The organism is Pseudomonas sp. G34 (assembly GCF_031119625.1).
In the GTDB taxonomy this organism is placed as follows: Bacteria; Pseudomonadota; Gammaproteobacteria; order Pseudomonadales; family Pseudomonadaceae; genus Aquipseudomonas.
The window spans coordinates 1-226,021 of sequence record NZ_JAVHZV010000030.1 but is presented as its reverse complement, the minus strand read 5'-3'; the positions used below and the strand labels follow the sequence as shown (position 1 = coordinate 226,021).

Here is a 226,021-nt window from a genome sequence, read left to right as displayed (position 1 = left end):
CTTCGCTGGCACTACGGGCGGCCTCGATGCGCTGGGCGACAGCCAATGGCGCCTGCATGTCGAAGGCGTCGCCACGGCTGCGCAGGTGCAGCACGGCCCAGGTCATGCCGGGCTCGTTGACCAGCAGCGTGCCACTGGCCAGATCCGGCTGCACCCGGCCGCCGAAGTTCAGCGCTTGCTGAGCGCGGGCGCCCAGGCCGAACCAGTCCTGTTCCGGCGGCAGCAGGCTGAACGAGGCGAAGGGCTCGAACAGCCCGGCAGCGCGTTGCTCGATGAACGCGTCCGGCTGCTCGATCAGCAACTGGCGATCAGCGGCGGGTAGCATGTTCAGGCGACTGTCGCGCAGGTGCTGGCGCAGGGCGTCGAGGTCGCTGTCGAGCTGCCAGCGCACCTGTTCGAAGTCGCCGCTGTCGCGCCATTGCTGGCCGAAGCTGGCGGCCAGGGCGACCGCGCGTTCGCGCTGCGGGTGGCCGACCAGTACCAGCACATCACGCTGGATCGGCTCCTGCATGCGCGCTTCGGCCTGTTGCAGGCGCGCATCGCCGGCGCCGCTGGGCAGCAGGGCGAGCATGCTCGCCGCTACCGGCGGGCCGTTGCGCCATTGCCAGGCGGTCAGCGCCAGCAGCGCCAACAGCAGCACGGCGAACAGCCGCGGCAGGCGGCGTTCGAGCAGGGCGTGCTCAGTGCGCAAAATCGCTGCGCTCCTCGTCGCTCAAGGCCTCGCCAGCACGGCTCGCGGGCATGCGCAGCAGGGTGCGGTCGCCCTGGGTTTCATGCAGTTCGATACGCTCGACCCGTTCGCCGCCGCTGATCTCGATACGGCTGAACACCTGCTTGAGCAGCAGCGAGGTCGGCGTCAGCGCCAGCGTCCAGGCCTTGGCGTCGCCGCTCAGCTGCAGCTCGAAATCCCGCGCCAGGCCGCTGTGGTTGCCCTTGAGCACGTCGAGAAACAGCTTGCTCTGCTGGGCCGCGACATCACGCCCCGGCTGCATTTGCCAGCCAGCGGCGGTGCGCTTGGCGATGCCGTTGGCGTCGATGCGGTAATCCTGCTGGAGCGGTTTTTCCAGCTTCCACAGCAGGCCGGCGTCGGCGGCCAGCACGAAGGTGCCGCTGCTGGTCAGCGGTTTGGGCAGGGCCCGCAGGTGCTTTTCCTGGATGAACGGGCCGCGCACCACCGGGTGCTGCGACAGCTGCTGACTCAGTTGGTCGAGGGTAAGGGGCTCGGCCTGGCTGCTCAACGCCGTGAGCAGCAGGCCGATCAACAGGGTGAAGCGTGCCAGGGCGTTCATCCGATCACCCGCTGCACGGCATCGATGAATACCTTGGGCGAGGCCAGCTGCATCTCGCGGCTGGCGATGTCCACCGCCACCTGCACGCTGCTGCCACGGGTCATGCGCTCGCCGGTGGCGGTATCGCTGATCAGGTAATGGATCTTCAGGCGGTTTTCCCACTCCACCAGATCGGCGCACACGGTAATGCGCTGGCCGAAGGTGGCGCCACGGATATAGCGCAGTTGCAGGTCGATCACCGGCCAGGCGTAGCCGCTGTCGCGCATCTGCGGGTAACCGTGGTCGAGGCGGTCGAGCAGGGCACAACGGGCCTGCTCGAAGTATTTGACGTAGTGGCCGTGCCAGACGATTTCCATCATGTCGACGTCGAAGAACGGCACGAGGATCTCCACCTCGGCCTGCAGAACGCCTTTAGCGCGCATGGGTGATGAGCTCCCCTGTCATGGCATTGGATGTGGGAGCGCGCCATGCGCGCGATTCGCGGGCATGGCCCGCTCCCACAGGTTCGCCGGCCCGGAGCGAATTACACATACAGGCTCCAGTGCTGGGCGCGGATGCGTTGCAGGCACAGGCGCAGTTCGCCTTCCAGGGCGCGATCCTCGATCAGCGGCGGGAAGTCTTCGCCCAGTTGCCCGTGCATCTCGGCCAGGGCCGCCGGCAGCACGGTGGTTTCGGTGCGCTGGCGCAGCCACACGCCCTGGTTGGCGGCCAGCAAGGTGGCGGCGGCGACCTGCTCGGCCAGCTCCAGGCTGCGCAGGGCGTCGCGGGCGGCGATGGTGCCCATGCTCACCTTGTCCTGGTTGTGGCACTCGGTGGAGCGTGAGAACACGCTGGCCGGCAGGGTGTTCTTCAGGGCTTCGGCGGTCCAGGCGCTGGCGCCGATCTGCACGGCCTTGAAGCCGTGGTTGATCATCGCGGTCTCTACCGGCGCACCGGACAGGTTGCTCGGCAGGCCGTGGTTGTAGCGGGTGTCGACCAGCAGGGCGAGCTGGCGGTCGAGCAGGTCGGCGAGGTTGCCGATCAGGTTCTTCAGGCTGTCCATGGCGAAGGCGATATGCCCGCCGTAGAAGTGCCCGCCGTGCAGCACGCGCTCTTCATCCGGGTCGATCAGCGGGTTGTCGTTGGCGCTGTTCAGCTCGGTTTCGATGAACTGGCGCAGCAGCCCCAGGCTATCGGCCAATACGCCCAGCACGTGCGGCGCACAGCGGATCGAGTAGCGATCCTGCAGGCGATGCAGCGGCGCGGTCGGCGCGTCGATGGCCAGGTCCTGGCGAATCCACGCGGCGACCTGGTTCTGCCCCGGGTGCGGCTTGGCGGCGAACAGGCGCTCGTCGAAGTGCTCCGGGTTGCCCTGCAGGGCGATCACGTTGAGCGCGGTGATGCGCGTGGCCAGCTTGAGCAGGTAGTCGGCGCGGGCATAGGCCTGGCAGGCCAGGGCGGTCATCACCGCGGTGCCGTTCATCAGCGCCAGGGCTTCCTTGGGGCGCAGCACCAGGGGCGTCCAGCCCAGTTCGGCGTGCACCTCTGCGGCGCTGCGGCGCTCGCCTCGATACATCACTTCACGCTCGCCACACAGGGTCGCGGCGATGTAGGAGAGCGGTGTCAGGTCGCCGCTGGCGCCTACCGAGCCTTCTTCCGGGATCAGCGGCAGCACGTCATGTTCGATGAAGGCCTGCAGGCGCTCCAGCAGTTCCAGGCGCACCCCGGACATGCCCTGGCACAGCGACTGCAAACGCGCCGCCAGCACCGCGCGAGTAGATTGCTCGTCGAGCAGCTTGCCCAGGCCGCAGCCATGGAAGGTATACAGATGACGCGGCAGTGCCTCGACCTGATGCAGCGGCACGGCCACTACGCAGGAGTCGCCATAGCCGGTGGTGATGCCGTAGATCATGCCTTCACGGTCGAGCAGGCGGTCGACGAAGCGTGCGCCACGGCCGATTCGCTCACGCCACTCGGCGCTGTTGTCCAGCGCGCCGCGCGCGGTGCGCTGGGCCAGGCTGACGATTTGCTCGAGGCGCAGCGGCTGCGCGCCGAAGGTCACGGTTTCAGGCTGCTGTGTTGTCATGGTCGTTCCAGAACGGATAGAAGTTGAACCACTGCCGCGGGGCTTGCAGGCAGCGTTGGGCCAGGTGGTCGGCGTAACGTTGTGCCCAGCCCTGAATCACCGCGTCGCGCTCGCTGCGCTTCCACTGCACGGCATCGGTGAAGGGTTGCAGCATGACCTGGTAGCGGCCGTCGATCTTCAGGCAGTCGATCAGGTTGACCGGGCACTGCAGCAGCCCGGCGAGCAGCCAGGGGCCTTGCGGCAGGGGCGCCGAGTGGCCGAGAAAGTCGACGTTGACGGTGCGCTCGCCGTGCAGCGGCACGCGGTCGCCGGCAATCGCCAGCCATTCGCCACGCTCGAGGTGATCGGCCAGGCGCATCATCACCGCCGGGTCCAGCTCGCTGACCTGGATCAGCCGCAGGTTGTTGGCGCCGCTTTCCTTGAGCAGGCGGTTGAACTGCTCGGCGTGGCGGGTGTGCACCAGCACGTTCATGCGCACCTCGGCGCTCAGTTCGGCCAGGGCGCGGCACACTTCCAGATTGCCGAGGTGGGCGCCGACCAGCATTTGCCCGCGGCTGCCGCTCATCTGCCCGTGCAGGCCGTGGGGGTCGATCAGTTCGACGTCGCTCAGGTTGAGGCGGCCGCTCCACACATCGAGCTTGTCGAGCAGGCTGTCGGCGAAGGCCATGAACTGGGCGAACACCGAGCGCCGGGTGGGGCGCAGCTCGGGGCGCGCGCTCCAGCTCGCCAGGTGGCGCTGGTACTGGTGGATGCTGCGCCGCGCCTTGGCACCGAACAGGAAGAAGTAGCCGACGATCAGGTACAGCAACGGGCTCAGCGCCCGGCGGCCCAAGTGGCGAGCGGCCAGGGCGGTGAATTTCATCAGGGCGAAGCTGCCGCGCTCGCGCTGGCCGGCCCAGTGGCGGGAACGCTCCATCAACGCCACCGCCGGTACAGCAGCCACGGCGCGCGGCAGAGCATGCCGAAGAACAACCGGGTGTGCATTTTCGAGATCAGCAGGTTGTCCTGCCAGAGGCGGAAGTGCGAGACGCCGTCCTCGGGGTAGTGCACGCGGGTCGGCAGCCAGCGCATCGGCTGCTGCCGCCAGGACAGGCGCACGAGGATCTCCGAGTCGAAGTCCATGCGTTTGCCGAGCCGTGCCGAGTCGATCAGCGCCACGCTGGCAGCCAGCGGGTAGACCCGGAAACCGCACATGGAGTCGCGGATCTCGAGCGACAGGCTGTTGATCCATACCCACACGTGGGTCAGGTAGCGCGCGTACAGGCGGCCCTTGGGTACGCTGGCGTCGTACTGCGGGTAGCCGCAGACGATCGCCTCGGGGTGGGCGCGGGATTCGTCGAGAAAGGCGCGTACCGCCTGCAGGTCGTGCTGGCCGTCGGCGTCCACCTGCAGGGCATGGGTGAAGCCCAGGCGCTGCGCTTCACGCAGGCCGGCCATCACCGCACCGCCCTTGCCCTGATTCTCGGCCAGGCGCAGCAGGTGGGTATCGGCCTCGCTGGCGAGCCGGTCGATCACCGCGGCGCAACTGGCGCCGGAGGCGTCGTCGACCAGCACGCACGGCAGGCCGGCAGCCAGCAAGGCGGCGACCACGCCGGGCAGCGGCCCTTCGTGGTTGTACACCGGGATCAGCGCGCAGGGGCGATGCGCCACGTCACTCATGGCGCCGCCTTGAGCAGGATGCGCCCGGACGAGCAATTGGCCTCGCCGCTGCGGAAGGTGAAGTACAGCTTGTTGCGTTCGGCATCGAAACGCAGGGTCAGCTGCAGGCGGTCGCCGGGGCGTACCAACTGCTGGAACTTGAGCACTTCCATGCCACCGAACAGCGGCGGCAGGTCTTTGATCAGGGCGCGCGCCAGTTGTTGTGCCCAGTCGATCTGCACCACGCCGGGCAGCACCGGGGTGCCGGGAAAATGCCCGCTGAAGTGCGCCAGATCCAGCGGCACGTCGAGCTCCAGGTGCCATTCGCCGTTGTCTTCGCGGGCGCTGGCCGGCTCCACCCGGGTCGGCCTGGCGGCGGCCAGCAGCTCGTTGATCTGGGCCTGGCCCAGCTTGCCCTGGCTGCTGTACGGCAGGTGCGCGAGCAGGCGCCAGCGGCGCGGCAGGGCGATGGCCTCGCAGTGGCCGGCCAGGTGCCCGCGCAGGCCGTCGATCAAGTGGCGGCGGCCCTGGTTGCGCAGCACGTGCAGGCCTGCCGGCGACAGCGCGACCAGCGCGCCGAGAAAGGCGCGGCCCTGCTGCAGCACGCCCAGGCGCGCCTCGCTCACCCACTCGTGCAAGGCCAGGGCCTGTTCGAGCAGCGGCAGGGAAATGCGTTTTTCTTCCAGTTTGACGATGCGATCCAGGCGCGCACCAAGGGTGAAGCGGCCATTGGCGTCGATCTGCACGGCATCGGCCATCTGCTCCCAGTGCCCGGCTGGCAGGTAGGGCGAGCGCAGCCGCAGGGCACCCTCTTCGTTGCGGTCGAGTTGCACATCGGCAAAGGGCTGCCAGTGCTCGCCACCTTCACGCCAGCCAATGCCGCCGGTTTCCGAACTGCCGTAGATCTCCGTCGGCCACTGGCCCAGGCGCTGCTGCACCGAGGCGGCGGCTTCGGCCGGCAGCGCACCGCCGGAGGAAAACACCTGGCGCACGCGGCTCAGTGCCGCCCAGTCGAGGTTGTCGCCCATGCGCTTGAGCAACGCCGGGCTGGTGATCCAGGCAAAGCTCGGGTGCGGCAGGCTGGCCAACTGCAGGTCTTCGGGGAACGGCTGCGCCTTGGGCAGGAACACGCGGCCGGCGCACAGCGGCCAGAGCACGCGGAACAGCAGGCCGTAGATATGCTGGGCGGCCACGCTGCCGATGATCCGCGCGTCACCAAGGCGTTCGCCCCACAGGTTTTCCAGCGCCTGCACTTCGTTGGCCAGTTGACCGAGGTGCTTGTCGATCAGCTTGGGCTCGCCGCTGGAGCCGGAGGTGCACAGGGTCAGCCGGCAGCCTTCACGCTCCAGCCGCTTGGCGGGCAGTGGCGCGGCGGCCATCGAAGCATCGAGCCGCTCGACCCACAGGTCGACCTGGGCACCCAGGCGCTGGCGGGTCTGCGGCTGCGCATCGGCGGGCAGCAACACCTGGATGTCGGCCTGCCAGGCGGCGAGCAGGGCGATGGCCAGCTCGGCGGCATCCTCCAGGTGCAGGGCGATGCGCCGTACGCCGGCCGCCTGCCAGTAGCCGGCCAGGCTCAGGGCGCGCTGGCAGAGCTCGGCGTGGTTCAGTTCTGGCGTGACCTGGCGGCCGGCATCGGGCTCCAGCAGCAGGTCTTCGAGGTTCAGCCAGCTCATGCGGTTCTCCTTACACGTTGACGCACCAGCCATTCGCCGGCGAATAGCAGGCCCATCAGGAGGTAGGAAATCAGCCCGGTATACAGTGCCCACCAGGACAGCGGCGCCCATAGGTTAAGCGCCACTACCAGCAGGCCGTTGGCGAGCATGAACACGGCCCACACTTCGGTGACCCGGCGGGTGTAGCGCACCGCCACCGGCGGCAGTTCGGGCTCGCGCAGGCGGGCCAGGCGTTCGGCCATCGGCATGCCGATCTTCAGGCTGCTGGCGAACAGCAGGCCGAGCAGCAGGCTGACCAGCACCGGGTACCAGCGCAGCAGTGCCGGCTCGTCGGCCAGCACCAGCAGCAGGCAGAACACCAGCACGGCGCCTGTCATGCGCCGGCTGTTGCGGTCACGCGGGTTGCTCAGCAGGCGGGCCAGCCACAGGCCGCCGAGCAGGGCGGCGAACAGCGACGGCGACAGGTGGCCCGCGCCGAAGTACACGGCGAATGGGTAGGCCACGCTGACCAGTGCGACCAGCAGGCCGAACAGACGGCTCATGCCGGGTCCGCGTTGACCATCTGGTACACCGCTTCGACCACGTCGCCGACAGTGCGCACCGTTTTGAAGGCTTCGGCGGCAATCTTCTTGCCGGTCTGGCGCTTGATGTGGTCGATCAGGTCGACGGCGTCGATGCTGTCGATTTCCAGGTCTTCGTAGAGGTTGGCGTCCAGGCTGATGCGCTCGGGGCTCAGTTCGAACAGCTCCACCAGGGCGTCGCGCAAGGTGGCGAAGATTTCCTCACGGGTTTGCATGGTCATCGTCCTCAGGCTGCCTGACGGCTGGCAACGAAGGCAGCGAGGCTGGCGACGTTGGCAAAATGGGTGCGGGTGTCCTTGGCTTCGGCGTCGATCTTGATGCCGAAACGTTTCTGGATCGCCAGGCCGAGCTCCAGGGCATCGACCGAATCCAGGCCCAGGCCTTCGCCGAACAGGGTCAGGTCGTCGTCGATATCCTGTGGGGTAACGTCCTCGAGGCCTAGGGAGTCGATGATCAGGTTTTTGATCTCAAGCTGTAGAGCGCTCATCTTTGGCGAGCTCCTGTATGAAATGCTGATGCAGATGATCGTTGAGTTTGCGCGACGCGACCGGCGCCGCGCCCATGGCCAGGAATTGCGCCGGGTCGATGTCTTCGCCGACGCGCAGGCGGATGTGGAAGCGCCGCGCGGGAATGCGGTACCAGGGCTCGGCCTTGGTCAGGGTGGTTGGTGAGACGCTGATCACCACCGGGGTGATCACCCGGGCGCCACGCAGGGCAATGGCCGCCGCGCCGCGGTGGAACGCCGGCGGCTGGCCGGGCGTGGTGCGCGTGCCTTCCGGGAATATCACCAGGGTCTGGCCCTGCTGCAGCGCGCCGGCGGCCTCGTCGAGCATGTCCATGCTACCGCTGTTGCTGATATAGCCCGCCGACCGGATCGGCCCGCGCATGCAGGGGTTGTCCCACAGGCTCTGCTTGACCACGCAATTGGTGTCGCGGGTAAAGGCGATGGTCACCACCACATCGATCAGCGACGGGTGGTTGGCGATGATCATCTGCCCGGGGCGGCCGAGGCGTTCGGCGCCTTCGACCTCATAGGTGAGCACGCCGCTGCGGTACATGAATTCGACGAAGCTGCGAAAGGTCAGGCTGACCACGCGCCGGGCGCGGCGCTGATGGTCGGCAGCGGTGCCCGGCAGCAGCGACAGCACCGGGAACACCAGGATGCGCAGCAGAACGCCGCCGATACCGAACAGCGTGAAGCTGGCCGCCGTGGCGATCAGCCGCCACCAGTAGGGCGGGCTGTAGCGCTTCACGGGCTTTTGCGTGACCAGGTCCATTGGCGCTCTTTCCAGGTGTGTTGAAGGGAGGTGCCGCTGAGGCCCAGGCACTGGATCAGGCTCAGTGGATGCGGCCAGGCAGCTCGCGGGCCCTGGGCATGCTGCAGGGCCAGGCTCCAGTCATCGCCGGGCGTCAGCAGCAGGGCCAGCGCATAGGGGAACGGCACGTCGTCGATGAACGGTGCATAGGGCTGCGGCTGGGCTTCCTCGCCAATCACCAGCAGCACGGCCGGTGCGCCCTCGGCGAGAAAGGTCAGGGCTTCGAGCATGGCCATTTCCAGGCCATCGGCTTCGCCGGCCAGGGCCGTCATCTCGCTGGTATCGCCACGCATGATCGACCACTGGCCGATGATCGCATTGTGCACAGAAAGGCTGAACTGTGTCGGCGAAAGCGGTTCTTTAACTGCAAGATCCTTGAGGATGGCCAGGTTGCGCGGGGTTTCGCCATGCCGCGAAACGAACACCAGGGGCATTGCCGGGCGCCCTTCGGCCAACGGCCAGGCGACCTGGAACACCATGCGCGCCAGCCGGCTCAGGCGCCGCCGCTGCAGGGCGGGGAGAAAGCTCACATCCGGCTGCTCACCGCCATCGGGCAGGCGTTCGGGTGCCTTGCTCCAGGCGAGCCAGTCATCCGTACTGTCCAGGCCGGGAGCCCAGGCACGCCATTGATCGATCCTGAAATGCATTTCTAGATGAAACTCTGCTTGGCCCGCCGGGCATTTCCTTGTCTGTACGACTGTCCTGTGCGACAAGAGCCTTGTCGATGGGAAGCGATGTTGCACGCGGCATTATCCGGGTGATAACAAGGGCTCGCAAACATTAAGTAGCGATTTTCTGATGGGTGACCCGTTTCGCTTGGTTCTCGCGACTGTCATCAGGTTTTGCCTAGTATCAATGTACTAGTTGAATACGGAGGTTTGGATGAGGCGGGTGATTTTCAATCAGAAGGGCGGGGTGGGCAAATCCAGCATTGCCTGCAATCTGGCAGCGGTCAGCGCGTCGCAAGGGTACCGAACGCTGCTGGTCGATCTCGATGCCCAGGCCAATTCGTCCCATTACCTGACCGGGCTGACGGGCGACGACATTCCCATGGGCATCGCCGATTTCTTCAAGCAGACGCTGTCCAGCGGGCCGGTTTCCAAGAAGGGCAAGGTGGATATCTACGAAACGCCCTTCGACAACCTTCACGTGATCACCGCCACGGCGGAGTTGGCCGACCTGCAGCCCAAGCTGGAGCAGAAGCACAAGATCAACAAGCTGCGCAAACTGCTCGAAGAGCTCTCCGAGGATTACGAGCAGATCTACCTCGATACCCCGCCAGCCCTGAATTTCTACACGGTTTCCGCATTGATCGCCGCTGATCGCGTGCTGATCCCCTTCGATTGCGACACCTTCTCGCGCAACGCGCTGTACGGCCTGCTGCGTGAGATCGAGGAGCTGAAGGAGGATCACAACGAAGCGCTGCAGGTCGAGGGCATCGTGGTCAACCAGTTCCAGCCCCGCGCCTCGCTGCCGCAGCAGTTGCTCGACGAGCTGGTCGCCGAGGGCCTGCCGGTGCTGCCGGTCAACCTGATGAGCTCGGTGAAGATGCGCGAATCGCACCAGGCCTGCATGCCGCTGATCTACCTCGACCCGCGACACAAGCTGACCCAGCAGTACGTGGAGTTGCACGACCTGCTGCAGCGCGGCTGATCGCTGCGGCAGCCACAACCGCGGTGTATCGCCGCGCCCAGCCCCGGGCGGGTATCGCGCATGCGGGCGCCACCAACCCGGGTTCCTCAGACACCCTGGGCGTTCAGCCAGGCCAGCAGCTGCGGCAAGGGTAGCGCGCCGCTTTGCCGGGCGACTTCCTGGCCGCTGCGAAACAGGATCAGGCTGGGGATCGAACGGATGCCCAGTTGCGCCGACAGCTGCTGGTTGGCCTCGCTGTCCAGCTTGCCCAGCCGGCAGCGGCTGCGCAGCTCGCCCGCCGCCTGGGCAAAGGTCGGCGCGAAGCTGCGACAGGGGCCACACCAGGCGGCCCAGACATCGACCAGCAACGGCAGGTCACCCTTGAGCTGGCGGGCGAAGTTGCCCTGGTCGAGGTCGAACGGCGTACCCGGCAGCACCTCGGCCTTGCAATGGCCACAGCGCGGCGCCTCGCCCAGGCGTGCGCCGGGAATGCGGTTGAGGCTGCTGCAGCGGGGGCAGGGGATGATCGCTGAATCGCTCATGACGGGCTCCGAACAGAAGAGTATCGCTGCGAAGCCTATGGGCTGTGGCGCGCCATCGCAAGGCGCGGGCACTAGCGGGCGTTTCTTGCATGGCGGAGGGCACCAGCGCTTTTCCCAGGCGGACGTTATGATGGGCCGTTTGCGATGGTCCGGGAGGGGGCGAGCATGAAAGCGGTAGGGAAATGGATGCGCCTGGGCTGCTTGGTGGTGGCGGTGATCGCACTGACCTTTTTCGCCCTGCGCATCTACGACGCCCATAACAAGCCGGATCTTGGCCCCTGGCACACCTTCGTGCCCCGGGAGCTGAGCGCCGACGAGCTCGACGCCGCCAACTGGCAGGATTACCTGCTCGCCGAGCAGGCGCTGTTCGCGGCGCTGCCCGGCAAGGTCTATCAGCGCCTGGACGATGCCGAGCGCGTGGCGGACAACCGCTATTTCGCCGACAGCCCGCTCAACGCCTCGCGCTTCGAATGGGACTGGAACCGTTCCTACATGCTCGAACCCGAGGGCCGGCCGAAAGGCGCCGCCGTGATGCTGCACGGCCTGACCGACTCGCCCTACAGCCTGCGGCATATCGCCAGGCTGTATCGCGATGCCGGTTTCGTGGTGATCGGCCTGCGCTTGCCCGGGCATGGCACCACGCCTGGCGCGTTGACCAGCGTAACCTGGCAGCACTGGCTGGCCGCCACCCGCCTGGCGGTGCGCGAGGCTCGGCGGCTGATCGAGCCGGGTGATGAGCTGCAATTGGTCGGCTATTCCGCCGGTGGCGGCCTGGCGCTCAAATATGCGTTGGATGCCCTGGGCAACGATCAGTTGGCCCGGCCGACGCGCCTGACCCTGCTCTCGCCGATGATCGGCGTGGCCGGTTACGCCCGCTTCGCCGGCCTGGCCGGGTTGCCGGCGGTGTTCCCGGCGTTCGCCAAGGCGGCCTGGCTGGACGTGCTGCCCGAGTACAACCCGTTCAAGTACAGCTCCTTCCCGCTCAATGCGGCGCGCCAGTCGTACCTGTTCACCAGCGCCCTGCAGGAGCAGATCGCCCTGCTCGACGAGCGCGGTGCGCTGGACGAGCTGGCACCGGTGCTGACCTTCCAGTCGCTGGTCGATTACACCGTCAGCACCCCGGCGGTGGTCGACGCGCTGTACGGCCATCTGCCGGCCAATGGCAGCGAGCTGGTGCTGTTCGACCTCAACCGCTTCGTCGATTTCGGGCCGCTGCTCGGCGCCCACGCCAAGTCGCCAGGTGACCTGCTACCCGCGGCGCCACGGCGCTACCGCACCACGCTGATCGGCAATGTCTCACCGCAAAGCCTGGCTGCCGCGGCGCGCATCACCGAGGCGGGCGCCACCGAAGAGCAGCTCACGCCCATCGGCCTGGGGTTCCCGCCCGAGGTGTTCTCGCTGTCCCATGTCGCCCTGCCATTTCCGCTGAGCGATTCACTGTATGGCTTGCAGCCTGACGAGCCGGAAGATTACGGCGTGCACCTCGGCGCTCTGTCCATTCGCGGTGAGCGTGGCGTGCTGCTGGTGAGCATGGAGGCGCTGCAGCGGGTGACCTCGAACCCCTTCTACCCCTACATGATTGAGCGGCTGCGCGAGCATGGCGGGTTGCGGGGGGAGTAGCTGATTGAGGGAGGAATGCGCCCTCCCTGTGGGAGCGCGACGTGCGCGCGATTTTTTCGCGGGCATGGACTAGGCGTCCCCGCCCGCTCCCACAGATGAAGCAGTGCCCTCAGGAACCATCAGGCACTCGGCTGCCCTTCAGTCGTACTGCCCTTGTCCTTCTTCTCCTTGACCACGAAGTAGAACTCCTCGCCGTGCTTCACCGCGCCGTAGAGCACCGCTTTCTCGATCAGCTCGCTGCCGCGCAGGTCGCGCAGCATCACCGGGTCCTTGCGCAGGTCGCGGTACAGGGCGATGCAAAGCAGGGCCATGACCACCACGAAGGGTAGCGCTACCACGATGGTCAGGTTCTGCAGGCCGGTGAGTGCAGCGCCTGGATCGCGTGGGTCGCCGATGGCCAGCATGATCGCCGCCACCGCACCGGTCAGCGCGCCCCAGAAGATCATGGTGCCTCGCGATGGCTCGGTGGTGCCGTGTTCTGACAGCGTGCCCATCACCAGCGATGCCGCGTCGGCGCCGGAAACGAAGAAGATGCCCACCAGGATCATCACCAGCACCGAGCTGATGGAGGTGAACGGGTAGCTTTCCAGCAGTTCGTAGAGGGCGAGGTTGCTGTCCACCGCACCGTTGTTCAGGGTGAACACGCCCTCGCGCATGGCGTCGATGCCGGCGGCGCCGAAGATCACGAACCACACCAGGCTGACCAGGCTCGGCACCAGCAGCACGCCGGTGACGAACTGGCGGATGGTGCGGCCGCGGCTGATACGGGCGATGAACATGCCGACGAAGGGCGTCCAGGAAATCCACCAGGCCCAGTAGAACACCGTCCAGCTGGATAGCCAGTTGTCCATGCTTTCGTCGCCGCTGGCATTGGTGCGCGCCATCATTTCCGGCAGCAGGTTGATGTAGTCGCCCAGGGTGGTCGGCAGCAGGTTGAGCATCAGCAGGGTCGGGCCGACGACGAACACGAAGGCGGCCAGCAGCAGGGCCAGCAACATGTTGATGTTGGAGAGCCACTGGATGCCCTTGTCGATGCCCGACACTGCCGAGGCCACGAAGGCGATGGTCAGCACGCTGATCAGGCCGATATAGAACAGCTTGCCGGGCTGTTCGACCCAGCCATTGTGCTCCAGGCCGCCGGCGATCTGCAGGGCGCCCAGACCCAGCGAGGCGGCCGAGCCGAACAGCGTGGCGAAGATCGCCATCATGTCGATGGCACGGCCGACCGGGCCGTTGGCGTGTTCGCCGATCAGTGGCCGGAAGGCGGCGGAAATCAGCTGCGAGCGGCCGCGGCGGAAGGTGCCGTAGGCGATCGCCAGGCCGACGATGGCGTACATCGCCCAGGGGTGCAGGCTCCAGTGGAACAGCGTGGTCGCCATGGCGATCTGCATGGCGCCGTTGCTCTGCGCCTCGGCAGTGCCCGGCGGCGGGCTCACGTAATGCGACAGCGGCTCGGCCACACCGAAGAACATCAGGCCGATACCCATGCCGGCGCTGAACATCATGGCAATCCATGACGTGGTGCGAAATTCCGGTGCTTCGCCATCCTTGCCCAGGGGGATCTTGCCGTAGCGGCTGGCCGCCAGCCACAGCACGAAAATCACCACGATCGTCGAGGTGAGCACGAAGAACCAGCCAAAGTTGACGATCACCCAGGCCTGCGCCGTGGCGGCGCTGCTCGCCAGACCTACTTGGTTGAGAAAGCCCCAGGCCACGAAGGCCAGGGCCAGCAGGCTGGTGAAACCGAACACGACCCAGTCCAGCTTGCCTTCCAGATGCCGGTCGCGCCGGGCCTCTTCGGTCTGAGACGGGTCGGTGATACCAAGCTCAGGTGTTTCCAGATTGCCTTGCGTTGCCATGGCTGCTGAGTGCCCTCTATGGGTTCTTGTTGGTCTGCTTACGCAAGTTGGGGCCTACCCTGGCTTGTCGCGTTTGCACGGTGCACCACCGATGATGCGTACCCGGCACTCGATTTCTCTGTCTGGTAACGCCCCGCGCCGTTCTCGTAGCGACCTTTCAAGGCCGCAAAAACGCAGAAAGCACCCGAAAGTGCTTTCTCGTTGACGCCTCTGGTTGGGTTATCGGCCGACAAGACCTGCCGCTTTGGCGCGGGCGGCGTGCAGTTTCCGGTAGCTGTCGATCAGGCGCAGGTGCTTGTCCAGGCCTTCCAGTTTCATGCTGGTGGGCGTCAGGCCAAAGAAGCGCACGCTGCCGTGCACCGAGCCGACCACCGCGTCCATGCGCTCGTTGCCGAACATGCGCCGCAGGTTGTGCTCGAAGTTGGCCAGCTCCAGTTCGTCGTCCAGCTGGATCTCCAGCACGGCATTGACCGCCTGGTAGAACAGGCCGCGTTCGACGGTGTTGTCGTTGTACTGCAGGAAGGCCTCGACCAGCTCCTTGGCATCGTCGTACTTCTTCAGCGCCAGGTTGATCAACAGCTTCAGCTCGAGGATGGTCAACTGGCCCCACACCGTGTTGTCGTCGAACTCGATGCCGATCAGCGTGCTGATGTCGGTGTAGTCGTCGACCTCGGCGTTGTTCAGGTTGCGCAGCAGCGACTTGAGTTCGCGGTCGCTCAGGGCGTGCAGGTTGAGGATGTCCTTGCGAAACAGCAGCGCCTTGTTGGTGTTGTCCCAGATCAGGTCCTCGACCGGGTAGATCTCCGAGTAGCCCGGCACCAGGATACGGCAGGCGTTGGCGCCGAGATCATCATAGGTGGCCACGTAGACTTCCTTGCCCATGCCCTCGAGGATGCCGAACAGGGTCGCGGCTTCCTGCTCGTTGGAGTCGCTGCCCTCGCCGGAGAAGTCCCACTCGACGAACTCGAAGTCCGGCGTGGCGCCGAAGAAGCGCCAGGACACCACGCCGCTGGAGTCGATGAAGTGCTCGACGAAGTTGTTCGGCTCGGTCAGCGCCAGGCTGTCGAAGGTCGGCTGCGGCAGGTCGTTGAGGCCCTCGAAGCTGCGGCCCTGCAGCAGTTCGGTCAGGCTGCGCTCCAGCGCCACCTCCAGGCTCGGGTGCGCGCCGAAGGACGCGAACACGCCGCCGGTGCGCGGGTTCATCAGGGTCACGCACATCACCGGGAATTCACCGCCCAGGGAGGCGTCCTTGACCAGCACCGGAAAGCCCTGCTCCTCCAGGCCCTGGATACCGGCGACGATGCCCGGGTACTTGGCCAGCACCTCTTGCGGCACGTCCGGCAGGCACAGCTCGCCTTCGAGGATTTCGCGTTTCACCGCCCGCTCGAAGATCTCTGACAGGCACTGCACCTGGGCTTCAGCCAGGGTGTTGCCGGCGCTCATGCCGTTGGAGAGGTACAGGTTCTCGATCAGGTTGGACGGGAAATACACCGTCTCGCCGTCGCTGCGGCGCACGAACGGCAGCGAACAGATGCCGCGCAGGGTGTTGCCGGAATTGGTGTCGTACAGGTGCGAGCCGCGCAGTTCGCCATCCGGGTTGTAGATGGCCAGGCAATGCTCGTCGAGGATCTCTTCGGGCAGCGCATCCTTCGGCCCCGGCTTGAACCAGCGCTCGTTGGGATAATGGACGAACGCGGCATTGGCGATGTCCTCGCCCCAGAACTGGTCGTTGTAGAAGAAGTTGCAGTTCAGCCGCTCGATGAACTCGCCCAGCGCCGAGGCCAGCGCGCTTTCCTTGGTCGCACCCTTGCCGTTGGTGAAGCACAGGTTCGACTGCGCGTCGCGGATATGCAGCGACCAGACGTTGGGCACGATGTTGCGCCAGGAGGCGATCTCGATCTTCATCCCGAGATCCGCGAGGATGGCCGACATGTTGGCGATGGTCTGCTCCAGCGGCAGGTCCTTGCCCGGGATGTAGGTGGTGGTAGCGGACACCGGCATCAGCAGCGCCTGGGCGTCGGCGTCGAGGCTTTCCACCTCCTCGATGATGAACTCGGGGCCCTGTTGCACCACCTTCTTCACCGTGCAGCGGTCGATGGAGCGCAGAATCCCCAAGCGATCCTTCTCGGAAATGTCCGCCGGCAGCTCGACCTGGATCTTGAAGATTTGCGCGTAGCGGTTCTCCGGGTCGACGATGTTGTTCTGCGACAGGCGAATGTTCTCGGTGGGGATGTCGCGGGTCTGGCAGTACAGCTTGACGAAGTACGCCGCGCACAAGGCCGAGGAGGCCAGGAAATAGTCGAACGGCCCCGGCGCCGAGCCATCGCCCTTGTAGCGGATCGGCTGATCGGCGATCACCGTGAAGTCGTCGAACTTGGCTTCGAGGCGAAGGTTGTCGAGAAAATTGACCTTGATTTCCATGGGGCGGCACCGGCAAGCAAAACGAATGGCCGGCATTATCCGGGTTTTCGCGGGGAAGTCTTGTGTGAGGCAGGCGTGGCGGCTGAGCGGTGGGCCGGATAGCTGCACGCGTCGAAAGGCGCTTTACTCGGATTTTTTATGCGCATAGATTGTGCGCATCACTCGGCAAGGAAATTCTCATGCTGTCTTCATACGATCTCAATGCCCCGAAACGAGCGGCCAACCTTCGCGTCAATGAGGATCTGCTCAACAAGGCCAAGTCGCTCGACATCAACCTCTCCGCCACGCTGGAGAAGGCTCTGGTCCAGGCGCTAAAGGAAAAGCAGCGTGAACAGTGGCTGGCAGACAACCGCCAGGCCATCACGGCTTACAATGAGCACGTAGAGTCCAATGGTGTGTTCAGCGACGAATTGCGGAGCTTCTGATGACGCAGTTTGCCGTTTACAAGAACATCAATCCTGCCACCAGCGCCGCCGTGCCCTTGCTGCTCAATGTACAGAGCGATCTGCTCGCCGAACTCGGTACGCGGGTCGTCGTACCGCTTTATGTAGCCAGCGCCATGCAGGGAAAAATACTGAGAACCCTCACCCCGCGGTTTGATATCGAGGGCGAGCCCTACGTGATGATGACGCCGCAAATGGCCGGTATTGCCAACAAACAGCTGGGGCCCATGGTGGCGGATTTATCGGCGCGGCGTGACGAAATCATCGCGGCGCTTGATCTGCTCATAACCGGCATTTGAGCGAAGTGCGCGATGTATAGGGCGTGTGGGCTGAAGGCTCGATCCGTTAGATCGAATCGACCAGCTGGTTCACGGTGAACCACGGATTACGCCATCGGCCAATCCATCCTGCTGATCACCGATACTGCTTGAGTACCGCTGGCTCTGCTAGCGGCGCAGGCCAGAGCTGCACAAGGTAGTGATCCTCGCCATCGAGGCCATCCTCGGAGAGCGTGTCGGCGCCGGAAATCGACAGCCGCACCCGGTAGGTGCCCGGGGCCAGGGCGAAACGCGATGCGTCCGGGAAGTAATCCGTACAACCCGCAACCACCAGGGTGCCGCAGCGCGCGTCGAGCGAACCTTCGACGACATGATCGAAGCCGGCGGTATCGGCACTTGGCGGTTCCGCGAGGATTTCGAGCGTCACGGCAACGTCCATATTGCGCAGCGTACCGATACCCACGACGCCATCGGCCACGGCCAGCATCCGCTCGACGGCCTCCGGGTTCCAGGCTTGTGACAGATCACCCGAGGCTGCTTCGTCCTGCAGGTAGAACTGGTGGTAGTCGGCGAACAAGGTGAGCTGATGGGTTTGCATGGGGGTGGCCTGCTACAAGGGGGAAGCAAACGCTCCTGATCGGGCCTCACTGCTCGATCCGTATTTACGTGCGGGGTCCAGTGTTAGCGGGTGAGCATGGAGAGGGCATGCTGACGCTGTGTCATCCGCACTCACGACGAACAACTGATCGACAGATGCTTGCCCCAATCCGGTGGGCGCTGCGCGTAATGTTCCTTGCCCGGCTGTTCGTCGAAGGGGCGGGTCAGCACCTTATGCAGGTTCCGTACGGGTTCGTAATCGCCAGCTTCGGCGGCGGCGATGGCTTCCTGGGCCAGGTAGTTGCGTAGCACGTAGAGCGGGTTGACGGCGTGCATGCGCGCCTGGCGCTCGCTCTGTTCGAAGCCTTCGCGGTCGAGGCGGGCCAGGTAGTCGGCGCCCCAGGCGTCGAAGCCCTGGAGGTCGACGAAGTCGTTGCGCACCACGTTCAGGGCCTCGGCCGGGGCCTGGTCGCCGAGGTGGCGGAAGAACAGCGAGTAGTCGGTGGCCTTGCCGGCCTGCATCAGGGTCAGCAGGCGCTGGATCAGTGCTTCGTCACCGTCTTCGGCAGTGGTGAAGCCCAGCCGTTTGCGCATCAGGTCGTGGTAGTGCGCCTGGTAGATCGGCAGGAACAGGTCGAGGGTTTCACGCAGCGTGTCGACGTCCACCAGCGGCGTCAGTGCCTGGGCGAGGGCCGAGAGATTCCAGTGGGCGATGGGCACCTGGTTGCTGAAACTGTAGCGGCCGGTGTCGTCGGAATGGTTGCAGATGTGCTTGGCGTCGAAATCGTCGAGGAAGGCGTAGGGGCCGAAGTCGAAGGTGATGCCGAGGATCGACATGTTGTCGGTGTTCATCACCCCGTGGCAGAAGCCATAGGCCTGCCACCAGGCGATCATTTCCGCGGTGCGCTCCAGCACCGCCTTGAGCAGCGTGGCGTAGGGCTGCGGCTGTTCGAGGCAAGCCGGATAGTGGTGCTCGATGACGTAATCGGCGAGTTGCTTGAGCTGCTCGTGCTGGCGCGTGTAGTAGAAGTATTCGAAGTGGCCGAAGCGGATATGGCTGGGGGCCAGGCGCACCAGCATCGCGGCGCTTTCCTGTTTCTCGCGCCACACCGGCGTGCTCGAGCCGGTCACGCACAGCGCCCGTGAGCTGGGAATGCCGAGGGCGTGCAGCGCTTCGCTGGCGAGAAACTCGCGGATCGATGAGCGCAGCACGGCGCGGCCATCGCCCATGCGCGAGTAGGGGGTCATGCCGGCGCCCTTGAGGTGCAGGTCCCAATGCTCGCCGGCGTCGTTGAGCACTTCGCCGAGCAGCAGGCCGCGGCCATCGCCCAGGCGCGGCGAGTAGCCGCCGAACTGGTGGCCGGAATAGACCATGGCGCGCGGTTCGGCGTCGCTCCACAGCTGGTTGCCGGAGAACAGTTCGGCGAACACCTCGCGCTGCGCTTCGTGCGGGTCGAGATCGAGCAGGGCCAGGGCACTGTCACTGGCCACCACCAGGCGCGGTTCGGCGATGGGCTCGGGCAATATGTGCGTTGAAAAGCCGTCACCCAGGCCGGCGAAGCGATTGTCGAAGGTCAGGGTGTCGAGGGTTTTCACGGTTTGGCCTCGTCTTTTTTCTCGGCGCTCGCCAACTGTTCGTCATCGAGCTTGAGGGTGTCGTGGGGCGCGGCTGCGCGGCTGAGCACGATGTCCATCTTCGGCGTGCTGGACAGGTTGATGTCGTTGTCGGCGAACAGCTGGTCGATACGCCGGTTGAGCTCGTCGGTCGCTGCGCCACGGTCGCCCAGTTCCTTGACGTAGAACTTCAGTTCGTGGGTCAGGCCGTCCGGCGAGTAGAGGCTGAGCTGGGCGGTCGGCGCCGGGTCGCGCATGACCCGCGAATTTTCCTGGGCGGCCTGCAGCAGCAGGTTTCGCACCTTCTCCAGATCGGCGCCACGGTTGACCTTGAAGGTCAGCACGATGCGGGTCACCGTATCGGTCAGGGTCCAGTTGATCAACTGGCTGGTGACGAACGTCTTGTTCGGCACGATGACTTCCTTGCGGTCACTGTCGATGATGTGGGTGGCGCGGATGTGGATGCGCTTGACGGTGCCGGTGACGGTGCCGATGGTTACCAGGTCGCCGATGCGCATGGGCCGCTCGAACAGGATGATCAGTCCGGAGATGAAGTTGGCGAAAATCTCCTGCATGCCGAAACCGATACCCACCGACAGCGCGGCGACCAGCCACTGCAGCTTGTTCCAGCTGACCCCCAGGGTGGACAGGGTGACCACGATACCGGTGCCGAAGATCACGTACGACAGCAGCGTGGTGGTGGCGTAGGCGCTGCCCTGGGCCAGGCGCAGGCGCGACAGTACCAGTACTTCCAGCAGGCCGGGCAGGTTGCGGCCCAGGGCCATGGTGATGGCGGCGATGATCAGTGCGTACAGGGCATCGAGCAGGCTGATCGGCACCAGCGAGGCCGCGCTGCCCACCACGGTACTGCTGTTGTATTCGTAGAGGGTGATGTTGTCGAGGTAGGCGAATACCGAAATCAGATCCGCCCAGACCCAGTACATGGCGGCGATGAAGCTGCCCAGCAGGGTCAGGCGGATCAGGCGCAGGGACTGCTGGTTGACCTGCTCGATGTCCAGTCGCGGGGTTTCCAGCTGGATCTCGGTGCCTTCGCTGTCCTCGGTGGTCTGCGCTTCGCGCTTCGCGGTGGCGCGCTGATAGGCCAGGCGCCGCGCCGCCACGGCCAGGCCGCGTACGAACACCGCCTCGACCACCAGCCAGATCAGCAGCAGGTAGAGGGTGTCGATCAGCCGGTCGCTGAGCTTCAGGGCGGTGTAGTAGTAGCCGAAGCACACCGCCAGGAACAGGCCCAGCGGCAGCATGCTGAACAGCACGCCGATGAACATGCGGAAGGTCGAGGCGTTCTCGCGGGCCGGGCCGCGCAGCAGCAGCTTCTGCAGCAGCCAGATCATCAGGCCGTAGCAGGTCAGTACCACGGCGATGCCGATGACGTCGTCGGACAGGCTCGACGGCTGCTGTTCGGCGACGGTGACCACGGCCACCAGCGCCATTACCACCACGCCCAGCCAGCGGATCTGCCGGTGCAGGTAGGCCACATGGGCCCGCGCCCAGTGGAAATGCAGCTCGGCCACGCCGCCCGGGGTGAAGATGCGGTACACGGTATAGAACACCAGCCAGGCCTGGGCCATGCCGAGAAACGCCGAGCCCAGGTTGACGTTCAGGCCGCGGGCGTCCATCTGCAGGGCGAAGCCGCACAGCGCCAGGAACAGGGTGCCGGGCAGGGCCAGCAGCACGTTGAGGAAAATCGCCACCGGCGTGTGCAGCTGGCTGTCACGCTTGAAGTGGCCGATATCCTTGTGCAGATCGGTGAGTTTCTGGCTCAGGTAGCGGCGCTTGAACAGCAGCAGGCCCATGACCAGCAGCAGCGGCAGGAACAGCAGGGGGCGCTCGATCAGGCCGGCGCCGAGCTGGCTGATGTTGTCCAGCCAGGGCAGGTCGGAGATCTGCCGTTGCAGCTGGGCTGGCGCGGTCTTGAACCAGTCGAGGTTGAGCGGGTTGTTGCTGGGGATCCAGAACATCTGCTCGTCGAGGGTCGCGCGCAGGGCAGTGGCGGTGTCCTGCAGTTGCTTCTGGTTGAGCTGCAGGGTGATCGATTCGTTGAGCAGCGCGTTGAGTTCGCGGTTCAGTCGGTCGTGCAGGGCTCGGCGGGTATCGATCAGGTCCAGCAGCGATTCGCGCAGCTCCGGTGTCACGCTTTCCGGCGGCTGGGTGGCCAGCTGCTTGTCGACGTAGGCGCCGGGATTGGAAATCTGCTCGCGCTGCTGGTTGAGCTCGAACTGGTAGAGGCGAATGTCGGCGATTTCGTCGGCTAGCCCGGTGTCGAGCTTGAGCTTGGGCAGCGACTGCTTCTGCTTGTAGAGAATCTTGGACAGCAGCAGGCTGCCCTGCAGCACGCTGATCTGGTCGTCGAGGGCCTGGTCGGTCTGGTTGAGGCTGTCGAGCTGCTGCTGGGTGCGCAGGTTGAGCTGGGTCAGTTCGTTGAGGCGATCGGTGCCGCGCAGCAGGTAGTCGGAGAGCTTGAGATTCAGCGCGCTCTCGCGTGACAACAGGGTGTCGGAGCCGCCGACCTTCTGCGCTTCCATGGACTGCTCGGCCACGGTGCGCTCGGACTGGTCGCGGCGCTTTTCATTGATCAGGTTCTGCAGCTCCTGCAGCTCGACGTCGAGGCGCCTGATGCGCTCGTCGAGCAGGTCGCGCTGGGCGCTGCCCAGGTCCTGCAGCACGCTGTTGCCGGCCATTTCCTGGCGCCGCAGCTGGGTCAGGGCGGCCAGCTGGGCCAGTTCGGCCTTGAGCTGGTTGACGCGCTCGGCGCTCAGCGGCTTGCCGTCCTCGCGGCCGTTCTTGAGCAGGGTGTTGATCTGCTGGGCGCGCGTCTGGTTGCCGCTGATCTCTGCCTGGGCACGCTCGGGACGCGTCTGTGCGGTGATGATCAGGGTGTTGGCGTCGTTGATCTGCTTCTGCCAGTCGCTGAGCTGGGCGCTGCGCTCGCTGAGAATCTGTTCCAGCTGGGCGACACTGGTGCTGGCGTAGCGCTGGGCCACGGGCACCACCTTGGTGGCCTTGAGCTTTTCCAGTTCGCGGTGGGCGTCCTGGGTCTGCCGGGGCGCCTGGGCCAGCTGCTTTTCCAGCGCGGCCAGTTTCTGCTGGCTATCGGCCTGGGCGTTGAGCGCATCCAGGGTCTTTTCCAGCGTCTGGCGCACCTGGGTCTGCTCGGGCTCGACCAGCTTGCGATCGGCGAGGGTGTCCAGGCTGCGCTGCACGTCGGCAGCGGTCGGGTTGGCGTCGGCCCAGGCGGGCGAGTTGGCCAGGCACAGGCCCAGCAGGAAAACGGCAAGCAAACGACGGAAAGAGTGCATGGTCATGATCGCGGGGGTGGAGTCCTGCTGAGTCTACAGACTGGTGAGAAGTCCCGCGCGGCGATCTGTCACTGGCTGCCGCGCCTCAGCCCCGCCCGCTGGGCAGGGCGCCGGAAAGGCGGGCTGGGGGGATCGTCAGAACGACAGACCAGGGCCCGGGCGAGCGCCTTCGGGGAATCTGACGCCGACCTTGCGGATCTTGTTCCCGTCCATCTCGGCGACGGTCCAGGCCATGCCCTGCCATTCGATCTGGTCGCCCACCACGGTTTCGCCGTCGATCAGGTGGCTGATGAAGTGGCCCAGCGATTGCCCGACATCCTCCGGCTCCACGTGCAGCCCGTAAAGCGCTGCCACCGCGTCGAGCTGGGCATCGCCTTCCAGCACGAAGTCGCCGAAGAAACGCAGGTCCTGGGATTTCTTCGGCGGCTGGATGAACAGCTTGCCCAGCGCGGGCAGGTCGTGCTCATGGCCGATGACGCACAGCAGGTCGCCGGCTTCCAGCTTGGTGCTGCCAGAGGGGTGCAGCAGCTCGTTGCCGCGAAACAGTGCGGCGACCCGGGTATCCTTGGGCATGTTCAGTTCCCGCAGCGGCGCGCCGATGCACCACTTTTCGGCGCCCAGGCGGTAGATGAACATTTCCCACTGGCTGGTGGGGTGGATCATCAGGCCGCTGCGGGAAATCGGCGAGGGCGATGGCGGGATTTCCACCTTGGCCTTGCGTGCCGCCCAGCCCAGCGAGGTGCCCTGCACGAGCAGGGAAACCAGCACGATGAAGAAGGCGACATTGAAGAACAGCTGGGCATTGTCCAGGCCGGCCATCAGCGGGAACACCGCGAGAATCACCGGCACGGCGCCGCGCAGGCCGATCCAGGAGATGAACAGCCGCTCGCGCAGGTGGAACATCTTGAACGGCAGCAGCCCGACGAACACCGACAGCGGCCGTGCGAAGAGAATCATCCACAGCGACAGCGCCAGCGCCGGCACGGCGATGGGCAGCAGCTCGCTGGGCGTGAGCAGCAGGCCGAGCACCAGGAACATGCCGATCTGACTCAGCCAGGCCAGGCCGTCGAACATGTGCAAGATGCCGTTGCGGTTCTGGATCGGCTGGTTGCCCATCATCAGGCCGCAGACGTATACCGCGAGGATGCCGCTGCCACCCAGGGTGCCGGACAGCGCATAGATGAAGATGCCGCCGCTGACCGCCAACAGGGGATACAGGCCGTCGGCGATGGTCAGGCGGTTGATCAATTGCAGCAGCAGCCAGCCGCCGCCGGCGCCCAGGGCGATGCCGACCCCGAACTGCCAGACCAGGTCGGTCAATAGCGACCAGCTGAAGCTGGTCTGGCCGCTGGCCAGCATGGCGATCAACGAGACGGTGAGGAACATCGCCATCGGGTCATTGCTGCCTGACTCGATCTCCAGGGTGGAGCCGACGCGTTCGTTGAGGTCCTTGCCATTGAGCAGATTGAACACCACGGCCGCGTCGGTGGAACCGACGATGGCGCCGATCAGCAGGCCCTCGAGAAGTGTCAGGTTGAACAGCCAGGCCGCTGCCAGGCCGGTAAGCCCCGCGGTGATGGCCACGCCGACGGTGGCCAGCGAGAGTGCCGGCCACAGCGCCACGCGGAAGGTGGCCTTGCGGGTGCGCATGCCGCCGTCGAGCAGGATCACGGCCAGGGCCAGGTTACTGATCAGGTAGGCGAGCGAATAATCATTGAAAACGATGCCGCCGATACCATCGACGCCTGCCAGCATGCCCACGGCAAGGAAGATCACCAGAATGGGTACGCCAAGGCGCGTGGACAGGGAACTGACGGCGATGCTCGCACCCACCATTAAGGCGCCAATCAGAAACAGGCTGTTAACTGTGGTGCTATCCAACGTCATCACTCTTGGTAAGGTTTTAAGGCCAACCCGGATTCTATCCTGATGGTTATTGAAGCTGTCAAAAATAGGTGGTTGCGCCACGTTACCGGGGGTTTCGCCAGCGCCGCGAGCGCACCTGGCCGTGGGCGATGCGCGGCGATCCGCTGCCGCGCATCGCCGGCCAGCAATGCCTGGTTATCGCGTGTGAGCCTTCAGGCGCCTGGTTCAGGCGCCGCCGTCAGCTGACGGTCAGGGTCAGGTCGATGCGCTTGAGCCACTCGGCTTCGCTTTCGAAATCCGCCTGGGTCAGCGGATTTGCCGCCAGCCAGCCTCGCGGAAACTCGATGGCCAGGCTGGTGGGCCCAGCCTTCAGGCGCACACTGGGCATGTTCTGGCTGCCGCGAATGTGGTGGAACAGGATGGCAAAGCGCAGCAGCACGCAGAGGCGCACCAGCTTCACGCCCTCGTCGCCGAACTCGGTGAGTTTTTCCTTGGGGATGTTGCGGCGGTGGCCACGCACCAGCAGGGCCAGCATCTGCTGATCCTGGCGCGAGAAGCCGGCCAGGTCGGAGTGCTCGATCAGGTAGGCGCCATGCTTGTGGTACTGATAGTGGGCGATGTCCAGGCCGACCTCGTGCACCTTGGCTGCCCAGCTGAGCAGTTCGCGGTGCCAGTCGTCGGTCAGCTCCCAGTCCTTGGCGACCTTGTCGAGGGCCGACAGCGCCTTGGCTTCCACTCGTGCAGCCTGCTCCTGATCGACGTGGTAACGCTCCATGAACGCCGACAGGGTGCGCTCGCGGACGTCTTCATGCTGATGACGGCCGAGCAGGTCGTAGAGCACGCCTTCGCGCAGCGCGCCTTCGGAGTGGCTCATGCGGTTCAGTTCGCAGGCATCGAAGATGGCTTCGAGAATGGCCAGGCCGGCCGGGAAGATTGGCCGGCGATCGGGTTTCAGGCCATCGAGGTCAAGGCGTTCGACATCGCCGCACTTGAATACCTTGCGCTTGAGCCAGGCCAGGCCTTCGGCGGTGACTTCGCCGTTGTTGCTCAGGCCGGCGGACTGGATCGCCAGGCCGATGGCCTTGATGGTGCCCGAGGCGCCCACCGCGTCCTGCCAGCCGAGGCGGCTCAGGCCATGCTCGATGCCCATGATCTCCAGGCGCGCGGCGGTATAGGCCTGGGCGTAGCGTGCCGGGGTGATCTTGCCGTCCTTGAAGTAGCGCTGGGTATAGCTGACGCAGCCCATCTGCAGGCTTTCGCGCAGCAGCGGCTCGAAACGCTGGCCGATGATGAATTCGGTACTGCCGCCGCCGATATCGGCGACCAGGCGCCTGCCGGGGGTGTCGGCAATGGTGTGCGACACGCCCAGGTAGATGAGGCGGGCTTCTTCGCGCCCGGAAATCACTTCCACCTGATGGCCCAGCAGCGCCTCGGCCCGGCGGATGAATTCGGCGCGGTTGCGCGCCTCGCGCAGGGCATTGGTGCCGACGATGCGCACGGCGCCCTGGGGCAGGCTGTTGGTCAGCTGGGCGAAGCGGCTCAGGCAGTCGAGGCCGCGCTGCATGGCTTCTTCGCTGAGCTGGCGCTGCTCGTCGATGCCCGCCGCCAGTTGTACCTTGTCACCGAGTCGCTCGAGGATGCGAATCTCGCCGTGGTCGGCCTTGGCCAGCACCATATGAAAGCTGTTGGAGCCCAGATCGATGGCGGCAACCAGGGGAAAGGACTCGGAGTGGGTTTGCGGCATGATCAGTCAATCTCGAGGCAGAACCCCGCCATCGTGCCACGATAGACCGCGCACGCCAACGCATACGCGCATGGCCGGCAGCCGACCGGCTGTTTGCAGGCAGTCTGCCGTGGGCATTCTGCGCGGTCTCGCCCATTGGCCGTATCGATAGCCTCTATGGCTACGCTCAATGGCCAGCGCCTTCCTGTGTCACGCTAGCCGGGCTATCATGGCCGTCACTTTTATCGTTATTGCGTGCCAACACGGAGACTTCCCATGAGTGAATTCATCACCAATGTAAGCGATGCCAGCTTCGATCAGGACGTCATCCAGGCTGATGGCCCGGTACTGGTCGACTACTGGGCCGAGTGGTGCGGCCCGTGCAAGATGATCGCGCCGGTGCTGGACGAAATCTCCAGGGAATATCAGGGCAAGCTGAAGGTCTGCAAACTGAACATCGACGAAAACCAGGACACCCCGCCCAAGTACGGCGTGCGTGGCATTCCGACCCTGATGCTGTTCAAGAACGGCAGCGTCGAGGCCACCAAGGTCGGCGCACTGTCCAAGTCGCAACTGGCTGCCTTCATCGACGCCAACCTGTAAGCGTCGCCGAAAAGCCCCGTAGACAACGGGGCTTTTTTCTGCCCGAAGGCTAGACGCCTTTGCAAAGCCGATGTTACATTCGGGCCGTCGCTTTTCCTAAGCGACCCCCTGCACGCCGCTGCCGACGCATTCCTAATCGAACATTCGACAATAAAGCGGGCGCCTGTCGCCTCCTCGCGGTGCGGCCTCTCAAGCTCAATGCTTACCATTCCCTCCTTATACGACTACGTCATTCCTATATGAATCTGACTGAACTCAAGCAAAAGCCGATTACCGACCTGCTGCAATTGGCCGAAGAAATGGGCATAGAAAATATGGCCCGTTCGCGCAAGCAGGACGTGATTTTCTCCCTGCTCAAGAAGCACGCGAAAAGCGGTGAGGAGATCTCCGGTGATGGCGTGTTGGAGATTCTCCAGGACGGCTTCGGCTTCCTCCGCTCCGCAGACGCTTCCTATCTTGCCGGCCCTGACGATATCTACGTCTCGCCGAGTCAGATTCGTCGCTTCAACCTGCGCACCGGTGACACCATCGTTGGCAAGATCCGCCCGCCGAAGGAAGGCGAGCGGTACTTCGCGCTGCTCAAGGTCGACACGATCAACTTTGATCGTCCCGAGAACGCGAAGAACAAGATTCTGTTCGAGAACCTCACGCCGCTGTTCCCCAACAAGCGCCTGACCATGGAAGCCGGCAACGGCTCCACCGAGGACATCACCGGCCGGGTGATCGACCTCTGTGCGCCTATCGGCAAGGGCCAGCGTGGCTTGATCGTCGCACCGCCAAAAGCCGGTAAGACCATCATGCTGCAGAACATCGCAGCCAACATCGCGCGTAACAACCCCGAGTGCCACCTGATCGTTCTGTTGATCGACGAGCGCCCGGAAGAAGTGACCGAGATGCAGCGCACCGTGCGCGGCGAAGTGGTCGCCTCGACCTTCGACGAGCCGCCGACCCGCCACGTGCAGGTCGCCGAGATGGTCATCGAGAAGGCCAAGCGCCTGGTCGAGCACAAGAAGGATGTGGTCATCCTGCTCGACTCCATCACCCGTCTGGCGCGTGCCTACAACACCGTGATCCCGAGCTCCGGCAAGGTGCTGACCGGTGGTGTCGACGCCCACGCCCTGGAGAAGCCGAAGCGCTTCTTCGGTGCCGCGCGTAACATCGAGGAAGGCGGCTCGCTGACCATCATCGCTACCGCGCTGGTGGAAACCGGCTCGAAGATGGACGAAGTGATCTACGAGGAATTCAAGGGTACCGGCAACATGGAGCTGCCCCTGGATCGTCGTATCGCCGAGAAGCGCGTATTCCCGGCCATCAACATCAACCGCGCCGGTACCCGCCGCGAAGAGTTGCTGACCGCCGAAGACGAGCTGCAGCGCATGTGGATCCTGCGCAAGCTGCTGCACCCGATGGACGAGATCGCCGCCATCGAGTTCCTGATCGACAAGCTCAAGGCTACCAAGACTAACGACGAGTTCTTCATGTCCATGAAGCGCAAGTAAGAGGATCTACTGCGCGAATGCCATGCTTCGTTGAAAACCGGCTCAGAAAGCCGCTTGCGGCTAACGCACTTTAGTGCGGCCCCGAAGGGGCGAGCGGAGCGAGTCATGCTCATGTACAAAAGTACACTCCGCTTTTTCGCCGTTTTTCGCCTCGCCTGACCTTCGCTCGCTACGATCCAGTACTTACTGGTGGCACAAAAAAGCCGGGGAAACCCGGCTTTTGTTTGTCTGTAGTATCGACGTTGTTCTGCAAGTCCGACTTCGGCGCTAAACTTTGCGCCCCGATTCGAGTGAGGTTCCAGCATGCAGTATCGCGATCTGCGCGACTTTATCCGCGGCCTGGAAGCGCGCGGCGAGCTCAAGCGCATCAAGGCGCCGGTATCGCCGAACCTGGAAATGACCGAGGTGTGCGACCGGACCCTGCGCAAGGGTGGCCCGGCACTGCTGTTCGAGAACCCCACCGGTCACAGCGTACCGGTACTCGGCAACCTGTTCGGCACGCCCAAGCGCGTGGCGCTGGGCATGGGCGCCGAGGAAGTCTCGGAGCTGCGCGAGATCGGCAAGCTGCTGGCGTTTCTCAAGGAGCCCGAGCCACCGAAGGGCCTCAAGGATGCCTGGAACAAGCTGCCGATCTTCAAGAAGGTCATCAGCATGGCGCCGAAAGTGCTCAAGGATGCGCCCTGCCACGAAGTGATCGAGGAGGGCGACGATGTCGACCTGGCCAAGTTGCCGATCCAGCACTGCTGGCCGGGCGACGTGGCGCCGCTGATCACCTGGGGTCTGACCATCACCAAGGGGCCCAACAAGGAGCGCCAGAATCTCGGCATCTACCGTCAGCAGGTGATCGGCCGCAACAAGGTGATCATGCGCTGGCTCAGCCACCGCGGCGGTGCGCTGGATTATCGCGAATGGTGCCAGAAACATCCGGGCAAACCCTATCCGGTGTGCGTGGCGCTGGGCGCCGATCCGGCGACCATTCTTGGCGCCGTCACGCCGGTGCCCGATACCCTCTCCGAATACGCCTTCGCCGGCCTGTTGCGCGGCCATCGCACCGAGCTGGTCAAGGCCATCGGCAGTGATCTGCAGGTGCCGGCCAGTGCCGAGATCGTTCTCGAGGGGGTGATCCACCCCGGCGAGACGGCGCCGGAAGGCCCGTATGGCGACCACACCGGTTACTACAACGAGGTCGACACCTTCCCGGTGTTCACCATCGAGCGCATCACCCGCCGCCGTGACCCGATCTACCACTCGACCTACACCGGCCGGCCACCAGATGAGCCGGCGATTCTCGGGGTGGCGCTGAACGAAGTGTTCGTGCCGATCCTGCAGAAGCAGTTCCCGGAGATCACCGACTTCTACCTGCCGCCGGAAGGCTGTTCCTACCGCATGGCGGTGGTGACCATGAAGAAGCAGTACCCGGGCCACGCCAAGCGCGTGATGCTCGGTGTGTGGTCGTTCCTGCGACAGTTCATGTACACCAAGTTCGTTATCGTCACCGATGACGACATCAATGCCCGCGACTGGAACGACGTGATCTGGGCCATCACCACGCGCATGGACCCCAAGCGCGACACGGTGATGATCGAGAACACGCCGATCGACTACCTGGATTTCGCTTCGCCGATCTCCGGCCTGGGCTCGAAGATGGGCCTGGACGCCACCCACAAGTGGCCAGGCGAAACCAATCGCGAGTGGGGCCGGGCGATCGTCAAGGACGAGGCGGTCACCAAGCGGGTCGATGAAATGTGGAGCGAGTTGGGAATCGATTGATGAAGGTCACCCTGCAACCCTCCGGCGCGGTGCTCGATGTCGACGCTGGCGAAGCCATCCTCGATGCCGCCCGACGCCTGGGCTACACCTGCCCGCAGAGCTGCCGCAATGGCAATTGCCATGTCTGTGGCGCGCTGCTGGTCGAGGGCCGTGTGCGCCAGAATGGCGTCGAGCTGGATCATGGCGAGCTGTACACCTGCATCGCCGAACCACTGCAAGATTGCGTGCTGCACTGGGATGGCGTGCTGCTGCCTGGCGAACTGCCGGTGCGCAGCCTGGGTTGCCAGGTGCTGGGCTGCATCGACGCGGGTGGCGATGTGTGGCGCGTGCTGCTGCGTGCGCCGGCTGGCAAGCCGCCACGTTATCACGCCGGTCAGTACCTGCTGATCGAGCGCCAGGACGGCGAGAAGTCAGCCTTCTCCCTGGCCTCGGCGCCGCAGCAGGGCCGTGATCTGGAGCTGCATATCCTCGCCCGCGAGGCCAGTGCCCTGAACCTGCTGCAGCAGCTGCGCGAGCAGGGCACGGCACGGGTGCAACTGCCGTTCGGTGATGCCCACCTGGCCGAGCTGCCGGACGGGCCGCTGGTGCTGATCGCCGCCGGTACCGGCATGGCGCAGATGCATAGCCTGATCGAAGAGTGCCGCTCGCGTGGTTTCCAGCATCCGGTGCACCTGTACTGGGGCGCCCGCCGGCCTGAAGACTTCTATCAACTGCCGCACTGGGATGAATGGCTGGCATTGCCCAACCTGTCCCTGCATCAGGTGGTCAGCGATCAGTGTGGCTGGACGGGCCGTTGTGGCCTGTTGCACGAAGCCGTTCGCGAGGACTTCGCGGATCTGCGCGCGCTGCATGTCTACGCCAGCGGTTCGCCGAGCATGGTCTATGCGACGCTGGACGCCCTGGTCGAGGCGGGGATGGACGCCCACCAGATGCGTGCCGACGTGTTCGCCTACGCGCCGCGAGGCTGAATGGAACACGCCGCCATCTGGCGGCTGGCTCCGGCGCGTCAGCCTGTGGCGGGCTCGGCCAGCCGCTCGGCAAAGGCGTGCAGCGCTGGCAGCCCCTGTACATCGGCCGCCAGCAGCGGCAGTTGCTGCATCGGCAGATGCCCCAATACCTGGCGCAGCTCATCCAGGTAGCGCTCCTCCTGTTCCCGGCGTTCGGCCAGAAAGGCGCCGACATCGGCCGGCGAGCGTTTGTTGACCACCAGCCCCGCGACATTCACCCCGCTGCGCTGCAGCTGGGCATGCAGCTCGATGCTCTCCAGCACCGGCAGGCGCTCGGCCGCCAGGACGATGACGAAGGCGCATTGCCGACCATCGCCGAGTACCTCGCGCAGCCGGCCGAAGCGCTGCCGCCGGCGATCGAGCAGGCGACGCACCTGAGTGTCGCGATCATCCGCCGAGTCGCCCGGTTCGCGGCCCAGCAGCGTCTCGCCAAAGCCGCGGTCGTCGCCACCCAGGTTGCGCAGCACCGCCGCAAAGCCGGTGCTGCGCTCACGGCGGCGCATCAGGCCTTCGGTCCAGGCTGCCATCATCTCCGGCAGCGCCATCAGGCGTGCGGTATGCCCCGAAGGCGCGGTGTCGAAGACCACCAGGTCATAGTCGTGCAGGCCGTTGTCGAGCGTTTCGGCGATGCGCTCGAGCAGCGCGGCCTCGTGCATGCCCGGCGCATCGCGTGACAGGCTCATGTGTTTGTCCACTTCGCCGGCCAGGTGCGCCGGCATCAGCTTGCGCAGCGCCGCGCCCACTTCGCTCAGGTGCTGTTCGACGCTGGCCTGCGGGTCGAGCTCCAGGCCGTCGAGGCCCTCGGCCAGCGCCACCGGGCTTGGCCCCACCGGGCGGCCCCAGAGGTGGCCCAGGTTGTGCGCCGGGTCGGTGGACACCAGCAGCACGCGGCGTCCGCTGCGCGCCTGGGCCAGCGCGGTAGCCGCCGACACCGTGGTCTTGCCGACGCCGCCCTTGCCGCCGATGAACAGCACGCGACGTTTCTCCGCCAGTTCTAGCAGCATCCGATATGGTCCAATGGCGAGCGCTCCATGCCCATGCGCCGATGCCAGTCGTGGAAGCGTTCGTACAGCACCGGCATCAGCTCCAGGGTGTAATAGGCCGCGGGGTTGGGCACGCCGAGGTTTTCGCTGAACACCAACAGCATGAACAGATCGTCCTCGTCGCGCCGGGCGCGGGCGAAGGTTCGCCGGTACGGCGCGACGTAGAATTCGCGCAGCCCGGCCGATACCCGTTGCAGCAACGGCGCCTCGCGCCCGCTCACTCGCGGGCCTCGCCTGGCGCATCAGCCTCGACCGGGTCGCGGCCCTGGCGCATGGCGATGAACGACTCCAGGGTTACCCACAGCGCAGCGATCAGGATCACCACGTCCATGCCCAGCAGCAGCCAGTTTTCGGCGCGGTAGAACTGGCCCATCTGCACCAGCAGGGCGAAGATCGACATGGCCAGCAGGAACACCAAGGGCACCAGGGTGTAGATCGCCGGGCGGCCCTTCTTGATCAGGATCACGGTAATGATCGCCAGGGTCAGGCCGGCCAGCAGCTGGTTGGTGGTGCCGAACAGCGGCCAGATGATCATGCCTCCGCTGCCATCGGCGCCGGCACCGAAGGCCAGGGTCATGCACACGCCAACGGCCAGCACGGTGCCGACCAGGGTGTTGACCCTGATCCCGGCCAGCTCGCCGGCTTCCTGGATGACGAAACGCTGCAGGCGCAGGCCGGTATCCATGGTGGTGCCGGCGAACAGGATGGCCATCACCGCCAGAATGGTCGCACCGAGATCGGCCGGCAGGCCCAGGCCGTTGGCCAGCAGGGTGCCGCCACCGGTCACGAAGGCATTGACGCCCCCGGTGCCGAACGCGGTGTACACCGCCTGCCAGTCCACCAGGGTGGCGAAGCCGGCGGTGCAGCAGATGATCGCCGCCAGCGACAGCATGCCTTCACCCACGGCGCCGAAATAGCCGACGAAACGGGCGTCGGTTTCCTTGTCCAGCTGCTTGGAGGTGGTGCCCGAGGCGACCAGGCCGTGGAAGCCGGAAATGGCGCCACAGGCGATGGTCACGAACAGCAGCGGCACGATGCTCGGGGTGTTGTCCGGCAGGGCAGTGTTGAACGCGGGGGCGACGATCTCCGGCGCTCCGAACAGCACTGCCGTGTACAGCAGGCCGAGGCCGACGAACAGTTGCAGGCCGTTGATGTAGTCGCGCGGTTGCAGCAGCACCCACACCGGCAGCAGCGAGGCGATGGCCGCGTAGGCGAACAGCAGCAGGATCCACACCGACTTGGCCGACAGGCCCAGCACGGTTTCCGGCAGCACCACCGGCACCGCGTTACCCAGCAGGATCAGCGCGTAGAGCACCGCCACGCCAATGATCGATGGCCACAGCAGGCCCACCTTGTAGCGGTAGATCGCCTGGCCGATGAGCAGCGCCACGATGATCGCACCCCACACCGGAATCACCGAGGTTGGCGTCGAGACCAGCAGGTTGGAGATGACCGCGGCGAAGGCGCCATTGACCATCAGCAGCACCAGGAAGATCACCACCAGGAACAGGCTGCGCCCGCGGGCGCCGATCAGCCGGCCGCTGAGCATGCCGATGGACTGGCCGCGGTTGCGGGCGCTGGCCCACAGGGCGCCGAAGTCATGTACGCCGGCGAAGAAGATGGTGCCCAACGTGACCCACAGGAAGGCCGGGCCCCAGCCCCAGATCACCGCGATCGCCGGCCCGACGATGGGCGCGGCGCCCGCCACCGACGTGAAATGGTGGCCCCACAGCACGAAACGGTTGGTCGGCACGTAGTCGACCCCATCGCCCATGGTATGGGCCGGCGTGCGGTAGTCGGGATCGAGTCGGTATATCCGTTCGGCGATGAACTTGGAATAGAACAGATAGCCCAGTGACATGGCGCTCAGGCCAACCAGCATCAGCAGGATAGAACTCATCGTTGCGTTCCTTCGGCTTCGCCCCGTTGCCCCGGCACGCCGACCGCGGAATCTGGCCCCCACGTCATGGCAGGTCAGGGCGTTATTTTTATCAAGCGGCCCAGGCCGCATTTAAGGCACGCTGCACAGCGCAGGCCCGAACTTACCGGCCTGGGGTGCCGGGGTAAACCCTCGAGTCCGGCGTTGGCGGCGCGGCTACGCCGCAGCGCAGCAACCAAGGGACGCCCTGAAAAATGCGGTAGCATTTTACTCGCGCGCAGCTGCCAGCCTCTGGCGACGGCGAATGAAAAAGCCGCCCAGAGGCGGCTCGTGTTGCACGGCGCGGTGGCGCTGGCTACCGGATGGTCACCACCAGCTTGCCCACGGCCTGGCGCCGGGCAAGGGTGGCGATGGCTTGGCCGCCACGCTCCAGGGCGAAGGTTTGCGACACCAGCGGCTTGAGCTTGCCTTCGGCGTGCCAGGCGAACAGCTGCCGGAAGTTCTCGGCGTTGTCCGCCTGCTGGCGTTGGGCGAAGGCGCCCCAGAATACGCCGACCAGGGCGGCGCCCTTGAGCAGCGGCAGGTTGGCCGGCAGCGCCGGGATACCGCCTCCCGCGGCGAAGCCCACCACCAGGAAACGGCCGTTCCAGCCCATGCAGCGAAACGCCTCTTCGAACAGCGGGCCGCCGACCGGATCGAAGATCACGTCCACGCCGTTGCTGTTGGTGAGCCTTTTCACCTCGTCCTTGAGGCCCTGTTCGCTGTAGTTGATCAGTTCATCAGCACCAGCCTGGCGAGCCGCCTCGAGCTTTTCGGCGCTGCTGGCGGCGGCGATCACCCGGGCGCCCATGGCCTTGCCGATCTCCACCGCTGCCAGGCCGACGCCGCCTGCTGCGCCAAGCACCAGCAGGGTTTCGCCGGGCTGCAGGTTGGCGCGTTGCTTGAGGGCGTGCATGGAGGTGCCGTAGGTCATGCCGAAGGCGGCTGCGGTGGTCAGGTCCATGCTCTCGGGCACCGGCAGCACGTTGTAGGCGGGGGCGGCGACCTGTTCGGCGAAACCGCCCCAGCCAGTCAGGGCCATCACCCGGTCGCCGGTTTTCAGGTGCGCGACCTTGTCGCCCGTGGCGCTGACCAGGCCCGCGACTTCAGCACCGGGCGAGAACGGAAAGGGCGGCTTGAACTGGTACTTGCCTTCGATGATCAGCGTGTCCGGGAAATTCACCCCGGCGGCCTGCACCTCGATGAGCACCTCGTTGCCTTTCGGCCGGGGGCTGTCGACATCTTCCAGGACCAGCGTATCGGCGGGGCCGAAGGCCTTGCAGAGCAGTGCTTTCATCACGAGCTACCTCGAGCGGAGTAGCCCTGCAGTTTAGGCGGGGCGCCCCGTCGGTCAACGAGCATGGCCCCGTCTGATAACCCGCCATAAGCATTGGGCTGCGCGCCGCGCGTTGCTATGCTTGCAAGCACCCCAATGGAGATTGCCCCGTGAAAACCCTCATCACGCTTCTGCTTGCCTGCGCACTGTCGATCCCGGCTCTGGCCAACGAAGAAAAGAAGGAAGCTGAGGGAGAAGGTGCCGCCCCCCAGGTGATCTACCACAGCCTGACGCCCGCGCTGGTCGGCAATTTCGGTACCGGGCCGAAGCTCAAGTACTACAAGGCCGATGTGGCGCTGCGTGTCACCGGCGCTGATGCCGAGGCCAAGGTCACCCATCACGAGCCGTTGATCCGCAATCAGCTGGTGATGCTGTTCTCCCAGCAGACCGAAGAGAATCTGGCCACTCCGGACGCCAAGGAAAAGCTGCGCCAGGAAGCCCTCAAGCAGGTCCAGCAGGTGCTGACCGACGAGGAAGGCCAGCCGCTGGTCGAGGATCTGCTGTTCAATAACCTGATCCTGCAGGGCTGATCACTTCAGCAGCAGGATCGCCGTCCACTGCGCCTCGGTGACGGGCATCACCGAGAGGCGGCTGCCTTTGTGCACCAGCGCCAGTTCCGCCAGCGCGCTCTGCGCCTTCAGCTCAGCCAGCGGGATGACCCTCTCGAAGGCCTCGACGAATGCCACGTCGATGGCCGTCCACGGATTCTTCTCGGCGCTTGCCTTGGCGTCGTGGTAGGGGCTGTGCGGATCCAGCGCGGCGGGGTCCGGGTACGGCGCCCCTTCGATACGGGCGATGCCGGCCACGCCAGGCTGCGGGCAGCTGGAGTGATAGAACAGGAATTGATCGCCGGCCTGCATGCTGCGGATGAAGTTGCGTGCCTGGTAGTTGCGCACGCCATCCCAGCGGGTCTTGCCGAGGCGCTGCAGGTCATGGATCGACAGTTCGTCGGGTTCGGATTTCATCAGCCAATAGGGCATGAACTTTGCTCTCTGAGTCGGTGCGCTGCAGGGGCTGCGTGAAGAATGATCTGGCAAGAGGTAAGGGGTATGCGGCGCAAGCCTGATTTGTTGTGGGTACTGGTCTTCGTGTTAGGTCTGGGCATGGTGACCACCGGTTATACGCAAAGCCAGTGGCAGCAGGGTAAACCGCTTGCCGAGGCGGTTCGAGCCACGCTCTGAGCCTAGTACCAGCCGCCGTCGGTCACGGTGGCGTCCAGCGCTACGTCCCAATTGGCCATGGCCAATCGATCCACCTGCTGGCAGCGGTGGGCCAGTCCCAGCAGGGTCGGTTTGTGCCAATTTTTGCGCCGTGCCCGATAGGCCAGGCTGCGATCGTAGAAACCGCCGCCCATACCGAGCCGGCCGCCGTGTTGATCGAAGCCCACCAGGGGCAAAAGAACCAGGTCCAGCGTCCAGATCTTGCGCTGACGTTGGCCGTTGCGGCGCGGTTCGGGAATGCCGAAGCGATTGGCGGCCAGCTTTTCGTGCGCCTCGATGCGTTGAAAGACCATGCTGGTGCGTGGCCAGGATTTCAGTACCGGCAGGTAGACGCGCTTGCCGCGGGCATGGGCGGCGTTGATCAGCAGCTGCGGGTCGATCTCACCGTCATTGGCCAGATACAGGGCGACATGGCGTGCGCGGCGAAACAGCGGGTGCTGGGCCAGCTGTCGATACAGCGCCATGGCCGCCTTGCGTTGCGCCGCCCTGGGCAGCTCGCGGCGGGTTTTGCGCAGCGTGCGGCGCAGCTGGGCACGGGTCAGGTTGCTGGCTTCGATCATCGGCCGATCCCCTTGTTTCTCTGGGCTACGCCCGGCGGCCGCTGGCGCCGCCAACAAAAAGCCCGCTGCTGGCCTGGGCCAGCAGCGGGCTGCAATTTGTGACTCCCCAGCATGCCGCTGTCGGTTTAGCCCTTGAACCCGAAAGTTCAAGGTGGAGGTTGCAGGAAACCTTAAGGCTTTCCGTCAAGCGGACATGCACACCGGCCTCAACTGACAACCCCCGGGGTTGTGCGTATCGGCTCAGGGACATCAACCAACTGGCGCACACTCCAGGGAGCTGCGGCCAGTATAACAAAAAAGGCCGACCGTTGGTCAGACGCGGCCATCGCTGTCGTCATGCAGGGCGTTATCCACCCGGCCGAGCAGATCGCGCACGTGGTCGCGGGTGTCCGTGGCCTGCTTGTCGAGGTTCTGCTGCTTGTGCAGCAGATCATGGGTGATGTTCAGGGCAGCCATCACGGCAACGCGGTCGGCACCGATGACTTTGCCGCCGCTACGGATCTCCCGCATCTTGCCGTCCAGGTAGCGGGCGGCGTTCTGCAGGTTGCTACGCTCATCGGCGGGGCAGGCGATGCAATATTCTTTGTCCAGGATCTGAACGGTAACGGTATTCGATTGGGTCATGAGTCCTGCTCCAGGGCTTTGAGGCGCGAAATCATCGATTCGACCTTGTGCCGAGCCATTTCGTTCTTTTCGATCAGATGAGCGCGTTCTTCGCGCCACGCCTGCTCGCTTTCCAGCAGCAGACGATTTTGTGCCTTGAGTCGCTCGACACGCTGGATCAGCAGCTCCAGCTTTGCCGTCAGGGCGTGTAGATCGGCGTCTTCCATTGGCTCTCGCTTTGGCAGGGTGTACGCAGTGTATAGATTCAGCGGTTCGCCAGCGCAAACCGGCCGATGGTCTTGGCGCGTCTGCCGATGCTAGGATAGAAAGCCTCCATTCTAGTGATTGCGCCGCTTGGCGCCTAGTGATCGATGCCGACTTCCAGTTCTCCCTACGCTGCATTCGCCGCCCTGCTCGCCAGTGGTGGTTCTTCCGTTTCGCCTGCCGAGCTGCACGGCCTGTTGCTGGGCCGCAGCTGCGCCGGTGCCGGCTTCGAAGCCGGCACCTGGCTGGTCGACGCCACCGAGCTGCTCGGCGTGGAACCGCCGGAAAACATCCGCCAGGCGCTGATCGGCCTGCAGGAGATGGTGCGCGGCGAGCTGACCGGTGACGAGGTTACCGTGGTTCTGCTGCTGCCCTCCGACGACGCGCCGCTGGCCGAGCGCGCCGTGGCACTGGGCCAGTGGTGCCAGGGCTTTCTCGGCGGCTTCGGGCTGACGGTCGGCGATGCTGCCCTGAGCGCCGAAGCCATGGAAGTGCTGCAGGATTTGTCCGCCATCGCCCAGGTGCAGAATGCCCTGGACGAATCCGAGGACGGCGAGAACGATTACATGGAAGTCATGGAGTACCTGCGCGTCGCGCCGCTGCTGCTGTTCAGCGAGTGTGCCAAGCCGGCCGCCCCGGCGCCGAAGCCTTCGCTGCACTGATCGCGCCTTTCACCGACCGGAATCGAGCCTGCCCATGACCAGCATCTCCAAAGCGGAATACGCCCGTCGCCGCAAGGCGCTGATGGCGCAGATGGAACCCAACAGCATCGCCATCCTGCCGGCGGCGCCGGTGTTCATCCGCAACCGTGACGTGGAACATATCTACCGTCAGGACAGCGATTTCCAGTACCTCTCCGGCTTCCCCGAGCCGGAAGCGGTGATCGCCTTGATCCCCGGTCGTGAACATGGCGAATACGTGTTGTTCTGCCGTGAGCGCGATCCCCTGCGTGAGCTGTGGGACGGCCTGCGTGCCGGCCAGGAAGGCGCCATCAGCCAGTACGGTGCGGACGATGCGTTCCCGATTGGCGATATCGACGACATCCTCCCCGGGCTGATCGAAGGCCGCGAGCGCGTGTATTACGCGGTGGGCACCAATCCCGAATTCGACCGCCACCTGATGGAGTGGGTCAATGTGATCCGCTCCAAGGCCCGCCAGGGCGCCTCGCCACCCAAGGAATTCGTTGCGCTGAACCATTTCCTCCACGACCTGCGGCTGTACAAGTCGGCCGGTGAAGTGAAGGTCATGCGCGAAGCCGCGCAGATTTCCGCCCGTGCCCATGTCAAGGCCATGCAGGCCAGCCGCGCCGGGCTCCACGAGTATCACCTGGAAGCCGAGCTGGATTACGAATTCCGCAAGGGCGGCTCGAAGATGCCGGCCTACGGCTCCATCGTCGCCGCGGGCAAGAATGCCTGCATCCTGCATTACCGCGAGAACGACGCGCTGCTCAAGGATGGCGACCTGGTGCTGATCGACGCCGGCTGCGAGATCGACTGCTACGCCAGCGACATCACCCGCACCTTTCCGGTCAGCGGCAAATTCTCGCCCGAGCAGAAGGCCATCTACGAGATCGTGCTGGCCGCCAATCTGGAGGCGTTCAAGTTCATCGCCCCGGGCCGCCATTGGAACGAAGCCCATGAGGCCACGGTGCGGGTCATCACCCAGGGCCTGGTGGCGCTGGGGCTGCTGGAAGGCGATGTCGACGAGCTGATCGCGGCCGAGGCCTACAAGCCGTTCTACATGCACCGCGCCGGCCACTGGCTGGGCATGGACGTGCACGATGTGGGCGAATACAAGGTTGGCGGTGAGTGGCGCGTGCTCGAACCAGGCATGGCGATGACCGTCGAGCCGGGCATCTACATTGCGCTGGACAACCAGAACGTCGCCAAGAAATGGCGCGGCATCGGCGTGCGCATCGAGGATGACGTGGTGGTGACCAAGACCGGTTGCGAGATCCTCACGGGTGACGTACCCAAGGCCGTCGACGAGATCGAGGCCCTGATGGCCGCCGCCCGCGCGCGGGTAGCCTGAGGCCATGCTGCGCGTCGACGTGGCGATCATTGGTGGCGGGCTGGTCGGCGCGAGCCTGGCGCTGGCGCTGCAGGGCGAGGCGCGCAAGCGTGGCTGGCGCATCGCGTTGATCGAGCCGTTCGCCCCGGGCGAGGGCTACCAGCCCAGTTACGACGCGCGCTCCACGGCGCTGTCCTACGGTTCGCGGCTGATCTACGAAGGCCTCGGCCTGTGGCCGGCGATTGCCGAACAGGCCACCGCCATCGAACGCATCCACGTCTCCGATCGCGGGCGCTTTGCGGCCGCGCGGCTGAGCGCAGCGCAAGAAGGCGTGCCGGCACTGGGCTACGTGGTGGAGAACGCCTGGCTCGGCCACTGCCTGTGGCAGGCGCTGGACGCCGAGGTGATCCACTGGCGCTGCCCGGCCCAGGTCGAAGGTATGGAAGCCACCGCCGATGGCTATCGCCTGACCCTCGATGACGAAACCCTGATCGACTGCTCGCTGGCCATTCTTGCCGATGGTGGGCGTTCGTCGTTGCGTGAGCAGTTGGGGATTAGCGTCAACCAGCGGCCTTACGACCAGACCGCGCTGATCGCCAATATCACCCCTGAGCGGCCCCATGCTGGCGAGGCGTTCGAGCGCTTTACCGAATCCGGCCCGCTGGCGCTGCTGCCGCTTTCCGAGAATCGCTGCGCGCTGGTATGGACGCACCCGAGCCGCGACGTCGAACGCCTGCTCAAACTCGATGAGCGCACGTTCCTTGCCGAGTTGCAGCAGGCCTTTGGTTATCGCCTTGGCGCACTCAAACAGGTCGGCGCGCGCGTGCCGTATCCGCTGGTGCTGATCGAGGCCGCCGAGCAGGTGCGCGCCAACCTGGTGGTGCTGGGCAATGCCGCCCACAGCCTGCACCCGATTGCCGGGCAGGGCTTCAACCTGTCGTTGCGCGATGTGCGCGCGCTGGCCGACACCTTGCTGGCGAGTACGGCGCCGTTAGGCGATCTGGCCACCCTGCAACGCTACGCCGGCATTCAAGCCGGTGATCAGGCGCGTACCGTGGCGTTCTCCGATCAGGTCACCCGCTTGTTCAGCACCGACCAGCCGTTGCTCGCTGCCGGCCGCAACCTGGGCCTGCTGGGTCTGGAACTGCTGCCGCCGGCCAAACGCTGGTTCGCGCGCCAGGCCATGGGCATGGGTACCCGCGGTAACCCGCAATGAATGCACGCCAGCTGGCGCGCAAGGCCCGTATGCTGCGCTGGATCATGAATCTCTATCCGCCCTATCTGGGCGCCGGTGTATGGATCCGGCGCATTGCCCCGGACTTTCGCGAGGTCGACGTACGGATGGCGCTGCGCTGGTACAACCGCAATTACGTCGGTACCCAGTTCGGCGGCAGCCTGTATTCGATGACCGACCCCTTCTACATGTTGATGCTGATGGAGAACCTCGGCCGCGACTACGTGGTCTGGGACAAGGCCGCCAGCATCGATTTCATCGCACCCGGCCGCGGCCCGGTGTTCGCCTCGTTCGCCATCGACCAGGCGTTCATCGACCAGGTGCGCGAGCGCACCGCTGGCGGTGACAAGTACCTGCCCGAACTTCAGGTGGAGGTGCGCGATGGCAGCGGCACCCTGGTGGCGCGGGTCAACAAGACGCTTTACGTGCGGCTCAAGCCGCGCGGGCGACAGGCAGCCTGAGGATATGAACGAGATGCGTGCAGACCTGATCATCGTCGGTGCCGGAATGGTTGGCAGTGCCCTGGCCCTCGCCCTGCGCAAGCAGGGGCTGGAATGCCTGGTGCTCGACGGCGGGCCGATGACTGTCGAGCCCTTCGACGCCACTGCCGGCTACGAGCCGCGGGTCAGCGCCCTGTCGATGGCCAGCCAGCGCATCCTCGAGCGCCTTGGCGCCTGGCCCGGCGTGCTGGCGCGGCGCAGCTGCCCCTACAGCGAGATGCATGTGTGGGATGGCAGCGGCACCGGCAATATCCATTTCAGCGCTGGCAGCGTGCATGCGCTGACCCTGGGGCATATCGTCGAGAACCGGGTAGTGCAGGACGCCCTTGTCGAGCGCCTGCATGACAGCGATGTCGGCGTGCTCGCCAATGCGCGCCTGGAGCGCATGCGCCACTCCGGTGATGACTGGTTGCTGACCCTGGCCGATGGCCGCGAGCTGCGCACCCCGCTGGTGATCGCCGCCGATGGTGCCAACTCGGCGGTGCGTCGCCTGGCTGGTTGCGAAACCCGCGAGTGGGATTACCTGCACCACGCCATCGTCACCAGCGTGCGCTGCGCCGAGGCCCATCAGGCCACGGCCTGGCAGCGCTTCACCGACGAAGGCCCGCTGGCCTTCCTGCCACTGGGCGAGCGCGATGGCGAGCACTGGTGCTCGATCGTCTGGTCAACCACGCCGGATCACGCCAGCGGGCTGATGGCGCTGGATGACCAGGCGTTTTCCACGGCCCTCGGGCAGGCGTTCGAACATCGGCTGGGCCAGGTGCTGCAGGTGGATCGCCGCCTGTGCATTCCGCTGCGCCAGCGCCACGCCAAGCGCTACGTCGAACCTGGCCTGGCGCTGATCGGCGACGCCGCCCACACCATCCACCCGCTGGCCGGGCAGGGCGTCAACCTCGGCTTTCTCGATGCGGCGGTGCTGGCCGAGGTGCTGGGGCAGGCCGCCGCCCGTGGTGAGCGGCTGGCCGGCGAGCCTGTGCTGAGCCGCTACGAGCGCCGGCGCATGCCCCACAACCTGGCGATGATGGCCGCGATGGAAGGCTTTCAGCGGCTGTTCCAGAGTGATTCACTGACGCTGCGCCTGGCGCGCAACGCCGGCCTCGATCTGGTCGATGGCCTGGATCAAGCCAAGGCGTTGTTCGTACGTCAGGCCCTGGGTTTGAGCGGCGACCTGCCGGCGCTGGCCAGGCCATGATGGCGCTGTAATATCTGGCAATGACGTGCCGGTGTGCGATGCAGATGCGAGTCACTATCATCCTGGCTCTCTCATCTCTCGCAAGGTCTCTGTCATGTCGGTACGTCGCGCGCTTCTCGCCGTTTTCACCCTCAGTACCCTGGCCAGTGCAGTGCAGGCCGCTGACGAGGTCGTGGTCTATTCCTCGCGTATCGACGAGCTGATCAAGCCGGTTTTCGATGCCTACACCGCCAAGAGCGGCGTTGCGGTGAAGTTCATCACCGACAAGGAAGCGCCGTTGATGGCGCGTATCAAGGCCGAAGGCGAGAACACCCCGGCGGATCTGTTGATCACCGTCGACGCCGGCAACCTCTGGCAGGCCGAGCAGATGGGCATTCTGCAACCGATGAAATCCAGCGTCGTCGACGCCAATATTCCTGCCCAGTATCGCGCTGCCAGCGGCGCCTGGACCGGCCTGTCGCTGCGCGCCCGGACCATCGTCTACTCGCCGGAGCGGGTCAAGGACGGCGAACTGACCACCTACGAAGCATTGGCCGACAAGAACTGGGAAGGTCGTCTGTGCCTGCGCACCAGCAAGAAGGTCTACAACCAGTCGCTCACCGCGACCCTGATCGAGACCCACGGCGAAGCCAAGACCGAAGAGATCGTCAAGGGTTGGGTGAATAACCTGGCCACCGACGTGTTCCCGGACGACAACTCGGTGATCAACGCCGTGGCCGCCGGCCAGTGCGACGTTGGCATCGTCAACACCTACTACTTCGGCCGCCTGCACGAGCAGAACCCGGATCTGAAAGCCAAGCTGTTCTGGCCGAACCAGCAGGACCGCGGCGTGCACGTCAACCTGTCCGGCGTTGGCCTGACCAGGCATGCGCCGAACCCGGAGGCTGCACAGAAGCTCGTCGAGTGGATGACCAGCGCCGAGGCGCAGAACATCTTCGCCGACGCCAACAAGGAATTTCCGGCCAATCCGAAGGTGAAGCCCTCGGCGGAAGTCGCCTCCTGGGGTGAGTTCAAGGCCGACAGCATCGCCGTGGAAGTGGCCGGCAAGCGCCAGGCCGAAGCCATCCGCCTGATGGACCGTGCCGGCTGGAATTGATCGACGATCACTGCGCCTGAACGAGCCATCAGCGGCTCGTCAGGCGCGTGCAAGCGACGCCCCGGCATTGTCCGGGGCGTCGTGCTTTGGGTTTATTGGAGCCTGTTGATGATCCGTGGCATCAACTTCGCCAAGTTTGGCTGCAACGTTAGATCAGTGGCCTTTTGTAGGGTGGGCGACGCGTTATCCGCCCACCATTTCGCAATCGCAATGGTGGACAAGAAGAGCGTTGTCCACCCTACGTCTAAAGATCGTTAACAGGTTCTTAGGAGTTTGCTTGGCCCATCCCGCCCAGCGTCGCTGGTATCCGATCGCGTTTGCCGTGGCCCTGCTGGTGCTTATGCCACTGCTGGTATTGCTGGCCAGCTGGCACGAGGTCGACCGGCAGATCTGGTCGCACCTGTGGCAGACCCAGCTGCCGCGGCTGCTCGGCAATACCCTGACGCTGGTAGTCGGCGTCGGCGTCGGGGTGACGCTGCTGGGGGTGAGCCTGGCCTGGCTGACCAGCCTCTGCGAGTTTCCCGGCCGGCGCTGGCTGGATTGGGCGCTGATGCTGCCGTTCGCCATTCCCGCCTACGTGCTGGCTTTCGTGTTCGTCGGCCTGCTGGATTTCTCCGGGCCGGTGCAGAGCGCATTGCGCGAGTGGCTGGGCAGCGGTGTGCGCTTTCCCAGGGTGCGCTCCACAGGCGGGGTGATCATCGTCCTGGTCCTGGTGTTCTACCCCTATGTCTACCTGCTGGCGCGCAATGCCTTTCTGGCCCAGGGCAAAGGGCTGATGGAAGCGGCGCGTACCCTTGGCCACTCGCCCTGGCAGGCGTTCTGGCGGGTGGCCTTGCCGGTGGCGTGGCCCGCGATCGGCGCCGGCCTGGCGCTGGCGTTGATGGAGACCCTGGCCGATTTCGGCGCGGTCTCGGTATTCAACTTCGACACCTTCACCACCGCCATCTACAAGACCTGGTACGGTTTCTACAGCCTGGGCAGTGCGGCGCAACTGGCCTGCCTGTTGTTGTTCGCGGTGATGCTGGTGCTCTATGGCGAGCGCCGTGCCCGCGGCGCCGTGCGGCCCGCCGTGGAGCGGCCGCGCAGTGACGCGCTGTATCGCCTGAGCGGCCTGCGCGCGGTGCTGGCCAGTGCCTGGTGCCTGTTGGTATTCGCCTGTGCCTTCGTGATCCCGATGCTGCAGTTGCTGGTGTGGTTCTGGCAGCGTGGGCGCTTCGATCTCGATGAGCGCTACCTGGGGTTGATCCTTCACACCCTGTACCTGGGCGCCATGGCGGCGCTGATCACCGTGTCGGTCGCCCTGGTGCTGGCGTTTGCCCGGCGCCAGGCACCGACCCGCTTGATGGGCGCTACCGTTGGCCTGGCCAACCTCGGCTACGCACTGCCGGGCTCGATGCTGGCGGTGGCGATCATGCTGGCCTTCAGTACCCTGGACAACGGCCTGGTGATTCCCCTGTCGACATGGCTCGGCGGCGCCGGCAAGGCGCTGTTGCTGGGCAGCCTGGGCGCACTGCTGCTGGCCTACCTGATCCGCTTTCTGGCGGTGGCCTACGGGCCGCTGGAAACCAGCCTGGCACGCATTCGCCCGTCGCTGGCCCAGGCGTCGCGTAGCCTGGGTGTCGGCGGCGTGCCAATGTTCCTGCGCCTGTACCTGCCACTGTTGATGCCGGGTGTGTTGTCGGCGGCCCTGCTGGTCTTCGTCGATGTGCTCAAGGAAATGCCGGCCACGCTGCTGATGCGCCCATTCGGCTGGGACACCCTGGCCGTGCGCATCTTCGAGATGACCAGTGAAGGCGAGTGGGCGCGCGCCGCGCTGCCGGCGCTGACCCTGGTGCTGGTCGGGCTGCTGCCGGTGATCGTGCTGATCCGCCGCTCGGCCCGGCGAATCGGATAAGCGGTCATCTGGCGGTTCCAGAGCCGCGCACCGATGCCTGCCGGGCGCTTTGTTACACCGCCTGCCAATGTGCGAGATGACCCGCCCCGACCATGCCGCTACAATGCGCGCCATTCGCTGCGGCCCGCCATGCAGCCAGGTCCGAATTCATCCGGAATGGCCCGTTCTACGCGCGTCCCAGCCTTGCAACGCCCGGAAGGAGATCCCATGGGACAGCGCACACCTCTTTACGACCTGCACCTGGCGCTCGGCGCCAAGATGGTCGATTTCGGCGGCTGGGACATGCCGCTGCACTACGGCTCCCAGGTCGAGGAGCACCACCAGGTGCGCCGCGACTGCGGAGTGTTCGACGTCTCCCACATGACCGTGGTCGACGTGCAGGGCGCCGATGCCAGGCCCTACCTGCAGCGCCTGCTGGCCAACGACGTGGCGCGTTTGCAAACCCCGGGCAAGGCGCTCTACAGCACCATGCTCAATGAACAGGGCGGGGTGATCGACGACCTGATCGTGTACCTGCTCGGTACCGTCGAGGTGCCGGCCTATCGGCTGGTGGTCAACGCCGCCACCCGTGACAAGGACCTGGCCTGGATGCGCGCCCACAGCACCGAGTTCGATGTCGAGCTGCGCGAGCGCAGCGACTTTGCGCTGTTCGCCGTGCAGGGCCCGAAGGCCCGCGCCAGAACCGCCGAGCTGGTCAGCCAGTCACGCGCCAGCCTGATACACGAGCTCAAGCCGTTTCAGGGCCTGCCAGACGGCGAGTGGTTCATCGCCCGTACCGGTTACACCGGCGAAGACGGTCTGGAAATCATGCTGCCGGCCGGCGAGGCCGTGGCCTTCTTCAACGATCTGGTCGGTGCCGGTATTTCCACCATCGGTCTGGGTGCGCGCGATACCTTGCGCCTGGAAGCCGGCCTGAACCTCTACGGCCAGGACATGGACGAGCAGTCCTCGCCGTTGGCCTGCAACCTCGCCTGGACGGTGGCCTGGGAGCCAAGCGAGCGCGCATTCATCGGTCGCGAAGCGCTGCAACGGCAACACCAGGCTGGTGGACACCCGCGTCTGGTCGGTGTGGTGCTCGAGGAGCGTGGCGTGTTGCGCGCTCATCAGGTGGTGCGCGTCGACGGCATCGGCGAAGGCGAGATCACCAGCGGCAGCTTCTCGCCGACCCTCGGTAAATCCATCGCCCTGGCGCGTGTACCGGCAGACACCAGGGATCGCGCCGAGGTGGAGATCCGCGGCAAGTGGTACCCGCTGCGCGTGGTGCAGCCGAGCTTCGTGCGCCATGGCAAGGTGTTGATCTAACGTCCACGCTGACGCGTCCGTGCGCGCCTGCTAAATTCCCCGGACGGCGCGGTCGCCGTCCTGTCTGATGAGGAACGACAACATGAGCTCTATCCCCGCCGATCTGCGTTACGCCACCAGCCACGAATGGGCACGCCTGGAAGCCGATGGCAGCGTCACCGTGGGCATCTCCGATCATGCTCAGCAAGCGCTGGGTGATGTGGTGTTCATCGAGCTGCCGGAAATCGGCAAGGTGCTCGACGCGGGCCAGGAGGCTGGTGTGGTCGAGTCGGTGAAGGCTGCTTCCGACATCTACGCGCCAGTCGGTGGCGAAGTGATCGCCATCAACGAAGCCCTGGCCGACAGCCCGGAAAGCGTCAACAACGACCCGTACGGCAGCTGGTTCTTCAAGCTGCAGCCTAGCGACGCCTCCCAGCTGCAGAAGCTGCTGGACAGCGCGGGCTACCAGGCGAGCATCGACGGCTGAGCCGTGATGCATGAAAAAGCGGGCCCAAGGGCCGGCTTTTTCATTACTGCTGGGCGCTGCGCGTTCTGACTACTGCTGGGCAGTGAGAATCGCGGTGGCCAGCTCCATGTCGCTGGCTTGCAGATCCGGGTTGTCGGTGCGGATCTTGTGCAGCGCCGCTTCCAGATAGGGGCCGCGGATTTCGCCGTTGCTGGCGATATAGCTGCTGGCGTCATCCTGGGCGGGGACGATCATCTTGTTGTCCTTGAACGTCAGGTAGGTCGAGGCGGTGGTCGCCCCCGACGACAAGACGTCGCGCAGGTTGACGGCATGGACCTGGGTGGCAGCGGCCAGAAAAAGGCCGGCGAGCAACAGCGAACTTGAACGGCGCATGGCAATGACTCCTGTGGTTTTTTCCTCTCATTGAGAGTCACGCCGCACGCCACAGGTTCCACTGCCTTGATGGGCCGCCAGGCTGGTGGCCGTAGCCGCTCGCCCTAGAGTTCGAAGCGCTTGACCGAGGCCTGCATGGTCTGGGCGGAGTTGTCCATCTGCACCAGCATCTGCGCCAGTTCCTGCATGGCCCTGTTGTTGCGCTGGGCCACCTCACTGATCATTTCCACCCGCTCGGCGACTTCATTGCTGGCCTTGGACTGCTCGGTGATGGTGTGGGCGATTTCGTCGACCATCTGCGCCGAGCGCTGCACGCCCTGGCGAATTTCGGTGATCGAGGCATTGGCCTGCCGGGCCATGCCTACGCCATCGGAAACCCGGCTGACCCCGGCGTCCATGCTCTTCACCGCCTGGGCAGTGGCTTCGCGGATGCGCTGGATCATCGCGGTGATTTCCTGGGTCGACTGCGCGGTACGGGCCGCCAGGCCGCGCACCTCATCGGCCACCACGGCAAAGCCGCGGCCCGCTTCGCCGGCCCGCGCCGCCTCGATGGCGGCGTTGAGCGCCAGCAGGTTGGTCTGTTCGGCAATGCCGCGGATCACCTGGATGATCGAGTCGATTTCCTCGGACGACTGGCCCAGCACGGTGACGATCTGCGATGACTGATTGACCGCTTCGGCAATGTGGCTCATGCCATCGACCACGCCGACGATCACTTGCCCGCCGCTGGTGGTGAGTTGTTCGGATTGCTCGGAAATATCCCGGGCGCTGCGGGTATGCTCGGCGATCTGGGCGATATTGCCAATCATCTGCTCCATCGCCGCCGCCATGCTGGTGGCGCCTTCGGCCTGATCGCTGGCGCCTTGCGCCACTTCGCTGGAGGTCTGGCTGAGCTGCTGGGAGGCGCGGCGCAACTCCTCGCTTTCCGAACGGATGGTTTCGATCATCTGCCGCAAGCTGGCCTGCATGTCGGCAAGGCTTTGCTGCAGCTGGCCGGCTTCGTCATTGCTGTCGACGCTGATGGGCGTGCGCAGATTACCCTGAGCCATGGCCCGTGCGGCCTGGATGATCTTGGCCAGGGGGCGCAGTACCGAGCTCAGCAACTGCCGGGTGATCGCCAGGATCAGCAGGCAGGCGACGGCCAGGCTGCCCCATTGCCACCAGGAGGCCTGCTGCACCACGGCTTCGGTTCGTTCACGGGTATGCGCGACGCTGGCTTCGATCTGCTCGCTGATCGCCTCGTTGCGCACTTCCAGCTCGCCGAAACTGCGCGCGAAGTCGGGCATCTGTGTGCGTGCTGCCAGCGGGTCGTTCAGCGCCTGCGCGACGATACGGCTGGCCGACTGGATGTAGGCCTCCAGCACCGGGCCAACCTCATCGATGGCCTGGCGGATATCGGCGGCCAGCGGCAATGCCGCATTGTTGGCCATGGCCTGGCGAAAGCGCGCGCTGTGTTCCTCGAGGTCGTCGCGTACCTGGGCGGCGGCTGAGCTATCGCCGGGGGCGGTGAGAAAGGCGGCGAGTACGTCGGCGCGCAGGGCGTCGTGCATCATGTCGCCATCCATGTGGTGGCGCAGGGCGTTGGCGTTGATTTCGTTGGCGGCAAGGGCATCGCTGAGCTGCGCCTGGCCCCAGAGGCCGATGCCTCCGACCAGGAGGGTGGCAACGATACTGACGGCCCCACAAGCGAGCATCTTCTGGCGGATATTCATGGCGCCGCTCCTGGCATGAGCAGGCTGCTCCCGAGCCCGCGTTGGTTCAGATTAGCGCTGCTCGCTTTGCGGTGTCACGCGCAATACTTCTTCGATGGTGGTCTGCCCTGCAGCGATCTTTTGCGCACCGGAAAGGCGCAGGCTGCGCATGCCATCCTTGAAGGCCTGGCGCCGCAATGGCGTGAGGTCGGTGTCGGCGCTGATCAGCGGCTTCAGGCTGTCGCCCAGCAGCATGATCTCGTACACCCCGGCGCGCCCGCGGTAGCCGGTTTCCCGGCACTCGACGCAGCCTACGGCGCGGTGTGCACCGGTCGGCAGCGGGGCGTTCCAGGGGCGGGTGAGTTCCTGCCAGTCGGCTTCGTCGAGCTCGACCGGCGCCTTGCAGTGCGGACACAGGGTGCGCACCAGGCGCTGGGCCATGACGCCCAGCAAGGTGGCCTTGAGCAGGTAATGCGGCACGCCCAGTTCGAGCAGGCGGGTGATGGCGCTCGGCGCGTCGTTGGTGTGCAGGGTGGAGAGCACCAGGTGGCCGGTCAGCGCCGCCTGGATGGCCATTTCGGCGGTTTCCAGGTCGCGGATTTCGCCGACCATGATGATGTCCGGGTCCTGGCGCATCAGGGCGCGCACGCCGCTGGCGAAGGTCAGGTCGATGTTGTGCTGCACCTGCATCTGGTTGAAGGCGCCTTCGATCATCTCGATGGGGTCTTCGATGGTGCACACGTTCACTTCCTCGGTGGCCAGCTGCTTGAGGGTGGTGTACAGCGTGGTGGTCTTGCCCGAGCCGGTGGGGCCGGTGACCAGGATGATGCCGTTGGGCTGGCCGGTCATGCTTTCCCAGCGCTTGAGGTCATCCGGGCTGAAGCCCAACTGGTCGAAGCCGCGCAGCAGCACGTCCGGGTCGAAGATGCGCATCACCATCTTCTCGCCAAAGGCGGTGGGCAGGGTCGACAGGCGCAGCTCGACCTCGTTGCCGGCCGGCGTCTTGGTCTTCACCCGGCCGTCCTGGGGTTTGCGTTTCTCGGCGACGTTCATCCGCCCCAGGGTTTTCAGGCGGCTGACGATGGCCATGGTGACCTGGGCAGGGAACTGGTAGACGGTGTGCAGCACGCCGTCGATGCGAAAGCGCACGCTGCCCTGCTCGCGACGCGGCTCGATATGGATGTCACTGGCGCGCTGCTGGAAGGCGTACTGGAACAGCCAGTCGACGATGTTCACCACGTGGGCATCGTTGGCGTCCGGCTCCTGATCCTGGGCGCCGAGGTTGAGCAGTTGCTCGAAGTTGCCGACGTTGCTGATCTTCGCATCGCTGTTGGTGGCGCCGCTGACCGAGCGGGCCAGGCGGTAGAACTCCACGGTGAAGCGCTGGATATCCGCCGGGTTGGCCACCACGCGCTTGATCGGGCGCTTGAGCACATGCACCAGGTTGGCTTCCCAACTGTGCATGAACGGCTGGGCACTGGCGATGGTGACTGCCTCGGCATTCACCGCCACGGCGAGGATCTTGTGGCGCTGGGCGAAGGCGTAGGACATCAGCGGGGTGACCGCCGCGGCGTCGATCTTCAGCGGGTCGATGCGCAGGTACGGCTGCCCGGCCAGTTGCGCCAGCCAGAGGGTCAGGCTTTCCAGGTCGAGGGTACGGCCCGGGCGCGACTGATCCTCGAGCTGCTGGGCAGCCAGGAATTCCAGCGGGTGCAGGTCGGTGTTGGCGCCACTGCGGCGGATCGCCAGGCATTGCTCGGCGCTTTCCTGGGCGATACGACCCTGGCCGACCAGCTCGCGCAACAGCTCGTTGAGGTCCAGCAGGCGGTCGGCGGCGGTAGGCGAAAGGCTGGACATGCAGGCTCCTGATTAACCTAGTTGGGTGGCGTCCCGTGCGGGAGGCCAGCATGCCTGATTATGCCGGCGCCGACTAAGCGCCGGTTCATGGTTCGCCGATCAGGGCTGTGCCCTGGGTGGCGGCTCGCCTGCTGGCGGCAGTTGTTCCGGGGTTGTTGGCGCTTCGCCTGCGCGGGCGTCTTCCAGGCTCTGTGGCGGCAGCGCGGGTGGTGGGGTAAGCCCCATGGATACATAGATGCTGGTCAGCGCATCGACGCCCATGTTGGCGGGCTTGACCCACTCCGCCGGCACGTAGAGCAGGCCGCCGCCGACCGGAATCGGCGCGGTGGGCACCAGGATCGCCAGATGTGGGCGGCCTTCCAGCTCCACCGGTTCCGAGGTCGGCTGCAGGGCCAGCACCGCCACCCCATCGCCACCGCCGAAAAAGCACCACACCGGGCGCATGCTGGTGATGTCGGTGTTCTTCTTGTCGAGCAGGCCGACGAAGCGGTCGGCCAGGTTGTAGAAGTTGCCGATCAGCGGGGTACGCCGCAGGGTCACGTCGATCAGCCAGCCCAGCGGGCGGCGCAGGCCCAGCTTGACTGCCAGGCCGAGGGGATAGAGGCTGATCAGCAGCACCAGGGTGCCGAGCAGGTAGGCCAGGTAGGGGTTGCTGGCGAACGGCGTGCCGAGGGCGGCGAACAGCCGGCCGATGGCCGTGGACGGGCCGATCAGGTTGTTGAGCAGGCTGACCAGCCAGGCCAGCACCACCATGGTCAGGGCCAGGGGCAGCAGCGCCAGCAGGCCGGTCAGCCAGGTGGCAGCGATGGATTTCAGGCTGAGTTTGAACATCGAGAGGCATCCTGTCGTCGAGCGGGGCAGGTGGCGGAGCCACCTGCCGTGTGCATCAGCCGTTCTTCAGCAGCGCTTTCCAGGGTTTGAGACTCATGATGATCTGCGCCTGGGTCATGCGCGCTTCCAGTTCTTCTGGACTCAGCGGGCGCTTGGCCAGTTCAGCCAGTTTGTTGAGCTCGCCGAACAGCCGGTCGGCCTCGGCGATCTCCAGCGTGCCGCGGGCCAGGTGCAGCCAGAGCAGCAGGCGTTCCAGGCGCGGCAGTTGCTCGGCCAGGTCCTCGGGTTGCTGCTGGTAGCGCTTGAGTTGCAGGTCGCGGCCTTCCTCGGCGAAGAAGGTCGGCAGCCAGCTTTGCAGCGCCGCAGCGCCCTGGCGATCGCCACGCTTGGTGCGCGCGCTGGTCCAGGTACGGGCCAGCAGCCAGCGCGAGGTGTTCAGTGAGAACAGGCCCCAGCGGGTCTGCTGCAGTTCGGCGGCGAACCGGGCCGGTGCCTCCTGGCGCGCAGCCTCGTCCTGCTGGCCGGCCTGTACCCGTGGGCGCCACTCGTCGAGCAGGGCGTCGAGCACCTGGCGCAGTTCGCTGGTGCTGGCGCGCGGGGCGGCCTGACCGAGGCTGCTGAACAGGGCGCGCAGCTCCACCAGGGCGTCCAGCCAGTCGACCAGCAGGCGCCAGTGGCCGTTATGGCGGTACTGTTCAGCCAGGCGCTGGCTGCTGCCGAGCAGGAACCAGCCGATGCTGGCCACGGCGTCGTCCAGGCTTTGCTCGGCATCCAGTTGCGGGGTGGGCAACTGCAGGCCGTAGCTGGCCTCGTCGAACAGGCGGTAACCGCGTTCGGCCTTGCTGATGTCGCAGGGCATCAGCGGCAGATCGGCGGCCAGTTCGGCGGCCAGCTCCAGCAGCGCCTCGGGCTCGCCTTGGCGCAGTTCCAGTTCCAGCTCGCAGATTTCTTCCTGTTGCTTGCCGGCGATCACCTTGCCCAGGTCCAGCGCCGCCTCGATGACCACCCGTGCCTTGCCGCGGCCCCAGGCGATTTCGGCGCGCTGGCGGACGAAGTCGGTGGTGAAGATCGGTTTGAGCTGCTTCTTGTCGAGTTCGGCCAGGGCGGCCGGCCAGCAGCTGTCGTCGAGCTTCTTGAGGTCCAGCTTGGCCTTGCTCAGGTACCAGTCCCACTCGTTGCGCTCGGACAAGCCAGCCACGCTCTGGCCGCGGCTCTTGAGGGTCTGGATGATCTGTTCGCCATCCTTGCGCAGCCGCAGGGCAACCTTGGCGCCAGCAAGGTCGCGGGCCTCGGTGTCGAAATACTGGTTGAACAGCTCGCTTGTCTCCCAGCCGGCCTTGCTGCGTTTCTTCAGCAGGGGGTGGGTTTGCAGGGCGGCCAGGGTTTCGCGGCTGGCGCGCAGTTTGATTTCGGTTTCTTTATTCATTGCGAGGGCTCGGTGAAGCGGCGGCGGCGGGGGGTTGCACGGTACGAGGCATTGCCCCGCACGTCAGGCCGTACAGGGTAGAGGAAAAGCGCGGCGGATGCAGGTTGGCGAGCGCCGTTGGCGGCTGTACGGGCCAGGGGAAAAACATTCATGTCTGTATTTTTCCTGATTTTTATCTGCTTTTCGCATTAAATCAGTGACGAAATACGACTTTATGACGAAGCGATGACACGCGCTGGCGAGCCTGGAACGTGATCCGTATACTTGCCGCCTTCTTAAAGCCGGGGTTCACCCTATGCCAGTCAATCCGTTTGCCAGCCTGTTTGGCCGTTCACCCATCGGACCGATGCAAAAGCACTTTGCCAAGGCCCACGAGTGCGCGGCGAATCTTGTGCCGTTCTTCGAAGCCGTGATGGCTCAGGACTGGGCCAAGGTTGAACAGGTACAACAGGAAATGGCCAGCCTCGAATATGAGGCCGACAAGCTCAAGAAAAGCGTGCGTCAGCACCTGCCCAAGAGCCTGTTTCTGCCCGTGCCGCGCTCGGACTTGCTTGAGCTGCTGAGTGTGCAGGACAAGGTTGCCAACCGCGCCAAGGACATCGCCGGCCTGATGCTGGGCCGTGAAATGGCCATTCCGCAGGCCCTGCAACCGCTGATGCGCAGCTTCGTGCAGCGCACCGTGGATGCCAGCGCCCAGGCGCTGAAGGCCATGAATGAGCTCGATGAATTGCTGGAGACCGGCTTTGGTGGCCGCGAGGCGGCCCTGGTCGAAGCCATGGTGCTGGAGCTGGAGCAAATCGAACGCGACACCGACAAGATGCAAATCGAAGTCCGCCGTGCGCTGTTCAAGCTGGAAAAGGATCTCCCTGCTGTCGATGTGATGTTTCTCTACAAGATCATCGAATGGATCGGCGACGTAGCCGATCGTGCAGAACGTGTCGGCAACCGACTGGAACAACTGCTGGCGCGCTAGGCGCCAGTGTCCTTTCTGGAATCTACGGATTAACTACTTATGTCTCTGATTGCGGACTACGGCCTCGTATTGCTGCTGCTCGCCTGTCTCTTCGGCTTTTTCATGGCCTGGGGGGTGGGCGCCAATGACGTGGCCAACGCCATGGGCACATCGGTGGGCTCGCGCGCCTTGACCATCAAGCAGGCGATCCTGATCGCCATGGTATTCGAGTTCGCTGGCGCCTACCTGGCCGGTGGCGAGGTGACCGAAACCATCAAGAGCGGGATTGTCGATGCATCGATGATCTCCCCGGATCTGATGGTGCTGGGCATGATGTCGGCCCTGTTGGCGGCCGGCACCTGGCTGCTGATCGCCTCGACCAAGGGCTGGCCGGTGTCCACCACCCATTCCATCGTCGGTGCGGTGATCGGCTTTGCCGCCGTTGGCGTGTCGATGGACGCCGTGCACTGGAGTGGCGTCGGCCCGATCGTGGCCAGCTGGGTGGTGTCGCCGGTGTTGTCCGGCTTCGTCGCGTTCGGTCTGTTCGTCAGTGTGCAGCGGCTGATCATCGATACCGACAATCCCTTCCTCAACGCCAAGCGTTTCGTGCCGCTGTACATGTTCGCTACCGGTTTCATGGTCAGCATCATGACCCTGACCAAAGGCCTCAAGCACATTGGCCTGAACCTCTCCACCACTGAAGGGTTCTTCCTTTCCGCGGGCGTTGGGGCTTTGATCATGCTGCTCGGCATCGCCTTGCTCAGCCGTATCAAGGTCGACGTCGAAGCGGACAAGGCGTTTCATTACGCCAGCGTCGAGAAGGTCTTCGCCGTTCTGATGATCTTTACCGCGTGTGCCATGGCCTTCGCCCACGGCTCCAACGACGTGGCCAACGCCGTCGGCCCGCTGGCGGCCATTGCCGGGGTGATTCAATCCAACGGTGACATGGTCGTTGGTGCCAAATCCGCGGTGCCAGGCTGGGTGCTGCTGCTCGGTGCGGTGGGTATCGTGATCGGCCTCGCCACCTACGGCTACAAGGTGATCGCCACCATCGGCAAGGAAATCACCGAGCTGACCCCAAGCCGTGGTTTTGCGGCCGAACTGGCCACCGCCACCACCGTGGTCGGCGCCTCGGCCATCGGCCTGCCCGTCTCCACCACCCATACGCTGGTCGGTGCGGTGTTGGGGGTCGGTCTGGCGCGCGGCATTGGTGCGCTGAACCTGGGGGTAATCGGGAAAATCTTCATGTCCTGGTTGATTACCTTGCCGGTCGGTGCGGCGCTGTCGATCTTCTTCTTCTTTATCCTGCGCGGCATTTTCCTCTAGGAAATCCCCTGGCGGTTTCATCTCGGCGGGCGATGCCTCTATCATGGGGCCTCGCCCGCGGAGACCGCTTATGCCCCTGCCTTCCTTGAAAGATCAGTTCGCTGCGCTGATCGCCACGCCTTCGGTGAGCTGCACCCAGGCTGACTGGGACCAGAGCAACGGCCCGGTGATCGAGTTGCTCGCCGGCTGGCTGAGCGACCTTGGTTTCAGCTGCGAGATCCAGACCATCGAACCCGGCAAGTTCAACCTGCTGGCCAGTTATGGCAGCGGGCCGGGCGGGCTGGTGCTCGCTGGCCACAGTGATACCGTGCCCTTCGATGCCGCACTGTGGCAGACCGACCCGCTGAAACTCACCGAGGTGGACGGCCGCTGGGTTGGTCTGGGGGCTTGTGACATGAAGGGCTTCTTCGCCCTGGTGATCGAGGCGGTCCGCCCGTTGCTCGAGCAGCCGTTCAAGCAGCCGCTGATCATCCTCGCCACCTGCGACGAAGAAAGCTCGATGTCCGGTGCCCGCGCGCTGGCCGAAGCCGGTCGGCCGCTGGGGCGCGCCGCGGTGATCGGCGAGCCGACCGGGCTCAAGCCGATCCGCCTGCACAAGGGCGTGATGATGGAGCGCATCGACATACTCGGGCAGAGCGGCCACTCCTCCAATCCGGCCCTGGGCCGCAGCGCCCTGGACGCCATGCACGAGGCCATGGGCGAGCTGATGCAGCTGCGCCGGCAGTGGCAGCAGGAGTACCGCAACCCGCAGTTCAGCGTGCCGCAGCCGACCCTCAATTTCGGCTGCATCCACGGCGGCGACAACCCCAATCGCATCTGCGGGCAGTGCTCCCTGGAGTTCGACCTGCGCCCGTTGCCGGGCATGCAGCCCGAAGCGCTGCGTGCGGCGATCCGCCAGAAGCTGCAACCGCTGGCCGAGCGCCATGAGGTGAGCATCGATTTCGCGCCGCTGTTCCCCGCCGTTCCGCCGTTCGAGCAGGTCGCCGATGCCGAGCTGGTACGCCTCGCCGAACGGCTGACCGGGCACACCGCCCAGGCGGTGGCCTTTGGCACCGAGGCGCCGTATTTCCAGCAACTGGGTTGTGAAACCCTGGTGCTCGGCCCCGGCGACATCGACTGCGCCCACCAGCCGGGCGAGTACCTGGATACCGACCGGCTGATGCCCACGGTGCAGCTGCTGCGCCAACTGATTCAGCACTATTGCCTGAGCCCACGCTGACATGAGGAGCACTGCGCTGATGCCATTGCGACGACGATAACGCACCGAATCTGCGAGGCCGGACGCTTCGCGCCCATTGCTGCTTCTTTCGTTCTCCCAAGGGTTTCGCTGCATGTACGACTACGTCAACTGGCTTCGCCACGCTTCGCCCTACATCAATGCCCACCGTGACTGCACCTTCGTGGTCATGCTGCCGGGCGAGGGTGTCGCCCATCCGAATTTCGGCAATATCGTCCACGACCTGGTGTTGTTGCACAGCCTCGGCGTGCGCCTGGTGCTGGTGCATGGCTCGCGCCCGCAGATCGAAGCGCGCCTGCAGAGCCGTGGGCAGGCGCCGATCTATCACCGTGGCCTGCGGGTGACCGACAGCGCGACACTGGAGTGCGTGATCGATGCTGTTGGATCGCTGCGCATCGCCATCGAAGCCCGACTGTCGATGGATATCGCTGCCTCGCCCATGCAAGGCTCACGGCTGCGGGTCAGCAGCGGTAACTACGTCACCGCGCGGCCGATCGGCGTGGTCGATGGCGTCGACTACCACCATACCGGCGAAGTGCGGCGCATCGACCGCAAGGGCATCAACCGCCAGCTCGACGAGCGCAATATCGTGCTGCTGTCGCCGCTCGGTTATTCGCCCACCGGCGAGATCTTCAACCTGGCCTGCGAAGACGTGGCCATGCGTGCGGCCATCGACCTGGCCGCCGACAAACTGATCCTGTTCAGCAGCCAGCAGGGCCTGCTCGACGATGACGGCAAGCTGATCCGCGAACTGCGCCCGCAGCAGGTGCCGGCCCACGTGCAGCGCCTGGGCAGCGACTACCAGGGCGAGTTGCTGGACGCCGCCGCCCAGGCCTGCCGCGGGGGCGTCAAACGCAGCCATATCGTCAGCTACACCGGCGATGGCTCGTTGCTCACCGAGCTGTTCACCCGCGATGGTGGCGGTACCCTGGTCGACCCCGAGCAGTTCGAGTCGCTGCGCGAGGCGGATATCAACGATGTCGGTGGGCTGATCGACCTGATCACCCCGCTGGAGGAGCAGGGCATTCTGGTGCGCCGTTCGCGAGAGGTGCTGGAGCGTGAGATCGGCCAGTTCAGCATCGTCGAGCGCGACGGCATGATCATCGCCTGCGCCGCGCTGTATCCGATCGCCGACTCCACCTGTGGTGAGCTGGCCTGCCTGGCGGTCAACCCGGAGTATCGCCATGGTGGCCGTGGCGACGAACTGCTCGAGCGCATCGAAGAGCGCGCCCGGGCCAAGGGCATCAATACCCTGTTCGTGCTCACCACCCGCACCGCTCACTGGTTCCGCGAGCGCGGCTTCGAGCCGAGCAGCGTCGATCGCCTGCCGGCGGCGCGCGCCTCGCTGTACAACTTCCAGCGCAATTCGAAGATCTTCGAAAAGAGCATCTGACCCTCAGCCTGGTTGAGCCAGGCGATACCCGGGAGCCATCCTGGGTGTCGCTGCGCTCGACGCCAGGCTATCGGTCGGCTGTTGAGCGGCGCAGCGCGCGTTAATCCATGCCATTGGGTGGCGCGGTGGCCCATATTGGTCAAGGCTGCAGTGACACCCTATCGATAAAGGACTGCGCATGCCCATTCGACGCTTACCGATCACCGCTGCCATCGCACTCTCATTGCTGGCGTTTTCTGCGCTCGCCGCTGACCTGGCCCCTGAGGCGTTGCTCAAGAAAGCCGAAGCCGAGCAGAAACCGTACCTGGCTACCGTCGAGCAACTGGTCAACGTCGATACCGGTACCGGCCAGGAGCCTGGATTGAAAACCGTCAGTGCCCTGTTGGTCGAGCGGCTCAAGGCGTTGGGCGCGGAAGTCGAAACCAGCCCGGCCAGCCCGTCGGCGGGCGACAACATCGTCGGCACCTTCAAGGGCACCGGCAGCACCTCGTTCCTGCTGATGGTGCATTACGACACCGTGTTCCTGCCGGGCACTGCCGCCAAGCGGCCGTTCAAGGTCGAGGGTGAGCGCGCCTATGGCCCTGGCGTGGCCGATGCCAAGGGTGGCGTGGCGATGATCCTGCATTCACTGAAGCTGCTGCAGGATCAGCAGTTCGACGGCTTCGGCACGCTGACCGTGCTGTTCAACCCGGATGAAGAAACCGGCTCCGCCGGCTCGAAGAAGATCATTGCCGAACTGGCCCGCCAGCATGACTACGTATTCTCGTACGAGCCGCCAGACAAGGACGCGGTAACGGTTGCCACCAACGGCATCAACGGCCTGATGCTCGAGGTCAAGGGCAAGTCCTCCCACGCAGGCTCGGCTCCGGAGGCCGGGCGCAACGCGGCGATGGAGCTGGCGCACCAGATGCTGCAGCTCAAGGATCTCGGCGATCCGGCCAAGGGCACCACGGTCAACTGGACGATGGTCAAGGCCGGCGACAAGCGCAACATCATCCCCTCCAGTGCTTCGGCCGAGGCGGACATGCGCTACTCGGACCTGAGCGAAAGCGACCGGGTGCTGGCCGACGCGCAACGTCTGGTGCAGAAAAAGCTGATCGACGATACCGAGGTCACCGTGCGTCTCGAGAAAGGGCGCCCGCCACTGGCCAGGAATGCCGGCTCCGAGCAACTGGCCAAGCAGGCCCAGGCGCTCTACGCGAAGATCGATCGCAGCATCGAGCCGATTGCCATGCGCTTCGGCACCGATGCCGGTTACGCCTACGTGCCGGGCAGCGACAAGCCGGCGGTGCTGGAAACCATGGGCGTGGTGGGCGCCGGCCTGCATGCCGACGACGAATACATCGAACTGTCGAGCATCGCGCCTAGGTTGTACCTGACGGTGGCGCTGATTCGTCAGTTATCGGCGCAGTAGCGTGGCGGCAGCGCGAGCCGGCTTGCGCTGCACCTTGATTTTTTAGCGGCGCACCAGCAGCACACCGGATTCCATATGATGGGTGTAGGGGAACTGGTCGAACAGCGCGCAGCGCTCGATGCGGTGGCTGTCGTGCAGCTGGGCGATGTTCTGCGCCAGGGTCTCCGGGTTGCAGGAGATGTACAGGATGCGCTCGAAGCGGCGAGTCAGCTCGCAGGTATCGGGATCCATGCCGGCGCGCGGCGGGTCGACGAATACGCTGCCGAAGTCGTAACCCTTCAGGTCGATGTCCGCCAGGCGGCGGAACGGGCGCACGTCATTGAGCGCTTCGGTGAGCTCCTCGGCGGACAGGCGCACCAGGGTGACGTTGGCGATCCCGTTGTCGGCCAGGTTGGCCAGGGCGGCGTTGACCGACGTCTTGCTGATCTCGGTGGCCAGCACCTTACGCACGCGGGTGGCCAGCGGCAGGGTGAAGTTGCCGTTGCCACAGTACAGCTCCAGCAGGTCGTCATTGCGCTGGCCCAGTACCTCGTAGGCCCAGCCGAGCATCTTCTGGCACACCTCGCCATTGGGCTGGGTGAAGGCGCCCTCCGGCTGGCGATAGCGGAAGGTGCGGCCGGCCACCTGCAACTGTTCTTCCACGTACGGGCGGCCGACGACGATGCGTTTGCCCTTCGAGCGGCCGACCACGCTTACCTGCAACTCCTCGGCGAGCTGCCTGGCGGCCGCTTCCCAGGCGTCGTCGAGCGGGCGGTGGTAGCACAGGGTGATCAGCGCATCGCCGTTCAGGGTGGTGAGGAATTCGACCTGGAACAGTTTGAAGCCCAGCGTGTGGTTGCCCTGCCAGGCGGCCTTGAGGCGCGGCATTAGTGCGTTGATGCGCAGGCTGGCGATGGGGAAGTCTTCGAAGAAGATCGGGCTGTGCTTGTCGCCGGCCTCGAACATCGCGTAGTGACGGTTCTCGCTGCCCGCTTCGCGCCACAGGCGGAACTCGGTGCGCAGCCGGTAATACTCGCGTGGCGACTCGAACACCTCGGGCTCCGGCGCGGCGAACGGCGCAAGCAGTTCGACCAGGCGGGCCTTCTTCTCGGCGAGTTGGGCGTCGTAGGCGGCGGGGTCGAATGCGGGACGGCTCATCGGTCACTCGTGTGGCAGGAAAACGGGGCGCTATTGTAGCGATTCCGCTGCCGGCGTGCCGGTGTCGTCGATTATTGGTGGGGCGGGGACGATCATGCACGACCTGTGGGAGCGCGCCATGCGCGCGATTCGCGGGCATGGCCCGCTCCCACAATTATCGCGTAGGGCGTACTCGCGAAGCAGTACGCCGTTGCGGTTGGTCAGGATTGGCTCGGTTTGGCGGACTGTTCGCTTCGCTCCTGAGTGCGCCCTACGAGCTTGAAGGCTCGCGAGCTAGAGCCATGCAAGGCCTCGGCGGCCCCGCAAAAACAGGCGAGGAAGCGGAGTGTACTTTTGTACATGAGCATTCCGAGCCTGTTTTTAACGCCGCAGGGCCGACGCGCAGCAGCCTTCTACTTAGAACAACGCCAGCTTGATCACACAGAAGATCGCCAGCGCGACCAACATGCCGTTGAGCTCGCGGAACCGTCCGGCCAGGGTCTTGGCCGCCACCCAGGTAATGAAGCCGAAGGCGATGCCGGTGGCGATGGAATAGGTCAGCGGCATCGCCAGGGCGGTGACCACCACCGGCGCGGCGACGGTGATGTCGCTCCACTCGATCTCGGCCATTCCCGAGGCCATCAGCACCGCGACGAACAGCAGCGCCGGGGCGGTGGCGAACGCCGGCACGCTGCCCGCCAGCGGGGCGAAGAACAGCGCGAACAGGAACAATACGGCGACCACGATGGCGGTCAGGCCGGTGCGCCCGCCGGCGCTGACGCCCGCCGCGGATTCGATGTAGCTGGTGGTGGTGCTGGTGCCCAGCAGCGAGCCGCCCAGGGCCGCGGTGCTGTCGGCGATCAGGGCGCGGCCCATCTTCGGCAGGTGGCCGTCCTTGCGCATCAGGCCAGCCTTCTTGGCCACCGCGATCAGGGTGCCGGAGTTGTCGAACAGGTCGACGAACAGGAAGGCAAAGATCACGCTGATCAGGCCGACGTCCAGCGCGCCGGCGATATCCAGCTGCATGAAGGTCGGCGCCAGGGACGGTGGCATCGACACCAGACCGCCGAACGGGCTGACGCCGAGCAGGATGCTCAGGCCGGTGACCACCAGGATGCTGATCAGCACCGCGCCAGTGATGCGCAGCGCTTCCAGGCCGATGATCAGGAAGAAGCCGAGGATCGCCAGCAGCGCGGCGGGCGAGCCCAGATCGCCAAGGCCGACCATGGTTGCCGGGTTGGCGGCGACGATACCGGCGTTCTGCAGGGCGATCAGCGCCAGGAACAGGCCGATACCGGCGGCGATGGCCGAGCGCAGTTCCAGGGGGATGCTGTTGATGATCCACTCGCGGATCTTGAAGATCGACAGCAGGAAGAACAGGCACGCCGACAGGAACACCGCGCCAAGGGCGACCTGCCAGGTGTGGCCCATGCCCATCACCACGGTGTAGGTGAAGAAGGCGTTGAGGCCCATGCCCGGCGCCAGGGCGATCGGGTAATTGGCGATCAGGCCCATCACCGCCGAGCCGAAGGCCGCTGCCAGGCAGGTGGCGACGAACACCGCGCCCTTGTCCATGCCGGTTTCGCCGAGGATGCTCGGGTTGACGAACAGGATGTAGGCCATGGTCAGGAAGGTGGTGACACCGGCGAGCATTTCGGTGCGCACGTTGGTGTTGTGTGCTTTGAGTTGGAACAGTCTTTCCAGCATGCGGGGGCTCCCGGGGCGGCAATCGGCATTGACAGAGGCAGAGGGGATAACAAGGCACATCACGTGCCATCAGCACCTGCTCGCTGGGCTCGAAGCTGGCGCTGGGGTGTTGTCCGTCCACGAAAGCGCGGCATCATAGCAGCTCTCCCGGGTTTCGCCGCGAGCTCGGATCACCCCCTGTCTGGCGGGCGTCAAGGGCTATGTTGCGGGCGCTGGATCAGGGCTTTTCATCCCCCACCAGCGGATCACGAATCCGATCCCTGCTCGACAGCGCCGGGAACAGCTTGATCCACAGCAGGCTGATGCCGATGGCGCCGAAGCCGCCGATCAGCACCGCCGGCACGGTGCCGAACCAGGCGGCGCTGACCCCGGCGCGGAAGTCGCCGAGCTGGTTGGAGGCACCGATGAACAGGCTGTTCACCGCGCCCACGCGGCCGCGCATGTCATCGGGCGTTTGCAGTTGCACGAAGGCGCCGCGGATCACCATGCTGACCATATCGGCGGCGCCGAGCAGTACCAGGGTCGCCAGGCTGAACCACAGCGAGGTGGACAGGCCGAAGCCGATGGTCGCCACGCCGAAGATCGCCACCGAGCCGAGAATCACCGGGCCGACCCGCCGCTCGATGGGGTGGCGCGCCAGGTAGATCGACATCAGCAGCGCGCCCACCGCGGGCGCCGAGCGTAGCAGGCCGAGGCCCCAGGGGCCGGTAAGCAGGATGTCCTTGGCGAACACCGGCAGCAGCGCGGTGGCGCCGCCAAGCAGCACGGCGAACATGTCCATGGAGATGGCGCCGAACACTTCCGGGCGGCTGCGGATGAAACGGAAGCCGGCCAGCAGTGACTCCACGGAAATCTTCTGCTTCAGCGGTTTTTGCTGCGATGGCAGGCTGAGCATCATGCCGATGGCGATCAGGTACAGCACCAGCGCCGGGCCGTACACCCAGGCCGGCGCCACGGCGTAGAGCACGCCGCCCAAGGCCGGGGAGACGATGGTGGCGGTCTGCATCGCCGAGCTGGAGGCCGCCACCGCTGCCGGGAACAGGCCCGGCGGCACGATGTTCGGCAGCAGCGCCTGGGTGGTGGGCATTTCAAAGGCGCGGGCGGTGCCCATCATGAAGGCGATGACGAAGATCATCTCGCGGGTCAGGCTGCCCGTGCTGCTGCCCAGCAGCAGGGTGATGGCGACGATGGCCTGGCCGCACTGGCACAGGGCGGCGACCTTGCGGCGGTCGAAGCGGTCGGCAACGTGGCCGGTCAGCAGGATGAAGAGGATCTTCGGCAGGAATTCGACCAGGCCCACCAGGCCCAGGTCGAGCACGTTGCCGGTGAGGCTGTACATCTGCCAGCCGATGGCCACGGTGAGCATCTGGAAGCCGCTGGCGGTGAATACCCGAGCCAGCCAGAAGCGAATGAAGGGCGTGTGGTGACGCAGGAGCAGCTGACCATGGACGGACATTGGCTTACTTAGGCGACTAACGATGGCCGCTCAGCCTAGCACGCCCGCTGTAACATTTGGATGCAAGATGCGATGTCTGACGACTGCGGGTCGACAGCCTGCAAAGGCCGCGGCGCCTAGCGAATCAGGCCGCTCAGTAGCCAGAGGCCGAGCAGCAGCCAGATCAGGCCGCCGATCACCGAGCCGCGCATGAACGAACGCACCGCGCTGTAGAGCAGGATCAGCCCCAGCAGCAGCACGGCGATGCTGAGCAGCGACGGGGTGACGCCCAGCGCCCCGGACAGGCCGTCGATAAAGCTGGCGACCGCGCCGGCGAGCATGCCGAACACGCCGCTCAGGGCGTCGACGATAAAGCGGATGAACGAGCCGAACGCTTCGCCCAGGGATTCGAAAAAGCCTTCTACGCGCATGCAGGGATTCCTGGAAACAAGGGGCAAGAGGCCCCGGGTGCTGTCTATTGAGCGGTCGCCGGCAGGCGGAGTTCCCGCGATTCTGCGTAGCGCACCGCTGCGCTCGGCTCAGTTGCCGAGTATGGCCTTGAGCTTGCCGGCCAGCGCCTCGAAGGAGAATGGCTTGGCGATCATCTCCATGTCCTTGCCCAGGTAGTCGTCGCGCAGTTCGGCACCCTCGGCGTAGCCGGTGGCGAACAGCACCTTGAGGCCCGGCTGGCGCTGCCGGGCGGCGTCGGCGAGCTGTCGGCCGTTCATGCCGGGCAGGCCGACATCGGTAAGCAGCAGGTCGAGCGGCGCATGCTGTTCGAGCAGGCCCAGTGCGCTCTGGGCGTCTGCCGCCTGGATCAGCTGGTAACCCAGCTCTTCCAGTACCTCGACCATCAGCATGCGCACCACCTTGTCGTCTTCCACCACCAGGATGCGCTCGCCGGCACCTCGCGGTGCGTCGGCAGCGTTGCCGTGCAGCTGTTCGGCAGGTGCAACCAGCAGGCGCGGCAGGTAGAGGTGCAGGGTGGTGCCGTGGCCGACCTGGCTTTCCAGCTGCAGGTAGCCACCGGTCTGCTTGACGAAACCGTAGACCATCGACAGGCCCAGGCCGGTGCCCTGGCCGATGGGCTTGGTGGTAAAGAACGGTTCGAAGGCGTGGCGGATGATTTCCTGGGGCATGCCACAGCCGGTGTCGCTGACCGACAGCAGCAAGTAATCGCCCGCGGGCACCTGATGATGCTGCGCCTGGTGCTCGCCGAGCTGGGTATTGCGGGTCTCGATACGCAGTTTGCCGCCGTCGGGCATGGCGTCCCGGGCGTTGATGGCCAGGTTGATCAGCGCGTTTTCCAGCTGGTGGCCATCGCTGCGGGTCGGCCACAGGTCGTCGGCCAGGTGGGTTTCCAGGCTGATCTGCTCGCCCAGGGTGCGCACCAGCAATTCTTCGAGGGCGCGCACCAGGGCGTTGACCTCCACCGGGCGCATGTCCAGCGACTGGCGACGGGCGAAGGCCAGCAGGCGATGGGTCAGCGAGGCGCCGCGGTTGGCGGAAGCGATGGCCGCATCGACGAAGCGGGCCAGCTGCGGGTGTTCGCCCGCCGGCAGTTTGCGCTGGATCAGCTCCAGGCTGCCGAGAATACCGGCCAGCAGGTTGTTGAAGTCATGGGCGATACCGCCGGTGAGCTGGCCGATGGCTTCCATCTTCTGCGCCTGGCGCAGTTGGTCTTCGGCCTGGATACGCTGCAGCACCGCTTCGCTGACGCGCTCCTCGAGGGTCTGGGTCAGCTGGCGCAGGGCCAGTTCGGTGCGCTTGCGTTCGTCGATGTCGATCAACACCCCGGGAAAGCGCAGCGGCGTGCCATCGGACGCCAGCTCGCAGCGACCATTGGCCTCGATCCAGCGATAGCCGCCGTCAGGCTGCCGCACACGGTATTCGGCCCGGTAGCTGCCGCCTGTGGCAATGGTGCGCTCGATCATCGCACGCACCTGCGGCCGATCCTGCGGGTGGATGGCCGTGGTCACCCGGTCCAGCGCCATGCCGCTGGCGGCCTGCTGCGGGTCGGCGGCAAAGGCGCGGGCGAAGCGCTCGTCGCCGGTCACGCTGTCATTGGGAATGTCCCACACCCAGGTGCCGAGCACGGCGCCGGCGTTGAGCGCCAGCTCGATGCGCTCGTTGGCGCTGCGCAGGTCGGCTTCGGCCTGGCTGCGCTGCTCGATGGCGACGACCTGGCTGGTGGTCTCCACCACGATGCACATCATGCCGTGGGAGCGGCCGGTGTTGTCGAGCAGCGGGTTGTAGTAGAGATTCATCCAGGCATCCTCCTGCAGGCCGGGGCGGCGCAGCGGCAGGTAAAGGTTCTCCTGGGACATGGAGCGACCGCTCAGGCCCATGCCGATTACGTGGCGGTTCCACTCGGCGATCTCCGGCCAGGCTTGCTCGGCAGGCAGGCCGAAGATTTCCGGGTGGCGCTGGCCGGCGAACGCCGCGTAGGCATCGTTGTAGAGCAGCACGCCCTTGGCGCCGCACAGCAGCACGATGGGCGTCGGCGAGGAAAGGATCAGCCGTGTGCTGCTGATCAGCACCTCGGGCCACTGCTCGAGCGGGCCGAGGGCGCTGGCCGCCCAGTCGAAGCGACGGATGAGCTCGACCGTGTCACCGGACTGGCCGGCGAACAGGCAGGGTTGGGGTGGCATGTTCTGCGTCGCGGACATCAATCGGGAGCCTATCCTGGGGGTATGGCCACGGCAGCAGCCCACCTTCGGGCTGCTACGGGCTTCAGCTGGGTTTGCCGCTTGCGAAGGCGTGCTGGAGTTTCTCGGCCAACTCGTCACTGCGATAGGGCTTCTGCACGATGAACGCTTCGTCGGCATCCAGGCCGCCCAGCTCGGCGTAACCGGTGACGAACACCACCGGCAACGCCGGGTAGCGCCGCCGAGCCGCCTGGGCCAGCTCGCCACCGTTCATGCCGGGCATGGCGAAGTCGGCGAGCAGCAGGTCGATATCGTTGTCGAGTTTGGCCAGTGCGTCGTTGCCGCTGTGGGCCTCACGTACCTGGTAGCCGAGTGCGTCGAGGGTCTGGGCGGTGACTTCGCGCACCCGAGGGTCATCATCGACCAGCAGGATGGTGCGCTGGTCTCCCGGCTCGGCGACCGGCAGCGGCCGGCTGGAAACCTGCTGCTGCTCCTGGACGATGTGGCGCAGGCCCGGCAGGTAGACCTTGACGGTGGTCCCTTCGCCCATCTTGGTGAGAATGCGCGCGCCGCCGCCGGACTGCTTGGCAAAACCGAACACCTGGGCCAGGCCCAGGCCCGAGCCCTTGCCAATTTCCTTGGTGGTGAAAAACGGCTCGAACGCCTTGGCCAGTACCGCCTCGCTCATGCCGCTGCCCGAGTCCTGTACCGAGAGGACCACGTAGTCGCCGGGCTCCGGATCTTCCGGGCGGCGCGGCGCTTCGCTGATCACTTCGTTGCTGGTACTCAGGCGCAGGGTGCCGCCGACGGCCATGGCGTCACGGGCGTTGATCGCCAGGTTGAGAATGATCAGCTCGATCTGCGTCGGGTCGACCCGTGCGTGCCACAGGTCCGCCTCGGTGGCCGTCTCGATCAGCACGCTGCCGCCCAGGGTGCTCTTCAACAATTCGAGCATGCCCTGCACGGTTTCACCAAGGTTGACCGCCTCCGGCACCAGGCGCTGGCGGCGGGAGAAGGCCAGCAACTGGCCGGTCAGCTTGGCGCCACGTTCGCCGGCGTCGGTGATGTTCTGCAGACGGCCACGGGCCTTGTCCAGATTGCCTTTTTCCAGATCGCGGATCAGGAAGCTGGTGCTGGTCAGCACCACCGTCAGCAGGTTGTTGAAGTCGTGGGCGACGCCGGCGGTGAGCTGGCCGACCGCTTCCAGGCGCTGCATCTGCTGCAGGGTCGCCTCGACGCGCTCACGCTCGGCGATCTGCTCGCGCAACTGCTGGTTGGTGGCGGCCAGTTCCTCGACCACGGCGCGTTCGTGGGTGATATCGCGCACCGTGGCGTACAGCAGGTCGTCGTCGCGAACCAGGATCCATGACAGCCAGTGGTAGTCGCCGCTGGCGTGGCGCATGCGGTTGACGAAGCGCACCGAGACATTGCCCGAGGTGACGCGCTCGATCTGCGCGCGGGTGTCCTGCTGGTCATCGGCATGCACCAGCTCCCAGAGCGGACCCTGGGTGAGCTGCTGGCGCGACCAGCCGAGGGTCTGCTCCCAGGCCGGGTTGAGGGCGCTGGGCGTCATGTCGAAACGCAGCACGGCGAGCAGGTCGCGGGACAGCTCCCAGTTGCGATCGCGCTCGCGGGTGCGTTTCTCGACACGCTCGCCGAGCACGTCGTTGAGGCGCAGCAGGGCTTCGTTGGCCTGCTTCTGCTCGGTGATGTCGTGCAGCACGCCGAGAAAGCGGGTGCATCGCCCATCCTCGAAGAACGCCTGGCCACGGGCGGAAATCCAGCGCTTGCTGCCGTTGCTGAGGGGCAGGCGAAATTCGGCCTGGAACTCGTTGCCGCTGTCGGTGGCCAGCGCCTCGTTGACCCGCTGACGCAGTTGCGCGCGGTCATCGGCGTGGCAGCGGCCGAGAAACAGCTCCATATCGACTTCGGCGTTCGGCTCCAGCTCGTAGAGGGCGCGGCAGCGTTCGTCCCAGACCAGCGTGTCGGTGGCCGGCACGTAATCCCACATGCCCATGCGGGCCGCACCAATTGCCAGGCGCGCGCGGGCCTCGACCGCCTGCAGGGTATTTTCGGCCAGCCTGCGTTTCTCTCGCTCGTTGACCTCGGCCATGGCGCGGTCGATGGCCTTGGGCAGGAATGGCAGGTTCTGCTTGAGCACGTAGTCGACGGCGCCCAGGCGCATCATTTCCACGGCGTGTTCTTCACCGAACATGCCGGACAGAAAGATGAAGGGCGTTTGTGGTGCAAGGCGGCGCGCCACTTCCAGCGCCTCGGCGCCTGAAGAGCCTGGAAGCAGGTAGTCGGAGACGATCAGGTCGAAACGCTCGTTCGCCAGCGCGCGTTCGGCGGCCTGGTGGTCATAGACCAGGGTGCTGTCGACCAGCAGGCCGTTACGTTCCAATGCGAGCAGGGCCAGTTCCGCGTCATGCGGACTGTCTTCGATGAACAGCAGTTTGATGGGCACACGCGGCATGGAAAGGTCGTCGATTACGGTCTGTGGTAGGCCTGTGCGTCAGGCGCAAATCAGAGGGTGGTCAGTCAGTATCGGCTTGCGCTTCTGTATCCGACGTACGGCGCTGCAAGCGCAACGAACCGGGTGGGGGCTCGTTGAGCACCGCCCAGAAGATACCCAGATCGGAGATGGCCGAGACGAACGCCTTGAATTCGACCGGTTTGACCACGTAGGCGTTCACGTTCAATTCGTAGGCGCGCTGCAGATCCGGCCCCTCGCGCGAAGAGGTGAGCATGACGATCGGCATGCTGCGCAGCTCGGCAGAATCACGCACGATCTTCAGGACTTCCAGACCATCGACCTTGGGCAGCTTGAGGTCGAGCATCATGATCGCCGGGTTGCCGGGCAGGCGATCGGCATGGGCGCCACGGCGAAAGAGATAATCCAGCGCCTCGGCGCCGTCGCGCATGACGATCACGTCATTGGCCAGTTGGCTGCGCTCCAGAGCGATTAGGGTCAGCTCCAGGTCGTGGGGGTTGTCTTCGACCAGCAGTATCGGTTTGAGCATTCATGTCCTCGACCCGTTATGCAAGAACGGGGTGGTGGCGTTTAGGGAGCGCGAAATAAAAGGTGGCGCCTTGATCGATCTTGCCTTCGGCCCAGACTCGCCCATCGTGACGCTCGATTATACGGCGTACGCTGGCCAGACCGATGCCGGTGCCTTCGAATTCCTCCATGCGGTGCAGGCGCTGGAATACGCCGAACAGCTTGTCCACGTATTCCATATTGAAGCCCACACCGTTGTCGCGCACAAAGACGATCACTTCGTCGTCGTTTTCCTGGGCGCCGATGACGATGATCGCCGGATCACGCTCGCGGCTGTACTTGATGGCGTTGGCCAGCAGGTTGCGCAAGGCCAGGTGCAGGAACGCGGCATCGCCGACCACTCGTGGCAGCGGCTGGATGTGCCATTCGAGGTTTCGACTCTGATAATCGGGTTTCATTTCCTCGCGGATCGATTCGACCAGCGCATGCAGATTGACGTCCGTGAAGCGCAGTGCCGAACGGCCCATCTGCGAGAAGCTCAGCAGGTTGTCCACCAGGGTGCCGGCGAAGCGCGCCGACTCGCTGATGTGCTCGAGAAAGCGCACCCCGCGCTCGGACAGCTTGGTGCCCTCGAAATCGCCCAGCAACTCGGCGTAGCCGGCGATATGCCGCAGCGGCGCGCGCAGGTCATGGGACACGCTGTAGGAAAAGGCCTCCAGCTCCTTGTTGGTTTTCTTCAGGTCGCTGGCCAGCTGGGCCATTTCCTCGGCCTTGCGCAGCACGATACCGAGCACCGCATTGCGCAGCTCCAGTGCGCTTTCCGGCACCTGCTCGTGCCAGGGCGTGGAAAAGCCGCTGATTTCCTCCTGCCAGCGCGCGAAGCTGTGACGCGGGCTGAGCGCGCCGCTGGCGCTGACCGCCTTCTCGGGTTTGCCGGCCCATTGCACGATGCGTGTCTGCTCCGGCTTGAACCAGATCAGGTAGTGCGAATGCAGCTCGGAAATGGCCACGGCCAACAGGCCGCCAACGTGCTTGGCCAGCTCGGGCAGCTCGGGGATGTCGCGGCCGACGTTATCGGTCTGGAACAGGTCGTCACTCGTTCGCGTACCCAGCCACTGCACCAGGGCATTGACCTGGTCGCGCGGCGGCGTCTGCCCGATCAGGTCGCAGTGCGAGGTCGAGATGATCGCCGCGCCGCTGGCCTGGGCGAAGTCGAGAAAGGTATCGGGCAGCGCCAGCAGGCCTTCGCTGACGCTGTCGCGGTCGGCCATTGCCGAGAGCATCTGCACGATGTGCCGGCGCAGCTGCAACAGGTGCTGGGTGCGCGAGTGGGCGATCTTCGCCTCGATCTGCAGCGACAGCACGCGGCCCAGCAGTTCGCAGGCGGTACGCGTCTGGAAACCGACCGAGCGGGCGCTGGCGTGGTGGGCCGAGATCAATCCCCACAACTGGCCTTCGACCACGATGGAAATCGACATCGAGGCGATGGTCTGCATGTTGCGCATGTATTGCAGGTGCACGGGCGACACGCTGCGCAGGGTGGCGTAGCTGAGATCCAGGGGTTTGCCGGTCAGCGGGTTGCACGCCGGGCGCAGCGGGGAGGGCTGGTAGTTGGCGTCCTCGATCACCCGGATACGATTGGCTACGTACAGCTGGCGGGCCTGGGGCGGGATGTCCGAGGCGGGGAAGCTCAAGCCCAGGTAGCTGGGATAGCCCTCGTCGAGGCACTCGGCGAGCACCAGGCCGTTGCCCTCGGGGCCGAAGTTGTAGATTTTCACCCGGCCAAAACCGGTGACACGCTTGACCTCGGCCACTGACAACCGGCACAGCTCGTCGATATCGTTGGCGCCCTGCAGGTGGCCGATGAAGGTGCGCACCATCGGATACAGGGTGTTATAGGCGGTGATCGTGTTGCTGATGGTCTCGAATTCGGCGATCAGCACCCGATCGAAACGGTGGGCGACCATCGCGGTCAGCTCGCCACGGCGGCTGCCTTGGCGGAAACGCACGTCACCGATATGAAAGGGTGTGGTGTCTTCGTCGGACAGTTGCGCCAGGCGTTCGGCGAGCACCGCGGCGTCTTCGAGCAGCTCGTCCAGGTGCCGGCCCAGCAATTGGTCGGGTGCAAGATCCAGCCAGTCGACGACGTTCTCGCTCACCTGCAACACCGTCAGCGCCTGCTCGTCAAACACCATCATGAAGCCCTGGGGCTGGATGCTGCCGGGGATGTGGATGGGTTCCTTGGCGCAATTGGCGATCGCGGTGCTCAAGGAGGTACTGGTTTCACTGGACGCCAAGATCATCTCCTTCAGTTCCAGGCCTGTCGGCATGGATGTCTAGCTGCACCGCCGGCGGCGACGACTGGCCGCCATCGCCTGGGCGACGCGTACTTTCTTGCGGCAGTCTGCACGCTCTTTACGGCCGGGTAAACCATCACCCGCCAGAGCTGCCGGGCGGCGGCGCACGAGCGGTTTGCCGGGTGGCGAGGAACTTTGCCAGCAGGCGTCTCTCTCAATCCCCGGTTGCGTGCCGCGCAACTGCAACATCTTTCCGGCACGCTGCCCTGCACATCCGAACGCGAGAATCGTCATGCTATCTGTCGCCAAGCGGGCCTTTACCCGCGTGCCCGCCCTGCGCTGGCTGCTGCTTGCCATTGCGCTGGTCGCCGTGTACCAGATGCGCGCGCTGCACCTGGACGACCGGCTCTACTACTGGTTGACCACACCGGCCGTGTCGCAGTGGGCGCCAGGCAGCCTGCTGGGCCGCGACTACAAGGTGCAGATAGATGCCAAGGTGGTGGGCGGCGTGCGCAACAACCTTTCCGGCCTCACCTATGACGAGCAGCGTGGCCAGCTGTGGGCGGTGCTCAACAACCCCGAAGAGCTGCTGGCCATGAGCACCGATGGCGAGGTGCTGGCGCGCTACCCGTTGAGTGGTTTCAGTGATGTCGAGGGGGTCACCTACCTGGGCGATGGCCTGCTGCTGCTGGCCGAGGAGCGCGCCCATGGGCTGGTGGTGGTGCCGGTTCCCGAGCGCGCGGGGGCATTGTTTCGCGAGGACTATCGGTCCCTGACTCTGGGCATCCAGAGCGGGGGCAACCAGGGGTTCGAGGGGGTGGGCTACGACCGCGCCCGCGACCGCCTGTTCGTGGTCAAGGAGCATTCGCCGATGAAGCTCTACGAGATTCGTGGGCTGAAAAGCAGTGTAAGCGGAAATTTCGGCCTGGAGATCATTGATCACGAGGACTGGATCCGTGACTCGGTGTTCGCCACCGACCTGTCATCGGTACATTTCGATGAGCGCACCGGCCACCTGGCGCTGCTCAGCGACGAGTCGAAGCGGATCATGGAACTCGATGGCGACAGCGGCAAGCTGATCGGTTTCCGCACGCTGAACGACAACTTCGCCGGCCTCGGCAAGTCGGTGCCGCAGGGCGAGGGCATGACCTTCGACGATCATGGCAACCTGTACATCGTCAGCGAGCCGAACCTGTTCTACCGCTTCGGCCACCACTAGCCGGCGCCCGTTGCGCGGGATGCCGGCCGGGCGCCGAGCTGGGTCAGCGCGGCGGATACTGGCTGAGCACGCGGCCGACAGTCTCGCGTATTTCTGCCTCCCGCTCGGCCGGGTTGCCCGCGGTATCGCGCACGATGCGTTCGTCGCTGCCGCGCCACACCAGCTTGCCGTCCTTGCCGTCGAACAGGTCGACCTGCACGGTCGCCACCTTGTAGTCGATGGTGCGGGTTTCGTTATAGGCCGGGCCGCCCCAGTAAGGCCCCCAATAGCCGCCGAAACCACCCCCGAAACCGCTGCTGACCTGCTGCTGGCGGTCATCGACGACCAGCCACACTTGCACCTTCACATCGCCTTTCGTACCGCTCGCTGCCGGGCGCAGGCCGCGCTGGTCGAGCTGGTCCGCCACCGCGCTGCGCAGGCGCTGCTCGGTGAGGTCGCTGCGGATGCGTGGGTCATCGGGCTTGTACTGCACCGTCGGCTCCTGCCAGCTCCAGCTGCGATAGCCGGCAAAATCCCGGCTGGCGTCGAAGTCGCGGTTGATCTGCTGGCTCTGGCAGGCGCCGAGCAACAGCAGGACGGGGATCAGTAGCAGGGGCAGGCGGCGCATAAGCGTTCTCCCGAATCCTTCGATAGGTTGGTTCATGCTGGCGGGTACTCGCCGAGTGCATCACTGACCGCCTTGCGCAGCGCTTCGGCGCGCTCGGCCTGGCTGCCGCTGCTGCGCATCTCCGCCTGACCGCTCCACACCTGCTCACCGCTGCGGCCGTCGAAGAAGTCGATGCGCACCACCACGACCTCTTCTTCATAAGAACGGGTCAGCGGCACGCGAGCACCCACGCCGACGCCGTTGCCGTAGTAGCCGCGGTTGCCGAAGCTGCCGTAGCCGCCACCGTAGTAGGGGTCATAGCTGTCGGCGACCTGGCGCACGCGGCGCTCCAGGCGGGTGTCGGTGCGCACCTTGAGGTCGGCAGCGGCAGTGCCTTGGGCAGGGCGCAGGCCGCGCTGGTCGAGGGCGTTGTTGAGGGCGTCCTGCACCAGGTCGGCGCTGGCCCAGGCGCTGCCGGCCGGGCGTTGCTGCCAGGCCCAGCTGCGGTAGGCCGCGTAATCGCGGGGCGCGGCGGGGTAGGCGCTGCGGTCGAAATGGCTGGCGGCGCCCGGTGGTGCGGGCGGCAGAGGCACGGAATCGCTGGTGTACGGATTGTGGCTCTGGCAGGCGGCCAGGGCAGTGGTGAACAGCAACAGGGCGATGCGTTTCATGGTGTCCCTCCTGGCAGAGCAGGCGTTCAGCGTGGCCGACAGATCCAGTGCAGGTAGCGTCCCAGCCCGGCGAATGCAGGGTGGCGGCGGTGCGCCAGCTCCATTTCCAGCAGGTCGGCGAGTTGCGCCTTGGCCTGGAAATCCCGTGGCATGTAATCGTGGAAAACCCGTACCCCGCTTCTGCCTTCGACCTGCCAGCCGGCGGCAAGTTGCGCCTCGAGTTCCCGCGGGTCGAGCGGGCGCTGTGGGGTCAGGCTGTGCTTCTCACCGGCGAATTCTTCCTTGCGCAGTTTGCGCAGGTGGCCCTTGAGCAGGTTGCGGTAGATCAGTGCGTCCTTGTTGTAGAACGCCAGGGACAGCCAGCCATCGGCGGCGGTCAGGCCATGCAGGGCCGGAAGAATGGCGGCCGGCTCGGCCAGCCATTCGAGCACCGCGTGGCAGATGACCAGGTCGAAGGGCGCCTCGAAACGCCCCGGCAACTCCTGCCACGGCGCGTGAATGAAGGTGGCTGCCAGGCCGGCCTGCGCGAAACGCTCGCGGGCGCCGGCGAGCATCGGTTCGGCAGGCTCCGCCAGGGTCACCTCGTGGCCGCGTTCGGCCAGCCACAGCGCCATGTGGCCCAGGCCAGCGCCGACATCGAGCACGCGCAGCGGGCGTGCCGGCAGGGCTTCGGCGAGATCGGCCTGCAGCACGGCAAGGCGGATCGCGCCCTTGGCGCCACCATAGATCTTCTCGGCGAAGCGGGTCGCCAGTTCATCGAAGTGCCGGTCGCTCATCAGGCGAACCGCCGTTCGCTGTCAGCCAGCTTGGCGCGCACCACCTGATTCATGTCCAGGCCCAGTTCGCTGCACAACAGCAGCAGGTACAGCACCACGTCGCCGATTTCCTGGCCGGCGTGCTCAAGCTGATCGGCGGGCAGGTGGCGCGACTGGTCTTCGCTGAGCCATTGGAAGATTTCCACCAGCTCGGCCATTTCCACGCTGGCGGCCATGGCCAGGTTCTTCGGCGCGTGGAACTGGCGCCAGTCGTTGCGATCACGAATGGCGTGCAGGCGGGTGGTGAGTTCGGCGATGTTCATGCGGCGTCCCGTGGGCAGAGGCCGCACATTCTTTCATGCGTTCAAATGACCTGCCAGTAGCCGGCCATATGTGGCACATCGTCCTTGCCGCGCAGGTCGAACTGGCCCTCGGCCGCTGGCAGGCTGGCGCGCATGCGCAGGCTGTTCGGCAGCAGCACCGGCTTCTGGAAGCGTACTTCGAGGCTGTAGCCGGAGGCCGGTAGATGGCCTTGCAGGGCTGCCAGGGCGCGCGCCTTGTTCCACAACCCGTGGGCGATGGCGCGGGGGAAACCGAATGGCTTGGCACTCAGCGCCGACAGGTGGATGGGGTTGTAATCGCCGGACACCCGCGCATAGCGGCGCCCGATATTCGCCGCCGCCTGCCAGCTGTCCAGCTCGTCCATCGGCAGGCTGGGCGGCTCGCTGCGGCCGACGGTCGGCCCGTCGAGCTTGATGCCGCGGCATAGCAGGCGGCTGTCGCCCTCCCAGAGCAGGCCCAGCTGATCCTCCAGGCGGGTGATGACGCTGAATACCGCGCCCTTGTCGTGGGGCGCCAGGTTGCTGGCCTCCACGCTCAGGGTGAAGGGGCCGAGGCCAGCCAGCTGACGCACCACGCGGATGCGATTTTCCAGGTGCACCAGGCCAAGCAACGGGAAGGGAAAGTCAGCGTCGGTGAGCAGCTTCATCTGCAGGGTGAAGGCCAGCACATGCGGATAGGTGGCGGGCAGCCGGGCGTCATCGCCGAAGCCGCACAGCTGGCGATAGCGCCCCAGGTGATCGGCATCGACGCTGACCGGACAGCGCAGCCCGCGGTGCGGCAGGACCTTGCCGGTGATTCCACGGCGGCACGCTGCGCGCAGGAGCAAGCCGGGCAATGCCGGTGGGGTGTGCAGATCGAGCCATTCGGTTGCCATCGTGCGCTCCGGTGCAAGGTGGGATTGTGCTTACTCTCGTCGAGTTCTAGGACATTAGCCAGCGGCCATTGGTGCCCGCCGCGCAAACGATTGCCGGCCCCACGCGCACGGATGGCAAAAGCTGCCTACGCTGGTGGGTAAAACCGTCTCGCTCACCACCCACGCGAGGAAAGCAGCATGCCCAACCTGGACAAGCGCAGGGCCGTCGCGCCCCTGGCCGCGGTGATGCCGGGGTTGCCGTGCCCGCGCACGCCGACGGCCCAGGGCGTGCGTTACATAGGCCCCGAGCTGGTTCGCGAGGCGCGTCGGATGATCGAGGCGTTGCTGGTCGAGGGCGCGACCCTGGAGCAGGTTGCCGCTGGCCTGAACATTCCGGCGCGGCGGCTACGCGAACAACTGTCCCAGGCCGGCGTGCGCTTCAACGAGTTGCTCGTCAGTTGCCGCTGCGAGCTGGCCAAGCGCCTGCTGGTGGAGACCGACGAGCGCATCGAGCGGATCGCCGAACGCACCGGCTTTTCCGAGCCCAGTACCTTCTGCCGCGCCTTCAAGCGCTGGGTCGGCCAGACGCCGGTGGCGTTCCGCCGTCGTGGCCGTAGCGCCGCTTGCTGATCAGGCGCCCAGCAGGCTCTGCCCGCAGACCCGCAACACCTGACCGCTGAGCGCGCCGGAGCCGGGTTGCGCGAACCAGGCCACCGCCTCGGCGACATCCTGGGGCAGGCCGCCCTGGTTCATCGAGTTCATGCGCCGCCCGGCCTCGCGGATGGTGAACGGGATGGCGGCGGTCATGCCGGTTTCGATGAAACCCGGCGCCACGGCATTGATGCTGATGCCGCGCTGCGCCAGGGTCGGTGCCCAGCTCTGGGCGAGGCCGATCAGCCCGGCCTTGCTGGTCGCGTAGTTGGTCTGCCCGACGTTGCCGGCAATGCCGCTGAGCGAGGCGATCAGCACCACGCGGCCGTTGTCGCGCAGGGTGCCGGCTTCCAGCAGCGCGCTGGTGAGTTGCTGCGGGGCACGCAGGTTGACGTCGATCACCGATTCCCACAGCCCCTCGCTCATTTTCGCCAGGGTCTTGTCGCGGGTGATGCCGGCGTTGTGCACGACGATATCCACGCCGTCGGGCAGCGCCTCGACCAGCCTGGGCGAGGCGTCCTCGGCGCAGATGTCCAGGGCCAGGCAGCGACCGCCCAGGCGTGCGGCCAAGGCATCCAGGGCGTCCTTGGCCTGTGGCACGTCCAGCAGCACTACCTCGGCACCATCGCGGGCCAGGGTTTCGGCGATGGCCGCGCCGATGCCGCGGCTGGCGCCAGTGACCAGCGCGGTCTTGCCGGCCAGTGGGCGCGTCCAGTCGCTGACCTGCTGGGCACAGGGTTGCAGGCGCAGTACCTGGGCCGAGATATAGGCGCTCTTGGGCGACAGCAGAAAGCGCAGGGCTCCCTCGAGCTGGCTTTCCGCACCCGGGTCGACGTGCAGCAGCTGCACCGTACCGCCGCGGCGAACTTCCTTGGCCAGCGAGCGGGTAAAGCCTTCGAGTGCGCGCTGCACGCTGCTGGCTTGCGGATCGTCCAGCGTCTCGGGCGCGCGGCCGAGCACCACCACGTGGGGGCAGCGATCGAGGTTCTTCAGCGCCGGCTGGAAGAATTGACGCAGCGCGTCGAGTTCCTCGAAACGGCGCAGGCCGCTGGCGTCGAAGACCAGGCCCTTGAGCTTCGGGCCGTGTTCGGCGGTCCAGCGCGGCAGGGACTGTTCATCGCGCGGCGCGAACAGCTGGTCGCTCAGCCGGTTGGCGAAGCCCGCGACAGCAGCGCCCAGGTCGCCGTCGCCACCGATCAGCAAGGCCCCTTCCAATGGCCGATTGCGGCCCGCTACCCAACGCTCCAGGGGCAGTGGTGCGGGCAGGCCGAGCGCGCCGACCAGGCGACGACCGGCCGGTGTATTGGCGAAGTTGAGATAGCGATCGGACATGGAACAGACTCCAGGGCTGAAACTCAAAGTGGTTGACCACTGTACGCCATCGCTCGTTTCATGCATCGACAGCAGCCCAATGACCGGCCCTCGGGTCGGTAAATCGGCGCCCCTGAAGTGCCGCAAAATATTACCTGCAAGGAGCCGTTCATGAGCCTGCCACGCCGGGTCGCCATCGTTGGTGGCAACCGCATTCCCTTCGCCCGCTCCAACAGTGCCTACGCCACCGCCAGCAATCAGGCGATGCTCACCAGTGCCCTGGAGGGCTTGGTCGAGCGCTACAACCTGCATGGCCAGCGCCTTGGCGAAGTAGTGGCTGGCGCCGTGCTCAAGCACTCGCGAGACTTCAACCTGACCCGCGAATGCGTGCTCGGCTCGCGTCTGGCCCCGGAAACCCCTGCCTATGACCTGCAACAGGCCTGTGGCACCGGCCTGGAAGCGGCGCTGTTGGTCGCCAACAAGATTGCCCTGGGGCAGATCGAGTGCGGTATCGCCGGTGGTGTGGACACCGCGTCGGATGCGCCGATCGGCGTCAATGAAGGCCTGCGCAAGATTCTGTTACAAGCCAACCGGGCGAAGAGCACCGGCGACAAGCTCAAGACCCTGCTGCAGATCCGCCCGCGGCATCTGGCGCCGTCGTTGCCGCGCAATGGCGAACCACGCACCGGCCTGTCGATGGGCCAGCACTGCGAGCTGATGGCGCAGCACTGGGCGATCCCGCGGGACGAGCAGGACCAACTGGCCGTTGAAAGCCATCGCAAACTGGCTGCGGCCTACGCCGAAGGCTGGCAGGACGACCTGATGACGCCCTTCCTGGGCCTGACCCGTGACCAGAACCTGCGCCCCGATATCGACCTGGCGAAATTGGCGACCCTCAAAGCGGTGTTCGAGAAGGGCCCGCGCGGCACCCTGACCGCTGCCAACTCGACGCCCCTGACCGACGGTGCTTCGCTGGTGCTGCTGGCCAGCGAGGAATGGGCCAAGGCCCGCGGCCTGCCGATTCTCGCCTACTGGCGCGACGGCGAAGCGGCGGCAGTGGATTTCGTCAAAGGCCACGAAGGGTTGCTGATGGCGCCGGTGTACGCGGTGCCCCGGTTGCTGGCGCGCAATGGCCTGACCCTGCAGGATTTCGACTACTACGAGATCCACGAGGCGTTCGCCGCCCAGGTGCTGTGCACCCTGAAAGCCTGGGAAGACGCCGACTACTGCCGTGAGCGCCTGGGCCTGGAACAGCCGCTGGGCAGCATCGACCGCGCCAGGCTCAACGTCAAAGGCAGCTCCCTGGCTGCCGGCCACCCGTTCGCCGCCACCGGCGGGCGTATCGTCGCCAACCTGGCCAAGCTGCTCTCGGTAGCCGGCGAAGGGCGTGGCCTGATCTCCATCTGCGCCGCGGGTGGGCAGGGCGTGACGGCGATTCTGGAGCGCTGAGCCAGTCGGTTAGTAGCCCGGGTCGAGCGCAGCGACCCCCGCGTTCTCCTCTGTATCGCTGCGCTCAACGCCTGGCTGCGGAGTCTTCACTTCACGAATTTCCGCTTCTGCCTTCAGCAGCGCGGCCTTGCGCGCCGCCCCCCAGCGGTAGCCGCCCAGGCTGCCGTCGGCTGCGGTGACCCGGTGGCAGGGCACCAGCAGGCCCAGCGGGTTGCTGGCACAGGCGCGGGCGATGGCCCGCGGGTGGCTGCCGAGGCTGGCGGCCAACTGGCCATAGGTGCGTGTCTCGCCCACGGGAATGGCGCGCAGGGCTTGCCAGACCCGTTGCTGAAAGATGCTGCCGCGGATGTCCAGCGGTAGATTGGCGGCGCGATGGGGCTCGTCCATTTGCCGGATGACTTCACCCAGCGAGTCCTTCAGCGATCCATCGTCAGCCTGCAGCGTCGCCTGCGGGAAGCGCTGGCGCAACTCTGCTTGCAGCGCGCTCGGCGAGTCGCCGAACAGCAAGGCGCAAAGGCCGTTGTCGCTGCCTGCCAGCAACAGATAGCCCAGCGAGCAGGGCGCCAGGGCCACCGACAGCGTTTCCCCGCTGGCACCCTGGCGTCGCCTGGCAGCACTGATGCCAGCGACGTGGGCATACAGCGCCCGGGTGCTGGAGTAACCGCTGTCCAACGCAGCATCGAGTAGCGAGCTTGCCTTGGGGAGCGCCTGCTCCAGGCGCTCACGCCGGCGGGCGCTGGCCCAGGCTTTGGGCGTCATTCCCGTGCGCATCTTGAAGGCTCTGGCCAGGTGCGAGGCGGACAAGCCGATTCGGGCCGCCAGCTCGCCCAGCGTCAGCCGCTTGTCGCTCTCGTCGAGCAGGCGGCAGGCTGCGATTACCAGTGCATCGAGCTGTTCGGCCGGGCTGCTGCCCTGGGGCGTGCAGCGCTTGCAGGGCCGGTAGCCCGCCGCTTCGGCCTGTGCGGGACTGTCGTGGAAGCTGACATTCTCGCGGCGTGGCCGACGAGCGGGGCAACTGGGCCGGCAGTAGATGCCGGTCGAAGCCACGGCGAACACGAATCGACCATCCTGCGTGGCATCTCGCTCGCACACGGCCTGCCAGCGGCGTTCTTCGGACATGTTCATCTCCTGTAACGGTATCCGAATTGTCGGTATCCGGCCGATTGCGCGCCAGTGCCATTCGCGCTTTCAAACCGTATTGGCCCGCGCATTTTCCCCATGGGCTGGGCGCTGCCCCAGGATTGCCGTATAAAAGGGCCGCATAGACCATCGAGGACCCTGATAAAAGCTGATGAAGACGCCAAAACGCATTGAGCCCCTGGTCGAGGACGGCCTGGTGGACGAGGTGATTCGCCCTTTGATGAGCGGCAAGGAAGCAGCGGTCTATGTGGTGCGTTGCGGTTCCGAGTTGCGCTGCGCCAAGGTCTACAAGGAAGCCAACAAGCGTGGCTTCCGTCAGGCCGCCGAGTATCAGGAGGGGCGCAAGGTCCGCAACAGCCGCGACGCCCGAGCCATGGCCAAGGGCTCCAAGCACGGGCGCAAGAACCAGGAAGAAAACTGGCAGAACGCCGAGGTGGCGGCGCTGTTTCGTCTGGCCAGCGCCGGCGTTCGCGTGCCCAAGCCTTTCGACTTTCTCGAGGGCGTGCTGCTCATGGAACTGGTCACCGATGGCGACGGTGGCGTAGCACCGCGGCTCAACGACGTTGACCTGCACCCCGATGACGCCCGCGAGTTCCACTCGTTCATGATCGAGGAGATCGTCAAGATGCTCTGCGCCGGCCTGGTGCATGGCGACTTGTCGGAATTCAACGTGCTGCTCGGGCCGGAAGGCCCGGTGATCATCGACCTGCCCCAGGCGGTGGATGCCGCCGGTAACAACCATGCCTTCAAGATGCTCGAGCGCGATGTCGGCAACATGTCCGCCTACTTCGGCCAGTTCGCCCCGGAGCTCAAGTTCACCAAGTACGCCAAGGAAATGTGGGCGCTCTACGAAGACGGCAAGCTGACCCCGCAAAGCGTGCTGACCGGTGAATTCGACGACCCCGAGGAAGAGGCCGACATCGATGCGGTGATGCGCGAGATCAAGGCCGCCCTGGCCGATGAAGCGCGCCGCCAGGCCGCGCTGAATGCCGACGACGAGCCCAAGGATCAGGAGCCGCCTCCGCCCTGGGAGCGCTGAGCCGCCCATGGCGCTCCCACAGTGGTGATCTGGTGGCTCAGGTCGGTGGCGGGTTAGCCCCTAAGCGGCCCGACCGATCCTCTGTGGCGATGCGGTCGGCATATCCATGTGGGAACGGGCCATGCCCGTGATTTCGCGGGCATGGCCCGCTCCCACGGTGGTGATTGGTGGCTCAGGTCATTGATGGGTCGCATCTGCGCGGCCCTACCGGTCCTCTGCAGCGATGCGGTCGGCATCCCCAGGTGGGCCCCGCTCGTGCTACACCCGGAACGCCTGCACGGCCTGATCGAGTTGGCTGCTGAGCGCTTGTAGCTCGACGCTCTGCGCGCGGCCCTGGCCGATGCGCTGCAGGTTGTCATCGCCCAGTTTGTAAATGCGCTCGCTGTGGTCACGAATCTCGCTGACCGCGCCGCCCTGGTAGGCCGTGGCCTCGGCGATGCGTGCCGCCATGCTGGCGATGGTGCCGATGGCGTCGACGATCTCGTCCAGTGCCCCATCGGCGGTGCGCGCCTGCTCGGCGGTGCTTTCGGCGTGTTCGACCTGGCTGCGCATGGCCTGCACCGAGCTTTCGGCGGCCTGCTGCAGGCGGCCGATGACTTCCTGAATCTGTGCGGTGGCCGAACTGGTTCGCAAGGACAGCGAGCGCACCTCGTCGGCCACTACCGCGAAGCCACGGCCCGCTTCACCGGCACGTGCCGCCTCGATGGCCGCATTGAGGGCCAGCAGGTTGGTCTGCTCGGCAACGCTGCGAATCACCGTCAGCACGCTGCCGATGGTGGCGGTTTCCGCGGCAAGGTGCTCGATGGCCTGGGCATTGCCCTGCACCTTGTCGACCAGCGCATGCAGGCCGGACAGGCTGTTGCCGATGACCTTCTGGCCCTGGGCGAGGGCACGGTCGGCGTTGCGGCTGGCGGTGGCCGTCTGGCTGGCGTCGTCGGCCACTTGCAGGATGGTCGCCTCCAGTTCGCCCAGGGCGTCGCGGATCTGCGCGGTATCGCTGGCCTGGCGTTCGGCGCCGTCGTGCAGGCCGCTGCTCAGCTCGGCCAGGGTATGGCTGGATGCCGATACCTGGGCGGCGTTCTGGTGGATGGTGCCCACCAGCTCGACCAGGTAGCGGCGCAGGCGATTGAGCGACTCTTCGATGTCGCGCAGTTCACGGGTGTTGGTGGCCAGGTGGATCTCGCTGGCGAAGTCGCCCGCGGCCCAGGCCGAAAGGGCCGGTACCAGGCGCTCGAGCAGGCGGCTGAGGCGCCGCTGCAGGGTATCGATGATCAGCGCGATGAGCAGGATCAGCGCCACCATGATGCCGAGGATCAAGCGTACTTCGCCCTGGATGCGGCCGTGCTCGGCGCGCACCTGGGGCTCCAGGGCAGTGAACGATTGCTGGGCCGCATCCAGGCGCGCGCGGGTGCTGGCGACCAGCTGTGCGCGTTGTTCGATCAGGGCCTGGGTGCGGCCCAGCTCGCCCGGGTAGCGCCCCAGCAGGCTGTCGAGTTCCCGTTTGAGGGCGATGCCGCGATCCTCCGCTGCGCTCTCCTGGCTGTCATTGTCCAGGCCCAGCAGCGAGGCGAAGGCATCGCCGTCCGAGGCCGTTGCCTCCGTCACGCCGAGCAGTGGCAGCTCGTTGATCCGTTTGGCCTGCATCTGCAGCGCCTGCACCTCACGTTCCACGTCCGCTGCCAGTTCGGCACGCCCGCTGCTGACCAGCTTGGTGCGGGCCAGCGCCAGGCGGGCCAGGTGTTGCGAGGCATCGAAGAGCGCTGGGCGATAGGCGTTGGCGCTACCGCTCTGGGCATCGTCGGCGTAGCGGGCGAGCCCGGTCAGGGCGTCGGCGATTTCCCGTTCGGCCTGGATCAGCAGGCCCTGCGGATCGCCGGACAGCTTGCCGGCTGCCAGCAGTTGTTCGGCGGCGAATGCCTTCAGCTCACCAAGGCTGCTGCCCAGGTCACCGGCGAGGCTGGCGGGCAGCTCATCGACATTTGCCTGCAGCGCGTCCAGGCTCTGGATGGCGGCGCTGTGGCGCAATGCATCGCCGCTGTCCAGATAGCCGAGGATATTGCCGGCTGCCTCGCGCTGGAATTGTTGGGAAAGTTCCAGGTACTGCTCCATCAGCACGTAGGGGCGCTCCAGTGCCCGCTGTGACCACCACAACGTACAGGCCAGCGCAATGCCGATGCCGACCAGCAGAAGGGTGTTGAGATTGGTGAGCGATTTGAGGCGCATGGGGCACGCTTGACGTCCGATCGATGCTGGCACTGCGCCATGCAGTGCGGCGTTGGTCGGTACGTTATGGCGCCTTTATGACACTGTGGTTACGCGGCGGCCTGCGACGCGTTAATGACGCCAGGCGATCGACATGCGGTGGCCTGCCCCTGGCACCGCTTATTCATAGCTTTCGACGCGATTGCGGCCACCGTTCTTGGCGCGATACAGCGCCTCGTCGGCGCGCTGCGACAGGTGCTTGCTGTCCAGATCATCGGCCAGCTCGGCGATGCCGCAACTGAAGGTGCAGCTCAGGTCGTGCGGGTGGGCGGGGTAGTGGATTTCGGCGAAGCGCGCGCGCACCTCGTCGAGCACTCGGGTCGCGGTCTGGGCATCGGTGTTGGGCATCACCACGGCGAACTCCTCGCCGCCGTAGCGGCCGATGCAGTCGCTCTTGCGCAGGCGCTGCTTGAGAAACAGCGCCAGGCTCTTGATCACCCGGTCGCCCATGGGGTGGCCGTAGTTGTCGTTGACCTTCTTGAAGAAATCGATATCGATCATCGCGAAGCTCAGCGGCTGCTCGTCGCGCTGGGCACGGAAGCGCGCGTCTTCGAGCAGTTGCAGGGTGTGGGTGTGGTTGAACAGCCCGGTAAGGCTGTCGCGCACCATGCGCGCCTTTAGGCTGCGTGCGCGATCGGCCCGGTTGCGTACGGTGGCGATCAGATGGCGCGGCTTGATCGGCTTGGTGAGGAAGTCGTCGCCGCCTTCGCTCATCGCATCGAGCTGCTTGTCCAGATCATCCTCGGCGGACAGGTAGATGATCGGCACGCTGACGTAGCGGTCGTTGTGGCGGATCACCTGGGCCAGTTCGGTGCCGTTGCAGGCCGGCATGTACATATCGAGGATGATCAGGTCGGGCTGGAATTCGGCCAGCTCGTCCATCGCCTGGATCGGCTCGGTGAGCGTGCGGGTGACGATGCCGGCGCTGTTGAGCACCCGCTCGGTGTGGGTGGCCTGGGCCCGCGAGTCGTCGACGATGAGTACCCGGTAGGGCTCGTACTGGGCGACGTGGGTGAGCACCTCGATGCGCTCCAGGAGGCTCGAGGCGTCCAGCGAGCCGGTGAAGAACTCGCGGCCGCCAGCCCGCACGGCGGCCAGACGGGTCGGGGTGTCGGTGTCTTCGTGGCTGTAGAACAGCACCGGGATCTTTTCCTGCAGGCCTTCCTGTACCGCCTGGGCCAGTTGCAGGCCGTTGCCGGGGCCGGCGAAGTCGATCTCCATGACGATGGCTGCCGGATGACGCTCGAGCATCGCGGCGCGAAAGGCGTTGGCGGTGTCCAGGGGCTTGGCGTTCATGCCGAAGAAGTCCAGCTGCTGTGCCAGGCGCTCGGCGCGCTCCAGGTGTTGCAGGGCCAGGTACACGGGTTTGCGCAGGGGCGGCAGGGTGGTGTGCTCGAAGCGGTCGCCGTGGCGCAGGCCGGTGCGCGACAGGCGCTGCATCAGCTGGTTGAGTTCGCTGATCACTTCACTGTTGAGGCGGCCGCGGTTGGCGCCCACCACGCCCAGGCACGCCACGATGCGCTTGCCCAGCTCGCGATGCTCGACCTGCTCGAAACGCTCGGCATAGCGTTGCAGCAGTTGCGCGGCCTCCTGCAATTCCTGCATGCCGGCTTCGTTCCATTCGCCGCGCTGCAGGCGTTGCCAGACTTCCAGAACCTGGCGGGCCTGGTGGATCACCCGTTGGGCGAAGTGCTGTTTGAGCCGGTCGCGGCTGGGGTCTTCTTGCTCGTTCATGGCCTGTCAGTCTGCATGTGGCGGCGTGGGCTACACGTGATGGCCTCATGCTATCACTGGGGGGTTATTTTGCCATTCCTTTGACGCCAGTGTTGTGAATCGCCCCGCACCCTTGAGCATGCCCTGGGCGGGCCCCTTGTCGGCGCGAACGATTCCAGCCTGTCACGTCGTGAACAGCTTGCTGCACTGCGCAGCAAGGCAGCCTTCCCTTATAGTGGCAGCGTAGCCTCGATGCAGGCCATGGGCTGCCCCAAGTATTAGCGCAACCCTACCATGGGCCTGTGGTCGAAGCCCTGTACGTCGTTGATCAAAGGATAATCGCCATGCTCGATTGGAAGAACCGCACCACCGGCACCGCCCATGCCGATGACCCTGCCGGCACGGGCTCTCGCCGTCGTCTCGGCGGCGGGCTTGGCCGCGTCATTGTCGGCTTGCTGGGTATCTATCTGCTGGTGGCGCTGGTCGTCGGCTGGTACTGGAGCCAGGAGCCGGACATGTTCCCGGTGCAGCAGCGCGTGCAGGCTGCGGCGCAAAGCAGCCAGCGCCAGGTGGTCAACGGCTACACCACGGTGGAAACCCTCAAGCAGGTTGCCAGTACCTTGCTCGACAAGCCGGGCGGTTTTCTTTCCAACGACCTGGCTCCGCCGGGCCTGTGGCTCGACAACATGCCGAGCTGGGAATACGGCGTGCTGGTGCAGGTGCGCGACTTCTCCCGCGCGCTGCGCAAGGACTTCGCCCGTTCCCAGTCGCAGTCCACCGAGGATGGCGACCTGGCCCGCGCCGAGCCGCGCTTCAACTTCGACCATCGCAGCTGGGCACTGCCGGCCGCCGAGTCCGAGTACCGTGAAGGCATCAACTCGCTGGATCGCTACCTGGGTCGTTTGTCCGAGCCGGGCCAGGGCGGTGCGCGCTTCTATACCCGCGCCGACAACCTCAACAACTGGTTCGGTGATGTCGCCACCCGCCTGGGCTCGCTGTCCCAGCGCCTGTCGGCCAGCGTCGGCCAGGTGCGCCTGAATACCGAGGTGACCGAGACCACCGAACTGGCCGACGGCCAGGTGCCCGAGGTGACCGAGCGTACCTACGAAACCCCGTGGCTGCAGATCGACAACGTGTTCTACGAAGCACGCGGCCAGGCCTGGGCGCTGTCGCACCTGCTGCGCGCCATCGAAGTGGACTTCGCCGACGTGCTGGCCAAGAAGAACGCCACCGTCAGCGTGCGGCAGATCATCCGCGAGCTGGAGGCCGCCCAGGCCACGCTGTGGAGCCCGATGGTGCTCAACGGCAGCGGCTACGGCGTCCTCGCCAACCACTCGCTGGTGATGGCCAACTACATCTCGCGGGCCAACGCGGCGGTGATCGATCTGCGCCAGCTGCTCTCCCAGGGCTGATCGATGGCCGTTGCCGAAGCCGAGGTGGCGCACCGCGCTGCCTCGGATGCCGAGTTGATCGCCTGGGTCGACGAGGGTGACCAGCTACTCGGTGCCTTGCCCCGCGCCGAACTGCGCAGCCGCGGCCTGATCGGGCGCGGCACCTTCATCCTCCTATTCAATTCTGCCGGCGAGCTGTGCGTGCATCGGCGCACCCTGAGCAAGGCGGTGTACCCCGGTTACTGGGATATCGCCGCCGGCGGCATGGTGGGGAGTGGTGAGACCTATGCGCAGTCCGCCGAGCGCGAGTTGGCCGAGGAGCTGGGCATCCGCGATGCCGTGCTGCGTGACCATGGCCGCTTCCTGTTCGACCAGCCGGAGAACCGCATCTGGTGTGCGGTGTTTTCGGCGGTGTCCGATGCGCCGCTGGCCCTGCAGCCCGAGGAGGTGCTCGAAGCGCGCTTCATGACGCTCGAAGCCGCGCAGCTCGATACCGAGCGCAAGCCCTACTGCCCCGACTCGTTGCTGGCGTTGCAGCATTATCTCGCCAATCGCTGATCGCCTTGCGGAGTCGCCAATCCATCAGCGCTTGGCGCATTTCGCTTCTTAGCATCGCCGGCCTTTGTCGTTACACTGCGCGGCTTCGCCCATCCACTGAGGAAAAATGCGGTGGCCAAGAAAACCTCTTCATTCGCCGGCCTCGGTGGCCTGGTGTTTTCCACCGACGCCGGCCGGCATTGCCCGGATTGCTCGCAGCCGGTGGGCGCCTGCACCTGCTCGAACTCGGCGATTGTCGAGGGCGACGGCATTGCCCGGGTGCGCCGCGAGACCAAGGGCCGCGGCGGCAAGACGGTGACCACCATCAGCGGTGTGCCGCTGGCCGAAGAGCCGCTCAAGGAACTGGCCTCGGCACTGAAGAAGCGCTGCGGCTGCGGCGGCTCGCTGAAGGAGGGGGTGATCGAGATCCAGGGTGATCACGTCGAACTGCTGCTCGCCGAGCTGCTCAAGCGCGGTTTCAAGGCCAAGAAATCCGGTGGCTGAATGCCGCTGCCCGTGACGCTCTAAACTTACTCACTGTTCGGCCAGTCCACTGCCGAGCAATCGTCATTTCCAGGCTCTATGCTCGCTCGACCGTTTTCGACAGCATCAGCCCATCTGCTACAGGGGAACCTCGATGGCCGCACGACGCACACGCAAGGACGATGGAAGCCAATGGACGGTGGGCGACAGCCGCAGTGTCTATGGCATCCGCCATTGGGGCGCCGGTTACTTCTCGATCAACGACGCAGGCCGTGTCGAAGTGCGCCCCAACGGGCCGGACAGCACGCCCATCGACCTCCATGAGCAGGTCGAAGAGTTGCGCCAGAGCGGCCTGTCGCTGCCGCTGCTGGTGCGCTTCCCGGACATCCTGCAGGACCGCGTGCGCAAGCTGACCGGCGCCTTCGACGCCAGCATCGCGCGCCTGGAGTACAACAACCGCTACACCGCGTTGTACCCGATCAAGGTCAACCAGCAGGAAGCGGTGGTGGAGAACATCATCGCCACCGAGAACGTCTCCATCGGCCTGGAAGCCGGCTCCAAGCCCGAGCTGCTGGCCGTGCTGGCGCTGGCGCCGAAGGGCGGCACCATCGTCTGCAACGGCTACAAGGATCGCGAGTTCATCCGCCTGGCGCTGATGGGCCAGAAGCTCGGCCATAACGTGTTCATCGTCATCGAGAAGGAATCGGAAGTCGCCCTGGTGATCGAGGAGGCCGCCGAACTCAAGGTGGCCCCGCAGATCGGCCTGCGCGTGCGCCTGTCGTCCCTGGCGTCGAGCAAGTGGGCCGATACCGGCGGCGAGAAGTCCAAGTTCGGCCTGTCCGCGGCGCAGCTGCTGTCGGTGGTCGAGCGCTTCCGCAAGGCCGGGCTTGATCAGGGCATCCGCCTGCTGCACTTCCATATGGGCTCGCAGATCGCCAACATCGCCGACTACCGCAAGGGCTTCCGCGAAGCCATTCGTTATTACGGCGAGCTGCGCGCGCTGGGCCTGCCGGTCGACCATATCGATGTCGGCGGCGGCCTGGGCGTGGACTACGACGGCACCCATTCGCGCAATGCCAGCTCGATCAACTACGACATGGAAGACTACGCCGACGCGGTGGTCGACATGCTCAAGGAATTCTGCGACCGCCAGGAGATTCCCCACCCGCACATCTTCTCGGAAAGCGGCCGGGCGATGACCGCGCACCACGCCGTATTGCTGGTGCAGGTGACCGACGTGGAGCGCCACAACGACGACGTGCCGGAAATCGACCGCAGCGTCGAGCAGCCCGAAGTGCTGCAGGTGCTGATCGACCTGCTCGACGACAGCGACCCGGAAATGGTCGCCGAAACCTACTGGCGTGCCACCCACTACGTCAGCGAGGCGGCCGGGCAGTACTCGGCCGGCAAGCTCGACCTGCCGCAGAAGGCCTTGGCCGAGCAGTGCTACTTCTCGATCTGCCGCCGCCTGTACAACCAGCTCAAGGCGCGCCAGCGTTCCCATCGCCAGGTGCTCGACGAGCTCAACGACAAGCTGGCCGACAAGTACATCTGCAACTTCTCGGTGTTCCAGAGCCTGCCGGACACCTGGGCGATCGGCCAGATCCTGCCGATCCTGCCGCTCAATCGCCTGGATGAAGAGCCGCTGCGCCGCGCCGTGCTGCAGGACCTGACCTGCGACTCGGACGGCAAGATCAACCAGTACGTCGACGAGCAGTCCATCGAGACCAGCCTGCCGGTGCACGAACTGCGCGACGGTGAAGACTACGTGCTGGGCATCTTCCTGGTCGGTGCCTACCAGGAGATTCTCGGCGACATGCACAACCTGTTCGGTGACACCGACTCGGTGAACATCTACCAGAACGCCGACGGCAGCATCTACCACGCCGGTATCGAGACCCACGACACCATCGAGGACATGCTGCGCTATGTGCACCTGTCGCCCGAGGAGCTGATGACTCACTACCGCGACAAGGTGGCCAGTGCGCGCATCACCGCTCGCGAGCGTACCCAGTTCCTCGACGCCCTGCGTCTGGGCCTGACCCGCTCTTCGTACCTGTCGTACTGACCGGGCCCGCATCGCTGACGGCGGGCGTGATCCCGCCGGGGAGAAAGCCATGAAGCGTTTCGCGACCTTACTGCTTTCGGCCCTGCCGCTGCTGGCCCAAGCCAGTGACGACCCGCTGCAGGCGGAACGCTGGAACACCCGCCCGCTGATCGTGCTGGCGGCCAGCGCCGATGACCCCTTGCTGGCGCGGGTACAGGCCGCGCTGCGTGAGCCAGCCAACCGCGAAGCCTTCGTCGAACGTGACATGGTGCTCTACACCGTGATCGGCCAGCAGGGCCAGCGCAACCAACAGCCCCTGGATGTCATCGCCACCAAGCGCCTGTTGCTGGCGCTGGACGCCGGCAGCGCACGGCCCCAGGTGATTCTGGTCGGCAAGGATGGCGGCAAGAAGATCCAGCAGGGCGCCGATGCCGATCTGCAGGCGATTTTCCAGACCATCGACCGCATGCCCATGCGGCAAAGCGAATAGCCCAAGCTCTCGACATGGACCAATGACTTTGCTGCGTCTTGGTTCTATGGAGCAGGCCAGGTGCTGAGTAATCTGGCGTCCATCTGATGCAGAGGACGCCACCATGTCTCATCCCTTTACCCTGCGCGCCGTGCAGGATCACGCCCACTGTCTGGCCTGCTTTGCGGTGATGCACGAGCTGCGCCCCCATCTGCATGACGCCCAGGCATTCGTTGCCCAGGTGCAGCGCCAGGCCAGCCAGGGTTACCGCCTGCTCGCCGCCTGGCGAGGCGAACGGGTGGTCGGCCTGGCCGGCTACCGGTTGCAGGAAAACACCTTGTACGGGCGCTTCGTCTATATCGATGACCTGATCGTGCTGCCCACCGAGCAGCGCGGCGGTGTCGGTCGCCTGCTGGTCGACGCGGTGCGCCGCGAAGCCATCGACGGCGGCCATGCCCATCTGGTGCTCGACACCGCCCTGGGTAACGCCCTGGGCCAGCGCTTCTATTACCGCCAGGGCTTGCTGGCGCGGGGGCTGCACTTCGTCGAAACGCTGCCGCAGGTGGCGGCATGAAGCGCATCCTGCTGCTCGAATGCAGCCCCCACCAGCAACGAGCCAGCGGTAGCCAGCTGGCACGGCGCCTGATCGCCGCGCGCTGGCCGCGGGCCGAGTTGCTCGAGCGCGATCTGGTCGGCGAGCCGCTGCCGCCCCTCGGGGCCGACTACGCCGCTGCGCTGACCAGCAGTACAGCGCTCGACGACAGCGCCTTCGCCTGCTCGGAGGCGCTGATCGCCGAGCTGGAGGCCAGCGACTGCCTGATCATCGTTACGCCGATGCACAACTTCGCGGTGCCCGCCGCGCTCAAGCTGTGGATCGACTACGTGCTGAGGCTTCACCGCAGCTTCGCCGCCACGCCCGCGGGCAAGGTCGGCCTGCTGCAGGACCGGCCGACCCTGGTGCTGGTCAGTGCCGGCGGCTTCTACCAGGGGCCGCGAGCGCGGCAGGCGGACTTCCTTACCGCCTACCTGCGCCACGTGCTGAGCACCCTGGGCATTACCGAGGTGGCGTTCGTCCACCTGCAGGGCCTGGCCCATGGCGAGGCGTCGGTTCAGGCTGCCCTCGATGACGCGTTGCCCCAACTGCAACGCACCACCAGTTTTTATTTCGACTGTGCTACGGAGATTGCCCCATGAGTACCTTGCGCCTGCCTTACAGCCAACTCTCGCCCGAGGCCTACAAGGGCCTGCTGGCCACCAAGCAAGCCCTGGCCGCCGGCCGCCTCGGGCTGCCGCTGATCGAACTGGTCAACCTGCGCATCTCGCAGATCAATGGCTGCGCGTTTTGCCTGGAGATGCACGCCAAGGCGCTGCGCGACGGCGGCACGCCCGCGGCGAAACTCGACAGCCTGGCGGGCTGGCGCATCAGCGCGCACTTCAGCGAAGCCGAGCGCGCAGCCCTGGCCTGGGCCGAATCGCTGACCGATATCGCCCGCACCCATGCGCCGGATGACGTGTTCGAGCCGCTCAAGGCGCATTTCGATGACGCGCAGATCAGCGACCTGACCTTCGCCATCTCGCTGATGAATGCCTTCAATCGCTTGGCCATCGGCATGCGCCAGTAGCCCGCAGAGATGCTAAAAAGCGAGAGCTGCCGGTGTAGGGTGGACGACGCTTGCCTGCGCGGCCCGATCCGGCCACCGCTCTGCGATCGCGATGGTGGATGAAAAGAGCGTCATCCACCCTACGTCCTGCGCTCAACCCAGGCTACGGGACAGCCGGTGGCTGACGAATGTGGGAGCGGGCCATGCCCGCGAAAATCTCGGGCATGAGCGAGGAGCTCCTGCCTGGCCAAAGATCAATTCAGGTGCTGGTTGGATCCTTTAGACTATGGGCGATGTTCGCGATCTCGCCGGCATGAACTAGGCGCTCCCGCCCGCTCCCACAAAAGCAGATTAGCTGCTCGCCCGATCCGCCAACAAACTCCGATCGAACACGAACACCCCCTCGGCCTGTTCGGTCAGCTCCCACAGTTGTTGGGGGCGGCCCATCTTCGGGAAGTTCTTCTCGCCGGTGTCGCGAATCCAGCCAGCGTCCTTCATCTTCTCCAGGCGTTTGCGCAGCGAGGTGTTGTTGATCGTCGTGCCTAGGCAGGCCTGGGCTGCATTCAGGGCATCGAGCACGCTGAAGCGCGGCGGTGCCAGGTACAGCGGCAGGCTGGTGTAGACGGATTTGCCGGCCAGGCGCTCGACGCTCAGGCGCACCAGTTGCCCGTGGTCGAAGGGCAGGGCGAGGCGGCCATCGAGCACCTCGTCGAGTGGCACGAAGCGCAGGCCGTCATCGGCGGTTTCGGTGTCCGGCGCCAGCAGGGCCAGGTAGTAAGTGCTCATCGACCAGCCCCGTGGGTCGCGCTCGGCACTGCCTTCGGTGCCGACCTGTTCGAGGTGGCGCGGCAGCACCTGGGCCTTGTCGCGCAGCACGCGATGGGCGGCCGCTTCCAGGTTGGCGTCGCGGGTGCTGCCATTGACGATCACCCCGGGCAGCGCCCACTGGCCCGTGAACGGCTCGCGCTCGCGACGGTGCAGCAGCACGTGCAACTGGCGGCTCTCGGCATCCATACGCAAGGCGATCAGGTCCACGCTAGCTAGCACTTCAACAGAACTCACACGGCCCTCCTGTAAATCGTCAAATCCGCCTGAATTTCCGGCAATTGCCAGGCCTCGGGGATCGCCTGCCCGGCGGCGATCATCGCCCGAATCGCGCTGCTGTGCACGGTCATCTCCTCGTCGGCGACCACCAACCCGAACTGCTGGCGCAGCTCGGCGGCGCGGTGGAATGTCTGCAGGCGGGTGAGGTTGTCTTCTCCGATCGCCAGCGCCAGGCGCTCGGTCGCCAGCGCGTGTTGTTCGGCCAGCCGGCTGAGCAGGTCGTAGCTGTAGATCACCCGGCCGTCGGCGCCGAGCTCACGCTCCAGGCGGCAGCAGCGTACCCGATCAGCGAAGCGCGCGGCCAGGCGCTCGACCCAGGCGCAGCGCAGGTCGAAGTCGGCCATGCGCTTGCCATCGGCGTGTCGGTAGCTCGGCACCACCAGCACCTGATCGCAGCTGTCGAGCACGCGGCGAATCACGCTGGCGTGGCCAGCATGCAGTGGGTCGAAGGCGCCGCCATAGATGGCCAGCGCGAAATGCTGCGGCGTTGGCTGAGCCTGGCCTGCCGCGAAGCACTGCAGCGGTGAAGGCAGCATGGTGAATCTCCTTGCAGATGGGAGTTGACACACATAATACACCTGGTGGAATATGTTTCCACCCCGCAGCGATGCGGCTCCATGAGCAGGAGGTGTCAGATGAAGATCGCCACGTTCGATGTCGATGCGCAAAAAGGCTTCACCAGCCTGTGCCCCGCTGAATTGCCGGTGGCTGGCGGCCATGAAATCGCCGCGCCGCTCAACGACATGGCGCGTCGCGGCACCCTGCGCCTGGGCAGCAAGGACGCCCACGCCGCCAATGCCCTGTGGGTGGTCGAGCGTCACGACGAGATGCTCCGGCCCCTGAGCCACGCCAACGCCGACCTGACCTGGGTCAGCCACTGCGTGCCGGGCACCCCGGGCTTCGAGCTGCTCGATCAGCTGCCCGCGCCAATCGACTATGACTTCTTCGTCTGGAAAGGTGTCGAACCCGATCTGCACCCTTACGGCGCCTGCTACCACGACCTGGCCCGCAAGCGCAGCACGGGCGTCATCGAATACCTGCAGGTGGCAGGCGTTGATGCCGTGGTGGTCGGCGGCCTGGCTCTGGACTTCTGCGTGAAGAACACCGCGCTGCAACTGCGTAGCGCCGGCCTTGAGGTGTTGCTGTATCTTCCGGCGTGCCGGGCCATTTCCGAAGCCGGCGCGACGCAAGCCATCGAACAGATGCGCGCGCAGGGCATCATCATCTGCGCCGATAGCGGAGCGCTCGACAGCGAGCTGGCCCGCCTCGAGGAGAGTGACCATGAGTGAGAGCGTATTCGCCCCCAGCATCATCCAGAACCTGCTGGACACCGATTTCTACAAGCTGACCATGATGCAGGCGGTGCTGCACAACTACCCCAACGCCGAAGTGGAGTGGGAGTTTCGCTGCCGCAGCAACGAGGACCTGACGCCCTACCTGGCCGAGATCCGCTACCAGATCGAACAACTGGTCAACACCTCGATCACCCCGGACCAGCTGGCCTACCTGGAGAAGATCCCGTTCATCAAGCCGGACTTCATCCGCTTCCTCAGCCTGTTCCGCTTCAACATGCGCTACGTGCACGTCGGCACCGACGATGCCGGCCAGCTGGCGATTCGCGTACGCGGGCCCTGGCTGCACGTGATCCTCTACGAGATCCCGCTGCTGGCGATCATCTCCGAGGTGCGCAACCGCTATCGCTACCGCGAGGTGGTCATCGAACAGGTGCGCGAGCAGCTGTACCGCAAGCTCGACTGGCTCAAGGGCGAAGCCAGCGCCGACGAACTGGCAGGCTTCCAGGTGGCCGATTTCGGCACCCGCCGGCGCTTCTCCTACCGCGTGCAGGAAGAGGTGGTGAACATCCTCAAGCACGATTTCCCGGGGCGCTTCGTCGGCACCAGCAACGTGCACCTGGCCCGTGAGCTGGAGCTGCGGCCCCTGGGCACCATGGCCCACGAATGGTTCATGGCCCACCAGCAGCTCGGCCCGCGGCTGATCGACAGCCAGAAGGCGGCACTGGAGTGCTGGGTCAAGGAATACCGCGGCCTGCTGGGCATCGCCCTGACCGACACCGTCGGCATGGACAGCTTCCTCGGCGACTTCGATCTGTACTTCGCCAAGCTGTTCGACGGCCTGCGCCACGATTCCGGCGACCCCCTGGCCTGGGCCGAGAAGGCCATCGCCCACTACGAGAAGCTGGGCATCGACCCGATGGGCAAGACTCTGGTGTTCTCCGACGGTCTGACCTTGCCCAAGGCGCTTGAACTGTACCGCGCGCTGCATGATCGCATTCATGTCAGCTTCGGCATCGGCACCAACCTGACTTGCGACATCCCCGGTGTCGAGCCGATGAACATCGTCATCAAGATGATCGACTGCAACGGCCAGCCGGTGGCGAAGATTTCCGATACGCCGGGCAAGACCCAGTGCCGGGACCCGAACTTCGTGACCTACCTGAAACATGTTTTTCGCCTCGAGGCGAGCTAATCAAGGGAGAGACACCATGAGCAATCGACAAGCTGAAATCGCCACTGCCCTGGGCGTCATCGCCCCGTTCACCTCGGACGCCGACGTGGACGCCGAGATCGCCAAGCGCATCGCCTTTATCAAAAACACCCTGACCGCCTCGCGTACCAAGGTGCTGGTGCTCGGCATCAGCGGCGGCGTGGACTCCTCGGCAGCCGGGCGCCTGGCCCAGCTGGCGGTGGAGCAACTGCGCGACGAGACGCAGGATCAGGCCTACCGCTTTATCGCCATTCGTCTGCCGCACAACGTGCAGCACGACGAGTCCGACGCCCAGGCCGCGCTGGCCTTTATCGCCGCTGACGAAGTGCAGACCATCGACATCGCCCCAGCCGTTTCCGGCCTGGCCAAGCAGGTCGGCGAGCTGGGCGAACTGACCTCGGCGCGCCGCGATTTCGTACTCGGCAACACCAAGGCACGCATGCGCATGCTGGCTCAGTACACCGTGGCCAATGCCCGTAATGGCCTGGTGATCGGCACCGACCACGCCGCCGAAGCGGTAATGGGCTTCTTCACCAAGTTTGGCGACGGCGCCTGTGACCTGGCGCCATTGAGTGGCCTGGTCAAAGGCCAGGTACGCCGCATCGCCGAACGCCTCGGCGCCCCGGCAAGCGTATTCTCGAAAGTGCCGACCGCCGACCTGGAAGACGAACGCCCGGGCATCCCGGATGAGCAGGTGCACGGCGTCAGCTACGACGACATCGATGCCTTCCTGCAGGGCAAGCCGGTCAGCGACAGCGTCTACCAGACCATCGTGCAGACCTACGACAAGACCCAGCACAAGCGCGAGTTGCCGCTGGTGCCTTGAGCGCTGCAGCATCGCCCGCGAGCCCGCCGCTTAAGGCGGGCTTTTTTACGGGCGGGCGCTATTGGGGCGTCTATCCGCCGGGCACCGCCAGCCACTGATCACGCCGTGCCAGCTGCCAAGCCAGTACGCCGAGCGCCAGGCCGCGCAGGGCCATGAAGGCCAGGAAGGCGATCCACAAGCCGTGGTTGCCGAAGCCCTGCAGCGCCAGGGCGACCGGCAGGCCGATGGCCAGGGCGACGAACATGGCGTTGCGCATTTCACGGGCACGGGTGGCGCCGATAAACAGGCCGTCGAGCAGGTAGCTCCACACCGCGAACAGCGGCAACAGGGCGAGGTAGGGCAGGTAGTGGTCAGCGGTTTCGCGCACTGCGGCGATATTGGTCTGCAGGTTGATGAACAGGTGGCCGCCGAACGCAAAAGCGGCGGCAAACACCAGGCTGGCCAGCAGCGACCAGATGCCGGCGACGATCAGGCTGCGCTTGAGCGCCAGACGATCCCGCGCGCCGATGGCGTGGCCGCACAGCGCCTCCACCGCATGGGCCAGGCCGTCCAGGGCATAGGCGGTGATCAGCAGGCCATTGAGCAGCAGGGCGTTGGCGGCCACCGTGGCATCGCCGAGCCGCGCGCCCTGGATGGTGATCAGCAGGAACACCGCCTGCAACGCCAGGGAGCGCAGGAAAATGTCGCGGTTCACCGCCAGCAGCGCGCGCCAGCTTTGCCACTGGGCCATCGCCGCCCAGCGCGTGCTGCCGGGGTGGCGACGCAGGGCGCGGCGCGCCAGCGCCAGGCCGACCAGCAGGCCGCCCCATTCGGCCAGCACCGCAGCGCGGGCGGCGCCGACCACTTCCCAGTGCAGGCCGAGCACGAACCACAGCGACAGCACGATATTCAGCAGGTTGGTGACCAGCAGTATCACCAGCGGCGCCCGGGCGTTCTGGGCGCCGAGCAGCCAGCCGATCAGCGCGTAGTTGGCCAGCGCCGCCGGCAAGCCGAGCAGGCGCGTGTGCAGAAAATCCCGGGTCAGGCCGTCGAGCTCGGCCGAGGGGTTCATCAACCCCAGCGCCAGCCCGCTGAAGGGTATTGCCAGGGCGCCAAGCACCAGCGCCAGCAAGGCGGCGAGCAGCAGGCCCTGCACCAGCACCTGGCGCAGTGCGCCGCCGTCACCACGGCCACAGGCCTGGGCGGCGAATCCGGTGGTGCCCATGCGCAGAAAACCGAGCACGCCGACGATCAGGATGTACAGGCTGCTGCCCACCGCCACGGCGCCCAGTTGGTGGGCGTGGGGCAGGTGGCCGACCACGGCGGTGTCGACCAGCGCCACCAGCGGCACGGACAGGTTGGAGAGGATCATCGGCGCGGCGAGCGCCCAGACCTTGCGGTGGGTCGGCGCATGGCGCCAGGCATCACGAAACATGCAGGGCTTCCTTTGGGCTGCGCATTATAGAGCCGCTGGCCGATGGCTGCGTATGGCATGCGCGCCATCGTTCTGGGATAGTTGCGACACTTGGCTTCACCGCAAGGCGGCCCGTGCGTTCACAAGATGCCCGGGCTGCGCTGGCGCCCGCGGGCGCCGTCCCCGTGCCGACCCGGCACCCCTGGCGAACCATCCGCTCGCCGCTGGATCCGCTGCGCTGTTGATCTTTGTCGAGGCGCACGCACTTAAAACAACTAGAACCACGATCCATCCAAGGATGCCCCATGAAATTCACTCGCTTCTTTGCGGCCGTGGCCGCAACCGCTGCACTGTCTGCCGGCTTCGCCGCCCAGGCGCGCGAATATTCCGTTTCCACCGTGCTGTCGGACGCCTTCCCCTGGGGCCAGGCCGCGCAGAAATGGGCGGAGCTGGTCAACCAGCGCTCCGAAGGGCGCATCACCCTGCGCGTCTACCCCAATGCGCAACTGGTCGCCGGCGACCAGACCAAGGAATTCTCGGCCATGCGCTCTGGGCTGATCGACATGGCCGTGGGCTCGACCATCAACTGGTCGCCCCAGGTGCCGGAGCTGAACCTGTTCTCCCTGCCGTTTCTGATGCGTGACAACGCGGATCTCGACGCCATCACCCAGGGCGAGGCCGGCAAGTTGGCGTTCGCCGCCATCGAGCAGCGCGGCATCGTGCCGCTGGCCTGGGGTGAGAACGGTTTCCGTGAAGTCTCCAACTCCCGCAAGCCGGTGCGTGCGCCGGCTGACCTGGCCGGCCTGAAGATCCGCGTGGTCGGCTCGCCGCTGTTCCAGGACACCTTCAGCGCACTGGGCGCCAACCCCACGCAGATGAGCTGGGCCGACGCCAAGCCGGCGCTGACCACCGGCGCCGTCGACGGCCAGGAAAACCCGCTGTCGGTATTCGACGTGGCGCGCGTCGACCAGGTCGGCCAGAAGTACCTGACGCTGTGGCACTACATGGCCGACCCGCTGATCTTCGCGGTCAACCAGCGCGTGTGGAAAACCCTGCCCGAGGAAGACCGCGAACTGCTGCGCCAGGCCGCCCTGGATGCCGGCAAGTGGGAGGTCGAACTGTCGCGCAGCCAGCAGGCCAAGCGCCTGGAAGACATCCGCAGCCGTGGCGTGGAAGTGGTCGAGCTGAGCGATGCCGAGCGCCAGGCGTTCGTCGACGCTACCCGCAGCGTGCACGAGAAGTGGGCAGCGAAGATCGGCGACAAGCTGCTCGACGCGGCCCGCAGCGCCATCGCCAAGCCCTGATCGAGTCAAGGGAGCCCGCAGCAGGCCGTTGAAAAACGTAGGCGAGGCAGTCAGTGCAAGGCAAAAACAGCCGAAAAAGCGCAGTTTACGTGTTGTAAATGAGCATTTTGAGGCTGTTTTTAACGCAGCAATGGCAACGTAGGTAGTTTTTCAACAGCCTGGTAGCGGCTCCCGTTTCCTGCGAGGACCCCCATGAACAAACAAGTCGACGCGCCGCTCGAGCGCTGGCTCGCCACGATGGCGCTGGTGATCATCAGCCTGATCAGCCTGGCCAACGTGGTGGTGCGCTATTTCACCGATGCCTCCTTCGCCTTCACCGAAGAGCTGTCGGTGTTCCTGCTGGTCATCCTCACCTTCGCCGGCGCCTCGGTGGCGTTGCGCCGCAACCGGCACATTCGCATCGGCTTTCTCGAGCGCCTGTGCCCGGCGCTGCGCACGCCATTGATCATCGTCCAGTGGCTGGCGGCGACCCTGGTGCTGGGGCTGGTGCTGTGGTTTGGCGGGCAGTTCGCCCTTGAGGAATTCCAGTGGCAATCCGAGTCGCCGGGCCTTGGGCTGCCGAACTGGTGGTACGTGGTGTGGCTGCCGCTGCTGGCCGTGCTGATGTTCGTGCGCCTGTGCCAGATGACCCTGGAGCGGCTGCGCGGGAGCGACCACGATGAGCCCTGATCTGTGGTTGATCGCCAGTTTCCTGGTCCTGCTGCTGCTCGGCGTGCCGGTAGCGTTCGCCCTCGGCCTGTCCGGCGCCATCGGCATCATCGCCGGGCTGTCACCGGACATGCTCGCCACCCTCGGCACCAACACCTACAACGGGGTGGCCAAGTACCCGCTGATCGCCATTCCGCTGTTCATCCTCACTGGCCTGGTGTTCGAGAAGGCCGGCGTGGCGCTGCGCCTGGTGCGCTTCGCCCAGGCATTGATCGGCCCGCGCCACGGCGGGCTGGCGATGGTCGCGGTGCTGGTCTGCCTGATCATGGGCGGCATGAGCGGTTCCGGCCCGGCGGACGCCGCGGCGGTGGCCATGGTGATGCTGCCGAGCATGACCAAGGCCGGTTACCCCAAGCCGTTTTCCGCGACGCTGATCGCCGCTTCGGCCTCGACCGCCATTCTGATCCCGCCGTCGATCGCGCTGATCCTCTATTCGATCGTGGTGCCGGGCGTCGACCTGCGGGCGCTGTTTGCCGCCGGCCTGTTCCCGGGCATCCTGGCGGGTATCGTGTTGCTGCTGCCGGCCTGGCTGTTGTCGCGCCACTACGGCTGGGAGTCGCCCGATGGCGTCGAGCGTCCAGCGCTGTGGCCGAGCTTCAAGCAGGCGTTGCCAGCCCTGTTCGCGCCGGTCCTGATTCTCGGCGGCCTGCGCAGCGGCCTGTTCACGCCTACCGAAGCCGCCGTGGTCGGCGTCGCCTACGGCGTGCTGGTCGGCCTGTTCGTCACCCGCGAGCTGGACTGGCGCAGCCTGTGGCGCCTGTGTGGCGAGGCGGCGGTGATTTCCGGGGTGGTGATGCTGATCATCGCCCTGGCCGGCATCTTCGCCTGGGCCGGCACCATGCTCGGCACCTTCCGCCACCTGGCCGAGTGGCTGATCTCGCTGTCCGATAACGGCACGGTGCTGCTGGTGCTGGTGATGATTGCCGTGCTGCTGGCCGGCATGCTGCTCGACGCCATCTCCATCTACCTGATCCTGATGCCGATCCTGATTCCGGTGATGCAGCACTTCGGCTGGAACCCGGTATGGTTCGGCATCCTGCTGGCCATGAACATCGCCATCGGTCAGTTCACCCCGCCGGTGGCGATCAACCTGATGGTCACCACCGAAGTGGCGAAGATCCGCCTGGAGCAGACCATCGGCTGGGCCCTGCTGTTCGTTGCGGTGATGGGCTGCGCGCTGGTGCTGGTCGCGGTGTTTCCGGAAATCGCCCTGTGGCTGCCGCGGGTGCTCGGTTACGCGGTGGATTGATGCGCTGGGCAGCTGGCGCCCTATCGCCGCGCCAGGTGCCCAGTGGGTCAAGCAGACGGTTGGCGCTCGCCTTTTGTTGAAAATAATTATCAGCGGCGATATGTTCGCAACCCGTTCCCCTGCACGAGATGTCTCGAGTGCGTCCGCCCCACGACTCCGATGCCCAGGACGGCCAGTTTCAGCGGCATGCCGGTGAGCTGCTGCGCTTCTTCACCCGCCAGGTGAAGTGCGACGAGCTGGCCGCTGATCTGCGTCAGGAAACCTGGCTGCGCTTTCAGCGTCGTGGCAGCGGCGAGGTGGAGAACCTGCGCGCGTTTCTCTACCGCATCGCCCGCAACCTGGTCATCGACCACCGGCGCCAGCAGCAGGCGCGACCCGTGCAGGAAAGCGTGTCGGTGGATCTGGAGTCGGGCCAGCCCGGGCCCGAGCAGATCGTCGAAGGCGGGCAGCAGCTTGCCCGTCTGGAAGATATTCTGCAGGATCTGCCTCCTCATCTGCGTCAGGCCCTGTTATGGAACCGGCTCGAGGGCCTGACCCAGAAGCAAATCGGCCAGCGCCTCGGCGTCTCCGAAAGCATGGCTGGGCGCTATATCCTCAAGGCCCTCGAACACTGCCAGCAGAAAATGGATTTGATGTTGTGACCACCGACTTATCGCTTCGCGCCCAGGCCCGGGAATGGCAGGTGCTGTTGCACTCCGGCCGCGCCACCGCCGCCGACCACCTGGCCGCCAAGGCCTGGCGCAACCGTTCCCCGGCCCACGAGCAGGCCGCCGGTGAAGTGGATCGGCTGTGGGCGTTGCTTGGCCAGGTGGAGCAGCCAGCGGCCATGCCGCCCGCCAACCTGGAAAACTTGGCGCCGCCACGCCGACGCCATTGCGTGCGCTGGGCCGTACCGCTGGCCACTGCCGCGCTGTTGCTGCTGGCGCTGTGGCTGCCCCAGGGTGCCTGGCTGGGCTGGTATGCCGACGTGGCGACGGCGCCGGGTGAAGTGCGCAGTATCACGCTTGATGACGGCTCCATCCTGACCCTCAATGGCGCCACGGCGCTGGACTGGACGCTCAGCGAAGGGCGCCGCGAGGTGCGCGTGTACCGCGGCGAGGTGGACCTGCAGGTCGCCAAGGACGCCAGCCGGCCGTTCTTCGTCGACGCCGGGCCGGCGCATATTCGCGTGACCGGCACGCGTTTCGATGTCGACTACGATGGCCGCGATGTGGTGCTGGCGGTAACCGAAGGGCAGGTACAAGCCAGCGACGCCGCGAGCCAGCCGCTTGCCGTTGGCGCCAATCAGCAGGTGCATTGGCGGGCTGAGCGTATGCAGCCGGTGCAGCCCCTCGATGCCCGGCAGCAGCTGGCCTGGCAGCGGGGCAAGCTGGTATTCCGCGGGCAAGCGCTGAGTGAAGTATTCGCGGCGTTGCAGCGCAGCCAGAGCCAGCGGGTGATCTTTCTCGATGACAGCGTGCGCGAGTTGAAGGTCACCGGCGTGTTCGCCCACGACGACCCCGAGGCCGTGCTGCGCGCCATCGAAAGCAACCTGCCGGTACGCCTGGTGCGCCTGCCCGGGCTGCTGCTGCTCAGCCGGGGCTGAGGCCTGGCCTCTGCCGGCAAAAATAATTTCCTGGCGGGTTCAGAAATGCTCGGGTGTTTCGTCTTCCGTTTCTGCAAATGCGACTTTTTCGCATAAGACTTGGCAGAACACAGGAAACCCAGCATGCGCATGACGCGTTCTCCGCTTTTCCAGGCACTGGCCGCCGCCCACCTACTGCTCGTTGCCACCCGCGTTTCAGCGCTGGAGTTCGACCTCCCGGCCCAGCCGCTCGACGCCGCGCTGACCGACTTCGCCGAGCAGGCCAATGTGCGCCTGCTCTACGATGCCAGCCTGACTCCCGGTGAGCGCCAGGCGCCGGCGCTCAAGGGCGACTACTCGGTGGACGAAGGCCTGCAGCGGCTGTTACAGGGCAGTGGGCTGAGTTATCTGATCGGCGCCGACGGCACGGTCAGCCTGGTGCCCCTGAGCAGCGATGCCAGTTCGCTACAACTCGACGCCACCACCGTCAGCGGCCAGGCCGACGGGCGCCTCGATCTGCCGGTGGAATACGCTGGTGGCCAGGTCGCCCGCGGCGCGCGGATCGGCATGCTGGGCAATCAGGATATGCAGGACGTGCCGTTCAGCGCCGCCAGCTATACCAACGAACTGATCGACAACCGCCAGGCGCGCAGCCTTGGCGAGGTGCTGGCCAGCGACCCGGCGATCCGCCAGTCCAATGGTTTCGGCAATTTCTCCCAGGTGTTCGTGGTGCGCGGCTTTCAGCTGTACACCGACGACATTGCCTTCAACGGCCTGTACGGCATTTTGCCGCGGCAGATCATCTCCACCGAAGCGGTCGAACGGGTCGAGGTGTTCAAGGGCGCCAACGCCTTTCTCAATGGCGTCGCGCCAGGTGGTAGCGGGGTGGGAGGGGCCATCAACGTGGTATCCAAGCGCGCCGAGGACACGCCCAACCGCAGCATCACCCTCGATTACGCCAGTGACTCGCGCACGGGCGGGCATGTCGACCTCGGCCGTCGTTTCGGCGAAGACAACCGTTTCGGCGCCCGCGTCAACGTGGCCAAGCGTGACGGTGAATCGGCAGTCGACGGCGAGCATTCGCATTTCAGCCTGGCCACCGTCGGCCTGGATTACCGCGGCGAGCGCCTGCGCCTGTCGACCGATTTCGGCTACCAGAAACAGCGCATCAACGAAGGTCGCTCGGTGGTCTACCTGACCCCCGCCGGGTTGAGCGGCAAGGTGCCCAAGGTGCCGGATTCCGACGCCAACTACTCGCAGCCCTGGAGTTGGTCGCAGCTGGAAGACACCTACGGCATGTTCAACGCCGAGTACGACCTGAGCGACAACTGGACGGCCTACCTGGCCGGTGGCGGCAAATACACCCGGGAGAACGGCGTGTATTCCTCGGTGTACGTGGCATCACCGGATGGCCGCGGGCAGGTGGGCCGGCTGTATTCGCCCCTTGATCAGGAGACCTTCAGCAGCGTGGCGGGGCTACGTGGCAACCTGCTGACCGGCCCGGTCAGCCACCAGCTGAATGTTTCCACCAATGGCCTTTGGCAGGAGCGGCGCAACGCCTTCGAGTCGACCAGTGCAGCCAATCGGGTGCCGGGCAGCCTCTATGATCCGCAACCAGTGCGCGAACCGGTCGCCAGCGTCAGTGGCGATCTGCACGACCCGCGCAAGACCGCCAAGGTGATCACTCGCAGCGTGGCCGTTTCCGACACCCTGGGTTTCTTCGATGACCGGCTGCTGCTGACGCTGGGGCTGCGCCGCCAATCCATCGGCGCGGATGCCTGGAGCGCGGGCACCGGCGCTCGCACCGCCAACTACCAGGACAGCATCACCACGCCTGCTTACGGCCTGGTGTTCAAGGCGACCGAGGTCGTGTCGCTGTATGCCAACCGCATCGAGTCCCTGCAGCAGGGGCCGACTGCGCCGGCTGCCGCCAGCAACCGCGGAACGATGTTCGCGCCCTATCGCACCAAGCAGATCGAGGCCGGCGTCAAACTGGACTGGGGCACCTTTGGCGGCAGCCTTGGCGTGTACCGGATCGAACAGCCGCAGGGCGTGACCCAGAACGGCACCTTCAGCGTGGACGCCCAACAGCGCAATCGCGGTGTGGAACTCAACCTGTTCGGCGAGCCACTTTCCGGGCTACGCGTGCTGGCGGGCGCCACGCTGATGGATACCGAACTCAGCGGTACGGCCAATGGTGCCAATGATGGTAATCGCGCCGTTGGCGTGCCCGAGTTCCAATACAACATCGGCGCCGACTGGGATGTGCCTGGCGTCGCAGGGCTAAGCTTCAACGGTCTGCTGCTGCGTACCGGCGGGCAATACTACGACACCGCCAACACCCTGAGCATCCCCGCCTGGACCCGCGTCGACCTGGGTGCTCGCTACGCCCTGAAACTGGATGAAGAGCGCCAGCTGACCTTGCGCGCCGGCCTCGAAAACGTTGCCGACAAGGCCTACTGGGCGTCCACCAATGGCGGTTATCTGACTCAGGGCGAGCCGCGTACGTTGAAGGTATCGGCCACCCTGGATTTCTGATCAACCCAACGCCTAGCGCGGCGCCTAGTGAAGCGCCGCGCTAGGCGGGAAACGCTCCCGGGTGTCGCTGCGCTAGACCCAGGCTACTGGGCAGGGGCGGGGCTTAGTTGAAGCTGTAGGAAACCCCAACGAATGCCCCAAAGCCATCGCCGGGCGTGGAGCGCGCGGCGTCGGCGCCGTTGTCGTTGTAGCCCGGCGTGACGGTGGCGGCGTAGCGTTTGTCGGTCAGGTTGCGCAGGTCCAGCCAGGTCTGCCAGTCGTCTTTCGGCGAGGCGTAGCCAAGGGTCGCACCGAAGATCGCGTAGGCGTCGGCGTAGTAGGAATTGGCGTAATCCACCGCCACCTTCGAGGCGTACTGGCTGTTGAGCCCGGCGTATAAGCCGCTCGGGTGGTCGTAGCGCAGCTCGGCCTGGTAGTAATGGCGCGGCAGGCCGGGCAGGCGGTTGTCGCCGAAGGCCGCGTCATCGCGGTAGTGGAAGTCGCTGAAGGTGTAGGCCTGGCGCAGGGCCAGGGCGCCGGCCGCGCCGCCGTCCCAGAGCGGGCTGTCGAGGCCCAGTTCGATGCCCTGGTGGATGGTCGGGCTGGCGTTGGCCTCGGAGAACACGTTGCTCTCGACCGGCACGGTCAGCAGTTCGTTGCGCACCAGCGAGTAGTAGTAAGCGAGATCCCACTGGCCCAGCACGGAGTCGCCACGGCCGCCGATTTCAAAGGTCGTCGCCGTTTGGTTATCCAGCGAGATCGGCGCCCGCTGGCGAGCACTGTAGGGCTGATTGCTGTTCGGGAAGCGCAGCGGCGAACTCCACAGCATCGACCAGGCATGCGGCGGCTCGACCGAGCGGCTGATATTGCCGTACAGCTGCACGTCCGGGTTGAGCTGGTAACGCAGGCCGATGCGCGGCGCGTAGTCCCAGGTATGTTCGCTGAGCTTGTCATCGGTGGCCGGCCAGGTCACCTGTACTTCACGGCGCGTGTAGATCAACGCCAGGCCGCTGGTCAGCCACAGATCGGGCGCCAGCTCGGTTTCGTTGCCGATATGCAGCACGTTGTCCGAACCCAGGTGCTCGTAGGCGCGCATCAGAGTGCCGGCCGGGTAATCGGTGCCGCCGACGCTGATCGGTAATGCGGCATTTTCTTTGGACTTGCTGCTTGGCAGGTTGGTGGTGCTGCGAAAGCCGAGGGTGGTGCTGCTGTCGAGGCCGAACAGGCTGTGGCGACGGGTGTAGTTCAGGGTGCCGCTGACATCGCTGTAGTCCACGCGCACCCGGTAGGTGTTGCCGTTGGGCGAGCTGTTCTCGACGATATCCATCGGGTAGTGGTGGTAGGCCAGGCCGGCCACCAGCGTCGAGTCGTCATCGATCTGCCAGGTGGTCTTGTTGGCCAGCCAGGTGCTGCCAGGTTGGTCGCGGTGCGCATCAATACGCAGGTTGTTGGCAGCGGCCGCCCGTGGGTCGTGCTTGATCTGCGCTTTGGTCAGCCGGCCCGGCACCTGGTGCTCGGTCTCCCGGTAACGCAGGTAGAAGCGCGTTTCCAGGCTGTCGCTCAGGCGATAGCCGGCGTTGGCGGCGACCCCTTTGCCCTTACCTGACGAGTGATCCTGATAGCCGTCGTATTCGCTGTCGGTGACATTGATGTAGTAATCGAAATCGCCCAGCACCTGGCCGGAGCTGATGCTGCGCTTCTGGTAGCCGTGGCTGCCCGCCTCGTAGCGCAGTTGCAGCCTGTCGGCATCGCGGCCGGTGCGGGTGATGTAGTCGATGGCGCCGCCCAGCGCCAGCGAGCCCTTGTCGAAGCCGTTGGCGCCGCGCAGCACTTCGGCGCGGCTCAGCCACAGCGGCTCCAGCAACTCATAGGGCGTGCCGCCCGAACCGGTCAACGGCAAACCGTCGAGCATGATGTGGTTGCCGGAGGCATGGGAGCCGGTGCCGCGGTTGATGCCCGAGCCGCGGATGGCGATCTTGATGCCCTCGTTGCCCGGTGACTGCGCGTACACGCCCGGCTGGTAGGCCAGCACATCGGCATTGCCGGCCACGCGGCCTTCTTCTACCCGCTGCATGTCCACCAGGTTGCTGCCACCCGGTACCCGCTCCAGTTGTTCCGCGGCCGCCTGCTGCTCGGTCAGCGCCTGCTCGGTAACCTGCACACCGTCGAGCTGCAAGGTGCCAGGCGTATTCTCGGCATGGGCGGCGGGCAGCGCTGCGCAACTCAGCAGGCTGGCGGCCAGCAGGTGACGAGGGCGCAGGGCGAACGGGGGCAGGCAGGGCATTATCGGGAATCTCCATGGGAACAGCCGGCGGCGGTTGTAGCAGGCAGCGCCGGGTAGGACGGCCGTCGCGGCGGATAAGCCACGTCTTCTCTTCGTCCGATAATCCGCACAGCGACTAGGCTGATGGAACTAAGTCAGAACGCCGCACGCGACGGTCTGTCGCGCGGCAACCCACCACGGCGGCAAGGTGCGCGGTGGGGCGTAGTCTTCTGTACAGCGCTTGATCCAGGTCAAGGCGGCGTTTGCCGGACCTGCTCGCGCCGTTGCAGATAACCAGAAGTCGGTTACCGACAAACCTGATGAGGACGCCTACATGTTCGGCCTAGAGGCTTTGGATCTTGCGCGCATCCAGTTCGCCTTCACCATTTCCTTTCACATCATCTTCCCGGCCATCACCATCGGCCTGGCCAGTTACCTGGCGGTGCTCGAAGGCCTGTGGCTGAAGACCGGGCAAACGGTGTACCGCGACCTCTACCACTTCTGGGCGAAGATCTTCGCGGTCAACTTCGGCATGGGCGTGGTCTCCGGCCTGGTGATGGCCTACCAGTTCGGCACCAACTGGAGCGCCTTCTCGGATTTCGCCGGCTCGGTGACCGGGCCGCTGCTGGCCTACGAGGTGCTCACCGCGTTCTTCCTCGAAGCGGGTTTCCTCGGCGTCATGCTGTTCGGCTGGAACCGCGTGGGGCCGGGGCTGCACTTCTTCTCGACGATCATGGTGGCGGTCGGCACGCTGATCTCGACCTTCTGGATTCTCGCCTCCAACAGCTGGATGCAGACGCCCCAGGGCTTCGAGATCGTCGACGGCCGGGTGATCCCGGTGGACTGGTTCGCCGTGGTGTTCAACCCCTCGTTCCCGTACCGCCTGGCGCACATGGCCACCGCCGCGTTCCTCGCCACCGCGTTCTTCGTCGGCGCCTCGGCGGCCTGGCACCTGCTGCGTGGCCGCAACACCCCGGCGATGCGCAAGATGTTTTCCATGGCCCTGTGGATGGCCCTGCTGGTCGCGCCGGTGCAGGCGGTGATCGGCGACTTCCACGGCCTCAATACCCTGGAACACCAGCCCGCCAAGATCGCCGCCATCGAAGGCCACTGGGACAACAGCTCCGGCGAGCCGACGCCATTGATCCTGTTCGGCTGGCCGGACATGCAGCGTGAAGAAACCCGCTTCAAGGTCGAAGTGCCCTACCTGGGCAGCCTGATTCTCACCCACAGCCTGGACAAGCAGGTGCCGGCGCTCAAGGAGTTCGCCAAGGAAGACCGGCCCAACTCGACCATCGTGTTCTGGTCGTTTCGGGTGATGGTCGCCATGGGCCTGCTGATGATCCTCACCGGCGTATGGAGCCTGTGGCTGCGCTGGCGCGGCGGGCTCTTTGAGTCGCGGACGTTCCTGTACTTCTGTCTGTGGATGGGGCCGTCCGGGCTGATCGCCATCCTCGCCGGCTGGTTCACCACCGAGATCGGCCGCCAGCCCTGGGTGGTGTACGGGATCATGCGCACCGCCGACGGTGTGTCGGCGCACAGCGCCGGGCAGCTCGGCCTGACCCTGGTGCTGTTCGTGGTCATCTACTTCGCGGTGTTCGGCGCCGGCATGAGCTACGTGATGCGCCTGGTGCGCAAAGGGCCGGTCACCGGCGAGGGTGACCATCAGCACGAAGGCGGACCGGGCACCCGGCATACGCCTGCGCGGCCACTGTCCGCACCCAAGGAGGGGACGCACGACAGTGACCACGGTGGCGAAAACGCAGAAGGGAGGGCATGACCATGGGTATCGATCTCTCGATCATCTGGGCGGTGATCATCGTCTTCGGCGTGATGATGTACGTGATCATGGACGGCTTCGACCTGGGCATCGGCATTCTTTTCCCGTTCGTGCCGGACAAGGGCGAGCGCGACATCATGATGAACACCGTGGCACCGGTCTGGGACGGCAACGAAACCTGGCTGGTGCTCGGCGGCGCCGGGCTGTTCGCAGCGTTCCCGCTGGCCTACTCGGTGGTGCTCAGCGCCCTCTACCTGCCATTGATCTTCATGCTGCTGGGGCTGGTGTTCCGCGGCGTGGCCTTCGAGTTCCGTTTCAAGGCCCGCGATCACAAGCGGCACATCTGGGACAAGGCCTTTATCGGCGGCTCGGTGGCGGCGACCTTCTTCCAGGGCGTGGCGCTGGGCGCCTTCATCGAGGGCATTCCGGTGGAGGGGCGGGCGTTTTCCGGTGGCTCGCTGGACTGGCTGGCGCCGTTCCCGCTGTTCAGCGGCCTGGGCCTGATCGCCGCCTACGCACTGCTCGGCTGCACCTGGTTGATCATGAAAACCGAAGGTCGCCTGCAGCAACAGATGCACGACATGGCCCGCCCGCTGGCGCTGGCCCTGCTGGCGGTGATCGGCATCGTCAGCCTGTGGACGCCGCTGTCCCAGGCGAGCATCGCCGAGCGCTGGTTCACCCTGCCCAACCTGTTCTGGTTCGCCCCGGTGCCGCTGCTGGTGCTGGCGAGTTTCTTCTACCTGCTGCGCTCGGTGGCCAACTACGACAACAGCAAGCCGTTCGTGCTGACCCTGGCGCTGATCTTCCTTGGCTACAGTGGCCTGGGCATCAGCCTGTGGCCGAACATCGTGCCCGGTTCGCTGACCATCTGGCAGGCCGCCGCGCCGCCGCAAAGCCAGGGCTTCGCGCTGGTCGGCGCTCTGCTGATCATCCCGATCATCCTCGTCTACACCGCCTGGAGCTACTACGTGTTTCGCGGCAAGGTCACACCGGATCAGGGGTACCACTGATGCTAGGCAAACCCACCGAAAAGAAACCCCTCTGGCAACGCATCGCCTGGCTGGCCGGCATCTGGACGGTCAGCGTGCTGAGCCTGGGGCTGGTGTCCTATCTGTTGCGGCTTTTCATGAATGCGGCGGGGTTGAGTACGCCGTAGGAGCCATTGCCGACGTGTAGGGTGGCTTTGCATGTTGCGAATGGTGGACAAGCTTCGCGTTGTCCACCCTACTGAGTACGCCGTAAAGGCACCCGTAGGGTGGATGGCGCTTTATCCATCCACCACTCCGACCGCCGCGGGCGCTCCTTTACTGCGCCGGCACCGCCAGCCAGTGGCTCAAGGTTTTCTGATACGCACCAGTTGCCTTGCTCAAGTGCAGCCACTGATCCACATAGCTTTTCCAGGTCATGTCGTCGCGGGGCAGCAGGTAGGCCTTCTCGCCGTATTGCATGTAGGCGGTCGGGTTGACGGCGCACAGGCCGGGCATGCGTTTCTGTTGGTACAAGGCCTCGGACGAGTCAGTGATCATCACGTCGGCGCGCTTATCCAGCAGTTCCTGGAAGATGGTCTTGTTGTCGTGGAAGTTCAGCTGAGCCTTTGGCAGGTAGGCTCGCGCAAAGGCCTCGTTGGTGCCGCCGGCCGGCTCGATCAGGCGTACCTCTGGCCTGTTGATCTGCTCGACGGTCTGGTAGCGCGAAACGTCTTCACAGCGCACCAGCGGGATCTTGCCGTCCACATCCAGGGTGCTGCTGAAAAACGCCTTCTTCTGGCGCTCCAGCGTCACCGAAATGCCGCCCATACCGATATCGCACTTACCCGCCACCATATCCGGCATCAGGGTTTTCCAGGTGGTCGGCACCCATTGCACCTTCACCCCCAGGCTTTGCGCGAGGGATTGGGCCATCTCGATATCGATGCCTTCGTACCCGCCGTCCTGGCGCAGGAAGGTATAGGGCTTGTAATCACCAGTGGTGCACACCGCCAGCTGTCCCTTCTCCAGCACCTTGTCCAGGTGTGATGGCGTTTCCTGGGCCTGGGACAAATTCGATAGCCCGATAAGCAGGGCGGCTATGGCGCTGTGTTTCAGATTTTTCATCATGAGTGAAGCTCGTGGGTTGAGAGGAGGGGACGCGATGAAGAAATAACAGCAGCGTCTGGGCGTCAACCCCCAGAGCAAGGCACTGACAAGCTAATCCGAACTCATTCCGGCCTGCGGCTTTTTGATCGCGTCCACGCTCCGTGTGGGAACGATCCAAAGGCAAGACCGTAGGGTGGATGACGCTCTTTTCATCCACCATTACGATAATTAAGAAGTACGCTGCACTGACGAAGAAACTTTTGCTAATCGGCGCACCTGTGCAGTTCATCGCGTACGACTAAAAAACCGTTTTCGACACTATGCCAGCAAATAGCCATCCGTCTATGGCGTGCTCGCCATTGCTCTGGTTGCCCCATCCCGGCACTTATTCTCATACTGCCTCCCTATGCCGCATACCAAGGGAGCCCCCATGTTCGCCCTCAGCGAAACCCTGCAACGCCGCTTCACCGCCCTGCATTGCACCGCCGATTTCTGGTCGCTGCGCCATGTGCGGGAAACCACCGAGCGCTATTGGGTGCGTCGTAATGTGGCGCGGGCGCCGTCGTTTGCGGACGATGGGGGCGCCATGCTCAGTGTGCGGGTGGCGGGGGTGGAGGCTTACGCGGCGACCAGCGATCTCAGCCAGGCCGGCTTGCAGGCGGCGCTCGACAAGGCCGAGCGGCTGGCGCGGCAGTTGGCGGGGCGCAATCTGCTCGATCTGCACGAACTGCCGGTGCCCCATGAGCAAGCCGATGACGTGATGCCCGGCTACGAACGATCCCTGGCCAGCCCGGCGCACTGGTACGAGTTGCTGGCGGCAGAGTCGGCGCGGGTGCCGCGCGATGAAAGGCTGGTGGACTGGTACGCCGGGCTGAGCTTTACCGCCACCGAGCAGATCTACCTGAACAGCGTCGGCGCCCGTCTGCGCCGCGCTCAGCACTATGTGTTTCCGCAGTTGGGCGTCACCGCCAGCGATGGTGCCGACAGCCAGAGCCGCAGCTTTGGCGGCACCCACCTGGCGCGCCAGGGCGGTGCCGAGGTGATCGATGAGTTGGGTGTGGTCGGTACCGCCAGCCGTATCGCCGACGAGGCGCTGCAGTTGCTGCTGGCGCCCAACACGCCGAGCGGCCATCGCGACTTGCTGCTGATGCCGGACCAGATGATCCTGCAGATCCACGAGTCCATCGGCCATCCGCTGGAGCTGGATCGCATCCTCGGTGACGAGCGCAATTTCGCCGGCACCAGCTTTATCCGCCAGGAAGATTTCGGCCGTTACCAATACGGCTCGCCGCTGCTCAACGTGACCTTCGACCCGACGGTGGCGGGCGAGCTGGCCAGCTATAGCCATGACGACGACGGCACTCCGGCGCAGCGCGAATACCTGATCCGCGAGGGCATCCTGCAGCGGCCGCTCGGTGGCGCGCTGTCGCAGTGGCGCAGCGGGCTGCAGGGCGTGGCCAACAGCCGTGCCTGCAGCTGGAACCGGCCGACCCTGGACCGCATGGCCAACCTCAATGTCGAGCCCGGCAACCAGCGCCTGGAGCAGCTGATTGGCGGCATCGAGCGGGGCATTCTGATGAGCAACAACCGCTCCTGGTCGATCGATGACGCGCGCAACAAATTCCAGTTCGGCTGCGAGTGGGGCCGCCTGATCGACAACGGCGAACTCAAGGGCGTGGTGAAGAACCCCAACTACCGCGGCATCTCCGCGCGCTTCTGGCGCAACCTCAAGGCGGTCGGCGACGCCACTACCTTCGAGGTGCTCGGCACGCCGTATTGCGGCAAGGGCGAGCCGAACCAGGTGATCCGCGTCGGCCACGCCACGCCGGCGTGCGTGTTCGCCGATATCGATGTATTTGGAGGGGCGGCCTGATGAACGCACGTCAGCATTTCGAGGATTTGCTCGCCTACCTCAATACCCAGCTGCAGGCCGGCGAAGGTTTCACCCTGGAGTACCAGGCCGAGGCCTCGGACTTCATCCGCTTCAACCACGCCCGTGTGCGCCAGGCCGGCCAGGTGCAGCAGGTGTACGCCACCCTGGCGCTGTACCAGGGCGAGCGACATGGCGACTTCGAACTGGCCCTGAGCGGGGTGATCGACGACGACCGGCCGCGTCTCGACCAGGCGCTGCAGCGGCTGCGCGCGGTATTGCCGACGCTGGCCGACGACCCCTACCTGCGCCTGAACCGCGAGGCCTGGCGCAGCGAGACCGCGGCGGGCGAGGCGGCTCAGCACAGCGAGGCGGCCATCGCGCAGATCGTCGATGCTTCGGCCGGGCTGGACCTGGTCGGCTTTTACGCCGCCGGGCCGCAGTACCAGGGCTTCGCCAGCTCCTGGGGCGCCTTCGGCTGGCACGCGGCGAGCAGCTTCAATTTCGAGTTCAGCCTGTTCCACGCCAACGGCCAGGCGGTGAAAAGCATCTACGCCGGCGAGCAATGGAATGCTCAGGCTTTTGCCCGCAAACTGGCATTCGCCCGCGAGCAACTCGAGCACCTGGGCAAACCCGCCCATGAGCTGAAGCCGGGCGCTTATCGCGCTTACCTGACGCCAGCGGCGCTGGAGGAACTGTTCGGGCTGTTCGCCTGGGGCTTTTCCGCCGAAGCGCTGGCCACCGGTGGCAGCCCGCTGCAGCGGCTGTTCGCCGGCAGTGCCAGCCTGAGCGACAAGGTGACGCTCGAGGAGCGTATCGAAGGCGGCCTGGCGCCGGCCTTCACCCGCGAGGGGCCGCGCCAGCCGCTGCGCCTGGTCAGCCAGGGCAAGCCGGGCGAACGCCTGGTCAGCTCACGCAGCGCCGCCGAACACGGGCTGATCGCCAACGGTGCGGGCAGCGGCGAGTACCCGTTCGCGCTGCACCTGCACGGCGGTGAGCTGGAGGAGGGCGAGATCCTGCAGCGCCTCGGCACCGGGCTGTATATCGGCAACCTGTGGTACGCCAACTTCTCCGACCTGCCGGCCGGGCGCCTCACCGGGATGACCCGCTTTGCCACCTTCTGGGTCGAAGACGGCCGCATCCAGGCGCCGGTAGACACAATGCGTTTCGACGACTCGCTGTTCGACTTCCTCGGCGCGAACCTGGAAGCCCTGACCCGCGAGCCGGAGCTGCTATTACCCAACGGCACCTATGGCGCCCGGCAGACCGGCTCGATGGCGTTGCCCGGCGCCTTGCTGTCGCGGTTTACCCTGACGTTGTAAGGAAGACTTCCCTGGGTATCGCTACGCTCAACCGCAGGCTACGGGTGACACTGGTAGCCCGGTGTTGAGCGTAGTGATACCCGGAAGAGGCTGTTGCATCTGCGGACCAACGCGTATCCACGATTTTCCGTCAGCCATAAGGCTCACTCGAGCATATGAGCGCGTAGCACGCGCTCTTCGCGCATGATGTGGATGATGAAGACCGTTGCATCCGAAACACGGTAGAAAACCCGGCAGGGCGGGACGACGATTTCGCGATACACCGAGTTTGGTAGTTCGTCCGGGGCGCGGCCTGACAGAGGGAACTCCGTCAAACGCCCGACCGCTTCAACCACCTTCGTGACCAACGCGCGAGCGGCATCGGGTTTGTCGAGGGCTATGTACTGCGCCAGATCGTCGAGTTGTTCGAGGGCGGGGGTCGTCCAGACTATTTCAGCCATTTGCCCAGCCGTTCCTTGGCCTGTTCATGACTGACGGTATTGCCTTCGACTACAGCCCGTTCACCTCGCGCCAGGGCATCCAGTAGTGCAAGGCGCTTCTGCATGAACTGGTAGTCATCGACATCCACCAGATAAGCCGAGGGCATGCCGTGCTCGGTGATCAGCACGGGCTCCTTGGATTCGTGAAGATCGGCAAGGATCTTGGTGGCCTGTCGCTTCAGGTTGGTGACCAGCTCGACTTTCATGATGGTGCTCGGTGCGGGAGTGAAAGTATCACTTTAGTAGCACTTCTCTCGAGGGGCAATCAGAAAACGCTCTGACACCGAACTGTCATCCCCGTGTCGCGAGGCTGCCATCTGCGCTCGCTAAGTTGCTCGCCAATGAGATCGATCTCAAAGCGAGCGAGCATGACGGATCTGAAAGAGGTTGCCCTCAGGGCAGGCGTTTCCCGGGCTACCGCCGCGCGGGCTTTTGCCTCGCCGGACATGGTGCGCCCGCACACCCGTGAGCAGGTATTCGCCGCGGCGCGCCAGCTGGGCTTTCGCCCCAACCGCCTGGGCCGGCAGCTGCGTCTGCAAACCACCCAGCTGATCGGCGTGGTGGTGCCCAACCTGCTCAACCCGGTGTTCGCCGAGCAGTTCCAGGCCATGGAGCAGGCGGCGCGCTCGCGGGGCTACAACCTGCTGCTGGCCACCACCGACTACCAGGCCGAGCGCGAAAGCGAGGTGGTCGAAGAGCTGCTGCGCCAGCGCGTCGACGGCCTGGTGCTGACGGTGACCGATGCGCGCAGCAACCGCGTGCTGCACAGCCTGGCCCAGGAAGACACGCCCTTCGTGCTGGCCTACCACCAGCCGGAAAACCCGGATTACAGCGCCGTATCGGTGGACAACCACGCCGGTATGGCGCTCGCCACCCGGTATCTGCTGGACGCCGGCCATCGACGCATCGGCATGGTGGCGGGCTCCGCGTTGCAGTCGGACCGCGCCCGGCTGCGCTACGCCGGCTACCAGCACGCCATGCAGGCGGCCGGGCTACAGGCCTTGCCGCTGATCGAAATGCCCGCCCACACCCAGGCCGACTTCGCTGCCATCGAACCCTGGCTGCAGGGCCCACAGGCGCCCAGCGCGCTGTTGTGCTCCAACGACCTGCTGGCCATCAGCCTGATCAACGCGTTGCGCCGCAACGGCTGGAGTGTGCCGCGCCAGCTGTCGGTGATGGGCTTCGATGGCATCGCCCTCGGTACGCAGATGCACCCGACGCTGTGCAGCGTGGTGCAGCCCATCGCCGAGCTGGCGCACACCGTGATCGACCAGTTGCTGGCGCAGATCGCCGGTGCCACCCCCGCTTCCCACTGCCTGCCGTGCCACATTCGGCCAGGCGAAAGTATCCGCCCCCTCGAGGAGACGCCCGATGATCCGCTTCTGTAAAACCCTCGCAGCCTTGCTGCTATGCGGTACTGCCAGCCTGAGCCAGGCCGCCGAAACGGCGATCTGCTACAACTGCCCGCCGGAGTGGGCGGACTGGGGCACCCAGCTTCAGGCTATTGCCGAGAACACCGGCGTGAAGGTGCCGCTGGACAACAAGAACTCCGGCCAGGCCCTGGCGCAACTGGTGGCCGAGCGCGCGGCGCCGATGGCCGACGTGGTGTATTACGGCGTGACCTTCGGCCTGCAGGCGCAGAGCGCCGGGGTGGTCGGCAGCTACAAGCCCAAGGGCTGGGACGACATTCCGGCAGGGCTGAAAGACCCTGACGGGCACTGGTTCGCCATTCACTCGGGCACGCTGGGCATCATGGTCAACGTCGACGCATTGGGCGGCCTGCCGGTGCCGCAGAGCTGGGCCGACCTGCTCAAGCCCGAGTACAAGGGCATGGTCGGTTATCTGGACCCGTCCAGCGCTTTCGTCGGCTATGTTTCGGCGGTGGCGATCAACCGCGCCATGGGCGGCGACCTCGACGACTTCGCCCCGGCCATCGACTACTTCAAGAAGCTGGCCGGCAACGCGCCGATCGTACCCAAGCAGACCGCTTACGCGCGGGTGCTGTCCGGTGAGCTGCCGATCCTCGTCGACTATGACTTCAACGCTTACCGCGCGCGCTACAAGGACCAGGCCAACGTCGCCTTCGTGATTCCCAGCGAGGGCAGCATCAGCGTGCCCTACGTGATGAGCGTGGTGGACAACGCGCCGCACCGGGCCAACGCCGAGAAGGTGCTCGACTTCGTGCTCTCCGACCAGGGCCAGGCGCTGTGGGCCAATGCCTACCTGCGGCCGGTGCGCCCGGTGCAGATGCCCGCCGAGGTGGCGGCGCGTTTCCTGCCGGAAAGCGACTACGCCCGCGCTGGTGTGGTGGATTACCAGAAGATGGCCGCGGTGCAGGAAGCCTTCGCCGCGCGTTACCTGAAAGAGGTGCGCTGAGGTGAGCAGCGCCCTGAGCAACCGCTCGGCCGTGAGGGCCGACAGCCGGCCGCTGTGGCGCTGGCGGCCCGGCGCTGCCGTGGCGCTGGTGCCGGCTGCCGCGGTGTTGCTGGCCTTCTGGATACTGCCGCTGGCCCACCTGGTGCTGCTCGGCGGTGAAAGCCGCGGCGAGGCGGGCAGTGGCTACTGGCAGGTGCTGAGCAGTGGCCAATACCTGAGCAGCCTGGCGCAGACCAGCGTGCTGGCGGCATCGGTGACCCTGGCGGCGCTGCTGGTGGGCAGCATCAGCGGGGTGTTTCTGGCCCGTCAGCGCTTCTTCGGTCGCTCGGCGCTGGTCGCCTTGCTGACCTTCCCCCTGGCGTTCCCCGGCGTGGTGGTGGGCTTTCTGGTGATTCTGCTGGCCGGCCGCCAGGGCATATTCGCCGCGCTGGGCCTGGGGCTGGTGGGCGAGCGCTGGGTGTTCGCCTACTCGCTGGCCGGGCTGTTTCTCGGCTACCTGTACTTCTCCATACCGCGGGTGATCCTCACCGTGATGGCTGCCAGTGAAAGTCTCGATGCCAGCCTGGAGGAGGCCGCCCGCTCGCTCGGTGCCAGCCACTGGCGGGTGACCTGGGACGTGATCGTGCCCGGGCTGATGCCGGCGCTGGTGTCCTGCGGGGCGATCTGCTTCGCCACCTCGATGGGCGCGTTCGGCACCGCGTTCACCCTGGGCACCCAGCTCAACGTCACCCCGGTGGCGATCTACAACGTGTTCACCAACTACGCCAACTTCAGCGTGGCCGCCGCGCTGTCGGTGATCCTCGGTGCGCTGACCTGGGTGGTGCTGCTGGTGGTCCGCAAGTGGGTGCGCAAAGCCGGAGGGCTGCTATGAAACGCTCGACGCTGTTTGCCGCGCAGTTGATCTTCACCTGCCTGGTCTGCGCCTTCATGCTGGTGCCGGTGCTGCTGTCGCTGCTCGCCGGGCTGACCCGCAATTATTTCCAGGGCCTCTCCAGCGGCCTGACCTTCGACTGGCTGGTGCAGGTCTGGCAGGCCTATTCGCCGACGGTGTGGCTGTCGCTGCAACTGGCGGTGGCCTGTGCGTTGTGCGTCTGCGTGATCGGCGTGCCGGCGGCCTACGCCCTGGTGCGCATGAACAACCGCTTCAGCCGCGCCTTCGAGGAGCTGATGGTGTTGCCCGTGGCGATGCCCGGCCTGGCCAGCGCCCTCGCATTGCTGCTGACATACGGCCACCTCGGCGGCTTTCGTGGCAGCTGGCTGTTCATCCTGGTCGGCCACGTGCTGTTCACCCTGCCGTTTCTGGTGCGCCCGGTAATGGCGGTGATGCAGCGCCAGCACCTGCCGACCCTCGAAGATGCCGCCGCCAGCCTAGGCGCCGGCCCACTGCGGCGCTTCTTCACCGTGGTGGTGCCCAACTGCCGGGCCGGCATCCTCGCCGGCGTGCTGATGGTCGTCACCCTGTCGCTGGGTGAGTTCAACCTGACCTGGATGCTCCACACACCGATGACCAAGACCCTGCCGGTGGGCCTGGCCGACAGCTACGCCTCGGCGCGGCTGGAAGTCGCCAGCGCCTACACCCTGCTGTTCCTGCTGATGATCGTGCCGCTGCTGATCGCCCTGCAGGCGCTCAGCGCCCGCCTGTCCCGTGGAGACCAACGATGACCGCTACCTCCATTCGCCTGCACAACTGCCGCAAGGCGTTCGCCGATGGCACCGTCGCCGTCGATGACCTGAGCCTGGAGATCCACGCGGGCGAGACCCTGGCCATCCTCGGCCCGTCCGGCTGCGGCAAGACCACCACGCTGCGCCTGATCGCCGGGCTCGAGCGCCCGGATGCCGGGCAGGTGCTGTTCGCCGGGCGTGATGTCACGCCCTTGCCCATCGAGCGCCGCGACGTGGGCATGGTGTTCCAGAACTACGCGCTGTTTCCCAACTTCAACGTGGCCGACAACATCGGTTATGGCCTGAAGGTGCGCAAGGTGCCGCGTGCCGAACGCGAACGGCGCTGCGCCGAGCTGCTCGAACTGGTCGGCCTGCAGGGTTACGGCCATCGCGCGATCCATGAGCTTTCCGGCGGCCAGCGCCAGCGCGTTGCCCTGGCCCGCGCCGTGGCGCCACGCCCGCGGGTGCTGCTGCTCGACGAACCGCTGGCGGCCCTGGATGCGCAGTTGCGCGAGCGCCTGCGCAGCGAGCTGGGCCAGTTGCTGCGCGAGCTGGCCATCACCGCGGTGTTCGTCACCCACGACCAGGGCGAGGCCATGGCTTTGGGTGACCGCATTCTGGTCATGGAGCGTGGGCGCATCGCTCAGCTGGCCACGCCGCGAGCGCTTTACCAGCAACCCGCCAATGCCTTCGTGGCGAATTTCATCGGCACCCTGAATGCGTTCGCGGTGCTTGGCCGCACCGCCAATGGCGTGCAGGTCAACGGCGGCGAGTTGCCGTGGAGCGCCAGCGAGCTGCCGGGCACCCTGTATTGCCGCCCCGAGCACTTGCAGGTGACCAGTGGCCCAGGCCAGGTGCGCGGGCGGCTGCTCGGGCAATTCTTCCAGGGCGCGCAAAGCCGCCTGCTGGTGGACGTGGGCGGCCCGCAGCCGCTGTCGGTGGACAGCAGCGATGACCGCCTGCACGCCCCCGGCGATTTGATCAACTTGGCCGTCGAGCCACAGCGAGTGTTCAGCCTCAATGCCTGATGTTATCCCCAGCACTTCGACCTTCCTGATCGCGCAGATCAGCGACCTGCACCTCAAGGCCGGCGGCAAGCCGAGTTACGGAGTGGTCGACACCCTGGCGGCGCTGCGCCGTGCGGTCGATCACCTCAACGCCAGCCAGCCGCGCCCGGACATCGTGCTTATCAGTGGTGACCTGGTGGACTTCGGTCACCCGGACGAATACGCCGTGCTGCGCCCCGAGCTGCAGCGCCTGGCCATGCCCTATTACCTGGTGCCCGGCAACCATGATGATCGTGCTCACCTGTTGGCCGCCTTCGCCGATCACGCCTACCTGCCGCAGTTGGCCGAGGCGCCGCTGGACTGGGTGGTCGATAGCCACCCCGTACGCCTGATCGGCCTCGACACGACGATTCCCGGCAGCCATGGCGGGCAACTGCAGGACAGCCAGCTGCGCTGGCTGGATGCCCAGCTGGCGCTGCGCCCGCAGGTGCCGACGGTGCTGATCCTGCACCACCCACCATTCATCAGCGGCATCGGCCATATGGACCGCGAGCCGTTTGGCAATGCGGCGGCGCTGGAGTGGCTGATCGGCGGCCATCCGCAGGTCGAGCGGCTGCTCTGCGGGCACCTGCACCGCGCCATCCAGCGGCGTTTTGCCGGCAGCCTGAGCTGCGTGTGCCCCGGGGTTTCCCACCAGATCGTGCTGGACCTGCAGCCCGCCGCGCCGGCCCACTTCAACCTGGAGCCGCCTGGCTACCTGCTGCACCACTGGCATGCCGAGCATGGCCTGGTCACCCACACCGGGGTGTTCGGTGAATACCCGGGGCCCTATCCGTTCTACGACGGCAATGGTCTGATCGACTGAGGGAAGGATTGTTGGGTATCGCTGGGCTCAACCGCAGGCTACGGGTAACTCTGCTAGCCCGGCGTCGAGCGCAGCGATACCCGGGGTTGTATCGCCTACTTGGTCGCCTTGAGCACCACGAACTTCGCTGTGGCCGCCACCTGCTCGACGCCACGGAACAGTCGCGCCAGCTTGGTGTGGTAGCCCAGGTGGCGATTGCCGACGATCCACAGCTCGCCACCGGTGACCAGCGCGCTGCGCGCCTGCTGGAACATGCGCCAGGCAAGGAAGTCGCCGACCACCTGCTGCTGGTGGAAGGGCGGGTTGCACAGCACCAGGTCCAGCGAGTCTTCGGTCTGCTCGGCCAGGCCGTCACCGGCGCGGATGGTCACCGGGCGCTCGCCCAGCGCCGCCTGCCAGTTTTCGGCGGCGGACTGCACCGCCATATAGGATTCGTCCACCAGGGTCAGCTCGGCACCCGGGCTGCTCAACGCGTAGGCGATGCCCAGCACCCCGTTGCCGCAGCCCAGGTCGGCCACCCGGCGGTCGTCCAGGTGGCGCGGCAGGTGCGGCAGGAAGGCGCGGGTGCCGATATCCAGGCCTTCGCGACAGAACAGGTTGGCGTGGTTGCAGAGCTCCAGCGCCGGTTTGTCGAGGCGGTAGCGGGTCGGGTAGGGCGACTGCGCGGCCGGCTTTGCCTCGGGTGTGGCGTGCAGCAGGCGGGCTTTTTTCACCGCCAGCGAGGCCTGCACCGGGCCGATGTATTTTTCCAGCAGGTCACCAGCGGCGCGCGGCAGGTGCTTGATCATCGCCCCGGCGATCACCTGGGCGCCTGGCGCCAGTTGGCCATGCAGGCGGATCAGCTGTTCTTCCAGCAGGGCCAGGGTTTTCGGCACGCGGATCAGCACCACATCGAATGGGCCGCGTGCTGGCTCGCTGGCTGGCACGAAGGTTACCGCGTCTTCAGTCAGGCCGTTGCGCGCCAGGTTGAGGCGCAGCGCCAGGTGGCCGAGGTGCGAGTCGCCGCTGCTGGTCACCTGGGCGCGGCCCGCCAGGGCGCAGGCCAGGGCGCCGAAGCTGTCGTTGAGCAGCAGCACGCGTGCGGCACTTGGCAGCGCTTGCACCTGTTCGAGCAGGTAGGCATCGGCGGCGTCGAAGGCCTGCAGCGGCATGCCGGGTTGCTCGGGCTGGCGCTGCAGTTCAAGGGTGGCGAACGGGGTGACGAAAGACGACGACATGCTGATCTCGTGATGGGCGTGGCGGGGCGCATTCTGCCACGGTGCGGGCAGTGAATCTTCAAGCTGTGCAGCAGTTGGCGTTATTAGCGCTTGTTCTACCGGGTGCGATCGACAAGAATCGCGGCCCTGCGAAAACGGTCGCCTCGGCCTGACCCGTCTGCGCAGCCCTCCAATAATAGTCGGACACCCGCGCGCTGCGCCGGGCCTAGCCGACAGCGACCTCACCGAAGGTCATCCGAACCCTCATTTTTCCTCAGGTGCTGCCTCGCGCATGCGCCGTTGTCTGCTATTGCCAAGGTATTGCATGTTCAAGTCCGTCGTCACCACTGCGCTGTCCGCCCTGCTGCTGATCTGCACGCCGGCCCTCGCCGCCGAGCCCATCGTCATCAAGTTCTCCCATGTGGTCGCCGAAGACACCCCGAAAGGCCGTGGCGCCCAATTGTTCAAGGAACTGGTCGAGCAGCGCCTGGGCGACAAGGTGAAGGTCGAGGTGTACCCCAACTCCACGCTGTTCGGTGATGCCGATGAGCTGCAGGCGCTGCGTGACGGCAAGGTGCAGATGCTGGCGCCTTCGCTGTCCAAGTTCGATGCCTACACCAAGCAACTGCAGGTGTTCGACCTGCCGTTCCTGTTCGATGACCTGGAGGCGGTGAAGCGCTTTCAGAAACGCGAGAAGAGCCGCGAGCTGCTGCGCTCCATGGCCAGCCATGACATCTACGGCCTGGCCTACTGGAACAACGGCATGAAGCAGCTTTCCGCCACCCGCGCGCTGAAGGCGCCTGCCGATGCCAAGGGCCTGAACTTCCGGATTCAGCCCTCGCCGGTACTGGAGGCGCAGTTCGCCCAACTGGGTGCCACCGGCAGCAAGATGGCCTTTAGCGAAACCCTGGCGGCGCTGCAGAAGGGCACCGTGCAAGGCGCGGAAAACCCCTGGTCGAACCTGGCCAGCCAGAAGCTCGACAGCGTGCAGCCGTTCATCACCGAAACCAACCACGGCTCGCTCAACTACATGCTGATCAGCAATTCCAAATTCTGGATCAGCATTCCCTACCAGGTGCGCACCCAGCTCGAAGCGATCATCGAAGAAGTCAGCTTCAAGGTGAACCAGGACGCCGAGGAGCTCAACCGCAAGAGCCGCGAGCAGTTGGTCGCCGCCGGTCGCGCGCAGATCATCACCCTGACCCACGAGCAACGCGAAGCCTGGCGCGAAGCGATGCGCCCGGTGTGGCAGCGCTTCGAGGCGGAGATCGGTGCAGATGTGCTGCGCGCGGCGCAGACCGTCAATCGGCGTTGATCGGCGGGTTGATGCCTAACTCCAGTGGGAGCGGGCCATGCCCGCGATTTTTCGCGCGCATGGCGCGCTCCCACATTTAGTTCGTAGGGTGGACGACGCTTCACCTACGCGGCCCGACCCGTCCACCGCTGCAATCGCAATGGTGGATGAAAAAAGCGTCATCCACCCTACAACTACGAAGCGCGCAACTCTTCCAGCAGCAAACGCGCTGGCGCCGATAACGGCGCGCCGCGCCGGCTGATCACCCCATAAGGCTCGCTGCGCAGCACCTGGGCCATCTCCAGGCAGGCCAGTTGGCCGGCGCGGGCCGCCGACTGGGCGGTTTCCCGTGGCATCAGGGCCACCAGGTTCGGGTCTTCCTGCAGCAGCATCAGGGTGGCGAAGGTCGAGGCGGTTTCCAGCGGGTAGCGCGGAAATTCCAGCTCGGCGTCGCTGAACGCCCGCTCCAGCACCAGGCGCATCGGCATGTTCGCCGGGAACACCACCCAGCTGTAGGCCGCCAGTTGCGACAGGCTCAGGCGCGGTGTAGCCGCCAGCGGATGGGCCGGGTTGGCCACCACCTTCAGCTGTTCGTCATGCAGGCTCAGGCAGTCGTAGTCGTCCGGCCGGCGGCTCACGCTGGTGCGGCAGATCGCCAGATCCAGGCGGCCCTGGTCGATCAGGCTGAGCAGCCGCGCGCTGGTGTCCTCGACGATTTCCACCGACAGCTCCGGTTGCCGCGCGCGCAGCCGCGACAGGGCGCGGGTCAGGTGCGGCACCGCGCCCATGATCACCCCGACCACCAAGCGCCCGCCCTGGCCCTGCAGGATGCCGAGCATCTCCTCGCGCAGGTGCGCCAGGTCGCTGTGGATCAGCCGCGCATAGCGGATCGCGCAACGGCCCAGGTCATTGGCCTCCAGGCCCTGGCTGGTGCGGGTGAACAGCCGGGTGCCGAATGCCGATTCGATTTCGTTGAGCGCCTTGGTCGCCCCTGGCTGGCTGATCGCCACGGCGTCGGCGGCCTTGTGCAGGGAGCCCTGTTCGTCGAGGGCGATGAGCAGGCGCAGCTGTTTCAGGCGCAATCGGGAAACCAGGGCGGGGAGGGATGCGAGCATGGTGATAACCATCGGTTATTGCTTGATCAGAGCCTGTCATTAGGCAGGCTGGCGCTCAGCTCGTAAAGTCTGCCCTGTACCCGTTCGGGCAAGACTGACAAGAGAGATAAGCCATGCGACTGATCCAGTTCGAAACCACCAGCGGCCAGCGTCAGGTTGGCGTTGTCGACGGCGAGGCCGTGCATACCGTACGCGGCGTGGCCAGCACCCGCGAGCTGGCGCTGGCGGCGATCCGCGCCGGGCGCAGCCTGCAGGCCGAGGTCGAGAACCGTGGCAGCGACGCTGGCCCGGCCTATGCCGAGCTGCAGCAGGGCGGGCGCATCCTGGCGCCGCTGGATCACCAGGACCCGGCCCACTGCCTGATCAGCGGCACCGGCCTGACCCACCTGAGCAGCGCCTCGACCCGCGACAAGATGCACCAGCAGAAGGGCCAGGACGAAGCCACCCTGACCGATACCATGCGCATCTTCCGCTGGGGCCTGGAGGGCGGCAAACCAGGCGCCGGCCAGGTTGGCGCGCAGCCGGAGTGGTTCTACAAGGGCGACGGCAGCATCGTCGTGCGCCCAGGTGCCGACCTGCCGCTGCCGAGCTTCGCCGAAGATGGTGGCGAGGAGCCGGAGCTGGTCGGCCTGTACGTGATCGGGGATGACGGCAAGCCCTATCGCCTGGGTTACGCGCTGGGCAACGAGTTCTCCGACCACGTGCTGGAGCGCCGCAATTACCTGTACCTGGCGCACTCCAAGCTGCGCTTCTGCGCCTACGGGCCGGAGCTGCGCGTCGGTGCGCTGCCGGCGCATCTGTCCGGCACCAGCCGCATTCATCGCGGCGGCGAAGTGATCTGGGAGAAGGAGTTTCTCAGCGGCGAGGAGAACATGTGCCACAGCCTGGAGAACCTGGAATTCCACCACTTCAAGTACCAGCAGTTCCTGCGCCCGGGCGACGTGCACGTGCATTACTTCGGCACCGCGACCCTGTCCTATGCCGACGGCATTCAGGCGCAACCCGGCGACACCTTCGAGATCGAGATGAAAGCGTTCGGCGCACCCCTGCGCAATGGGCTGGTAGCGGCGGCTGAGCCGCTCGAGCCGGGTGGCGTGACCGCGCTTTAAAAATTGTTCACCGGGCCTTGGAACCTGCTAACGATCTTCATGCCGGGCTTTAGCTATTTTGACTGCAGCGCGGCGGTAGCGGCCATCGGCGCTGCTGCTTTTGTAGGAGGGGCTTTAGCCGCGATTGTGCTTGTTCAGGCGTAAAGAGCTCGCGGCTAAAGCCCCTCCCACGAGGTCGTTGAATATCCGCTACCGCCTGGCAGTTGCCCGTACGCATGCCCAGAAAGATCGTGAGCAGGTTCTTAGGGCCCCGCTTGGTTTTCCACAGGAGGAATATTTCATGTCCGTTAATGGCCATAACATCATCGGCGGCGCCTACAGTGCCCGCGGCAGCGTGAAGCTGCAGAGCTACGATGCCAGCACTGGCGAAGCCCTGCCCCACGACTTCATCCAGGCCACGCCTGAGGAAGTCGACGCTGCCGCCAAAGCCGCTGCAGCCGCCTACCCGACCTACCGCAGCCTGCCGGCTGAAAAGCGCGCCGCGTTCCTCGATGCCATCGCCGACGAGCTGGATGCCCTGGGCGACGAATTCGTCGCCACCGTATGCCGCGAAACCGCTCTGCCGAGCGCCCGTATCCAGGGTGAGCGCGGCCGTACCAGCGGCCAGATGCGCCTGTTCGCCAAAGTGCTGCGCCGTGGCGACTTCTACGGTGCGCGCATCGACCGTGCCCTGCCGGATCGCCAGCCGTTGCCGCGCCTGGATCTGCGCCAGTACCGCATCGGCCTCGGCCCGGTGGCCGTGTTTGGCGCCAGCAACTTCCCGCTGGCCTTCTCCACCGCCGGTGGTGATACCGCCGCCGCCCTGGCCGCTGGTTGCCCGGTGGTGTTCAAGGCCCACAGCGGCCACATGACCACCGCCGCCCACGTCGGTGAAGCCATCCTGCGCGCCGCCGAGAAAACCGCCATGCCCAAGGGCGTGTTCAACATGATCTACGGTGCCGGCGTTGGCGAGGAACTGGTCAAGCACCCGGCCATCCAGGCCGTCGGCTTCACCGGCTCGCTGAAAGGCGGCCGCGCCCTGTGCGACATGGCCGCAGCGCGCCCGCAGCCGATCCCGGTATTCGCCGAGATGAGCAGCATCAACCCGGTCATCCTGCTGCCCGAGGCTGCCAAGGCCCGTGGCGAGAAAATCGCCGGCGAGCTGGCCGGTTCGGTGGTCATGGGCTGTGGCCAGTTCTGCACCAACCCGGGCCTGGTGATCGGTATCCGTTCGCCCGAGTTCAGCGCCTTCCTGGCAAGCTTCACCGCCAAGATGGCCGAGCAGCAGCCGCAGACCATGCTCAACGCCGGCACCCTGAAGAGCTACGTGAAAGGCCTGGACGCGCTCAACGCACACTCCGGCATCACCCACCTGACCGGCGCCAAGCAGGAAGGCAACCAGGCGCGTCCGCAACTGTTCAAGGCCGACGTCAGCCTGCTGCTGAATGGTGACGAGCTGCTGCAGGAAGAAGTCTTCGGCCCGACCACCATCGTCGTCGAAGTGGCTGACAAGGCCGAGCTGCTCAAGGCCATCAACGGCCTGCACGGCCAGCTGACCGCCACCCTGCTCACCGAGCCGGGCGACCTGGCTGGCAGCGAAGAGCTGTTCGCACTGCTCGAGCAGAAAGTTGGCCGTGTGCTGTTCAACGGCTACCCGACCGGCGTGGAAGTCTGCGACGCCATGGTTCATGGCGGCCCGTACCCGGCGACCTCCGACGCCCGTGGCACCTCGGTCGGCACCCTGGCCATCGACCGCTTCCTGCGCCCGGTGTGCTACCAGAACTGCCCGGACGCCCTGCTGCCCGACGCGTTGAAGAACGCCAACCCGCTGGGCATCGCCCGCCTGGTAGATGGCGCCAGCCGCCGCGACGCGCTGTAAGCCTCACTGCAATACAAAAGAGCCGACCTTGGGGTCGGCTTTTTCATGGGCGGTGGTTTTTCCCGGGTGTCGCTGCGCTCGACCCGGGCTACGGTGTTCCGAACCTATCTCATGTGGGAGCGGGCGGGGACGCCAGTCCATGCCCGCGATTCGCGCGCATGGCGCGCTCCCACAAGATGGTGGTGCCAGCTCGTAGGGTGGATAACGCAAAGCTTATCCACCAATCGCTTCAGGCCGACGCGTTGTCCCTGATCTTTACCGGTGTTTCCCGCCGCGGCTTTGCGCGACACTAGGCCCATGAGCCCTGATGGAGCCGCCGATGAGCAACGACGACAAGTTCACCCGCCAGACCCTTCTCGACGTACAGACCCTGACGCCCAGCCTGTTCACCCTGCGCACCACCCGGGATGCCGGGTTTCGCTTTCGCGCCGGGCAGTTCGTCCGCCTGGGTGTGGAGAAGGCCGATGGCTCGGTGGTCTGGCGCGCCTATTCGCTGGTCTCGGCCCCCCACGACGAGCACCTGGAATTCTTTTCCATCGTGGTGCCCGGTGGTGAGTTCACCAGCGAACTGAGCCGTCTGCGCGTCGGCGATACCCTGCTGGTGGAGAAAATGGCCACCGGCTACCTGACCCTGGATCGCTTCGTCGACGGCCGCGACCTGTGGCTGCTCGGCAGCGGTACCGGCATCGCCCCGTTCCTGTCCATGCTGCAGGATTTCGAGGTGTGGGAGCGCTTCGAGCGCATCGTGCTGGTGTACAGCGCGCGCACGGTCGCCGAGCTGGCCTATCAGGACATGATCCATGGCTTCTCCGAGCTGGAGCACCTGGCCGAGTACACCCACAAGCTCACCTACCTGCCAGTGGTCACCCGCGAGCAGGCGCCCGGTTGCCTGAATGCGCGGATCACCGGGCTGATCGACAGTGGCGAGTTGGAGCGCGCCGCTGGTCTGGAACTGACCCCCGAGCATTCGCGGGTGATGATCTGCGGCAACCCGCAGATGATCGACGACATTCGCCAGTGCCTGAAGGCGCGCAACATGAACCTCAGCCTGACCCGCCGGCCCGGGCAGGTAGCCGTGGAAAACTACTGGTAAACCTGCAGGCTGACAGGCCCACAGGGCATGTAAAGCATGGTTACAAACTTGCCGCTTTCGATGTGACTCGCGCTCCAGTAGATTGTGGGGCCTGTTTCCCATTACCCGGTCTTCATGGACAGCGACAGTAGACGATCGCCCTCGCCGTTATGGACGAGGGCGGTACTTCCCAAAGGCAGCGCCACCCGGCGCGCGCCTCGCGTGCAGCAAAACGCTGCGCATTCTTCCCGACAGCCGAGCCTTCACGCGCCTGCCTTGCGCATGCGTGGTGCGTTCGGCCGTCTCCGTTTTCCCCTAGAGAGAGCTACACACTAAATGGAATGGATGGCTGATCCAACGGCCTGGCTGGGCCTGTTGACCCTGATCGTCTTGGAAATCGTCCTGGGCATCGACAACCTGGTGTTTATCGCCATCCTTGCCGACAAGCTGCCACCCCATCAGCGCGACCGTGCGCGGGTGATCGGCCTGAGCCTGGCGCTGATCATGCGCCTGGGCCTGCTGGCCAGCATGGCCTGGCTGGTAACCCTCACCGACCCGCTGATCGAGGTGTTCGGCAAGACCTTCTCCGGGCGTGACCTGATCATGCTGTTCGGTGGCGTGTTCCTGTTGTTCAAGGCCACCATGGAGCTGCACGAACGGCTGGAAGGCCGCGTGCATCAGCCCGGTGGCGCGCGCACCTACGCCAAGTTCTGGCCGGTGGTGGCGCAGATCATCGTGCTCGACGCGGTGTTCTCGCTGGATGCGGTGATCACTGCCGTCGGCATGGTCGAGCACCTGCAAGTGATGATGATCGCGGTGATCATCTCCATCGGCCTGATGATCGTCGCCAGCAAGCCGCTGACCGCCTTCGTCAACGCCCGCCCGACGGTGATCATGCTGTGCCTGGGCTTTCTGATGATGATCGGCTTCAGCCTGACCGCCGAAGGCCTGGGCTTCCACATTCCGAAAGGTTACCTGTACGCGGCCATCGGCTTCTCGATCCTCATCGAGCTGTTCAACCAGGTCGCCCGTTCGCGTCGCAAGCGCAGCCTGCAGGGCCAGCGCGGTTTGCGTGCGCGCACCGCCCACGCGGTGATGCGCATGCTTGGCGGCAAGGTGCAGGCCGATGAAGTGGGTGAGGACATCGCCGACATGCTCGAGGGCGAGCAGGGCGAAACCGCGCTGTTCGACCGCCGCGAGCGGGTGATGATCAGCGGCGTGCTGAACATGGCCGAGATGTCGATCCAGAAGGTCATGACCGACCGCATGGAAGTCGACCGCATCGACCTCGACGATGACCCGGCGAAGATCCAGCAAGCGCTGCTCGACTCGCCGCATTCGCGCCTGGTGGTGACCCGCAGCGACTCCCGTGAGGAGCCGCTGGGTTACGTCCACAAGAAGGAGCTGTTCAAGGAGTTGCTCAAGGGCCAGCAACCGGACATCGAAAGCCTGGTGCGGGCGCCGATCAACCTGCCGGACAGCTCCAGCGTGCTCAGCGCTCTGGAACAGATGCGCCAGGGTTCCACCCACGTGGCCTTCGTGGTCAACGAGTTCGGCGGTTTCGAAGGCCTGCTGACCCTCACCGACATTCTCGAAGCCATCGCCGGTGAGCTGCCGGATGCCAGCGAGGTGGATGGCCCGGATGTCGAGGAGGTGGACGACGGTTACCGCGTCAACGGTGCGGTCAACCTGGCGGTGCTGCGCGAGCGGATGAACTTTGCGGCCAAGCCGACCGACGACTACCAGACCCTGGCGGGCCTGGCCATGAGCCTACTCGACCGCCTGCCGCTGATCGGCGACAAGGTCGATTACCTGGGCTGGGAGCTGACCGTGATCGAGGTCAAGGAGCGCCGGGTAACCCGCGTGCTGCTCAAGCCAGGCAGTGAATCGGCTGCGTAAAGGCACTGTAGCGAAACGAAAAACGGCGCCTCTCAGGGCGCCGTTTTCATGTCCGGCGTTTGCCGGTCACTCTTTGTGCTGGCCGCTTTTCAGCAGGTCGCGAATTTCCGTCAGCAGCACTTCCTGGGTGCTCGGTGCCGGCGGTACCGAAGGCGCCGCCGCTTCTTCGCGCTTGAGGCGGTTGATCGCTTTCACGCCCATGAAGATGGCGAACGCGACGATCACGAAGTCGATAACCGTCTGGATAAAGCGCCCGTAGGCCAGCACTACGGCAGGGATATCGCCCTCGGCGGCCTTGAGGGTGATGGCCAGGTCGGAGAAATCCACCCCGCCGATCAGCAGGCCCAGGGGCGGCATGATCACGTCACCGACGAAGGATGAAACGATCTTGCCGAAGGCGGCACCGATGATGATACCGACCGCCATGTCGACGACGTTGCCCTTGACCGCGAACGCCTTGAATTCGTTGATGATGCTCATGTGCAACCCCCTGGATCCGATTGGTGCGCTGAAGTGTAAAGCACTGCTGCCTGTCTGCCCTATGCCGCCGTTTGGGCAGCGCTAGGTTTGTGACCCTGGTGGTGGGCAATTGTCCGAATTTATTACCGGTCGATGCCCGAGCTGCATTCAGCGGAACGCTCTACCGCGAGCTTTGGTGCAGTGCGGCAACCCGTATTCAGGCACCTTGCACGCCATTGACGAAGATCAAAAGCCAGGCTTTTTCAGCGGACTAGAGTGCGCTCATGCATCTATACGGGAGCCTCTGTCATGCCCATCGATTATTCAGCCCAGCCCGGAATGCCGCTGCTGCGCGGCAATCCTGCGTATGCCGCACTGGTCGAGCAGCACGACGATGTCGACCGCCGTATCGCCCGTATCGAGAGCGGCCTGGAGCGGCCCGAGGGGCTCAGCCTGGCGGCCCTGAAACTGCGCCGCTCCGGTTTGCGCGAGGACCTGGCGCGCCAGCGCCGCAAGACACGGGGTGAGTGCTGCAATTGCGGCAACAACTGCGGCGGTTGATGCTGCTCGTCGGGCGGTTCGTGCGGGTGGTGATGGGCTAAGGTCAATGCATCATCACCCAACAGAGAGGAGCGCCCCATGACTGCCGAGCACAATCTGCGTGAGGAATTTCGTGAGTATGGCGATGCCCTGGCCGAGCGTCGCAAGAGCCACCCGGGTTTCGATGGCCTGGTGGGCCGTTATCAGGACCTGGACAAACGCATCGTCGATCTCGAGTCGGGCAATCAGCCCTTCGATGACGAAACCCTGGGCCGCCTGCGCCGCGAACGGGTGGTGCTCAAGGACAAGATCGTCCAGGAGCTGACTTACGGCTGAGCCTTTGGCCGATGTCGGGCGCGGCGATGCTCTGAGTCTTTACCGACGGATTCCTGGGTATCGCTGCGCTCAACCGCAGGCTACGAGCTGGTTTCTGTAGCCTGGGTTAGCCGTAGGCGTAACCCAGGGATTCGTCAGGCCTGCACCACAAAACGCCGCAGCCCCGGCGCTTCCGGCTCCTTACCCAGCTCGCGCATCTTGTATGGCAGCTCACCCAGCACCTGTAGGCAGAACCGACTGCCCAATTCATCCTGCTCGTAACAGCACAGCAGCCAGCGACGTCCATCGCTGACGGTCTGTTGCAGCAGTGCGCGGCCAATGCCCAGGCGGCGGTATTTCTTGAGCAGGAACAGGTCGGCGAACTCCATGTCGGCGATGCCCGGGCCCTCGCAGGCTTCAAGCAACAGAAAACCGGCGATGAAGTCATCGACCAGAATCAGCTGCGCGCTCCAGCCGTCGTCCTGCCAGTAGCGTTGCAGGTGCGCTTCGTGCACGTAGAAGCGGCCGTCGACCTCGACGTCTTCCTGCTCCCAGTCCGACGACTCGTAGGCGTAGAACTGGTAGAGGTTGCGGATCAGCGGCAGTTGTTCGGCGGTGGTGGGGACAAGCCTGATCGACATGCTGGGTACCTGCAGATGAGCGGCGCATTATCGGCAAGCGCGCCGGCGGCTGATAGCCCAGGTAGCGAAAGTCTGTAAATTTATCCAGTTGTTCGGTATCGTTTCGGCCTCGATTCATCAGGCAGGACGACTCCCATGGCCAAGGCCAAACGCTTGTACGGCTGCACCGAGTGCGGCGCGACCTTTCCCAAGTGGGCCGGGCAATGCGGCGAGTGCGGCGCCTGGAACAGCCTCACCGAAACCATGATCGAAGCCGGCGGCGCCGCAGCGCCCAGTGGCCGAACCGGGTGGGCCGGGCAACAGGCGCAGTTGAAGACCCTGGCCGAAGTCAGCGTCGAGGAGATGCCGCGCTTTTCCACGGCCTCGGCCGAACTGGACCGGGTGCTGGGGGGGGGGCTGGTGGATGGCTCGGTGGTGCTGATCGGCGGCGACCCGGGTATCGGCAAGTCGACCATCCTGCTGCAGACCCTGTGCAACGTCGCCCAGCGCTTTCCGGCGCTGTACGTCACCGGTGAGGAGTCCCAGCAGCAGGTGGCGATGCGCGCCCGGCGCCTGGGCCTGCCGGAAGACAAGCTCAAGGTGATGACCGAAACCTGCATCGAAAGCATCATCGCCACCGCCCGCCATGAAAAGCCCAAGGTGATGGTCATCGACTCGATCCAGACCATCTTTACCGAGCAGTTGCAGTCGGCCCCCGGCGGCGTTGCCCAGGTGCGCGAGAGCGCGGCGCTGCTGGTGCGCTTCGCCAAGCAGAGCGGCACGGCGATCTTCCTGGTCGGCCACGTGACCAAGGAAGGCTCGCTGGCCGGCCCGCGGGTACTCGAACACATGGTCGACACCGTGCTGTATTTCGAGGGCGACCCCGATGGCCGCCTGCGCCTGCTGCGCGCGGTGAAGAACCGCTTCGGGGCGATCAACGAACTGGGCGTGTTCGGCATGACCGACAAGGGCCTCAAGGAAGTCAGCAACCCCTCGGCGATCTTCCTCACCCGCGCCCAGGAAGAGGTGCCGGGCAGCATCGTCATGGCCACCTGGGAAGGTACCCGGCCGATGCTGGTGGAGGTGCAGGCGCTGGTCGATACCAGCCATATGGCCAACCCGCGGCGGGTGACCCTGGGCCTGGATCAGAACCGCCTGGCCATGCTGCTGGCCGTGCTGCACCGCCATGGCGGCATTCCCACCTACGACCAGGACGTGTTTCTCAACGTGGTCGGCGGCGTCAAGGTGCTGGAAACGGCCTCCGACCTGGCGCTGATGGCCGCGGTGATTTCCAGCCTGCGCAACCGGCCGCTGCCCCATGATCTGCTGGTGTTTGGCGAGGTCGGCCTGTCCGGCGAGATCCGCCCGGTGCCGAGTGGCCAGGAGCGTTTGAAGGAGGCGGCCAAGCATGGCTTCAAGCGTGCCATCGTGCCCAAGGGCAACGCGCCGAAAGAGGCGCCGGCCGGTTTGCAGGTGGTCGCGGTGACGCGCCTGGAGCAGGCGCTCGACGCGCTGTTCGAGTGACTGCGGCGTTGTGCCGCTGGGGCCGCCTGGCGGCGATTGACCTGGGTCAATCGTGGGGCAGGGCAGCAGTCGCAGGATAAGGGCGTACCCACAGAGGAGACGCCATCATGCTGCTGTTCTACGACATCATCGCCAAAGCCAGTTTCTCGCAGGTGGACCGCCTGGGCATCGAGCGCAAGCGTCAGCCGCTTGTCGATGTGCTGCCACGCCTGGTGAAAGCCCGTCGCGCCCGTCGCCGGGAAGCCGATGTGGCGTGCTGTGAATTCACCATTCACTGAGTCGGGCGGCTGCCCGGGCGCTGCGCCGCCATTGCTGATCCGCGTACAGGAAACGGTCGCGTTCGGCTTTGTCCGACGCGGCCGTTTTCGTTTAGTTGTCGTCTTCGCAGAGCGCTGCCAGTTCGCGCTCGAGCAGCTGTTCGTCGCCCAGGTTGAGTTCCACCAGGCGGCGCAGATGGCTCATCGAGTCGAGGTCGATATGGTGGCAGAGAAAGCCCAGCACGCGTTCTTCGCGGTGTACCAGTTCGACCTGCATGCTCACCTGCAGGTTGTCATCGAGGGCGATGCGCAGCAGGTAGTCCTGGCCGGTGTCGCCTTCCCAGTTCCACGGGCGGCGCACCAGCACGCCACGGAACGAGATGTCGTGCAGTTCCACTTGCCAGCTCTGCTCACCCTGCACGATCTCGGCGGGGGCGTCGAAGGCGATGCGCTGGAAGCGCCGACGTTCGTGGTTGTCACTCATGGAAGCTGTCCTCTATTGGTTTAGGGTCTGTTGCCGTTTCAACGCGCGTGAAACGGCAACAGACCCTCGTCCACTATAGCCAAGCCGCGCGGTGGCGTCGTCGGATGCGTGCTCGGCGGGGCGTCAGGTTTGCGGCGACCAGCCGTACTCCATGGCGTGCTTGACCAGGTCGGCGGGCTTTTCGATATCCAGTTTGCGGCGAATGTTCAGCCGGTAGGTTTCCACGGTGCGTACGCTGATCGCCAGTTCGCGGGCCATGGCCTTGTTGTTCAGGCCCTGGGCCATCATCAGCAGCACCTGGCGTTCGCGCGGGGTGAGTTCACCTTCCTCACTGTCTTCCTGGGCCAGCTTGTGGGCCACGTCGTTGCTGTAGAAGCGCCCGCCGACCGCCAGCACCTCGATGGCCGAGATGATGTCCTGGGACGGCGCCTCCTTGAGCACGTAGCCCGAGGCGCCCATGCGTAGCGAGCTGCTCACGTACTCCTGATTGTCGTACATGCTCAGGATCAGCACCTTGGTGGCCGGGTGGCGCTTGCTGATGATGCCGGTCAGCTCCAGGCCGTTGATGTCCTTGAGACCGATGTCCATCAGCAGGATGTCCGGTTGTTCGCGGGCCACCAGTTCCAGCGCTTCGCTGCCACTGCCGGCTTCACCGGCGATCTCGAAGTGCTCGACCATCGACAGCAGCGTGCGGATGCCTTCGCGCACCAGGATGTGGTCGTCGACGAGGGCGATGCGGATGGTCTTCATGCGGGCGCGGTCCGGGGTTGTTGCACGTCGGCTGAGAGTAACAGGGCGACGCTGAGAACGGTGCCGGCCGAGGTGGAGGCGATGCTGAACTCGCCGCCAAAGTGCTCGACCCGCTCGCGAATGTTACGCAGGCCGATGCCACCGCTCTGCTCGGCCTGGCGCGGGCTGAAGCCGCTGCCGTCGTCGCTGATGCGCAGTTTGACCCGGCGGTGGTTGCCGGTCAGCTGGATGGCCACCTGGCCGGCCCTGGCGTGGCGTTCGATATTGGTCAGCGCCTCCTGGAGGATGCGAAACAGCGCCACGTTCATGTCCTCGCTCAGGCGCGTGTCGCCCAGGCGGTTGTCATAGTCCACGCGCAGGCCGCTGCGCTGCTCGAATTCGCTGGCCAGCTGGCCGATCGCCGAGGCCAGGCCGAGGGTGTCGAGCAGCGAGGGGTGCAGGTCGTGGGAGATGCGCCGCACTTCGCCGATCGCCCCGGCCAGGCGTTCGATACCCTGGCGCAGGGTGTGCGCGGCGCTGGGCTTGCCGGCGTCCAGCTCGTGGGCAGCCAGCTCGAACTTGAACTTGATCGACACCAGCAACTGGCTGATGCCGTCGTGCAGTTCCCGGGACAGCCGCGAGCGTTCTTCCTCCTGGGAGGTGATGATGCGCTGGGTCAGCTGCTGCTGCCGACGGTCGGCCAGACGCTGTTCGCTGACGTTGAGGGTCAGGCCGCTGGCGAACACCAGCAGCACCGCGATCAGCGCGACGATGGCGATGGCCAGCATGGTGGTGCGGATGCCGCTGCCCACGTCGTGGCGAACCTGGGCGATGGCCTTGTCGACGTCTTCCAGGTAGATGCCGGTGCCGAGTATCCAGCCCCAGCGGTCGAGCTGGGTCACGTAGGCGAGCTTTTCGGCCACCTGGCCGGTGGAGGGCTTCTGCCAGGCGTAGCGCTGGAAACCGTCGCCTGCGGTGGCACTGCGGAGCAATGCCTGGATCACCGGCAGGCCATGGGGGTCGGTCATGTTCCACAAGTCCTTGCCCACCAGCGCCGCCTGGCGCGGATGCATGAGGTTCTTGCCGTTACGGTCGTAGACGAAGAAGTAGCCGTCGCTGCCGAAGTTGATGCGCTGCAGCAGCGCCAGCACCTGGCGCTTGGTTTGCTCGTCGTCGCGGCCGCTGTGGTACAGCGGCGCGATGCTGCTCATGGCCATTTCCACGTAGTGCTTGAGCTCGGCCTGCTTGCTGCCAAGGATGCTGTGCTCGATGAGCTGGGCCTGCTGGTTGCCCAGGCGCTGGTTCTGGACCAGCACCAGCAGGCACACCACGGCCACGGCCAGCAGCATGGGCAGCAGGCTCAGGGCGACGATCTTGTGCTTGAGTTGCATTGGGCACTCCTGGCAACCGGGCCGCCCGGCGGCGGCTGAGAAGCCGCCGAGCATACACAAAGCGGCGTCGTGCGGCTGGCAGTGGCGCTGTGCTGTTACGTAGTTATACGCAGCGGGGCGTGGGTAGTTTTGCGAATTACTGCCAGGGGGCCATGGGGGGATAGTTGGCAGGCTCCGCTTGCAGAGCATCACAATAACAATGATGTCGTGGGCCACGGCCTGCGGCTGGAGATGTTCAATGACCAGAATGGCCAGCCATATCGCCTGGTTTGCGGTCGCGTTGCTGGGCGCCTTCGCCCTGGGCACCGTGGCGCTGAACCGCGGCGAGTCGATCAATGCCTTGTGGATCGTCGTCGCTGCCGTGGCGATCTACCTCGTTACCTACCGCTACTACAGCCTGTTCATCGCCACCAAGGTGATGCAGCTCGACCCCAGCCGCGCCACCCCTGCGGTGCTCAACAACGATGGCCTGGACTACGTTCCGACCAACAAGCACATCCTTTTCGGTCACCACTTCGCCGCCATCGCTGGCGCCGGCCCGCTGGTCGGCCCGGTCCTCGCCGCGCAGATGGGCTACCTGCCGGGCACCCTCTGGCTGATCGCCGGCGTGGTGCTGGCCGGTGCCGTGCAGGACTTCATGGTGCTGTTCCTCTCCACCCGCCGCAACGGCCGCTCCCTGGGCGACATGGTTCGCGAGGAGATGGGCCGCATCCCCGGCACCATCGCGCTGTTCGGCTGTTTCCTGATCATGATCATCATCCTCGCGGTGCTGGCGCTGATCGTCGTCAAGGCCCTGGCGGAAAGCCCGTGGGGCATGTTCACGGTGATGGCGACCATCCCCATCGCGATGTTCATGGGCGTCTACATGCGCTACGTCCGCCCGGGCCGCATCGGCGAGATCTCCCTGATCGGGGTGATCCTGCTGCTCGGCTCGATCTGGCTGGGTGGCGTGGTCGCCGCTGACCCGGTGTGGGGGCCGGCCTTCACCTTCACCGGCGTGCAGATCACCTGGATGCTGATCGGCTACGGTTTCGTCGCCGCGGTACTGCCGGTGTGGCTGATCCTGGCGCCGCGCGACTACCTGTCGACCTTCCTGAAGATCGGCACCATCATCGCCCTGGCCATCGGCATCCTGGTGGTCATGCCCGAGCTGAAGATGCCGGCGCTGACCCAGTTCACCGACGGCAGCGGCCCGGTGTGGAAGGGCACCCTGTTCCCGTTCCTGTTCATCACCATCGCCTGCGGAGCGGTGTCCGGCTTCCACGCGCTGATCAGCTCGGGCACCACGCCCAAGCTGCTGGCCAACGAAACCCACGCCCGCTACATCGGTTACGGCGGCATGCTGATGGAGTCCTTCGTGGCCATCATGGCCATGGTCGCCGCCTCGGTGATCGAGCCGGGCATCTACTTCGCCATGAACAGCCCGGCGGCACTGGTTGGCTCGGATGTTCAGTCGGTAGCCGCCACGGTCAGCAGCTGGGGCTTCATGATCACTCCCGAGCAGCTCGAGGCGGTCGCCCGCGATATCGGCGAGAACACCGTCCTGGCCCGTGCCGGCGGTGCACCGACCCTCGCCGTGGGCATCGCGCAGATCCTCCACAGCGTGCTGCCAGGTGAGAACACCATGGCGTTCTGGTACCACTTCGCGATCCTCTTCGAGGCGTTGTTCATCCTCACCGCAGTGGACGCCGGTACCCGCGCCGGTCGCTTCATGCTGCAGGACCTGCTCGGCAACTTCGTGCCGGCCCTGAAGAAAACCGAGTCGTGGACCGCCAACGTGATCGCCACGGCCGGCTGCGTGGCCCTGTGGGGCTGGTTGCTGTACCAGGGCGTGATCGATCCGCTGGGCGGCATCAACACCCTGTGGCCGCTGTTCGGCATCTCCAACCAGATGCTCGCCGGTATCGCGCTGATGCTTGGCACCGTGGTGCTGATCAAGATGAAGCGCGAGCGCTACGTGTGGGTGACCCTGATCCCGGCCACCTGGCTGCTGATCTGCACCACCACCGCAGGTTTGATCAAGCTGCTCGACCCGAACCCGGCGGTGGGCTTCCTGGCCCTGGCCAAGAAGTACCAGGCTGCCCTGGACGCCGGTCAGGTCATCGCCCCGGCCAAGGACATCGGCCAGATGCAGCACGTGATCTTCAACGCCTACACCAACGCCACGCTTACCGTGCTGTTCCTGTTCGTGGTGCTCAGCGTGCTGTTCTACGCCATCAAGGTCGGCCGTGCCGCCTGGAGCAAGGCGCTGCGTACCGATCAGGAGGCGCCGTATCAGGCGCTTCCCGCTGACGCACCGGAGGTCGCCCGTGTTCAATGATCTCAGCCGCATGGGCAAGTACCTCGGCCAGGCTGCACGGATGCTGGTGGGCATGCCCGACTACGACACCTACGTCGAGCACATGGCCAACAAGCACCCGGACCAGCCGGTAATGAGCTACGAAGCCTTCTTCCGCGAGCGCCAGGAAGCGCGCTATGGTGGCGGCAAGGGGCGGCCGGTGCGCTGCTGTTGATCTCGCCGGGCTGAGCGCCCGCTTCAAGCACCACACGCCACGCCTAGTCGTGGCGTGTGGCATTCAGAGGAACGCTTTTTATGTCCTTCACCCCCATTCCGGTCACCGTGCTCAGCGGTTTTCTCGGTGCTGGTAAAACCACGCTGCTGCGCCACATCCTCAAGGCCGAGCACGGCCTGAAGATCGCCGTGATCGAAAACGAATACAGCGAAATGCCGATCGACAGCCAGTTGCTCGGCAGCGAGCCGGTGCAGGTGCTGACCCTGGCCAACGGCTGCGTGTGCTGCTCCATTCACGTCGAGCTGGAGAAGGCGCTGTTTCTGCTGCTCGAGAAGCTCGACAGTGGTGAGCTGGCCTTTGATCGTCTGGTCATCGAATGCACCGGCCTCGCCGACCCGGCGCCGGTGGCGCAAACCTTTTTCGCCACCGAAGAGCTCTGCGACCGTTACGTGCTGGACGGCATCATCACCCTGGTGGACGCTGCCAATGCCGAGCGCCATCTGCAGGAAACCATCGCCCAGGCCCAGGTCGGCTTTGCCGACCGCATCCTGCTGAGCAAGACCGACCTGGTCGATGACACTGCCCGTGCTGCCCTTACCACGCGCCTGCAACGGATCAACCGGCGGGCGCCGATCCGCGTGGTCGAGCATGGGCGTATCGACCTGGCCGAGCTGCTCGACGTGCGCGGCTTCAATCTGAATGCCGATTTAGCGCCAAGCCTGCGACCGGTCATGCCGGGCAAGAGCGTCGACCGCATCGCCACGCTGGTGCTGAGCAGCGACCAGCCGCTGGATCTGGATCGGCTCAGTGGCTTCATGGAGACGTTGCTCGAGGAACACGGCAATTCGCTGCTGCGCTACAAAGGCGTGCTGAGCATTGCCGGCGAAGAGCGCCGCATGGTGTTCCAGGGCGTGCTGCGGCTCTATGGCTTCGACTGGGACAGCGAGTGGGGCGCCGACGAGAAGCGCGAAAGCGTGATGGTGTTTATCGGCGACAGCCTGCCGGAGGAGGCGATTCGTCAGGGTTTTGCCGAGGTGAATGCCTGAGGTTTCCAACATTGCTTGCGACGCTCAGTAGGCTACCTGGCAAAAATGGCAGGGCATAAAAATGTTCTTCACATTTTCCCGGGGAGGATGCGCTTGATACTGGACTGGCGAATAAGTGTTCGCTGCCGATGACTTGGCACTCTCCATTGGCCCGCCGCCTGGACTAGTGGGTTTCGCCCCTTACGGGCGAGTCACTTTCTCTTGCTTGCCCAAGAGAAAGTAACCAAAGAGAAGGGCACCCCACCATCCGGCCCCGGCTGCGCCGGGGTTCCCTCATTCCACCACCACTCCAGGGGCACGCTGCGAAGGGCCATCCCTGGCCCGTCGCAGCTCTCGCGACATCCATGTCGCTCAACCCCTTACCTGGCGATTCCACTCGGCCTGCTGAAGGGGGCTTGAACGTCGTCTGTGAGATCGCTCTTCAAGAGCAAAAGCCAAACGCTACCGACTTTGATCTCCCGGAGATGTCGCAAGCTCGCGGCCCGGCCCCCGGAGCGGCACCGGAGCGAGGGAAGTTGAGCGAAGCGAAACCCGGATGTCGGGGTGCCCTTCTTTGGCACACCTTTCTTGGGCAAGCAAAGAAACGTAGCGAAGCGCAGTAACAGCCGCAGGCTGGCCCGAAGGGTGAGCGAAGCGAATCAAGGTGTGGCGCCCGTAAGGGGCGCAACACAAAGGTTCAGTAGACGCGGTAATGGATAGTGCGAAACCAGTAAGTAATACGCACACAAACTTGCCAGTCCGATGTCATGCGAAAATGCGATGAACCATAAAAAAATGCCGGTCAGCGCAAACTGACCGGCATTTTTTGTACCCGGGAAACCTTACTCGTCGAGGAACGAGCGCAGGTGTTCGCTACGGGTCGGGTGGCGCAGCTTGCGCAGGGCCTTGGCTTCGATCTGACGAATACGCTCGCGGGTGACGTCGAACTGCTTGCCCACTTCCTCGAGGGTGTGGTCAGTGTTCATGTCGATCCCGAAGCGCATGCGCAGCACCTTGGCTTCACGGGCGGTGAGGCCGGCGAGTACTTCGCGGGTGGCTTCCTTGAGGCTTTCCACGGTGGCCACGTCGATCGGGGACTGCATGGTGCTGTCCTCGATGAAGTCGCCCAGGTGCGAATCCTCGTCGTCGCCGATCGGGGTTTCCATGGAGATCGGCTCTTTGGCGATCTTCAGCACCTTGCGGATCTTGTCCTCGGGCATTTCCATGCGCTCGCCCAGCTCTTCAGGCGTGGGCTCGCGGCCCATTTCCTGGAGCATCTGCCGGGAGATGCGGTTGAGCTTGTTGATCGTCTCGATCATGTGCACCGGAATACGGATGGTGCGGGCCTGGTCGGCGATCGAGCGAGTGATCGCCTGACGGATCCACCAGGTGGCATAGGTCGAGAACTTGTAGCCGCGACGGTATTCGAACTTGTCCACCGCCTTCATCAGGCCGATGTTGCCTTCCTGGATCAGGTCGAGGAACTGCAGGCCGCGGTTGGTGTACTTCTTGGCGATGGAGATGACCAGGCGCAGGTTGGCCTCGACCATTTCCTTCTTGGCACGACGAGCCTTGGCTTCACCGATCGACATGCGACGGTTGATGTCCTTGATCTCGGCCAGGGTCAGGTCGCTTTCTTCCTGCAGGGCGATCAGCTTCTGCTGGCAGCGCTGGATATCGGCTTCCAGGTTGCCGATGGCTTCGGCGTACTTGGATTTGCCCTTGGCCAGGCTGGCAGCCCAGCCCAGATCCACTTCGTTGCCCGGGAACAGGCGCAGGAAGTCGGCACGTGGCATGCGGGCATCACGCACGCACAGTTGCATGATGGCGCGTTCCTGGCCACGCAGGCGGTCCAGGGCTTCACGTACCCGCACCACCAGTGCGTCGTACTGCTTGGGCACCAGCTTGATCGGCATGAACAGCTCGGCCAGCAGGCGCAGCTCTTCGATCGCCTGCTTGCTGTCGCGGCCATGCTTCTTCAGCGCTTTCTTGGCGATTTCCAGCTGATCGGAGACCGCGGTGAAGCGGCGCAGGGCCTCTTCAGGATCCGGGCCGCCATCGCCTTCTTCTTCCTCGTCGTCGCTGTCGCCGTCTTCCTCTTCATCGTCCTTGTCTTCGGCCTTGCCGTCGGTAGACGCAGGAACCGGAGCCGCGGCTTCGGCAGGCACGCTACCGTCATCGGGGTCGATGTAGCCACTGAGTACTTCGACCAGGCGGCCGCCCTCGGTGGTGACGCGGGTGTATTCGGCGAGAATGCTGTCGACGGTGCCCGGGAAGTGAGCGACGGCGCCCATGACTTCACGGATGCCTTCTTCGATCCGCTTGGCGATTTCGATCTCGCCTTCGCGGGTCAGCAGTTCCACGGTCCCCATTTCACGCATGTACATGCGCACCGGGTCGGTGGTGCGGCCGATATCGGTTTCAACGGCGGCGAGAGCAGCGGCTGCCTCTTCGGCGGCGGCTTCGTCGGTGTCGGCTTCGGCCAACAACAGGGCGTCCGCATCCGGAGCACTCTCGAATACGTTGATCCCCATGTCGTTGATCATGCGGATGATGTCTTCCACCTGTTCCGGATCTGAAATATCCTCGGGCAGGTGGTCATTGACCTCCGCGTAAGTCAGGTAACCCTGCTCACGACCACGGCTGATCAATTCTTTCAAACGAGATTGCTGTTGCGCTTTTCCGGACATAACACCCTATCCACTTAAGGTCTTGGCGGGCTGAAAACAAGCCGAGGATTATACCTCAGCTCGGCGCTCAGGCGCCAGTTGGGGTCTTGCTAGGCGAGTAGAGGCTGCTGTAATGCTCGCGCAATAGAGCCTTTTCCTCGTCGGTGAGTTCGCTCGGGCTTTTCTGCATGATGCTGCGCAGAGCGGTTTCGCGTCGCTTTAGCGACTGGTTATGGGCAAGTGTAGTAATGGTGTCGAAAAACTGCCGTTCAAGGTTGTCCTGATCGATCAACCATTCTTTTTCTGCCAATACTTTCAGCAGGCGGCCCTGTTCGGTGCCATGCCAGCGGGCGATCAGCTGCAGCGAGCGCAGGTTCGGCTGCTTCTGCAGGGTGCCTACCAGGGCCACCAGTAGCTGGGCATAAGTGTCGTCTTCGGCGGCGAAGTTGCTGACATCCTCGACCTTCTGCGCCAATTCGGGGTGGTGCAGCAGGCTGCGCAAGGCGCTCAGGTGTGGCGACTCGACGCTGACCGCGGTACGTGGCGGGTGGTAGTCGTCACGGCCTTTCTTGTGCCATTTGCCGCCGTCTTTCTTCCATTCGCTTTTACCCGGCTTTCTTGCCGGGCGCTCGAATGCCTGGGCGGGTATTGCCTGCTCTTCATAGCCTTGCGGGGCGTCGTAATAGGCGCTGTCCGGAATATTCTCGAGTGGCGGAGCATGGCTGTCGACGCTCTGCTGGCTGGTGCTGCTCGACTGGCGCGTGGGGGCTGCCTGTGCCTGGCCCATGGCATTGATGTCCAGCCCGGTGATCTGGGTCAGGCGCTGGCGCATCAGGGCGCGCAGCGTGTTGCCGGGGATCTTGTCGATCAGCGGCACTGCCAGGGTGACCAGATGCGCCTTGCCTTCCAGCGAGCGTGGGTCGGCTTCCTCGCTCAGTTGCTGGAAGAAGTAGTCGGCCAGCGGCTGGGCGTGTTGGTGTATGCGCGCCTGGAAGGCGTCGGTGCCTTCGCTGCGCACCAGGGTATCCGGGTCTTCGCCGTCGGGCAGGAACAGAAAGCGTGCGCGGCGGCCATCCTGCAGGTTGGGCAGGGCGGCTTCCAGTGCGCGCCAGGCGGCGTTGCGGCCGGCCTGGTCACCATCGAAGCAGAACAGCACGCTCGGCACCAGACGGAATATGCGCTTGAGGTGTTCTTCGCTGGTGGCGGTGCCGAGGGTCGCCACGGCATTGCGCAGGCCCTGCTGGGCCAGGGCGATGACGTCCATGTAGCCCTCGACCACCATGATCTCGTCGAGGTTGCGGTTGTTTTTACGCGCCTCATAGAGGCCGTAGAGTTCCTGGCCCTTGTGGAAGACCGGGGTTTCCGGGGAGTTCAGGTACTTGGGCTTGTCGTCGCCCAGCACCCGGCCGCCAAAGGCGATCACCCGGCCGCGGCTGTCATGAATGGGGAAGATCACCCGGTCACGAAAGCGGTCGTAGCGCTTGCCGCTGTCGGGGTTCTCCACCAGCAGGCCGGCGTCGATCATCGCCTTGTGCTGCAGGCTGTCACCGGCCAGGTGCTTGAGCAGGTTGTCCCAGCCCGGCGGGGCGAAGCCGAGGCCGAAGTCGCGGGCGATTTCGCCGGACAGGCCGCGACCTTTCAGGTACTCGACCGCGGCGCGGCGCTGCGGGTGGCTTTTCAGGGCCTGTCGGTAATAGTCGGCAGCTGCCTTGAGCAAGGCGTAGAGCGGCGAGTCGGTCGGCTGGCGGGGCTTGCCACCGCCGCGCCCGTTGTCCTCGCGCGGTACGTCCATGCCGGCGCACTTGGCCAGCTCCTCGACCGCCTGGGGAAATTCCGTCTGGTCGTGATCCATCACGAAGCCCAGGGCGTTGCCGCCGGCGCCGCAGCCGAAGCAGTAGTAGAACTGCTTGTCCGGGCTGACGGTGAAGGAGGGGGTCTTTTCCTTGTGGAACGGGCAGCAGGCGCTGTAGTTCTTGCCGGTCTTCTTCAGCTGGATGCGCGAACTCACCACATCGACGATGTCGGTGCGGTTGAGCAGGTCATCGATGAAGGATTGCGGGATCAGGCCGGCCATAGACGCTCAGGGGTGTCCAGAATGAGTAGCGGCACAAACGCAAAAACTCCGCCATTTCGCCAGCAGGCGATGCGGAGTCCTTGACGATGATGCCCGGCAAGCCGGGCATTCGGGCGTTGCGTGTACGTTATTAGTACAGGCGAACGCTGCGGCGCTGTTCGCGCTGCACTTTCTTGGCGTGACGCTTAACAGCGGCAGCGGCTTTACGCTTACGCTCGGCGGTCGGCTTTTCGTAGAATTCGCGGCTACGAACTTCGGCCAGAACACCGGCTTTTTCGCAGGAGCGCTTGAAACGACGCAGAGCTACGTCGAAGGGTTCGTTCTCTTTAACTTTGACGGCTGGCATCCAGAGCTACCTTCTTTATTACCGGAGGTTAGTGTCTCCCGGCAAAGGCACGGAAAGATCACAGGTTTTTAAGGGTTGCGGATGTTACCGCCTCGTCAACCGGAATGCAAAGCCTCTGATCGAAAAGCACTGGTCTGGGCCGCCGAGCGGCGATTATCATGCCGGCCTTTTACGCTGGGCAAGCTGCAGAGAAGGCGAAACCATGCTGGTTCTGGGATTGGAAACTTCGTGCGACGAGACGGGTGTCGCGCTCTATGACAGCGAGCGCGGGCTGCTCGCCGACGCGTTGTTCAGTCAGATCGACCTGCACCGCGCCTATGGCGGTGTGGTGCCGGAGCTGGCCTCGCGTGACCACGTCAAGCGCATGCTGCCGCTGATCCGCCAGGTGCTGGCCGAGGCGGGGTGCGTGGCCACCGACATCGACGCCGTCGCCTACACCGCCGGCCCCGGCCTGGTCGGTGCGCTGCTGGTCGGCGCCTCGTGCGCCCAGGCCCTGGCATTCGCCTGGGACATTCCCGCCATCGGCGTGCACCACATGGAAGGCCACCTGCTGGCGCCCATGCTGGAGGCGACGCCGCCGGCATTTCCGTTCGTCGCCCTGCTGGTGTCGGGCGGCCATACCCAGCTGGTGCGGGTCGATGGCATCGGCCAGTACCAGTTGCTCGGCGAGTCGCTGGACGACGCTGCCGGCGAAGCCTTCGACAAGACCGCCAAGCTGATGGGTCTGCGCTATCCGGGGGGGCCGGAAATCGCCCGCCTTGCCGAGCGCGGTACCCCGGGGCGCTTCGTGTTTCCACGGCCGATGACCGATCGCCCGGGCCTGGATTTCAGCTTCAGTGGCCTGAAGACCTTCACGCTCAATACCTGGCAGCAGTGCCAGAACGGCGGTGATGACAGTGAGCAGTCGCGCTGTGACGTGGCCCTGGCATTCCAGCAGGCAGTGGTCGAGACGCTGACCATCAAGTGTCGCCGCGCGCTCAAACAGACCGGCCTGAACAGCCTGGTGATCGCCGGTGGGGTCAGCGCCAACCGGGCGCTGCGCACGTCGCTCGAAGACATGACGGCAGCGCTCAAGGGCAACGTGTTTTACGCACGTCCGGCATTCTGTACCGACAATGGCGCGATGATCGCCTATGCCGGGTGCCAGCGCCTGTTGGCCGGCCAGCATGAGGGCCTGGCGATCACTGTGCAGGCCCGCTGGCCGATGGAGCAGTTGCCGGCGCTTCACTGAGCATATTTGCTCGGTAGAGTCTATGCACGGGCTAGTACGTAGGGTGGATGACGCTGTTTTCATCCACCATTGCGATCACGGAGCGGTGGACGGGTCGGGCCGCGTAGGCGAAGCGCAGCTACGCGCCCCGATCCACCCCACCGCCTAGTCATCTAGTGGTTGAGCCCAGATCAGAAATGTCGTTCGCGGCCAGCCCACAGATCACGTAGATTGCGCCGGTGACGCCAGACGATCAGCCCGCTGAGCACGCACATCGGCAGCAGGGCAGCCGGTCGTTGCCAGGCCAGCAGTGGCAAGGTCATCGGTGCAGCGGTGAGCGCCGCCAGCGAGCTGGTGCGGGTCAGGGTGAAGGTCAGCAGCCAGGTGCACAGCGCCAGCAGCGCCGCCGGTGGGTAGAGCCCCAGCAGCATGCCGGCGGCAGTGGCGACACCCTTGCCACCGCGGAAGCGAAAGTAGATCGGGTAGAGATGGCCGATCACCGCCGCCAGGCCCAGCCAGGCCTGTTGTTGCAGGGGGAAGTCGAGGTGGGCGGCAATCAGTACCGGCAGCAAACCTTTGAACAGATCGCCAATCAGCGTGAGAATGGCCAGGCGTTTGCCTGCCACCCTGAGCATGTTGGTGGCGCCGGGGTTGCCCGAGCCGCTGGCGCGCGGGTCTGCCAGACCGGTCATGCGGCTGAGCAGGATAGCGAAGGACAGCGAGCCGAGCAGGTAGGCGAGGATCGCCAGCAGCCAAAACATGGTATCCATTCCGCGCCGGGGGATGGCCGATTCTAACGAGGTACGGCGAGCTTGTCGTGCCGTGGAGAGCATGCTTGGACACAGTGTTTATCGCAGGGCTGGAAGTCGACACCGTCATTGGTGCCTATGACTGGGAGCGCACCATTCGCCAATGCCTGCAGCTGGATCTGTGGCTGGGCTGGGACAACCGCTCGGCAGCCGAGGAGGACGACCTGAACCAGGCGCTGGATTACGCCTCGGTGTCGGCGCGTGTGCAGGCGTTTGCCAGCGAATCGCAGTTCATCCTGGTGGAAACCTTTGCCGAGCGCCTGGCAGCCCTGCTGATGAGCGAGTTTTCCATTCCCTGGGTGCGCCTGCGCGTGACCAAGCCAGGCGCCGTACCGGCCGCCCGTGGTGGTGTTGGTGTGGAGATCGAGCGCGGATGTCGCTAACGCCAATCCTGCTCGGCCTGGGCAGCAATATCGAGCGCGAGGCGCACCTACGCGCCGGCCTCGATGCCCTGGCCGAGATCGTCACCGAGATGCGCTGTTCGCCGGTATTCGAGAGCCTTGCCGTGGGCATCAAGAGCGGCCCGTTCTTCAACCTGGTGATCGCGGGCCTTACCGAGCTGCCCTTGACCGAGCTGGATCGCCGGCTGAAATTCATCGAAGCGGACAATGGCCGCTACGCACCGGATCGCAAGGGCCTGCCACTGGATATCGACGTACTGACCTACGGCCAGCTGGTGGGCAACTTCAATGGCCTGGTGCTACCGCGGGCGGAAATTCTCAAGAACGCCTTCGTACTCAGGCCGCTGGCGCTGCTGGTGCCGGATGTCGAGCATCCCGGAGTCGGGCGCAGCTTCGCGCAGCTGTGGGGTGAGGCGCGGATCGAGCAGCAGCTGTGGCCGGTGGCCTTCCAGTGGCGGGGCGTCGAGCTGACGCCCGACGAATTGCTGCCGTCGCCCTAGGGCCTGTCAGCAGGCCCTAGCTGTTTTCTCTGCCTTGCTTGAAGGCCTTGAGCGCAGCGAGACGCTCGCGATTGAGTGCCTCGCCCAGCTCGGCGCCTTTGTAGCCGCGCGCCAACAGTGGCTGTACGGCCACCTCGCGTACCGCGGCCATCGCGGCCAGCAGATAGGCCGCTTGAGGATATTCACGCTGTTCCAGGCCATGACGACCACGGGCGTCCATTTCGCAGGCGGCGACAAAGGCCTCGAAGCGCTGCGGGCGGCGGAACACGTCGAAGCGCTGCATCAGCTCCAGCAGTGTCGAGGCGCGCAACTCCAGGGCGCGATGGGCGTGGGTATGAAACTCGCCCACCAGCTCGGCCAGCTCCTGGCACTCCCTGGGCACCTTGCACCGGCTGTTGACCGCCTGAATCAGCGGGATGCCGCGGTGTTCATGGGCGATGTGCCGTGGCCAGTGCGCAGGGTCGGTCTTGCCCTTGCCCACATCATGCAGCAGGCAGGCCCAGCGCACGGCCAGCGGCTGCTGGTGTTCGGCGCACTGGCGCAGCACGGCCTGCACGTGAACGCCGGTGTCGATCTCCGGGTGATGAGCGGCAGGCTGCGGCACGCCAAACAGCGCGTCGACTTCCGGCAGCATGGCCGCGAGGGCACCACAGTCGCGCAGCACGCCGATGAACACGTCGGGCCGCGGCTCCATCAGGGCGCGGGAAATCTCTTTCCAGCTGCGCTCCGGGGTCAGGGCATCGAGCTCGCCGGATTCGGCCAGTTGGCGCATCAGCTCGAGGGTCTCCGGCGCTACGCTAAAGCCCAGCGGTGCATAGCGCGCCGCGAAGCGGGCCACGCGCAGCACACGAAGCGGGTCCTCGGCAAAGGCCGGCGAGACATGGCGCAGCTGCCTGGCCGCAAGGTCACGCTGGCCGCCGTAGGGGTCGATCAGCTTGCCGTGCTGGTCTTCGGCGATGGCGTTGATGGTCAGGTCGCGGCGGATCAGGTCTTCTTCCAGCGTCACTTCGGGGCTGGCGTGAAAGGTGAAGCCGCCATAGCCGCGACCGCTCTTGCGTTCGGTGCGGGCCAGGGCGTACTCCTCGCCCGATTGCGGGTGCAGGAATACCGGGAAATCCGCGCCCACGGGGCGATAACCCTGTTCCAGCATGGTTTCGGCCGTGGCACCGACCACCACCCAGTCGATCTCGGTCACCGGGCGGCCGAGCAGGCGATCGCGCACGGCGCCGCCAACTTTGTAGATCTGCATAAGAGTCTCCATCATGCGCAGAGGATACCCGCTGCACTGGAGCCTGTCGCCGCGCCTAGAGCGGTGGGATATGCAGATCCAGGCGCGGAGGATCGCCATCCGCCGCGCCATCACTTCTGGGCGGCACGTGCTGGGTGGTGACGATGCGGTCGCCCTGCAGGGTCTGCAGATGGATGTCGAAACCCCACAGGCGATGCAGGTGCTTGAGCACTTCTTCGGTGGAGCTGCCCAGCGGTTTGCGGTCGTGCTGGAAGTGGCGCAGGGTCAGCGAGCGGTCGCCGCGGCGGTCGATGCTCCAGATCTGCACGTTGGGCTCGCGATTGCCCAGGTTGTACTGGGCCGCCAGGGTTTCGCGAATGCTCCGATAGCCCGGTTCGTCATGGATGGCCGGTACGCTGAGTTCGTCTTTCTGGTCGTCGTCGAGAATGCTGAACAGCTTCAGGTCGCGGATCACCTTGGGCGACAGGTACTGGAGGATGAAGCTCTCGTCCTTGAAGCTGGTCATGGCGAATTTCAGGGTGCTCAGCCAGTCGCTGCCGGCGATGTCCGGGAACCAGTGACGATCCTCCTCGGTGGGCTCTTCGCAGATGCGGCGGATGTCGCGGTACATGGCAAAGCCCAGGGCGTAGGGATTGATGCCGCTGTAATAGGGGCTGTCGAACGAGGGCTGGAACACCACGCTGGTGTGCGACTGCAGAAACTCCATCATGAAGCCGTCAGTCACCAGGCCCTCGTCGTAAAGGTCGTTCATCAGGGTGTAGTGCCAGAAGGTCGCCCAGCCTTCGTTCATCACCTGGGTCTGGCGCTGTGGGTAGAAGTACTGGGCGATCTTGCGCACGATGCGGATCACCTCGCGCTGCCAGGGCTCGAGCAGCGGCGCATGTTTTTCCAGGAAGTAGAGGATGTTTTCCTGCGGCTCGGCCGGGAAGCGCTTGTTGTCGCCATCACCGGCCTTGCTGGCGCTTTTCGGGATGGTGCGCCACAGGTCGTTGATCTGGCGCTGCAGGTGCTCTTCGCGATCCTTTTGGCGGCGACGCTCTTCCTCGGCAGAGATGGGGTAGGGGCGTTTGTAGCGGTCGACGCCGTAGTTCATCAGTGCGTGGCAGGAGTCGATCAGGTCTTCCACGGCATCAATGCCATGGCGCTCCTCGCATTGGGTGATGTACTGCTTGGCGAATACCAGGTAATCGATGATCGAACTGGCGTCGGTCCAGGTGCGGAACAGGTAATTGCCCTTGAAGAAGCTGTTGTGCCCGTAGCAGGCGTGGGCGATCACCAGCGCCTGCATGGTGATGGTGTTTTCCTCCATCAGGTAGGCGATGCACGGGTCGGAGTTGATCACGATCTCGTAGGCCAGGCCCATCTGCCCACGGCTGTAGGATTTCTCGGTGCTGAGGAACTGCTTGCCATAGGACCAGTGGTGATAGCCCAGGGGCATGCCGACAGAGGCGTAGGCGTCCATCATCTGCTCGGCGGTGATCACCTCGATCTGATTGGGGTAGGTGTCGAGCGCATAACGCTCGGCCAGCCGGCTGATCTCCCGGTCGTAGTCGCGAATCAGCTCGAAGGTCCATTCCGAGCCCGTGGACAAGGGTTGGCGCTTTTTGCTGCTCATGTGGCGAGCCTCCGCTGGAACAGTTCGCGGAATACCGGGTAGATATCACCCGCCGACACCAGTTGCTGCTGGGCGAAGGTGTCGGCGAAGGCTTCGGCGACCCGTTCGTACTCGAACCACAGCGCCTGGTGCTCGCGTGGGGTGATCTCCACGTAGGTGAAGTACTGCACGAACGGCATGATCTGCTTGATCAGGATGTCGCGGCAAATTGGTGAATCGTCGTTCCAGTTGTCGCCGTCGGAAGCCTGGGCGCCGTAGATGTTCCATTCGTTGGCCGGGTAACGCTCGGCCATGATCTCCTGCATCATTTTCAGCGCGCTGGAGACGATGGTGCCGCCGGTTTCCCGGGAGTAGAAGAACTCTTCCTCGTCCACTTCCTTGGCGCTGGTGTGGTGGCGGATGAACACCACGTCGATCTTGTCGTAGTTACGCTTGAGGAACAGGTACAGCAGGATGAAGAAGCGCTTGGCGACGTCCTTGGTAGCCTGGGTCATGGAACCGGACACGTCCATCAGACAGAACATCACCGCCTTGGAGCTGGGGTTGGGGTGCTTGACCAGCAGGTTGTACTTGAGGTCGAAGGTATCCAGAAACGGGATACGGTGAATGCGCGCGCTGAGGCGTTCGGTCTCGGCCTCGAGCAGTTGGATGTCGCTGAAGTTGTCCGGCTCCTCGCGGCGCAGGCGCTCCAGTTCGGCTTTTACCTCGCGCAGCTTGGCCCGGCTGCTGCCGGACAGCGCGATGCGCCGGGCATGGGCCGAACGCAAGGTACGCACGATGTTGATGCGCGACGGGTTGCCTTCGCTGCTGATGCCGGCGCGTACGGTCTTGAAGGTTTCCGCGCCGGTGAGGTGGCGCTTGACCAGGTTGGGCAGCTCCAGATCCTCGAACATGAAGTCGAGGAACTCTTCCTGGGTGATCTGGAACACGAACTCGTCCATGCCTTCGCCGGAGTTGCTGGCCTTGCCGGCACCCTGGCCGCCGCCACCGCCCTGCGGGCGAGGAATCCGTTCACCGGCGACGAACTCCTTGTTGCCCGGGTGCACGACGGTCTGCTTGCCGCCGCGGCCATGGTGCAGCACCGGCTCGTCGATATCCCGGCCGGGAATGCTGATCTGCTCGCCGTGCTCCATGTCGGTGATGGAGCGGCGGCTGACGGCGTCTTCCACGGCCTTCTTGATGTGGTCGCGGTAACGCCGGATGAACCGCTGGCGGTTCACCGTGCTCTTGTTCTTGCCATTGAGGCGACGGTCGATCACGTAGCTCATACCAGCCCTCCGGGCACTACCGATGCAGGCGACGGCGAGGTGGCCGTCGCCTGCATCAGAGGCCGCTTACTGCGATTTACGTACGCGCAGATACCATTCGGACAGCAGGCGCACCTGCTTCTCGGTATAGCCGCGCTCGACCATGCGTTTGACGAAGTCGTTGTGTTTCTGTTGATCCTCCTTGCTGGCTTTGGCGTTGAAGCTGATGACCGGCAGCAGGTCTTCGGTGTTGGAGAACATCTTCTTCTCGATCACCACCCGCAGCTTCTCGTAGCTGAGCCAGGTCGGGTTCTTGCCGTTGTTGTTGGCGCGGGCGCGCAGCACGAAGTTGACGATCTCGTTGCGGAAATCCTTCGGGTTGCTGATGCCGGCCGGCTTCTCGATTTTCTCCAGTTCCTCGTTGAGGGCCACACGGTTGAGGATCTCGCCGGTTTCCGGGTCGCGGTATTCCTGATCCTGAATCCAGAAGTCCGCGTACAGCACGTAGCGGTCGAAGATGTTCTGCCCGTATTCGCTGTAGGACTCCAGGTACGCGGTCTGGATCTCCTTGCCGATGAACTCGATATAGCGCGGCGCCAGGTATTCCTTGATGAAACGCAGATAGCGCTCGCGGGTTTCACCGGGGAACTGTTCCTGTTCGATCTGCTGCTCCAGCACGTAGAGCAGGTGCACCGGGTTGGCGGCGATTTCATGGGGGTCGAAGTTGAAGACCTTGGAGAGAATCTTGAAGGCGAAGCGGGTCGACAGGCCGTTCATGCCTTCATCGACACCGGCCGAATCGCGGTACTCCTGAATCGATTTGGCCTTGGGGTCGGTGTCCTTGAGATTTTCGCCGTCGTAGACGCGCATCTTCGAGTAGATATTGGAGTTTTCCGGCTCCTTGAGGCGCGACAGGGTGGAGAACTGCGCGAGCATCTTCAGGGTGTCAGGGGCGCAATGGGCATTGGCCAGGGAGCTGCTGGTCAGCAGCTTGTCGTAGATCTTGATCTCGTCGCTGACGCGCAGGCAGTACGGCACCTTGACGATGTAGATACGGTCGATGAACGCCTCGTTGTTCTTGTTGTTGCGGAAGGTGTGCCATTCCGATTCGTTGGAGTGGGCCAGCAAGATGCCGTTATAGGGAATCGCGCCCAGGCCTTCGGTGCTGTTGTAGTTGCCTTCCTGGGTGGCGGTGAGCAAGGGGTGCAGCACCTTGATCGGCGCCTTGAACATCTCGACGAATTCCATCAGCCCCTGGTTGGCCCGGCACAGCGCGCCCGAATAGCTGTAGGCATCGGCATCGTTCTGCGGGTATTCCTCGAGCTTGCGGATATCCACCTTGCCGACCAGGGCGGAAATGTCCTGGTTGTTCTCGTCGCCAGGCTCGGTCTTGGCGATGGCGATCTGGTTGAGGATCGAGGGGTAGAGCTTGACCACCCGGAACTGGCTGATGTCGCCGCCGAACTCGGCCAGGCGTTTGCTCGCCCAGGGCGACATGATGCTGCCGAGATAACGGCGCGAGATACCGTAATCCTCTTCGAGGATGGCGGCATCTTCTGCAGCATTGAACAAGCCCAGTGGTGATTCGAAGACCGGTGAGCCCTTGATGGCGTAGAAGGGCACCTTCTCCATCAGTTGCTTGAGCTTTTCCGCCAGGGACGATTTACCGCCACCCACCGGGCCCAGCAAATAGAGGATCTGTTTCTTTTCTTCCAGGCCCTGGGCCGCATGGCGGAAGTAGGAGACGATCTGCTCGATGCATTCTTCCATGCCGTGGAAGTCGGCGAAGGCGGGGTAACGGCGGATCACCTTGTTGGAAAAGATCCGCGACAGCCGTGGATTATGGGAAGTATCGAGCAGCTCCGGCTCGCCGATGGCCATCAGCAGGCGTTCGGAAGCGCTGGCGTAGGCACTGCGATCCTGTTTGCACAGTTCGAGGTACTCCTGCAGCGAGTACTCCTCCTGGCGGGTCGCCTCGAATCGTTGCTGGAAGTGACTGAAAATACTCATGACTTCACCTCGCTCGATACTTGGAGCCGGCCGGGATCGGTCGAGCGGGTGCATGCAGACTCGGCGCTTGCGCTACCGAGGTGAATCCCCCAACACCCCGTAGTCAGTCAGAACCTCAAGGTCGGCCTGTCCGTGGCATGGCAGGTTCAAGGACAGCCGCCATGCTTACCCTGCATGGCGTATCGGCTGCCTTCTCCCGCCTGACCCTGTGTTGCGTGGTTCTGGCTGGCTGCTGAAGGTGAGTACCGATGGCCCGTTCGGCCGGTTGGCCGGCTACCTGAATTGGGATGGCCTAGAACAAGGATAGTTGGTAATCGGCAAGATCAAGGTGCAATTGCCGTGCTAAGCGTCATTGCAACCCTGCACTGGCTGCCAAAGCCAGTATTGGCGGGGGGCTGGCCTGGGAAAATATTTATGACCGGCCATCGCGGCGAGTGGGGCGATGGCCGGCGTCGTTTCAGTCCGCCTGGCTGGACTCGGTGTCCTGCGGGTAGGTGCTGCGCCACAGCTCGAAGCCGCCGTCGAGGCTGTACACGTCGGAGAAGCCCTGACCGACCAGATAGGCCGCGGCGCTCTGGCTGGAGTTGCCGTGGTAGCAGGCAACGATTACCGGGCCATCCATATCGGCCTTGGCGATGAAGTCCGGCAGGGAGTAGTTGTCCAGGTGCTGGGCGCCGCTGATGTGGCCGGCGGCAAAGCTTTGCGGATCGCGGATGTCGACGACCACGGCACCTTTCTCGCGCAGTGCCTGGGCCTGTTCAGGGGGGATGCGTTTGAACTCGCTCATGCTGTTTCCTCGCTACAGTCGCAGTGATGGTATTCGCCGCTGTCGATGTTCATCAGGGTCATGCTGCCGCCCCACACGCAGCCCGAATCCAGGGCGAACACCCCGGGCTCGTCGCAGTGACCTTCCAGGGCTGCCCAGTGGCCGAAGATGATCTTCTGGTTACGGGCCTTGCGCTGCGGGTGGCTGAACCAGGGGAGATAGCCGGGTGGTGCGGTGTCCAGGCCTTCCTTGCTCTTCAGGTCCAGGGTGCCGTCTGCCGTGCAGAAACGCATGCGGGTGAAATAGTTGGTGATCACCCGCAGGCGGGCGATACCGTGCAGTTCCTTGTCCCAGCGTGCCGGCTCGTTGCCGTACATGCCATCGAGAAACATCGGATAGAGCGCATCGTCGCGCAGCGCATGCTCGACTTCGGCGGCGCGGCGCAGTGCCTTGCCGATGTTCCATTGCGGCGGTATGCCGGCATGCACCAGGACGGTATCGCGCTGTTCGTCGTAATGCAGCAGCTTCTGCTGGCGCAGCCACTCGAGCAGCTCGGCGCGGTCCGGAGCCTCGAGGATCTCGCGCAGGGTGTCACCGCGCTTGAGGCGCTCGATATTGCGCGAGGCGGCGAGCAGGTGCAGGTCATGATTGCCCAGCACGCAGACCAGCGCCTCGCGCATGCCGTAGAGAAAGCGCAAGGTCTCCAGGGACGCTGGGCCGCGGTTGACCAGATCACCGACCAGCCATAGCCGGTCGTGGGCAGGATCGAAGGCCACGCGCTCGAGCAGGCACTGCAGCGGTTTCAGGCAGCCCTGCAGGTCGCCGACGGCATAGGTCGCCATCAGTGCAGGGCCCCCGGGACAGCGAGGCGGAAGGGCGCGATCGGTGCGTCGAAGCGCTGACCATCGTCAGCCAGCATCTGATAGCTGCCCTGCATGGTGCCGACCTGGGTGGCCATTAGCGTGCCGCTGCTGTAGCGATGGCTTTCACCGGGGGCGATCAGCGGCTGTTCACCGACTACGCCGGCGCCACGCACTTCCTGAACCTGGCCATTGCCATCGGTGATCACCCAGTGGCGCGCCAGCAGCTGGGCGGGCAGCTCACCGCTGTTGCGGATGGTTACGTCATAGGCAAAGGCAAAACGGCTGTGCTCGGGTTGCGACTGCTCCGGCAGGTAGCGGGTGACGATGGTGACGTCGATCTGGTAGCGAGGGTCGGACATGGGCACTCGATAAGTCAGGGGGACGTGGGTTCTGGTTGCAGCGCGAGCCGGTCGGCCAGGCGCACGAAGGCGGCCAGGTCCAGTTGCTCCGGGCGCAGGCTGCCATCGACGTCGGCCGCCTCGATCTCGCTGGCCGGCAGCAGCGCCTTGAGGGTGTTGCGCAGCGTCTTGCGGCGCTGGTTGAAGGCTTCGCGTACCACCCGTTCGAGCAGGCGGTGATCCTTGGCCGGGTGCGGCAGCACCTGATGGGGCACCAGGCGCACGATCGCCGAATCGACCTTGGGCGGTGGGTTGAACGCGCCGGGGCCAACGTTGAACAGGTGCTCTACCTGGCAGTGGTACTGCACCATGATCGACAGCCGCCCCCAGTCGCCGCCCCCCGGGCCTGCCGCCAGGCGCTCGACCACTTCCTTCTGCAGCATGAAGTGCATGTCGCGGATCAGCTGGGCGTTGTTCAGCAGGTGGAAAATCAGCGGCGTGGAGATGTTGTAAGGCAGGTTGCCGACCACCCGCAGGCTGTTCGGCGCTGCTTGCAGGCTATTGAAGTCGAACTTCAAGGCATCGCCCTGGTTCAGGCGAAAGCGCGGCTCGCCCGCGAACTTGGCTTGCAGGATCGGGATCAGGTCCAGGTCCAGCTCGATCACGTCGAGTTGCGCGCCACTGTTGAGCAGGCCCTCGGTGAGTGCGCCCTGGCCCGGGCCGATCTCCAGCAGGTGCTCGCCCTCGCGGGCATGGATGGCGCGCAGGATGCGGTGAATCACCCCGGCATCATGGAGGAAGTTCTGGCCGAAGCGCTTGCGCGCGCGGTGTTGGTAAGGCTCGGACATCTGAAAAGCAGCTCCAGGCTTCAAGCTGCAAGCATCAAGCAAGCGCGTAAAGCGATCAGGCGAAAAGGCGCAGTTTAGCAGGGAACGCCTGTCGAGCGGCGCCGCTCGCCGCCAGTGGCAGCTGGCTCATCGGGCACCACGACTGTGCGCCATCTCGTAGGCGGTTTCCAGGGCAACCTGCAGGCTGCCGCAGTCGATGCGCCCGGTACCGGCAAGATCCAGCGCGGTGCCGTGGTCGACCGAGGTGCGGATGATCGGCAGGCCCAGGGTAACGTTCACCGCCGCGCCAAAGCCCTTGTACTTGAGCACCGGCAGGCCCTGGTCGTGATACATGGCGAGCACCGCATCGCAGTGCTCCAGGTGCTTGGGAGTGAACAGCGTGTCGGCAGGCAGCGGGCCGATCAGTTGCATGCCTTCGGCACGCAGTTGCTGCAGCGCAGGCTCGATGATCTCGGTCTCCTCGCGCCCCAGGTGACCGCCTTCACCGGCATGGGGATTGAGGCCGCAGACCAGGATGCGTGGCTTGGCAATGCCGAACTTGTCGCGCAGGTCGGCGTGCAGGATGCGCGTCACCCGTTGCAGGCGCTCGACGGTGATGGCGCTGGCCACGTCCTTGAGCGGCAGGTGGGTGGTGACCAGGGCGACCCTGAGCCCCTGGGTTGCCAGCATCATCACCACCTGGGGGGTGGCGGTCAGGTCGGCGAGAAATTCGGTATGGCCGGAGAACGCCATGCCCGCTTCGTTGATGATGCCCTTGTGCACCGGGGCGGTGACCAGCCCGGCGAAGCTGCCGTCCAGGCAGCCCTGGGTCGCCCGGGTGAGGGTTTGCAGGACGTAGGCGGCATTGGCTTTGCTCAGCTGGCCGCTGACCACCGGCTCGCCGAGGGGGGTATCCCAAACGTACAGGCTGCCAGCTGGCGCGGGGTGCCGGGGCCAGGCGCCGGGGCCGCTGTCGAGCAGGCTGATCGCCAGCCCCAGTTGCGCCGCGCGCGCCTGCAGCAGGGCGCGGCTGGCGATGCAGACCAGCGCATGGGCCTGCTGCTGGCGGGCAAGCAACAGGCATAGATCCGGGCCGATGCCGGCAGGTTCTCCAGGGGTGAGGGCGAAGCGCAGGCTATCGGGCATGATCCGGTCTCCAGGGCGGGCGAGCGTGATTCTAGCCCAGGCATAAATGAAAAAGCCCGGCGCTGGGCCGGGCTCTGGTGGCATTCAGGCTGGGTTACAGCTTGATTTCCACATAGGCTTCGTCGCGGATCTGACGCAGCCAGGTTTGCAGCTCTTCTTCGTACTTGCGGTTGCGCAGCAGGTTGAGCGCCTGTTGTTCGCGCATCTGCTCGCTGCTGTCGGTGGCGCGGCGACCCATGACCTGCAGCACGTGCCAGCCGAACTGGCTCTTGAACGGCTTGGACACTTCGCCGCTGGCGGTGTTGTTCATCACCTCGCGGAACTCCGGCACCAGGGCGTTCGGGTCGATCCAGTTGAGGCTGCCGCCGTTGAGGGCCGAACCCGGGTCTTCGGAGAAGTTCTTCGCCAGTTCGGCGAAATCTTCCCCGGACTCGATGCGCTGATACAGGCGTTCGGCGAGCACCTTGGCTTCCGCGTCGGTACGGATTTCGCTCGGCTTGATCAGGATGTGGCGTACGTTGACTTCCTCACGCACCGCCGCCGCCTCACCGCCACGCTTCTCCAGCACCTTGAGGAGGATGAAACCACCTGGGGTGCGGATTGGCTCGGTGACGTCGCCCACGCCCATGGCGCTGATCATGCTGTCGAATGGCGGCGGCAGTTGCGCCGCCTTGCGCCAGCCCATGTCACCGCCGTCCAGCGCGGTTTCACTGGCCGAGTTGGCAATCGCCAGTTGGCCGAAATCGGCGCCCTGGCGCGCTTGCTGGTAAATGTCCCGGGCGCGGCGCTCGGCGGCTTGCAGGGCATCGGAGGAGGCGTCTTCCTGCACCGGGATGACGATATTGGCCAGCCGGAACTCTTCGGACAACTGCATCTTGCCCAGGTCGGAGGCGAGGAAGTTCTTCACTTCCTGCTCGGTGACCTGGATGCGCTCGGCCACGCGGCGCTGGCGCACACGGCTGATGATCATCTCGCGGGACACCTGATCGCGGGCGTCGTTGAACGACAGGCCGTCCTTCGCCAGGGCGTCGCGGAACTGCTCGATGGTCATGCCGTTGCGCTGGGCAATGGTGGCCATGGCCTGGTTGAGCTCTTCGTCGCTGATGCGAATGCCGGAGCGCTCGCCCATCTGCAGCTGGATGTTCTCCAGGATCAGACGATCCAGCACCTGCTGGGTCAGCACATTGGCCGGCGGCACTTCGGCGCCGCGCTTGGCGATGGTCTGTTGCACCTCGCGCACCCGGGCGTCGAGCTGGGTCTGCATGATCACGTCGTTATCGACGATCGCCACCACGCGGTTGAGAGGTTGTACATCGGCGTGCGCCGCGGTACCCAGAAACAGTGCGCCCAGCAGCAGCGGGCGCACGCACTCAGCGAGCTTGCTCTTCACGTTCACGGTAACCTTGAATGCCTTGGTCGAGGAATGTCTCAACGTTGTTGCCAGTCACGCCACCCAGGCCTTTGAGGACGATCTGCAGGAAGATACCGCTGTCTGGCTCGTCGTTGCGCGAGGGGTTGAGGCTGACCTCGTCGTAGTCGATCCAGTAGCGGTTGATGACGCGCAGCTTCCAGCAGCAGCTGTCGTATTCGAAGCCACCAAAGGCTTCCAGAGTGCGGTTGCGGCCGTAGTCGTACTGCCAGCGCGAGATCAGGCTCCACTGCGGGCCGATAGGCCAGATGACCGAGAAGTCATGCTGGCTGATCTTGTAGTAGTTCTTGATGAAATTAGGATTGCCTTCAACCCCGTAGTCGCTTCCAAAGCCCCAGCGACCGGTGCTCTGGTCATAGCGAATGGAATCGTTACGATAGCGATAGCCGGCATTGACCACCTTGCGCGGGTTGTCGGCCGGCTGGTAGTGGAACATGGCGCTGCCGGAGCGGGTGCGGTGTGCATCCGGGTCCCAGTTGAAGTCCGAGGTGAAGCGCCAGTCCTGGTTGTAGCGGTACATGTATTCCAGGGCATAAGGCGAGACAGATGACTGCGCGTCATCGCGTTCACGATAGTCGATACCGGGCATCTGCACCTTGCGGTCTTCGAAATAGAAGGCCTGGCCGATGCTGAAGCGCTGACGCTCGAAGCCATTCGGCTCGATCCAGCGGCTGGTCACGCCAAGCGAGATCTTGTTCTCGTCGCCGATACGATCCTTGCCACTGAAGCGGTTCTCGCGCCACAGCGAGGCGTAGTTGAAGGTGCTCTCGCCGCTGTCGAACACTGGAATATCTGTTTGATCTTCTTCCGGCACATAGAGGTAGAACAGGCGTGGCTCCAACGTCTGCCGTGCCTCTCGACCGAAGAGGTTGGTATCGCGATCAAAGTACAGGCCGCTGTCTACGCTGAACATGCCGACGCCACGGTTTTGGCTACTGCTATAGCTCTGCTCGGGGAGGAGGGAGTTCTTGCCTTGCTGATCGAGATCAAGGTCGTAGTTGGTCTGCAGGTATTTGACCTGAGGTTTGATAAAGCCCCAGCTCCAGTCCAGCGGAAGGCTGACACCAGGCTCCACGTGCATGCGTGTGCCGTTCGCACGGGCCAGGCCGCGTACTCGGGCGTCATACCACGGGCCTTCGGAAATACCGTCCTCGTTAATAAAGTTGCCGCTGCGTAGATCGCGGTCGAAGCGAACCAACTCAGTTCCGTAGGTAAAATTCAGGCCGCCTGGCTCGACGGGCAGCTTTCCGTCCAGAGTGATCTGTGGCAGGCGGTTATAGGGGGTCAGATCCGTGATGGTGGCCAGTTCATAAGCATGGGCATTGAGTCGTGCGGTATAGCTGTCACCGCGCCAGGTCAGCGTCCCGCGCTGATTGACGTAAGTGGACGTTTCGATGCCCAGATCTGTCTTCAGATCCTGGAAGTAGTAAGGGTCGCTGATATCGGTGTAGTCGACCTCGGCCAGCAGGCGGTCATTGAGCCCCTGCTTGTGCTGCCAGCTGTACATCCAGCGCTGATCCTTGTAGTCCGACTGCAGCTTGCGTTCGTCTTCCTGGTCGTCCAGGTAGGCGGCGCCGACCTGGCCTTCGCTGTTGCGGGTCAGGTAGCGATACTCGCCTTCGAGCAGCAGGCCGCGTTTGGCCATGTAGGTCGGGTACAGGGTGGCGTCGAAGTTCGGCGCCAGGTTGAAGTAGTACGGGGTCTGCAGGGTCAGGCCGTTGCTGCCCGAGCTGCCGAAGCTCGGCGGCAGGAAGCCGGACTGGCGACGGTCGTCGATCGGGAAATAGATGTACGGCGTGTAGAACACCGGGAAATCCTTGACCCGCAGCGTGACGTTGGTCGCGGTGCCGAAACCGGTGGCCGGGTTCAGGGTGATGTTGTTACCGGTCAGGTGCCAGGCGTTGCTGCCCGGTTCGCAACTGGTATAGGTACCGTCCTTGAGGCGGATGATCGCGGTTTCTTCACGCTTGGCGTAAGCCGCGCTGCCGCGTACGTGGGCGGCATGCATCACGTACTCGGCGTTATCGATGCGCGCTTCACCGTTGTCCAGTTGCAGCTCGCCACGATCACCGACCACCAGGGCGCCCTTGTCGCGCAGGCGGACGTTGCCGACCAGCTCGCCACGGTTCTCGGCCTGGTGCAGGTTGGCCTCGTCGGCCTCGACCTGCATGCCGGCCTGGCGCACCACCACGTCACCGGCGAGGGTCGCGACCTGCTCTTCCTGCTGATAGCGCGAAGCCTTGGCCGATACGAACATCGGTGCTTCGCTCATCGGCGTGGTGTCGTTCATGCCCGGGCGGGTGGGCTCGATGTAGGCGCCGGAGCAGGCCGGGCCGATCTCCGCCAGCTGTGCGCTGGTCAGCTTCTCGCGCGGTACCCAGTCCAGGTGGCTGTAGTCGGCGCTGCGCGAGGCCAGGGCACGGCCACCGGCTTCGGTCACTTGCGTCGGCGCAGCCTTGGTATCAGGCTTGGCGGCAGCAGTCGCACCCGTGCCCGCACTGACCGAGTTGGCAGTATGGGTCGGCCGGCTCGGCAGGTTGGCGTTGCTGGATTTCGGTGCACAGGCCCAACCGCCGGTTGGCGATGCCTGGCAGTCGAATTGTTCGGCAGCGGTGGCGAATGGGCTGGCGAAGGGCTGCAGGGCCAACAGGCCACCCGTTACCAGAAGCGGGAATTTCTTGCGAAAAGCGGGGTATTTTACTGCCATCTTGTTTTCCGGGCTTCCTGTGCGCTTTTGGCCCAGGGGCCGCACGCCTCTCGATGGGCTGAAAAAGATGCTGGATAATAAAGCATGACCCGCGCAACGGCTAGCGCCGTCGGAGACCCTTGCAATGCCTGATCAAGATGTACGTCTGCAACGCCTTCAGCAATGGCTCGCGCCGCAGCTGCAGGCCCTGTTCGCTACCAAAGGCTGGGGGGCGGTGCCGGATGCCGTGCTGCAGCCGGCCAGCAGCGATGCCAGTTTTCGCCGTTATTTCCGCTGGGAGGCCGCCGGGCGCAGCCTGATCCTGATGGATGCGCCGCCACCCCAAGAGAATTGCCGGCCATTCGTCGACGTGGCCAATCTGCTGGCCCGTGCCGGGCTGAACGTGCCGCAAATCCATGCTGCGGATCTCGAACAGGGCTTTCTGCTGCTCAGCGATCTGGGCCGCCAGACCTACCTGGAGGTGATCGACGGTGACAATGCCGACCAGCTGTTCGAGCCCGCCATCGATGCCCTGCTGGCCTATCAGCAATTGCCGATGGATGCGGGTTTGCCCCACTACGACGACGCCTTGCTGCGCCGCGAGCTGCAATTGTTTCCGGATTGGTATGTCGCCCGCGAACTCGGGCTCACCCTGAATGCCGATCAGCAGGCGGCCTGGCAGCGCATCTGCACGCTGCTGATCGACAGTGCCCTGGCACAACCCAAGGCGCTGGTGCACCGCGACTACATGCCGCGCAACCTGATGATCAGCGAGCCCAATCCCGGCGTGCTGGATTTCCAGGATGCCGTCTACGGCCCGGTTACCTACGACATCACCAGCCTGTTCAAGGACGCCTTCCTCAGCTGGCCGGAGGCGCGCGTGCAGGGCTGGCTCGAAAACTATTGGCACAGGGCCCGTGCCGCCGGCATTCCCGTGCAGGATGAGCTGGCGGACTTTCTACGCGCCAGCGACCTGATGGGCGTGCAGCGCCATCTCAAGGTGATCGGTATCTTCGCGCGCATCTGCCACCGCGACGGCAAGCCGCGGTACCTGGCCGATGTGCCGCGTTTCTTCGCTTATATAGACTCGGTGCTTGAGCGGCGCCCGGAACTGGCCGAGCTTGGCGAGCTGATCGCGCAGCTCAAGCACGCCGCCGGTGCCGCTCGATGAAGGCGATGATTCTTGCCGCCGGCAAGGGTGAGCGCCTGCGACCGCTGACGCTGCACACGCCCAAACCCCTGGTGCGCGCCGCCGGGGTGCCGTTGATCGACTATCACGTGCAAGCCCTGGCTCGTGCCGGATTCAGCGAACTGGTGGTCAACCATGCCTGGCTCGGTCAGCAGATCGAGGACTATCTGGGTGGCGGCGAACGCTATGGCGTGCGCATTCGCTACTCCGCCGAAGGCGAGCCACTGGAAACCGGCGGCGGTATTTTCAAGGCGCTGCCGCTGCTCGGTGACGAGCCCTTCGTGGTGGTCAACGGCGACATTTTCACCGACTACGATTTCTCGACCCTGCGCAGGCCCTTTTCTGAAAAGGCTCATCTGGTTCTGGTGGACAACCCCGCCCATCACCCGGCGGGCGACTTTCGCCTCGCTGGCGGGCTGGTAACGGATGCTGCAGCCGATGGGGCCAGCCTCACCTACAGCGGCATCGCCGTGCTCAACCCTGAGCTGTTCGCCGGCTGCCAGCCCGGCGCGTTCAAGCTTGCGCCCCTGCTGAGGCAGGCGATGGCAGGCCGGCAGGTGACGGGTGAACGCTTCAGCGGGCGCTGGGTGGATGTCGGCACCCACGAGCGCCTGGCCGAAGTGGAATCGCTGCTGCAGGGCGAGCGCTGATATGTATTGGCCGCTGACGTTGGTGGGCGCGCTGGCCGGCTTCGCCCTGGCGAGCATTCCCGGTCTGCTGCTCGGTGGTCTGCTCGGCCAGGTGCTGGATCGGCGCCTGGGCTTGCGTGGCTGGAAGGCCCTGGGTGAGCGACTGGCTGGCAAGTCTGCGGTGCGTGATGAGGCCTTGTTGTTCGTCATGCTCGGTCGCCTGGCCAAGAGCGATGGCGTGGTGCAGCAGGCGCACATCCGCCAGGCCCGCGCCGAGATGCAGCGCCAGGCCCTGGGCGAGGCGGCCAGGGCGGCTGCCATCGAGGCCTTTTCGCGGGGCAAGACCGGCCAGGACAACCTGCGCGCTCCGTTGCAGCGGCGCCGCAGTGAGGCCCAGGAACTGTTGCGCGCCTGCTGGCGGATGGCCTGGGCCGATGGCAAGGTGGGCCAGGCCGAGCGCGAGCAGATTCTGCTCTGGGGGAAATGGCTGGGCATTTCCGCCGAGGCCCAGGAAGCGCTCAGCGCCGCCTACTCGCCACGGCGCGGGCCGCCGACCGCGGCTGCCGATGCCTACCAGCAGGCCATGCGCCTGCTCGGGGTAACGGCGGACAGTGATGTACAGCAGATCAAGAAGGCCTACCGCCGCCTGCTCAGCCGCCACCACCCCGACAAGATGGCCGGCAGCGGTGCGGCGCCCGAGAGGGTGCGGGAGGCCACCGAAGCGACCCGCGAGCTGCACAATGCCTATGCGCTGATTCGCCAGCGCCGCGGTTTCCGCTAAGGAGGCTGGCGGCTACTTGGCGCCGCCGGCGTGCTTGTCCAGCCAGCCGCGCAGGCGCCGGAACAACTGTTCCTGGGCTACGTCGGGATTGCCCGGCAAGGCATCCAGGCTGACCTGTACCAGGGCGGGCTGTTTCTGCCGCTGGCTCAGTTGCTTGCGGGCCAGGGCCGCCTGCCGTGCGCTGGCGCTGTCGCGGTAATAGAAATCGCCGACCTTGGCGGTGAGCTGCGCCAGCAGGTCGTTGAACGGGGCATCGAAGCCTTCCGGCTGGCGGGTGTCCACCAAGACCAGATGGGTGATGTTGGCGGGCTTGCGCTCGGCAATGTAACGCGCCGCCCAGTAGGCACCGCTGCCGTGGCCGAGCAGCACCACGACCTTGGCCTGCTGCTGCCCGGTGAAGGCGATGCCGGCATCGATACGCGCGAACACCCGCTCGACATGGGCCGCGCGGGCCGCTTCGCCGTCAGCTGACGGTGCCTCGCCTGGTGGCGCAGGTGCGGCGGGTTCCGGGGCCTTCTCAGCTGGAGCCTCGGCCGGTTTGCCGTCGCCGCTGGCTGGCGGCGCGGCGACGCGCACCGGCAGGTTCGCACCCTGCGGGTCCGGCAAGCTCAGGCTCAGGCTGTGCCAGCCGGCGCCCGGCAACTTGCGTCGCAGCGCGCCCACGGTGGGCGGCGCGTCGGCACTCTCTTCGTCCCCGGGAATCAGGATCACCGCCCCCATGGGCGCCGGATCGTTGGCCGGTCGCCAGAGGGCGAGAAAGCTCGTGCCGGCGGCGTCGAGTTGCTGCTGTTCAGTGGCTGCCAGCTGGCGCTCCAGGGCCAGTGCGTCGAGGTCGCTGCGCTCGGGCAGTGGCGCCCGCTGCTCGGGCTGGGCATCGGCCTTTTCGCCCTCCTTGGCGGGTGGGGTCTGTTCGGCGTGCACGGCCAGGCTGCCCAGCAGGATCAGGCACAGGGCGTAGCGTGGCAGGTGGCGAAGGCGTGTCATGGCAAACCCGAAAATAGCGAACAAAGGTCAGCCTAATCAGTTGTCGTGGATTTGTCAGATCCTGATGGTGCTTAATGCGACGTCTGCGGCGCACCTTTGCCGCCGCGGCCTCTTCATCGTTCTCGGTGCCTGTGCATGATCCACCGCTGGCTGTTCCTCCTGATACTGAGCATGCCCACGGTGCTGTGGGCGGATCAGCCGCCAGCGGCGCCGGCGGCCATCTTCGCTGCCGCACAGCAACAATGGCTCGCCGCCAATCCGCTGCTGCGTGCCGGCGTGGTGCTGCAGCCACCCTACGCCCAGCTCGACCGCCGCCTGCACCGCCTGACCGGTGCCAACGTGGAGATCGTCAACAGCCTGGCCGCGCTGATGGGCGTGCAGGTGCGCTGGCGCACCTTCCAGACGCCGGAGGAGCTGGAGCAGGCGCTTCTGAGCGATCAAATCGACCTGGCTGCAGGGCTCAGCCAGACCCCGGCCGGATTGCGCCGCTGGGTGTTTTCCGATCCCTTTCTGCGTGTCTCGCACCTGCTGGTCGGTGAGCGTGACGGCAGTGGCGCGGTCGATCTGGAACAGCTCGATGAGCGTTCACCGGTCGCCCTGAAAGGCTCCGATGCGGTGCTCGACTACCTGCGCAGCAGCTACCCGAAGCTCAAGCTGGACATCACCAACTCACCGCGCCAGGCGCTGCAGCGCGTCGTCAATCAGCAGGCCAGCTACGCGGTGCTCGATGAGGCGCAGTTGGGGCGATTATCCCGGGAACCGGAGTTCCTCGGCCTGGCCATCGTCGGCGATATCGGTTTTCCGCAATTGCTGCGCGTAGCCACGCGGCGCGACCTGCCCGAGTTGTCGGCGATCATCGACGTCGCCCTGCGCAGCCTATCGGCCCGCGAACTCGATGATCTGCACAACCGCTGGTTGCCGCCGAGCTACCTGCAACAGGAAAACTCGGCGAGCTTCTGGCGGGCCATCAGCCTGCTACTCGGTTTGCTGCTGATATTCGCGCTGCTGCTGGCGCTGTGGCTGCGGCGCCAGCGCGACACCCTGGAGTTTCGCCTGCTGGCCGCGCGTCACGAAGTCGAGCTGCGCGAGATCGCCCGTGATGCCTTGCGGCTGTCGCAGTTCTCCATCGACAACAGCACGGTCGGCATCCTCTGGGTCAATTGGGACAGCCACGTGCGCTACGCCAACCATGCCGCCGAAGCCATGCTCGGCTGCCCGGGTGGCGGCCTGGTGGATCGGCCGCTGGGCGATTTCGCGCCGGACATGAGCATGGATCGCTGGCTCAACCTGTGGCGCCTGGCGCGCAAGGGCGACGAAGGGCCGCCGAGCTTCGAGACCGAGTGTCTGCGCGCCGACGGCAGCCGCCTGCCGGTCGACGTTTCGCTGAGCTTTCTGCAGTACCGCGATACCGAGTACCTGGTGGTATTCATCACCGACGTGACCGAGCGCCGCCGGGCCCTGGCCGCCCTGCAGGAAAGCGAGGCGCGGCTGCAGGGTATCGCCGCCAACGTGCCCGGCGTGGTGTTTCGCCTGGAGCGGGCGCGGCCGGGCGATCCGGCGCTGTTCGCGTTTATCGGCGAGGGCAGCGAAAGCCTGGTCGGTTATCGGGCCGCCACCTTGCTGGCGCCGGATCACGGCCTGCGCAGCCTGGTGCACCCGGACGACAAGGCCGATTACCACCGCGTGCAGGACCAGGCCTTCGACAGCGACAGCGACTGGCACTGGCAGGGCCGCATGCTCACCCACACCGGCGAGTCGCGCTGGGTGGATATCAAGGCCATGGCCCGGCGCCTGGCCGATGGCCGGGTGATCTGGGACGGCGTGGTCTGGGACATCAGCGACAACAAGCGCAACGAGCTGGCGCTGGCCGAATCCCAGGCGCGCCTGCGCGACCTGTCCGCGCACCTGGAAAGCGTGCGCGAAGAGGAAAAGGCCCGCATCGCCCGCGAGGTGCACGACGAGCTGGGCCAGGTGCTCACCGTGCTCAAGCTGGAAACCTCGATGTGCGAGCTGGGCTTCGCCGACCTCGACCCCGGTCTGCGCGAGCGCCTGGACAACATGAAGAAGCTGATCGCCAACCTGTTCCAGCTGGTGCGCGACGTGGCCACCGCCTTGCGCCCGCCAATTCTCGATGCCGGCATTGCCTCGGCCATCGAATGGCAGGCGCGGCGCTTCGAGGTGCGCACGCAGATTCCCTGCCTGGTCGAGGTGCCCGAACACCTGCCGCCGCTGAGCGACGCCAAGGCCACCGGGCTGTTCCGCATCCTCCAGGAGGCGCTGACCAACGTCATGCGCCACGCCCAGGCGCATACCGTGACGGTGCGTCTGGAACTGCTGGGCGACAGCCTGCACCTGTCGATCAGCGACGATGGCCGCGGCTTCGATCCCGCCGGCGTGCGCGCCGACTCCTTCGGGCTGGTGGGCATGCGCGAGCGGGTGTTGATGCTCGGCGGACAATTGCGCCTCGACAGCCGGCCCGGCGAGGGTACTCTGTTGCGCGTGCGGGTGCCGCTGAGCGAGTGTGCGCCCGATGAATAGGAGGTTGAGCCCGTGATTCGAGTACTGGTGGCCGAAGACCACACCATCGTCCGCGAGGGCATCAAGCAGCTGATCGGCATGGCCCGCGACCTGCTGGTGGTCGGCGAAGCGAGCAATGGCGAGCAGCTGCTGGAGACCCTGCGCAGCACGCCGTGCGAGGTGGTGCTGCTGGATATCTCCATGCCCGGCGTCAACGGCCTGGAGGCGATTCCACGGATCCGCGCGCTGAGCCAGCCGCCGGCGATTCTGGTGCTGTCGATGCATGACGAGGCGCAGATGGCCGCCCGCGCCCTGAAGATCGGCGCCGCCGGCTACGCCACCAAGGACAGCGACCCGGCCCTGCTGCTCACCGCGATCCGCAAGGTCGCCGCTGGCGGGCGTTACATCGACCCCGATCTGGCCGACCGCATGGTCTTCGAGGTCGGCCTGACCGATTCACGCCCGCCCCATGCGCTGCTGTCCGAGCGAGAGTTCTCGGTGTTCGAGCGCCTGGTGCAGGGCGAGGGCGTCAACGAGATCGCCGCCCATCTGGCGCTGAGCAGCAAGACCATCAGCACCCACAAGGCGCGGCTGATGCAGAAGCTCAACCTGCACTCGGTGGCCGACCTGGTGCGTTACGCGGTCGAGCACAAGCTGGTCTGAGCGGCCTATTTATCTATCCGCGACATGCCCATCACCAGGCGGGCCGCCTCGCTTCTAGCACTGCCCATCAGTGCGTATCCAAACGCGACATCGGTGTAGGGATCGCCCTACAGCCGGCTTTCCGCCTGCCTTATAGCAAAGTGTCAGCACGCCCGATTTTCAGCTTCCAGCGCCGGTTCTAGGCTTGAGCCACGGTAGAACAACAGGCAGGTGCGGTGATGGGCGACACTTCTTCGAGCGACATCCTGGTCAGCTTTCGTGGCGTGCAAAAGAGCTACGACGGCGAGAACCTGATCGTCAAAGACCTCAACCTGGACATTCGCAAAGGCGAGTTCCTGACCCTGCTCGGGCCCTCCGGCTCCGGCAAGACCACCAGCCTGATGATGCTGGCCGGCTTCGAAACGCCCACCGCTGGCGAGATCACCCTGGCCGGCAAGCGCCTCAATAACGTGCCGCCGCACAAGCGCGACATCGGCATGGTGTTCCAGAACTATGCGCTGTTCCCGCACATGACGGTGGCCGAGAACCTGGCGTTCCCGCTCAGCGTACGTGGCATGAACAAGGCCGACGTTGGCGAGAAGGTCAAGCGCTCGCTGTCGATGGTGCAGCTGGACGCCTTCGCTGGCCGTTACCCGGCGCAGCTCTCCGGTGGCCAGCAGCAGCGTGTGGCGCTGGCCCGCGCGCTGGTGTTCGAGCCGCAACTGGTACTGATGGACGAACCGCTCGGTGCGCTGGATAAACAGCTGCGCGAGCACATGCAGATGGAGATCAAGCACATCCACCAGCGCCTCGGCGTGACCGTGGTGTACGTGACCCACGACCAGAGCGAAGCGCTGACCATGTCCGATCGCGTCGCCGTGTTCCACCAGGGCGAGATCCAGCAGATCGCTCCGCCGCGCGAGCTCTACGAAGCGCCGCGCAACACCTTCGTGGCGCAGTTCATCGGTGAGAACAACCGCTTCGCCGGCGAGCTGGTCGAGCACACGGGCGACACCTGCACCGTGCAGCTGGCGCGTGGCGAGAAGATCCAGGCTCTGGCCGTCAACGTCGGCCAGCCGGGTGATGCCGTCAGCCTGTCGATCCGCCCGGAGCGCATTCGCCTGAACAATGCGGCCGAGGGCTGCGACAACCGCTTCTCGGGTCGTGTTTCCGAGTTCATCTACCTGGGCGACCACGTGCGCGTGCGCCTGGAGGTCTGCGGCAAGACCGACTTCTTCGTCAAACAGCCGATTGCCGAGCTCGATCCCGGGCTCGCGGTCGGTGACGTGATCCCGCTCGGCTGGCAGGTCGAGCACGTTCGCGCCCTCGATCCGCAGTCGGCGGAATGATCGGCGTTTTGCGCATTACCACAGCACTTGGAGCCAACATAAAAATGTCGAAGCTATTCTCCCTTTCCGCGCTGACACTGGGCCTGGTTTGCGCTGCACAGGTTCACGCTGCAGACCTCACCGTCATCAACTTCGGTGGCGCCAACAAGGACGCCCAGGTCAAGGCCTACTACCAGCCGTGGGAAGCGGCCGGTAACGGCAAGATCATCGCTGGCGAATACAACGGTGAAATGGCCAAGGTCAAGGCCATGGTCGACACCAACAGCGTGTCGTGGGATCTGGTCGAGGTGGAATCCCCCGAGCTGGCCCGGGGTTGCGACGAGGACCTGTTCGAAGAAATCGATTACGCGGTAGTCGGCGACAAGAACGCCCTGGTGCCGGGTGCCGCCTCGATGTGCGGCGTTGGCTTCTTCGTCTGGTCGACCGTGATGGCCTACAACGCCGACAAGCTCAGCACCGCGCCGACGGGTTGGGCAGATTTCTGGGACGTGAAGAAATTCCCGGGCAAGCGCGGGCTGCGCAAGGGCGCCAAGTACACCCTCGAATTCGCCCTGATGGCCGACGGCGTCAAGCCTGCGGACGTCTACAAGGTGCTGGCGAGCAAGGACGGCCAGGAGCGCGCGTTCAAGAAACTCGACGAACTCAAGCCGTACATCCAGTGGTGGGAAGCCGGCGCCCAGCCGCCGCAGTACCTCGCTTCCGGTGACGTGGTGATGAGCTCGGCCTACAACGGCCGCATCGCCGCCACCCAGAAGGAAGGCAGCAGCCTGAAAGTGGTATGGGACGGCGGCATCTACGACTTCGACGCCTGGGCCATCCCCAAGGGCGCGAAGAACAAGGACGAGGCCATGAAATTCATCGCCTTCACCCTGCAGGCCGAGAACCAGAAAACCTATTCGGAAAACATCGCCTACGGTCCGGTGAACCCGAAAGCCGTCGATCTGCTCGATGCCAAGGTCGCTGCCGACCTGCCGACCGCGCCGCAGAACATCGCCAACCAGGTTGCCATGGACGTGGCCTTCTGGGCCGACTTCGGCGAAGTGCTGGAGCAGCGTTTCAACTCCTGGGCTGCCAAGTAACGGCACGCAGCGGGGCAGGGCATGAGCGCCTTGCCCCTTCGCTTCACGGAGCGCCGACGTATCGGCGCTCCGGCTTTATCCCCGAATTCTTATCCGCTTCACCGGAGTTACCCCCATGGCCCTAGCAGTGCCCCATGCCGAGGTCGCCGGCCCCACGCTCAAGCAGCGCTTGGCGCGCGCCGAGCGGATGAATCGCCTGAAGTCCCAGGCGCTGATCCTGCCGCTGGTGCTGTTTCTCGTCTTCACCTTTCTGGTGCCGATCGTGGCGCTGCTCAACCGCAGCGTGGATAACCCGGACGTGGTCGGCTCGCTGCCGCGCACCGTCGAAGCCATCGACAGCTGGGACGGCCGCGGCCTGCCCGAAGAGCCCGTCTACAAGGCGCTGACCCTGGATCTGGCCGAGGCTCGTGAACAGCAGAAGCTGGGCGACCTGTCCAAGCGCCTGAACATGGAGCTGGCCGGCTACCGCAGCCTGCTGGCGAAAACCGGCCGTGCGCTGCCGTTCGACGCCGAACCGGCTTCCTACAAGGATGCACTGGAGTCCTTCGACGAGCGCTGGGGCGACCCGGCCTACTGGCAAGTGATCCGCCGCAACAGCAGTTCCTGGACGGCCTACTACCTGCTGGCTGCCCTGGATCATCGCGTCGATGACGCCGGCGCCGTGGTCAAGACCAGCCCCGACCAGGCCATCTACCTGGACATCTTCGCCCGTACCTTCTGGATGGGCGCGGTGATCACCGCCATCTGCCTGGCGCTGGCCTATCCGCTCGCCTACCTGCTGGCCAACCTGCCGACTCGCCAGGGCAACCTGCTGATGATCATGGTGCTGCTGCCGTTCTGGACCTCGATCCTGGTGCGCGTCGCCGCCTGGATCGTGCTGTTGCAGTCCGGCGGGCTGATCAACTCGGCGCTGATCAAGATCGGCATCATCGACCAGCCGCTGGAGTTGGTGTTCAACCGCGCCGGTGTGTACATCTCCATGGTGCACATCATGCTGCCGTTCATGATCCTGCCGATCTACAGCGTGATGAAGGGCATTTCGCCAAGCTACATGCGTGCGGCAATTTCCCTGGGCTGCCACCCGTTCGCCAGCTTCTGGCGGGTGTATTTCCCGCAGACCCTGGCCGGCGTCGGCGCCGGTTGCCTGCTGGTATTCATCCTGTCCATCGGCTACTACATCACCCCGGCGCTGCTCGGCAGCCCGAGCGACCAGATGGTCAGCTACTTCGTCGCCTTTTACACCAACACCACCATCAACTGGGGCATGGCCACCGCGCTGGGCGGCTTGCTGCTGGTCGCCACGCTGCTGCTCTACGTGGTGTACAGCTGGCTGGTGGGTGCGGGTCGGTTGCGTCTGGGTTAGCAGGCGATTGAAAAACGTTAGCAGCGGCAACGCAGGTAGTTTTTCAACGACCTGCTTATGGAATGGAGATTGAGAAATGTTGAGCCCTTATATGTCTCCTGTTGAGCGCGCCTGGTACTACGGCCTGCGCCTGCTCTGCGGCCTGGTACTGCTGTTCCTGGTGCTGCCGATCCTGGTGATCGTGCCGCTGTCGTTCAACTCCGGCACCTTCCTGATCTACCCGATGCAGGGCTTCTCGATGCGCTGGTACGAGGACTTCTTCGGCTCGGCCGGCTGGATGCGGGCGCTGAAGAACAGCATGATCATCGCCCCGGCGGCGACCGTGCTGGCCATGATCCTCGGCACCCTGGCCGCTATCGGCCTGACCCGCTCGGAGTTCCGCGGCAAGGCGCTGGTGATGAGCCTGCTGATTTCGCCGATGGTGGTGCCGGTGGTGATCGTCGGTGTCGCCAGCTACCTGTTCTTCGCGCCGCTGGGCCTGGCCAACGGCTACCTGTCGCTGATCGTGGTGCACGCGGTGCTCGGCGTGCCCTTCGTGATCATCACCGTGTCGGCCACCCTGCAGGGCTTCAACTACAACCTGGTGCGTGCTGCCGCCAGCCTCGGCGCCTCGCCGATCACCGCGTTCCGCCGGGTGACCCTGCCGCTGATCGCCCCCGGGGTGATCTCCGGCGCGCTGTTCGCCTTTGCCACCTCGTTCGATGAAGTGGTGGTGACCCTGTTCCTCGCCGGGCCCGAGCAGGTCACCCTGCCACGGCAGATGTTCAGCGGCATCCGCGAAAACCTCAGCCCGACCATCGCCGCCGCAGCGACCCTGCTGATCGGCTTCTCCATCCTGCTGCTGCTGACCCTGGAATGGCTGCGCGGGCGCAGCGAGAAGCTGCGCACCCAGGTCAACGAATAAGCGCTTTCACGGCGTAGCCGTAACCGCCGCAGCCCCTCGGGTTGCGGCGGTTTTTTATCGCCGTCATCCCGGGTGGCACCAAGAATGGCTGCCGTCCAGCGAGTACACTTCCAGGTTTTCTGTCCGGTCCTGGAAAGCCCATGGATTTCGCCGATCCCAGTTTTTGCGAATTGCTCGATGCGCTGCATGACGGCGTCTATATCACCGACGCCGATGGCATCACCCTCAAGGTCAACGGTGCCTACGAACGGTTGACCGGCCTGCGCAGCGAGGATGTGGTCGGCCAGCACATGCAGGCGCTGGTCGAGCAGGGGGTGATTTCCCAGTCGGTGTCGTTGCGGGTGCTCAAGGAGGGCAGGGCGCTGTCGCTGATGCAGAGCGTCAGCCAGGGCAAGCGCCTGCTGGTCAGTGGCACGCCGATTCTCGATGCCACGGGCCAGGTGCGCTATGTGGTGAGCACGGTGCGCGACATGACCGAGCTGCTGCGTATCAAGCACGAGCGTGACGAGCTGCAGCAGCTCAAGGAGCTGCGCAGCAGCACGGCGAAGTTGCACGCCGGCCAGCGCGGCGACCTGCTCCACGCCTCGCCGGTGGCCGATCACCCGGCCTCCCGGCGCATCTTCGCCCAGGCACGGCAGGTCGCCGCCAGCGACGTGAAGGTGCTGCTGCAGGGTGAAACCGGTGTCGGCAAGACGCTGGTCGCCCAGTACATCCACAAGAGCAGCCCGCGCGCGGCCCAGCCGTTCCTGGCGCTCAATTGCGGTGCGCTGCCGGAGAACCTGATCGAGGCCGAGCTGTTCGGCTACGTGGCGGGTGCCTTCACCGGTGCCGGCAGCAAGGGCAAGCGCGGCCTGCTGGAGCTGGCGCACCATGGCACCCTGTTTCTCGACGAGATTGGCGACCTGCCGCTGGCCCTGCAGGTCAAGTTGCTCAAGGTGATCGAGGAGAGCCGCTTCATTCCGGTGGGTGGCCTGGAACTCAAGGAAGTGGACGTGCGCATCATTACCGCCACCCACCATGACCTGCGCCAGATGGTCGCCGCCGGGCGCTTTCGCGCCGACCTCTATTACCGCCTCAACGTGGTGCCCATCCATATCCCGGCCCTGCGCGAGCGGCCCGACGAGATCCAGCCGCTGCTGGACTTCTACCTGGCCGAGTTCAACGGGCGCTACAGGCGTGAGCTGGCCTGGGGGCTGGAGGCGCTGGATGCACTCACCGACTACGCCTGGCCCGGCAACATCCGCGAGCTGATCAACCTGGTCGAACGCCTGGTGGTCACCTGCACCGGTGAGGTCGTGGAGCTGTTCGACCTGCCCGAGGAGATGCGCACGCCTGCGGCGGAGGCGGGCAATCAAAGCCTGCCACTGCGCAAGCAGGTCGAGCAGCTCGAACGGCGGCTGATCCGCAAGGCGCTGGTGCAGCACAAGACCACCCGCGAGGCCGCCAAGGCCCTCGGCCTCAGCCAGGCGACCCTGGTGCAGAAGATGAAACGCTGGGAACAAGGCTGATTGGAAAATGGATCAAGCAGGCTTTTCTGATCCATTTTCCAATCGCAGCTGATCGCCTCGCGCCTGTGGCGGATCGACGCAGCCCTTGCACGGCAAGGGTTTCGCGCAACTGGCACAGGACTCGCTAAGACAGGCCCGAACCCGTCCAGTTTTTACAATGCACAAAAGGGCCTGATGATGAGTACCGCTGCCTTCAAGATCGCCAACAAGTTGCTGACCGGCCAGGGTGCCGTGGAGCAGCTGGCGCACGAACTGTCCCGCCTGAACATCCACAACCCGTTGATCGTCACCGACGCCATCCTGATCAAATCCGGCACCGTGGAACATGTGCTCAAGCAGCTCGGCGAGCGCGCCTACGGCATTTTCGATGGCGTCGAGCCGGAGCCGGAGATCGCCATCGTCGAGGCCTGCGCCAAGGTGTACCGCGACGGCGGCCACGACGGCCTGATCGGCGTGGGGGGTGGCAGCGCCATCGACATCGCCAAGGCGGTGGCCGGCTACGTTGGCCATGACGGCGCGCTGGAGACGCTATTCGGCGTCGACCAGGTCAAGCGCAAGGGCCCGCCGCTGATCGCCATCCCCACCACCGCCGGCACCGGCTCGGAAGTGACCAACGTGTCGATCCTGTCGGACAAGCAGGCACAGCTGAAAAAGGGCATCGTCAGCGACCATCTGCTGCCCGACGTGGCCCTGGTCAGCCCGCTGATGACCCTGACCTGCCCGCGTAGCGTGACTGCCGCCAGCGGCGTCGATGCCCTGGTGCATGCCGTGGAATCCTACCTGTCGGTGAACGCCTCGCCGATCACCGACGCCCTGGCCATCGGCGCCATCAAGCTGATCGCCAAGGCGTTGCCCAAGGCCTATGCCAACCCGGCCGACCTGAAGGCGCGCGAGGACATGGCCACCGCCAGCCTGATGGCAGGCATGGCCTTCGGCAACGCCGGGGTCGGCGCGGTGCACGCGCTGGCTTATCCACTGGGCGGGCGCTTCAACATCGCCCACGGCGTCAGCAACGCCCTGCTGCTGCCCTACGTGATGGCCTGGAACAAGCTGGCCTGCGTCGAGCGCATGGCCGAGATCGCCGCTGCCCTTGGCGTGCAGACCCATGGGCTGGGTGACAAGGTCGCTGCCGACCTGGCCGTCGAGGCCATGGCCGAGCTGTGCGCCAGCGTCGACATTCCCAAGGGCATGCGCAGCTTCAACGTGCCCGAAGACGCCATCCCGGCCATGGCCGAGGAGGCCAGCAAGATCGACCGGCTGATGCGCAACAACCCGCGGCGCCTGACTGCCAGCGACATCGAGCAGATCTACCGCGCCGCTTACTGAATCCGTTTCACATCCCTGACCAACAGCCCCGGCCCGCCCGGGGCTTGCTGCTTACAACTCTAATAACATTGGGTGATTCACATGTCCGAACCGCATCAACAAGACCTGGGCGTCGAAGCCCCCTACTGGCCGGTGGGGCCATTCAAGGTGCGTCTGCCTTTCATTCACTATCGCTTCGAGCTCTCCGACTACATGCAGGGCCTGCTCATGTGCGCGGTGGATCTGGCGGCGATCCCGCTGATGACCGAATTCCTCGGCATGCCATTCGAGGTGGCGCTGGCGGTGGTCATGCTCAACGGTCTGCTGTACCTGACCCACCACCTGCTTGGTGACCCGGTGGTGCCGGGCTGGATCACCCCGGCGATCCCCCTGCTGATGGCCTACTGCAGCCAGTTCCCGGAGGGCCCGGAGCGGGTGCATGCGCTGATCGCCTTCCAGTTGATGCTGGGGATATTTTCCATTGGCCTGGGCATGACCGGCATGGCGCGCAAGGTGGTGTCGCTGGTGCCCTCGGCGCTCAAGGCCGGCATCATCATGGGCGCCGGGCTCAGTGCGGTGATCACCGTGTTCAAGGAAGGCGGGCGTTTCGACGCCTTCCCCTGGACCATCTCCATTGCCGTCGGCATCGCCTTCTACCTGGTGTTCTCCCTGCACTTCCAGCAACTGAAGAAGCGCAGCCGCTTCTGGTGGAATTTCGCCAAGCTGGGCATCTTCCCGATCATCCTGCTGGCCGTGGTGGTCGCGCCGATCTTTGGTGAGGCGCCATGGCCGAGCATCGAGTGGGGCATCAGCAAGCCGGACTTCGTCACCCTTTGGAACGAATACACCGTGTTCGGTCTCGGCATGCCGCCGTTGATGATGTTCGTCACTGCCATTCCCACGGTGTTCGCCGCCTACCTGGTGGTGTTCGGCGACGTGCTGGGCGCCAGGGCGATCCTCTCCGAGGCCGACCATATCCGCAGTGACGAGAAGGTCGACTTCAACCCCAACCGTTCGCACATGATCTTTGGCGGGCGCAACGCCCTGATGAGCATCATCGGCCCGGACGTGGCCATGTGCGGCCCACAGTGGTCGGCCATGCAGGTGGTGATCACCGAACGCTTCAAGGGCGGCGCCCAGGCGATGAAGTCCATCTACGGCGGCGTCGGCTCGTTCCGCTGGGGCACCAACACCGGCCTGTTGCTGTTGCCGGTGGTCACCCTGTTGCAGCCGATTCTCGGCGTGGCACTGGCCCTGACCCTGCTGATCCAGGGCTACGTCAGCGTGCGCCTGGGGATCATGGAGGCGCGCAGCCAGCGTGACCTGGGCATCGCCGGGGTGATCGGCGCGGTGCTGGCGATCAAGGGCGCCGGCTGGGCCTTCGCCATCGGTGTCGGCCTGTGCGCGCTGATCTACGGCGCGCAGATGTTCCGCGGCGAGAACGACCAGACCTTTACCAAGGATCTGCCGCCCGGCGAGTGACCTCTGGCGCGAGCGCTTTAGCTCGGCAGTAGCCCGGCTCGAGCGCAGCGACACCCGGGAAGGCCCTGGGTATCGCTGCGCTCAACCGCAGGCTACAGCCTGCCAGGCTGAGGCATTTGCGCGCGCCGCCGTCAGGCGGCGCTGCCAGATGATGTTCGAGTCGCTACAATGCGCGCCACCGTGACCCAAGCCCTTATTAGAGGTGCGCCATGCAACCCTTCGCCATCGCCCCGTCGATCCTTTCCGCCGACTTCGCCCGCCTGGGGGAGGAAGTGGATAACGTACTCGCCGCTGGCGCCGATATCGTTCACTTCGATGTCATGGACAACCACTACGTGCCCAACCTGACCATCGGCCCGATGGTCTGCTCGGCGCTGCGCAAGTACGGCATCACCGCGCCGATCGACGCGCACCTGATGGTCAAGCCGGTGGACCGCATCATCGGTGACTTCATCGAGGCCGGCGCGTCGTACATCACCTTCCACCCGGAGGCCAGCGAGCACGTCGACCGTTCCCTGCAACTGATCAAGAGCGGCGGCGCCAAGGCCGGCCTGGTGTTCAACCCGGCCACTTCGCTGGACGTGCTCAAGTACGTGATGGACAAGGTCGACATGATCCTGTTGATGAGCGTCAACCCCGGCTTCGGCGGGCAGAAGTTCATACCCGGCACCCTCGACAAGCTGCGCGAAGCCCGCGCGCTGATCGACGCCAGCGGCCGCGAAATCCGCCTGGAAATCGACGGCGGCGTGAACGTGCAGAACATCCGCGAGATCGCCGAAGCCGGCGCCGACACCTTCGTCGCCGGCTCGGCGATCTTCAACCAGCCGGACTACAAGGCGGTGATCGACGCCATGCGCGCCGAACTGGCCCAGGTGCGTGGATGAAACCGCTGCGCGCGCTGTGCGCCGGTGAGCTGCCGCGCCTGGTGATGTTCGACCTGGACGGCACCCTGGTCGACTCGGTGCCGGACCTGGCCACCGCCGTCGACCGCATGCTGCGCGAACTGGGCCGTGAGCCCGTTGGCGTGGAGTGCGTGCGCCAGTGGGTGGGCAATGGCGCCCGCGTGCTGGTGCGCCGCGCCCTGGCCGGTGGCCTGGATCATTCGGCTGTAGGCGAGGCTGAAACCGAACAGGCGCTGGCGCGCTTTCTCGATATCTATGCCGACTGCCATGAGCTGATCACCCTGTATCCGGGCGTGCACGAACTGCTGGAAGCCCTGAGCACCGCCGCCGTCGAGCTGGCGGTGGTGACCAACAAGCCGGAGCGTTTCGTCGCGCCGCTGCTGGAGCAGGTCGGCCTGGGCGGTTATTTCCGCTGGATCATCGGCGGCGATACCCTGCCGCAGCAGAAGCCCGACCCGGCTGCGCTGCTGCAGGTGATGCGCCTGGCCGGCGTCAGCCAGGCGCAGTCGCTGTTCGTTGGCGATTCGCGCACGGACGTATTGGCGGCCCGCGCGGCTGGTGTGCCCTGCGTGGCGGTCAGCTACGGCTACAATCACGGTCGCCCGGTGGCTGAAGAAGAGCCGGCACTGGTGGTCGATAGTCTCGCCGAGCTGCTGTAGTGCGGATGGCGATACCGAGGTGACCTTGTCGGTGGACGGGTGAAGCGTCGTCCACCCTACGACTGATGAATCCTTTGCTGCGCCGTTCGGCTTTTGTGGGAGCGGATTTATCCGCGAAACTGGCGATGAAGATCGAATCCGCTCCTACAAGCCATCGCTTTGCCCCGCTTGCAGCGCTTGGCGTGTAGCTGCTACTTTGGCCGCTCTCCTTATTCCCCGCCTGTCGAGATCGTACCGTGGTGGTTAGCTGCAAACTCTGGATGAAAGTCATCAAGGCCCTGGCCCGTTGGCGCTGGCGCGCCTGACATTCTTCGCCGCTGTGCGCGGCCCGTTTGCCCCTGACCGATTTCTCACGCCACGAGGCTGATCATGATCCACGAAGAATTCCTGCGTTTGGCCGCCGAAGGCTACAACCGCATTCCGCTCGCCTGCGAAACCATCGCCGACTTCGACACGCCGCTGTCGATCTACCTGAAACTGGCTGATGCGCCCAACTCCTACCTGCTCGAGTCGGTGCAGGGCGGCGAGAAGTGGGGGCGTTACTCGATCATCGGCCTGCCGGCGCGCACCGTGCTGCGCGTGCATGGCCATGAGGTGGTGGTCAGCACCGATGGCGTCGAGGTCGAGCGCCACCAGTGTGCCGACCCGCTGGAATTCGTCGAGCAGTTCAAGGCGCGCTACAAGGTGCCGACCATCATTGGTCTGCCGCGTTTCAATGGCGGCCTGGTCGGCTACTTCGCCTACGACAGCGTGCGTTATGTCGAGCCCAAGCTGGCCGACGGGGTCAACCCCGATGCGTTGGGCACGCCGGATATCCTGCTCAACGTCTCCGATGCCGTGGTGGTGTTCGACAACCTGGCCGGCAAGATGCACGCCATCGTCCTGGCCGACCCGGCTGAGGCCGATGCCTTCGCCCGTGGCCAGCAGCAACTGCAGGACATCCTGCACAAGCTGCGTCAGCCGTTCACCCCGCGCCTGGGCGTGGACCTGAACAAACCGGCGGGCGCCGAGCCGGCGTTCCGTTCCAGCTTCAGCCGTGAGGATTACGAGCGCTCGGTCGGCGCCATCAAGGATTACATCCTGGCCGGCGACTGCATGCAGGTGGTGATTTCCCAGCGCATGTCGATCCCGTTCAAGGCCGCCCCCATCGACCTGTACCGCGCGCTGCGCTGCATCAACCCGACGCCGTACATGTACTTCTTCAACTTCGGCGACTTCCACGTGGTGGGCAGCTCGCCGGAAGTGCTGGTGCGCGTCGAGGACAACCTGGTCACCGTGCGGCCCATCGCCGGCACCCGCCCGCGCGGTGCCACCGAGGAGCAGGACCTGGCGCTGGAAGCAGACCTGCTGGCCGATGCCAAGGAAGTCGCCGAGCACCTGATGCTGATCGACCTGGGCCGCAACGACACTGGCCGCGTCTCGGAAATCGGCTCGGTGAAGCTGACCGAGAAGATGGTCATCGAGCGTTATTCCAACGTCATGCACATCGTCTCCAATGTCACTGGCGAGCTGAAAAAGGGCCTCACTTCGATGGACGCCCTGCGCGCCATCCTGCCGGCCGGCACCCTGTCCGGTGCACCGAAGATTCGCGCCATGGAGATCATCGACGAGCTGGAGCCGGTCAAGCGCGGCGTCTACGGCGGCGCGGTCGGTTACTACGCCTGGAACGGCAACATGGACACCGCGATTGCCATCCGCACCGCGGTGATCAAGGACGGCGAGCTGCACGTGCAGGCCGGCGCGGGTATCGTCGCCGACTCGGTACCGGCGCTGGAGTGGGAAGAAACCCTCAACAAGCGCCGCGCCATGTTCAGGGCCGTGGCGCTGGCGGAGCAGGGCTCGCACTGATCTGGGCAGATGTAAAAAGGGGCAGCTTAGGCTGCCCCTTTGCGTTTGGCTTCCCGGCTATTGCGGCGCTTCACCCCGGGCCGTAGGGTGGACGTCGCTTTATCCGTCCACCATGAGGTTGGCAAGGCGGTGGGTGAAAAGAGCGTCGGCTACGCGCCCCGATCCACCCTACGGCTGCCCTTTTCTGTGAGCATCAAACGCGAGATGTATCCATCCTGTGGGAGCGCGCCATGCGCGCGAAATCGCGGGCATGGCCCGCTCCCACGGGTTTAGCCCCGGTGGAGCGTAGCGATACCCGGGGCCTATCTCAGCCCTCCAGCTTGGCCAGCGCCGCTCCGGCATCCAGATAAGCCCCGGCCTGTTCGCGAATGCGCAAGGTGCCGTCCGCTGGAGCGCTGATCTGAGTCTCCATCTTCATGGCTTCCATTACGGCGATCACCTCGCCGGCTTTCACCTGGGCGCCGTCCTCCACCAGCCAGGCGTGCAGGTTGCCGGAGATCGGCGCTGCCACCAGGCCTTCTTCAGCAGCCGGTGCTGCGGTTTGAGGCGCCGCCTGGGCGCTACCTCCAAGTGGCCACAGGCCTTGCAGCAGCGCGCTTGGCAGGCCCAGCTCATGGCGCTTGCCGTCGATCTCGATAAAGGTGCGCAGCAGCGCATCGCCGGCCACCGGCAGGGTGCGCGGCGCCAGGGTGATCTGCTCGGCGAAGTCGGTCTCGATCCAGCGGGTGTGCACGGCGAAACGTTCAGGGCCGGTGAAGTCGGCGTGGTCCATCACCGCGCGGTGGAAGGGCAGTACCGAGGCGATGCCGTCGATCTGGAATTCGGCCAGGGCGCGGCGCGCGCGGGCGATGGCCTGCTCGCGGGTGGCGCCGGTGACGATCAGCTTGGCCATCATCGAGTCGAATGTACCTGGCACGCTGGAGCCGCTTTCCACACCGCTGTCCAGGCGCACGCCCGGGCCGCTCGGTGCGCGGAATTCGCTGATCTTGCCGGGGGTGGGCAGAAAGCCCTTGCCGGCATCCTCGGCGTTGATGCGGAGCTCGAAGCTGTGGCCGCGCGGCGTCGGCGTTGCGTTGAACGACAGCGGCAGGCCGTCGGCGACACGTAGCTGCTCGATCACCAGGTCGACGCCGGCGGTTTCTTCGGTCACCGGGTGCTCGACCTGCAGGCGGGTGTTCACTTCCAGGAACGACAGGGTGCCATCGGCGCTGAGCAGGTATTCCACGGTGCCGGCGCCGACATAGCCGGCCTTGGCGCAGATATCGCGGGCGGACTGATGAATGCGCTGGCGCTGTTCCTCGCTGATAAAGGGCGCCGGCGCTTCTTCCACCAGCTTCTGGTTACGGCGTTGCAGCGAGCAGTCGCGGGTGCCGACCACCACCACGGTGCCGTGGGTATCGGCGATTACCTGGGCTTCGATATGCCGCGGGCGGTCGAGGAACTGCTCGACGAAGCACTCGCCGCGGCCGAACGCAGCTTCGGCTTCACGCACCGCCGAGGCATACAGCTCGGCCACTTCGTCCATGCGCCAGGCGACCTTCATGCCGCGCCCGCCACCGCCAAAGGCGGCCTTGATGGCGATCGGCAAGCCGTGCTGCTCGGCGAAGGCTTGCACTTCGGCAGCTGTTTTCACCGGGCCCGGGGTGCCGGCCACCAGGGGCGCACCGACTTGTTGGGCGAGCTTGCGGGCTTGCACCTTGTCGCCAAGCACATCGATGGTCTCCGGGTTCGGGCCGATCCAGATCAGCCCGGCACCTTGCACGGCGCGGGCGAAGTCGGCGCGCTCGGAGAGAAAACCGTAGCCGGGGTGCACGGCATCGGCGCCGGCGCGCTTGGCGATGGCCAGCAGCTTGTCGATGTTCAGGTAGGTTTCGGCCGGGCGCTCGCCGTCCAGCCCATAGGCTTCGTCGGCGTGGCGCACGTGCAGGGCATCGATATCGGCATTGGCATACACGGCCACCGAGCCGACACCGTAATCGCGGCAGGCGCGAGCAATGCGCACGGCAATTTCACCACGGTTGGCGATCAGTACTTTTTTCATGGGATCTCTTTCGCGTCGGCAGTGGAAAGGAGGGCGTCGGGCTCGAGCTCGGCGAACGCCTCGATCGGGTTGAAGCGAATCTGCGCGTTGATGGGGATTTGCCCGGCCAGATCCAGATGGTGGCTGGCCACGGCGGCGATCACCGGGTAGCCGCCGGTCAGCGGGTGGTCGGCGAGGAACAGCACCGGCTGGCCGCTGGCGGGCACCTGGATGGCGCCCAGGGAGGTGCCTTCGCTGGGCAGCTCGTCATGGTTGCAGCGCTCCAGGGGCACCTCGCCCTCCAGGCGGATGCCGACCCGGTTGGATTGCGCGGTAACGCGCCACAGCTGGCTGCTCAGGCGTTCGATGGCCGCCTGGGTAAACCAGTCGCTGCGCGGGCCCATGACCACATCCAGGCTGATCACCTCCTTGCTAGTCTGCAGATCGAAGGCAGGCGCCTCATGCAGCGACACGCTGGCGCCGCCACTGATTTCGTCGAAACCCAGGCGGTCGCCGGCCTTGAGTGGCGGCGGGCCGACCTGGGCCAGGCTGTCGTAGGAAAGACTGCCCAGCACTGGCGCCACCTTAAAGCCGCCGCGAATCGCCAGGTAGCTGCGCAGCCCGGCCTGGGGCGCACCGAGGCTGATGCGGTCGCCGTCGTCCAGTTCGATGGGCTGGTAGTTGCCCGGCTGCCACTGCAGGCCGCTGGCAGTGGTCACGCTGATGGGCGTGTGTGCGCCAGTGACGGCGATAAGCGTGCGGCCATGGCTGACGAAGCCCAGGCCGCCGAGCACCACCTCCAGGCAGGCACAGGCCGAGTCGTTGCCTACCACGCGGTTGGCGGCGCGCAGGGCGCCACGATCCAGCGCGCCGGACATGGAAACGCCCTGGTCGGTATGGCCGCCGCGGCCCAGGTCCTGCAGCACCGTTTGCAGGCCGGGGCTGAGGATTTCCAGGTACGCACCCGTTGGCGCGGCACTGGCAGCCGCTTGCTCATGGGCAGGCAGGCCGCCGGCCGGCAGCGGGCCGGCATCCTGGAAGCGCACCTTGTAGCCGGGGCGCAGCAGGGCCGGCTCGTCACGCCCGAGATCCCACATCTGCAGCGGTGTGACGCCGATGATCTGCCAGCCACCGGGGCTGGCCTTGGGGTAGATGCCGCTGAAGTTACCGGCCAGGGCCACGGCGCCAGCGGGGATACGGGTGCGCGGGGTTTGCCGGCGCGGTACCTGAAAGTCGGCGCCGCCGGTGAGGTAGCCGAAGCCGGGAGCGAAGCCGCAGAAGGCCACTTCGTAGTCGGCGCTGGTGTGGCGGCGCACCACTTCTTCGCGGCTGATGCCGAGCAGCCCGGCCACTTCGTCGAGATCCTCGCCGTTGTAGTGCACGGGAATTTCCACGCGGCGGCTGGCGCGGCTGCTGCGTTGACTGAGGTCGCGCCGGGCGATGTCATTGATCAGCGCCTGGCGGTCGATGGCGCCGGGCCGGTACTGGATCAGCAGGGTACGGGCCGCCGGGACGATTTCCTCGACCCCGGCGATGGGCTCGGCCTGCAGCGCAGCGAACAGCGCCAGGGTATCGTCGAGATCCGCCAACTCTACCAGCAGCGCATCCAGGTTTACGGGGAGAAAACGCAAAACCGCCTCCTAGACGTGGTAGGTGCTGTCGGGCACGTCGGTGATAAACATATGGCCTGGCGAATGGGTGATCGCGAAGGGCACGCCGGAAGCCATGACCGCCGCCTGGGGTGTCACGCCGCAGGCCCAGAACACCGGTACTTCGCCGGGCTCGATGCGCACCGCGTCGCCGAAATCCGGTTTTTGCAGGTCGGCAATGCCTAGACGCTGCGGCTCGCCGATATGCACCGGGGCGCCGTGCACCGAGGGATAGCGGCCGGAAATGCCGGCCGCTTCGGCAACCCGATCGGCCGGAATCGGCCGCATCGACACCACCATCTCGCCATGCAGGCGGCCCGCCGGGCGGCAGGCACGATTGCTGCGGTACATCGGCACGTTGCAGCCGTCGGTGATATGCCGCACGTCGATGCCGGCCTCCTGCAGGGCGGTCTCGAAGGTGAAGCTGCAGCCGATCAGAAAGGTCACCATGTCCGGGTGCTCGGCCCAGGCGGCGGTGGCGTCGCTGACTTCCTCGGCCAGCTTGCCGTCACGCCAGATGCGGTACAGCGGCAGGTCGCTGCGCAGGTCGGCGCCCTCGGCCAGCACGGTGGTGGGGCTGCCGGCGTCGCTCACGTCGAGCACTGGGCAAGCTTTCGGGTTGCGCTGGGCGTAGAGCAGAAAGTCATAGGCCCAGTCGCGGGGCAGGGCGATCAGGTTGGCCTGGGTCATGCCCGGCGCGATGCCGGCGGTGGGCGCGATGCGGCCGTTGCGGTATTCGGCGCGGGCCTGGCGGGCGGCGGCAATGGCGGCCTGTTGGGCGCGTTGGATGGCATTCATCGGGAGGCTCCAGCGAAGGCTTGCAGGGACACGCTGGATCGTTCCAGCAACTGGCGCACTTCGCGGGCCATCTGGATGGCACCGGGGCTGTCGCCGTGCACGCAGATCGAATCGGCTTCGATGCGGGTGACGCTGCCGTCGATGGCTTCGACCTCGCCGCTCTGCACCAGGCGCAGCATGCGCTGGGCCACCTGTTCGGCGTCGTGCAGCACGGCGCCTGGCTCGCGGCGCGACACCAGGGTGCCTTGCGGCGTGTAGGCGCGGTCGGCGAAGGCTTCGGCGATGCAGGTCAGGCCTTCGCCACGGGCCAGTTCGATCAGTGGCGAGCCGGCCAGGGCGACCAGCACCAACTTCGAGTCGACGGCGCGGATCGCCTCGATCACCGCCAGGGCCTGGCGGGTGTCGTGGGCGATGGTGTTGTACAGCGCACCGTGGGGTTTGACGTAGCGCACCGAAGTGCCGGCGGCGGTGGCCAGGGCCTGCAGGGCGCCGATCTGGTAGATCACGTCGGCGCTCAGCTCGTCGCTGGCGATATCCATGTTGCGGCGGCCAAAGCCGACCAGATCCGGGTAGGCGACGTGGGCGCCGATGGTCACGCCCTTGGCCGCGGCGGCCTTGAGGGTGCGCAGGATGCCGGCCGGGTCGCCGGCGTGGAAGCCACAGGCGACGTTGGCGCTGGTGACGATGTCGAGCATCGCGGCATCGTCGCCCATGGACCATTGGCCGAAGCTTTCGCCCAGGTCGCTGTTGAGGTCGATGGTTGGCATGTCGGGTCTCCTAGAGTCAGGCGATAAAGGCGAAGATCGGGCCGACCGATTTGGCCGCCATGTACCAGGTCAGCGCGCAGGTGATGGCGCCGAGGGCCAGCAACCAGCGCGGATAGTGGTAGCCGCCCATCAGGTCGCTGCGGCACCAGCCCACGTACACGAAGATGCTCAGGCCGATGGGCAGGATCAAACCGTTGAAGCCGCCGGCGAACAGCAGCAGGGCTGCCGGCGCGGTGCCCAGGGCCAGATAGATGCTCAGCGACACGGCAATGAACGCCACCGTGGCGTGGTTGCGGCCGCGTTCGCTGATGGCGGGCATGAAGGCGGTGATGAACGACATCGAGGTGTAGGCCGCACCGATCACGCTGGTGATGGCGGCAGCCCAGAGCACCAGGCCGAAGGTGCGCAGGCCGAGCTCGCCGGCGGCGGCCTGGAACGCCTGGGCCGCCGGGTTGGCGCCTTGGCCTGAGGTGTCGATGACCACCCCGCTGGCGGCCACGCCGAGGATGGCCAGGAACAGCACATAGCGCATCACCCCGGTCACCGCGATGCCGCTGAGTGCCGCCTTGGTGACCTCCTTGATGTGCTCCTCGCCGACCAGGCCGCGATCCAGCAGGCGGTGTGCACCGGCATAGGTGATGTAGCCGCCCACGGTGCCGCCGACGATGGTGGTGATGGTGGCGAAGTTGATCGTATCCGGCCAGACGGTCTGGCGCAGTGCCTCGCCCAGGGGAGGGTTGGAGGCGAAGGCGACGAACAGGGTGAGCAGGATCATCAGCAGGCCGAGCACCACGATCAGCCGGTCGATGGCGATACCGGCGCGCTTGGACAGGAAGATGCCGATGGCCACCAGGGCGCTGAGTGCGCCGCCCCATTTCGGATCCAGGCCCATCAGCGCATTGAGGCCCAGGCCGGCACCGGCGATGTTGCCGACGTTGAACACCAGGCCGCCGAAGATCACCAGCAGGGCGAGCAGGTAGCCGCTACCGGGAATCGCCGCGTTGGCGATGTCCGAGGCGCGCATGCGGGTCAGGGTGACAATGCGCCAGACGTTCAGCTGCACCACGAAGTCGATGAGGATCGAGGCGAGAATGCCGAACGCGAAGGCCGCGCCCATGGTGGCCGTGAAGGTGGCGGTCTGGGTGATGAAGCCGGGACCGATGGCCGAGGTGGCCATCAGGAAGATGGCCGCGATCAATGATGAGCGGCGTGAGCGGGCGAAGTCGGCGGTGGTCTGGGCCTGCATGGAACACTCCTGGGGCGAAGTAACGGGTGCAGGGTGTAAGGCAATCAACATGCCACGTAACCATGAAATGGCTTGATATGTTGATTCTAGATGGCTTTATTGTTCAACAATATAATTTGCATTGATGATCTATTTGCACTGTTTTGTTACTTCGATACCCAGGGTTGATTCACCATGGTGCGCTCGGTGACAGCTCGACCCCTTGCCTGCAGCGCGCTGCTCGGTAACCATCGGGGCCTTCGGCTCTTCTGCAAAGAGCCCGGCGCTGCCTTGGTGGATCGGTGATGAACAAAGACGTGTCTGATAACCCACGTACCCTGGGCGAAACCGTGACTGCGGAAATTCGCCGCAAGCTGGTCGATGGCGAGCTGGTGCCGGGGCAGCGGCTGTCCGAGGCGGCGCTCAGCGAAAACCTGGATATCTCGCGCAATACCCTGCGCGAAGCCTTTCGTGTGCTGACCCAGGAAGGCCTGCTCAAGCACGAGCCCAATCGCGGGGTGTTCGTGTCGGTGCCGGACATGGCCTCGATCATCGAGATCTACCGGGCGCGGCGTTTCGTCGAGTGCCAGGCGCTGGCCCAGGCGTATCCCAAGCACCCGGCGGTCAAGCGCATGCGCGAGGCGGTGAAGGCGGCGCAGCGCAGCGCCGAGGTGCCGGATTGGGGGGCGGTAGGCACGGCCAACATGGTCTTTCATGCGGCCATCGTCGAGTTGGCGGACAGCCAGCGCCTGAATACCTTCTACGGGCACCTGTCCGCCGAGTTGCGCCTGGTATTCGGGCTGCTCAATGACGCGGAATTCCTGCACGCGCCCTACATCGACATGAATGCGGCGATTCTCGACCACCTGGAAGCAGGGCGCCCGCAGGACGCGGCCAAGGCGCTGGATACCTATCTGGTGCAATCGGAACGCACCATCCTGGCGGCTTACGCGCGGCGCGGCTGCTGAGCGCACTCCACCCGGTAAGCACCCGGCGTGTCGGCGCACAGGCTGTCGGCCGTGTTGGCAGCGCTGGCGCAACTGTCGATATAGGCCGCCAGGTGGTGCAGCTCGATGAACTTGGGCGCCTTGGCGCTGCTGTCCAGGGTGGTGATCGGCAGGTTCAGGCGGCCAGTGGCGATGGCGCGGATGAAGTTGTCGGCGCTCAGGTGACGGAAATACACCGTACGCACCCGGTCGATGGGCACCAGCACGTCGCCGTGGGTGCGGAACAGAAGCTCCAGCGTCTGGAGCGGCAGGTGCGGCTCAGGCTGAGTGTTCATGATTGGGCTCGGTATGGGGTCAGGTCTCGCCGTCGGGGTTCATTGGGCGCGCCACTATTCTTCGGTGAAACGCGAGGATTTGAGGATGCCGCCCACCAGGTGAATCTTGGTGACGTTGTCCTGGTGGATATGGATGGGCGGGTGGTTCTGGTTGACGCTGTCGAAGCGGTACATGCCGTCGCGCAGGTAGATGTACTCCTTGATCATCGCCTGGCCGTCCAGGGTGCGAACCATCACCTCATCTCCCGCGTGGAAGGCCTTGTTGGGCTCGATCAGCACGTATTCACCGTTCTTGATTCGCGGGTGCATGCTGTCGCCGTTCACCCGCAGGCCGTAGGCATTGGGGTCGTCGCTGTGAATGCGCAGGTAGCCGTCGCCATGGCCGACCGGAAAGTCGATCTCCTCGAAGTAGCCCTGAGTGCCCAGTTGCGCGTGCCCCACCACCGGCACCGCGCCGCCACGGGCGTGGCCGACTGCCAGGGTATCGGCCGGCGGCACCTCCGGCAGGTCGTCGGTGCCGGCCAGCTCGGCGAGGCTGACGCCCAGCGCCGGCGCGAGCACCAGCAGTTCGGACAGACCCGGTTCGCGCAGGTCGCTTTCGTAATTGCCGATGCGTGATTGGGATGACCAGCCGCAGGCTTCGGCCAGCTGCTGCTGGCTGAGGCCCTTGCTCTTGCGCAGGTGTTTGATGCGTTGCCCCAGGGTTTCCATCAGGTCTCTCCGGTAATCACGTTGTGAAATATTTATAGCGCAGTTCTCGGCTTGAATAAAACACGATTCGTGATTATTTTTGATTTGACGATAACCGTTCAGGTGCCTGGGCGTGACTCAGCAGGATCTTCACCTACCGGGACGCATTCACATCAAGGCCATCAGCGATGGCAGGAGGCAGGCAATGATTCCCTACATAGACGAGGCGCTGCAGCGTTGGGCCGAAGCGCAGGCAGGTGCAGCGGACTGCACATCGAACATGGGCAACAGCGTGATCGCTTCGCTGATGGCATCACAAGGTGTGCTTAATCGCGCTGCCCGTGGCAGCCGTGTGCTGGTCGACAAGGCCACGGAAATCGACTGGATCGTCAGCAAGCACCTTTCCCCCGAACAGCGGCAGGTGGTCATCGAGCAGTATTGCAGCACCCAGCCCCAGGGTGAGAAATGGACGGCCTGCGGCTGTAGCCGGGCGCAGTTCTATCGCCGCCTGGGCCAGGCCCACAGGGCCATCGAGTCGCAACTCCTGAAGCGCGCCGCCTGAGCGCGCTTTTCATTTCTGCCGGCCGCGGTTCTCGCGGTTCGGCACCTTTCCTTTCCTGAAGAACAACGCCCTGGTGCCCGGCACGGGGCGCCTTTGCGGGCGCCCGTTTCCTGCGGCAGGCAGTCTGAACGGCTTGCGTATCCGTTTTTTTCCGGCGCGTCGGCGCTGATTCGCGCAGTGCCCTTGAGAGCCTGAGAATCGGCGGTTATACATTGATCACCGTCACAGAGGTGGGCGAGCAGTCAGCCAGCTTCATGACTTCATCAACAGCTACAGGCGCGTCGAGCCGCGCTGCAACACACCGACCTTCCTCAAACAATGCCCCGCCCGTGCGGGGCATTGTCGTTTCAGGGGGCGGCATAACCTCAATGTCGTCGGGGCCGTCGGCCTCGGGGAGTACGATAACAATGACTGAATACAGCAGCGCCGTGCTGTTCGGCGTGCTAGGTGAGCACCTTGCAGCCCTGATTGCCCCTATCAATGGCGAGGCTGCCGTCGGCGCCTTGTGTGGGGCGCTGGTGTACTTCACCACTACGCAAAATCTGCCCATGTGGAACCGGGTGACGTTCTTTTTGACGTCGGCCGTGATGGGCTACCTGTGTGCTCCGGCGATCACGGACTTCCAACTGCATGGCATCCACCCCTTCGCCTATCCGGGGCCTGCCGGTTTCGCCGGTGCGGGTCTGGTGGTGACGCTGATGTTGGCGGCGATTCGCCGACGTACCGGAGCCCTGCGCGACAAACCACCTGGCGACCGAGACGCCTGACTCGGCCGCCAGTTGCAACTGGCAACAACCGCTACCTGAACTCGTACGACGGCGCATCCCGTGCCGCCGTACTCACCCTGGCCCGCCACCGTGCGGGCTTTTTCATGTCTGGAGGAAACACCATGGCTATCAAGACCTTTGACCAAATGGCCGCTGCCGGCGAATTCCCGCTGATCGGCTTCAATGCCGCAGGCCTGGGCAACAACCCCTACGTCGACGCCATCGCCACGGCGCGGCTGGACACCCACTACTTCACCGTCGCCCCGCGCGGCCACCAGCCGGACTACATCAAGTCCTACGCCGGTAGCCTGGGCGGCAAACCCTTCGCCGTACGCCTGCCGTTCGCGGGCGAGCGCATCGCCATTCTCGATGGTGCTGGCGGCTTCACCTTGCGGCAGAGCTACGTGGAGGAAATCCGCCGGGCCATCCGCCATATCCACAGCTGGGGCGGCTTCTCGCTGCTCGACATGCACAACTATTGCCGCTGGTACGTACGCGCCAACGGGCCGGTGAGCGGCCGCGTGGTGCAGGCCTGGAACGGCGGCTACGCGCTGTGGACGGCCATCGGCGCGCCCGATTGCCCGGTCAACTACACCTTGCTGGCGCGAATCTGGGCGGCCATCGCCCGGGAGCTGCGCGACGAGCCCGGGCTGTTCGGCTACGGCCTGATGAACGAGCCGCACAACATGGGCAGCGTGCCCGATGGCGGCGTCAACGTGGAAACCCTGTGGAGCAACAACGTGCAGCGGCTGATCACCGCGGTGCGTGAGGTCGACCCGCGGCACTACATCACCGTGGCCGGCAATGCGTTCGCCTCGGCCCTGTACTGGCCGCGCAGCTCCGACATGCTCAAGGATCTCCAGGATCCTGGAGGCCGGCTGCTCTACGAGGCGCATCAGTACCCGGACAAGGACGGCCAGGGTGGTGGCAAGTGGAACCAGGCCATCGAATCGATCGCCTACCGCGAGCGGGTGGCCGACTGGTCCCCCTTTATCGACTGGCTCAAGGCCAATGGCAAGCGCGGTATCGCCGGTGAGTTCGGCGGGCCGGACCACATACCGGGCATGCGTACCTACTTCACCGAGCTGCACAAGTACTTCGATGCCAACCATATCCTGCGTTTCCAGTGGCTGGCCGGTCCCGGTGATGACGACAACAACCCCAACGGCATGGACCGCAACGACGGCACGCTGAAAGCCAACACACGCTCGCTGATGGCACGCATCGGCAACACCACCACGGCCTACGGGCCCCGCTGAGCCACGCCAATGACCCGCTTCGGCGGGTCATTGCCTTTACGACACCGGAGAATTCCCATGGCCCGACTTACTGCCACCCAGGCGGGTGGCCACAACGTACTTGCCTTTCTCGACATGCTCGCCTGGAGCGAAGGCACCTCGACCGTCGCCAACAGCGACGACGGCTATAACGTGTTGGTGGGCGGCAGCCTGTTCGACGACTACAGCGCCCACCCGCGCCAACGGGTCGAGCTGCCGCGCTACGACATTCAATCGACGGCGGCTGGCCGTTACCAGTTCCTGGCCCGTACCTGGGATGCCATCGTCGAACTCTACGACTTTCGCGGCCGCTTCACCCCAGAGGCGCAAGACCTGGCCGCCGTGAAGCTGCTCGAAGAATGCGGCGCACTCGCGCCCATTCAGGCTGGCCAGGTGGCTGAGGCGATCACCGCGGCCGCGCCCATCTGGGCCAGCCTGCCGGGGGCCGGCTACGGCCAGCGCGAGCACGATCTTGGCGCGCTGCTGCGTATCTACCGCCAGGAATTGGCCAGCCAGCCGCGTGATCAGGATGACCTGCTGGCCATGTTCATCGCCTCTGGCGGGGAGGTGGCGACATGAGCCTGTTAGCGCTGATTCCCACCCGCTATCGCTGGCTGCTCGGCGGCGGCCTGCTCCTGACGCTACTGCTCGGCGCCGCCAGCCTCGGTTGGGTGGTGCAGGGCTGGCGCCTGGGTGAACAGCTGGCCGAGCGCGACAAAACCCATGCCCAGGCCCTCGGCCGCATCCAGAGCGCCGCCGCGCTTGAAACACAACGTGGCCATGACAAACGCCTGCTGCTTGAGCAGCAGTTGCAGGCCTCCTCCCAGACCCAACACAGGAAACTTACCGATGCCGAAGATAAGGCTGCGCGCCTGCGTGATCGTCTTGCCACTGCTGAGCTACGGCTGTCAGTCCTCACCGCCGCTCCCGGAGCTACCGACTCCACTCACCGCGCCCCAGTGCCCGGCACCCCCGCTCCCGGACGCCTGGTGGATGGCGCCCGACGCGCCGACATTGACCGAGCAGCTGCTCAACGAATTGTCGCCATCAGCCAACGCGGCGACCGTGCCATCATCGCCCTAGGCATGTGCCAGGATTACGTGCGAGCCCTCGGTGAACCGCGTTAGCGCTGCGCTCGGCTAGCGTTGACAGCCACAACTCGCTACCGGAGAGTGCCCGCTCTGCGCCTCACTCGGCTTGCCAGCGCATGACCTGCTCGGGGTGGCCGCTGTGCGGATCGTTCTGCTCGGCCAGCACGGCAAAGCCGCAGGCCTGGTAGAAGGCGCAGGCCCGGGTGTTGGCGCTGTACACGCTGAGCTCCAGCAGGTCGCGGCGGCGCTTGGCTTCGTCGAGCAGGCGTTTGCCGAGCCCGCGCCCCTGGGCGCCTGGGGCGACGAACAGGGCGGCCAGGCGGTGTTCGTGCAGAGACGCGAAGCCCAGGATCTGGCCGTCTTCTTCGAGCACCAGTGTCTCGGCCTGGGGCAGGTAGACCTCGCGCATGGCGCCCAGTTGATCGCGCCAGAACGATTCGGCGATAAAGGCATGGGCCTGAATCGACGCGGCGAGCCAGATGTCGAGCACGGCGTTGGCGTCGTTGGCATGGTAAGGGCGAATCATGATGAATTCCTTTCGTGGAGGATGTTGATCCATGGCGGTACGGTTACATGTGTTCGGGGCGTCCGGTGCCGGGACGACCACCCTGGCGGCAGCACTGGCCCAGCGCTGCGGCTGGTTGCATCTGGACACCGACAACTTCTACTGGCTGCCCAGCGAGCCACCTTATCGTTTCAAGCGCGAACCGCAACAGCGTGTGGAGCAGATCCGCGCCTGCGCGGCGCAGTCGAGCGACTGGATACTCAGCGGTTCGCTGTGCAGCTGGGGCGAGGCGCTGGTACCGCTGTTCAGCCACGCCGTGTTCCTGCAACTGGACGACACCGAGCGCATGCAACGGCTGCGTGCCCGCGAGCAGCAGCGTTACGGCGAGCGGGTGCGGCCGGGCGGGGACATGCACGCCCAGCACCAGGCCTTTCTGGAGTGGGCCGCCGGCTATCAGCACGGCGATCTGCAGACCCGCAGCCTGCGCATGCACGAAGCGTGGATCGCGCAGCAACTGCGCTGCCCGCTGCTGCGCCTGGACAGCACCCGCGAGGCCCCCGAGCGCCTGGCCGAGCAGGTGCTCGCCTGGCTGGCCGAGCAGCAGGGAGCCGGCCGATAACCCTGGGTGCTGTAACGGCCATGAAGCGCCGATCTGTTGCCGGTGCGCAGCGCTGTGCCAGTTGCACGCCAAGGCCCTGCTGGGCTACTGTGCCCGAAGATAAACGCGAGACCTCCTTCGTGAACGCAAGCAGCACCCTCCTGATGCGCCTCATCAAAGCCCACGCCCGCTGGCGTTGGCGCGCCTGATCTTTTCCATCCGGCCCCGCCGGACGATTCTCTCTGCCTTGCTCGACCCCCGAATAGACATTCTCCCGGCATGAAAAACTGCGGGTGCGAATAGGGGTATCGAAACCAGGGTGATTGGCTGAAGAGCAGTAAATCAAAGGGTTAAATCTAAAATGCTGCTGATGATCGACAACTACGACTCCTTTACCTACAACGTGGTGCAGTACCTGGGCGAGCTGGGTGCCGACGTCCACGTCATCCGCAATGACGAACTGAGCATCGCCGAGATCGAGGCGCTCAAGCCCGAGCGCATCGTCGTCTCCCCAGGCCCGTGCACGCCGAGCGAAGCCGGTGTGTCCATCGAGGCCATCCTGCATTTTGCTGGCAAGCTGCCGATCCTCGGCGTCTGCCTCGGCCACCAGAGCATCGGCCAGGCCTACGGCGGCGACGTGGTACGCGCCCGCCAGGTGATGCACGGCAAGACCAGCCCGGTGTTTCACGAAAACAAGGGCGTGTTCGCCGGCCTGGCGATGCCGGTGACCGTGACCCGCTACCACTCGCTGGTGGTCAAGCGCGAGACCCTGCCGGACTGCCTCGAGGTCACCGCCTGGACGCAGCACGAGGACGGCGCCGTCGACGAGATCATGGGCCTGCGCCACAAGACCCTGAACGTCGAGGGCGTGCAGTTCCACCCCGAGTCGATCCTTACCGAGCAGGGCCACGAACTGTTCGCCAACTTCCTCAAGCAGACCGGAGGCGTGCGCCCATGAACATCAAGGAAGCCCTCAACCGCATCGTCGCCCAGCTGGACCTGAGCACCGAGGAAATGCGCGACGTGATGCGCGAAATCATGACCGGCCAGTGCACCGACGCACAGATCGGCGCGTTCCTGATGGGCATGCGCATGAAGAGCGAGACCATCGACGAGATCGTCGGTGCCGCCAGCGTGATGCGCGAACTGGCTGCGCCGGTAGAGATCGCCGCCGAGCGCCTGGTCGACACCTGCGGCACCGGTGGCGACGGCATGAACATCTTCAACGTCTCCACCGCCGCGGCCTTCGTCGTCGCTGCGGCCGGCGGCAAGGTGGCCAAGCACGGTAATCGCGCGGTGTCGGGCAAGAGCGGCAGCGCCGATCTGCTCGAGGCTGCCGGTGTGTACCTGGGCCTCACCCCGGTGCAGGTGGCGCGCTGCGTCGAGACCGTCGGCGTCGGCTTCATGTTCGCGCCGTCCCATCATGGCGCGATGAAGCATGCCATCGGCCCGCGTCGCGAGCTGGGCTTGCGCACGCTGTTCAACATGCTCGGCCCGATGACCAACCCGGCCGGCGCCAAGCACCAGGTGGTGGGCGTGTTCAGCCAGGCGTTGTGCCGGCCGATGGCCGAAGTGCTGCAGCGCCTGGGCAGCGAGCACGTGCTGGTGGTGCATGCCCAGGATGGTCTCGACGAGATCAGCCTGGCGGCGCCAACCTTCGTCGCCGAACTGAAGAACGGCGTGGTCAGCGAGTACCGCATCCAGCCCGAAGATTTCGATATCAAGAGCCAGAGCCTGATCGGCCTGACCGTCGACGGTGCAGCGCAATCGCTGGAGCTGATCCGCGATGCGTTGGGCCGCCGCAAGACCGATGCCGGCCAGAAAGCCGCCGACATCATCGTGCTCAATGCCGGTGCGGCGCTCTATGCCGCTGACCATGCCGACGACCTGCAGGGCGGCATGAGCCTGGCCCACGACGCCCTGCACACCGGCCTGGCCCGGGAAAAGATGGAAGAGCTGGTGTCCTTTACCGCGGTATTCAAACAGGAGAATGAAGGGTGAGCATTCCCACCGTTCTGGAAAAGATCCTCGCCCGCAAGGCCGAAGAAGTCGCCGCCCGCCGTGCCGTGGTCAGCCTCGCCGAAGTCGAGCGCGACGCGCGCGCTGCCGACGCCCCGCGTGGTTTTGCCAAGGCGCTGATCGAGCAGGCCAGGAGCAAGCAGCCAGCGCTGATCGCCGAGATCAAGAAGGCCTCGCCGAGCAAAGGCGTGATTCGTGAGAACTTCGTGCCGGCGGACATTGCCCGCAGCTACGAGGAGGGCGGGGCGACCTGCCTGTCGGTCCTTACCGATATCGATTTCTTCGAGGGCGCCGACCGCTACTTGCAGGAAGCGCGCAGCGCGTGTTCGCTGCCGGTGATCCGCAAGGATTTCATGATCGACCCCTACCAGATCGTCGAATCGCGGGCCCTGGGCGCCGACTGCGTGCTGCTGATCGTCTCGGCGCTGAGCGATGCGCAGATGGCCGAGCTGGCGGCTACCGCCAAGGCATTCAATCTCGACGTGCTGGCCGAAGTGCATGACGGCGACGAGCTGGAGCGCGCATTGAAGTTGCTGGATACGCCGCTGATTGGCGTCAACAACCGCAACCTGCATACCTTCGAGGTGAATCTGGAAACCACGCTGGACCTGCTGCCGCGCATTCCCCGCGACCGCCTGGTGGTGACCGAGAGCGGCATCCTCAATCGTGCCGACGTCGAGCTGATGGAAATCAGCGAGGTATACGCCTTCCTCGTTGGCGAAGCCTTCATGCGTGCCGAAAATCCCGGGGCTGAGCTTGGCCGGTTGTTCTTTCCCGAGCGCAAGCGGTTCATCGGCAGCCCCGACGTGGACTGACTACTAAAAAAACGGCGCCTTCGAGGCGCCGTTTTTCATTCTGCGTGCAGTCTCATGGCCCGATGAACAACGGCCATCCACGATCCCTGTGGGAGCGCGCCATGCGCGCGAAATTCAGCGTGATGGTTACAGCGACAGGCGCATCGACAGATCCACCGCCTTGACGTCCTTGGTCAGGCTGCCGATGGAAATGTAGTCCACGCCGGTCTCGGCAATGCCGCGCAGGGTGGTTTCGTTCACGCCGCCCGATGCTTCGAGCTTGGCACGGCCGGCGTTGATGGTCACCGCACGGCGCATGTCATCCAGCGACAGCTCGTCGAGCATGACGATATCGGCGCCAGCCGTCAGCGCTTGTTCCAGTTCGTCGAGGTTTTCGACTTCCACTTCGACCGGTTTGCCTGGCGCGATAGTGCGCGCAGTGGCTACCGCTGCCGCGATCCCGCCGCAGGCCGCGATATGGTTCTCCTTGATAAGGAAGGCGTCGAACAGGCCGATGCGGTGATTGTGGCAGCCGCCCTGGGTGACCGCATACTTCTGCGCCAGGCGCAGGCCGGGCAGGGTCTTGCGGGTGTCGAGCAGCTTCACCGCGGTGCCCTGCACCAGCGCGGCATAGTGCTGGCAGCGCGTGGCGACGGCCGACAGGGTCTGCAGGAAATTCAGCGCCGTGCGCTCACCGCTGAGCAGCGCGCGCGCCGGGCCTTCGAGCTGGAACAGCACCTGGTTGGGTTCAGCCCGCTGACCGTCCTGCACCTGCCAGTGCACGGCGACCCGGGCATCGAGCTGGCGAAACACCTCATCGACCCAGGCTGTGCCGCAGATCACCGCACTGTCTCGGGTGATCACGCTAGCATTGGCCAGGCGCGACTCGGGAATCAGCTGGGCGGTGATGTCGCCGCTGCCGATGTCTTCGCGCAGGCTGCGACGGACATTGGCCTCGATTTCGGCACGAAGCTCGGTGAGCAATAGATTCGGCATGGCGCCTCCGATTGGCTGAGGCGGCGAGTATAAGGGCTGCGACTGTCACTGTTACGTTCATCGGGTAAAAATGAACCCTGACTGTAACGATAGGTCACATGCCCAGTTCGCCGGCAGCCCGTCGGATGGGCTGTGATGCATGTCATATCTGCAGGAAATTGCTTTGGCATCTCCTGTAGCAATCCGATATGTTTTAATGCAGAACTATTGGCGTCATACCCTTGACGTCTGCGGTACTCGCATTCCTGTTTCAGTTTGCTTCACCAGCGCTCTGCGCAGGAGATCCTGATGAAGACCGATGCCAACGTGGTGCATCTTAACAAGATGGTTCCCGACACGGCCCACCCCGCGGCCGCGAGGCTGCCTGCATCGCTCATTCAGGTTCGTGATCGCGCCGCTACCCAGCTCAAGCAGGCGCTGCAGGCGTTGTTCGACAATGCTGACGACACCCTGTTCGATATGGCGGACCGCGCCACCAGCAATGCCGAGCAGAATTCCTTTTTCGAAGCCATGCGTGACCTGCGCCTCAAGCGCAAGGGTATCGAGCGTGGCTTCCTGCAGCGTGTCTTCGAGTCGTTCGCCAGCCTGAATCACTATGTGGTCGGCAAGGCGCCCACCCTCGACGCGGTGTCCTTCGACAGTCTGTCGCTGGTGCAGAACGACGAGCTGGAAGAAACCGTCGCGCTGGATTCGATGATCGCCAAGGTACTGAGCCGCGATCACGTCGCGCTCACCCACCTGACCACGCGCCTGAATGCCATCGTCAGCAAGAAACTCGACGACAAGTCCAACCCCCTTGGCCCGGTATTGCTCAGTGAGCTGTTCCTCGAGTCATGCAGCGGCCTGGGTGTGGAAATCAAGGTCAAGCTGATCATCCTCAAGCTGTTCGAGAAGTACGTGCTCAGCGGCCTCGACCAGCTGTATAGCGATGCCAACGGCGTGCTGATCGAGGCCGGCGTGCTGCCTGAGTTGAAGGCCGTGCCAGCCCGGCGTGCCGCCGCCCATGGGCGCCCTGAGCGCAGTGATTCGGTCGAGGGTTTCGAGCGCACCGCAGGATTTGCCGACGACGAAGTGCGTGAGGTGTTTGGCGCCCTTCAGGAGCTGTTGTCGCAAACCCGCGAGGGCGCAGCGCCACGGCGCCAGGCGCCGTCCAATGCGATGCCGATTTCCACCAACGACCTGATGCGGCTGCTTTCGCACCTGCAGCAGCGTGCGCCGATCCAGGCGCCGATGGATGTCGACCTGCGTGCCCAGCTCGAACACCTGCTCACCCGCGCCAGCGCCAAGAGTGGCCGCGTGCGGGTGGTGGGCGAGGTCGACGAGGACGTCATCAACCTGGTGTCGATGCTGTTCGAGTTCATCCTCGACGACCGCAGCCTGCCGGATTCCCTGAAGGCGCTGATCGCCCGCCTGCAGATTCCCATGCTCAAGGTCGCGGTGCTCGACAAGACCTTCTTCAGCCGTGGTAGCCACCCGGCGCGTCGCCTGCTCAACGAGATCGCTACCGCCGCCCTCGGTTGGGGCGAGCACGACACTAACCAGCGTGACAGCCTGTATCAGAAGATCGAGCAGGTCGTAGGGCGGCTGCTCAACGATTTTACCGACGATCCGGCGATCTTCTCCGAGCTGCTGGCCGACTTCCTGGCCTTCACCGGTGATGAGCGCCGCCGCAGCGAGCTGCTCGAGCAGCGTACCCGCGATGCCGAGGAGGGCAGCGCACGGGCCGAGATGGCTCGTCGCGAAGTGGAGCAGGCGCTCAATGAGCGGTTGCTCGGCAGGACCCTGCCCGAAGTGGTGGTGCGTCTGCTGCGCGAGGCCTGGAGCAAGGTCATGATGCTGACCTGCCTCAAGCACGGTTCCGATTCGCCGCAATGGCAGAGTGCGCTCGCCACCATGGACGAGCTGATCTGGAGCGTGGAGCCCCACGACAACCCGGAAGCGCGTCTGCGCCTGCTCGAACTGGTTCCTGGTCTGCTCAAGGCGCTGCGCGAAGGCATGGCCAGCGCGGCGTTCGATCCATTCTCCACCAGTGAGTTCTTCAGTCAGCTCGAAGCGCTGCATGTGCAGGCCTTTCAGCGCTTCAAGCGTGCCATCCCCGATGTCGAGCGTGGCGCGCCGAGCGAGTCCGATGAGGTGCAGCGCTCGGCGCTTTCCGCGCTCGGGCTCGAGCTGCCGCTGCTCGACCTGCAGCCGGAGGAGGAGAGCAGCATCTCGGCGATGGTCGAGATCGTCGAAGAGATCGTCCTCGAGGCCCCAGGGCAGCCACGCAGCGAGCCGCAGGATGAGCCCGTGCTTGCCGACGACGATGAGTCGCTGCTGTACGTCGACTCCTTGCGCGTCGGCAGCTGGGTCGAGTTCCAGGAGGACGACGAGCACAAGCTGCGCTGCAAGCTGGCGGCGATCATCAAGCCGACCGGCAAGTACATCTTCGTCAATCGCACGGGCATGAAAGTGCTCGAGAAGACCCGCATGGGCCTGGCCCTGGAGTTTCGTCGCAACGCGGTGAGGCTGCTCGACGACGCGCTGCTGTTCGACCGCGCCCTGGAGTCGGTGATCGGTAACCTGCGGCGGCTCAAAGGCGCCTGAGCCGCTGCGTCTGCTTGAACGATGCATTTCTCACGGCCCGTCAGGGCCGTGAGTCGTTCTGGCCGCCGCAAAAGCTCGCGCGCCACGACTTGCACTGGGAGCTGCCCAGCCCCTAGAGTGTGCGCAAACTCGTGGAGCACCTATGCGCAAGCTACTCGAAGACGGCTGGTATCAAGGGATTCAGCACTGTCCTTCGCCCAACTTCAACGAGCGGCCGCAGGGCGAGATTTCCCTGCTGGTCATTCACAACATCAGCTTGCCGCCAGGCCAGTTCGGCACCGGCCAGGTGCAGGCGTTCTTCAGCAATTGCCTGCAGGCTGATGCGCACCCGTATTTTGCGGATATCGCCAGCATGACGGTGTCCGCGCACTTCCTGATCGAGCGCGACGGTACCATGGTGCAGTTCGTGTCCTGCCTGGATCGCGCCTGGCACGCCGGTGCGTCTTGCTTCGAGGGGCGCGAGAACTGCAATGATTTTTCCCTCGGCATCGAACTCGAAGGTACCGATCATTTACCGTTCACGGATGCGCAGTACGCTGCACTGGCGCAGTTGACGCAAGCGCTACAGGTGGCCTATCCGGCCATCACCGTGGCGCGCATCTGTGGGCATAGCGATATCGCCCCGGGCCGCAAGACCGACCCCGGGCCTGCATTCGACTGGGCGCGGCTGCGCTCGTCACTGATGACTGATAAGGAGGCATCATGAGTTTCCTGGTGTTGCTGCTGGTGCTGTGGGTGGAGAAGTTTTCCGCCTGGCGTCAGCGTATCCAGCAGGATGAACCCTGGCTGCGCGCGCTGGCACGGATGGAGCGCGGTGGTACCACCAGCGATTCGCCCTGGCTGGCCATTGCCCTGCTGGTCGGCGTGCCGCTGCTGATCCTGGCCGCCGTGCTGAAACTGCTGGCGCCGCTGGCCTATGGCTGGTTGCTGTTGCCGATTCATCTGCTGGTGGTGATCTACAGCCTGGGCCGTGGCGACCTGTTGGCGGCGCTCGGGCCGTTCCGCGACAGCTGGCGGCGTGGCGACGGCGAGGCGGCCTACCTGGTTGCCCAGCGTGACCTGGGCGTGCAGGCCGAGGGCGAGGCGACGTTGCTGCCGAACGTGCAGACCTATCTGGTCTGGCAGGCCTACCAGAGCTTCTTCGCGGTGATTTTCTGGTACGTGTTGCTGGGCCCGCTCGCGGCGCTGGCCTACCGCCTGCTGGCGCTGATCGTCGAGCACGGCCAATCCGAGGCGCTGCGTGAGCGCGCCGGTCAACTGCGCCACGCGTTCGACTGGTTGCCGGTGCGGGTATTGGCGGCCAGCTTTGCACTGGTCGGCAATTTCATCGCGGTCAGCCGCGCGCTGTTGCACGAAGTGCTGAGCTGGGACATCTCGGCCGCGCAACTGGCAGCTGGCGCGGCACGTGCCGCTGCCGAAAGCCCGGAGCCAGTGCTCGGCGAGGCGGGCGTGACGACGTTGGACGGCCTGTGGCAGTTGCTGGTGCGCGCGGCCATCCTCTGGTACGCCGCCATTGCCCTGTGGACGCTGTTCTTCTAAGAACCTGCTCACGATCTGCTGCGCGTCGGCGCTCCTGCGTTAAAAACAAGCTCGGAATGCTCATTTACTACTTGTAAACTCCGCTTCCTCGCTTGTTTTTGCCTTGTATCGTTCTAGCTCGCGAGGTCGTGAACAGATGCTAGTTACGCCAGCCGAACAGTGCTGCGGCGTTGCCGCTGCTGGCGGCGGCCAGAACCTCCGGCTCCACCGCTAGCAGTGTGGCCAGCTCGCGGCAGATCGCCGGCAGGTGAACCGGGCTGTTGCGGACGTGCGCATGCATCGCTGGCGCCATGTCCGGTGAGTCGGTTTCCAGCACCACGGCGTCGAGCGGCAGGCGGGGCACCACCTGGCGCAGGCGCTTGGCCTGGGGCCAGGTGGCCGCACCGCCCAAACCCAGCTTGAAGCCCAGCTTGAGGTATTCGCGGGCTTCCTCGTAGCTGCCGGCAAAGGCGTGGATGATGCCGGCCCGCTGCAGCTTGAAGCGCTTGAGGGTGGCGATCACCTGGGCATGGGCGCGGCGCACATGCAGCAGCACGGGCAGTTCGAAGCGCGCGGCCAGGCCCAGCTGGGCCTCGAAGAGCACCTGCTGGCGCTCTCGATCCAGCTCCGCCAGGTAGTAGTCCAAGCCGAATTCGCCCACCGCACACAGCTTCTCGTGGCCGTGCAGCTTCTCCAACCATTGCTCCAGCACCTGCAGGTGCTGTGGTCGATGGCTGTCCAGATAGACCGGATGCAGGCCGAAGGCGGCGTACAGCCCATCGTGCGCCAGCACCTGATCCCACAGGCGCTGCCAGTTGCCGTGCTCGACGCCGAGGATCACCAGTTTTTCGACGCCCAGGGCGCGCGCTTCGGCGAGCACGCGAGCGCGATCCTCATCGAAGTCGGGGAAGTCCAGGTGAGTGTGGGTGTCGATCAACTGCATGGAGGCCCGCCCGGGTTTCAGGTTGTATGAACGGCAGGCTTGTACACCTGCGTGACAACATTCTGTGAGTCATTCCTGGCATTGGCCAGTCGAACGATCAGGGACGGCGGTTGTGGGGATCGCTGATAAACAGGGGCCGCCGCATGATGCGTCTTCGCAAGATACTTGGCTGGTGCCTTGCCAGTCTTCTGCTGCTGATCGCAGCGCTGATGCTGTTTCTGGTGCTGTTCGATTGGAACCTGCTCAAGCCGACGATCAATGCGCGGGTCTCCGAAGCGCTCAATCGGCCCTTCGCGATCGACGGCAATCTGGCCGTCACCTGGCAGCGCGAGCCTGATGAGCCCGGTCTGCGTGCCTGGGTGCCCTGGCCCCACGTGTCCGCCGAGCAGCTCAGCCTGGGCAATCCCGAGTGGGCCAAGGGGGAGCACTTCGTGTACCTGGAGCGCGTCGAGGCCAGCCTGTCGCCCGTGCCGCTGCTGTGGAAAACCCTGTCCATCCCGCGCATTCATCTGACCGGTGCCGATGCCGCGCTGCAGCGCCTGGCCGACGGGCGGGCCAACTGGACGTTCGACCTTGGCGAGCAGGAGCAGCCGGAAGAGCAAACGGCCTCGCCCTGGGTGATGGACATCGGCACCATCGGTTTCGACAAGGCGCGGGTCAGCGTCGACGACCGAATCTCCCAGGCCAGCGTGAACCTGCAGGTCGAGCCGCTTGGTGAGCCCATCGCCTTCGCCGAGATCGTCGGCAAGTCCGCCAGCCAGGCGAACCAGGAGGCTGCCCAGCCCCAGGATTATGCCTTCGCCTGGCAGGCCAAGGGGCGTTACAAGGACCAGGCGCTCAGCGGCACTGGGCGCATCGGCGGATTGCTGGCACTGCAGGACGCCCGCTTGCCCTTCCCGGTACAGGCCGATGTGCACGCCGGCACCACTCGGGTGCAGGTGGCCGGCACGCTGACCGATCCGAAGAACCTGGGGGCTCTGGATCTGCGCCTGCGTCTGTCGGGTTCGAGCCTTGGCAACCTGTATCCGCTGACTGGCGTGACCCTACCTGACACGCCGGCCTACTCCACCGATGGGCGACTGGTCGCGCAGCTGCAGGATCCTGACGGCCCGCTGTTTCGCTACGAGAAATTCAACGGCCGCATCGGTGACAGCGATATCCATGGTGACCTTACGTTCTCGGCGCGCAAACCGCGACCAAAGCTGTCCGGGGCCCTGGTGTCCAACCAGCTGCGCTTCGCCGACCTGGCGCCGCTGATTGGCGCCGACTCCAACGCCGAGAAGAAGCAGCGCGGCGCGACCAGCGTCCAGCCGGCCGACAAGGTGCTGCCTGTCGAGGCGTTTCGCACCGAGCGCTGGCGCGACATGGATGCCGACGTCAGCTTCACCGGCAAGCGCATCGTGCACAGCGAGCAACTGCCCTTCACCGACCTGTTTACCCATGTGGTGCTCAACGACGGCAAGCTCAGCCTGGAGCCGCTGCGCTTCGGCGTAGCCGGTGGCCGGCTGGATTCCACGCTGCGCCTGGACGGCAGCGCCACGCCACTCAGGGCCCAGGCCCAGCTGCGCGCGCGCAATTTCCGTCTGCGCCAGCTGTTCCCCAATGTCGAGGTGATGCAGAGCAGTCTCGGCGCCTTGAACGGTGATGCAGCCATCAGCGGTACCGGCAATTCGGTCGCCACCCTGCTGGGTGGCGCCAACGGGCACGTCAAGTTGCTGATCAACGATGGGCGGGTCAGCCGTAACCTGATGGAGATCGCCGGCCTCAACGTCGGTAATTACCTGGTCGGCCGATTGTTCGGTGACGCCGAGGTGGAAATCAACTGCGCCGCCGCCAACCTGGACATCAAGCAGGGCGTCATGCGGCCACAATTGATGGTGATCGATACCGAAAACGCACTGATCGGCGTGGACGGCACGGTGAATTTCGCCAGCGAGCAACTCGACCTGACCATCACCCCCGAATCGAAGGGGCTGCGAATCTTTTCGCTGCGCTCGCCGCTGTACGTACGCGGCACCTTCAAGACCCCCAACCCTGGCGTTAAAGCCGGCCCCCTGGTGTTGCGCGGTGCCGGCATGCTGGCCCTGGGCGCTCTGGTGGCGCCAGCCGCCGGCCTGGTGGCACTGGTGGCCCCCAGTGGCGACCAGCCCAACGAGTGCGAGCCGCTGCTGCAGCAGCTACGCCAGGGGCGCTAGGGGCCAGGCGGAAAAGGCCGCGAGCGAAGGTGCTTGTCGTGCCGGGCTAAGGCTTGAAGCGGATCTTCAGGCCGCGCTCCATGGCATCCAGGCCCGGGTGGTAGCTGCCGTCGAGCGCATCGAGCAGGCGGTCGAACACCCGCTCGGCGATGCGCTCGTGGTGCTGGGAGATGGCGTTCACGCGCAGCGGCAGGAAGTCCAGCAGCTGCGCATCACCAAAGGTGCCGAGGCGCAGGTGGCGGGTGTCCAGCTGTGGATGCTCGTACAGCGCATCGAGCACGCCCTCCAGTAGCACGTAGGCGGTGGTCACCAGCACGTCCGGCAGGCCACCCTTGGCCAACAGGTCCTTCATCTGTCGGTAACCCCACTGGCGGCTGAACTGTTCGCCATGACTGACGCTGATCAGCCCATCGAAGCCGATTAACGCCTCGCGGAAACCGTGCTCGCGGGCCTGGCTGATCGGCAATTCCAGGCGCGCGCCGATCAGCGCGGCATGCCGTTGCGCCGGTTGCACCAGGCTGCGAGTCAGTTGTTCGCCGGCCTGACGATCATCGCTGACCACCGAGTACAGGTGCTCCGGGTCCAATGCCCGGTCGACGGCGATCACCGGCGTACCGGCGGCAACCAACTGGCGGTAGTCGGGCGCGTCCTGGGGCAGGCAACTGGCGACGATCAGCGCGTCGCAGCGGCGTGAGCGAAACAGCTCCAGCAGCTGTCGCTCGCTGTCTGGCTGATCGTCGGAGCTGGCGATCAGCAGCTGGTAACCCGCCGCCCGGGCGCGCTGCTCGAGCAGCTTGGCAAGGCGTGCATAGCTGGGGTTTTCCAGGTCCGGCAGGATGAAGCCCAGGCAACGGCTTTCCCCGCGGCGCAGGCCGGCGGCCTGGGTGTTGGGGCGGTAGTCATGCTTCTCCACGACTTCCAGCACGCGCTGCACGGTGGCCGCGCTGATGCGCCGTTTGGCGGCCTGGCCGTTGATCACGTAGCTGGCCGTGGTCACTGAGACGCCGGCCAGGCGGGCAATATCGGTCAACTTCAAATGGCTGTCTCCTCTGCCGGGCCTTCAAGGATTACCCATTATCAGGTAACGTGCCAGTGCTAGATGAAACGATTCAGCAAACGAGTCGACTAAGCTAACAAGAATGTCCGCCAAGCCCGCCTGCAGCCGGTCTTGCTTGAGGAGAAACGTCATGCTCGAACTACATCCTTCGCAAATCCAGATGGGCCGACAGGCCGTCGACAAGCAGCAGGCGCTGGCTCAGCTTGCCGACCAGCTGGTCGCCGACGGCTTGGTGGCGGCCGGTTATCTGGATGGCATGCAGGCGCGCGAGCGCCAGGGGTCGACCTACCTGGGGCAGGGCATCGCCATCCCCCATGGCACCCCGGAAACCCGCGACCAGGTGTTCGAGACCGGCATGCGGCTGATCCAGTTTCCCGAAGGCGTGGACTGGGGCGACGGCCAGCGAGTGTACCTGGCCATTGCGATTGCCGCGCGTTCCGACGAGCACCTGCACCTGCTGCAACTGCTCACCCGCGCGCTGGGCGAGGGCGATCTGAGCCAGGCCCTGCGCGAGGCGCCGGATGCCGAAGCGATTCTTGCGCTGCTGCAGGGCGCCGCGCCGGAGCTGGCGCTGGATGCACAGCTGGTGAACCTGGGCGTTGAAGCCGAGGACCTCGATGAGTTGACCTGGCAGGGCGCGCGCCTGCTGAAGAAGGCGGGTTGCGCAGGCGCCGGTTACGCGGCCAGCCTGGTACAGGCCGAGCCCCTGCCGCTGGGTAATGGATTGTGGTGGCTGAGCAGCGAGCAGGGTGTCGAACGCCCGGGCCTGGCCTTCGTCACCCCGGCGCAGCCGCTGCAGCGTGGCGACCAGCCGGTGGCCGGGCTGTTCTGCCTGGCTTGTCTGGGTGAAGGGCACCGCCAGGTGCTCGAGCGCCTGTGTGACCTGTTGATTGCCGGGCAGGGCGAGGTGCTGAGCCAGGCCACCAGCAGCCGTGGGGTGCTCGAGGCGCTGGGCGCCGAACTGCCTGCCGATTGGCCGACGCTGCGCATTACCCTGGCCAACGCCCATGGTTTGCACGCGCGCCCGGCCAAGACCCTCAGCGAAATCGCCCAGGGGTTCGACGGTGAGGTTCGTGTGCGCTTGGTCGATGGCGCGGATGCGAGCGTATCGGCGAAAAGCCTCAGCAAGTTGCTGGCCCTGGGTGCACGTCGTGGTCAGGTGCTGGAGTTCAGCGCCGACCCGGCCATCGCCGAGCAGGCCTTGCCGGCCATCGAGGCCGCGGTGCGCTCCGGCCTGGGCGAGGAGGTCGAGCCGCTGCCCGAGCACGCCGAGAACAGCGTCGAGGCGCCCCCCGCAGCACCGCTCACGGACACTGTGGTCGCACCGGTGGCCGGTTCGCGCGTGCATGCCGTGGCGGCCTCGCCGGGTATCGCCAGTGGCCCGGCGTTCGTGCGGCGCATGCCGAAACTCGATTACCCCGAGCGCGGTGAAGGTGTGGCTGCCGAGCGCCAGCGCCTGGACGCCGCACTGCAGCACATCGATGGCGAAATCCAGCGTTTGGTCGAGCGCAGCGAGGAGGCCAGCATCCGGGAAATTTTCGTCACTCACCAGGCGATGCTCCGCGACCCGGCGCTGCGCGAGGATGTCGACGCGCGCCTGGCCAGCGGAGCCAGCGCCCAGGCCGCCTGGATCGGTGAAATCGAAGCGGCCGCAGCGCAGCAGGAGTCCCTGCATGATGCCCTGCTGGCCGAGCGTGCAGCCGACCTGCGTGACGTCGGTCGGCGGGTGCTGGCTCAGCTGTGCGGCGTCGAAGCGCCGCAGGAGCCGGTCGAGCCCTACATTCTGGTGATGGGCGAGGTCGGCCCGTCGGATGTCGCCAGCCTGGATCGCCAGCGCGTGGCCGGCATTGTCACCGCTCGCGGTGGGGCGACCGCCCACAGCGCGATCATCGCCCGTGCCCTGGGCATTCCCTGCGTGGTGGGGGCCGGTGAAAGCCTGCTGCTGCTGGAGCAGGGCAGCCATCTGCTGCTCGACGGCGACCGTGGCCAGCTGTGGGTCCAGCCTGACCAGGCGACCCTGGCCCAGGCCGAGCGCGAGCGGCAGGCCAGCGAGCAGCGCCGCGAGCGTGCCCATGGCGAGCGCATGCAGCCGGCGCGTACCCGTGACGGCCATACCGTCGAGGTGGCCGTGAACATCGGCGCCAGTGGCGAAGCGGCCGGTGCGGTCGAACTGGGCGCCGAAGCGGTGGGCCTGCTGCGTACCGAGCTGGTGTTCATGGACCACGCCCAGGCCCCCGATGTGGCCACCCAGGAAGCCGAGTACCGCCGAGTGTTCGATGCCCTGCAGGGCCGGCCGCTGGTGGTGCGTACGCTGGATGTCGGTGGCGACAAGCCGCTGCCGTACTGGCCGATGCCCGAAGAGGAAAACCCCTTTCTCGGTGTGCGCGGCATCCGCCTGACCCTGCAGCGCCCGGACATCATGGAAACCCAGTTGCGCGCCTTGCTGCAGGCTGCCGAAGGGCGCCCGCTGCGCATCATGTTCCCGATGGTCGGGCAGGTCGAGGAATGGCGTGCGGCGCGCGAGATGGTCGAGAAGCTGCGCGGCGAGATTCCCCTGAGCGATCTGCAGCTGGGCATCATGATCGAGGTGCCATCCGCCGCATTGCTGGCCCCGGTGCTGGCCCGCGAGGTGGACTTCTTCAGTATCGGCACCAACGACCTGACCCAATACACCCTGGCCATCGACCGTGGCCATCCGACGCTTTCCGCCCAGGCTGATGGCGTGCACCCCTCGGTGCTGCGCCTGATCGGCATGACCGTCGAGGCGGCCCACGCCGAAGGCAAGTGGGTCGGTGTCTGCGGCGAGCTGGCCGCCGATATGCTTGCCGTGCCGCTGCTGGTGGGCCTGGGGGTCGACGAGCTGAGCGTGGCCGCACGCAGTATCCCGCTAGTCAAGGCGCGGGTGCGTGAGCTGGATCTGCAGCATTGCCGGGCGCAGGCCCGCCAGGCGCTGCTGCTGCCCAGTGCCACGGCCGTGCGGGCCCTGGTCGAGGAGGCGCAGTGATGGCGCGGATTCTCACCCTGACCCTCAACCCGGCGCTGGATCTGACCGTCAGCCTCGACACCCTGCAGCCGGGCAACGTCAACCGCAGCCTGGGCATGACCAGCCATGCGGCGGGCAAGGGGCTGAATGTGGCCCAGGTGCTCGCTGATCTCGGTCACAAGGTCACGGTCAGTGGCTTTCTCGGCCAGGCCAATGTGGCGCCGTTCGAGCAGCTGATTCACCGCCGCGGTTTCACCGATGCCTTCGTGCGGGTGCCGGGAGAGACGCGCAGCAACATCAAGCTCGCCGAGCGCGACGGCCGCATCACCGACCTCAACGGACCGGGCCCCGAGGTGGGCGAGGCCCATCAGGCACAACTGCTCGCTCAGCTGGAAGAGATCGCCGCTGGCCATGATGCGGTGGTGGTGGCCGGCAGCCTGCCGCGCGGGGTGACGGTGGAGTGGTTCGCCGGCCTGCTGCGCCGCCTGACGGCGTCTGGCCTGCCGGTGGCGCTGGATACCAGCGGCGCGGCGCTGCGTGCCGGGCTGACGGTGAGCCCCTGGCTGATCAAACCCAACGAAGAGGAGCTGGCCGAAGCCTGCGAGCTTGAGGCGCCGTCCGCCGAGCAGTTGAACGTCGCCATCGGCACGCTGCGTGCGGCCGGTGTCGAGCACGTAGTGCTCTCCCGTGGCTCGCAAGGCGCCGACTGGTTTGGCCCCCACGGCGTGCTCAATGCCCGGCCACCCCAGGTGGAGGTGGCCAGCACCGTGGGCGCCGGCGATTCGCTGCTCGCCGCCACGCTGCATGGCCTGCTCAGTGACTGGCCCGCCGAACGCACGCTGCGCCTGGCAACCGCGGTCGCCGCCCAGGCGGTCACCCAAATCGGTTTCGGAATTCACGATCGGCAACAGCTCGCCCGCCTGGAAGCGGCCGTGACTGTCACGTCGAAACAATAATTAGAGGTCGCTGCAATGAATGTGCTGATCGTTACTGCCTGCCCCAATGGGCAGGTCACCAGCGTGCTGTGCTCCCGCCTGCTGCAGGCGGCGGCCGAGCGTCTTGGTTGGTCCACCCAGGTCGAGGTGCATGACGCCAAGGCGATTGGCTCGCCGCTGAGCGCGGCGGCCATCGAGGCGGCGGAGCTGGTGCTGGTGGTCAAGACCGGCGAGCTGGATCTGCAGCGTTTCGTGGGCAAGCGCGTGGTGCAATCCACGCCTTCCGAGGCGCTGGCCGACCCGCAGCAGTTCTTGCTGGTCGCCGCCGAGCAGGCGCAGGTGCTTGAGCAGGTCGCGCCGGCCGCGCCAGCGGCAGGCAAACCGAAGCTGGTGGCGATTACCGCCTGCCCCACCGGGGTGGCGCACACCTTCATGGCTGCCGAAGCGCTGCAACAGGCGGCCGAGCAGTTGGGCTATGACTTGCAGGTGGAGACCCGCGGCTCGGTCGGCGCGCGCAACCTGCTCGACGCGGCGAATATCGCGGCGGCCGACGTGGTGTTGCTGGCCACCGACATCGAAGTGGAAACCGAGCGCTTCGCCGGCAAGAAGGTCTATCGCTGCGGCACCGGCATCGCCCTCAAGCAGCCAAAGGAGACGCTGCAGAAGGCGCTGGCCGAAGGCGTGCTGCAACAGGGTGCAGGGCAGCCGCAAAGCAGCGAGAGCGGCAAATCCGGCGCCAAGAGCGGCCCCTACAAGCACCTGCTGACCGGGGTGTCCTTCATGCTGCCGATGGTGGTGGCGGGGGGCTTGCTGATCGCCCTGTCGTTCGTGTTCGGCATCGAGGCCTTCAAGCAGGAAGGCACGCTGCCAGCGGCGCTGATGAAGATCGGTGGCGATGCCGCGTTCGCCCTGATGATTCCCGTGCTGGCGGGCTATATCGCCTATTCGATTGCCGACCGCCCGGGCCTTGCGCCCGGCATGATCGGCGGCATGCTGGCCAGCGCCCTGGGCACCGGTTTTCTGGGCGGCATCATCGCCGGTTTCCTGGCCGGCTACCTGGCCCTGGCGCTGAACCGCTGGCTGCGCCTGCCGCAGAGTATCGAAGCACTCAAACCTATCCTGTTGATTCCGCTGCTGGCCAGCCTGGTCACCGGCCTGGCGATGATCTACGTGGTGGGTACCCCGGTTGCCGGCATCATGGCGTCGCTGGAGACCTTCCTGCAGAACATGGGCACCACCAACGCGATCCTGCTCGGGCTGTTGCTCGGCGGCATGATGTGCGTGGACCTGGGCGGCCCGATCAACAAGGCTGCCTATGCGTTCTCGGTCGGCCTGCTGGCCTCGCAGAGCTATGCGCCGATGGCCGCGACCATGGCCGCTGGCATGGTGCCGCCGATCGGCATGGCCATCGCTACCGTGCTGGCCCGCCGCAAGTTCAGCCAGACCGAGCGTGAGGCCGGCAAGGCCGCCGGGGTGCTGGGCTTGTGCTTCATTTCCGAGGGAGCGATCCCGTTCGCCGCGAAGGATCCGCTGCGCGTCATTCCGGCGAGCATCGCTGGTGGGGCGTTGACCGGTGCGCTGTCGATGTACTTCGGCTGCAAGCTGATGGCGCCACATGGCGGCTTGTTCGTGCTGTTGATCCCCAACGCGATCAACCATGCATTGCTGTATCTGCTGGCTATCGTGGCGGGCAGCCTGGTGACCGGCGTGGTCTATGCGCTGATCAAGCGCCCTGAAGTCGAAGCCCTGGCAGTTGCCGCCAAGGCCTGAAAGAACAACGGGGCATCGCTAGATGCCCCGTTTTTTTAGCGTGTACCGAAGACCACCATGGTCTTGCCTTTCACGAACACCAGCCCCTGTTCTTCCAGGGACTTGAGTACCCGACCAACCATCTCCCGCGAGCAGCCGACGATACGGCCGATTTCCTGACGGGTGATCTTGATCTGCATGCCATCCGGGTGGGTCATTGCATCGGGCTGCTTGCACAGGTCGAGCAGGGTGCGCGCCACGCGCCCGGTGACGTCGAGAAACGCCAGGTCGCCGACCTTGCGGGTGGTGTTGCGCAGGCGCTCGGCCATCTGCGAGCCGAGGGCGAACATGATGTCCGGGTCCTGCTGGGTGAGTTCGCGGAACTTGGTGTAGCTCAGCTCGGCCACTTCACACTCGGTCTTCGCACGCACCCAGGCGCTGCGTTCCTTCTCGGCGCCTTCCTTGCAGAACAGCCCCATCTCGCCAAAGAAATCGCCCGGGTTGAGGTAGGCGATGATCATCTCGCGACCATCGTCATCTTCGATCAGGATGGTGACCGAGCCCTTGACGATGAAGTACAGGGTTTCGCTGCGGTCACCGGCGTAGATGATGGTGCTTTTCGCGGTATAGCGACGACGGTGGCAATGGGCCAGGAGTTTGTCGAAGTTTTTGACCTTTGGCGTGAGAGTAATAGCGACCATGCCTGGAATTCCAAATGGGTGAAGATGGGCCTGTGACAGGCGTGATTGGGTGACGCTGTCCAGTTCCGGTACGACTGCTGCGCCCGTGTGAATACCTTGTTCTTGATTGTTATCGATCAGGGACGTTGTCATACCTCATGAACGCGATTGTGCCATTAAAACGGCATCATCATCGGCGGTGAACCCTACCGGTGATCGGTTTTGTGAGTTGTTGCACGTTCTTGCCGGAACTCTACCAGCATCTGCGGCGCAGGGTGCAAATGCAGCGCTGTGATAAGCTGCCGGCCTTTTACCAGGAGGGGCGGCAACGATGAAAGCTCGCGTTCAATGGGCCGGTGAAGCGCTGTTTCTCGGCGAGTCAGGCAGCGGCCATGCGGTGGTGATGGACGGGCCTGCCGAGAACGGCGGCCGTAATCTGGGCGTGCGCCCAATGGAAATGCTGCTGATCGGCCTGGGTGGCTGCAGCAACTTCGATGTGGTGAGCATCCTCAAGAAATCCCGCCAGCCGGTGGAGAGCTGCGAAGCCTTTCTGGAGGCCGAACGCGCGTCGGAGGATCCCAAGGTGTTCACCAAGATCCACCTGCATTTCGTGGTCAAGGGCCGCGGCCTCAAGGAAGCCCAGGTCAAGCGGGCGGTGGAGCTGTCGGCGGAGAAGTATTGCTCGGCCTCGATCATGCTCGGCCGCGCCGGCGTCGAGATCAGCCACGATTACGAAATCGTCGAACTGGGTGCCTGAACCCGCGGGGTGACCAGGGTCGCCCCGCATTGCCGGTATCAGATACGGTAGGTGGTTTTGGTCATCACCTTGGACAGCAGGGTCATGCCCAGCTTGATCGGCGCGGGGAAACGCACGCCCCCGGCATCCAATGCGCTGTTGGCGTGTTGCAACTCGTCACTGCGCATCTGCTCGAGAATCGCCCGGGACTTGGCGTCCTGCTCGGGAATCTGCTGCAGATGCTCGTCCAGGTGCTTGACCACCTGATCCTCGGTCGCCGCGACGAAGCCCAGGCTGACCCGGTCACTGACCAGGCCGGCCACTGCGCCGACCCCGAACGACAGCCCGTAGAACAGCGGATTGAGCACGCTGGGATGGCTGCCCAGCTGGCGAATGCGCTGCTCGCACCAGGCCAGGTGATCGATTTCCTCATCCGCCGCATGTTCCATGGCTTCGCGCACCCGCGGCAGCCGCGCGGTCAGCGCCTGGCCCTGATACAGCGCCTGGGCGCAGACTTCGCCGGTGTGGTTGATGCGCATCAGCCCGGCGATATGGCGGGTCTGCCGGGCATCGAGCTCGGCCTCCCGCTCGACGATGGCGGGCGAGGGGCGAGAGGGTTGGCCACTGAAGGGCAGCAGCGTGCGCAGCGCCATATCGGCTTGCAGCAGCAAACGGTCGGCGGGCGAATAAAGGCGGTCGTTGGCCATGAGGTTTCTCCGGCGATGACATGAGCGGCCAGTCTACCGCAAATGACGGTTGCCGGTCGGGACGCCCGGTGGTTGGGGGCAAACGTGCGGCACGTCCACTGCGGCGCATCCGCCACTTGCTCGCTCGCCGGGTTGGCAGGACTATGGGCTGCCGCTTGGGCATAAGGAGTTGCTGTGAAGAACGATATTCACGACCTGGGGCTGGTGCTCGATTCCAAGGTCAAGCTGGTGCTGATCGAGTCCTGGGACGAGCGGCGCGTGCTGGAAACCCTGACCGGCCTGGCGGTGCGCCGCGGCCTGAGCCTGTTCACCTGGTCGATCACCGATGGTCTGCGGCGCGGCGACTTCGCCGGCGAGGCATTTGCCGAGAGCAATAGCCACGAGCCCGAAGCCGCGTTGCGGCTGATCAAGGCCGACCCGCAGGCAAGCCTCTACGTGATGTGCGACCTGCACCCGTTTCTGGCCGACAATGCAAAGCTGGTGCGCCTGCTCAAGGAGGTGGCCATGGCCGATGCTGCCCATGCACCGACCCTGGTGTTGGTGTCCCATGCCTGCAAGCTGCCGCCGGAAGTGCAGCGTTACGCCGCGCGCTTCAACCTGGCGCTGCCCAGCGAAGACGAGCTGCTGGCCATCGTGCGTGAGGAGGCAGCGCGCTGGAGTGAGCGCAACCGTAATCGCCGGGTGCGTACCGACAATCGCACGCTGCAGCAGGTGGTGAAGAACCTGCGCGGCATGAGCCACGCCGAGGCGAGGTTGCTGGCGCGCAACCTGATCTGCGACGACGGCGCAATCACCCAGGAAGACCTGCCGGAGTTGAACAAGGCCAAGTTCGAGTTGCTCGATCTCGACGGCGTGCTCAGCTATGAACATGACACCGCGCGCTTCGCCGATGTCGGTGGGCTGGCCAATCTGAAGCGCTGGCTGGGCGAGCGCCAGCACATGTTCTTCGCCGGCGCAGGTGTGGATATCCCCAAGGGCATGCTGTTGGTCGGGGTGCAGGGATCGGGCAAGAGCCTGGCCGCCAAGGCGGTCGCCGGGCTGTGGGGCCTGCCGCTGCTGCGCCTGGACTTTGCCTGCCTGTACAACAAGTTCTTCGGTGAGACCGAGCGCAATTTGCGCGAGGCGCTGGCGCTGGCCGAACAGATGTCGCCATGCGTGCTGTGGGTCGACGAGATCGAGAAGGGGCTGGCCAGTGGCGACCAGGATGGCGGCGTCAGCCAGCGTGTACTGGGCACCCTGCTGACCTGGATGGCCGAGCGCAAGTCTTCGGTGTTCATGGTGGCCACTGCCAACGTGATCGACCGCCTGCCGCCCGAGCTGGTGCGCAAGGGGCGTTTCGACGAGTTGTTCTTCGTCGACCTGCCGGAGCCGGAGATCCGCGCGGAGATCTTTCGCATTCACCTGCAGCGCCGCGAACTGGAGCCCTCGGCGTTCGACCTGGCGCAGCTGGCGGCGGCGTCTGATGGCTTTTCGGGTGCCGAGATCGAGCAGGTGGTGGTCAGTGCCCTGTATGCCGCCCAGGCGCAGCAACAGTCGGTCGATAACGGCACGCTGCTGCGCGGTATTCAGGCCACCGCGCCGTTGTCGGTGATCATGGCCGAGCGCCTGGCCGAGTTGCGGGCCTGGGCGCGCGGGCGGACGGTCAGCGCCAACTGAGTCAGGCGCGGCCGAAACGGCGATTGATGCGCGCCGCGATCCGCCGCACCAGCCAGCGGGGAAACAGCCGGGGCGCGATCGTCAGCAGGCGATTGCGCCAGCCGGGCACGATGATCGCGCGGTTACGCTCCAGGCCGCGCACGGCGATCAATGCCACCTCCTCGGCGCTCAACATCAACTTGCCGCGTTCGAGCGCTGTGGTATCGAGCTGCGCATTGCGGAAGAAGGCACTGTGGGTCGGGCCGGGGCAAAGTACCGAGACCTTGACACCATGGGCGCGCAGCTCCTCGCGCAGCCCCTCGGAGAAATGCAGCACGTAGGCCTTGCTGGCGTAATAGCTGCTCATCCATGGGCCGGGTTGGAACGCGGCGACCGAGGCGATATTGAGAATCTGCCCGTGGCCACGCGCGGCCATGACCGTGCCGATGGCATGGCACAGGCGTGCCAGGGCCAGCACGTTGACCTCCAGCAGTTGCTGCTCCCGGCGCCAGTCCTGGGCGACGAACGCGCCGCCGCTGCCCAGCCCCGCATTGTTCACCAGGAGCTCGATGACCTGGCCGTTCTGCTCCAGCTCATGCAAGAGGCCGGAAAGTTGCAGCGGTTCGCTGAGGTCGCAGACGCGAAACAGCACGTCCACGGAAAAGCGCTGGGTCAGCTCATAGGCGATGCTTTCCAGTGCGTCGCGCTTGCGGGCCACCAGGATCAGGTTGCGCCCGCGGCGCGCCAAGGCTTCGGCCAGGGCAAGGCCGATGCCGCTGGAGGCACCGGTAACCAGGGCATAACGTGACATGAGGTTCTCCAGAGCACTTCGCGGGGGCAGGTGCATAGCCTATCCGCAACCGGCCTGCCGGCGCTGCACTCGCAGCACCGGCGAAGCAAATAAAATGCTCGGGGTGCGTCCTGTCAGCTGCCGTTCAACAGCTCGGCGAACAGGCCGCCGAAGAGGGCGAGCATCGCAAAACCGCTGAGAAACAGCATCAGCAGGCCGCCAATCAGCAGAATCAGGAAGATCCCGGCCACCAGGTTGACGCCGAGGCTGTTCGGCGGCGGCGGCGGGCCGTAGCGGTTGCTGCCGGCCGGGCCTGGCACCACCAGCATGACGATCCAGAACACGCTGCTGATGATCGGCACCACGTTGAGCAGCCACAGCCAGCCCGACCAGCCCATGTCATGCAGGCGCTGCACACCGATCTGCGCGCTGACCACCAGCATGCCGATCACCGCGCCGGCCAGCAGGATGCTGCCAAGGGTTTCCGAGACCAGCGTGATGGCCGAGATCCCGGCCATGAGGGCGACGAAGATGAACAGCAAGGCCAGCGACCAGGCCAGGTAGCGCATACGGCCGATACGGCCCCTGAACGAGTTGATCTTCAACTCGCCAACCTGGCCGGCCTGGGGATCGATATCCGCTCTGGGGGGCGAGTAGGGCGTTGGTGCCTGACCAGCCGCCGTCGAGCTAGGTGGCGGCGGGCTACTTTCCGGCGCCGCGGCCTGGCGGGCCAGGTACTTCTCGATGATCACGCCACAGGCCGAACACTCGGCTGCCGTGAGCTGCTGATGCCCACATTTCGGGCAGCTCATCTGCGCCTGCGCTTGGACGGCTGGTTCGGCGTTGGCAGCCTTTTCTTCATCCGTTTCCACCAGGCTCAGCGCGGCGGCCAGGTCCGGTTCCTTGCGGGCGCGGGCACCGGCCCGTTGCAGCACGTTCAGGTACTGCTCGGCCTGGGTTTCTTCCAGGTCACGCTTGATGGCCACCGGGCCGCGGCCAAACAGGGCGTCGATGCGTGCGCGATCGCTTTTGAACAGGCTGGCCAGGTTGGCCTTGACCTCGTCCAGCGAGGAACCGGGCATCAGGCTGCCATCGAAGACGATCTTGTAACGGAGCTGGCTCATGCGCGTCCTTGTCTGCACGGAGAGGAATGGTCGCCGACCCTATCCCGCCGCCGTTCGTTCGGCAAGTAGGGACGGGTCGGTTTTAGCGCGCTTGAGCGGTGGTTCTCACCTGCCGACAGAGGTGTTTGTCGACGCGATCAGAATGGCCTGACCACGACCAGGATGACGATGGCGATCAGAATGAGCACCGGCACCTCGTTGAACCAGCGATAGAACACGTGGCTGCGTTTGTTTTCACCGCGGGCCAGGCGCTTGTACAGGGCACCACACATATGGTGGTAGCCCACCAGCAGTATCACCAGGGCCAGCTTGGCATGCATCCAGCCCTGGCTCATCCAGCCGGGCGCGAGCATCAGCAGGCCTACGCCCAGTACCAGCGTGGCAATCATCGCGGGCGTCATGATGCCTCGGTACAGCTTGCGCTCCATGGTGCTGAAACGTTCACGGCTCGGCGCGTCCTCGCTCATGGCGTGGTACACGAACAGCCGGGGCAGGTAGAACAGACCGGCAAACCAGCAGACCATGGCGACGATGTGCAGGGCTTTGATCCACAGATAAAGCATTGCCGTTCCTTTTCGTAGTTTGGGCTTGCGATACTAGTGCCCACGATGTCAATAGTCATCAAGACGGTTGGCCGCAGGCAGGGCGGGCCTTATCATCGGCTCTTGTCGAACAGTTTCGAGGCGCCCGATGCCCGGCTTTTTCCCCCATGTTATTTCACCTCGCCCCTGTGCGTGCCGTGTGCCTGGGCATCGCTGCTGATGCCAGGTTGGGAAGTACGCCCCAGCAACCGGGCCCAGGAGCGGCGTCTGCGGGTCGCGCTGGTGGTGCTGCTGGTCGCGGTGCCGCTGTCCTTTTATGCGGGTAACTGGTGGCAAGCCAGATCCACGCAACAGCAGGCCCTGGCATTTCAGGACACCCAGGCGCAGGTCGAGGCCCAGGCGCGCGAGCTGGATGAGTTGCGTCAGCGCATGGCGGTGGTCAGCAGTGGCGAGCAGCTGGCGCAGCAATCCAACGAGCAGAGCCGCCTGACCATCAAGCTGCTGGAGGAACAGAACTTCAAGCAGCAACAGGAGCTGGCGTTCTACAAAGGGGTATTGGCACCGGACAGCAAGGTCACCGGCCTGCTGATCCGCAGCTTCGATGTCCACGCAACGGAAACAGCGGGCGTCTATCGTTTCAAGCTGATGCTCAGCCGCATCGGCAAGGATGACAAGCCTCTCCAGGGGCGCTTGAGCGTGCAGCTGGAAGGCAGCATGGGCGGCAAGGCGAAGAGCCTGCCGCTCAGCCAGTTGAGTGGCGATCTACCGGAGGGCTCGACCGATAAGACCATGCCCTTCGCGTTCAAGCATCTGCAGGCGATTCCCGATGGTGGGCGGCTGGGTGAGCTGCGACTTCCCGAGGGTTTCGTGCCCGAACGCATACGTATCAAGGCTGATGTCGAGGGTGGAAAAGCCGTCGAGCGTCAAATCGATTGGACTGACGGATAGGTGATGACTGGCCATGTGGAATAAAGGCAAGGGCAAGGCGGACGTGCAACGCTTCACGGGCAAAACCAGCCTGATCGCGGCAGGCGCGGTATTTCGCGGCGACCTGGAGTTCGAGGGCGCGGTACAGATCGACGGCAAGGTGCTCGGCGATCTGCTCACCGAGCAGGGGCTGGTGCGGGTCAGCGTCGAAGGCCAGGTTGAAGGTGAAGTGCGCGCGCCCCATGTTGTGATCGATGGCGAGATCATCGGCGATGTCTATGCTAGCCAGCACGTCGAGCTGGGGGCCAAGGCCCGGGTTCGCGGCAATCTCTACTACGGCCTGATGGAGATGGCCATGGGCGCCCAGGTCGAGGGCGGCTTGCGGCCGATCAAGGAGCAGGAGCGACCGTTGGAGCTGCCCGAGCGCCTGGACGATGGCCAATAGTTGACCGCTTTTGTAGGGTAAGCGGATAATACAGCGCTACCACGCAGTATTGGCGCCTGGCGCCGGGAGATAGAACATGAGCGTCGAAACCTTCACCCCAGCCGCTGCGATGCAGTTCACGCAGGGAGCGGCCAGCAAGGTTAAGAACCTGGTTGATGAAGAGGGCAACCCGCGGTTGAAGCTGCGCGTGTTCGTGACCGGCGGCGGTTGCTCGGGCTTCCAGTACGGCTTCACCTTCGATGAGGAAGTGGCCGATGACGACACCATCGTCGAACGCGAGGGCGTCAGCCTGGTCGTCGACCCGATGAGCTTTCAGTACCTGGTGGGTGCGGAAGTGGATTATCAGGAGGGGCTCGAGGGCTCTCGCTTCGTCATCAAGAACCCCAATGCGACCACCACCTGCGGTTGCGGCTCGTCGTTCTCGATCTGAGTTGTCCCTTGCATGAAAACGCCGCGCTTCTGCGCGGCGTTTTCGTTTGCGCCTTGGCTCAGGCTGGGTAGATGGCGCCGAGCACTCGCAGGCCCCGAGCGCCGGTCACTTCGGGCCGGTTGGCGGGGATGCCGCTGAGGCAACAGTGGGCCAGCCAGGCAAATGCCATGGCCTCGACCCAGTCGGCGGGCACGCCATGATCGTCGGTACTGCTCACCTGCGCGGCGGGTAGCAATGTCTGCAGGCGTGCCAGCAGTGCCTGGTTATGGGCACCGCCGCCACAGACCAGCAATTGCGCGCAGCCTGGCTGCGCCTGCTGCAGCGAAGTGACGATGCTGGTGGCCGTCAGTTCCAGCAGGGTGGCCTGGACGTCTGCCGGCTGGTAGGCCGGCTGCTGCTCCAGGTGCCGCATCAGCCAGGGCAGGTTGAACAGCTCGCGTCCGGTACTCTTTGGCCCGGTGGTCTGGAAGAACGGATCCGCCAGCAGCGTCGCCAGCAACGTGGGTTGCACCGTGCCGCTGGCAGCCCAGGCACCGTCCCTGTCATAGGCATGGCCGAGATGATGCTCGATCCACGCGTCCATCAGCACGTTGCCCGGCCCGCAGTCGAAGCCCTTGGCGGGTTTGCCGTGTTCCAGCAGGCTGAGGTTGCTGAAGCCGCCCACGTTGAGAATCGCTCGGGCAGTACCCGGGCTGGCAAAAAGCGCTTCATGAAAGGCCGGCACCAGCGGTGCACCCTGGCCGCCGGCTGCCACGTCGCGGCGGCGAAAGTCGGCCACTACGGTGATGCCGGTGAGTTCGGCGAGCAGGGCCGGGTTGCCAATCTGGATGGTGAAGCCCCGCGCCGGTTCGTGGCGCACGGTCTGGCCGTGGCTGCCGATGGCGCGAATGGCGTCCGGCTGCAGATTCTGCTGGCGCAACAGGCTGTTGATGCCCTCGGCAACCAGTTGCGCCCACTGCTGCTCGGCAACGGCGGCACGGGCGAGCTCGTCCGCGCCAGAACTGCACAGGTCGAGCAGTTGCTGGCGAAGCGCGTCGGGAAGGGCTTGGTAGTGGTGGGCGAGCAATCGAGTGCGCTCGCCTTGTTTGATGAGGGCGATGTCCAGCCCGTCGAGACTGGTACCGGACATCACACCGAGATAGAGCATGGGGTCAGCGCTTGTTGAGGGCGAGCATGGTGGCTTTTTCCTGATCCATGCGCGCCATCAGCGGTTTGCTCATCTGCAGGAAACGTTGCTTTTCCTGGCGAGCGATCGGATCGGACATCGGCAGCTTCTGGCTCAGCGGGTCGACGTGGGTGCCGTTGACCTGGAACTCGTAGTGCAGGTGCGGGCCGGTCGACAGGCCGGTGGTGCCGATGTAGCCGATGATCTGACCCTGCTTGACGCTGCCGCCGGTGCGTACGCCCTTGGCGAAACCCTGCATGTGCGCATAGAGGGTGCGGTAGCGGCTGCCATGCTGCAATACGATGGTATTGCCGTAGCCGCCCTTGCGACCGGCCAGGATCACCTTGCCGTCGCCGGCTGCCTTGATCGGCGTGCCCCGCGGCGCTGCGTAGTCGACGCCTTTGTGCGCGCGGATCTTGTTGAGGATCGGGTGCTTGCGGCCATTGGAGAAGCGCGAGCTGATCCGCGCGAAGTCTACCGGGGTACGAATGAACGCCTTGCGCATGCTGTTGCCGTCGGCATCGTAGTAGCTGACGTTGCCTTGCTTGTCGGTATAGCGAACGGCGGTATAGGTCTTGCCGCGGTTGGTGAAGCGTGCGGACAGAATGTTGCCGGTGCCGACCGTTTTGTCGCCGACCTTCTTGTTCTGGTAGATAACCTCGAACTCGTCGCCTTCACGAATATCCATGGCGAAGTCGATGTCGTAGCCGAAGATATTGGCCAGATCCATGGTCAGGTTGTGGGACAGGCCGGCACGTTTGGCGGCCACGAACAGCGAGCTGTTGATCACCCCATGGGCGTAGGACTCGTGTACGTCCGGCTTGACCAGCTCGCGTTTGAAGTCATAGCCACTGTCGGTCTTGCTCAGGCTGACGCTTTCCAGGTCGCTGAGCTGGCTGTGCAGGCTTTCCAGCTGGCCATCTTCGCTCAACTGGAACTGCAGCTCCTGGCCGACCTTGAGGCGGCTCAGCCCCTTGGCTTCCTTGCTGCTGTTGATCACCTCATGCAGGGTGTTGGAACTCAGGCCCACCTTGCTGAACACCGTGGAGAGCGTGTCGCCATTGGCCACGGTGACCGTCTTGTTGCGCGGATCTTCAGGCGGCTGCTCGGCAATCTCCGGTTCTGCGTCGAGCTCGGCATTCTGCGATTCGTCGTCATTGCCTTCTATTTGTGCGAACGGCGAGTCGAGGTCTTGCTGCGCGGCGGTGTCTGCCTGATTGCTCTGCAGGTTCTGCTGAGCCTGCTCGGCGCCGTTGTCCATGTCCAGGTTGAGGAAGGTCTTCTTTGCTTCTACTTCGCGGGAGGGAAACACCAGGAGAGCAAGACTGAGAAGAGCGGCGACGCCGCTGGCTGCGATGATGTGAGTTTTTGGATAGAGCGGCGGCGCTTTAGTTGTAGAGGTCATAAGGCTGCTTTTTGAAGTGAAAAGATGAAAAGGACAAGAAGATACTGATGAATATGCAGTAACTGTATAAAATATAACCAAATCTGCCTTGAGGCAAGCCCGCAGGTGATGGCCGGTGCCGGTTGAGCGCGCGATGGGGTGGAACTTGTCATTTATAGCCGATCTTGTATGGTTGGTTCCCTTTTGAATCTGGTGGCTGTGAGTCCTATGAAGTCGGTTGAAGAGCAGCTCGCGCTGATCAAGCGTGGTGCGGAAGAAGTCCTTGTTGAAGCTGAGCTGATCGAGAAGCTCAAGCGCGGTGAGCCGCTGCGTATCAAGGCAGGCTTCGATCCGACTGCACCGGACCTGCACCTGGGGCACACCGTGCTTATTAATAAGCTGCGCCAGTTTCAGGAGTTGGGGCATCAGGTGATCTTCCTGATCGGCGACTTCACCGGCATGATCGGCGACCCCAGTGGCAAGAGTGCCACGCGCCCGCCGCTGACCCGCGAGCAGGTGCTGGAGAATGCCGAAACCTACAAGGCCCAGGTGTTCAAGATCCTCGACCCGGCCAAGACCGAGGTCGCCTTCAACTCCACCTGGATAAACCAGCTGACACCCGCCGACTTCATTCGCCTGGCGTCCCAGTACACCGTGGCGCGCATGCTCGAGCGCGATGACTTCGACAAGCGCTATACCGGCAATCAGCCTATCGCGATCCACGAGTTCCTTTACCCGCTCGTGCAGGGCTACGACTCGGTGGCGCTGCGTGCGGACGTGGAGCTCGGTGGTACCGATCAGAAATTCAACCTGCTGATGGGGCGCGAGCTCCAGCGCGCGTACGGCCAGCCGTCCCAGTGTGTCGTCACCATGCCGCTGCTCGAGGGGCTGGATGGTGTCAAGAAGATGTCCAAGTCGTTGGGCAACTACATAGGCATCCAGGAAGCGCCGGGCGTGATGTACAACAAGCTGGTGTCCATGCCGGATGCGCTGATGTGGCGTTACTTCGAGCTGCTCAGCTTCCGCAGCATGGATGAGATCGAGCAGTTCAAGAAGGATGTGCAGGGCGGGGCGAACCCGCGCGACATCAAGATCAAGCTGGCCGAAGAAATCGTCGCGCGCTTCCATGGTGAGGAGGCTGCTGCCACTGCTCACCGCTCTGCCGGGAACCGGATGAAAGAGGGTGAGCTGCCTGAGGACCTGCCGGAAGTGGAACTGCTCGCCGCCGACGACATGCCGATTGCCGCTCTGCTTAATAAGGCAGGCCTGGTGAAGAACGCCGCGGTCGCGCGTGATCTGCTCGGCTCTGGTGGGGTGCGCGTGGATGGCCAGGTGGTCGATCGCAGCTTCGTGTTCAAGCTCGGCGCCACCCATGTCTGCCAGGCCGGCAAGAAGGCCTTTGCACGGATTACCCTGAAATCCGAATAAAGCGTAAATAAACGGTTGACCAGAAACTGTGGCGGCCTATAATGCGCACCACTTCCGGCGCAGCCTGATCTGAAAACTCCTTGTGGATCAACGAGTTAGACGAAAATAAAGGTTGCACGGACGGCGAATTCGAGTAGAATGCGCCGGCATCGACAGGGTGGTTTGAGTGGTTCTGTTGATGGTTCGATCGGGTTTGATCGAAGGCGGTAAA

General features: G+C 65.1%; 205 protein-coding genes, 1 other RNA gene and 4 pseudogenes (1 of these 210 cut by a window edge). 109 read left to right on the top strand and 101 right to left on the bottom strand.

The window, feature by feature from the left end:
* The 12 genes from QYS36_RS22585 to QYS36_RS22530 form a co-directional block, all read right to left on the bottom strand.
* Positions 1-691, bottom strand: partial view of an MMPL family transporter gene (locus tag QYS36_RS22585; RefSeq protein ID WP_308841607.1) — the beginning only. It extends 1,643 nt beyond the left edge of the window; the window shows 691 of its 2,334 coding nt (coding positions 1-691); the start codon lies at positions 689-691; its stop codon lies beyond the left edge, outside the window.
* Positions 681-1,289, bottom strand: a complete 609-nt coding sequence (locus QYS36_RS22580) for an outer membrane lipoprotein carrier protein LolA (protein WP_308841606.1) — start codon at positions 1,287-1,289, stop codon at positions 681-683. Before QYS36_RS22580 ends, QYS36_RS22585 begins: the two co-directional genes overlap by 11 nt.
* Entirely contained in the window at positions 1,286-1,711 is a 426-nt protein-coding gene (locus QYS36_RS22575; RefSeq protein ID WP_308841605.1) for an acyl-CoA thioesterase, read from the bottom strand. Before QYS36_RS22575 ends, QYS36_RS22580 begins: the two co-directional genes overlap by 4 nt.
* A 101-nt stretch (positions 1,712-1,812) precedes the next feature.
* A complete protein-coding gene (locus QYS36_RS22570; RefSeq protein WP_308841604.1) occupies positions 1,813-3,354 on the bottom strand; it encodes an aromatic amino acid ammonia-lyase in 1,542 nt (513 codons plus the stop codon).
* A complete protein-coding gene (locus QYS36_RS22565; protein ID WP_308841603.1) occupies positions 3,335-4,270 on the bottom strand; it encodes a glycosyl transferase in 936 nt (311 codons plus the stop codon). Before QYS36_RS22565 ends, QYS36_RS22570 begins: the two co-directional genes overlap by 20 nt.
* Positions 4,270-5,013: a glycosyltransferase family 2 protein gene (locus tag QYS36_RS22560; protein WP_308841602.1), complete on the bottom strand. Its 744-nt coding sequence runs from the start codon at positions 5,011-5,013 to the stop codon at positions 4,270-4,272. The genes QYS36_RS22565 and QYS36_RS22560 overlap by 1 nt, the downstream gene beginning before the upstream one ends.
* Positions 5,010-6,668 (bottom strand): AMP-binding protein, encoded by a 1,659-nt coding sequence (locus QYS36_RS22555; RefSeq protein ID WP_308841601.1) that lies wholly within the window; start codon positions 6,666-6,668, stop codon positions 5,010-5,012. Before QYS36_RS22555 ends, QYS36_RS22560 begins: the two co-directional genes overlap by 4 nt.
* Positions 6,665-7,210: a hypothetical protein gene (locus QYS36_RS22550; protein WP_192422645.1), complete on the bottom strand. Its 546-nt coding sequence runs from the start codon at positions 7,208-7,210 to the stop codon at positions 6,665-6,667. Before QYS36_RS22550 ends, QYS36_RS22555 begins: the two co-directional genes overlap by 4 nt.
* Positions 7,207-7,464, bottom strand: coding sequence for an acyl carrier protein (locus QYS36_RS22545; RefSeq protein WP_192422646.1), 258 nt, complete (start codon positions 7,462-7,464; stop codon positions 7,207-7,209). The genes QYS36_RS22550 and QYS36_RS22545 overlap by 4 nt, the downstream gene beginning before the upstream one ends.
* Positions 7,465-7,475: 11 nt before the next feature.
* The gene (locus QYS36_RS22540) at positions 7,476-7,736 is read right to left on the bottom strand and encodes a phosphopantetheine-binding protein (protein WP_073262758.1); all 261 of its coding nucleotides are present in this window, start codon (positions 7,734-7,736) and stop codon (positions 7,476-7,478) included.
* The gene (locus tag QYS36_RS22535; protein ID WP_192422647.1) at positions 7,717-8,526 is read right to left on the bottom strand and encodes a 1-acyl-sn-glycerol-3-phosphate acyltransferase; all 810 of its coding nucleotides are present in this window, start codon (positions 8,524-8,526) and stop codon (positions 7,717-7,719) included. The genes QYS36_RS22540 and QYS36_RS22535 overlap by 20 nt, the downstream gene beginning before the upstream one ends.
* Complete coding sequence (locus QYS36_RS22530) at positions 8,499-9,212, bottom strand: beta-ketoacyl synthase chain length factor (RefSeq protein ID WP_308841600.1); 714 nt, start codon at positions 9,210-9,212, stop codon at positions 8,499-8,501. Before QYS36_RS22530 ends, QYS36_RS22535 begins: the two co-directional genes overlap by 28 nt.
* A 235-nt stretch (positions 9,213-9,447) precedes the next feature.
* Between QYS36_RS22530 and QYS36_RS22525 the strand changes: the two genes are divergently transcribed.
* A complete protein-coding gene (locus tag QYS36_RS22525; RefSeq protein WP_308841599.1) occupies positions 9,448-10,218 on the top strand; it encodes a ParA family protein in 771 nt (256 codons plus the stop codon).
* Positions 10,219-10,304: 86 nt separating this feature from the next.
* On the opposite strand, the gene trxC is transcribed toward QYS36_RS22525, so the two are convergent.
* Positions 10,305-10,739, bottom strand: coding sequence for a thioredoxin TrxC (gene trxC, locus QYS36_RS22520; RefSeq protein WP_308841598.1), 435 nt, complete (start codon positions 10,737-10,739; stop codon positions 10,305-10,307).
* A 165-nt stretch (positions 10,740-10,904) separates the two neighbouring features.
* Here trxC and QYS36_RS22515 point away from each other — a divergent pair, with 165 nt between their 5' ends.
* The gene (locus QYS36_RS22515; protein WP_308841597.1) at positions 10,905-12,359 is read left to right on the top strand and encodes an alpha/beta hydrolase; all 1,455 of its coding nucleotides are present in this window, start codon (positions 10,905-10,907) and stop codon (positions 12,357-12,359) included.
* 119 nt (positions 12,360-12,478) lie between these two features.
* Here the strand turns inward: QYS36_RS22515 and QYS36_RS22510 are convergent, their stop codons facing one another.
* Together QYS36_RS22510 and QYS36_RS22505 are read right to left on the bottom strand one after the other, a co-directional pair.
* A complete protein-coding gene (locus tag QYS36_RS22510) occupies positions 12,479-14,218 on the bottom strand; it encodes a BCCT family transporter (protein ID WP_308841596.1) in 1,740 nt (579 codons plus the stop codon).
* 219 nt (positions 14,219-14,437) lie between these two features.
* On the bottom strand, positions 14,438-16,639 hold the full coding sequence (locus QYS36_RS22505; protein WP_308841595.1) for an OsmC domain/YcaO domain-containing protein: 2,202 nt from the start codon (positions 16,637-16,639) through the stop codon (positions 14,438-14,440).
* A gap of 179 nt (positions 16,640-16,818) precedes the next feature.
* On the opposite strand from QYS36_RS22505, the gene QYS36_RS22500 reads away from it, so the two are divergent.
* Complete coding sequence (locus QYS36_RS22500) at positions 16,819-17,064, top strand: type II toxin-antitoxin system CcdA family antitoxin (RefSeq protein ID WP_308841594.1); 246 nt, start codon at positions 16,819-16,821, stop codon at positions 17,062-17,064.
* Positions 17,064-17,381: a CcdB family protein gene (locus tag QYS36_RS22495; protein WP_308841593.1), complete on the top strand. Its 318-nt coding sequence runs from the start codon at positions 17,064-17,066 to the stop codon at positions 17,379-17,381. The genes QYS36_RS22500 and QYS36_RS22495 overlap by 1 nt, the downstream gene beginning before the upstream one ends.
* 115 nt (positions 17,382-17,496) lie before the next feature.
* On the opposite strand, the gene QYS36_RS22490 is transcribed toward QYS36_RS22495, so the two are convergent.
* The 5 genes from QYS36_RS22490 to ppx form a co-directional block, all read right to left on the bottom strand.
* Positions 17,497-17,958: a hypothetical protein gene (locus tag QYS36_RS22490; protein ID WP_308841592.1), complete on the bottom strand. Its 462-nt coding sequence runs from the start codon at positions 17,956-17,958 to the stop codon at positions 17,497-17,499.
* 131 nt (positions 17,959-18,089) lie between these two features.
* The gene (gene selO, locus QYS36_RS22485; protein ID WP_308841591.1) at positions 18,090-19,553 is read right to left on the bottom strand and encodes a protein adenylyltransferase SelO; all 1,464 of its coding nucleotides are present in this window, start codon (positions 19,551-19,553) and stop codon (positions 18,090-18,092) included.
* Complete coding sequence (gene mscK, locus QYS36_RS22480; protein ID WP_374990488.1) at positions 19,550-22,888, bottom strand: mechanosensitive channel MscK; 3,339 nt, start codon at positions 22,886-22,888, stop codon at positions 19,550-19,552. The genes selO and mscK overlap by 4 nt, the downstream gene beginning before the upstream one ends.
* A gap of 135 nt (positions 22,889-23,023) precedes the next feature.
* On the bottom strand, positions 23,024-24,775 hold the full coding sequence (locus tag QYS36_RS22475; RefSeq protein WP_374990487.1) for a potassium/proton antiporter: 1,752 nt from the start codon (positions 24,773-24,775) through the stop codon (positions 23,024-23,026).
* Between the two features lie 217 nt (positions 24,776-24,992).
* Positions 24,993-26,498, bottom strand: a complete 1,506-nt coding sequence (gene ppx / locus QYS36_RS22470) for an exopolyphosphatase (RefSeq protein ID WP_308841588.1) — start codon at positions 26,496-26,498, stop codon at positions 24,993-24,995.
* Positions 26,499-26,753: 255 nt separating this feature from the next.
* Here ppx and trxA point away from each other — a divergent pair, with 255 nt between their 5' ends.
* From trxA to QYS36_RS22450, 4 genes are all read left to right on the top strand, one after another.
* Entirely contained in the window at positions 26,754-27,080 is a 327-nt protein-coding gene (gene trxA / locus QYS36_RS22465; protein ID WP_308841587.1) for a thioredoxin TrxA, read from the top strand.
* Positions 27,081-27,319: 239 nt separating this feature from the next.
* Positions 27,320-28,579 carry a transcription termination factor Rho gene (rho, locus tag QYS36_RS22460; protein WP_073262722.1) on the top strand — a complete coding sequence of 420 codons (1,260 nt, stop codon included), beginning with the start codon at positions 27,320-27,322 and terminating at the stop codon, positions 28,577-28,579.
* 303 nt (positions 28,580-28,882) lie between these two features.
* Positions 28,883-30,349, top strand: coding sequence for a 4-hydroxy-3-polyprenylbenzoate decarboxylase (gene ubiD, locus QYS36_RS22455; RefSeq protein WP_308841586.1), 1,467 nt, complete (start codon positions 28,883-28,885; stop codon positions 30,347-30,349).
* Positions 30,349-31,317, top strand: coding sequence for a CDP-6-deoxy-delta-3,4-glucoseen reductase (locus QYS36_RS22450; protein ID WP_308841585.1), 969 nt, complete (start codon positions 30,349-30,351; stop codon positions 31,315-31,317). The genes ubiD and QYS36_RS22450 overlap by 1 nt, the downstream gene beginning before the upstream one ends.
* A 38-nt stretch (positions 31,318-31,355) precedes the next feature.
* Here the strand turns inward: QYS36_RS22450 and QYS36_RS22445 are convergent, their stop codons facing one another.
* From QYS36_RS22445 to QYS36_RS22430, 4 genes are all read right to left on the bottom strand, one after another.
* Entirely contained in the window at positions 31,356-32,360 is a 1,005-nt protein-coding gene (locus QYS36_RS22445; RefSeq protein ID WP_308841584.1) for an ArsA family ATPase, read from the bottom strand.
* Positions 32,351-32,620 carry a cory-CC-star protein gene (locus QYS36_RS22440; protein ID WP_308841583.1) on the bottom strand — a complete coding sequence of 90 codons (270 nt, stop codon included), beginning with the start codon at positions 32,618-32,620 and terminating at the stop codon, positions 32,351-32,353. Before QYS36_RS22440 ends, QYS36_RS22445 begins: the two co-directional genes overlap by 10 nt.
* Positions 32,617-34,299 carry a carbon starvation protein A gene (locus QYS36_RS22435; RefSeq protein ID WP_308841582.1) on the bottom strand — a complete coding sequence of 561 codons (1,683 nt, stop codon included), beginning with the start codon at positions 34,297-34,299 and terminating at the stop codon, positions 32,617-32,619. The genes QYS36_RS22440 and QYS36_RS22435 overlap by 4 nt, the downstream gene beginning before the upstream one ends.
* 334 nt (positions 34,300-34,633) lie before the next feature.
* The gene (locus QYS36_RS22430) at positions 34,634-35,614 is read right to left on the bottom strand and encodes an NADPH:quinone oxidoreductase family protein (protein WP_308841581.1); all 981 of its coding nucleotides are present in this window, start codon (positions 35,612-35,614) and stop codon (positions 34,634-34,636) included.
* A gap of 149 nt (positions 35,615-35,763) precedes the next feature.
* Here QYS36_RS22430 and QYS36_RS22425 point away from each other — a divergent pair, with 149 nt between their 5' ends.
* Entirely contained in the window at positions 35,764-36,183 is a 420-nt protein-coding gene (locus QYS36_RS22425) for a flagellar basal body-associated protein FliL (protein WP_308841580.1), read from the top strand.
* On the opposite strand, the gene QYS36_RS22420 is transcribed toward QYS36_RS22425, so the two are convergent.
* Positions 36,184-36,633, bottom strand: coding sequence for an EVE domain-containing protein (locus tag QYS36_RS22420; protein WP_308841579.1), 450 nt, complete (start codon positions 36,631-36,633; stop codon positions 36,184-36,186).
* A 69-nt stretch (positions 36,634-36,702) separates the two neighbouring features.
* Here QYS36_RS22420 and QYS36_RS22415 point away from each other — a divergent pair, with 69 nt between their 5' ends.
* Positions 36,703-36,834: a hypothetical protein gene (locus QYS36_RS22415; protein ID WP_308841578.1), complete on the top strand. Its 132-nt coding sequence runs from the start codon at positions 36,703-36,705 to the stop codon at positions 36,832-36,834.
* 2 nt (positions 36,835-36,836) lie between these two features.
* Here the strand turns inward: QYS36_RS22415 and QYS36_RS22410 are convergent, their stop codons facing one another.
* The 4 genes from QYS36_RS22410 to QYS36_RS22395 form a co-directional block, all read right to left on the bottom strand.
* Positions 36,837-37,433, bottom strand: a complete 597-nt coding sequence (locus tag QYS36_RS22410; protein ID WP_308841577.1) for a 5-formyltetrahydrofolate cyclo-ligase — start codon at positions 37,431-37,433, stop codon at positions 36,837-36,839.
* A 99-nt stretch (positions 37,434-37,532) separates the two neighbouring features.
* Positions 37,533-37,712: non-coding RNA, 6S RNA (gene ssrS / locus QYS36_RS22405), on the bottom strand.
* Between the two features lie 33 nt (positions 37,713-37,745).
* On the bottom strand, positions 37,746-38,057 hold the full coding sequence (locus QYS36_RS22400; protein WP_308841576.1) for a cell division protein ZapA: 312 nt from the start codon (positions 38,055-38,057) through the stop codon (positions 37,746-37,748).
* Entirely contained in the window at positions 38,054-38,263 is a 210-nt protein-coding gene (locus QYS36_RS22395; protein ID WP_013789617.1) for a TIGR02449 family protein, read from the bottom strand. Before QYS36_RS22395 ends, QYS36_RS22400 begins: the two co-directional genes overlap by 4 nt.
* Before the next feature lie 144 nt (positions 38,264-38,407).
* On the opposite strand from QYS36_RS22395, the gene QYS36_RS22390 reads away from it, so the two are divergent.
* The 9 genes from QYS36_RS22390 to gcvH all read left to right on the top strand — a co-directional run bounded on the left by QYS36_RS22390 (position 38,408) and on the right by gcvH (position 47,994).
* Entirely contained in the window at positions 38,408-38,962 is a 555-nt protein-coding gene (locus QYS36_RS22390; RefSeq protein WP_308841575.1) for a YecA family protein, read from the top strand.
* Between the two features lie 34 nt (positions 38,963-38,996).
* Positions 38,997-40,331 (top strand): Xaa-Pro aminopeptidase, encoded by a 1,335-nt coding sequence (gene pepP, locus QYS36_RS22385; protein ID WP_308841574.1) that lies wholly within the window; start codon positions 38,997-38,999, stop codon positions 40,329-40,331.
* Between the two features lie 4 nt (positions 40,332-40,335).
* Positions 40,336-41,526, top strand: coding sequence for a 2-octaprenyl-6-methoxyphenyl hydroxylase (gene ubiH / locus QYS36_RS22380; RefSeq protein ID WP_308841573.1), 1,191 nt, complete (start codon positions 40,336-40,338; stop codon positions 41,524-41,526).
* Entirely contained in the window at positions 41,523-42,005 is a 483-nt protein-coding gene (locus QYS36_RS22375) for a DUF4442 domain-containing protein (protein WP_308841572.1), read from the top strand. The genes ubiH and QYS36_RS22375 overlap by 4 nt, the downstream gene beginning before the upstream one ends.
* Before the next feature lie 13 nt (positions 42,006-42,018).
* Entirely contained in the window at positions 42,019-43,236 is a 1,218-nt protein-coding gene (locus tag QYS36_RS22370; RefSeq protein ID WP_308841571.1) for a 2-octaprenyl-3-methyl-6-methoxy-1,4-benzoquinol hydroxylase, read from the top strand.
* 94 nt (positions 43,237-43,330) lie between these two features.
* Positions 43,331-44,332 (top strand): extracellular solute-binding protein, encoded by a 1,002-nt coding sequence (locus tag QYS36_RS22365; RefSeq protein ID WP_308841570.1) that lies wholly within the window; start codon positions 43,331-43,333, stop codon positions 44,330-44,332.
* A gap of 277 nt (positions 44,333-44,609) precedes the next feature.
* On the top strand, positions 44,610-46,226 hold the full coding sequence (locus QYS36_RS22360) for an iron ABC transporter permease (protein ID WP_308841569.1): 1,617 nt from the start codon (positions 44,610-44,612) through the stop codon (positions 46,224-46,226).
* A 207-nt stretch (positions 46,227-46,433) separates the two neighbouring features.
* Entirely contained in the window at positions 46,434-47,528 is a 1,095-nt protein-coding gene (gene gcvT, locus QYS36_RS22355; protein ID WP_308841568.1) for a glycine cleavage system aminomethyltransferase GcvT, read from the top strand.
* A gap of 82 nt (positions 47,529-47,610) precedes the next feature.
* Positions 47,611-47,994, top strand: coding sequence for a glycine cleavage system protein GcvH (gene gcvH, locus QYS36_RS22350; RefSeq protein ID WP_308841567.1), 384 nt, complete (start codon positions 47,611-47,613; stop codon positions 47,992-47,994).
* Between the two features lie 69 nt (positions 47,995-48,063).
* Here the strand turns inward: gcvH and QYS36_RS22345 are convergent, their stop codons facing one another.
* The 6 genes and pseudogenes from QYS36_RS22345 to QYS36_RS22325 all read right to left on the bottom strand — a co-directional run bounded on the left by QYS36_RS22345 (position 48,064) and on the right by QYS36_RS22325 (position 54,171).
* Positions 48,064-48,366: a DUF2388 domain-containing protein gene (locus tag QYS36_RS22345; RefSeq protein ID WP_308841566.1), complete on the bottom strand. Its 303-nt coding sequence runs from the start codon at positions 48,364-48,366 to the stop codon at positions 48,064-48,066.
* A gap of 104 nt (positions 48,367-48,470) precedes the next feature.
* Positions 48,471-49,184, bottom strand: coding sequence for a methyl-accepting chemotaxis protein (locus QYS36_RS24110; RefSeq protein WP_374990498.1), 714 nt, complete (start codon positions 49,182-49,184; stop codon positions 48,471-48,473).
* Positions 49,185-49,325: 141 nt separating this feature from the next.
* A pseudogene (locus QYS36_RS24105) lies at positions 49,326-49,652 on the bottom strand (HAMP domain-containing protein); the annotation flags it as partial.
* Positions 49,653-50,129: 477 nt separating this feature from the next.
* Positions 50,130-51,914 (bottom strand): GspE/PulE family protein, encoded by a 1,785-nt coding sequence (locus QYS36_RS22335; RefSeq protein WP_308841564.1) that lies wholly within the window; start codon positions 51,912-51,914, stop codon positions 50,130-50,132.
* A 99-nt stretch (positions 51,915-52,013) separates the two neighbouring features.
* Positions 52,014-52,745 carry a DUF502 domain-containing protein gene (locus QYS36_RS22330; RefSeq protein ID WP_308841563.1) on the bottom strand — a complete coding sequence of 244 codons (732 nt, stop codon included), beginning with the start codon at positions 52,743-52,745 and terminating at the stop codon, positions 52,014-52,016.
* A gap of 55 nt (positions 52,746-52,800) precedes the next feature.
* Positions 52,801-54,171, bottom strand: coding sequence for a CYTH domain-containing protein (locus QYS36_RS22325; protein ID WP_308841562.1), 1,371 nt, complete (start codon positions 54,169-54,171; stop codon positions 52,801-52,803).
* Between the two features lie 295 nt (positions 54,172-54,466).
* Here QYS36_RS22325 and QYS36_RS22320 point away from each other — a divergent pair, with 295 nt between their 5' ends.
* The 5 genes from QYS36_RS22320 (at position 54,467) to QYS36_RS22300 (ending at position 60,493) form a co-directional block, all read left to right on the top strand.
* On the top strand, positions 54,467-55,144 hold the full coding sequence (locus QYS36_RS22320) for a TIGR00153 family protein (RefSeq protein ID WP_308841561.1): 678 nt from the start codon (positions 54,467-54,469) through the stop codon (positions 55,142-55,144).
* A gap of 39 nt (positions 55,145-55,183) precedes the next feature.
* On the top strand, positions 55,184-56,449 hold the full coding sequence (locus tag QYS36_RS22315; protein WP_308841560.1) for an anion permease: 1,266 nt from the start codon (positions 55,184-55,186) through the stop codon (positions 56,447-56,449).
* 70 nt (positions 56,450-56,519) lie between these two features.
* Positions 56,520-57,668: an acetylornithine deacetylase gene (argE, locus tag QYS36_RS22310; RefSeq protein ID WP_308841559.1), complete on the top strand. Its 1,149-nt coding sequence runs from the start codon at positions 56,520-56,522 to the stop codon at positions 57,666-57,668.
* Positions 57,669-57,780: 112 nt separating this feature from the next.
* Positions 57,781-59,079 carry an amino-acid N-acetyltransferase gene (gene argA / locus QYS36_RS22305; RefSeq protein ID WP_308841558.1) on the top strand — a complete coding sequence of 433 codons (1,299 nt, stop codon included), beginning with the start codon at positions 57,781-57,783 and terminating at the stop codon, positions 59,077-59,079.
* A gap of 178 nt (positions 59,080-59,257) precedes the next feature.
* Positions 59,258-60,493, top strand: coding sequence for a M20/M25/M40 family metallo-hydrolase (locus QYS36_RS22300; RefSeq protein WP_308841557.1), 1,236 nt, complete (start codon positions 59,258-59,260; stop codon positions 60,491-60,493).
* 42 nt (positions 60,494-60,535) lie between these two features.
* On the opposite strand, the gene trmA is transcribed toward QYS36_RS22300, so the two are convergent.
* The 8 genes from trmA to QYS36_RS22260 all read right to left on the bottom strand — a co-directional run bounded on the left by trmA (position 60,536) and on the right by QYS36_RS22260 (position 72,703).
* A complete protein-coding gene (gene trmA, locus QYS36_RS22295) occupies positions 60,536-61,630 on the bottom strand; it encodes a tRNA (uridine(54)-C5)-methyltransferase TrmA (protein WP_308841556.1) in 1,095 nt (364 codons plus the stop codon).
* Between the two features lie 396 nt (positions 61,631-62,026).
* The gene (locus tag QYS36_RS22290; RefSeq protein ID WP_308841555.1) at positions 62,027-63,316 is read right to left on the bottom strand and encodes an NCS2 family permease; all 1,290 of its coding nucleotides are present in this window, start codon (positions 63,314-63,316) and stop codon (positions 62,027-62,029) included.
* 217 nt (positions 63,317-63,533) lie between these two features.
* Positions 63,534-64,772, bottom strand: coding sequence for an MFS transporter (locus QYS36_RS22285; RefSeq protein ID WP_308841554.1), 1,239 nt, complete (start codon positions 64,770-64,772; stop codon positions 63,534-63,536).
* Positions 64,773-64,888: 116 nt separating this feature from the next.
* Positions 64,889-65,182 (bottom strand): hypothetical protein, encoded by a 294-nt coding sequence (locus QYS36_RS22280; RefSeq protein ID WP_308841553.1) that lies wholly within the window; start codon positions 65,180-65,182, stop codon positions 64,889-64,891.
* Positions 65,183-65,290: 108 nt separating this feature from the next.
* Positions 65,291-67,402, bottom strand: a complete 2,112-nt coding sequence (locus QYS36_RS22275; RefSeq protein WP_308841552.1) for an ATP-binding protein — start codon at positions 67,400-67,402, stop codon at positions 65,291-65,293.
* A gap of 82 nt (positions 67,403-67,484) precedes the next feature.
* On the bottom strand, positions 67,485-69,875 hold the full coding sequence (locus tag QYS36_RS22270; protein ID WP_308841551.1) for a response regulator: 2,391 nt from the start codon (positions 69,873-69,875) through the stop codon (positions 67,485-67,487).
* 61 nt (positions 69,876-69,936) lie between these two features.
* Entirely contained in the window at positions 69,937-70,422 is a 486-nt protein-coding gene (locus QYS36_RS22265) for a response regulator (RefSeq protein ID WP_308841550.1), read from the bottom strand.
* Between the two features lie 16 nt (positions 70,423-70,438).
* The gene (locus QYS36_RS22260) at positions 70,439-72,703 is read right to left on the bottom strand and encodes an ATP-binding protein (protein WP_308841549.1); all 2,265 of its coding nucleotides are present in this window, start codon (positions 72,701-72,703) and stop codon (positions 70,439-70,441) included.
* A gap of 286 nt (positions 72,704-72,989) precedes the next feature.
* On the opposite strand from QYS36_RS22260, the gene QYS36_RS22255 reads away from it, so the two are divergent.
* Positions 72,990-73,916 (top strand): SdiA-regulated domain-containing protein, encoded by a 927-nt coding sequence (locus QYS36_RS22255; protein ID WP_308841548.1) that lies wholly within the window; start codon positions 72,990-72,992, stop codon positions 73,914-73,916.
* A 43-nt stretch (positions 73,917-73,959) separates the two neighbouring features.
* Here QYS36_RS22255 and QYS36_RS22250 read toward each other — a convergent pair whose 3' ends face one another.
* From QYS36_RS22250 to QYS36_RS22230, 5 genes are read right to left on the bottom strand one after another with little or no spacing between them, the layout of a single operon-like run.
* Positions 73,960-74,523 (bottom strand): DUF4136 domain-containing protein, encoded by a 564-nt coding sequence (locus QYS36_RS22250; RefSeq protein ID WP_308841547.1) that lies wholly within the window; start codon positions 74,521-74,523, stop codon positions 73,960-73,962.
* Positions 74,524-74,555: 32 nt separating this feature from the next.
* A complete protein-coding gene (locus tag QYS36_RS22245) occupies positions 74,556-75,173 on the bottom strand; it encodes a DUF4136 domain-containing protein (protein WP_308841546.1) in 618 nt (205 codons plus the stop codon).
* 26 nt (positions 75,174-75,199) lie between these two features.
* Entirely contained in the window at positions 75,200-75,949 is a 750-nt protein-coding gene (locus QYS36_RS22240) for a methyltransferase domain-containing protein (protein WP_308841545.1), read from the bottom strand.
* Entirely contained in the window at positions 75,949-76,251 is a 303-nt protein-coding gene (locus QYS36_RS22235; RefSeq protein WP_308841544.1) for a MazG-like family protein, read from the bottom strand. The genes QYS36_RS22240 and QYS36_RS22235 overlap by 1 nt, the downstream gene beginning before the upstream one ends.
* Positions 76,252-76,292: 41 nt before the next feature.
* Positions 76,293-77,144: a MaoC/PaaZ C-terminal domain-containing protein gene (locus QYS36_RS22230; protein WP_308841543.1), complete on the bottom strand. Its 852-nt coding sequence runs from the start codon at positions 77,142-77,144 to the stop codon at positions 76,293-76,295.
* A gap of 285 nt (positions 77,145-77,429) precedes the next feature.
* On the opposite strand from QYS36_RS22230, the pseudogene QYS36_RS22225 reads away from it, so the two are divergent.
* Positions 77,430-77,753, top strand: a pseudogene (locus QYS36_RS22225) (helix-turn-helix domain-containing protein); the annotation flags it as partial.
* Here QYS36_RS22225 and QYS36_RS22220 read toward each other — a convergent pair.
* Complete coding sequence (locus tag QYS36_RS22220) at positions 77,754-79,106, bottom strand: 3-oxoacyl-ACP reductase (protein WP_308841542.1); 1,353 nt, start codon at positions 79,104-79,106, stop codon at positions 77,754-77,756.
* A 150-nt stretch (positions 79,107-79,256) separates the two neighbouring features.
* On the opposite strand from QYS36_RS22220, the gene QYS36_RS22215 reads away from it, so the two are divergent.
* Entirely contained in the window at positions 79,257-80,534 is a 1,278-nt protein-coding gene (locus QYS36_RS22215) for an acetyl-CoA C-acetyltransferase (protein ID WP_308841541.1), read from the top strand.
* Positions 80,535-80,543: 9 nt separating this feature from the next.
* On the opposite strand, the gene ada is transcribed toward QYS36_RS22215, so the two are convergent.
* Positions 80,544-81,653 (bottom strand): bifunctional DNA-binding transcriptional regulator/O6-methylguanine-DNA methyltransferase Ada, encoded by a 1,110-nt coding sequence (gene ada / locus QYS36_RS22210; protein WP_308841540.1) that lies wholly within the window; start codon positions 81,651-81,653, stop codon positions 80,544-80,546.
* Positions 81,654-81,825: 172 nt separating this feature from the next.
* Here ada and QYS36_RS22205 point away from each other — a divergent pair, with 172 nt between their 5' ends.
* Positions 81,826-82,713 (top strand): PA4780 family RIO1-like protein kinase, encoded by an 888-nt coding sequence (locus QYS36_RS22205; RefSeq protein ID WP_308841539.1) that lies wholly within the window; start codon positions 81,826-81,828, stop codon positions 82,711-82,713.
* A gap of 258 nt (positions 82,714-82,971) precedes the next feature.
* On the opposite strand, the pseudogene QYS36_RS24100 reads toward QYS36_RS22205, so the two are convergent.
* Both QYS36_RS24100 and QYS36_RS22195 read right to left on the bottom strand, forming a co-directional pair.
* Positions 82,972-83,481: pseudogene (locus QYS36_RS24100) on the bottom strand (methyl-accepting chemotaxis protein); the annotation flags it as partial.
* Between the two features lie 1,614 nt (positions 83,482-85,095).
* Complete coding sequence (locus QYS36_RS22195) at positions 85,096-86,709, bottom strand: PleD family two-component system response regulator (protein ID WP_308841537.1); 1,614 nt, start codon at positions 86,707-86,709, stop codon at positions 85,096-85,098.
* Positions 86,710-87,032: 323 nt separating this feature from the next.
* On the opposite strand from QYS36_RS22195, the gene QYS36_RS22190 reads away from it, so the two are divergent.
* The 8 genes from QYS36_RS22190 to QYS36_RS22155 all read left to right on the top strand — a co-directional run bounded on the left by QYS36_RS22190 (position 87,033) and on the right by QYS36_RS22155 (position 93,237).
* Complete coding sequence (locus QYS36_RS22190; RefSeq protein WP_308841536.1) at positions 87,033-88,100, top strand: DUF2333 family protein; 1,068 nt, start codon at positions 87,033-87,035, stop codon at positions 88,098-88,100.
* Between the two features lie 3 nt (positions 88,101-88,103).
* A complete protein-coding gene (locus QYS36_RS22185; RefSeq protein ID WP_308841535.1) occupies positions 88,104-88,637 on the top strand; it encodes an NUDIX hydrolase in 534 nt (177 codons plus the stop codon).
* Between the two features lie 111 nt (positions 88,638-88,748).
* Positions 88,749-89,120, top strand: a complete 372-nt coding sequence (locus tag QYS36_RS22180; protein ID WP_308841534.1) for a translation initiation factor Sui1 — start codon at positions 88,749-88,751, stop codon at positions 89,118-89,120.
* 133 nt (positions 89,121-89,253) lie between these two features.
* Positions 89,254-91,167, top strand: coding sequence for an arginine decarboxylase (gene speA, locus QYS36_RS22175; protein WP_308841533.1), 1,914 nt, complete (start codon positions 89,254-89,256; stop codon positions 91,165-91,167).
* A 49-nt stretch (positions 91,168-91,216) separates the two neighbouring features.
* Entirely contained in the window at positions 91,217-91,636 is a 420-nt protein-coding gene (locus tag QYS36_RS22170; protein ID WP_308841532.1) for a DUF4174 domain-containing protein, read from the top strand.
* Positions 91,637-91,739: 103 nt separating this feature from the next.
* The gene (locus QYS36_RS22165) at positions 91,740-92,189 is read left to right on the top strand and encodes a GNAT family N-acetyltransferase (protein WP_308841531.1); all 450 of its coding nucleotides are present in this window, start codon (positions 91,740-91,742) and stop codon (positions 92,187-92,189) included.
* Positions 92,186-92,809: an NAD(P)H-dependent oxidoreductase gene (locus QYS36_RS22160; RefSeq protein WP_308841530.1), complete on the top strand. Its 624-nt coding sequence runs from the start codon at positions 92,186-92,188 to the stop codon at positions 92,807-92,809. Before QYS36_RS22165 ends, QYS36_RS22160 begins: the two co-directional genes overlap by 4 nt.
* Positions 92,806-93,237, top strand: coding sequence for a carboxymuconolactone decarboxylase family protein (locus QYS36_RS22155; protein ID WP_111464261.1), 432 nt, complete (start codon positions 92,806-92,808; stop codon positions 93,235-93,237). Before QYS36_RS22160 ends, QYS36_RS22155 begins: the two co-directional genes overlap by 4 nt.
* Before the next feature lie 330 nt (positions 93,238-93,567).
* On the opposite strand, the gene QYS36_RS22150 is transcribed toward QYS36_RS22155, so the two are convergent.
* Both QYS36_RS22150 and QYS36_RS22145 read right to left on the bottom strand, forming a co-directional pair.
* Entirely contained in the window at positions 93,568-94,278 is a 711-nt protein-coding gene (locus QYS36_RS22150; protein WP_308841529.1) for an NUDIX domain-containing protein, read from the bottom strand.
* Complete coding sequence (locus tag QYS36_RS22145; protein ID WP_308841528.1) at positions 94,275-94,856, bottom strand: adenylyltransferase/cytidyltransferase family protein; 582 nt, start codon at positions 94,854-94,856, stop codon at positions 94,275-94,277. The genes QYS36_RS22150 and QYS36_RS22145 overlap by 4 nt, the downstream gene beginning before the upstream one ends.
* A 99-nt stretch (positions 94,857-94,955) precedes the next feature.
* Here QYS36_RS22145 and QYS36_RS22140 point away from each other — a divergent pair, with 99 nt between their 5' ends.
* From QYS36_RS22140 to nadE, 3 genes are read left to right on the top strand one after another with little or no spacing between them, the layout of a single operon-like run.
* Entirely contained in the window at positions 94,956-95,609 is a 654-nt protein-coding gene (locus QYS36_RS22140) for an isochorismatase family protein (protein ID WP_308841527.1), read from the top strand.
* Complete coding sequence (gene pncB, locus QYS36_RS22135) at positions 95,602-96,807, top strand: nicotinate phosphoribosyltransferase (RefSeq protein ID WP_308841526.1); 1,206 nt, start codon at positions 95,602-95,604, stop codon at positions 96,805-96,807. Before QYS36_RS22140 ends, pncB begins: the two co-directional genes overlap by 8 nt.
* A gap of 16 nt (positions 96,808-96,823) precedes the next feature.
* Positions 96,824-97,651, top strand: a complete 828-nt coding sequence (nadE, locus tag QYS36_RS22130; protein WP_308841525.1) for an ammonia-dependent NAD(+) synthetase — start codon at positions 96,824-96,826, stop codon at positions 97,649-97,651.
* A 70-nt stretch (positions 97,652-97,721) separates the two neighbouring features.
* On the opposite strand, the gene QYS36_RS22125 is transcribed toward nadE, so the two are convergent.
* On the bottom strand, positions 97,722-99,065 hold the full coding sequence (locus tag QYS36_RS22125; protein WP_308841524.1) for an MATE family efflux transporter: 1,344 nt from the start codon (positions 99,063-99,065) through the stop codon (positions 97,722-97,724).
* 284 nt (positions 99,066-99,349) lie between these two features.
* On the opposite strand from QYS36_RS22125, the gene QYS36_RS22120 reads away from it, so the two are divergent.
* From QYS36_RS22120 to QYS36_RS22095, 6 genes are all read left to right on the top strand, one after another.
* Entirely contained in the window at positions 99,350-100,348 is a 999-nt protein-coding gene (locus QYS36_RS22120; protein WP_308841523.1) for a DctP family TRAP transporter solute-binding subunit, read from the top strand.
* 192 nt (positions 100,349-100,540) lie between these two features.
* Positions 100,541-101,017, top strand: coding sequence for a TRAP transporter small permease (locus QYS36_RS22115; RefSeq protein ID WP_308841522.1), 477 nt, complete (start codon positions 100,541-100,543; stop codon positions 101,015-101,017).
* Positions 101,007-102,305 carry a TRAP transporter large permease gene (locus QYS36_RS22110; RefSeq protein ID WP_308841521.1) on the top strand — a complete coding sequence of 433 codons (1,299 nt, stop codon included), beginning with the start codon at positions 101,007-101,009 and terminating at the stop codon, positions 102,303-102,305. The genes QYS36_RS22115 and QYS36_RS22110 overlap by 11 nt, the downstream gene beginning before the upstream one ends.
* A 137-nt stretch (positions 102,306-102,442) precedes the next feature.
* Positions 102,443-102,946: a sigma-70 family RNA polymerase sigma factor gene (locus tag QYS36_RS22105; RefSeq protein ID WP_308841520.1), complete on the top strand. Its 504-nt coding sequence runs from the start codon at positions 102,443-102,445 to the stop codon at positions 102,944-102,946.
* On the top strand, positions 102,943-103,890 hold the full coding sequence (locus tag QYS36_RS22100) for a FecR domain-containing protein (protein ID WP_308841519.1): 948 nt from the start codon (positions 102,943-102,945) through the stop codon (positions 103,888-103,890). Before QYS36_RS22105 ends, QYS36_RS22100 begins: the two co-directional genes overlap by 4 nt.
* A 123-nt stretch (positions 103,891-104,013) precedes the next feature.
* Positions 104,014-106,407: a TonB-dependent receptor gene (locus tag QYS36_RS22095; RefSeq protein WP_308841518.1), complete on the top strand. Its 2,394-nt coding sequence runs from the start codon at positions 104,014-104,016 to the stop codon at positions 106,405-106,407.
* 103 nt (positions 106,408-106,510) lie between these two features.
* Here QYS36_RS22095 and QYS36_RS22090 read toward each other — a convergent pair whose 3' ends face one another.
* Positions 106,511-108,670, bottom strand: a complete 2,160-nt coding sequence (locus QYS36_RS22090) for a TonB-dependent receptor domain-containing protein (RefSeq protein WP_308841517.1) — start codon at positions 108,668-108,670, stop codon at positions 106,511-106,513.
* 313 nt (positions 108,671-108,983) lie between these two features.
* On the opposite strand from QYS36_RS22090, the gene QYS36_RS22085 reads away from it, so the two are divergent.
* Genes QYS36_RS22085 through QYS36_RS22075 form a run of 3 tightly spaced genes read left to right on the top strand, consistent with a single transcriptional unit; the run spans position 108,984 to position 111,585 of the window.
* A complete protein-coding gene (locus QYS36_RS22085) occupies positions 108,984-110,429 on the top strand; it encodes a cytochrome ubiquinol oxidase subunit I (RefSeq protein ID WP_308841516.1) in 1,446 nt (481 codons plus the stop codon).
* Between the two features lie 2 nt (positions 110,430-110,431).
* Positions 110,432-111,439, top strand: coding sequence for a cytochrome d ubiquinol oxidase subunit II (gene cydB / locus QYS36_RS22080; protein WP_070880112.1), 1,008 nt, complete (start codon positions 110,432-110,434; stop codon positions 111,437-111,439).
* Entirely contained in the window at positions 111,436-111,585 is a 150-nt protein-coding gene (locus QYS36_RS22075; RefSeq protein WP_374990497.1) for a DUF2474 domain-containing protein, read from the top strand. Before cydB ends, QYS36_RS22075 begins: the two co-directional genes overlap by 4 nt.
* A 148-nt stretch (positions 111,586-111,733) precedes the next feature.
* Here QYS36_RS22075 and QYS36_RS22070 read toward each other — a convergent pair whose 3' ends face one another.
* Positions 111,734-112,522 (bottom strand): transporter substrate-binding domain-containing protein, encoded by a 789-nt coding sequence (locus QYS36_RS22070; protein WP_308841820.1) that lies wholly within the window; start codon positions 112,520-112,522, stop codon positions 111,734-111,736.
* A gap of 412 nt (positions 112,523-112,934) precedes the next feature.
* Between QYS36_RS22070 and QYS36_RS22065 the strand changes: the two genes are divergently transcribed.
* Together QYS36_RS22065 and QYS36_RS22060 are read left to right on the top strand one after the other, a co-directional pair.
* The gene (locus tag QYS36_RS22065) at positions 112,935-114,377 is read left to right on the top strand and encodes a TldD/PmbA family protein (protein ID WP_308841515.1); all 1,443 of its coding nucleotides are present in this window, start codon (positions 112,935-112,937) and stop codon (positions 114,375-114,377) included.
* Positions 114,377-115,696, top strand: coding sequence for a metallopeptidase TldD-related protein (locus QYS36_RS22060; RefSeq protein ID WP_308841514.1), 1,320 nt, complete (start codon positions 114,377-114,379; stop codon positions 115,694-115,696). The genes QYS36_RS22065 and QYS36_RS22060 overlap by 1 nt, the downstream gene beginning before the upstream one ends.
* A gap of 143 nt (positions 115,697-115,839) precedes the next feature.
* Here QYS36_RS22060 and QYS36_RS22055 read toward each other — a convergent pair whose 3' ends face one another.
* Both QYS36_RS22055 and QYS36_RS22050 read right to left on the bottom strand, forming a co-directional pair.
* Complete coding sequence (locus QYS36_RS22055) at positions 115,840-116,136, bottom strand: type II toxin-antitoxin system RelE/ParE family toxin (protein ID WP_308841513.1); 297 nt, start codon at positions 116,134-116,136, stop codon at positions 115,840-115,842.
* Complete coding sequence (locus tag QYS36_RS22050; RefSeq protein ID WP_308841512.1) at positions 116,124-116,381, bottom strand: type II toxin-antitoxin system Phd/YefM family antitoxin; 258 nt, start codon at positions 116,379-116,381, stop codon at positions 116,124-116,126. Before QYS36_RS22050 ends, QYS36_RS22055 begins: the two co-directional genes overlap by 13 nt.
* Positions 116,382-116,543: 162 nt before the next feature.
* Between QYS36_RS22050 and QYS36_RS22045 the strand changes: the two genes are divergently transcribed.
* From QYS36_RS22045 to QYS36_RS22020, 6 genes are read left to right on the top strand one after another with little or no spacing between them, the layout of a single operon-like run.
* A complete protein-coding gene (locus QYS36_RS22045; protein WP_308841511.1) occupies positions 116,544-117,563 on the top strand; it encodes a substrate-binding domain-containing protein in 1,020 nt (339 codons plus the stop codon).
* On the top strand, positions 117,547-118,551 hold the full coding sequence (locus QYS36_RS22040; protein WP_308841510.1) for an ABC transporter substrate-binding protein: 1,005 nt from the start codon (positions 117,547-117,549) through the stop codon (positions 118,549-118,551). Before QYS36_RS22045 ends, QYS36_RS22040 begins: the two co-directional genes overlap by 17 nt.
* 13 nt (positions 118,552-118,564) lie before the next feature.
* Positions 118,565-119,422 (top strand): ABC transporter permease, encoded by an 858-nt coding sequence (locus QYS36_RS22035; protein WP_374990496.1) that lies wholly within the window; start codon positions 118,565-118,567, stop codon positions 119,420-119,422.
* Positions 119,419-120,213, top strand: a complete 795-nt coding sequence (locus QYS36_RS22030; protein WP_308841509.1) for an ABC transporter permease subunit — start codon at positions 119,419-119,421, stop codon at positions 120,211-120,213. Before QYS36_RS22035 ends, QYS36_RS22030 begins: the two co-directional genes overlap by 4 nt.
* On the top strand, positions 120,210-121,241 hold the full coding sequence (locus QYS36_RS22025) for an ABC transporter ATP-binding protein (RefSeq protein ID WP_308841508.1): 1,032 nt from the start codon (positions 120,210-120,212) through the stop codon (positions 121,239-121,241). The genes QYS36_RS22030 and QYS36_RS22025 overlap by 4 nt, the downstream gene beginning before the upstream one ends.
* Entirely contained in the window at positions 121,234-122,085 is an 852-nt protein-coding gene (locus QYS36_RS22020) for a phosphodiesterase (RefSeq protein ID WP_308841507.1), read from the top strand. Before QYS36_RS22025 ends, QYS36_RS22020 begins: the two co-directional genes overlap by 8 nt.
* A gap of 95 nt (positions 122,086-122,180) precedes the next feature.
* Here the strand turns inward: QYS36_RS22020 and QYS36_RS22015 are convergent, their stop codons facing one another.
* A complete protein-coding gene (locus QYS36_RS22015) occupies positions 122,181-123,302 on the bottom strand; it encodes a class I SAM-dependent methyltransferase (protein ID WP_308841506.1) in 1,122 nt (373 codons plus the stop codon).
* Between the two features lie 304 nt (positions 123,303-123,606).
* On the opposite strand from QYS36_RS22015, the gene QYS36_RS22010 reads away from it, so the two are divergent.
* Positions 123,607-124,596, top strand: coding sequence for a TRAP transporter substrate-binding protein (locus QYS36_RS22010; protein WP_308841505.1), 990 nt, complete (start codon positions 123,607-123,609; stop codon positions 124,594-124,596).
* 173 nt (positions 124,597-124,769) lie between these two features.
* Here the strand turns inward: QYS36_RS22010 and QYS36_RS22005 are convergent, their stop codons facing one another.
* Positions 124,770-125,690: a LysR family transcriptional regulator gene (locus tag QYS36_RS22005; protein ID WP_308841504.1), complete on the bottom strand. Its 921-nt coding sequence runs from the start codon at positions 125,688-125,690 to the stop codon at positions 124,770-124,772.
* 113 nt (positions 125,691-125,803) lie between these two features.
* Here QYS36_RS22005 and araD1 point away from each other — a divergent pair, with 113 nt between their 5' ends.
* The 4 genes from araD1 to QYS36_RS21985 all read left to right on the top strand — a co-directional run bounded on the left by araD1 (position 125,804) and on the right by QYS36_RS21985 (position 131,628).
* Positions 125,804-126,799 (top strand): AraD1 family protein, encoded by a 996-nt coding sequence (gene araD1, locus QYS36_RS22000; RefSeq protein WP_308841503.1) that lies wholly within the window; start codon positions 125,804-125,806, stop codon positions 126,797-126,799.
* Between the two features lie 280 nt (positions 126,800-127,079).
* Positions 127,080-128,657 carry an aldehyde dehydrogenase (NADP(+)) gene (locus tag QYS36_RS21995; RefSeq protein ID WP_308841502.1) on the top strand — a complete coding sequence of 526 codons (1,578 nt, stop codon included), beginning with the start codon at positions 127,080-127,082 and terminating at the stop codon, positions 128,655-128,657.
* 319 nt (positions 128,658-128,976) lie between these two features.
* On the top strand, positions 128,977-129,750 hold the full coding sequence (locus tag QYS36_RS21990; RefSeq protein WP_308841501.1) for a ferredoxin--NADP reductase: 774 nt from the start codon (positions 128,977-128,979) through the stop codon (positions 129,748-129,750).
* A gap of 315 nt (positions 129,751-130,065) precedes the next feature.
* A complete protein-coding gene (locus QYS36_RS21985) occupies positions 130,066-131,628 on the top strand; it encodes a TerC family protein (RefSeq protein WP_308841500.1) in 1,563 nt (520 codons plus the stop codon).
* A gap of 66 nt (positions 131,629-131,694) precedes the next feature.
* On the opposite strand, the gene mscL is transcribed toward QYS36_RS21985, so the two are convergent.
* Complete coding sequence (gene mscL, locus QYS36_RS21980; RefSeq protein WP_308841499.1) at positions 131,695-132,108, bottom strand: large-conductance mechanosensitive channel protein MscL; 414 nt, start codon at positions 132,106-132,108, stop codon at positions 131,695-131,697.
* 288 nt (positions 132,109-132,396) lie between these two features.
* On the opposite strand from mscL, the gene QYS36_RS21975 reads away from it, so the two are divergent.
* Positions 132,397-132,648: a DUF465 domain-containing protein gene (locus QYS36_RS21975; RefSeq protein ID WP_308841498.1), complete on the top strand. Its 252-nt coding sequence runs from the start codon at positions 132,397-132,399 to the stop codon at positions 132,646-132,648.
* 78 nt (positions 132,649-132,726) lie between these two features.
* Complete coding sequence (locus QYS36_RS21970; RefSeq protein WP_308841497.1) at positions 132,727-132,963, top strand: DUF465 domain-containing protein; 237 nt, start codon at positions 132,727-132,729, stop codon at positions 132,961-132,963.
* Between the two features lie 134 nt (positions 132,964-133,097).
* On the opposite strand, the gene QYS36_RS21965 is transcribed toward QYS36_RS21970, so the two are convergent.
* Entirely contained in the window at positions 133,098-133,583 is a 486-nt protein-coding gene (locus QYS36_RS21965; RefSeq protein WP_308841496.1) for a GNAT family N-acetyltransferase, read from the bottom strand.
* 135 nt (positions 133,584-133,718) lie between these two features.
* Here QYS36_RS21965 and radA point away from each other — a divergent pair, with 135 nt between their 5' ends.
* A complete protein-coding gene (radA, locus tag QYS36_RS21960; protein ID WP_308841495.1) occupies positions 133,719-135,086 on the top strand; it encodes a DNA repair protein RadA in 1,368 nt (455 codons plus the stop codon).
* A 107-nt stretch (positions 135,087-135,193) separates the two neighbouring features.
* Complete coding sequence (locus QYS36_RS21955) at positions 135,194-135,364, top strand: hypothetical protein (protein WP_308841494.1); 171 nt, start codon at positions 135,194-135,196, stop codon at positions 135,362-135,364.
* A 91-nt stretch (positions 135,365-135,455) separates the two neighbouring features.
* Here the strand turns inward: QYS36_RS21955 and QYS36_RS21950 are convergent, their stop codons facing one another.
* The 3 genes from QYS36_RS21950 to QYS36_RS21940 form a co-directional block, all read right to left on the bottom strand.
* Positions 135,456-135,827, bottom strand: a complete 372-nt coding sequence (locus QYS36_RS21950) for a PilZ domain-containing protein (RefSeq protein WP_308841493.1) — start codon at positions 135,825-135,827, stop codon at positions 135,456-135,458.
* A 123-nt stretch (positions 135,828-135,950) separates the two neighbouring features.
* On the bottom strand, positions 135,951-136,577 hold the full coding sequence (locus tag QYS36_RS21945) for a response regulator transcription factor (protein WP_308841492.1): 627 nt from the start codon (positions 136,575-136,577) through the stop codon (positions 135,951-135,953).
* Positions 136,574-137,947 (bottom strand): cache domain-containing protein, encoded by a 1,374-nt coding sequence (locus QYS36_RS21940; protein WP_308841491.1) that lies wholly within the window; start codon positions 137,945-137,947, stop codon positions 136,574-136,576. The genes QYS36_RS21945 and QYS36_RS21940 overlap by 4 nt, the downstream gene beginning before the upstream one ends.
* A 238-nt stretch (positions 137,948-138,185) precedes the next feature.
* Between QYS36_RS21940 and QYS36_RS21935 the strand changes: the two genes are divergently transcribed.
* The 3 genes from QYS36_RS21935 (at position 138,186) to yjiA (ending at position 141,506) form a co-directional block, all read left to right on the top strand.
* Positions 138,186-140,267 carry a carbon starvation CstA family protein gene (locus QYS36_RS21935; RefSeq protein ID WP_308841490.1) on the top strand — a complete coding sequence of 694 codons (2,082 nt, stop codon included), beginning with the start codon at positions 138,186-138,188 and terminating at the stop codon, positions 140,265-140,267.
* A complete protein-coding gene (locus QYS36_RS21930; RefSeq protein WP_308841489.1) occupies positions 140,257-140,460 on the top strand; it encodes a YbdD/YjiX family protein in 204 nt (67 codons plus the stop codon). The genes QYS36_RS21935 and QYS36_RS21930 overlap by 11 nt, the downstream gene beginning before the upstream one ends.
* An 80-nt stretch (positions 140,461-140,540) precedes the next feature.
* Positions 140,541-141,506, top strand: a complete 966-nt coding sequence (yjiA, locus tag QYS36_RS21925; protein ID WP_308841488.1) for a GTPase — start codon at positions 140,541-140,543, stop codon at positions 141,504-141,506.
* Positions 141,507-142,327: 821 nt separating this feature from the next.
* Here the strand turns inward: yjiA and rpoD are convergent.
* The 3 genes from rpoD to rpsU all read right to left on the bottom strand — a co-directional run bounded on the left by rpoD (position 142,328) and on the right by rpsU (position 146,574).
* Positions 142,328-144,175, bottom strand: a complete 1,848-nt coding sequence (gene rpoD, locus QYS36_RS21920) for an RNA polymerase sigma factor RpoD (protein ID WP_308841487.1) — start codon at positions 144,173-144,175, stop codon at positions 142,328-142,330.
* 67 nt (positions 144,176-144,242) lie between these two features.
* Entirely contained in the window at positions 144,243-146,228 is a 1,986-nt protein-coding gene (gene dnaG / locus QYS36_RS21915; RefSeq protein WP_308841486.1) for a DNA primase, read from the bottom strand.
* 130 nt (positions 146,229-146,358) lie between these two features.
* On the bottom strand, positions 146,359-146,574 hold the full coding sequence (gene rpsU / locus QYS36_RS21910) for a 30S ribosomal protein S21 (protein WP_003290642.1): 216 nt from the start codon (positions 146,572-146,574) through the stop codon (positions 146,359-146,361).
* A 202-nt stretch (positions 146,575-146,776) separates the two neighbouring features.
* On the opposite strand from rpsU, the gene tsaD reads away from it, so the two are divergent.
* Positions 146,777-147,805 (top strand): tRNA (adenosine(37)-N6)-threonylcarbamoyltransferase complex transferase subunit TsaD, encoded by a 1,029-nt coding sequence (gene tsaD / locus QYS36_RS21905; RefSeq protein WP_308841485.1) that lies wholly within the window; start codon positions 146,777-146,779, stop codon positions 147,803-147,805.
* Between the two features lie 170 nt (positions 147,806-147,975).
* Here tsaD and plsY read toward each other — a convergent pair whose 3' ends face one another.
* On the bottom strand, positions 147,976-148,545 hold the full coding sequence (plsY, locus tag QYS36_RS21900) for a glycerol-3-phosphate 1-O-acyltransferase PlsY (RefSeq protein WP_308841484.1): 570 nt from the start codon (positions 148,543-148,545) through the stop codon (positions 147,976-147,978).
* A gap of 74 nt (positions 148,546-148,619) precedes the next feature.
* Between plsY and folB the strand changes: the two genes are divergently transcribed.
* Positions 148,620-148,976, top strand: coding sequence for a dihydroneopterin aldolase (gene folB / locus QYS36_RS21895; protein WP_308841483.1), 357 nt, complete (start codon positions 148,620-148,622; stop codon positions 148,974-148,976).
* Positions 148,967-149,494: a 2-amino-4-hydroxy-6-hydroxymethyldihydropteridine diphosphokinase gene (folK, locus tag QYS36_RS21890; protein ID WP_308841482.1), complete on the top strand. Its 528-nt coding sequence runs from the start codon at positions 148,967-148,969 to the stop codon at positions 149,492-149,494. The genes folB and folK overlap by 10 nt, the downstream gene beginning before the upstream one ends.
* A 16-nt stretch (positions 149,495-149,510) precedes the next feature.
* Here folK and QYS36_RS21885 read toward each other — a convergent pair whose 3' ends face one another.
* The 11 genes from QYS36_RS21885 to QYS36_RS21835 all read right to left on the bottom strand — a co-directional run bounded on the left by QYS36_RS21885 (position 149,511) and on the right by QYS36_RS21835 (position 163,691).
* Positions 149,511-150,743 (bottom strand): multifunctional CCA addition/repair protein, encoded by a 1,233-nt coding sequence (locus QYS36_RS21885; RefSeq protein WP_308841481.1) that lies wholly within the window; start codon positions 150,741-150,743, stop codon positions 149,511-149,513.
* Positions 150,744-150,798: 55 nt separating this feature from the next.
* On the bottom strand, positions 150,799-152,358 hold the full coding sequence (locus QYS36_RS21880; RefSeq protein ID WP_308841480.1) for a SpoVR family protein: 1,560 nt from the start codon (positions 152,356-152,358) through the stop codon (positions 150,799-150,801).
* Positions 152,355-153,626, bottom strand: a complete 1,272-nt coding sequence (locus QYS36_RS21875; RefSeq protein WP_308841479.1) for a YeaH/YhbH family protein — start codon at positions 153,624-153,626, stop codon at positions 152,355-152,357. The genes QYS36_RS21880 and QYS36_RS21875 overlap by 4 nt, the downstream gene beginning before the upstream one ends.
* Positions 153,627-153,692: 66 nt before the next feature.
* The gene (locus QYS36_RS21870; RefSeq protein WP_308841478.1) at positions 153,693-155,615 is read right to left on the bottom strand and encodes a PrkA family serine protein kinase; all 1,923 of its coding nucleotides are present in this window, start codon (positions 155,613-155,615) and stop codon (positions 153,693-153,695) included.
* Positions 155,616-156,072: 457 nt separating this feature from the next.
* Positions 156,073-156,402 carry a thiosulfate sulfurtransferase GlpE gene (glpE, locus tag QYS36_RS21865; RefSeq protein WP_308841477.1) on the bottom strand — a complete coding sequence of 110 codons (330 nt, stop codon included), beginning with the start codon at positions 156,400-156,402 and terminating at the stop codon, positions 156,073-156,075.
* Positions 156,399-157,223, bottom strand: coding sequence for a symmetrical bis(5'-nucleosyl)-tetraphosphatase (locus QYS36_RS21860; RefSeq protein WP_308841476.1), 825 nt, complete (start codon positions 157,221-157,223; stop codon positions 156,399-156,401). The genes glpE and QYS36_RS21860 overlap by 4 nt, the downstream gene beginning before the upstream one ends.
* A complete protein-coding gene (apaG, locus tag QYS36_RS21855) occupies positions 157,223-157,603 on the bottom strand; it encodes a Co2+/Mg2+ efflux protein ApaG (RefSeq protein WP_308841475.1) in 381 nt (126 codons plus the stop codon). Before apaG ends, QYS36_RS21860 begins: the two co-directional genes overlap by 1 nt.
* 14 nt (positions 157,604-157,617) lie before the next feature.
* On the bottom strand, positions 157,618-158,430 hold the full coding sequence (gene rsmA / locus QYS36_RS21850) for a 16S rRNA (adenine(1518)-N(6)/adenine(1519)-N(6))-dimethyltransferase RsmA (protein WP_308841474.1): 813 nt from the start codon (positions 158,428-158,430) through the stop codon (positions 157,618-157,620).
* 126 nt (positions 158,431-158,556) lie between these two features.
* Positions 158,557-159,555, bottom strand: a complete 999-nt coding sequence (gene pdxA / locus QYS36_RS21845) for a 4-hydroxythreonine-4-phosphate dehydrogenase PdxA (protein ID WP_308841473.1) — start codon at positions 159,553-159,555, stop codon at positions 158,557-158,559.
* 94 nt (positions 159,556-159,649) lie between these two features.
* Positions 159,650-160,951, bottom strand: coding sequence for a peptidylprolyl isomerase (locus QYS36_RS21840; protein ID WP_308841472.1), 1,302 nt, complete (start codon positions 160,949-160,951; stop codon positions 159,650-159,652).
* On the bottom strand, positions 160,926-163,691 hold the full coding sequence (locus tag QYS36_RS21835) for an LPS-assembly protein LptD (protein ID WP_308841471.1): 2,766 nt from the start codon (positions 163,689-163,691) through the stop codon (positions 160,926-160,928). Before QYS36_RS21835 ends, QYS36_RS21840 begins: the two co-directional genes overlap by 26 nt.
* Before the next feature lie 124 nt (positions 163,692-163,815).
* Here QYS36_RS21835 and QYS36_RS21830 point away from each other — a divergent pair, with 124 nt between their 5' ends.
* Genes QYS36_RS21830 through QYS36_RS21820 form a run of 3 tightly spaced genes read left to right on the top strand, consistent with a single transcriptional unit; the run spans position 163,816 to position 166,269 of the window.
* Positions 163,816-164,841: a phosphotransferase gene (locus QYS36_RS21830; protein ID WP_308841470.1), complete on the top strand. Its 1,026-nt coding sequence runs from the start codon at positions 163,816-163,818 to the stop codon at positions 164,839-164,841.
* A complete protein-coding gene (gene murU / locus QYS36_RS21825) occupies positions 164,838-165,509 on the top strand; it encodes an N-acetylmuramate alpha-1-phosphate uridylyltransferase MurU (RefSeq protein WP_308841469.1) in 672 nt (223 codons plus the stop codon). The genes QYS36_RS21830 and murU overlap by 4 nt, the downstream gene beginning before the upstream one ends.
* A gap of 1 nt (position 165,510) precedes the next feature.
* Positions 165,511-166,269 carry a DnaJ domain-containing protein gene (locus QYS36_RS21820; RefSeq protein WP_308841468.1) on the top strand — a complete coding sequence of 253 codons (759 nt, stop codon included), beginning with the start codon at positions 165,511-165,513 and terminating at the stop codon, positions 166,267-166,269.
* Between the two features lie 12 nt (positions 166,270-166,281).
* Here the strand turns inward: QYS36_RS21820 and QYS36_RS21815 are convergent, their stop codons facing one another.
* Positions 166,282-167,253 carry an alpha/beta hydrolase family protein gene (locus QYS36_RS21815; RefSeq protein ID WP_308841467.1) on the bottom strand — a complete coding sequence of 324 codons (972 nt, stop codon included), beginning with the start codon at positions 167,251-167,253 and terminating at the stop codon, positions 166,282-166,284.
* A 135-nt stretch (positions 167,254-167,388) separates the two neighbouring features.
* Here QYS36_RS21815 and QYS36_RS21810 point away from each other — a divergent pair, with 135 nt between their 5' ends.
* The 12 genes from QYS36_RS21810 to trpE all read left to right on the top strand — a co-directional run bounded on the left by QYS36_RS21810 (position 167,389) and on the right by trpE (position 182,811).
* A complete protein-coding gene (locus QYS36_RS21810; protein ID WP_374990486.1) occupies positions 167,389-169,791 on the top strand; it encodes a PAS domain S-box protein in 2,403 nt (800 codons plus the stop codon).
* Between the two features lie 12 nt (positions 169,792-169,803).
* Positions 169,804-170,433 (top strand): response regulator transcription factor, encoded by a 630-nt coding sequence (locus QYS36_RS21805; RefSeq protein WP_308841466.1) that lies wholly within the window; start codon positions 169,804-169,806, stop codon positions 170,431-170,433.
* 218 nt (positions 170,434-170,651) lie between these two features.
* Positions 170,652-171,761 (top strand): ABC transporter ATP-binding protein, encoded by a 1,110-nt coding sequence (locus tag QYS36_RS21800; RefSeq protein WP_308841465.1) that lies wholly within the window; start codon positions 170,652-170,654, stop codon positions 171,759-171,761.
* Between the two features lie 44 nt (positions 171,762-171,805).
* Positions 171,806-172,840: an ABC transporter substrate-binding protein gene (locus QYS36_RS21795; protein WP_308841464.1), complete on the top strand. Its 1,035-nt coding sequence runs from the start codon at positions 171,806-171,808 to the stop codon at positions 172,838-172,840.
* 115 nt (positions 172,841-172,955) lie between these two features.
* Positions 172,956-174,203 (top strand): ABC transporter permease, encoded by a 1,248-nt coding sequence (locus QYS36_RS21790; RefSeq protein ID WP_308841463.1) that lies wholly within the window; start codon positions 172,956-172,958, stop codon positions 174,201-174,203.
* 76 nt (positions 174,204-174,279) lie between these two features.
* Positions 174,280-175,107, top strand: coding sequence for an ABC transporter permease (locus tag QYS36_RS21785; protein WP_308841462.1), 828 nt, complete (start codon positions 174,280-174,282; stop codon positions 175,105-175,107).
* A gap of 140 nt (positions 175,108-175,247) precedes the next feature.
* Positions 175,248-176,615, top strand: coding sequence for a sigma 54-interacting transcriptional regulator (locus QYS36_RS21780; protein WP_308841461.1), 1,368 nt, complete (start codon positions 175,248-175,250; stop codon positions 176,613-176,615).
* A 177-nt stretch (positions 176,616-176,792) separates the two neighbouring features.
* Positions 176,793-177,941 (top strand): iron-containing alcohol dehydrogenase, encoded by a 1,149-nt coding sequence (locus QYS36_RS21775; protein ID WP_308841817.1) that lies wholly within the window; start codon positions 176,793-176,795, stop codon positions 177,939-177,941.
* 81 nt (positions 177,942-178,022) lie between these two features.
* The gene (locus QYS36_RS21770) at positions 178,023-179,402 is read left to right on the top strand and encodes a hypothetical protein (RefSeq protein ID WP_308841460.1); all 1,380 of its coding nucleotides are present in this window, start codon (positions 178,023-178,025) and stop codon (positions 179,400-179,402) included.
* 209 nt (positions 179,403-179,611) lie between these two features.
* Complete coding sequence (rpe, locus tag QYS36_RS21765; RefSeq protein WP_308841459.1) at positions 179,612-180,286, top strand: ribulose-phosphate 3-epimerase; 675 nt, start codon at positions 179,612-179,614, stop codon at positions 180,284-180,286.
* Positions 180,283-180,963, top strand: a complete 681-nt coding sequence (locus QYS36_RS21760) for a phosphoglycolate phosphatase (protein ID WP_308841458.1) — start codon at positions 180,283-180,285, stop codon at positions 180,961-180,963. The genes rpe and QYS36_RS21760 overlap by 4 nt, the downstream gene beginning before the upstream one ends.
* Before the next feature lie 369 nt (positions 180,964-181,332).
* Complete coding sequence (trpE, locus tag QYS36_RS21750; RefSeq protein WP_308841457.1) at positions 181,333-182,811, top strand: anthranilate synthase component I; 1,479 nt, start codon at positions 181,333-181,335, stop codon at positions 182,809-182,811.
* 307 nt (positions 182,812-183,118) lie between these two features.
* Here trpE and QYS36_RS21745 read toward each other — a convergent pair whose 3' ends face one another.
* The 5 genes from QYS36_RS21745 to QYS36_RS21725 are packed head-to-tail and all read right to left on the bottom strand — an operon-like array spanning position 183,119 to position 189,291.
* Positions 183,119-184,852, bottom strand: a complete 1,734-nt coding sequence (locus QYS36_RS21745) for a biotin carboxylase N-terminal domain-containing protein (RefSeq protein WP_308841456.1) — start codon at positions 184,850-184,852, stop codon at positions 183,119-183,121.
* Complete coding sequence (locus QYS36_RS21740; RefSeq protein WP_308841455.1) at positions 184,849-186,462, bottom strand: 5-oxoprolinase/urea amidolyase family protein; 1,614 nt, start codon at positions 186,460-186,462, stop codon at positions 184,849-184,851. Before QYS36_RS21740 ends, QYS36_RS21745 begins: the two co-directional genes overlap by 4 nt.
* A gap of 9 nt (positions 186,463-186,471) precedes the next feature.
* A complete protein-coding gene (locus tag QYS36_RS21735; RefSeq protein ID WP_308841454.1) occupies positions 186,472-187,278 on the bottom strand; it encodes a putative hydro-lyase in 807 nt (268 codons plus the stop codon).
* Positions 187,275-188,045 carry a 5-oxoprolinase subunit PxpA gene (locus QYS36_RS21730; RefSeq protein WP_308841453.1) on the bottom strand — a complete coding sequence of 257 codons (771 nt, stop codon included), beginning with the start codon at positions 188,043-188,045 and terminating at the stop codon, positions 187,275-187,277. Before QYS36_RS21730 ends, QYS36_RS21735 begins: the two co-directional genes overlap by 4 nt.
* A 16-nt stretch (positions 188,046-188,061) precedes the next feature.
* On the bottom strand, positions 188,062-189,291 hold the full coding sequence (locus QYS36_RS21725; RefSeq protein WP_308841452.1) for a divalent metal cation transporter: 1,230 nt from the start codon (positions 189,289-189,291) through the stop codon (positions 188,062-188,064).
* A 284-nt stretch (positions 189,292-189,575) separates the two neighbouring features.
* Here QYS36_RS21725 and QYS36_RS21720 point away from each other — a divergent pair, with 284 nt between their 5' ends.
* Complete coding sequence (locus tag QYS36_RS21720) at positions 189,576-190,238, top strand: GntR family transcriptional regulator (RefSeq protein WP_308841451.1); 663 nt, start codon at positions 189,576-189,578, stop codon at positions 190,236-190,238.
* On the opposite strand, the gene QYS36_RS21715 is transcribed toward QYS36_RS21720, so the two are convergent.
* A complete protein-coding gene (locus tag QYS36_RS21715; RefSeq protein ID WP_308841450.1) occupies positions 190,217-190,552 on the bottom strand; it encodes a pyocin activator PrtN family protein in 336 nt (111 codons plus the stop codon). The genes QYS36_RS21720 and QYS36_RS21715 overlap by 22 nt on opposite strands.
* A 54-nt stretch (positions 190,553-190,606) precedes the next feature.
* Positions 190,607-191,263, bottom strand: a complete 657-nt coding sequence (locus QYS36_RS21710; protein ID WP_308841449.1) for an XRE family transcriptional regulator — start codon at positions 191,261-191,263, stop codon at positions 190,607-190,609.
* A gap of 184 nt (positions 191,264-191,447) precedes the next feature.
* Between QYS36_RS21710 and QYS36_RS21705 the strand changes: the two genes are divergently transcribed.
* The 5 genes from QYS36_RS21705 (at position 191,448) to QYS36_RS21685 (ending at position 194,975) form a co-directional block, all read left to right on the top strand.
* Entirely contained in the window at positions 191,448-191,804 is a 357-nt protein-coding gene (locus QYS36_RS21705; RefSeq protein WP_308841448.1) for a hypothetical protein, read from the top strand.
* Positions 191,805-192,211: 407 nt separating this feature from the next.
* Positions 192,212-192,571: a putative holin gene (locus tag QYS36_RS21700; RefSeq protein ID WP_308841447.1), complete on the top strand. Its 360-nt coding sequence runs from the start codon at positions 192,212-192,214 to the stop codon at positions 192,569-192,571.
* Positions 192,572-192,693: 122 nt separating this feature from the next.
* Positions 192,694-193,830: a cellulase family glycosylhydrolase gene (locus QYS36_RS21695; RefSeq protein ID WP_308841446.1), complete on the top strand. Its 1,137-nt coding sequence runs from the start codon at positions 192,694-192,696 to the stop codon at positions 193,828-193,830.
* A 57-nt stretch (positions 193,831-193,887) separates the two neighbouring features.
* Complete coding sequence (locus QYS36_RS21690; protein WP_308841445.1) at positions 193,888-194,427, top strand: glycoside hydrolase family 104 protein; 540 nt, start codon at positions 193,888-193,890, stop codon at positions 194,425-194,427.
* Entirely contained in the window at positions 194,424-194,975 is a 552-nt protein-coding gene (locus QYS36_RS21685) for a lysis protein (protein ID WP_308841444.1), read from the top strand. Before QYS36_RS21690 ends, QYS36_RS21685 begins: the two co-directional genes overlap by 4 nt.
* Before the next feature lie 61 nt (positions 194,976-195,036).
* Here QYS36_RS21685 and QYS36_RS21680 read toward each other — a convergent pair whose 3' ends face one another.
* A complete protein-coding gene (locus QYS36_RS21680) occupies positions 195,037-195,465 on the bottom strand; it encodes an N-acetyltransferase (protein WP_308841443.1) in 429 nt (142 codons plus the stop codon).
* Positions 195,466-195,496: 31 nt separating this feature from the next.
* On the opposite strand from QYS36_RS21680, the gene QYS36_RS21675 reads away from it, so the two are divergent.
* The 4 genes from QYS36_RS21675 (at position 195,497) to trpC (ending at position 198,876) form a co-directional block, all read left to right on the top strand.
* Positions 195,497-196,063 (top strand): AAA family ATPase, encoded by a 567-nt coding sequence (locus QYS36_RS21675; protein ID WP_308841442.1) that lies wholly within the window; start codon positions 195,497-195,499, stop codon positions 196,061-196,063.
* Positions 196,064-196,403: 340 nt separating this feature from the next.
* Positions 196,404-197,000, top strand: a complete 597-nt coding sequence (locus QYS36_RS21670) for an aminodeoxychorismate/anthranilate synthase component II (protein WP_308841441.1) — start codon at positions 196,404-196,406, stop codon at positions 196,998-197,000.
* Complete coding sequence (gene trpD / locus QYS36_RS21665; RefSeq protein WP_308841440.1) at positions 196,997-198,043, top strand: anthranilate phosphoribosyltransferase; 1,047 nt, start codon at positions 196,997-196,999, stop codon at positions 198,041-198,043. Before QYS36_RS21670 ends, trpD begins: the two co-directional genes overlap by 4 nt.
* Positions 198,040-198,876, top strand: coding sequence for an indole-3-glycerol phosphate synthase TrpC (gene trpC / locus QYS36_RS21660; protein WP_308841439.1), 837 nt, complete (start codon positions 198,040-198,042; stop codon positions 198,874-198,876). Before trpD ends, trpC begins: the two co-directional genes overlap by 4 nt.
* 126 nt (positions 198,877-199,002) lie before the next feature.
* On the opposite strand, the gene nadC is transcribed toward trpC, so the two are convergent.
* Positions 199,003-199,851, bottom strand: coding sequence for a carboxylating nicotinate-nucleotide diphosphorylase (gene nadC / locus QYS36_RS21655; RefSeq protein WP_308841438.1), 849 nt, complete (start codon positions 199,849-199,851; stop codon positions 199,003-199,005).
* Between the two features lie 288 nt (positions 199,852-200,139).
* Here nadC and QYS36_RS21650 point away from each other — a divergent pair, with 288 nt between their 5' ends.
* The 3 genes from QYS36_RS21650 (at position 200,140) to ampE (ending at position 203,976) form a co-directional block, all read left to right on the top strand.
* Positions 200,140-202,437, top strand: coding sequence for a DUF1631 domain-containing protein (locus tag QYS36_RS21650; RefSeq protein WP_308841437.1), 2,298 nt, complete (start codon positions 200,140-200,142; stop codon positions 202,435-202,437).
* A gap of 142 nt (positions 202,438-202,579) precedes the next feature.
* Entirely contained in the window at positions 202,580-203,143 is a 564-nt protein-coding gene (ampD, locus tag QYS36_RS21645; RefSeq protein ID WP_308841436.1) for a 1,6-anhydro-N-acetylmuramyl-L-alanine amidase AmpD, read from the top strand.
* Positions 203,140-203,976: a regulatory signaling modulator protein AmpE gene (gene ampE / locus QYS36_RS21640; protein WP_308841435.1), complete on the top strand. Its 837-nt coding sequence runs from the start codon at positions 203,140-203,142 to the stop codon at positions 203,974-203,976. The genes ampD and ampE overlap by 4 nt, the downstream gene beginning before the upstream one ends.
* Before the next feature lie 139 nt (positions 203,977-204,115).
* Here the strand turns inward: ampE and QYS36_RS21635 are convergent, their stop codons facing one another.
* Positions 204,116-204,898, bottom strand: a complete 783-nt coding sequence (locus QYS36_RS21635; protein WP_308841434.1) for a TatD family hydrolase — start codon at positions 204,896-204,898, stop codon at positions 204,116-204,118.
* 143 nt (positions 204,899-205,041) lie between these two features.
* On the opposite strand from QYS36_RS21635, the gene QYS36_RS21630 reads away from it, so the two are divergent.
* Positions 205,042-207,093, top strand: coding sequence for an AsmA family protein (locus QYS36_RS21630; RefSeq protein WP_308841433.1), 2,052 nt, complete (start codon positions 205,042-205,044; stop codon positions 207,091-207,093).
* Positions 207,094-207,139: 46 nt separating this feature from the next.
* Here QYS36_RS21630 and cra read toward each other — a convergent pair whose 3' ends face one another.
* Positions 207,140-208,129, bottom strand: coding sequence for a catabolite repressor/activator (gene cra, locus QYS36_RS21625; RefSeq protein ID WP_308841432.1), 990 nt, complete (start codon positions 208,127-208,129; stop codon positions 207,140-207,142).
* Between the two features lie 151 nt (positions 208,130-208,280).
* Between cra and ptsP the strand changes: the two genes are divergently transcribed.
* From ptsP to QYS36_RS21610, 3 genes are read left to right on the top strand one after another with little or no spacing between them, the layout of a single operon-like run.
* A complete protein-coding gene (gene ptsP / locus QYS36_RS21620; RefSeq protein WP_308841431.1) occupies positions 208,281-211,154 on the top strand; it encodes a phosphoenolpyruvate--protein phosphotransferase in 2,874 nt (957 codons plus the stop codon).
* Positions 211,154-212,089 (top strand): 1-phosphofructokinase, encoded by a 936-nt coding sequence (pfkB, locus tag QYS36_RS21615; protein WP_308841430.1) that lies wholly within the window; start codon positions 211,154-211,156, stop codon positions 212,087-212,089. Before ptsP ends, pfkB begins: the two co-directional genes overlap by 1 nt.
* 15 nt (positions 212,090-212,104) lie before the next feature.
* Complete coding sequence (locus QYS36_RS21610) at positions 212,105-213,838, top strand: PTS fructose-like transporter subunit IIB (RefSeq protein ID WP_308841429.1); 1,734 nt, start codon at positions 212,105-212,107, stop codon at positions 213,836-213,838.
* 35 nt (positions 213,839-213,873) lie between these two features.
* Here QYS36_RS21610 and crp read toward each other — a convergent pair whose 3' ends face one another.
* A complete protein-coding gene (gene crp / locus QYS36_RS21605) occupies positions 213,874-214,518 on the bottom strand; it encodes a cAMP-activated global transcriptional regulator CRP (protein ID WP_074888818.1) in 645 nt (214 codons plus the stop codon).
* Between the two features lie 310 nt (positions 214,519-214,828).
* On the opposite strand from crp, the gene QYS36_RS21600 reads away from it, so the two are divergent.
* Complete coding sequence (locus QYS36_RS21600; RefSeq protein ID WP_308841428.1) at positions 214,829-215,254, top strand: OsmC family protein; 426 nt, start codon at positions 214,829-214,831, stop codon at positions 215,252-215,254.
* Between the two features lie 38 nt (positions 215,255-215,292).
* Here QYS36_RS21600 and coq7 read toward each other — a convergent pair whose 3' ends face one another.
* Positions 215,293-215,940, bottom strand: a complete 648-nt coding sequence (gene coq7, locus QYS36_RS21595; RefSeq protein ID WP_308841427.1) for a 2-polyprenyl-3-methyl-6-methoxy-1,4-benzoquinone monooxygenase — start codon at positions 215,938-215,940, stop codon at positions 215,293-215,295.
* A gap of 174 nt (positions 215,941-216,114) precedes the next feature.
* Between coq7 and QYS36_RS21590 the strand changes: the two genes are divergently transcribed.
* On the top strand, positions 216,115-217,596 hold the full coding sequence (locus tag QYS36_RS21590; protein WP_308841426.1) for an AAA family ATPase: 1,482 nt from the start codon (positions 216,115-216,117) through the stop codon (positions 217,594-217,596).
* 1 nt (position 217,597) lies between these two features.
* Here QYS36_RS21590 and QYS36_RS21585 read toward each other — a convergent pair whose 3' ends face one another.
* The 3 genes from QYS36_RS21585 to hemJ form a co-directional block, all read right to left on the bottom strand.
* Positions 217,598-218,386, bottom strand: coding sequence for an SDR family oxidoreductase (locus QYS36_RS21585; protein ID WP_308841425.1), 789 nt, complete (start codon positions 218,384-218,386; stop codon positions 217,598-217,600).
* A gap of 113 nt (positions 218,387-218,499) precedes the next feature.
* The gene (locus QYS36_RS21580; protein ID WP_308841424.1) at positions 218,500-219,489 is read right to left on the bottom strand and encodes a DUF805 domain-containing protein; all 990 of its coding nucleotides are present in this window, start codon (positions 219,487-219,489) and stop codon (positions 218,500-218,502) included.
* Positions 219,490-219,626: 137 nt separating this feature from the next.
* Entirely contained in the window at positions 219,627-220,052 is a 426-nt protein-coding gene (gene hemJ, locus QYS36_RS21575) for a protoporphyrinogen oxidase HemJ (RefSeq protein WP_308841423.1), read from the bottom strand.
* Positions 220,053-220,250: 198 nt separating this feature from the next.
* On the opposite strand from hemJ, the gene QYS36_RS21570 reads away from it, so the two are divergent.
* From QYS36_RS21570 to erpA, 3 genes are all read left to right on the top strand, one after another.
* A complete protein-coding gene (locus tag QYS36_RS21570; RefSeq protein WP_308841422.1) occupies positions 220,251-220,979 on the top strand; it encodes a DUF6776 family protein in 729 nt (242 codons plus the stop codon).
* A gap of 13 nt (positions 220,980-220,992) precedes the next feature.
* Complete coding sequence (locus tag QYS36_RS21565; protein ID WP_308841421.1) at positions 220,993-221,403, top strand: polymer-forming cytoskeletal protein; 411 nt, start codon at positions 220,993-220,995, stop codon at positions 221,401-221,403.
* Between the two features lie 76 nt (positions 221,404-221,479).
* A complete protein-coding gene (erpA, locus tag QYS36_RS21560; protein WP_308841420.1) occupies positions 221,480-221,833 on the top strand; it encodes an iron-sulfur cluster insertion protein ErpA in 354 nt (117 codons plus the stop codon).
* 58 nt (positions 221,834-221,891) lie between these two features.
* Here erpA and QYS36_RS21555 read toward each other — a convergent pair whose 3' ends face one another.
* Positions 221,892-222,980, bottom strand: a complete 1,089-nt coding sequence (locus QYS36_RS21555; protein WP_308841419.1) for an anhydro-N-acetylmuramic acid kinase — start codon at positions 222,978-222,980, stop codon at positions 221,892-221,894.
* A 4-nt stretch (positions 222,981-222,984) separates the two neighbouring features.
* Positions 222,985-224,403, bottom strand: coding sequence for a peptidoglycan DD-metalloendopeptidase family protein (locus tag QYS36_RS21550; protein ID WP_308841418.1), 1,419 nt, complete (start codon positions 224,401-224,403; stop codon positions 222,985-222,987).
* A 207-nt stretch (positions 224,404-224,610) separates the two neighbouring features.
* Between QYS36_RS21550 and tyrS the strand changes: the two genes are divergently transcribed.
* Positions 224,611-225,810, top strand: a complete 1,200-nt coding sequence (tyrS, locus tag QYS36_RS21545) for a tyrosine--tRNA ligase (protein WP_308841417.1) — start codon at positions 224,611-224,613, stop codon at positions 225,808-225,810.
* Here the strand turns inward: tyrS and QYS36_RS21540 are convergent.
* Positions 225,791-226,021, bottom strand: a pseudogene (locus tag QYS36_RS21540) (hypothetical protein); the annotation flags it as partial. The gene tyrS and the pseudogene QYS36_RS21540 sit on opposite strands and share 20 nt — an antisense overlap.

Bases quoted from the DNA above. Each gene is read 5' to 3' on its own strand.
- QYS36_RS22580 (WP_308841606.1), bottom strand. From the start codon at position 1,289: ATGAACGCCCTGGCACGCTTCACCCTGTTGATCGGCCTGCTGCTCACG.
- QYS36_RS22575 (WP_308841605.1), bottom strand. From the start codon at position 1,711: ATGCGCGCTAAAGGCGTTCTGCAGGCCGAGGTGGAGATCCTCGTGCCG.
- QYS36_RS22570 (WP_308841604.1), bottom strand. From the start codon at position 3,354: ATGACAACACAGCAGCCTGAAACCGTGACCTTCGGCGCGCAGCCGCTG.
- QYS36_RS22565 (WP_308841603.1), bottom strand. From the start codon at position 4,270: ATGGAGCGTTCCCGCCACTGGGCCGGCCAGCGCGAGCGCGGCAGCTTC.
- QYS36_RS22560 (WP_308841602.1), bottom strand. From the start codon at position 5,013: ATGAGTGACGTGGCGCATCGCCCCTGCGCGCTGATCCCGGTGTACAAC.
- QYS36_RS22555 (WP_308841601.1), bottom strand. From the start codon at position 6,668: ATGAGCTGGCTGAACCTCGAAGACCTGCTGCTGGAGCCCGATGCCGGC.
- QYS36_RS22550 (WP_192422645.1), bottom strand. From the start codon at position 7,210: ATGAGCCGTCTGTTCGGCCTGCTGGTCGCACTGGTCAGCGTGGCCTAC.
- QYS36_RS22545 (WP_192422646.1), bottom strand. From the start codon at position 7,464: ATGCAAACCCGTGAGGAAATCTTCGCCACCTTGCGCGACGCCCTGGTG.
- QYS36_RS22540 (WP_073262758.1), bottom strand. From the start codon at position 7,736: ATGAGCGCTCTACAGCTTGAGATCAAAAACCTGATCATCGACTCCCTA.
- QYS36_RS22535 (WP_192422647.1), bottom strand. From the start codon at position 8,526: ATGGACCTGGTCACGCAAAAGCCCGTGAAGCGCTACAGCCCGCCCTAC.
- QYS36_RS22530 (WP_308841600.1), bottom strand. From the start codon at position 9,212: ATGCATTTCAGGATCGATCAATGGCGTGCCTGGGCTCCCGGCCTGGAC.
- QYS36_RS22525 (WP_308841599.1), top strand. From the start codon at position 9,448: ATGAGGCGGGTGATTTTCAATCAGAAGGGCGGGGTGGGCAAATCCAGC.
- trxC (WP_308841598.1), bottom strand. From the start codon at position 10,739: ATGAGCGATTCAGCGATCATCCCCTGCCCCCGCTGCAGCAGCCTCAAC.
- QYS36_RS22515 (WP_308841597.1), top strand. From the start codon at position 10,905: ATGAAAGCGGTAGGGAAATGGATGCGCCTGGGCTGCTTGGTGGTGGCG.
- QYS36_RS22510 (WP_308841596.1), bottom strand. From the start codon at position 14,218: ATGGCAACGCAAGGCAATCTGGAAACACCTGAGCTTGGTATCACCGAC.
- QYS36_RS22505 (WP_308841595.1), bottom strand. From the start codon at position 16,639: ATGGAAATCAAGGTCAATTTTCTCGACAACCTTCGCCTCGAAGCCAAG.
- QYS36_RS22500 (WP_308841594.1), top strand. From the start codon at position 16,819: ATGCTGTCTTCATACGATCTCAATGCCCCGAAACGAGCGGCCAACCTT.
- QYS36_RS22495 (WP_308841593.1), top strand. From the start codon at position 17,064: ATGACGCAGTTTGCCGTTTACAAGAACATCAATCCTGCCACCAGCGCC.
- QYS36_RS22490 (WP_308841592.1), bottom strand. From the start codon at position 17,958: ATGCAAACCCATCAGCTCACCTTGTTCGCCGACTACCACCAGTTCTAC.
- mscK (WP_374990488.1), bottom strand. From the start codon at position 22,888: ATGCACTCTTTCCGTCGTTTGCTTGCCGTTTTCCTGCTGGGCCTGTGC.
- QYS36_RS22475 (WP_374990487.1), bottom strand. From the start codon at position 24,775: ATGACGTTGGATAGCACCACAGTTAACAGCCTGTTTCTGATTGGCGCC.
- ppx (WP_308841588.1), bottom strand. From the start codon at position 26,498: ATGCCGCAAACCCACTCCGAGTCCTTTCCCCTGGTTGCCGCCATCGAT.
- trxA (WP_308841587.1), top strand. From the start codon at position 26,754: ATGAGTGAATTCATCACCAATGTAAGCGATGCCAGCTTCGATCAGGAC.
- rho (WP_073262722.1), top strand. From the start codon at position 27,320: ATGAATCTGACTGAACTCAAGCAAAAGCCGATTACCGACCTGCTGCAA.
- ubiD (WP_308841586.1), top strand. From the start codon at position 28,883: ATGCAGTATCGCGATCTGCGCGACTTTATCCGCGGCCTGGAAGCGCGC.
- QYS36_RS22450 (WP_308841585.1), top strand. From the start codon at position 30,349: ATGAAGGTCACCCTGCAACCCTCCGGCGCGGTGCTCGATGTCGACGCT.
- QYS36_RS22445 (WP_308841584.1), bottom strand. From the start codon at position 32,360: ATGCTGCTAGAACTGGCGGAGAAACGTCGCGTGCTGTTCATCGGCGGC.
- QYS36_RS22435 (WP_308841582.1), bottom strand. From the start codon at position 34,299: ATGAGTTCTATCCTGCTGATGCTGGTTGGCCTGAGCGCCATGTCACTG.
- QYS36_RS22430 (WP_308841581.1), bottom strand. From the start codon at position 35,614: ATGAAAGCACTGCTCTGCAAGGCCTTCGGCCCCGCCGATACGCTGGTC.
- QYS36_RS22420 (WP_308841579.1), bottom strand. From the start codon at position 36,633: ATGCCCTATTGGCTGATGAAATCCGAACCCGACGAACTGTCGATCCAT.
- QYS36_RS22415 (WP_308841578.1), top strand. From the start codon at position 36,703: ATGCGGCGCAAGCCTGATTTGTTGTGGGTACTGGTCTTCGTGTTAGGT.
- QYS36_RS22410 (WP_308841577.1), bottom strand. From the start codon at position 37,433: ATGATCGAAGCCAGCAACCTGACCCGTGCCCAGCTGCGCCGCACGCTG.
- QYS36_RS22400 (WP_308841576.1), bottom strand. From the start codon at position 38,057: ATGACCCAATCGAATACCGTTACCGTTCAGATCCTGGACAAAGAATAT.
- QYS36_RS22395 (WP_013789617.1), bottom strand. From the start codon at position 38,263: ATGGAAGACGCCGATCTACACGCCCTGACGGCAAAGCTGGAGCTGCTG.
- QYS36_RS22390 (WP_308841575.1), top strand. From the start codon at position 38,408: ATGCCGACTTCCAGTTCTCCCTACGCTGCATTCGCCGCCCTGCTCGCC.
- pepP (WP_308841574.1), top strand. From the start codon at position 38,997: ATGACCAGCATCTCCAAAGCGGAATACGCCCGTCGCCGCAAGGCGCTG.
- ubiH (WP_308841573.1), top strand. From the start codon at position 40,336: ATGCTGCGCGTCGACGTGGCGATCATTGGTGGCGGGCTGGTCGGCGCG.
- QYS36_RS22375 (WP_308841572.1), top strand. From the start codon at position 41,523: ATGAATGCACGCCAGCTGGCGCGCAAGGCCCGTATGCTGCGCTGGATC.
- QYS36_RS22370 (WP_308841571.1), top strand. From the start codon at position 42,019: ATGCGTGCAGACCTGATCATCGTCGGTGCCGGAATGGTTGGCAGTGCC.
- QYS36_RS22365 (WP_308841570.1), top strand. From the start codon at position 43,331: ATGTCGGTACGTCGCGCGCTTCTCGCCGTTTTCACCCTCAGTACCCTG.
- gcvT (WP_308841568.1), top strand. From the start codon at position 46,434: ATGGGACAGCGCACACCTCTTTACGACCTGCACCTGGCGCTCGGCGCC.
- gcvH (WP_308841567.1), top strand. From the start codon at position 47,611: ATGAGCTCTATCCCCGCCGATCTGCGTTACGCCACCAGCCACGAATGG.
- QYS36_RS22345 (WP_308841566.1), bottom strand. From the start codon at position 48,366: ATGCGCCGTTCAAGTTCGCTGTTGCTCGCCGGCCTTTTTCTGGCCGCT.
- QYS36_RS24110 (WP_374990498.1), bottom strand. From the start codon at position 49,184: ATGGAGCAGATGATTGGCAATATCGCCCAGATCGCCGAGCATACCCGC.
- QYS36_RS22335 (WP_308841564.1), bottom strand. From the start codon at position 51,914: ATGTCCAGCCTTTCGCCTACCGCCGCCGACCGCCTGCTGGACCTCAAC.
- QYS36_RS22330 (WP_308841563.1), bottom strand. From the start codon at position 52,745: ATGTTCAAACTCAGCCTGAAATCCATCGCTGCCACCTGGCTGACCGGC.
- QYS36_RS22325 (WP_308841562.1), bottom strand. From the start codon at position 54,171: ATGAATAAAGAAACCGAAATCAAACTGCGCGCCAGCCGCGAAACCCTG.
- QYS36_RS22320 (WP_308841561.1), top strand. From the start codon at position 54,467: ATGCCAGTCAATCCGTTTGCCAGCCTGTTTGGCCGTTCACCCATCGGA.
- QYS36_RS22315 (WP_308841560.1), top strand. From the start codon at position 55,184: ATGTCTCTGATTGCGGACTACGGCCTCGTATTGCTGCTGCTCGCCTGT.
- argE (WP_308841559.1), top strand. From the start codon at position 56,520: ATGCCCCTGCCTTCCTTGAAAGATCAGTTCGCTGCGCTGATCGCCACG.
- argA (WP_308841558.1), top strand. From the start codon at position 57,781: ATGTACGACTACGTCAACTGGCTTCGCCACGCTTCGCCCTACATCAAT.
- QYS36_RS22300 (WP_308841557.1), top strand. From the start codon at position 59,258: ATGCCCATTCGACGCTTACCGATCACCGCTGCCATCGCACTCTCATTG.
- trmA (WP_308841556.1), bottom strand. From the start codon at position 61,630: ATGAGCCGTCCCGCATTCGACCCCGCCGCCTACGACGCCCAACTCGCC.
- QYS36_RS22290 (WP_308841555.1), bottom strand. From the start codon at position 63,316: ATGCTGGAAAGACTGTTCCAACTCAAAGCACACAACACCAACGTGCGC.
- QYS36_RS22285 (WP_308841554.1), bottom strand. From the start codon at position 64,772: ATGTCCGTCCATGGTCAGCTGCTCCTGCGTCACCACACGCCCTTCATT.
- QYS36_RS22280 (WP_308841553.1), bottom strand. From the start codon at position 65,182: ATGCGCGTAGAAGGCTTTTTCGAATCCCTGGGCGAAGCGTTCGGCTCG.
- QYS36_RS22275 (WP_308841552.1), bottom strand. From the start codon at position 67,402: ATGCCACCCCAACCCTGCCTGTTCGCCGGCCAGTCCGGTGACACGGTC.
- QYS36_RS22270 (WP_308841551.1), bottom strand. From the start codon at position 69,875: ATGCCGCGTGTGCCCATCAAACTGCTGTTCATCGAAGACAGTCCGCAT.
- QYS36_RS22265 (WP_308841550.1), bottom strand. From the start codon at position 70,422: ATGCTCAAACCGATACTGCTGGTCGAAGACAACCCCCACGACCTGGAG.
- QYS36_RS22260 (WP_308841549.1), bottom strand. From the start codon at position 72,703: ATGATCTTGGCGTCCAGTGAAACCAGTACCTCCTTGAGCACCGCGATC.
- QYS36_RS22255 (WP_308841548.1), top strand. From the start codon at position 72,990: ATGCTATCTGTCGCCAAGCGGGCCTTTACCCGCGTGCCCGCCCTGCGC.
- QYS36_RS22250 (WP_308841547.1), bottom strand. From the start codon at position 74,523: ATGCGCCGCCTGCCCCTGCTACTGATCCCCGTCCTGCTGTTGCTCGGC.
- QYS36_RS22245 (WP_308841546.1), bottom strand. From the start codon at position 75,173: ATGAAACGCATCGCCCTGTTGCTGTTCACCACTGCCCTGGCCGCCTGC.
- QYS36_RS22240 (WP_308841545.1), bottom strand. From the start codon at position 75,949: ATGAGCGACCGGCACTTCGATGAACTGGCGACCCGCTTCGCCGAGAAG.
- QYS36_RS22235 (WP_308841544.1), bottom strand. From the start codon at position 76,251: ATGAACATCGCCGAACTCACCACCCGCCTGCACGCCATTCGTGATCGC.
- QYS36_RS22230 (WP_308841543.1), bottom strand. From the start codon at position 77,144: ATGGCAACCGAATGGCTCGATCTGCACACCCCACCGGCATTGCCCGGC.
- QYS36_RS22220 (WP_308841542.1), bottom strand. From the start codon at position 79,106: ATGTCCGATCGCTATCTCAACTTCGCCAATACACCGGCCGGTCGTCGC.
- QYS36_RS22215 (WP_308841541.1), top strand. From the start codon at position 79,257: ATGAGCCTGCCACGCCGGGTCGCCATCGTTGGTGGCAACCGCATTCCC.
- ada (WP_308841540.1), bottom strand. From the start codon at position 81,653: ATGTCCGAAGAACGCCGCTGGCAGGCCGTGTGCGAGCGAGATGCCACG.
- QYS36_RS22205 (WP_308841539.1), top strand. From the start codon at position 81,826: ATGAAGACGCCAAAACGCATTGAGCCCCTGGTCGAGGACGGCCTGGTG.
- QYS36_RS22195 (WP_308841537.1), bottom strand. From the start codon at position 86,709: ATGAACGAGCAAGAAGACCCCAGCCGCGACCGGCTCAAACAGCACTTC.
- QYS36_RS22190 (WP_308841536.1), top strand. From the start codon at position 87,033: ATGCTCGATTGGAAGAACCGCACCACCGGCACCGCCCATGCCGATGAC.
- QYS36_RS22185 (WP_308841535.1), top strand. From the start codon at position 88,104: ATGGCCGTTGCCGAAGCCGAGGTGGCGCACCGCGCTGCCTCGGATGCC.
- speA (WP_308841533.1), top strand. From the start codon at position 89,254: ATGGCCGCACGACGCACACGCAAGGACGATGGAAGCCAATGGACGGTG.
- QYS36_RS22170 (WP_308841532.1), top strand. From the start codon at position 91,217: ATGAAGCGTTTCGCGACCTTACTGCTTTCGGCCCTGCCGCTGCTGGCC.
- QYS36_RS22165 (WP_308841531.1), top strand. From the start codon at position 91,740: ATGTCTCATCCCTTTACCCTGCGCGCCGTGCAGGATCACGCCCACTGT.
- QYS36_RS22160 (WP_308841530.1), top strand. From the start codon at position 92,186: ATGAAGCGCATCCTGCTGCTCGAATGCAGCCCCCACCAGCAACGAGCC.
- QYS36_RS22155 (WP_111464261.1), top strand. From the start codon at position 92,806: ATGAGTACCTTGCGCCTGCCTTACAGCCAACTCTCGCCCGAGGCCTAC.
- QYS36_RS22145 (WP_308841528.1), bottom strand. From the start codon at position 94,856: ATGCTGCCTTCACCGCTGCAGTGCTTCGCGGCAGGCCAGGCTCAGCCA.
- QYS36_RS22140 (WP_308841527.1), top strand. From the start codon at position 94,956: ATGAAGATCGCCACGTTCGATGTCGATGCGCAAAAAGGCTTCACCAGC.
- pncB (WP_308841526.1), top strand. From the start codon at position 95,602: ATGAGTGAGAGCGTATTCGCCCCCAGCATCATCCAGAACCTGCTGGAC.
- nadE (WP_308841525.1), top strand. From the start codon at position 96,824: ATGAGCAATCGACAAGCTGAAATCGCCACTGCCCTGGGCGTCATCGCC.
- QYS36_RS22125 (WP_308841524.1), bottom strand. From the start codon at position 99,065: ATGTTTCGTGATGCCTGGCGCCATGCGCCGACCCACCGCAAGGTCTGG.
- QYS36_RS22120 (WP_308841523.1), top strand. From the start codon at position 99,350: ATGAAATTCACTCGCTTCTTTGCGGCCGTGGCCGCAACCGCTGCACTG.
- QYS36_RS22115 (WP_308841522.1), top strand. From the start codon at position 100,541: ATGAACAAACAAGTCGACGCGCCGCTCGAGCGCTGGCTCGCCACGATG.
- QYS36_RS22110 (WP_308841521.1), top strand. From the start codon at position 101,007: ATGAGCCCTGATCTGTGGTTGATCGCCAGTTTCCTGGTCCTGCTGCTG.
- QYS36_RS22095 (WP_308841518.1), top strand. From the start codon at position 104,014: ATGCGCATGACGCGTTCTCCGCTTTTCCAGGCACTGGCCGCCGCCCAC.
- QYS36_RS22090 (WP_308841517.1), bottom strand. From the start codon at position 108,670: ATGCCCTGCCTGCCCCCGTTCGCCCTGCGCCCTCGTCACCTGCTGGCC.
- QYS36_RS22085 (WP_308841516.1), top strand. From the start codon at position 108,984: ATGTTCGGCCTAGAGGCTTTGGATCTTGCGCGCATCCAGTTCGCCTTC.
- cydB (WP_070880112.1), top strand. From the start codon at position 110,432: ATGGGTATCGATCTCTCGATCATCTGGGCGGTGATCATCGTCTTCGGC.
- QYS36_RS22070 (WP_308841820.1), bottom strand. From the start codon at position 112,522: ATGAAAAATCTGAAACACAGCGCCATAGCCGCCCTGCTTATCGGGCTA.
- QYS36_RS22065 (WP_308841515.1), top strand. From the start codon at position 112,935: ATGTTCGCCCTCAGCGAAACCCTGCAACGCCGCTTCACCGCCCTGCAT.
- QYS36_RS22060 (WP_308841514.1), top strand. From the start codon at position 114,377: ATGAACGCACGTCAGCATTTCGAGGATTTGCTCGCCTACCTCAATACC.
- QYS36_RS22055 (WP_308841513.1), bottom strand. From the start codon at position 116,136: ATGGCTGAAATAGTCTGGACGACCCCCGCCCTCGAACAACTCGACGAT.
- QYS36_RS22050 (WP_308841512.1), bottom strand. From the start codon at position 116,381: ATGAAAGTCGAGCTGGTCACCAACCTGAAGCGACAGGCCACCAAGATC.
- QYS36_RS22045 (WP_308841511.1), top strand. From the start codon at position 116,544: ATGACGGATCTGAAAGAGGTTGCCCTCAGGGCAGGCGTTTCCCGGGCT.
- QYS36_RS22040 (WP_308841510.1), top strand. From the start codon at position 117,547: ATGATCCGCTTCTGTAAAACCCTCGCAGCCTTGCTGCTATGCGGTACT.
- QYS36_RS22030 (WP_308841509.1), top strand. From the start codon at position 119,419: ATGAAACGCTCGACGCTGTTTGCCGCGCAGTTGATCTTCACCTGCCTG.
- QYS36_RS22025 (WP_308841508.1), top strand. From the start codon at position 120,210: ATGACCGCTACCTCCATTCGCCTGCACAACTGCCGCAAGGCGTTCGCC.
- QYS36_RS22020 (WP_308841507.1), top strand. From the start codon at position 121,234: ATGCCTGATGTTATCCCCAGCACTTCGACCTTCCTGATCGCGCAGATC.
- QYS36_RS22015 (WP_308841506.1), bottom strand. From the start codon at position 123,302: ATGTCGTCGTCTTTCGTCACCCCGTTCGCCACCCTTGAACTGCAGCGC.
- QYS36_RS22010 (WP_308841505.1), top strand. From the start codon at position 123,607: ATGTTCAAGTCCGTCGTCACCACTGCGCTGTCCGCCCTGCTGCTGATC.
- QYS36_RS22005 (WP_308841504.1), bottom strand. From the start codon at position 125,690: ATGCTCGCATCCCTCCCCGCCCTGGTTTCCCGATTGCGCCTGAAACAG.
- araD1 (WP_308841503.1), top strand. From the start codon at position 125,804: ATGCGACTGATCCAGTTCGAAACCACCAGCGGCCAGCGTCAGGTTGGC.
- QYS36_RS21995 (WP_308841502.1), top strand. From the start codon at position 127,080: ATGTCCGTTAATGGCCATAACATCATCGGCGGCGCCTACAGTGCCCGC.
- QYS36_RS21990 (WP_308841501.1), top strand. From the start codon at position 128,977: ATGAGCAACGACGACAAGTTCACCCGCCAGACCCTTCTCGACGTACAG.
- QYS36_RS21985 (WP_308841500.1), top strand. From the start codon at position 130,066: ATGGAATGGATGGCTGATCCAACGGCCTGGCTGGGCCTGTTGACCCTG.
- mscL (WP_308841499.1), bottom strand. From the start codon at position 132,108: ATGAGCATCATCAACGAATTCAAGGCGTTCGCGGTCAAGGGCAACGTC.
- QYS36_RS21975 (WP_308841498.1), top strand. From the start codon at position 132,397: ATGCCCATCGATTATTCAGCCCAGCCCGGAATGCCGCTGCTGCGCGGC.
- QYS36_RS21970 (WP_308841497.1), top strand. From the start codon at position 132,727: ATGACTGCCGAGCACAATCTGCGTGAGGAATTTCGTGAGTATGGCGAT.
- QYS36_RS21965 (WP_308841496.1), bottom strand. From the start codon at position 133,583: ATGTCGATCAGGCTTGTCCCCACCACCGCCGAACAACTGCCGCTGATC.
- radA (WP_308841495.1), top strand. From the start codon at position 133,719: ATGGCCAAGGCCAAACGCTTGTACGGCTGCACCGAGTGCGGCGCGACC.
- QYS36_RS21955 (WP_308841494.1), top strand. From the start codon at position 135,194: ATGCTGCTGTTCTACGACATCATCGCCAAAGCCAGTTTCTCGCAGGTG.
- QYS36_RS21950 (WP_308841493.1), bottom strand. From the start codon at position 135,827: ATGAGTGACAACCACGAACGTCGGCGCTTCCAGCGCATCGCCTTCGAC.
- QYS36_RS21945 (WP_308841492.1), bottom strand. From the start codon at position 136,577: ATGAAGACCATCCGCATCGCCCTCGTCGACGACCACATCCTGGTGCGC.
- QYS36_RS21940 (WP_308841491.1), bottom strand. From the start codon at position 137,947: ATGCAACTCAAGCACAAGATCGTCGCCCTGAGCCTGCTGCCCATGCTG.
- QYS36_RS21935 (WP_308841490.1), top strand. From the start codon at position 138,186: ATGACCAGAATGGCCAGCCATATCGCCTGGTTTGCGGTCGCGTTGCTG.
- yjiA (WP_308841488.1), top strand. From the start codon at position 140,541: ATGTCCTTCACCCCCATTCCGGTCACCGTGCTCAGCGGTTTTCTCGGT.
- rpoD (WP_308841487.1), bottom strand. From the start codon at position 144,175: ATGTCCGGAAAAGCGCAACAGCAATCTCGTTTGAAAGAATTGATCAGC.
- dnaG (WP_308841486.1), bottom strand. From the start codon at position 146,228: ATGGCCGGCCTGATCCCGCAATCCTTCATCGATGACCTGCTCAACCGC.
- rpsU (WP_003290642.1), bottom strand. From the start codon at position 146,574: ATGCCAGCCGTCAAAGTTAAAGAGAACGAACCCTTCGACGTAGCTCTG.
- tsaD (WP_308841485.1), top strand. From the start codon at position 146,777: ATGCTGGTTCTGGGATTGGAAACTTCGTGCGACGAGACGGGTGTCGCG.
- plsY (WP_308841484.1), bottom strand. From the start codon at position 148,545: ATGTTTTGGCTGCTGGCGATCCTCGCCTACCTGCTCGGCTCGCTGTCC.
- folK (WP_308841482.1), top strand. From the start codon at position 148,967: ATGTCGCTAACGCCAATCCTGCTCGGCCTGGGCAGCAATATCGAGCGC.
- QYS36_RS21885 (WP_308841481.1), bottom strand. From the start codon at position 150,743: ATGCAGATCTACAAAGTTGGCGGCGCCGTGCGCGATCGCCTGCTCGGC.
- QYS36_RS21880 (WP_308841480.1), bottom strand. From the start codon at position 152,358: ATGAGCAGCAAAAAGCGCCAACCCTTGTCCACGGGCTCGGAATGGACC.
- QYS36_RS21875 (WP_308841479.1), bottom strand. From the start codon at position 153,626: ATGAGCTACGTGATCGACCGTCGCCTCAATGGCAAGAACAAGAGCACG.
- QYS36_RS21870 (WP_308841478.1), bottom strand. From the start codon at position 155,615: ATGAGTATTTTCAGTCACTTCCAGCAACGATTCGAGGCGACCCGCCAG.
- glpE (WP_308841477.1), bottom strand. From the start codon at position 156,402: ATGAGCGAGTTCAAACGCATCCCCCCTGAACAGGCCCAGGCACTGCGC.
- QYS36_RS21860 (WP_308841476.1), bottom strand. From the start codon at position 157,223: ATGGCGACCTATGCCGTCGGCGACCTGCAGGGCTGCCTGAAACCGCTG.
- apaG (WP_308841475.1), bottom strand. From the start codon at position 157,603: ATGTCCGACCCTCGCTACCAGATCGACGTCACCATCGTCACCCGCTAC.
- rsmA (WP_308841474.1), bottom strand. From the start codon at position 158,430: ATGTCCGAGCCTTACCAACACCGCGCGCGCAAGCGCTTCGGCCAGAAC.
- pdxA (WP_308841473.1), bottom strand. From the start codon at position 159,555: ATGCCCGATAGCCTGCGCTTCGCCCTCACCCCTGGAGAACCTGCCGGC.
- QYS36_RS21835 (WP_308841471.1), bottom strand. From the start codon at position 163,691: ATGGCAGTAAAATACCCCGCTTTTCGCAAGAAATTCCCGCTTCTGGTA.
- QYS36_RS21830 (WP_308841470.1), top strand. From the start codon at position 163,816: ATGCCTGATCAAGATGTACGTCTGCAACGCCTTCAGCAATGGCTCGCG.
- murU (WP_308841469.1), top strand. From the start codon at position 164,838: ATGAAGGCGATGATTCTTGCCGCCGGCAAGGGTGAGCGCCTGCGACCG.
- QYS36_RS21820 (WP_308841468.1), top strand. From the start codon at position 165,511: ATGTATTGGCCGCTGACGTTGGTGGGCGCGCTGGCCGGCTTCGCCCTG.
- QYS36_RS21815 (WP_308841467.1), bottom strand. From the start codon at position 167,253: ATGACACGCCTTCGCCACCTGCCACGCTACGCCCTGTGCCTGATCCTG.
- QYS36_RS21810 (WP_374990486.1), top strand. From the start codon at position 167,389: ATGATCCACCGCTGGCTGTTCCTCCTGATACTGAGCATGCCCACGGTG.
- QYS36_RS21800 (WP_308841465.1), top strand. From the start codon at position 170,652: ATGGGCGACACTTCTTCGAGCGACATCCTGGTCAGCTTTCGTGGCGTG.
- QYS36_RS21795 (WP_308841464.1), top strand. From the start codon at position 171,806: ATGTCGAAGCTATTCTCCCTTTCCGCGCTGACACTGGGCCTGGTTTGC.
- QYS36_RS21790 (WP_308841463.1), top strand. From the start codon at position 172,956: ATGGCCCTAGCAGTGCCCCATGCCGAGGTCGCCGGCCCCACGCTCAAG.
- QYS36_RS21785 (WP_308841462.1), top strand. From the start codon at position 174,280: ATGTTGAGCCCTTATATGTCTCCTGTTGAGCGCGCCTGGTACTACGGC.
- QYS36_RS21780 (WP_308841461.1), top strand. From the start codon at position 175,248: ATGGATTTCGCCGATCCCAGTTTTTGCGAATTGCTCGATGCGCTGCAT.
- QYS36_RS21775 (WP_308841817.1), top strand. From the start codon at position 176,793: ATGAGTACCGCTGCCTTCAAGATCGCCAACAAGTTGCTGACCGGCCAG.
- QYS36_RS21770 (WP_308841460.1), top strand. From the start codon at position 178,023: ATGTCCGAACCGCATCAACAAGACCTGGGCGTCGAAGCCCCCTACTGG.
- rpe (WP_308841459.1), top strand. From the start codon at position 179,612: ATGCAACCCTTCGCCATCGCCCCGTCGATCCTTTCCGCCGACTTCGCC.
- QYS36_RS21760 (WP_308841458.1), top strand. From the start codon at position 180,283: ATGAAACCGCTGCGCGCGCTGTGCGCCGGTGAGCTGCCGCGCCTGGTG.
- trpE (WP_308841457.1), top strand. From the start codon at position 181,333: ATGATCCACGAAGAATTCCTGCGTTTGGCCGCCGAAGGCTACAACCGC.
- QYS36_RS21745 (WP_308841456.1), bottom strand. From the start codon at position 184,852: ATGAAAAAAGTACTGATCGCCAACCGTGGTGAAATTGCCGTGCGCATT.
- QYS36_RS21735 (WP_308841454.1), bottom strand. From the start codon at position 187,278: ATGAATGCCATCCAACGCGCCCAACAGGCCGCCATTGCCGCCGCCCGC.
- QYS36_RS21730 (WP_308841453.1), bottom strand. From the start codon at position 188,045: ATGCCAACCATCGACCTCAACAGCGACCTGGGCGAAAGCTTCGGCCAA.
- QYS36_RS21725 (WP_308841452.1), bottom strand. From the start codon at position 189,291: ATGCAGGCCCAGACCACCGCCGACTTCGCCCGCTCACGCCGCTCATCA.
- QYS36_RS21720 (WP_308841451.1), top strand. From the start codon at position 189,576: ATGAACAAAGACGTGTCTGATAACCCACGTACCCTGGGCGAAACCGTG.
- QYS36_RS21715 (WP_308841450.1), bottom strand. From the start codon at position 190,552: ATGAACACTCAGCCTGAGCCGCACCTGCCGCTCCAGACGCTGGAGCTT.
- QYS36_RS21710 (WP_308841449.1), bottom strand. From the start codon at position 191,263: ATGGAAACCCTGGGGCAACGCATCAAACACCTGCGCAAGAGCAAGGGC.
- QYS36_RS21705 (WP_308841448.1), top strand. From the start codon at position 191,448: ATGATTCCCTACATAGACGAGGCGCTGCAGCGTTGGGCCGAAGCGCAG.
- QYS36_RS21700 (WP_308841447.1), top strand. From the start codon at position 192,212: ATGACTGAATACAGCAGCGCCGTGCTGTTCGGCGTGCTAGGTGAGCAC.
- QYS36_RS21695 (WP_308841446.1), top strand. From the start codon at position 192,694: ATGGCTATCAAGACCTTTGACCAAATGGCCGCTGCCGGCGAATTCCCG.
- QYS36_RS21690 (WP_308841445.1), top strand. From the start codon at position 193,888: ATGGCCCGACTTACTGCCACCCAGGCGGGTGGCCACAACGTACTTGCC.
- QYS36_RS21685 (WP_308841444.1), top strand. From the start codon at position 194,424: ATGAGCCTGTTAGCGCTGATTCCCACCCGCTATCGCTGGCTGCTCGGC.
- QYS36_RS21680 (WP_308841443.1), bottom strand. From the start codon at position 195,465: ATGATTCGCCCTTACCATGCCAACGACGCCAACGCCGTGCTCGACATC.
- QYS36_RS21675 (WP_308841442.1), top strand. From the start codon at position 195,497: ATGGCGGTACGGTTACATGTGTTCGGGGCGTCCGGTGCCGGGACGACC.
- QYS36_RS21670 (WP_308841441.1), top strand. From the start codon at position 196,404: ATGCTGCTGATGATCGACAACTACGACTCCTTTACCTACAACGTGGTG.
- trpD (WP_308841440.1), top strand. From the start codon at position 196,997: ATGAACATCAAGGAAGCCCTCAACCGCATCGTCGCCCAGCTGGACCTG.
- nadC (WP_308841438.1), bottom strand. From the start codon at position 199,851: ATGCCGAATCTATTGCTCACCGAGCTTCGTGCCGAAATCGAGGCCAAT.
- QYS36_RS21650 (WP_308841437.1), top strand. From the start codon at position 200,140: ATGAAGACCGATGCCAACGTGGTGCATCTTAACAAGATGGTTCCCGAC.
- ampD (WP_308841436.1), top strand. From the start codon at position 202,580: ATGCGCAAGCTACTCGAAGACGGCTGGTATCAAGGGATTCAGCACTGT.
- ampE (WP_308841435.1), top strand. From the start codon at position 203,140: ATGAGTTTCCTGGTGTTGCTGCTGGTGCTGTGGGTGGAGAAGTTTTCC.
- QYS36_RS21635 (WP_308841434.1), bottom strand. From the start codon at position 204,898: ATGCAGTTGATCGACACCCACACTCACCTGGACTTCCCCGACTTCGAT.
- QYS36_RS21630 (WP_308841433.1), top strand. From the start codon at position 205,042: ATGATGCGTCTTCGCAAGATACTTGGCTGGTGCCTTGCCAGTCTTCTG.
- ptsP (WP_308841431.1), top strand. From the start codon at position 208,281: ATGCTCGAACTACATCCTTCGCAAATCCAGATGGGCCGACAGGCCGTC.
- pfkB (WP_308841430.1), top strand. From the start codon at position 211,154: ATGGCGCGGATTCTCACCCTGACCCTCAACCCGGCGCTGGATCTGACC.
- QYS36_RS21610 (WP_308841429.1), top strand. From the start codon at position 212,105: ATGAATGTGCTGATCGTTACTGCCTGCCCCAATGGGCAGGTCACCAGC.
- crp (WP_074888818.1), bottom strand. From the start codon at position 214,518: ATGGTCGCTATTACTCTCACGCCAAAGGTCAAAAACTTCGACAAACTC.
- QYS36_RS21600 (WP_308841428.1), top strand. From the start codon at position 214,829: ATGAAAGCTCGCGTTCAATGGGCCGGTGAAGCGCTGTTTCTCGGCGAG.
- coq7 (WP_308841427.1), bottom strand. From the start codon at position 215,940: ATGGCCAACGACCGCCTTTATTCGCCCGCCGACCGTTTGCTGCTGCAA.
- QYS36_RS21585 (WP_308841425.1), bottom strand. From the start codon at position 218,386: ATGTCACGTTATGCCCTGGTTACCGGTGCCTCCAGCGGCATCGGCCTT.
- QYS36_RS21580 (WP_308841424.1), bottom strand. From the start codon at position 219,489: ATGAGCCAGCTCCGTTACAAGATCGTCTTCGATGGCAGCCTGATGCCC.
- hemJ (WP_308841423.1), bottom strand. From the start codon at position 220,052: ATGCTTTATCTGTGGATCAAAGCCCTGCACATCGTCGCCATGGTCTGC.
- QYS36_RS21570 (WP_308841422.1), top strand. From the start codon at position 220,251: ATGCCAGGTTGGGAAGTACGCCCCAGCAACCGGGCCCAGGAGCGGCGT.
- QYS36_RS21565 (WP_308841421.1), top strand. From the start codon at position 220,993: ATGTGGAATAAAGGCAAGGGCAAGGCGGACGTGCAACGCTTCACGGGC.
- erpA (WP_308841420.1), top strand. From the start codon at position 221,480: ATGAGCGTCGAAACCTTCACCCCAGCCGCTGCGATGCAGTTCACGCAG.
- QYS36_RS21555 (WP_308841419.1), bottom strand. From the start codon at position 222,980: ATGCTCTATCTCGGTGTGATGTCCGGTACCAGTCTCGACGGGCTGGAC.
- QYS36_RS21550 (WP_308841418.1), bottom strand. From the start codon at position 224,403: ATGACCTCTACAACTAAAGCGCCGCCGCTCTATCCAAAAACTCACATC.
- tyrS (WP_308841417.1), top strand. From the start codon at position 224,611: ATGAAGTCGGTTGAAGAGCAGCTCGCGCTGATCAAGCGTGGTGCGGAA.